Genomic DNA, 206,986 nt, shown 5'->3' with positions numbered 1-206,986 from the left:
TCCTTTCTATGGAGACTCGGTCTTGATAAGACCAGTCAAGTGTGTTTAACACACAAATCGCTTACTCACTCGTGTTCAGTTTTGAAGGATGAATTAACCCTTCAACAATCTTGTTCCTTGAAAACTAGATAACGAAACAAAACGTAAAGTAAGAACTTAGGTTGTGTTGACCTTAATGGTCTCACATAAATCTTTAAAGTTTTTTCTAGGTTAAGCTAGAAAGAGCACACGGAGGATGCCTAGGCACTAGGAGCCGAAGAAGGACGTGGCGAACGACGAAATGCCTCGGGGAGCCGTAAGCAGGCTTTGATCCGGGGATGTCCGAATGGGGGAACCCAGCTGTGGTAATGCGCAGTTACTCTAAAGTGAATACATAGCTTTAGTAGAGGCAGACCCAGGGAACTGAAACATCTAAGTACCTGGAGGAAAAGAAAACAAAAGTGATTCCGTCAGTAGCGGCGAGCGAAAGCGGAATAGCCCAAACCAAGGAGCTTGCTCCTTGGGGTTGTAGGACCTCGATATGGGGTTAGTTTGGTAGGCGAAGTGATCTGGAAAGGTCCGGCATAGAAGGTAAAAGCCCTGTAGCCCAAACCAAACGAAACTCCTAGAGGTATCCTGAGTACGGCGGGTCACGTGAAACCCCGTCGGAATCCGGCAGGACCATCTGCCAAGGCTAAATACTCCCTAGTGACCGATAGTGAAGCAGTACCGTGAGGGAAAGGTGAAAAGCACCGCGGAAGCGGAGTGAAAAAGAACCTGAAACCGTGTGCTTACAAAAAGTCAGAGCCCTCTATATGGGTGATGGCGTGCCTTTTGTAGAATGAACCGGCGAGTTACGTTCCCGTGCGAGGTTAAGTTGAAGAGACGGAGCCGCAGCGAAAGCGAGTCTGAATAGGGCGCTTTAGTACGTGGACGTAGACCCGAAACCGTGTGATCTACCCCTGTCCAGGGTGAAGGTGAGGTAACACTCACTGGAGGCCCGAACCCACGAATGTTGAAAAATTCGGGGATGAGGTGGGGGTAGCGGAGAAATTCCAATCGAACTCGGAGATAGCTGGTTCTCCCCGAAATAGCTTTAGGGCTAGCCTCGGATGTTGAGTTGTGGAGGTAAAGCACTGATTGGGTGCGGGGCCCGCCAAGGGTTACCAAGTCCAGTCAAACTCTGAATGCCACAAACTTAAATCCGGGAGTCAGACAGTGAGTGCTAAGATCCATTGTCAAAAGGGAAACAGCCCAGACCATCAGCTAAGGTCCCCAAGTGTGTGTTAAGTGGGAAAGGATGTGGAGTTGCACAGACAACCAGGATGTTGGCTTAGAAGCAGCCACCATTGAAAGAGTGCGTAATAGCTCACTGGTCGAGTGACTCTGCGCCGAAAATGTAACGGGGCTAAACACGCCACCGAAGCTATGGCTTGCATCACCTTCACTGCGTCTTTGAATTCGTGGTTAGCCACGGGACATTAGTCAGAATCAACCTCTATGGTTGTTCAAGATTCTGACCAAATGCCCCAGCTAAACACGCGACTTCGAAGCTGGAGTGAAGGTGGTGCATGGGTAGGGGAGCGTTGTATGTACGTTGAATTCTGACCGTAAGGACAGGTGGAGCGCATACAAGTGAGAATGCCGGTATAAGTAACGAAAAGATCAGTGAGAATCTGATCCGCCGAAAACCTAAGGGTTCCTGAGGAAGGCTCGTCCGCTCAGGGTAAGTCGGGACCTAAGGCGAGGCCGAAAGGCGTAGTCGATGGACAACAGGTGGAAATTCCTGTACCACCGTAGCCGTTATGAGCAATGGAGTGACGCAGAAGGATAGTGACGCGAGCTGATGGATGCTCGTCCAAGCAGTGAGGCTGATGTGTAGGCAAATCCGCACATCGTAAGGCTGGGCTGTGATGGGGAGGGAAATTTAAGTACCGAAGGTCATGAGTTCACACTGCCAAGAAAAGCTTCTAGCCAGGCGAAGGTGCCCGTACCGCAAACCGACACAGGTGGGTGAGAAGAGAATTCTAAGGCGCGCGGAAGAACTCTCGTTAAGGAACTCGGCAAAATGACCCCGTAACTTCGGGAGAAGGGGTGCCTCGGTAGGGTGAATAGCCCGAGGGGGCCGCAGTGAAAAGGCCCAAGCGACTGTTTAGCAAAAACACAGGTCTGTGCGAAGCCGCAAGGCGAAGTATACGGGCTGACGCCTGCCCGGTGCTGGAAGGTTAAGAGGAGTGGTTAGGGGGCAACCCCGAAGCTATGAATTGAAGCCCCAGTAAACGGCGGCCGTAACTATAACGGTCCTAAGGTAGCGAAATTCCTTGTCAGGTAAATTCTGACCCGCACGAATGGCGTAACGACTTGGGCGCTGTCTCAACGAGAGATCCGGTGAAATTTTAATACCTGTGAAGATGCAGGTTACCCGCGACAAGACGGAAAGACCCCATGGAGCTTTACTGCAGCTTGATATTGGACTTTGGTACGATCTGTACAGGATAGGTGGGAGCCTTTGAAGCCTGAGCGCCAGCTTGGGTGGAGGCATCGTTGGGATACCACCCTGATCGTATCGGAGTTCTAACCTGGTACCGTGATCCGGTATGGGGACAGTGTCAGGTGGGCAGTTTGACTGGGGCGGTCGCCTCCTAAAATGTAACGGAGGCGTTTAAAGGTTCCCTCAGAATGGTTGGAAATCATTCGCAGAGTGCAAAGGCATAAGGGAGCTTGACTGCGAGACCTACAAGTCGAGCAGGGACGAAAGTCGGACTTAGTGATCCGGTGGTACCGAATGGAAGGGCCATCGCTCAACGGATAAAAGCTACCCTGGGGATAACAGGCTTATCTCCCCCAAGAGTCCACATCGACGGGGAGGTTTGGCACCTCGATGTCGGCTCATCGCATCCTGGGGCTGAAGTAGGTCCCAAGGGTTGGGCTGTTCGCCCATTAAAGCGGTACGCGAGCTGGGTTCAGAACGTCGTGAGACAGTTCGGTCCCTATCTGTCGCGGGCGTAGGAAATTTGAGAGGAGCTGTCCTTAGTACGAGAGGACCGGGATGGACGTACCGCTGGTGTACCAGTTGTCTCGCCAGAGGCATCGCTGGGTAGCTATGTACGGAGGGGATAAGCGCTGAAAGCATCTAAGCGCGAAGCCCCCCTCAAGATGAGATTTCCCAGTATGTAAGACCCCTTGTAGACGACGAGGTTGATAGGTTCGAGGTGGAAGTGCGGTAACGTATGCAGCTGACGAATACTAATCGGTCGAGGGCTTAACCTAATCCCAACCAAGTGAAGATAAGCTTTGTAGCGAATTCCGACTACTTGATTGGGGCCCAGAAAATCCTAAGAACATCTAACTTTACGTTGAAGTTTCGTATCTAGTTTTCAAGGCGCAAACAAACGCTTTGACTGTTTGGTGATGATGGCGGAGGGGACCCACGCGTTCCCATCTCGAACACGACCGTTAAGCCCTCCAGCGTCGATGGTACTTGAACCGCAGGGTTCTGGGAGAGTAGAACGTTGCCAAGCAGAATACCCCTAGTGGGTATTTTTTTTGCCGCCTTTCGAGGAGTTAATGCAAATATGGGCCCTTAGCTCAGCTGGTTAGAGCGCACCCCTGATAAGGGTGAGGTCGGTGGTTCGAGTCCACTAGGGCCCACTTATTCCTTAGCAGCACGTTTTTATATATGATGATTGATAGACCATTTGGCGGCGTAGCTCAGCTGGCTAGAGCGTACGGTTCATACCCGTAAGGTCGGGGGTTCGAGCCCCTCTGCCGCTACTTATTATTTTGGAGAGATACCCAAGTGGCTATAAGGGGACCCTCTGCTAAGGGGTTAGACTGCGTAAGTGGTGCGAGGGTTCGAATCCCTCTCTCTCCGCCATCTGTATAAACGTAATAAGCCGTTGTAGCTCAACTGGTAGAGCAACTGACTTGTAATCAGTAGGTTGGGGGTTCAAGTCCTCTCGACGGCACCATATTACCCCAAAAAATGAAGTGAAGCCTTGTAGCAACACCGAATACTTTTTCGGGGCCCGGTAAAGCTTTTTAACGTGGAGGCTTAGTGAAGTGGCTAAACACGGCAGACTGTAAATCTGCTCTCTTCGAGTTCGGTGGTTCGAATCCATCAGCCTCCATCTCCTACAATGGGGATTAGCCAAGCGGTAAGGCAACGGACTTTGACTCCGTCATGCCAAGGTTCAAATCCTTGATCCCCAGTTCTTTTTTTCATAAGTCATTAGCTCAACTTGATAGATCACCCGTTGTACAAGTTGCAAACAATGAAGCCTTGATATAAGGCTTTTTTTTGTTTTTACTAATGGTTTTAAGTAGAAAACTTGAATCAAGCCTATACTTTTCACCTTATGCAAATTAGTTGTTTGGATCCTACTATTAAGGACTTGGACAACACTGTTTCTCTAGACCCACACGTATTATGTCGAGTATGATTGTCTTCGACATGGATAGTGAGGTGGGAACAATAGAAAATTTGTATGATGACATCAAGCAAGGTGAAAAAGGTGCTTGGTTAAGTATTATTACTTATATATGTTTATCAGCTTTAAAATTAACCATAGGGTACATAACCAAGTCCGAAGCGCTTTCCGCGGATGGTTTAAATAACGCTACAGACATTATTGCATCAATTGCTGTTTTAGTCGGGCTGAAAATATCACGAAAACCACCTGATAAAGACCATAGATACGGTCATTATCGAGCTGAGACGGTAGCCGCTTTAATCGCTTCTTTTATTATGTTTGCGGTAGGAATTCAGGTTCTCTATCAAGCATTTATTAAGTTTCGTTCTCCGAGTATCGAATCTCCCGATATGGTTGCCGCATGGACGGCTGTTTTTTGTGCGATTGTCATGTACGTTGTATATGTATACAATGTTCGTCTGGCAAGGAAAATAAATAGTAATGCCATGATGGCAGCAGCACAAGATAATCGATCGGATGCGTTTGTCAGTATTGGTGCCTTTATTGGTATTGTTGGTTCTCAATTTGGTCTACCTTGGCTGGATACATTAACAGCTTTACTTGTCGGAGTTATTATTTGTAAAACAGCGTGGGATATTTTCCGAGATTCTACTCATGCTCTTACGGATGGGTTTGATGATGCTGAGCTTCAAACCATTAAACAAACCATTCGTGACGTCCCCGGGGTGGAGAAGGTCATTGATATCAAAGCCCGTATCCATGGAAACAATAAACTAGTCGATGTGACCATTGGTGTAGACCATGAGCTTAACGTAAGCGAAAGCCATGACATTACCGAAAATATTGAAAATCGAATTCATGAACTTCATAACATATCGTATGTGCATATTCACATAGAACCTATTGAGGTATCAAGTAGTCAAGAAAAATAATCAGAGTGACTTATCTCACATACACGACCATTTCTTCGACCTATAATGAATTCATAAAGGACGAGGAGATGGTTGAAATGATGAAATGGGTAAGGGAAAATAATTACGCTGCAATACTTCTATCATTCGTTTATATGTTGGTTGGGAATGGATGATAGCGGGATGGCACAAAATTACAGGTGACAAAGCTTTCGACGCTGCAGGTTATCTGAAAGGGGCCATTGCCAAACCAGTTCTAGAAAGTGGTACGACGGATCTCGTTTATGCGAATTATGTGGCTTTCTTGAAAAATGTCGCGCTTCCGCATGTAGGATGGTTTAATGTGCTGGTTCCTTGGGGTGAACTCTTAGTTGGTGTGGGGTTACTGCTCGGTGCGTTGACAACGACAGCGATGTTCTTCGGCTTACTGATGAACTTCATGTATATGTTTGCCGGCACGGTTAGCTCGAATCCATGGTTAGTGCTCCTCGGGTTCATTATTTTAGCAGCTGGAGCGAATGCCGGGAAATTTGGTGTGGATCATTTGATTCTTCCGTACCTGCACAGATGGTTTGATAAGCTATTAGAGATATGTCATTTAAAGACGAAACTCAGATGAGCTCTGCTTCTGCTTCCATGTTAAATCGTTGATAAACCTATTCCTTTCTCCAGTTATTGAGAGGGGAATAGGTTTTTTTGTGTTTATTGCAGTGTGATATTTTTCACTTACAGTTGATCTTTTTTGGACTAAAGTGACAGGTACATGATGTAGAAAAAGGAGAAGTGATGGGTATGCTTTCAGGAGTTATTTTGGCTGGTGGAGCAAACCGTCGAATGAACGGAGAGCTGAAGGCATTGCTGCCATTTGGGGGAAAGCCGCTCATTGTCAGGCAGCTAGATTGTATGAGGGAAATATGTGATGAGTTGATTGTTGTAACGAATGATCCTAAACCTTATCTAAACATAGTAGATCGTTCGGTACGGATTATTACGGATTTTTTCAGGGGACATGGGTCGCTTGGAGGCATGCATGCCGCATTATCCCTATCTAAACATACTTCTGTCTGGGTCGTCGGGTGCGATATGCCCTTCATATCCAGCTCAGCTGCTGAATTGTTATTACAAAGAAAACAGGATGGATTTGAAGCCGTTGTCCCCTTGGTGGCAGGTAGGGTGCATCCCTTGCACGGTATTTATGATCGCGCTTGCGCGTCCCACATCGGACATCTCTTACAGCAAGGGCAAACCTCGGTATCCGCACTGCTGAACCATGTTTTTTGGAGTGAGCTAGGGGATCGTTTTTTGATTGAACATGGCATTGACTTGAGGTTTGTTTCTCAGATAAAGACGATGGAGGATTACGAGATCATGAAGCACATGGATATGCAATGAAAGTAACGAATTGTTCATGATTCCGATTGTTGATCGTGATAAAAGTCACTGTAAACGACGTGTTATTTTCTTAAAATAAGTGCAAGTCGTTTACATAGTAGGGGGTGATTGGTATGAATAGTCATCACAAGCATACACACGCATCTGAGCGAACAGAGCATAAGCCAGAGCCTTCCTTGCGGGGTACCTTTGCCTCGGTGTTGGTCGTAGGACTCTTCTTAGTAATCAGTTGGGTCGCGGTATTTCTTCTTTTTATATCTAGACAGTAAAGGGGATTAGAACATGCATATCCATAAACTCGAAAAAGTCTGGTTAACTATTGGGATCGTCATGTTGTTTGTCTTTCTAGGCGTGTTAGGGGTATCTGCATTCGCTATGGGAGCCAAGCCGCCAAGTGCGCACCATCATCAGATTGATCCTTCTAAGGTGTCGGAAACCGCGCCTTTCGATAAGCCAGGACTTCATCCAATCGGCAACAATGCCTATGAGGCGGTCATGACTGCATTTACGTTTGGTTATGCACCGGACAAAATGGAGGTCCCAGTGGGGGCAACAATTAACTTTGTCGTGACAAGTCAAGATGTGGTACATGGCTTTGCTATTCCGGGTACGAACGTAAATATGATGATTGTTCCGGGCGAAGTTAGTCATGTTAGTCACACGTTTACGAAGCCAGGTGAATACCTGATCCTGTGCAATGAATATTGCGGTGGTGCACATGAGTATATGAAAACAACGATTATTGTTAAATAGCCCAGGTGCCAAGAAAGGTGGAAGACAGCATGAGAAGTGAAGCTATCGGGAAATTGACTCCTAAATTTGATCTTAAGGATGGCAAATTGGTTGTAGCCCATGTCCTTGTGGCATTCATTGCGCTGCTCATCGGTGGAATTGCAGGACTTCTGCAGACAATGGTGAAAAGTGGGACGATCAAATTACCCTATAACATCGGCTATTACGAGCTGCTGACAGCTCACGGAGTATTGATGGCCATCGTGTTTACAACGTATTTTATCATCGGCTTTATTTATTCTGGTGTCTCCTATACGCTTGGCGGCAAACTGCTTCCGGTGGTTCATCGCATGGGGTGGGCTGGATTTTCCCTCATGACTGCGGGGACCGCACTTGGCGTTGCGATGGTATTAACGGGGAAGGCAAGCGTTCTATACACGTTCTATGCACCAATGAAGGCATCCCCCTATTTTTATATCGGATTAGCTTTGCTTGTGGTAGGGAGCTGGATAAGTGGTTGGGGGATTTTCTATCAATATAAATATTGGAAAAGGACGCATGAAGGCAAGCTGTCTCCACTATTCGCTTTTATGTCAGTTGTGACTTTTCTGATGTGGCAAATCGCAACCATCGGGGTTGCGGCAGAGGTGTTGATTCAGCTAATTCCTTGGTCTTTCGGTTGGGTGGAAACGATTAATGTGATGCTCAGCCGCACATTGTTCTGGTACTTCGGCCATCCTTTGGTGTATTTCTGGCTAATGCCCGCGTATATGTGTTGGTATGTGATCATTCCCAAGATCATCGGCGGCAAAATTTACAGCGATGCGCTCGCGAGACTTTCCTTTATTCTCTTATTACTATTCTCGATTCCGGTAGGCTTTCACCATCAATTAATGGAGCCAGGCATCAGCTCTTTTTGGAAATACTTGCAGGTTATCCTGACCTTTATGGTGGTTGTTCCATCGCTGATGACGGCATTTTCATTATTTGCAACCTTTGAACTGAACGGTCGTGCGCTTGGGGCAAAAGGGCTATTTGGCTGGGTGAAAAAGCTGCCTTGGAAGGATGTGCGATTCTTCGCACCTTTCATGGGGATGCTCATTTTCATTCCTGCTGGTGCAGGCGGACTGATTAATGCAAGTAATCAAATGAATGCCGTTGTGCATAATACATTATGGGTGACCGGGCATTTTCACCTGACGGTGGCGACGAGTGTGGCACTTACGTTCTTCGGGATTACGTATTGGTTACTTCCAGCTGTTACTGGGCGTGTGTTGACGCCACGCATGCATACATTAGGGATTATTCAAACGATCATCTGGTGTGTGGGCATGTTCCTCATGTCAGGTGCTATGCATATAGTCGGATTGTTCGGCGCACCAAGGCGGACCGCTTTCACAGACTATGAAGGAAGTGCAGCAGCAGCGGGCTGGGTGCCGTATTACGTGTTCATGGCAATTGGTGGAACGGTGTTATTTATTGGTGTTCTGCTTATGATCTATAATGTCATTGCTCTGCTGTGTGCCCCAAAAGGGGAGACGGAGTATCCGATTGCTGAAGCGATGGAATCAGCCGAGGCAACGCCAGCCTATTTGGATCGTTGGCGGATATGGATCACGGTATCGATTCTTTTAATCTTGTTTGCGTACACGATTCCGCTGATGGATATGATTGTGAATCCAGCTCCTGGTTCGAAAGGGTTTATCACTTGGTAGGGAATAGGGGAAGGCCATCACAAGGCAGCAAAGGAGGGGGATTTGTATGGTCATTAATTCCACAATGGCTATACTAGGAATCGCATCTTCAAACCCAGTGGAGCTTGAATATGCGACAGATCGGTTAGTGGCAGAGCATGAAGAATTGAGGAGCCGACTCAAGATGATTGAATCGGGGGCGAAGGAAGTCATTCTTGTGGATGACCCCGTAAGGGGAGTGGAGTTGGTTCAAGATCTCAGGAAGCAGACTTCTTTATTTGTGAAGGTGTTGGAGCGACATTCGGAATGGGAAGAGCATGACTTATTTCCGTTCCTGTCAGGATACTTTCATCGTGAATCCGTACCCTCTATTCTCCCTTCTTTTTGGGTACTTGAAAAAGATCATGAACTGGGTATGTCATTTATCCAATCCTTTGAAGATATGAGTAAGGTAGTAAGACCTACCGCAGGCCAAAAGCAATTAGCCGAAGCAGCAGGCCATCTCGTGCAGGCATGCCTAATATTAAACGACCATTTGACCATGGAGGAACAACTTGTTTTTCCTTTAGCAGAGAAAGTGCTGACAGATTTAGAATCTTTTTTTTCATAAGATAGCATAGAGGTAAGTGACTGAGCTTACATGCGGCATATTTCTACGGGGCAGTTTTCGCAGTGGCAGACTTCACGGAGGTAGGTCACATTCTTAATGACAATTTGCCCATGATTAAATTCAACAGCATCTTCCTTCTTCATATCGCTTAACATGCGATTGACGCTTTCTCGAGTTGCCCCTATCATATCAGCCATTTCCGAATTGTTAATCTTATAGTTAATGTGGATATGGTCACCTTGGGGGACGCCATACGAATTACTTAACCGTATTAATAATGAACAGAGCGCCCCTGGCTTACCGTACATCATTAAATCGCGAAATTTCGTTTCTGTCATACGGTGCATAAGCCCCATCCATTTCATAAATTCAATAGCGAGGTCTCCGTGCTGCCATAGCAGGACCTCGAGATCTTTGCGCTGAATGACACCAAATTCACAATCCTCGGTCACTTCGCTACTAAAGCTCTGCAAAGAGTTCTGAAACGGATCGATCTGACCGAATAAATCACCTGTTTGATGAAGATACAGAATGAAGCTTTTGCCATTTTCAGATAGCTTGGTGATCCGCACGCCGCCATGGATAACGTAATACAAGCGATCTGCGAGATCGCCCTCTCTGAACAAGAAATCTCCCTTTGCTGCGTGTCTCCGATACATGATGCTTTGCAGTCTTTCGAAATTTTCTGCAGAAAAGAAATTCATTATGCCCGTAGCAGGTGCTTTCGTATCCTTCAAGACCATAGGGACCAACTCCTCGACGTTCGTTTGTTATTATCTTTATCATAACGTCTTTGGTTCATGTTGGTTATCGGGGGTTCTACTGATCTTTGACGGAAATAATCCCTATCTTCTGTGAGGAAAATCACAGCATAAATCAGCATTCCCCTAGTGATTTAGTAAGGAAATCCTGATGGGGAAATCAGGGTTTTCCCTGACTTACAAGACGGATATAAACATCTACAATGATAAGTAAGGAAATTCTGTACTGCGGCGTCGAAACGGAGGGGCCCGAATGGTAATAGACGATACAACTTTGTTCATAGAATTAGAACGATTGCGAAGCTTGACGTCATGCGATTTCGTGGCAATTGCGCCTCTTCAAGAGCATGTCGGGCGCGACCGTTGGCAATATGTCATAGGGAACAGTAATGATCGATATCAACAAATGCGAATCAAAAAAGGCCAAGGATTAGCTGGCTCGGCTCTGCGTTTAGGCAGATGGGTGAAGCTCGATGATACCCATCCTAAGCATCAGCAAGAAAGACTCCATTGTCCGCTCATGCTTGCCGAACAATTGCAGGCGGCGGCGGTATTTCCGCTCGTGCCTAACGCTAGCTCACAGATCAAGGGCTTGCTTTTCATCGGTAAACGAGAGCAAACCAGATTTGAACACGGCGAGTTGCTAGCGGTCCAAGATACCCTCGACACATTGGCGTCGTATCTCTCCGCGGTTGAGGCGAATGTCTAAGTCGAAAAAATCGACTTACAGCCGCCCGAAACTGCCCTTACGGGGATTCATTTATTTTGTTATGATGGGACTAAAAGGGGGAGAGTACGCTGAAAATTCTTGTGGTGGATGATCACGCCGTAGTTAGATCCGGCTTAATGATGCTGCTTCATGGCAAGCATAATATGGAAGTCGTCGGGGAAGCTGCTGACGGTGAAGAGGGGATTGGGGCGGCTCAACTGCTGAAGCCGGATGTGGTCTTGATGGACCTGAATATGCCAGCTGGCATGGATGGGCTAACTGCGACAACGGAGCTGCGGCGATTAATGCCTGATTTAGCTATTCTAATATTAACGATGCATGACGATGATGAATACTTATTTAGAGCCATTCACGTGGGCGCTTCCGGATACATTTTGAAAAGTGCACCGCACGAGGAGTTATTGACAGCGATCCGCTCTGTTGCAGAGGGAAATGCCTATCTATATCCAACGGCGACGAAGCGGCTCATGAATGAATATATAGAACGGTTGAAGCAAGGCGAGAATGTCGACACGTTCGGGTCACTTTCGGAACGGGAACGGGAAGTTCTGGCTTTAATCGCCAAAGGATTCTCGAATAAAGAAATCGCGGAACAATTGGTGATCAGCGTCAAAACCGTGGAATCACATAAAAGCAACGTCATGGAGAAGCTAGGCCTGAAGACAAGACCGGAGTTAGTGAAATATGCGGCGAAGAAAGGACTGTTGAACTTTGAGTAAGGATTTGAACCGGGAATACCCGGAAGTCATCGGCGAAAATGTAACGGAATTATTAAGTCGTCTTGATGAGCATATCACGGACTCGTTGTTTCAACAGGATTTGAGACAGTCGCTTAAACAATTATCCGATATTAAATTTGCTCTCGATGAATCCTCAATTGTTGCGGTTACGGACCATAAAGGAAAAATTCAGTATGTGAATGATAAATTTTGCGAAGTTTCCAAGTATGCGCGAGATGAGCTTCTCGGTTTAGACCATCGGATTATTAATTCCGGTCATCATGGGAAAGACTTCATGACCGACTTATGGCGAACGATTTCTTCGGGGCACGTATGGCGTGGCGAGATAAAAAATAAAGCCAAAGACGGCACCTATTATTGGGTAGACACAACTATCGTTCCTTTTGTCGATAATCAGGGCAACATTCATCAATATCTGGCTATTCGAAATGAAGTAACGCAACTTAAACGGGTGGAAGAAGAGCTTCAGTTGATGATGTCTCAGGTGATGCAAATTCAAGAGGAAGAACGAAGAAAGTTTTCCCGCGAGCTGCATGATGGCATTGGACAAAGCTTATTCTCCTTGCTGATCCAGATGGATCGACTTATCGGCGAAGGTGAGACGGATCAGACGGAACTAACGCGGCTTCGGCAACATGTAACTGGAATCATAGAAGAGGTTCGGAGTCTGGCTTGGCAAATCCGTCCTTCCGTTCTGGACGATCTAGGCGTCATACCTGCTATTCGTACGTATATTGAGAATTTCACGGACCACCATGGTATACGGGTAGAGCTGAATAGCCATTTGCGCAGACGGCTTGGAGCCCTTGAAGAAACCACTATCTATCGTGTCATACAAGAAGCGCTTACGAATATTGCTAAATATGCGGGAGTATCAGAGGCAAGTGTTGTCGTTAAAGAGACGGATGGCTTTGTCGTGGTTCGAATAGTAGACAAAGGTCAAGGATTTGCCAGAAACAGCAGTGCCAAAGGTGTAGGCTTGTTTAGTATGGAAGAGCGGGCAAAGAGTATTGGCGGCAAAGTCACAATTGACTCTGTCGTGGGAGAAGGCACTACGGTGACATTGATGGTTCCCATGAAGATATAAAAGGATGTGACTCCTTGTTTCTAAAGGAGGCATGTCCTTTTTTAGTTCTATTATAGCCCTGTGACATATGTCACAGAGAACATGTTGAAATAGGAGTACATTTTAAATATATGATGAGGAGTTGAAGATAAATGATCACTTGCGAACAGTGTGGTAAGACGAATGGGTCAAGAAAGATAGGCAACAGTTGGGTCTGTGGGGATTGCAAAATAGGTGAAGTCAAAACGATACTTCTGAACAAAGCGGGCAAAGTTACGATGGTTAAAGAGAAGATAGTGGGTTATGAATGCGATGAAGAATCATTGTCCAGAGATCATAAAGTTGAATAAAAGATTCATTAGAAATGAGACGCATGCACGGATTACATTTTGTCGAAACGAAGGTGCTCATTCATGAAGTTGAGTTTAGTCAAAAAAATTGTAGTTGGAATTGTTATTGTTTCTATCGTCACCTATGGCTGCAGTGCGCTATTTATTTTCTATTTGAAAGACATTATTGCGCCAAGTATGGCAGATTGGCTATACCTCTCTATTATTATGCTGCTTGGCATTTTTTGGACAGGATTATTGGGATGGTTTGGCGCCACCTGGTTTACCAAACCACTTCTCCGATTGACGGATGCCGCAAACGAAGCTGCTACCGGTAACTTACAAGTGGAAATTCCATTTTACCATTCGAACGACGAAATACGCTTACTTAGTGGATCTTTTGAGAAAATGATCGGGAATTTGCGGCAAATGATTACGGATATATCGGCTAGTGTTTCGTTTACGGACAGTCATGCCGGCGTATTACGGAGTGGCATGGAACAGGCAGCCTTACAGATTGAACTCACAGCCGGCGCTGTAGAAATGATATCGAACGGTGCATCGGAGCAAGCAGCATCTACGCAAGGAACGTTGACTGCGGTCGTGCAGATTAAACAAGCGGCGGATGAAATCGGTGCCAAAGCAGGAGATTCGCAGACCATTTCGCGAGAAACGTTGAAAACCATTAAGGAGAGCGAGGTTATCGTGCGTTCACTCGTACAAGGTCTGCTGAACTTAGCTAATTCCAATCTGGAATCCATTGGCGTCGTCAGGCAGTTACACGATAATGCGAAGGAAATCGGACATATAACCCGAGTCGTTGGAGATATTGCAGAGCAAACGCACTTGCTTGCCTTAAATGCTTCCATTGAAGCAGCAAGAGCAGGGGAGCATGGTGCAGGTTTCATGGTTGTAGCTGGAGAAATTCGAAAACTGGCTGAACAAAGCGCCAGAGCGGTGAAGGATATCGACCAGTTGACCACACGGATTGAATTGGATGTAGCGGGAGTAGTAGAGAAAATAACCGATCAAGAACAGCTCGCAAGTCGTGAAGTTGGCAAGGGAGAGGAGGGAAAGAAGGCACTGAATCAAATCAACAAGGCCGTCTTGGAAACCGCACAAACGGTTGAGAATATTGTAGGTTGTGTGACGGATCAGATTCAGAAGATTGGAAGTGCCTTAATCAAAACGAACGAAGTGGCGGTGATCGCAACGCAGATTTCAGAGGAGACGAAACATGTGTCCATGTCCGTACAAGAACAAATGGCTGTTATGGAAGAACTATCTTCATCTTCGGAAATGTTGCGATGTCAGGCGGATCTGTTGAAATCCAAAATTAATGTTTTTCAAATATAAAAATTGGATTAAAGGAAGTTAAAATAGAAAAGCCATGAAATTCAAATTGAATTTCATGGCTTATTGTGAATTGTTTTATTTTCTAATGTTGAAGCCGATAAAAGCTTTTGTGTTGAAATCAAACACGGCGGTTAACGGTCCAAGCAGCTCATCTTGGTCTGTGTTATATGTAACCGTCACGACATTGCCGTGCGCAGCTTGCACGTCTGCGAGCAATTTCTTCTGCTCGTCGGTGGAAGGCAATACGCCTACTTCGTTAGAGGAAACGATTTGAACAGCTGCTTCGTCTTGCTTCGTTGTAATATGGGAAGCTTGCTCTTTCACTTGCGCCCATGCCAAGTTGCGGTATTCCTGCGCTGCCTCTGGGGACATTTTCGGCGTGCCGATTACAGGTGATTGAGTCTGAACCACGAGAAGGTACACAGGGCTTTGCGGAGGCAGGCTTTTCGTTTCAATTGGACCGTAGTAGGCTTTTACTTTCGTGCCAGCTTTCAGGTCTTCCCATTTCACGGATTCACCTTGCGAAGTCATAACGCGAGTTTCTTTACCGCCATTAAGTACCAAGTTGTCTAATTGAACTTGCCAACCATCATCGGTATGTTTCACTTCTTTGATTGTATCTTCCTTAACCAAGCGGTCTGCGTGAACGTTAATATTTACAGCATGCGCTTGTCCCGGATAGCTCATCGCCATTGCGGGTCCGAATTCCGCGTCGATTTGAGTGCCGGCTTTAAGATCGGCTGCAGCTAGCGTTTTACCGTCTAAGCTCTTGATGGTAGTCGATTTGTCTACGGTCAAAATAACCCAGGTGCTGCCGAGCAGCTCGATGCGTGTATTACCGTCTTCCTTCGTCTGTACGCTTACGATCACACCGGTTGCAGGCATCAGGGCAGCTTCTTCGGCTTCGTCAAGCTCGATCTCTTTGTTCGCTTCGTCGTAATTTACCGTATAGCCAAGCTGAGTTGCAGCGTCACGTACGGGAAGGTACGCTTTGCCATCAATATAGACGGGCGTTAGCTTGCTGTCTTGTCCGTTAACAACTATTTTTACATCCTTCTGCAAGTAACCTGTAACCTTTTCTACGAAATCCTCAGCTCCGACTGCAGCTGTTGTGCCCAGTATCCCAACCAAACTTAATATGACAGTTAATTTTTTCTTCATCTGATAAATCTCCTTCCGATATTTGAAATGTAGCGTCAATCATGTTGACAAACCATCAGACGGAGGTTGGTAGGAATAGGTTGCAGTTGCTTGGGAATTGAATATATATACATTAAAGTGTATTATTATACATAACTTATAGGGCGAGGGGTGTAGAAGTGACATATAAGATATTTGTTGATGGTCAAGAAGGTACAACTGGATTAAAAATACATGATTACTTATCTAAGATTTCTGACATCGAAGTTATCGAGATTGCGTCGAATCAGCGAAAAGATTACGAAACCCGTAAAGCATTAATCAATGAGGCGGACCTCGTATTCTTGTGTCTTCCAGATGACGCTTCAAGGGATTCCGTATCGATGGTAACCAACAATACGACCAAAATAATTGATGCAAGTACGGCGTTCAGGACTAACCATGAGTGGACATACGGATTACCAGAATTACATAAGAATCAAAGAGAAAACATCCGGAATTCGTCTAGGGTATCCGTCCCAGGATGCCACGCGACTGGGTTTATTTTGGCTATACAACCACTGGTGGCTGAAGGCATTATACCGAAAGAGTACCGTACGTCTTGTTATTCGCTCACAGGATATAGTGGCGGAGGTAAGAAGCTTATAACGGAATATAAGAATACCAATAGAGATGAGCTATTCGCACCAAGAGCATATGGACTTAACCAGAACCACAAGCATCTTCCAGAGATGCAAAGATATACGGGGTTAAACTCAGCGCCACTTTTTACACCAATCGTCGGAAATTATTATCAGGGCGATGCGGTTACAATTCCTTTATTCCCTAGCATGTTTACTAAGCGGGCAACAGCAAGAAATATTCAAGAACTGCTCGCCGCGTATTATAAAGATGAGCAGTTTATACGCGTGATGCCATACGAATCAGACGCGTATCTGGAAGATGGCTTCTTTAATCTTACGCAATGCAATCATACAAATTATTTGGATATCTTTGTTTTTGGTCATAACGATGAAGTATTACTTGTTACTAGATTCGATAATCTAGGAAAAGGCGCCTCAGGAGCAGCCATTCAAAATATGAACATTATGCTTGGATTCGATGAAGGTGAAGGACTAGAGTGATTGTATTTCATATCGAGTTTCAAATGGAGCCAGAGGGAGCAGACGTAAGGGCATTCCAAACAATGTATAATATGTGATAAAATCGACTTCATAGAAACATTGTAGGAGGAATGGACATCGTGGGTTATGGAGCCATCGAAGCAGGGGGAACTAAGTTCGTTTGTGGTATCGGAAATGAAGAAGGTATCATTGAGGATCGGATTAGTTTTCCAACGGAACATCCCGAGCAGACATTGCAGAAGGTGATTGACTATTTTGCAGATAAAAATGTGACAGCGATTGGCATCGGATCATTTGGTCCCATAAATGTCGATCCAAGCAGCCCCTTATATGGTTATATCACAACAACGCCTAAGCCAGGATGGGCCAACTATGATGTATTGGGGAAATTGAGAGAATCTTTCAATGTCCCTTTCGGTTGGGACACGGATGTCAACGCCGCTGCTTTCGGAGAAGCCAAATGGGGAGCTGCACAAGGTCTTGATAGTTGTGTCTACTATACGGTCGGTACTGGAATCGGCGTAGGCGTGTATATGGAGGGCCGCTTGGTCCATGGTCTTGTTCATCCTGAAGGTGGTCATGTCATGATCAGACCGCATTCGGATGATAGCTTTCAAGGGACATGCCCCTACCATGGTGATTGCTTAGAGGGAATGGCTGCGGGTCCAGCCATCGAACAGCGCTGGGGAGTGAAAGGCAGTGAGTTGCCAATAGACCATCCAGCATGGGATTTAGAAGCTTACTATCTAGCACAATCCATTAGCTCTACGATATTAATGTTGTCACCGAAGAAGATTATTTTGGGTGGCGGCGTAATGCAGCAAGCCCATTTATTTCCATTGATTCATGCTCACGTTCAGAAAATTTTGAATGGTTACATCCGAACTGAATCCTTATTAGAGAATATACATAGCTACATAGTGCCTCCTGGTTTAGGAACGAACTCAGGCTTAAGAGGATCTCTTGCTCTGGGTGTAGAAGCCAAACGGAATCAGCAGTAATGTTGGTGTGCTCACTAACAATCCCCCAAGATTAAATCTTGGGGGATTTGTGCTGTCTTTCCTATAAAAATGCAAAAGAGCAACCTTTCCGATCGAATGAACCCCTCGAATTAGAAATGCGTGCGAAAGTGCAACTATTTCTGCCGTTACTCCTAGGCCCCCTTTTAGCACCTTATCGGCCCCAAAGGGTGCTCTTTCACAACTTATTTAGCTATGTGCAGCTGTTTTCACCGAAAATAGATGCTCTTTTGCATCTTTGCCCTATGGATTGCACGCTTACTGCTGCTGATTCGATGCAGAAGCCTATTGTTGCGGGGATGACAGCAGGCGCGATCAATGGATAGCGTGCTAGTTATATGAAACGGCCTCATACATTGGACGCTTGTTCAAGTGGCTCCGATATAGTGTAATTCCTTGAGATTTCCACGCTAGGCCTTCATTATGTTGAGAAGAGGGCACAGGAAAATCACGCAACGCATTTCGATCAAAAGGTGCCGTACCCGTATAGTTACGCGCAAGCGTCAAATGTGGGTGAAAGCTCCGCTCTTCAGGGGTAAAGCCAAGTGGTGTAAGTGCGTCAGCTACCCGTTGCTGTAAGTTATGAAGTTCTGTTAAGTCGCCGCCGACACCAGCCCACAGCACAGATGGGTGGGTCGGCCGACCAAATAAGCCCAGGGATTCCACACGCAGCGAAAGAGGAGTAGATCGCGCGGATATCTCTTGCAGCGTATGTGTAAGGAGAGAGACACGGTCTGGTTGTGTATCTCCTAGAAACTGCAGCGTAATATGCAGATCTTCATGATGGACCCATTTGCGAAATGGTAGATATGGTTGGATTTCAGCCATCCAATCATTAATTGCAAGCTTAGTTTCTGATGGGACGGGCACAGCAACAAATAAACGCACATGATGATTTGGATTCATACAAGTTCACCTCCATCATCGTTAGTATGAGGTGGTTCCAGCCATTTCATTCCATTGTCATACTGGAGATACCAATGAACAAAAATTCGGGGAAAAATTTCACAAGAACCGAGGCCATTGGAGGCCCAAGTGCACTCCCTATCTGTACCTGCCGCCTTGTTGTAAAAGGATCCCATTCATAGTTAAAAAAAGAATAAATTATCATAAATTCAGGAAACACACATACCGTTGGAGTAGGAATAGGGAGGTGTGTTTGTTAGGATCCAACAGGCGTTGTTCGAACATCGGTTTTGGCTTCAAATATTGGGAGATCACGCTAGGTTTATTTTTAATGCCTTATCACCGAAAGAGACCAAAGAAATTGAGATGGCCCATCAATTTATCACCCAGTTCGATCAGCTTCTACATCTGGCAAGACGACCTGATGTACCTACAAGAATCAATGATTTGAATAAGCAAGCTTATGAATTAACCATGAACCTACGGGGGTTCAAACTAAGCTTGTTGGATCAGATGTTAGTGGGGAAAATTAAAATGGGGCTTGTACCAACCTTTATTAATCATATGGTCAATGAGCTTGAAGAATATTTGAAAATTCTTGTTTCGCTCTTAGAGGGAAAACCAGTGCCTATTTATGTCCCTCTTCACCATCATTTACTCTGGCTGCCAGATGCTGCAGGACATGCGGCTTCTATTGCTATGGAGTTAGATGCAGTTGAAAAACGATTAATAAAGAGAAGTGAACAGTTCGAGCAACATTTCAATGCGTTTTATTTAAAAGCGATTGAATTATCCGGGTATACACGTACTATGAGAACAACCTTCCCAGCATTGTCCAGATTTCATAGCGATGTGAATTTGGAGATGTCTATATTTATGTCTTTCTTGCTGGAGCTTGAAACTATAGATTTAAGTGCAGAGTTGCTTAGCCGATTAAACCCGCTTGTACCCGATCATATGTATCGAGAAGAATGCTATTATTTATTAAAGCTTTCGCAAAGCGGAGCTTCTGTTACTGTAATGGAATGCGATCCAACCAAACCAAGAGTTGAAGCGAAATAACGAATAAGGTTAGAAAATATCCTTATAATATAGCTGGAGTCGATTTTTGGAAAAAGAGGATAAAAACGATGACATCAAATAGAGGACAGCAAGGAGCTCATGGCACTGGACAAATTGCTGAGCAACTGAACAATCAAGCAGAAGCCGCGGAGCAAATGTAAGGAAGTAATAAGGTTGATCAAGAAATTAATGCAGCAGCCAACGAAGATAGTTCAGAGCTAGATGAAATATTTAATAATGATAATAACTAGCATAAACTTTTCCAAAATTAAAAGGCTTACTCCTGCATAAGTCTTTTATACGAAAGCGAAAGCCCGAAGGAAAGCGTCCCCCGGGCTTTTATGTGATTTCTGGGAATAAACTTTATCATCATTACCCATAATAATGGCACAACTTAGAGGATCTTTGTCTAAAGGAATTGAAGGAAGTAAGGAGCACTGTAAATGAAAAAAATAATGATCCCCAGTTCTATTGTTTGTTTGAGTATAGCAACTGCCATTTCGTTTCCTGTTTACTTCGCGCTTAAAGGGCGATGAAATTCACAGACGAATCGTAACTAGAGTTTAAAACAACACCAAAAGGCTGCCGTAAATGATCGGCAGCCTTTCTCATGCTCACTTCCCAACTACATCGATAACAACCATCCTGTACATAAGGAATCTCAGATCGAAACAAGGCTGGAGGATCCCTCTTTTTTTAAAAAAAATAGTTGCAATAGCATCCTATTCAGCATATGATGAAATTAGTTGCAATAGCATCCTATATAAAGGGGGGAAAGTAATATGAGTCACCAATGGAGTCCTAATAACGATGGTATACCTACTGAATCACATGGCCAATACATCTCAGCCATTTATCGCCATATGCAGATAGCGATCTCAGCCGAGTTGGCACCATATCGCATCGGAAGCGGGCAATATATTTTTCTAATGGCGATCGCGTTTGGGCAGCCCATTACGCAGAAAGCACTGAGCGAGAAGCTGCTCATTGATAAGACAACAACCGCGAAAGCCATTTCCAAGCTAGAAGCAGAAGGTTATGTACGGAGGGAAGTCGATACCTCTGACAACCGCTATCAGTTGTTATATTTGACGGAAGCGGGGGATGAAGTGGTACCCAAGGTACAGGAAGCACTGGCTCGGGTGAAAAACAAAACCAGGAAAGGTATAAACGATGAAGAGTATGACTTGATGGTAAACCTCCTGAAAATCGTGCTTTACAATCTGACTGAGCAGGAGCAGGGTTGATCGGAAACGACTAAATATCTGTGAGGAGGATGTAGATGATGAAAGCTATTCCCTTTATCGTTGTGGAAAACTGTAAGGATGAAATTAAGTACTATCAGAGTATTTTTGGTGGTGAGATCACCATTTTGCGCAAGCAAGGAGAAGAAGTGCTTAACGCGGACCTACATGTCGAGGGGGCAATCCTTAAGTTTGCGGATACACTAGCGGCAAAGCCAATCATGAAAGGCGATTACGTGAGAGTGTTTGTGACGATCGAGAGAGAAGAAGCGTTCCGAACCATCTACGGAGAGCTTGCCACAGGTGGGGCTATTAACGTGGACATGTATGAAGCGCCGTTCAACGGACTGCTGGGCATCGTAACTGATCGAAACGGTGTGTGCTGGGTGTTGTCATTTTATCGATAGTGTACCAAGAAGCACATTCATCTTGCGAATGTGCTTCTTTTTATTGCAACAGCCACTATACCTAATTAGCTACTAGCTGCCACAGCTGATTCGTTCCTCCGTTGTCACTCCACTGCACAATTGTACCGCCGTCATTAAGCGAACCTTGGTAGACGTCCAATAGCTTGCCGCTGTTGCGGTTCACGATTTTATAATAGCTGCCGGATGGAACCAGCGACCATTGGAATTCATTCGTGCCGGTTTCATTCCATTGCAGAACAGCTGCACCATCAGCCGTTGAAGATTGTGATACGGAAAGTGCTTTGCCCGTTTTGACATTAAATATTTTCTTGTATCCGCCGCCGGCATCCACAAGCTGCCACTTCTCAGGATTGGTACCATCGTACGTCCACTGGATGGCATTAGCACCGTTTACGGTGTTGCCTGCGCCTATAGCCAATACCTTGCCGCTTTTCACGTTGACTAGTCGATAGGAACCAGTTGCAGACGGTACGTACATGTCTGCATACGTTATCGCATTCTTATGACTGAAGTCTCCGCCATTGGGAATGAATAAGCGGCCATTACTCAATTGTAGTAATTGGCGATTATACGAGCCGCCGATGGGCGTGCCCATCGCATCCCAGGTACCGGTTCCATCCGCTTTGGAATTGATGTAGATATCTGGGCTCGCATAGGAATTGGCTACAATTCTTCCATCACTTAGTACAGTAACAAATGGACTTCCCGAGTTGCCAAGGAAATAATTCGTGGTGACGCTATTCCAACCCGTTTCGGCATTTGTATTGATCTTGTAAGCACATGGATAAGAACCATTACTTAATCCAACTTCAAATGTCATGATAAAATTGCCATTCGCCATTTTGGCAACAATCGGCATCCCAGGACGTGTAACAGCATCTGGCCACACCACATCATTAACGACAGAACTCCAATTCACGCCGTCTGTCGTTGTTTGATGCACGAGTGTTTGGGCATGCGCGGGATCACGTTCATCGGAGTAGTAGACGATCAGCTTATTATTTTCGACAAGCAACCACGGTTCCCAAACGGGATCGGCCCCAACGGCATTGGCGCCGGCTGTCGTTATGGTGCTGACAAATGTCCATGTCCGTCCAAGATCCGTACTCTTGTACATTTCCAATTTGGTGGCCGACATATCACTCGGCGTGGCATCTCCAACAGCAAGTAAAGTACCTGCAGCTAAGCTGCCTATGGCTTGAGGCAGCTCGAACAGCTGAGGGCAGTTCTGCATGCCCCAACCAGGACCATCTACCGTATTGCTGACATCGCCAACTTTTGCCCAGGACAGTCCGTTATTAGTGCTTTCATAAATGGGGAATGTAGGTATTCCGGTCGTTCTGTTCTCCCAAGTCGTGTACATTTTCCCATTGTTGGTACCACTGTGTGTGAGTTGAACGGTTCGAGGTGATAAAGCGCCATAAGCGGGCGCACTCGCTGGCGATGTGTACATGGTCAAGGGACCATAAGCACTAACAGATGTTGCCATCGTTACGAGCATAACGAGAAAGAGAAGTAATGAAACGACGGTACGTTTTGCATTTTTTTTCATGAATGTGAGTCCTCCCGATTTTAAGTTAAAAGAAGTTTTTCTCAACTTTGCTGCCTAGTCTACAATTTCATTCCTTCCCTTCAAGATTTTTGTTAAGCGCTTACAAACAAATATGATACGCTACGCCCAGTACATGAAACATGTAGTAGCTTTACTGAATCATGGAATATTTTTACTTCTAGCAAAAGATTTACGCGAGGACAGATTTGTGTTTGTATGTAGAACAAGAGTAGTAAAAAGATTCTATCTTTTAGTAAAGCGATTACATTCTTCGACAGCGGCTAAAATCGTATGATATGACATGTAAGCGGTTTATAAATAGCGGGGAGGCAAAAGAAAATGAAGATGTTTAGAAAAATAACGAGCTTGGGTGTAGCTGCCATTTTGACGGTAACGCTTGCTGCGTGCGGAAGTACGAAAAGTGATAGCGGGCAACCAGCAGGTTCCAACTCGCCGAAATCAACTGCGGCTGCCGCGGTTGAGAAAATCAAGATCTCCATGTGGTCGCAGTTCTCCGACCCTAACTCCAAAGACGGTGGCTTTATCGGCTTCTACAAAGCGTTGGATGCGACAAAAGCTAAGTTTCCTAATGTAGAAATTGAACATACGGGGATTGGTGGAGAAGCCTACAAAACCAAGATCAAAACAGCTTCAGCCGCCAATGAATTGCCAGATATTTTCTTCTCATGGGGCGGAGGTTTCGCACAACCGTTTGTCGCAGGCAACCGAATTTTACCCTTACAGGACCTTGCCAAGGATGGAACAATAGACAAGCTCGTCCAGGGAACGACGGACAACTTCACATTCGACAATAAGCTGTACGGACTTCCGACAAACATTGCAACGGCGAACCTTTACATCAACACTGAGCTGTTCCAAGCAGCAGGCGCCAAAGTTCCTGCGACTTGGGAGGATTTACTAGCAGATATTAACCTTTTGAAAGCTAAGAATATTACGCCAATCGCACTAGGGGCAAAAGACAGATGGCCGGCGATGTTCTGGAACTCCATTTTGGACATCCGCATGGGCGGAACCGCTGCCGTTAACGCAGCTTTGAATAAGACAGCATCCTTCGATACACCGGACTTTCAGGCCGCAGGCCGCAAATACAAAGAGCTGATTGATGCCAAGGCATTCGGGGAAAATCCACTAGGGACTTCCTATGATGAGTCGATCAATATGTTCTTAACGGGCAAAGCCGCTATTCTTTATATGGGCGCTTGGGTGAACGGACAGATCAATGCACCGGATTCTGCGGTCAAAGGTAAGGTTGATGTGGTAAAATTCCCGACAATTTCAGGCGGGAAAGGCAATGCCGATGAATGGCATGGCGGCTCTGGCGAAAGCTTTTTCATCAATAAAGATGTGAAAAATAAAGAGCGTGTGTGGGAAGTGTATAAATACTTCATGGAGACGATGGCGAAGGAAGTGTACCTTGCTGGTTCAGGTTCTTCCGCATGGAAAGGCGATCTTGGCGACACCTCGAAAGTAGATCCGCTTGCTGTGAAAATCGGCCAACTTTCTGCGAAAGCAACAGGATTCTCTTACTGGTGGGATCAAATGTTGTCTGGTAATGATACCGAGTCCATGTTCGGTTCACTGATGAAATTCACAGCTGGCAAGGTAACGCCAGAAGAATTCACCAAAGAACTGCAAAGCAAAATCAATCCTGGCAAATAGAGACGAAAGAAGTCTAATCGAAGAAACTGGTGGAAGGCAGCTTCCGCCAGTTTGATTAGGGGGAGGGAGAACCATGCAACAAGTGTTTGGCGATAAGAAAGCCATAGCCGTCTTCGTACTTCCTGCGCTAATCTTGTTCCTACTCGTAGGTTTCGTCCCTATCGTTCAATCCGTGTATTACAGCATGTTGGATTGGAACGGCATCGGGCAAGGGAAGTTTGTGGGATTGGCGTTGTACAAAGATTTGTTCATTACCGATACGTATGATATGCAATTTCTTCATTCTGTTTGGAATACGTTGTATTTGGCCATTTTGTCGGTAGGCTTGCAGATTCCGTTTGCTTTCATTCTTGCCTTAATTCTTGCGAGGGGAATTAAAGGGGAGAAGTTTTACCGGACCCTATTCTTTATCCCTGTCACGATTTCGTCCGCCGTCATCGGACTCATGTTCGTATCGATTTTGAATCCAAACTACGGTGTGTTGAATGCCATATTGGCGCAAATAGGACTAGAAGGATGGAAGAACGATTGGCTAACGAATGAGAAAACAGCCCTATCGAGCATCATGCTGCCGGCTGTGTGGCAGTGGGTTGGTTATTACATGCTTCTGATGTATGCAGCGATAAAAGGTATTTCTGAAGAGATGTTTGACGCAGCCAAAATCGATGGGGCGTCCAAATGGCGCTCGACGATTTCGATCGTAATCCCATTAATAACGCCGATTTTGAAGGTATGTATCGTATTTGCCATTATTGGTTCTCTGAAATTTTTCGATTTGACCTTTATCATGACGAACGGCACCTCGGCACCAGCGACGGATGTACCCAGCACGTTAATGTACACAACAATCTTCAAGCGAAATATGTACGGGTATGGAAGTGCAATGGCGGTGTTTATGGTGGTGGAATGTCTTGTTATTTATATGGGGCTGCAGTGGTTATTTCGAGTACGAGGAGAGGGGACTAACAAGTGATACTGACTCGAAAATGGCATAACACGAACCTTATTCTTCAACTTTTTCTTGTTATTTTTGCCATCATTCAATTTTATCCGCTGCTTTGGCTCGTGTTAACCTCATTCAAAACCAATATTGAAATCACCGGAAGCAATGTCATGGGACTTCCTTCCAAGTGGATATTTGCCAACTATCAATACGTCTTTGTGGGCTCCAAGCTGGGCAGGAATTTCTTGAACAGTTTCTTATACACTGGCATAACGGTAATCGTTTCAGGGTTGTTAGCAGCAATGGTATCGTATGCGGTCACTCGAATGAGATGGAAGTTTAGTAAACTTGTACTGGCCTTATTTATGTCGGGGCTGATGATTCCTGTACATGCTACCTTGCTGCCTATCTTTCTTATTTTAAAACAAACTCATCTGTTAAATACGCCATGGGCGTTGATTATCCCTTATACGGTGAACGCGATACCTCCCGCTATGTTTATCATGGTCGGATTTTTTACGAGTCTCCCTCGGGAGTTGGAAGAAGCTAGCGTCGTTGACGGGTGTAATATTTATCAAGTGTTTTTCAGAATTATGCTGCCTTTGATCAAACCAGCTCTTGTTTCGGTATCCATCTTTACCTTTTTGGCTGCCTGGAACGAATTAATGTTTGCCACTACATTTATCAATAGTAACAAACTCATGACGATTACGGTTGCGATTAATTCCCTTCGGGGGCTGCATACGACAGAGTATGGTCCGATCGCAGCGGGCATGGTTATTGCGACGATTCCTACGATTATTTTGTATGCTTTCTTAAGCGATCAAGTTCAGAAGAGTATTGTCGCGGGCGCAATTAAAGGCTAGTGAACGCTGCACGCATGGTATACTAAGTGGAGGAACGATAGAAAGTGTGGAGATAGGCCTAGAATCAGACAGAAGGTGGTTTATGTGGTGAAATTCGCCAAAATAAGAACACAAATGATAGCCTATTATATCCTGTTACTATCGGTTTCTCTGCTGATCAGCGGCGTCTTGTATCAACGCTTTAATCGAAGTCTAATCGACGGCAAGATTGCGGAAGTGTCCGAACAAAGCTTAAATGCGATTCAATCCAATATGAATTCGTTGTTCGATAACGCTTCGAAATATTCCCAAAGGGTTATCGCTAGCAGCACCGTCCAGGAGCTCCTTAAGACGGACTTCACTTACGATGGATTCGTTGCTTCGAACTCGAGTATCCAGAAGGTGTTAAATGAGATTTTTCTCGCAGAGTCTAATGTAGCCTCTGTTTATTTGTTTCGCAATGATGATTTGTATTATTCACTGGAATTTCAGAAGCTTGGCCTGCATATAGCAAGCATTAAATCAGCGCCTTGGTATCAGGAAGCCATTCACAGGAACGGTGGCTCGATATGGCGAATCAATGCAGGCGGAATCTTAAATACGCAGGTAAAAGGGGAGCAATATCTCTCTTTAATCCGTGTCGTGAATGATCTGAATACGGCCCAACCGATTGGCATGGTGATGATTAACATTCCATTAACCCAGATTAAAAAGCCTTACGAACATACGATTGATGGCAAGAAATACGATCTCATGGTGGATCGGGAAGGCGCGCTTGTGATCGATTTTGAGAATCCTGAGCTGCAGCAGTTCGCAGAATCGGAGGAGTTCCGGTCACATGCTTCAGGAAGCTTCATTAAAACAATAGCCAATCATCGTTACATCTTCGATAAAATGGAGGTTAGCGGCTGGCGTTATGCAACCGCATTCTCGATGAGCGACTGGCCGAATCCGTACAGGGCAGTAAATCGGGTTCTTTTCCCGATTGTCGCTTTTAATGTTGTTTTTATTTTTCTCGGGTTTATTTGGATCACGCGATCTATCATCCACCCGATTTTAAGTTTATTAAAGTCGATGAGAAAAGCGGAGACGGGTGATTATCAGGAAGTTCTGCTTAATCCGAATTCCAATGAAATTCGGCAGCTTCAAGATCGGTATAACCGTCTGCTCATAACGATCCAACAATCCATGGAGCGCGAGAAAGAGGAGCAGTCGCAGCGGCGAAAGCTTGAGCTTCATATTCTTCATCAGCAAATTAAACCGCATTTTCTATACAATGCCTTGGAATCAGCGGGATATTTGTCATTGGCTGGAGAGAGGGAAGAAACCTACCGTCTGATCTCAGCGTTAGCGCAATATTACCGCTTGAGTCTGAGCAAAGGGAATGAAATCATTTCGCTCAAAGAAGAGTTTGATATTGCAAAGAACTACTTAACGATTCAGCATATCCGCTACCCTGATATGTTTACTGCTGTTTATGATTTGAGCGATGAGCTGCACGCTTATCCCGTTCCCAAGCTTACCCTGCAACCGCTTGTGGAAAATGCCCTGTACCATGGCATCCGGCCGATGGGGCAGCAGGGAGTGATTACTGTCTCGGCCGTGATCTCAGGCAGATCAGTCATCTTGTCCATTCAAGATGATGGCATAGGCATCTCGGAGGATAAGCTTGATTCGATGAATGAGGAACAGCTTAGTCATAATGCCGCCAGCTTCGGATTGCGTGGAACGATAACGAGACTTAAGCTTTTTTACGGAGACGGCATGTCCTATACAATTGGCAGTTCACCAGGAAATGGAACGAAAATCGAAATTGAAATACCCTATCTGGAGGACACGCAATGGAACATGGAAGGATAAAGGCTATTGCTGTTGATGACGAAGTCAATCCAAGAAAGATCCTGCAAGTTCTCCTAGACTGGCATTCCCTTGGCATTGAATTTGTAGGGGAGGCGGCCAATGGCAACGAAGCGCTGGATTTGATTGAAGCGGTAAGGCCGAATATCGTCTTTACTGATATTAATATGCCGTACATGGATGGATTGGAGCTTGCGAAGCTGATCAGAGAAAGAGATCCGTTCATTAAGGTTGTGATTCTCACAGCGTATCCGGAATTTGAATATGCGAAGCAAAGTGTGAAGATCGGTGTCCATGATTTCTTGTTAAAGCCTCTACAACCTGATGTATTGAGAAAGCTGGCTATTGATTTAAAAGATGTGATCGAGAAAGAAGCAGCCCATTGGCAGGAATATCGCAAAATACAGTCCGAGCTTCTAGAGAATACCCAAGAGCTTAGAGAAAAATTTCTAATGGATCTACTCGTAGGCACTACCTCAAATGGAGAGCAACTCCATCGGAGGTTTGACTACTTTTTTGGTGAATCGTTTCGAGCTTGCTGCTCCGTTGCTGTACTCGATTTTCAGAGCGAGCCGAACGTTGAAGAAGAGCGAAGACTGAACCTCAGCATAGGCTGCAAAAGGGCTGTCCAATTTCTCGTGCAAGAGCGCGAGGGGATTCATGTTCTGCAAGACAATGGCGGACGCATCGTGATGATTAGCTGGGAGCAAGCAGTTGAGTTGGAGGCCCTCGGCGAACAGTCCATTCGCATCATTAAGGATAAGCTGAATTGCCAAGCAACTGTAGGGGTTGGGGGCGTTTGCGACAACCTGCTTCGTGTGAAACATAGCTACAAGGAGGCTCTTGAAGCGCTGCGCTATGGCAAACTATTTGGCGGAGACCAGGTCATCTCATTTGGAGAAGATATTCGCCTGGTTAATTATTCCACAGATCTGAAGCTATCGGATACGGAAGAAATCATTTTTTTTATTAAAACGGGACTAAAAGAGAAGGCTGTTAAATCCATTGATAAGCTTTTTCGTTCCTTAGCCTCTACGGAGGGAGCGCCGAATGAACACATGTACTCGCTCGGTGTCCATTTTATTTCGATGCTGAATCTGGCCATGTCGGAGTTAGGTTTTACGCAATTGCGGTCAAGCTTGTTGAATGGCGCCGTCTATAATCGCATGTTCGGTTGCCGCACGACGGGTGACTTGAGTCAATTGTTGTCCAAATTGGCAGAAGACGCGGCGGATTATGTGCAGGGTACGCGAATGAAGAAAACAAACCAGATTGTTCACGATGTTTTGTCCTATTTGACTGATGAATTTCGAAACTCCGAAGTTTCGTTGGGCTCTGTATCCCAGAAGTTTCACCTCAATTCCAGTTATTTAAGTCGTATTTTCAAGCAGGAAGTAGGTCAGGGTTTCACGGATTATTTGCTTAAGCTGCGGATTGATGAAGCCGTAAAGCTCATGAACGAAGCGGACTTGAAAGCGTATCAGATCGCGGAAAAGGTGGGGATCAAGGATCCTTATTATTTCAGCCACCGCTTCAAAAAAGTAACGGGCGTTTCGATTCAAGAATATAAACGAACCTCACAGATATAGAAAAGGAACCAGTGCTTAGCGCATCGGTTCCTTTCTCATTATAGTTCCAAAACCTTCACACCATAAGGAGCTATCTCCAGCTCCCCCATACCAACCCGTTCACCTTCCAACAAGTCTTCCAGCTCCTTCAGTAGATTAGCTTTGACTGGTTTGTCGGTGTAGTTCAGGATAAAGGCGAACCGGCGATCCCGTTTCACGCGGATGGCAACCTCCACCTCAGACGGCAGCTCCGCCCAACCTGCGGTAGCAGGCTGCAGCCCCAGGCGGCGGATCAACCCATCCGCTACCTCGCGGCTGAACGCGGCCCCGAAATAATAGGCTTCACCGCTGCCATATGGGTTGCGGGTAAGCGCCGGTTTGCCTGTATAGTAGTCGCCGTCAAACAAGGCTAGTGTCTGTACGTTCTCGTTCTCTGGCAGGAGAATATCGTTGTACAGACGGGCAGGCGTGCTGGTTTCGCCTCCACCATCGATCCAGCGCATGTTAGGTGTCGCTGCTTCGTTCACGATGAGCGTAAAGTCTTCGACCGTGACACCGCACAGTTCCGCGACGAGACCTGGGAATGGCGTCATTCGACAATGTCCGCGTTGATCTTTATAACCGGAGCGGGCTCCAAAAACCAGCTTGCCGCCTGCGGCTACATATTGCTTAAGAAGTTCCGCCGTTTCCTCCGACATAATGGCTGGATGCGGATAGATGAGCACCTTGTAACGAGCTAGGTCATCTAGGTTAGTCTTATTCTGCACATACAAATAGTCGTAAGGGATATGGCTGAACTGCAGGGCTTTCCCCCAACTGTATTCACTCTCTTTTGTTAGCGGACCATGATATTGGTCAAGTTCCCCATCCCACTCATTGTCATAATCGTGCAGAATAGCCACTTCCGCTGTGAAACGAGATCCCGCAATTACCTCTCCGATTTTCCCCAATTCTCGGCTAATTGTTGCTGCTTCAGCGACCCTTCGGTTGGGACGGTTATGGTAATCGTTGATCCCATGCCAATAAATTTCGGTGCCAAATGTTGCCGTTCGCCATCTGAAAAACAGGACCATATCCGCCCCGTGAGCAACTGATTGATAGGTCCATAATCGCATTTGGCCTGGTTTGGGTGCTGATTGTCCCATTGTGTTCACCCAACCGCCAGGGCCTGACTGCTGCTCCATAATGCAGAAAGTGGGTGAGATCGAACGTACCTTGGTGAGTTGGTTGGAATTGCTGCGATCCATGAGCGGATTCTCGCGATCGGCATCGTTCCAAATGGTTGAGAAGTTCGGATACGAGTCGAAAGAAAAGAAGTCCAACAGTTCATCCGTCATGGCATGGCTATCCAAATGGCCAAACATGCCGTTGGTGGTGACCCACTGTGTTGGGGCAACCTGTCGTAAGATGTCTGCCTGTAAACGGGCGAAGGATATGGTGTTATCCGAGATAAATCGCTTTTCATCCAGCGCTTGATGAGGGTTAACGGATTTGGAAGGCGCCGGGCGAGGCAAATGAACTTGCTCCCAGTCCGAGTAGCTCTGATTCCAGAAGACGGTTCCCCAAGCCTCATTTAATACGTCTAAGGTACCATATTTCTCCTGTACCCACTTCCGAAACGCTGCATGATCTGCTTCGGCATAGAAGACGTTGACTTCGCAGTTAAGCTCGTTGTCGATCTGCCAGCCTACTACGCCTGGGTGGTTAGCATAATGAATTGCCATAGCCTCGGTAATCTTCGCACAATAGTCGCGGTAAATTGGGCTGCTGTAATTGTAGTGACGTCTCAGTCCGTGCTGATACTGTACACCCTCAAATGTGGCATTCAGGATTTCCGGGTATTTATAGGTCATCCAAGCAGGCGGTGTGGCTGTGGGAGTGCCAAGAATGACCTTCAGTCCATGCTCGTGAGCAAGATCAATTGCGCGGTCGAACAGATCAAAGGCGAATACCCCTTCCTCTGGTTCGAAGAAATTCCATGCAAACTCACCCATCCGTACGATGGTAAAGCCGATTTCTCGCATTCTCCTATAATCGTCATCCCACATAGCCTCTGGCCACTGCTCAGGGTAATAGCATACGCCTAGATCAAATTTCTCTCCTGGAATGGTCTTTTGCATGAGTAATAACATCCCCATTTCTATGGATATAGTATTTTTTTGTTATTTTAATCTCTTTATGTATTCATTATATTTCTTTATAATATTATGTATATAACATCATTTTGCGACATATATCAGATTTTTGCGTTTTGGAGGGCACATGCGAATTCATTATGTATTACCGGAGCCAATGTATAAACACTACACGGCGTATCCGGATATGATAGGTCAATATGCAGAATTCCCCGAGCATCAGGAGTGGCGGTTTAAGGGTCAGCTGCAACAAGCCAATTTGCATATTGTGTTAGGTGGTAAAGGTTATGTCAAAGCGAATGGGAAGGAATTTGCCCTGGAAGCAGGGCAAGGCTTCTATTACGGGGCGGGCCTTGAGCAGGAGTATCGAACAGATGTGAACGATCCATGGCAAGTATTTTGGGTACACCTTGCAGGTGAGGGGCTCGACAGGTTGTTGAATGATCAAGGAACTTCGGCTGTTTGGCTGTTTACGTATAGGGATGTACCTAAGCTCGAACAATTGACCGGGGACTTATTGGAGCTAGCATCCCCATATGATCGGAACGAGGTACAATTGGCCGTAAAGCTCTATGAACTGCTTGCTGAGCTTGCCTTACGCGCAGAGACGCATGGAACAGTAACCATACTGGATAAGCGTGCACGGATGAGAGAGGTAGCCGAATATATTCGTACGCACTGCACGAAACCGCTAACTCTCCTGCAGATGGCCGAGCAGGCAGGCTTCAGTACCTACTATTTTAGTCGAATGTTTCACGAAGTGATGGGACGCACACCAGTCGTGTGGTTGTTCGAAAGTCGTCTTGTTGTAGCTAAACAACTGCTCATGTCTACCGAATGGACGATTAAGCAAGTGGCAGAGCATGTCGGATTTTCCCAGAGCAGTTACTTTATTGCGCGCTTCAGAGAGCATACCGGAATGACGCCACAGGAGTATCGGCGGCTGTACAGCACGTAAAAAAACCTTCAAGCAATTGAAGGTTTTTTTACATGTTCTTTGCGAGCCATTGCGACTACAGCGTGACTCTTTTGAAATTCGGAAAAGGCAGTCATAGATGCCATATATTGGAGTTAGTATATCAGATTGATTTCATCGTTTCCAATGGATCGAATGAATGTAATCATCTTGGGCAGCCGACGCCACAGAGCTTTATCTCCTAAAGAGCATTAATAAGTAGCAAAGTATGGGATAATCAACGTCACCACTACATGTATGCGCTTTCATCAACTACCAAAGTCAAATAAGCAAAAATTAAAGGCGAATCTACGTTTTACATTCGATAAAGAACGGCGTAAGATTCATTACGACAAGTTGATTTTTTTAAAAAGAAACCACTTAATTCCCAGTAGGGAAACGGGGGAACCAATCGAAGCCGTCCAAGCAATACTTGGCTTCATGGGGTGAATCCTGATGCTCACAAGCATTAGGTAGGACGCTCTCAAGTCCGAATCCGACAGCTAACCTCGTAGGTGTATTGAGAGAGAACCGCACACTCGCCTTCTTATGTGAAGAAGTCCGAGCGTAGAGATTCTCTATGCTTAGGGCTTCTTTTTGCTTGTCTTTCATCTAAAAAATTACATATATGCCATAAGGAGGATGTACGATGCATGCCATTGAAATCAACAATCTGACCAAAACCTATGGGAACGCAAGAGGGATTACCGATGTTAGTTTTACGATCGAAGAAGGGGAAATCTTTGGGTTCATTGGACCCAATGGGGCAGGGAAATCAACGACGATTCGAACGCTGCTGTCTCTGATTTTTCCAACAAGCGGCAGTGCCAAAATTTTCGGGAAAGACTGCATCCAGTTTGCGCCAGAAATTAAGAAAGAGATCGGCTATTTACCGTCCGAAGTTTTTTATTATGACAACATGAAGGTAATCGACCTACTCAAGTATTCGGCCAGCTTTTACAAGAAGGATTGCACCAAGAGAATCAAAGAGCTTGCTGAAATCATGGATCTAGACGTTACGAAGAAAATTGATGATCTATCTCTGGGGAACAAAAAGAAAGTGGGCATCGTTCAAGGGCTGCTGCATGATCCTAAGCTCATTATTCTGGATGAACCGACAAGTGGACTGGACCCGCTCATGCAGCAGAGGTTTTTCGAATTGCTCGAACAACAGAATCAAAGAGGAGCTACGATTCTTTTTTCCTCTCATATATTGAGTGAAGTTCAAAGATTATGTGATCGAGTCGCGATTATTAAGGAAGGCAGGATTGTAACGGTTGAGAAAATCAGCACATTAAAAGAAAACAACTTCAAGCGATTTAAAGTGGATACGGCCCAAGCGCTTGATCCTAACTTTTTCAAAATGACCGGGGTCAATAACATTGATGTCCAAGGCCAGACGACGAGCTTCTTATTTAAAGGCAACATTAATCAAGTCATGAGAAAGATTGCTGAAATTGAAATTGATAATCTGTGGATTGAAGAGCCAGATTTAGAGGAGATCTTTATGCATTACTATGAAAAGGAGGCTTAAAGCGGAATGAATATCTACCTTCATGAATTGAGAGCTTATCGGAAATCCACAATTACGTGGACGTGCTCCTTAATTGCAGTCATCGTCTTATTCCTATCCCTTTTTCCTTCGGTTTCTAAGGATTTTGCTGAGTTTTCTTCCATATTAGAAGGGTATCCAGAAGGGGTCAGGAAAGCGCTTGGTATTCAAATCGAAACGTTTGGTACCCTACTCGGGTTCTATATGTACATCTTTATGTACATTACGCTTTGCGGAGCCATTCAAGCCATGGTTCTGGGAACGTCAATACTCTCGAAAGAAATGCGCGAGAAAACAGCAGACTTTCTACTTACAAAGCCCGTAACACGTACGAAAATAGTAACTTCCAAGCTATTAGCGGCTGTTACTTCCTTAGTTATTACCTGCGTGATCTATATCGCTGCAGCTTATCTAATGGCGCTTCAAGTAAAAACGGTCAACTTTGATGTGAGCACATTTCTATTAATTTCTTTCACTTTGCTGTTTATCCAGCTGATGTTTCTTGCTATAGGATTCATCATTTCGGTCGTGTTTTCTAAAATGAAAGCCGTGTTATCCGTCAGTCTGGGTACGGTGTTTGCCTTTTTCGTTATCGGAATGATCGTTGCCGTAGATGGGGAGGGGGCCAAACGGTATTTCTCGCCATTCAAGTACTTTAATGGGACATACATGCTTGAGCATGCTAGCTATGAAGCCTCTTATGTCATTGCAGCCATCGCGATTATCGTTGTTTCGATTGCAGCCAGCTACTTCATCTACACGAAAAAGGATGTTCATGCCGTATAAATGCGGGTGAGAGGGGGAATAGCCAATGAATATTTTTTGGCGAGAAATGAAGACGTTTCGGAAATCAATGATTTTTTGGAGTCTAGGGCTCATCTTTCTAATCGGAAGCGGCATGAACAAGTATCAAGCAACAGCAGCGAACGGACAGATAAATGATCTTATGGCGGAAATGCCGAAGTCACTCCAAGTGATTATGGGTGGCGGCGCATTAGATTTATCGAAGGCAAGCGGTTATTTTGGCATCTTGGTCCTATATTTCTTGTTAATGGCAACGATCCATGCGGCGATGCTAGGCGCCAATATCATCGCGAAGGAAGAGCGGGATAAGACGGCAGAGTTTTTATTCGTGAAGCCTTTATCCAGAAACCAAATCATCACTTGGAAGCTGCTAAGCGCTTTCGTGAACATTGTTATTTTTAACCTTGTGTCATGGATTTCAAGCATGTTGATTGTTGGAGCATATAGCAAAGGCGAGGCGGTCAACGGTGATATCTCCATCGTCATGCTGGGTATGTTTATATTGCAGCTGCTCTTTCTAGTCATCGGGACATCCATTGCAGCCGTTTATCGAAATTCCAAAAAAGCAGCCTCGCTGTCAACGGGCATCATGCTCATTACGTTTATCTTATCCATTGCCATTGATTTCAACGATAAGCTGACATTCTTGAAATATGTAACCCCGTTTAAATTTTATGAGGCGAAGAATATTATGTATGGCGGTGGATTCGATGCCGTGTTTGTCATCATTTCGGTAGTTGTCATTGCCTTACTGACGGTTGTTACGTATGTTTCCTTTCAAAAACGAGATTTGCACGTCTAGAGACTAGAAAGACCTTCACCCTATCCATAGCTGGATGAGGGCAAAGGTCTTTTCTCATTTAATGGGATTAATAATAAAATAATAGCTTATTTCTTCAAATCCAAACGCACATCGCGACCATCGTCTTGTACAGATAACTCTTTACCAGCAGCCTTCAGGGAATTGACGTGATTTACCCAAGCGTCTAGCATGATGGCGCCATCTTTCCAATCCTTCACTTCACCGAATACCGTAAAGCCATCGCCACTGCCTGTAGCCATGAAATCATTGGTTGTCACTTTGAACGTACGGTCTGTATTAAACTTGCCATCCACATAGATCGGAGTGCCATCTACTAAGGTAATTTTGGAATATTTCTCACCAAGTGGCTTTGTGTTATCCCATTCTACCTTCAAACCTGAGAATTGAATGGCTGGAAGACTTGTATACTTGTCTGTAACTTCGAGCGCTTTTTTAATTTGTGCAGCAGTCATCGTACCCGTTACGTTGTAATTGCCAAAAGGTAGTACTTCAAACATTTCGCTATAGGTTAGCTCACCTTTATCAATATCCGTGCGAATACCGCCAATATTCGTGAAAGCAATATCGGATTTCTCAGAAGCGCGCATCGCATCTGTGATACTGTTGCCTAACTGTGTTGCGCCGTCGCGGTCAGCCCCACCATTAGCAGCAAAACGGAAAGATTTACGATTAAGCTGCTCTGCAACTACGACTTCTACTTCGCCGGATTTGCCTGAGATTTTGGCTTTATAGTCTTCAACCGTTTGGTGAATTTTCGGGTCGGCCGTCGTTAAGTTCGTATAGGTCTCGAGCAAGCTTGCATTGGAGGAAACGACTTGCTTTGTAGTTTTGTCTACGAACAGTTGTATGTGTCCAACCGCATATAGCCAACTTTGAGCTTCAACAACAGGGATGCCATTCACGATACCGGCAACGCGCATGTGGGAGTGACCACCAACAATGGCATCTAGGGTACCATTGCCAGTACCTTTTGCAAGATCAGCAAGCTCACTGATAATTTCAGCAGACTTTTGGTTTTGCTCACCTGGCAGGTGGGAGGTAACCATGATGATATCGACGCCTTTCGCGCGAAGCTCATCTGACAATTCTTTCGCCAAAGGAACTGGATTTACAAAGGAAAGGCCTTCGATGTTCGTTGATTTCGTTGTTGTTTTCGTTTGAGGCGTTGCGAAGCCGATGATGCCGATTTTCAGGCCATCTTTTTCAATAATGACATAAGGCTGTGTCCAGTCGACACGTTTGCCGGTTTGATCATCAATAATATTAGCCCCGAGAATAGGGAATTTAGCCTTCTTAATATTGTCGATCAGAACGTCACGGCCGAAGTCGAACTCATGATTTCCGATAGCCGCAGCATCATATTGCACTTGCGCCATTGTATCCATCACGGATTGACCATTCGTTGTATTGGAAATTAGTGTACCTTGCCAAGCGTCACCGCCGTCAACAACGACCGTTCCTTTGGGATTGACAGCACGGAAATCGGACACGATACCGCCGAATGTTTCGATACCGCCTTGACCTTGATTACGCTTTTTATCGAAGCCGACTTCGATTTTACCGTGAATATCGTTCGTTGTTAAAATATCAACCACTTTAAATAGAATAGGCTTAAGCGCCTTAGCTACTTCATCACGCGTTACTTCAGCAGTAGGGTTGAAATTACCATCGAGAGTAGGAGTGAAAATTCCGCTAATGACGGCATAAGCGACATAAGGGCGGGAATCTTTGGCGATAGAAGTGGAGTCTTTGAAGTAATTCAACACATTCTCGTTTACTTGTGGCAGTTGGCCGCCAGTAACGACTTTCACGATTAACTCGGCAAGCTCTTGACGCGTCACGGCAGCATTCGGATGAAACGTACCATCAGCGAAACCGCTAATTAGTTTAGCTGCAACGGCATTCGCAACCGCTTGTTTTTGCCAAGTCGCAAGGTCCGTGAACGTAACAGTACTAGGATCAGCACTTTGCAGCTTAGCTGCACGGTTAATCATCGTTACCACTTCAGCGCGAGTAGCGGCATTTGCACCACGGTAGTCTGTATCTCCGTAGCCCTCTACAATGCCGTTATCAATGGCAAGACGCATATCTGTTTTCATTGAAACAGGTGAAGTTGGTGTGGTTGTTTCGGCAAATGCTAGGCTGCTAGCGAAAGAACCAGTGAGAACGGTTACAAGCGCAAGCGCAGTAAGGCGAGTAGTGAATGTTTTTTTCATGTGTTAAAAATTCCTCCTATATATTAATAGAACGATGGTTAATAAGTTCGTCTTTTAGTATAAAGGAAATGCTAGATTTTGAGAAGTAAAGAAATTATTAACTATTTAGTCTCTGAATTCCTTCGGTATAAGCGATGCTAAAATCGTGGAATACTGGTTCTTAAAGGGGAGGATTTTATGCATGTGGACTGGATTTGGAAAGCTATCGTTATTATCACTGTTGGTTCATTGCTCCTCCGACTTACCGGTCGTACATCAATTGGCAAATTAGCAATGATTGACGTGCTGCTCATGCTGATTCTGGGTCCGTTATTCATTCTGTTGAGGATGCAAACATGTGGAAGACCTTCGGCACTGCCACCGTTCTTATATTGACCGTATGGTTGATTAGAACTTTGCTGGTACGTTACGCGTCTCTTCGTGTTTTATGGATCGGCAAACCAATACCGATTATTGTGAATGGAAAAGTGGAGCTTAGTGCAATGAAATCGCTGAATCTTACCGATGAAGGGCTTAATGCGCAGCTGCGCACTGCCGGGATCAACGATCGCGATGATGTGGAATGCGCAACGATGGAGTCCAGCGGTCAGCTGAGCATTCGGTTAAAACCACATAAAGTTCCTGCGACGAAGCAGGATATTGAACAGCTGAAACAGCTCATCGAGTCCCGGTTACCCAAATAGATACACACGAACTGCCGCGCAGAATTATCCACCCATACGACCAAAAGCAAAGGAGCTGAGCGCCAATTAAGCCGCTTAGCTCCTCTATTTACTACGAGATTTCTTCCTGCGCCGCTAAGCTCATTTCCACGCACATAAGGATAAATGCGCCAGCGCCATGCAAATCGTTCTCGCTTGTAGGACGCGCGATGTAGTGGGCGTAGTCTCCGATTCCTGTACCGATACAGATCTGGCCAATGATCACATGACCGTTCTCATCAAACTTCAGCGTATCAATAACCCCTTGATAGCCCTTCCACGCATAGGTCAAATATGTAGGATCCAAATAACCGAATCGCACGGCTTTGGCAATAGCATGCACATATAAAGCGGTGCAGGAGTTTTCCAGCCAATTATCCGCCATGTCACCTTTATCCACAACTTGATACCATAAACCTGTGGCAGCATCTTGATAGGGGATCAAAGCGATGAGCAGGTCTTGAAGGATGCCCGTTAACTCAGCTTTATCTTTGTGGTCCGCAGGAAGGTACTCGAACATTTCTAGCAAAGCAACGGGATACCAGCCAATCGCCCGTCCCCAGAATTCCGGAGCCAAGCCTGTTACAGGATCAGCCCAAGCAGCAGCTTTAGTTTCATCCCACCCGTGGTACAGCAGGCCGGTGTTAGGGTCCTTGGTATGCTTTTCCATGAGAAGAGCTTGATAGGTCATCATGTCAAAATACTCGGCCTCATCGAAGGTTTTACCGAACTGCGTAGCAATGGGCCCCGCCATATATAAGCCGTCCAGCCACATTTGATTCGGATAACGCTCCTTATGCCAGAATCCGCCGGATGGATTGGTTTTCCATGCTTTTAATAGGGGAACCAATGTGTGCAAGGCTTTCTTATACCGTTCATCGCCAGTTTTCTCATAAAGATTAAAGAGCAGCACGCCAGGCTGAATGTCATCCAGCTCTTCCGGATTGTACTTCTTGATGCTGCCATCAGGGAGAATCTGGCTGTCCACCCATCGTTTAATATACGTGTAGTATTTATCGTCGTTCGTTTCCCGCCAGCATTTCTCCATACCGGAAAGAAAGACGCCTTGATGATAGTGGAAACGGTCCGGGGGAAGCTGTTCGGGTTCAAATTTGGCCATTAACGCTTCACACGCTTTCTCGGCCCATTGGATGGGAGTCTGTGCTTCTTGTGTGGTGTTATTGATTTGGATGTTGTTTTCGGAAGTCTGCATCTTCGTTTATTCCTCCTTCAATCTACTAAGCTTATCTTAGCAGAGGAAAATGTACATTTTTTGCGGAAATACGTAATTTCTTCTTATATCTTGCAGGATATGAGGAGAGGCGTATAATAAATGGCAAACGGAGTGAAAGGCGAGTAGAACATGGGAGATTTTCAATTCGATAACGGAAAGGGTTCCTTCTCCGTATCTTATCGCAAAGCGTTAAGTCACAATATGCCAGTCAACCATTTTCATAGCACCTATGAAATCTTCTATTTGATGTCCGGCAAACGGACGTTTTTTATAAAGGACAGGACGATGATCATCGAAGAAGGGGATGTCGTCATCATCTCCCCGAATATCCTTCATCGGACCACCAATACGGAAATGCCGAAGCATGAGCGGCTCATTGTGAATATTCATGAGAGCCAGATGGCCTCGGTGAATGATGCCTACCGGGACATCTTCCAACCCTTGTTTGAGCACGCATATATGATTATCAAATGTCCGCTGCACGACAGGCTTGCCATTGAGGTACTTGCTCAAAGCATCATGCAGGAGATGCAGGAAAGGAAGCCTGGCTTCGAGATGTTTGCGCAGACGTTGGTGCTGCAGCTGCTCATTATTTGCTGTCGGCATGTTAAGCAGAACGCGATAGAGCCATTGGATACACCAAGCCCTATGTATGAAAGAATCTTAGAGGTTGTTCGTTATATGAACACCCATTACATGCAGGATCTGCCGCTGCATCTGTTGGCGGAGAAATTTTATGTAAGTCCCTACTATTTAAGCCGATTTTTCAAAGAAGCGACGGGGTTTACATTCGTGGAATATTTGAATAGTGTCAGGATTAAGGAAGCGAAAAAGCTCCTGGAGCAAACTTCGCTGAAAGTAAGTCTGATTGCCAGAAAGGTTGGATTCGGCAGTGTAACGCATTTTGGCAGAGTGTTCAAATTGGTGACAGGACATGCCCCGTTGTATTATAGGAAGGACAAGTAGGAGATGATCTGTGATAAGAGGAGGGGGCTAAGCCTGCCTCTTATTTTCTTGTTTTGTTACTGCCATCGCAGGTTTACCGGCTACTTACTTATGATCTAACTTACTCCTAGCATTAACAGCATCTAGAATAAGTTTGGAGTAAGCTTCAGCTCCTTTAACTGTTAAGTGGACACCATCACTGACAAACCAATCTGGCTTATTTGCACTAAAGGAATACCAGTCGATGAGTTTGACATTCGCATGCCCTCTACTTACACTTGTCAAAGTGCCATTTACCACATACTCCCATTTTTTGGGCACACGTGTATTGATGAGAATAATCTTGCGGTTTTCTCCAATCATCTCGAGCAGAAAATCAAGCTGTTCTGAGGTGAAAGGTCCATTCGTACCGAGGTGAATGACGACAATCCGGCCTAACGAGTTATCGGCTTTGAATTGCTTGATCATGTCAGGAGCTTGCGACAGTTGCCGACTGACTTTCCCGTCTACGGTAATCCCTGGAATTATTTTCTCCAAAACCGGAGCAGCGCCCAGCATGACGGAATCCCCGATAGCTGTAACGCTTTGGGTTAACAGAACTGGGTTATTAGCGCCAGAAGCGTTAACCGGGGCAGGGCTTGTCGATGCAGTTGAATTCTCAGCTTTAGGCGATACCGTTGGGGAAGGGCTGGTGAGTATAGCTGGATTCTCAGCTTTAGGTACCGTCGGGACGGGGCTTGTCCGTGCAGGTGCATTATCAGCTTTAGTTGATGCTGTTGGTGCAGGGCTTGTCGTAGCAAGCGAATTTTCAGCTATAGGTGTAGATGTCGGGACAGGGCTTGTCAAACCTAGCAATTGATTAACATCAGGAGAGGTAGTCAGGACATCGCTCGTTAATTCGGGTGATTGACCCGCAGGCGAGGCAGTCCCAGCTAATCTCGTCAAACTTTGTGAAGAGAATATGCTCAGATTCATGATGTTGGAAACGCAGATCAGCATAAGTATGACAAGCGGTACGGTTCTAACTAAAAACTTAAATGGAGTTTGCGTTGTCATCCCATTCAACCGAAGTTTGACGATTTTGGACCAAATGCTCCAATCACCAGTTCGAAAAGGGGTTTCAATAAAGGAGTAGGACCAAGCAGCTAATCCGATACTGAGCGCGAGCTGAATCATTAGGAGAAAGTAGCTCGTATCCGTAGTAGGACTAGTCGGATTCGTTATGACAATTACAGGATAATGCCAAAGGTAAATGGAGTAAGACCGTTTACCGATCCAACGTAGAGCCTTCCAACCGAGAATTTTGCTAACCAAGCTAGATGGGCTTGCTGCCGCTGCAATAACGAAAGATGATACGAAGGAAAGGATGAGCATTCCACCTGTGTACAGCGATTGATCGTATTCTCCAGTTCGAATAAACATATAGATGACAACCAATAGTCCAATCACACCCGTCATATCTATCCACAAACGATGTTTGCGTAAGTTAGGGTCAACAAGTTTACTACTTGGCCATATAAAAGCAAGGGATGCACCGATCAAGAGCCCGAACGCCCTTGTGTCTGTTCCGTAATATACCCGGCTGGGGTCCGTGCCAGGTTCATATAAAAGCACCATCGCGACGAAAGAAAGGATAGCTCCGGCGAGTGTAAGTAAAACAAACTTACCGCGTGTTGGGCTAAAGAAACGACTCAAGCCAATGACAAGCAGCGGCCATATCAAATAAAATTGCTCTTCAATGGCAAGCGACCAAAGATGCCCTAGAGGCGAAGGAGGTCCGAAGCTCTCGAAGTAAGAGATGTGGTGAAAAATGTTGTACCAGTTGCTTGTATATGTTAAAGCCGACCAAATATCCCCCTGTATGGAAAATAACCTCGGGATATTCGTAACTGCTAGATAGACGGCAACAGCAATTATCATAGCCACCATTGCAGGAAGCAATCTGCGGATGCGACGAATCCAAAACCTTTTTAGATCTATACGTTGTTTATTCTTTCGCTCTTCAATCAGCATATCCGTAATCAGGTAACCGGAGAGTACAAAAAATACACTTACTCCTAAGAATCCCCCTGAGGCCCATCCCCAGTTGAGATGATAGCTAATTACAGCAAGAACCGCGAGCGCTCTGATCCCATCCAATCCAGGCATAAAAAGCCGATGATTTTGTTTAATTTCCTTCATGATGTTAAATCCCCCAATGTGTCAATTCCTGAAAACAATACTTCTTAGACTGTGTTCTACTTCGTACAGTTCAAAAAGAATAAAATTTTTTCTTTTAGTTGGATTTGGACGATCTAGACATGAAATCGAAGATATACGTGATAGATAAAATCAGAGCGAAGATGGACTGGGTTAGTGGAAAATCAAGAAACAAAATTCCATATACAACGATAAACGGCGTTCATGATAATCGGATCGTGGATAATCCAAGAGATGAGATCACCGATGGCATCAATTGGTGGACCAATGGCTTCTGGGCGGCCCATGAAAGTGGAAAAAGTAACCCTATATGTTCAACTTGGCATGTAATATTTGCAGATAAAAAAGAGAAGAGACCAACCTCAAGTAGTGACAAACTACTTAAGGTTGGCCTCTTCTCTTTGAACCAGAAGGAGTGCTGGTAGTTAACGTAATAAACTAACACTCTCACAAACAATTTCTAATAGTAATCTAATAGTCTTCATTTACTATACAGATATAGGCAAAGTAACTCATCCTTATAACTAGAACGGAGATGGATACGATGGAATCCAAACTTCAGCAGAAAATTGACAGCTTGCGATTCGAAATGATCAATCAAGCGGAGATCAATGGTAGCCTAACACATGAGAAAGTCGTATCCGTTAGTCAGTTGTTAGATAGATACATTGTGCTATACCAGAAGCTTATTCTCAAAAAAGCAAAATTAAAATTAATTAGTTAACTATGGCATTCATAACGATTAGCTACTCATTTTGCGGATCTGGAGCGGGTTGTTCTTCGGCTACAGCGACTTCATCATTCGCCTCTTCATTCACTTCATTCGTCTCTTCACTTACTTCTACCTCAGAGCTGCCGCTTTCTGTCTCGCTTGGAGCTACATGCTCACCCGCAAGTTGTTGAAGCGCTTCTAATCTGCTGCTCAAGCTCTTAATTCTTTCATCAGCTTGGTTGCTAGCGCCAGATAGTTGCTGTGCATGGCGGAGCAAGGATTGTACTCTTTTAATTTCGGCTGTATGTGCCATCGTTATGTTGCCTCCCCATAGTCTCGTTTATTTTATCAAACACCAAGGAAAACTATCATCCAAAGAAAAGTGTATACTTTTCTATCTTGTACTACAAGAGAAATTAGCATGGCTACGCATGGTATCAACGAGCGAGGATTGAAGAACACTTTTTCTGTCCAAAATAGGAGTAAAACTCTTTCAGACAGATGAGTGGTGACAATGAAGGATATAACCTTTAAAGCTTTAGCCATAACGAATGAAATCGATTTGAACAAAATTGCCAACTATTGCGGGATTCCCAAAAAATTTACGTGGGAACAGCCTTTAAGTTTAAGAGGTGACATTCTTTCTAAGATTCTCCATAAAGATATAGCGGGCTTACAACAAGTGTTTGTGTTTTCCTTCGGAAGCGTTGTCTTTGTTAATCACCTAGACAAGGGAGAAATAGCTAGCTTCTTGAAGTTTATTCAGACATTTGAACCAGATATCGATCTTCAACATTCAGAGAAATACACGGAAAACTACAGGCTCCACACTGAGCAAATCGCTAACATGGAATTGACTGACAAGTATGTCGTAGTCGCTGAATTTGAGCCCTATTACCCGGAGTTAATCTCGACAGTCCTTGCAAAATCAGTTGCACTTGAAAAGATTGAGGAACAGCTTGGGAAAATTCATGATAGTCTCGAAATAATGATCGATAGACTTGAAAAAGGGAAGCTTCGTGTAGGCAACAAAGAATTGGCAAGAACGACAGCTCAAATTGTTCGTCATGAATATAACACCCTTGCGTATATCATGATATTGGATAAACCTGATTTGACTTGGTCAAACAGCTCTGCGGGCCATTTTTACGATGAGATGATTGAATTTTTTGAGTTGAGTGATCGGTTCAAAATTCTTAAAAGCAAAACGGATATTTTGTATCACATCTTGGAAGGTTTTTCAAACATTAGTCACTCCATCCGAGGCCTGTTCGTTGAATGGATTGTTGTGATTCTCATTGTTATTGAAGTGGTATTAACGATCCTGCAAATCTTAGGTTGGATTCCCTCACATTAACCCAAAGCGGCCCCTTCAATGAAGAGGTCGCTTTTTTGCTTCTTTCCTATTTTTGTAACAATTCAATAGGAGAAAAGCTATGGTTTATATTATAATAAAAAAAGACCGTACGGTTCGGTTTTTTAATTAAAAGCTCCTCCATAGGAAGGATGAAGGTATGTCCACTAGTAAAAAAGCTTACTTATTCATGTTATTAATAACAGTTGTATTTATCGTGTACGTCTTGTACGCCAACTTCGTTCTTGATCCGCAAGCAACCGTATTTCTAGGCCATAAAGATACGCTTAAACGAGTTTTACATACGGAAGTCTGGCTGAAAGTGATGAATGTACATGTCATTTTCGCATGTATGGCTATGCTATCGGGGGCAGCTAATTTCTCTACAGTTATCTTGAAAAAGTATCGTAAATTCCATCGTATGAACGGGTATTTCTACTTGATTTCCGTGGTCATCGTTGACGTCACTTCCGGATATATGGCACCATATGCGACAGGTGGGAAAGCTAGCAGCATGGGGTTTAACTTGATGAATATTGTATGGCTTGTTATGACCATCGTCGCAATCGTAAAGATCAAGAAAATACAGGTCAATCAACATCGCAAGTGGATGACGAGGAGTTATGCTTTCGTGTTTACGAATCTCACGATTCATACCATAACTGCGCTGCTTCACGATGGAGTCGGCCTTGCGTATACAACCAGCTATACCATAGCCGTGTATGGATCGATTATCTGTCTCATGCTGGCTGCTGAGATCGTTATTCGAACTGTGTTTAGAAAACCTAACACGACAATGATCTGAAGGAGGGGCGGTATGCGGTCACGAATCATTTGGGGATGTCTGCCTTAGGAGCCACGGGTGCAATTCCGATTGAAGCCAGAGTCGTTGAGGATGGACATCGGTTGGTAAGCGGGGGAGGTGTGACATCAGGACTTGATGTAGCCCTGTACTTGGTGGAGCGTGAAGTAAGGCCCCAAATCGCATCTGCTGTAGAGAGATTATTTGAGTATGAACGGCGGGGGACGGTGTGGCGTGCACAAGGTATGGTGCCGATTAACTTCGCAGTGAGTTCAGATCCATCTAGCGAAGATCTGCTTATCCCTTTCGTTGCTGAGACTACCGATGGAGATTCGATGATAGAAGGCACGTGGCAAATGATGATCGCAACGCCTATTGGTAAAATGTCCGTCATGCTGCATATTTCCATGAAGGACGGATCCATCCGGGGACAGCAACACAAGGTGACGAGGTTGACGAACTCCTTAATCCTACCTGGGACGGTCGTCAAATGACATGGATGCAGAAGGTGAAGAAGCCGATGAGACTGAATTTGAAGTTCGAGGTAACGGTGCAAGGTGACGTTATGAGTGGAACTGCCAAAGCAGGGATGCTGCCGTCATCGAAGGTTACAGGCAGACGAGTGCACTGAACAAGCGTAGAGAAAAACGGCTGCTAATGAGCCTTGTAGGTCATGAGCAGCCGTTCAATATGTTGCATGGCATAAGCGACATGACGGTTGTCACGCGTTAGCCTGCTGGCCATGATGGCACCTTCAATGGTTGAAAAAATAAAAGAAGCCACAGATTCTAACTCTATTTCCGGTTGAAATTCTCCGGTACTCACCCCTTGAGCCAATAAGGATTGAATGAATCCCAACATTTGCGTGTATGCCAGGGTAGCATGATCTCGAAGAACGGGAAATGAGTGGTCGCTTTCGACCGCTGTATTTAAGAAGGGGCATCCGCCTTGAATCGGAGGGTTATGGACGGTATCCCGGTACACATCGCACATGGCTAAAATTTTACCGATTGCCGTGTCCTGAAGTTCGATGGCCGCGGAGAAATGCTGCCATAAGACTTGTCCAGCGTATTGGAAAGCTTCAATCGCAATGTCGTCTTTGCTGGTGAAAGTGCGATAGATCGCTCCTTTCGTTAAGCCAGTCGCGTCCATAATATCTTGCATCGTCGTGCCTGTGTACCCTTTATCATTAAATAGAACAGCCGATTTCTCAATGATGCGGAGTTTCGTTTGTTCACCTTTGCGCATGGGGATTATTCCTCTCTAACCACTGACCATTTTAGCTCAATTATAACACATCGCAACGCACCTGATTACCCTTTCGCCGTTCCCACAGAGACCCCCCCACATTCTTCCAAAAAAACGGTTGCAAACGATTCAAATCCGATGTAAGATACAAATAAGCAAAAAAGCAAACGCTTACAATCAATTGTATTAAACCGGTTTAACAAAGCGGAATAGGAAAGTTAACATCTTAGGAAGAGCACCCGCATAGCTTGAGTTAAGCGCTTACATTTTATTAAAACGGTTTAACTACATACAGATCAAAAAATTTTATAATCTAATTAAACCGGTTTAAGGATATTCTACCTTGGAGGTGAAAGGTACCGATTTCCAATTTAAGCGATAAGGCATAAGGAAGAACAAGTTTAACATTATGGAGGGGATTGGCTTGAAAAGAAGTGGTTTGTTTATTGGGATGATGTTGGTATTTGCAGTTGTTTTTGCGGCATGTGAGAGTGAGAGTGAACCAAAAGCAAGCTCAGCAGTGAAAGAAACAACAGGTCCAGTTGCACCAGCGGCTACAAAGATAAGCGGATTCAAAGAAGCCCCGATGTTAGCTAAGCTTGTTACTGCAGGATCGCTTAAGCCAGTGACAGATCGGATGCCTGTTAAGGAAGATATTATGGTCGAAAAGGTAACGGATGAGATCGGTAAGTACGGCGGAGACTGGAAAATGCCTTGGGCAGGACCCAATGATCGCTGGACGGTTGGTGCACCGACCGAGGAGTCGCTCTTCCGTTTTAATAAGGATGGAAGTACGGTTGAGCCTAACGTTGCCAAAAGCTTTGAAGTGAATAAAGACTCAACGGAATTCACGATTCATTTGAGAAAAGGAATGAAATGGTCAGATGGTATGCCTTTTACAGCAGATGATGTCCTGTTCTATTGGGAACATATGCTTACGAAAGAAACATTCGGTAAAAAGATTTATGATGCTTACTACTCCATCGATCCTGTATCCGGAGAAAAGGCATTGGCAACAGTGACTAAAGTGGATGATTATACGTTTAAAATTACTCATAAATATCCTAGCGTGCTATTTCTAGAGCGTGTTGCCATTGATAACAAATGGTTCTTTGCACCGGCACATTTCCAAAAAACGATCTTACCTGAGTTTGTAGGTGATGCGAAGGCGCTTGAAATTGCGAAGCAATGGGGCTTTGCCGATGTGAAATCTTTCTTGGTAGCAACAGGCTATTACGATTGGATTAATCCTCAGATCCCAAACTTAAGACCTTGGGTAGCTAAAAACGATCCGAATAGTGATCAATTTATTATGGAGCGTAATCCTTACTATTGGAAAGTGGATAGCGAAGGCAATCAACTGCCTTATATGGACCGTCTCGTAGCAACCAAAGTGCAGGATCCAGCACAAAGAGTTCTTGGCGCATTAGCTGGCGATTATAATCTACTTGACTTTGATTTTAAAGATTTCACGGTATTGAAAGAAAATGAGAAAAAAGCTGGGTTCACTGTCACGCCTTGGACGCAAGCAGCATGGTCGAGTGCGGGTCTTCAATTCAATCAGACTATAGGTGATCCTAATCTGCGTAAGCTTTTCCAAGACATTAAATTTAGAGAAGCTGTTTCTGTTGCGGTCGACCGCAAAGAAATTTCAGAAATTGTAACGAACGGCTTAGGAGCTCCTCAACAAGCTTCCGTTCCGGAAGGCTTGGTTGGCTATCAAAAAGGCTGGGCCGATCAATGGAGTAAATTTGATCCAGCACGAGCGAATCAACTTCTGGATGAAATCGGTTTGACGAAACGTGATAAAAACAATTTCCGTTTGAACGCTGACGGATCTGATCTCACAATTACGGTTATTGAGAACACAACGAATACAGCAACTTTCTTGGAATTAGTCAAAAAATATTATGAAAAAGTGGGTATCAAGGTCGATATCAAAGTTGTAGATGCCGGTACGCATAATGATCTCAAATACGCGAATAAGATCCCAGCAACGACAGAAAATATTTCGCTCGTCAATGTAGCGTTTAGACCAGATACACTTGTACCGCTGCGCGTATTGACACCGTGGCTTGGAAATTATGGCTTGTACACGTCATCCAATGGGAAAGACGGCGTTAAGCCGGAAGGTGATATCGCGTTGATTTTGGATTACTGGAATAAAGTTAAATCCTCGACAACCAAGGAAGATATTACGAAGTGGAGCAATGAAATCATTAAACTCAATCAAAAGAATCAATGGCTGATTGGTTATGCAGGCCCAACACCTAAGCTGATTGTTGCATCTAACAAGATCGGCAATGTGCCTAAGAATTTAATTTATGCGGATGAATTCCGCAGCTTAGGTCATGGACATCCGTCTCAATTCTTTATTAAACAATAGATCATTGGTAACGACATACTGGGGAAAGTTGATTTCCCCAGTATACGTTTCAAGAGAATCATCGAATTAACCGGAGAGGACAGGATCTAGATGCTCCAATATATTTTAAGAAGAATCATTATGGTCATACCCGTCGTTTTTGTTATATCCGTAATCGTCTTCTATATCATTCAATTACCTCCAGGTGACTATGTTTCATCGTATGCGGCGAAGATGTCTGCAGCGGGTGAAGTCATGACACAAGCAGATATTGCTGAAATGAGAGCTGCCTTAAAATTGGATCAACATTGGTTTATTCAATATTTGGATTGGATGAAAAACATATTCACCGATTTCAACTTCGGATACTCGTTTAGCTATAACAAGCCTGTATTGAGCGTGATATCGCAATTTATGGCGTTAACCTTGATCGTTTCTCTGGCGACGATGGTGTTTACGTACGCGGTGGCTATTCCGATCGGGATCTATTGTGCAGTAAAGCAATATTCCATCGGTGATTACATTTTCTCAGCATTCGGTTTCCTTGGTATGGCTACACCTCACTTTTTAATGGCGATCATTCTCATGTATCTGTCCTACGTGTATTTTGGTGATCCATTGTTAGGTTTATTTTCAAGTGAGTATGCAAGTGCGGCATGGTCGATGGGTAAAATTCTTGACTTGCTGAAGCATATGATTATCCCTGTTATTGTCATTGGTTTAGCGAATACAGCCGAACTCATTCGAGTTATGAGAGGGCAAATGCTGGACGAATTGAATAAACCGAATGTGGTGACGGCACGGTCCAAAGGCTTATCGGAAACGAAAATATTACTGAAATACCCGACGCGCGCTGCGCTCAACCCGATCGTAAGTACCCTTGGATGGTCATTAACGTCCATTTTTACAGGTTCAACGATTACAGCGATTGTTCTGAATTTGCCGATTCAAGGTCCAGTCATGTACAACGCATTATTAGCTCAGGATATGTATCTGGCAGGCACGTGGTTATTATTTATGGCCGTGTTAACGGTTGTGGGAACATTAATTTCGGATATCTTGTTGGCATGGCTTGATCCCAAAATTCGCACGGCATTCAGAGGTGTGTGACCTATGAAACCAATAACATCAATAGGAAATCAAATATCGACCAGATTCAAGCGTCCCAAAAACAACGATGTCTACTACAGCTCACAGTGGCGTCTTATCTATCGCAGGTTGAAAAAACATAAATTAGCTCGTGTCAGTTTAATTATTTTAGGCTTATTCTACTTAGCTGCGATCTTTGCTCAGTTCATTGCGCCTTATGGATTACAAAGCTACGACAGTAAATATGTCAATGCGCCTCCTACGAAACTAAGCTTCAAGGACGCGGAAGGCCATTTTCATATGAGACCATTTGTTAATGAGCTCAAATCAGGCAGAGATCCTGTTACACTGCGGAAAATGTTTGTGCAGGACGAGAGTGTTCGTCATCCGCTGCGTTTCTTGGTAAAAGGGGAAAGCTACAAATTTCTCGGCTTGATCCGGGCGGAAACCCACCTATTTGGTGTAGATGAGCCCGGTCGTATCTTTCTTTTCGGTACAGATGGTATGGGCAGAGACTTATTGTCGCGTGTTGTTCTGGGCAGTCAAATTTCATTAAGTATCCCGCTCATTGGCGTGTTTATAAGCTTCGTCTTAGGCTTGTTTATCGGAGGCATATCCGGTTATTTCGGTGGATGGATTGACTCTGTTATTCAGCGGTTCATTGAAATCATTCGTTCCTTTCCAACGCTTCCTTTATGGATGGCCTTATCAGCTGCCATACCAGCCCGCGTTCCCGTCGTGACCATGTATCTGTATATCGTCATCATCTTTGCATTCATCGGTTGGACGGATTTAGCCAGGGTTGCGAGAGGAAAGTTTATATCATTAAAGAATGAAGAATATGTTTTAGCAGCTAAAATAGCAGGTGTTAGCGACGCTAAAATTATCATAAAGCATCTTTTGCCTGGATTTATCTCCTATTTGGTTGTGGCGACGACACTAGCCATCCCAGGTATGATTCTGGGGGAGACAGCGATGAGCTTTCTAGGGCTTGGCATACGATCTCCTGCGACCAGCTGGGGTGTACTCCTTCAGGAAGCACAGCAAATTGAGAACATTGCTTTGTATCCTTGGAAGCTAATTCCACTCGGATTTGTCATTGTTACCGTATTAACGTTTAACTTTCTAGGCGACGGTTTGCGTGATGCAGCCGATCCATACAAGAAATAAACTAAGGTAAGGCGGGGAATGTCATGACATTAAAAGCTGTTATTGATTCACAATCCGAACTACCCTTACTGTCCGTGCAAGACCTCAAGATTCGTATTCAGATGGATAATGGGGAAATGAGGGCCGTAGATGGCGTTGATTTTGATATAAAAAAAGGGAAAACACTTGGACTGGTTGGCGAGTCTGGCTGTGGGAAAAGCTTAACCAGCAGAGCTATTATCAGCATTAATCCTAAAGAGTGCGAAACTTCCGGTAAGATTGTGTATCACTCCACGTCGGAGAAGGAGTTACATGAATTAAATTTGTTATCGCTTGATACAAAGGGTAAACAAATTCGATCCATTCGCGGCCGGAAAATTGCGATGATTTTTCAAGAGCCGATGACGGCATTTTCACCGATGTATACCATTGGCAATCAGATCATGGAATCCATTTTAATCCACCGTACCAAAGATAAAAAAGAAGCGAAAAAAATCGCGCTTGAAATGTTAAGTAAAGTGGGCATTTCGGATGAAGCGAAAAGATTTGACCAGTACCCGCATGAATTCTCTGGTGGTATGCGTCAACGTGCGATGATTTCCATGGCCTTATCCTGTAATCCAGAATTGTTAATTGCCGATGAGCCCACGACTGCACTCGATGTAACGATTCAGGCCCAAGTGATGGAGCTGATGAAGGGACTTCAAAAAGAGTTTGGCATGGCGATTTTGCTTGTCACGCATGATCTAGGCATCATTGCTGAGATGTGCGATGAAGTAGCTGTCATGTATTTAGGGAAGATTGTCGAGCAATCGACCGTAGGCGAAATTTTCAAAAATCCCAAACACCCCTATACCAAAGGCTTGCTCAATTCCATGCCTAAGTTAGCTGGGAATAGAAATAAACGATTAGAATCGATCGAGGGTACCGTTCCAATGCCAATCGATATGCCTCCGATGTGCGGTTTCTATGACCGATGCAAGGATCGCATTGAAGGGGTATGCAACAAACAAGCGGTTCCCAAAACGCGGATATCCGATAACCATATGGTTAGATGTTTCCTTTACACGAAGGAAGGTGAGGAGCGTACCTATGTCTAAACCTATTTTGAAAGTAAACCATCTAATCAAAAACTTTGAAGTAAAAGACAAAAATAAATTGTTTGCTAGGCCTTCATCCGTTCGTGTGTTGAACGATGTTTCTTTCGAACTCATGGAGGGAGAAACGCTAAGTATAGTTGGTGAATCAGGCTGTGGGAAAACAACGCTAGGCCGTTGCATCGTGAGGGGAATGAATGCTTCCTCTGGGGAAGTGATCTACCATACGGAAAGCGATGAGCAAGTTGATTTTCTAGGCCTTCGCGGGAAGGAATTCAAGAAATTCAGGAAAGATATTCAGATGATCTTTCAGGATCCGTATTCCTCGCTAAGTCCGAGAATGAGTGTGTATGACATTATTTCGGAGCCGTTACTCGCTAATTTTAAGCTAACGAAAGCGGAGCTGGATGAGAAAGTGACCTTAATCGCTGAGAAAACGGGATTAAATGTCAGCTACCTCAAGCGTTATCCGCATGCCTTCTCAGGGGGACAGAGACAGCGTATCGCGATTGCCCGTGCGCTTATTTCCAATCCTAGACTCATCGTCTGCGATGAAGCCGTATCGGCCTTGGACGTTTCAATCAAAGCGCAAATTATTAATTTGTTGAAGGATCTGCAGAAGCAGCTTCAGATAACGTATATTTTTATCTCGCATGATTTGTCTATCGTCCAAAACATTTCCGACCGTGTGGCGGTGATGCACTTGGGGCGTATTGTTGAGTTAGCACCTGTGGATTCTCTTTTTCAATCGCCTAAGCATCCTTATTCAGAGGCACTTCTGTCAGCCGTACCGGAGCCAGACCCGGATTATAAGAAGGACCGAATCATTCTCGAAGGTGAAGTACCGAATCCGGCCAATCCTCCTAGCGGGTGTCATTTCCATCCTAGGTGTATGTATAAGACCGACAAATGTGTGAAGGAAGAACCGAAGCTGCAGGATCTAGGCAACAAACATTACGCAGCTTGTCATTATGCAGATCAATTAAACTTAAGAGGTGTCGTACATGAGTAAACCAACAACGAAAGATCATATAGCGATTGATCCCAATGCGAAGAAACTGATTGTTTTCCTGGACTGTGGAGATACCATCATTGATGAAGGAACCGAAATTAGAGATGACCATGATATTGTGATTAAAGCTGATCTGATTCCTGGGGCTGATGTGATGGTGAGGACACTTGCCGAACGTGGCTATATCCTGGCTCTTGTAGCTGACGGGAGAGCGCAATCGTTCAAAAATATGCTAACAGATCATGGCTTGTATGATTATTTTACCACGATGATTTATTCCGAAACGATTAAGGACTCGAAACCAAGTCCTCGTATGTTTAAAGCGGCGATGGGCGCGTTAGAACTCACAGAGCAGGACTGCTCAAGAATCGTCATGGTGGGTAATAACCTAAGCCGAGACGTGAAAGGTGCTAATCAAATGGGGATTACGAGCATCTTCTTGAGCTGGACGTCAAGATACCCGAAGGTGCATGAAGACGAAAGTCAAAGACCTGATTATACCATTAGCAATCCGGTAGATTTAATTGACTTGGTCGAGAAGCTTAATGCACAATTGGAATAAACGGATATTGTAACGAAGGGATGTTTACCCAAACATGGCAAAAATTGATGATGTTGCAAGGCTAGCGAAAGTCTCAAAAGGGACAGTTTCCAATGTCTTTAGCCAAAAAAGACCGACAAGCAACGAAGTCAGAGAGCGTGTGATGAGTGTTTCTAGACAATTAAATTATGTCCCTAATCATACTGCGCGAAGCTTGGTTACCAAGAAAACAATGGCCATTGGCTTAACCATACCGCACGGCAGCTTCTTTTTTAGCGCATTTCATACGCAGTTTATCAACGGGGTCATTCTGGAAGCAGCTTATTATGGGTATAGGGTCCTATTAGATATTATTCCTGTACATGAGGTGAAAACGCCATTTTTGACGAGTTATCCGATAGATGGTGCTGTTGTGATGAGGCCTACGGCCAATGATGAACGGATCAACCTCATGCATATGGGACAGATCCCTTTTGTGACGGTAGGTCATGTGATGAATGAAAACATAGAGCATTCTACAAGCGTAGATAACGATAATGGACAGATGATGTCCAATATTTGCGAGTATTTAGTTGGCAAAGGCCATAAAGATATTATGTTTTTGAATGCGAATGAGCATATGACCGTTTCTATTGACCGAAAAGCTAGCTTCATTCAAGCCATGAAGGATCGTGGACTAGACGTGGAGGAGCACATGATTCATCATAAGCCTGAGCTGAACTCCAGTGAATATATGGATTATGGGTATGAAGAGACGATCGATATTCTCGGTAAGCAAAAGAAAAAAGTGACCGCGATTATTGCGGACGATGATCGTACCGCATTCAGTGTTCTTAATGCGATTAAGGATCTAAATCTTAGTGTACCTGGGGATGTCTCATTATTTGTGATATGCGGTGATAACTCGATGATGGTGCAATCGAACCCATCTTTGACGAGCATGGATTTGCAGCCATCTGAATTAGGTGCCCAATCTGTCCGGTTGTTAATGCATCAATTAGGCGTGCTGCAAGGTGATTATGATGAAAATATCATTGTTGAAGGCAAAATTATAGAGCGAAATTCAGTCTCGACGATTGGTCACGAGGAAGATCGCAAATAAGGGAGCGAACATGATGAGTAATAAACAATGGAACGTAGGCATTATTGGCCTTGGCGGTATCGGCGATTATCATATGAACAATCTTGCGAAAATTAGCAATACAAACGTTGCCGCCATCTGTGATGTGAATGCGAAAGCGGTGGAACAGGTCGGTGAGCGTCTGAATTTGCCAGCTGAGAAGCGATACACGGATTATCGAGCCATCATAGCCGATCCTGACATCGATTTCATCATTTCAGGCGTATCCAATAAGTTCCATTGTGACATCTTGAAAGTGGCGATTGCATGCGGTAAACCGATATTTTCGGAGAAACCTTTTACCCGAACCATGGAGGAGGCGGATGACTTAATACGGTTGTATGAAGCAAATCCGATACCTTGTATGATCGGCTTCTCGTATCGGTATAGACCTTGCTTCCAATACGTGAAGCAGCTCGTTACGGACGGTGCTTTAGGCCGAATCCGGCATATCGCTGCGCACTATTTGCAAGAGGAAAACGCGCCAATGTTTAACAAGGAATACACGTGGCGATTCAATAAAGAGATGGCAGGATCCGGCATATTAGCGGATATTGGCTCACATATGGTGGATGCGGCACGCTTTTTTGTAGGCGAATTTACGCAGGTGTCAGGTATGATGACCACGTTTACGAATCGCCGATTGGATAAGCGAACAGGGGAATACGCTGAAGTTGATGTGGATGATTTTACTGGCTTCCAGTGTGTATTAGAAGGCAACGTGATGGGGTCGTTCTATACCCATAAGAATGCAATTGGCACGGGGAATCAATTCAACGTTACCTTGTTTGGCGACTTGGGCACGGTCCGAATGTCAGTCGAAAAGCCAAATGAGGTTCATCTAACGCTAAGATCGGGCGAAAATCTACAACTGACCGAGTCTGTTATTCACTTGGATGAGAAATCAATGAAGCCGATGCTGCAGGACTTTGTAGATTATTTGGAGCAAAAGAACTCTTCTTCGCTCCCGACCATTATCGATGGATACCGCAACCAACAAGTGCTGCAAGCCATAATAGATTCAGCGCAAGACGGCGTAACGAGAAGCTTATCGCACCATTCGAATGTGAAAAGGGAGGAGCTTGTATGATCCGAGTAACGATATGGAATGAATTCCTTCAGGAGCAAAGAAAAGAAGAGGTAGCTCGGATCTATCCCAAAGGTATGCACGGAGCTATTGCTGACGGAATTCGTCAGGATGGATTTGAAATAAGCTGTGCAACTTTCAATGAGCCTGAACATGGGTTAACCCAAGAAAAGCTTGATCTGACGGATGTCCTTATTTATTGGGGACACGTTGAGCATAAGGGCTTTCAAGATATCGTCGTTGATCGTATATGTAAACGAGTACATGAGGGTATGGGGCTGATCGTACTTCACTCAGGTCATCATTCCAAATTGTTCCGCAAACTGATGGGCACTTCCTGTGATCTTCTATGGAGAGAAGCGGACGAGAAAGAGCGATTGTGGGTCATGGATCCATCGCATCCAATCGTAGAGGGGATTGGACCATATATCGATTTGGAAGAGGAAGAAATGTACGGAGAGCATTTCGATATTCCTACACCAGAGGAATTAATCCTTGTCAGTTGGTTTCAAGGGGGCGAAGTATTCCGCAGCGGATGCACGTATCGTCGCGGCCAAGGGAAAATCTTTTATTTCCGTCCAGGTCACGAGACGTATCCTACCTACCACAACAAAGATGTGCAGCGCGTCATTGCCAATGCTGTGAAATGGACAGCCCCGATTCTAAGGGAAAAGACGTTTTACGGGCATCACATGCCGCTTGAGGAGATCAAGAAGTAGTGAGCTTATTGCAGATAAAGCTTCTTTCATGGTGAAAGAAGCTGTTTGGCTTGCGATTTCAGTCACATTCAAGGCATGGAACTCGCAACTATGATTCTAGGTTGAGGTGAAAGATGATGAAGACCTATCCATTACTAACTGCACATACGGGATGTATGGGCACACCTGATAATAGTTTGCTTTCTATAGAAACAGCTTTTCATAGCGGCGCAGATATTGTGGAAGAAGATATACTAATAACTTCAGACGGAGTTCTTGTGCTTTCTCACGACGACACCGTTTACTCCGTGGACGGGACGGCATATAAGATTTCCCACATGAGCTATGCTGAGTTAAGTAAGCTGGAGATCAAAGCCCATAACGGGTCACCCGGGGAGACCATGCGGATCTTATCGTTGGCGTCGGTTCTACCTATCTTGAAGGCTTCAGGTAAGAAAATGAATCTGGATTTGAAATCAGATGCCTGTATAGAACCTGTTTCCCGATTCGTAGAACAAAACGAGTTAATCGATCAGGTCATTCTTAGCGGGTGTGAGACTTTGCGGGCAAAAGCTGTTGACCGTACGAATCCGCGCTTACGCAAGCTGCTGAACGTGGATACGTCCTTATTTCTAATGCTAAATGAGAGGGAAGCTGTTCGCATTAGCTGCGAGGACGCCTTGAGCGCAAATTGCTTTGGTCTCAACGTGAACTATCGGATTGTTGGGCCGGAGCTCCTTCAAGCAGCAGCCCTAAACGAGCTAGAAGTCTACATCTGGACGGTCAATTCGGAAGATGAGATGAAGCACTTTATGGAGATGGGCGTCGGGTCGATTACGTCTCGCAATATTTCGGCTTTGGTGCAAGTAAGGGAGGGAGCTAAAAGATGAATTCGAAGCGAACAGCTCATATCATTTCCCATACCCATTGGGATCGAGAATGGTATTTACCTTATGAGAAACATCATGTGCGTCTCGTCAAACTCGTGGATGAGCTGCTGAATAAACTGGACCAAGATCCGAATTATCGCAGCTTTTTCTTGGACGGACAAACGATTATTCTTGAAGATTACCTGCAGGTCAGACCCGATCAGAAAGAGCGTTTATCCCGTTTGATTCGGGACGGCCGGATTTTGATTGGTCCTTGGTATATCTTACAGGATGCATTCTTGACAAGTGGCGAGGCCAACGTAAGAAATATGCAGATTGGTCACCAAGATGCGATGAAATATGGACCTGTTTCGAAAATTGGCTACTTTCCCGATACCTTTGGGCTGGTAGGTCAGACGCCGCAACTGATGCGGCAATTCGGAATTACGAATGTGTTTTTCGGGCGAGGTGTTAAGCCAACAGGCTTTAACAACACCGTGTCTGATGGCGATTACGAATCTTCATTTTCGGAATTGACTTGGGAAGGGCCGGATGGATCACAGGTACTCGGCATTTTGTTTGCCAACTGGTATAACAATGGATGGGAAATCCCAGTTGATCGCGAAGAAGCGAGGGTCTATTGGGACCAGAAGCTGGCGGATGCAGAGAAATACGCGTCGATGGGCGAATTACTCTTCATGAATGGGTGTGACCATCAGCCAATTCAACTTGATTTGCCTGAAGCACTTCAAGTGGCGCGCGAGCTTTATCCAGATACAGCCTTTATTCATTCTAATTTTATTGATTATTTGCAAGCTGCCGAGCGTTCCTTGAACCGTGAGCTTTCCATTATAAAAGGCGAGCTTCGCAGCCAACGTACGGACGGTTGGAATACGCTTGTGAACACCGCCTCTGCCCGTGTTTATTTGAAGCAAATGAATCAGGTAGGGCAAGCGATGTTGGAAAAAGTGGCGGAGCCTTTGGCCGCTTTGGCACATGTCCTTGGAACACAGGAGAAATATCCGCATCATTTATTCACCTATGCGTGGAAAACACTGATGCAAAACCATCCGCATGACAGTATATGTGGATGTTCCGTAGACGAAGTGCACCGAGAAATGGTGACGCGTTTTGAGAAAAGTCGACACGTGGCAGAGGCCATCATCGACGAAAGCAAACGAGCCATTGCCGACATGATCGACACATCGGGCTTTGCCAACATGGGAGAAGACACGCTGCCCTTCATTGTGATGAACACATCTGGTTGGGAACGCAGCGGTGTTGTGAGCATCGAGCTTGATGCCTTACGATTGTACTTCCGTGACGGTTACACGCCTGAAGACGCAAGCCGTATCATTCAAGCGATGGATCTTTCTGGCAGGATACTCGTGGATGAACATGGGAATTCCATCCCGTGTACGTTCCAAGATCTCGGACAACAATTTGGTTATGATCTGCCAGAAGACAAGTTCCGTCAACCTTATTTGTGCCGCAAAGTGAAGCTTCACTTTGAAGCGGAGAATGTTCCTGCATTAGGGCTGAAAGCTTATGCCTGGTTGAAACATGCAACGGAAATGCCAACCTCCTCGTTGCTAGTTGGAGACCGCGTGCTGGAAAATGAGATGCTCAAGATCGAAGTCAGCGCGAACGGTTCATTCAATTTAACTGACAAGACAAACGGCCGTATCTATCGGGATTTAGGCATCTATGAGAATTCAGGGGACATCGGCAATGAATATATGTATAAACAGCCGGATGGTGAAACGCCACGAACGACCCATGGGGTGGCTGCGCAAATCCGAGTGTTAGAAGATACGCCATATCAAGCATCCATTGAAATTGTACACGATTGGGAAGTGCCTGCATCAGCAGACGCAATGCTAGAGTCGGAACAGCGCAACTTAAGCTACTTTGGTACGCGAAAAGCACAGCGCTCAACCCACATGGTACCTATGCAGATTCGCACCGTTATCAGCTTGAGCCGTAGGGGGCAGGGGGTAGACATTACAGCTACCTTCAACAACCAAGCGAAGGACCATCGTTTACGGATGCTCTTCCCAACGGATGTGAACACGCAGGTTCACCGCGTTGACACGATGTTTGAAGTCCCGCAGCGGGATAATGAGCCTGCTGCCGAATGGCAGAACCCAAGCAATACGCAGCATCAGCAAGCATTCGTTGATCTCAGTGAGGCCGGGGCAGGCTTGGTTATCGCCAATGTAGGCCTGAACGAATACGAGATTTTGCGTGATGGTCGCAATACAGTTGCAATAACACTGCTTCGAGCAGTTGGCGAGCTTGGTGACTGGGGGGTGTTCCCAACGCCAGAAGCACAATGTTTGGGGGAACACACCATCCGTATGACGGTTATTCCCCATAACGGGGATGGTATTCAGTCGGGCGCTTATGCGGAGGCTTATCAGTTCCAAATTCCATGGACATCCTGCCAGACAGATAACCACCCTGGAAGGATTTCACCTTCATTTGCCCCGTTCCAGTGGGAAGGCCGAGAGCTGGCATTCTCCTCTTTGAAAATGAAGGAAGGATCGGATGAGCTCTTGCTGCGTTGGTACAACATGAGCGCCCAAAAGGCTAGCTTGCAGCTAAGTTCTCAACTTTCGTATAACGAGTTCTACAGGAGTTCCATTAGGGAAGAGCTCGGCCCGCGGATCGAATCTGAATCTAATGATCAAATTCATTGGTCGGTTGGCCCATGTGAAATTGTCACGATCGGGATTCATCGATAAATTATAGATATCGGAGGAGAGAACAGTGAGGCAACTAGAGAAAATATATGTTGTTTTTAAAACTCACGTAGACTTGGGTTTTACGGACTTAGCTAGCAATGTCATCTCCCAATATAGAGAAGAAATGATGAACGACGTTCTAGCTGTTTGTGAAGACACGATGAAGGATGGACCCGACCATCACTATGTGTGGACACTGCCTGCATGGATGCTGAAGGAATGTTTGGATACGCCGGATGTGGGTCGTAAGGAACGAATGGAAGCCTTGATTACGAACGGACAACTGCGTTGGCATGGGCTTCCGTTTACGACACATACGGAGTTTTGTGGCACCGAGGAATATATTAGAGGGCTCTACATCTCAGAAAAGCTTCGGGATCAATATGGACACACGGCTATTTCTGCCAAAATGACGGATGTCCCCGGCCATACTTGGATGCTGCCTACCCTATTGAGAAATGCAGGCATTGAATTTTTGCATTTGGGTGTAAATGCGTGTTCTTCACCGGTTGATTTGCCGCGGTTATTTCATTGGGAAGGTCCGGATGGCAGCAGAGTCTTAACCTATTATTCCAAGGGGGCCTACGGCACAGACCTGACGCCGCCAGAGGACTGGCCATATCCCATATGGATAGCGCTGCTGCAAACGCAAGACAACTATGGTCCACAGGATGGCTCTGTGGTGCAAGACTTGTTGGATGAGATTGCGAGTAAGTATCCGAATACCGAAGTGAAAATCGGGACTATGGACGATTTTGCACGCGATTTTGCGGCCAGAAATTATCAGGATATCCCTGTGATTCGCAAGGATTTAGCCGATACATGGATTCATGGGATTGGCACCTATCCAGAAGAAGTGTCCCGTGTACGGAGGATGCGCTCGGATATTGCAACACGAGAAAGCTTATCAACGCTCGAGCAGCTGTCAGGTATAGGTGATAATGATCACAGGCATGCCATAACGGAGGCTTATGAACACACGCTGTTATTCGGGGAGCATACGTGGGGAATCGATATTAAATCGAATTTGTTGCCTGGCCGTAACAGCCAGCGCGCTTTTGGGAAAGCTGCGATTCAGAAAGACCGCGCGATGTTTCCAGACTCCTATCTTAAGACGGAGGCTTCTTGGGCCGAACAGACAAATTACGTAGATCAAGCTGAGAAAGCGTTAAGTGAAGTTCAACCTTTTACAACGATAGATTCGAATATCATTGGTGTGTATAACCCGCTTGCGTGGGAACGACAGCATGTGAAGATCAAGCTTGAGCATCGGAAGCACGGTACACTGACAGATAGAGAAACGAGGGAATCCTACTTCGTTAATGAAACTGGCGAGGCCGATATTGGTGAATTGCCACCAATGGGGTATCGAACCTTTGAGTACGCGGAAAGCGGAGACGCCGTTCATACGGATGTTATCGCGATTAAAGATGATGAGAACGCCGTTTTGGAAAACGATGCGATACGCATCGTGGTCAGCATGCAGACTGGCTGTATAACCAGCTTTTATGATAAGCGGAATCAGAAGGAATGGGCCATAAACGGAAGGTTCGCGCAATACGAATACGATGTTTACGGAAAAGATGAGATTCTGGATTTCGTCAAAGCATACAGCTATGATCTCATGGATTGGTATGTGAACGATTTTGGTAAGCCAGGCTACCCTAGAATTGATCATAAGCGATATGGGCTTCATCTTGCAGATGTTAAGATCTCGAATGGCGATGGCTGGGGCAACGTTGAAATTAGTTTCACGATGCCGAACGAAAGTTACGAGGAGTTTGGAAATGGTGAAGCAATCTGCGTATCGATCCGTATGGAAGCCAATCAGCCATATGCCGATATGCGAGTGACTGTGCATCGTAAAGCATCTACTGCGTATGCTGAGAGCGGGCATTTCACATTTGCCTTGAACGCGGATCAGCCGAACTATCGGTTTCAGAAATTAGGCAGCGTTGTCAATCCGCTTGAAGATATTGAGAAAGGTGCGAATTCACGGCTTCACTGCGCTAGTAAATGGGTTGATGTGCAGGATGAACAAGTGGGATTAACGATCATACCCTTTGATACACCGCTATTTTCCATTGGTGAAAAGGGGATTTACCAATATGCCAAAGAAGTGTACGTACCCGAACAGCCAATTATACATTTCAACTTATTTAACAATCAATGGGGAACGAACTTTCCGCAATGGATCAGCGGTAGTTTCCAATATGCCTTTCGGATTGTACCTCACGCGGGAGATTGGAAGGCAGGACGCGTTCAGCAGCTAGCCGCCGAAGCATGCATGCCGCCTCAGGTTACAGCAGGTTGGAAGCCAGAAGGACCAGCCGGGTATCGTTTCCTGAAAGAAAGCGTAGAAGGGATCCATGTGTTATCCTTCAAAAAAGCGGAGCAAGGCGACGCATACGTCATACGATTCCAAAATCTGCTCGATATGCACTTGGCAGTGAAGTTTCCATTTACGGAGTCTCTTGCAGATGTGAAGGAATGTGATCTGGTCGAACGTACGAAGGAAACGAACGTAGAATTTGGTAGAGATCATTTTGCTGTGACTATGAATCCTTTTGAAATTAAAACGATGAAGCTTTGGTTTGCTTGAAACGGGTATAAAACAAACAGACAGCTGGCAGTCAGCTGTCTGTTTCTTATTGAACATGAATGCAGCACTCAGGAGAGATTGGATGCTCCAATGAGAGATGTACCCTACCAGTTGCGGCAATTGTACGTGGGATACCGCAATTGTACCTATCCATGTCGGAGAAACATCCCTAAAATGAGCATAAAGAAAGCGTAATCATTATGGGGGAATTACACTTATGAATGACATGAAGCTATGGTTTAATCGTCCAGCCTCGAACTGGACGCAAGGATTGCCTATCGGGAATGGAAGATTGGGGGCGATGATCTACGGCGGTGTGGAACATGAAACCTGGAGCTTAACAGAACTGACCTATTGGTCAGGGAAGTCGGAAGCAATTCCAAGTCAGTCCAACACGAGAGAAGATCTAGATCACATGCGGGAGCATTTTTTTGCCGGGGATTATAAGCGGGGAGATGAGTTGGCGAAGCAGTCCCTACAGCCTAAGAAAGGCAACTTCGGCACGAATATATCGATGTGCGATGTGCAACTAGCGTTTGACGATTATGGCGATGAGTTGCTAAGAGAGCTAGATCTTCAGAGTGCTTGCACGCGAACTGTCTACACTTCCAACGGGCATAAACGTACAAGAGAGGTTTGGGCATCGCATCCAGACGGAATCATCGCCTCACGTATATCTAGCGAACAATCTGGCGGAATCTCATTCACGCTGCGCATTGTCGGAAGAACAGATCGGTTTACTGCAACATTAATCGATAAGGATACGTTAGTCTTTGTGGGGCAAGCAACGGAAAACATGCATAGTGACGGGGACTGCGGTGTATGTTGCCATGGGGTATTGAAAGTCATCGCGGTTGGTGGCAGCGTTTCCGCAGATGCCGGTCAAATCAGGATAGATAACGCAGATGACGTGGTCATCTATTTGGCAGCGAATACGGATTATGGCAGAAGCGATGATGCGTGGATGTTAACGTCGGTGCACCAAGTCGAGAATGCGATAGCCAAAGGCTATGAGCAATTGAAAGAGGACCACGTGGCGGATTATCGTCGTTTGTACGACAGAGTTAACCTAGATTTAGGCGTAACTAGTCAATCTATTTTACCAACGGATGAACGCATCCAGCTGTTCCTCAAGGGGCAGGATGATGATCCGCACTTATTTGCCCTATTTTATCAATATGGTCGCTATCTAACGATTGCTGGGTCGAGGGCGGATTCGCCGCTGCCGCTTAATCTGCAAGGAATATGGAATGACGGCGAAGCCAATCGTATGCAATGGAGCTGCGACTATCATCTGGATATCAACACCCAAATGAATTATTTCCCGACAGAAGTGAGCAATTTGGCGGAATGCCATCTCCCTTTAATGCGATTCATTGAGCAATTAGCTGAGAGTGGAAAAGCGGCAGCGAAGCATTTCTATGGCTGTAAGGGATGGGTTGCCCATGTATTTAGCAATGCCTGGGGATTCGCATCACCTGGCTGGGAAACGTCGTGGGGGCTGAACGTCACGGGAGGCCTGTGGATTGCCACACATCTTCGTGAGCACTATGACTTCGGCCTCGATCCATCGTTTCTGGCCGAGACAGCATATCCTGTGTTGAAAGATGCAACATTATTTTTCCTCGACTATATGACAGTTCACCCGAAGTATGGCTGGCTGGTGACCGGCCCGTCGAACTCGCCTGAGAACAGTTTCTATGTGGATGATCCGCAGAGAAGCGAGTATCAATTGTCCATGGGCTCCACGCTGGATCAGGTGCTGGTTCGCGATTTGTTCGTATTTTGCCTAGAAGCGTCAGAGCATTTGCAGGTGGATGTAGAGCTGCAACAGAAGCTGAAACAAGCCATCGCTTTGTTGCCGCCGTTGATGATTGGACGAAGAGGACAGCTACAGGAGTGGCTGGAGGATTACGAAGAGGCACAGCCTGACCATCGCCACTTTGCTCATCTATTCTGCTTATACCCCGGTAATCAGGTTACGCCTGAAGGTACACCAGAGCTCAGCACGGCAGCAGAGGTGACTTTGGTCAATCGGATGAATCGAGAAATGTTAGAGGACGTTGAGTTTACATTAGCCGCGTTCGCAGCGAATTTCGCCAGATTGCATGATGGCGAGAATGCTTATAAGCATCTCACGCATTTAATAGGTCATTTGTGTTTTGACAATTTATTAACCTACTCCAAGGCAGGGATCGCTGGGGCTGAAACGAATATATTTGTGATAGACGGTAATTTTGGCGGTACAGCGGCTATTGCTGAAATGCTGTTGCAAAGTCATGCAGGGGGCATTCACCTGCTGCCAGCACTTCCAGCCAAGTGGCAGACCGGCAAGGTCACGGGCCTGCGTGCCAAAGGGAATGCGGAGGTAGATGTAACTTGGGCCAATGGTGAATTGGTCGAGGCGACTATACGCTCATTCTCGGCAGTTCGTATGTTTCTGCGTAATCGAGATCGCAAGATCGAGATCTCTCTGGAGCCCAACTGCACGTACCACATCGACGGTAGTTTGAGCATGAAACGAATCTAAATATCAAGTAGACCAGGCAGCTACAGTCCATATAAGCGTAGTTGCCTTTCCTTTGTTTATTTAGAAAACGACATGGTATAATGAAATACACTTTAGATAGCGCTTACAAAATGGGGGGATAGGGTACATGCCGAAGTTCTCACGTTTATTCCGTAAATTTCTGATCTCCTATATCATCATCTTGGTTATTCCGAGCATTGCCGGATATATGTCATATCGTACGGCGATTGCGGTGACGCAATCCGTATCCATTGAGAATAACGTGACACAGCTTCGGAAGAGTCAGGATATCTTGGAGCGGAGGATGGCTGAGGTAGAGGGATTCACGAGGCAATTGGCTCTGAATCAAGAGTTAAGCGTGCTTATGAATGAGAAGGGAATGGATGAGAAGGTTAATCTGTATGGCATTTGGAAAGTCAATAATGATATTAAAGCATTTAGCCAGACGAATGATTTTTTACAGCAATTTTTTATCTATTTAAATAATTACAACGTGCTTCTAACGCCGGCATCTTCCTATTTTCAACCTGAACGTTACTATCAGTCCTTCCACTATAAGGACTTACCCGCAGATGAATGGAAACGAACATTATTAGAGCAAACGCACAATAGGGAAATCATACCGCTGAAACCCTTTATCACGAATGGTGCGCAAACCTCTGTGATTACGTATATACAATCGCTCCCGTTAGACAGCTTTAGTGGAGCTGCACGCGCAACTGTCGTTGTTCTCATTGACGAGAAAGTCATTTCTAGTCTCTTCTCGGACCTTAAGGATCAATATGGCGGTTGGTCTCACATTAGTGATGCCCAAGGACACACGATAAGCTTGCTTGGTATAAATGAAATGGACGCGGCGAAGCTAGCCTCAGATAATAGTTTTGATCAATCGAAAGCGAGTCAATTCTATAACGATGATTTGGTCATTACGATTCGTTCCAAAACCACAGGCTGGGTATATCGAGCGGGGATCCCTAGACATGTATTAATGGAGAATGCGAATAAAATCAAATACATTACGTGGTCTGTGACAAGTGCAGCTCTTGTGATGGGATTGTTGGTGGGACTGTGGCAAGCTTACCGAAATAGTTCCCCGATGCATAGGCTGCTAAATGTGATGAAAGAACAGTTTGGCAAAGATGCTGCTGTGGGACGCAATGAGTATGACTTTCTGCAGGGCAATATCTCGAACATGATTTCTAACAATAAGCGGCTCGAAAATGAATTGAACCGGCAGCTCCCTTTAATCCGGGATGCCTTTTTGAAAAGGCTTATCGCCGGCGAATTTCGCTCGTTGGAGGAGATTGCAGCCGCCGCCGAGCAGGCCAATACAGGGTTACAAGCGGATACGGGTTACACAGGTATTTTGCAAATCAAAGGGTACTCCGGCATGGATAACGTCGACATTCTGAACGAGTTAAGTGCGGCTCGACTGATTATGAAACAGACGCTGCACGATCTTGGGTGGCTTGTCCATATGACGGATATTGGTGCCGATCGGGTTGTGGTCATCTTTGAAGGGATTGCGTCTGGTGAAGACACCGAGACAGCGAATAAAGAGGTTGAGCGAATTCTGAATGAGCTTGCCGAGTTTTTATTTATGGAATATAAAATTACAATCATCGCAGCGATGGGCAATCCATTTGCCACGGTGATGGAGGTCAGCCACACCTACGAGCAGGCTACTCAGGCGTTAGAGTATGCCCTGCACATGAATCGCAAAGGTGTCTTGTGGTTCTCCAATGCCCGGTTGGAAAGTGATACCTATTACTATCCGCTGGACATTGAACTGCGCTTGATTAGCACGATTAGAGCTGGGGATCTTGATGAAGCCAGACGAATACTGGACGCGATCATTGCCCAAAACATTGAAAATCGTGAACTGTCCATCGAAATGAAGCATCAGCTTGTCGGAGAGCTGAAAGGCACTTTCCTGAAATTGCTTTATCAGAAAACCTTCCAGGAGTCTGATATTTTCGAGTTGGTTAAAAATCGTGTTGCAGACATTCAGGCCAATGAAGAAATGGAATCGATACTGCAAGATATCGATGGCATTATGGCATCCTTATGCGGGTTAATTGCCAATAAAAAGAACGATCATCACAATAAAACCGTGGAGCAGGTGATGATGTATATCGCTGAGATGTACAGTGATCCTGATCTTAATTTATACCGCGTGGCAGAAAAGATGGAACGTCCGGAGAAATATATCTCCAACCTGTTCAAAGAGGTAACAGGGAAGAATTTATCGGATCATCTGGAACAGGTGAGAATGGATCAAGCTGCCAATTTGTTAAAAGGGGACACGTATACGGTAGACGAAATTGCTGCGCGTGTCGGATACAACAGCTCGCATTCTTTCCGCAGAGCGTTCAAGCGAGTGCTCGGTGTTTCGCCGAGTTCGTATCGGCAGTCTACAACGGAATGAGGATAGAGAAGCTAAGCGGCTTAATGCGCTTAGCTTTTTTTGCTTTTGGCTTTGGCGGCCTTCTTCGGTAGGCAGACTAGAGGGAGTTAGTCGGAAAAACCGACTAACTCGGCACGTATTACTCCTAGATACCCACGCCCCCCTCTCTCCCAGCTCCCAGTAGTAAGGTTAAAGAGTAGAATATAGGGAAAAGTGGAGTAATGCGCTCAAGTTCAAGTCCTCTACGCCTGTGAGAAAACCTCTATCGAGGCCATTCAAGGATGAACGACCAAAGATCCCTATAAATGGTTTTATCGCCAAATAGAAAGATGTTTTCGGGATCCGAAAACTTATACTTTCTATTGTGGTCAAAAATGCAAAAGAGCACTTTTCGAATGGGTTCCCCACTCCGTTTTTGGAAATTAATGCAAATAGGCATTAATTTGGAGTGATTTCAGGAGATTATCATGAAATATGTTAAAAAGGTTGCCTATTTGCACGTATTTACCAGTCCGAACCCTAAATTAGTAAAAAAGGTTGTATTTTTTCATTTTTGAGTGATGGAGAGGAAGTGGAGAGAGTGCGATCAATCCAACACTCCGCACTGCCTCACCGCCCCCAAAGTACCCCGCTAACAAGCAACCTGCTCGCCCCCACGTCCACAGCATTCTGCCAACGCCAGCAATGGCCCATCCGCCGAAATGCCACTCGATTACTTAACCTGACAATATTGCCCCGCACCCCCGCACAGCTCCTCCACCAAAGCGAAGTTGGATGCTCGCAAGACAAATGTACCCTCCATTTACCGCCAATTGTACGTGGAATAGCGCAATTGTACCTATCTAATAGGGGCATAGATCCCCTAGAATAAGGCTCAAGAAAGCGCAAACATTTACGAGACAGATGATCTTAGGGGGTTTTGTTTTGGACAAAGGACTAGTCACCAGTCAAAGATCGCTGATCAAAAGCAATCGACTTGGCATCATGGAGGCAGCGACTCGAAGCTTCAAGAAACATTGGCAGCTGTATCTGCTCATCATTCCACCCGTGTTGTATTTCCTTATATTCAAGTATTACCCGATATTGAACGCGGTGCTTGCTTTTAAGGACTACAATGTCACGAAAGGCATCTGGGGAAGCCCCTGGGTCGGGTTTAAGAACTTTCAGTTGTTTTTTGAAAATCCGCTGTTTTGGACATTGATGAAGAACACGATTTTTATCAGTGGATACCTGTTAATTGTTGGTTTCCCGATTCCCATACTATTGGCGTTGGCGATCAATGAGGTGCGCAATCAGCGCTTCAAGAAACTCGTCCAACTCGTTTCCTTTGCACCTTATTTCATATCTACCGTTGTCATGGTGTCCATTATTATGCTCTTTCTGGCGCCTCGACTCGGCTTTGTGAATGTGGTGATGAATCATTTTGGGATGGATTCAATTAATTTTCTCGGAGAGCCCGGCATGTTCCGCTCGATCTATGTGTGGTCAGACATTTGGCAGACGGCGGGTTATTATTCGGTCATTTTCTTAGCTGCCTTAGCAGGCGTAGACCCTTCCCTCTATGAAGCGGCCAAAGTAGACGGTGCATCGCGCTTTCAGAAAATTATCCACGTTGATTTGCCGGGTATTTTGCCCACAATTGTTGTCGTCCTCATCTTGAATGTAGGTAATGTGATGGCGATTGGCTTCGAGAAGGTCTATTTATTACAAAATCCACTGAATACGGTGAATTCCGAGATTATCGCGACCTATGTGTACAAAGTGGGACTGCTGAATGCCAATTACAGCTTCGCCACGGCAGTCGGATTATTCAATTCGGTGATCAATTTGATCCTGCTCATTGTTGTAAATAGCATGGCTAAGAGATTCTCGAATCATAGTATTTGGTAAAAAGGAGTGCAGCTATGTCTACGATCAAAGTAAGGGTGAAAGATTCACTAGGAGATAAAATTTTCTTAATTGCCGTCTACGTACTTCTGAGTCTCCTACTCATTGTTGTGTTATATCCGCTTATTTACGTGATCAGCAGTTCGTTCAGCAGTCCTGCGGCTGTCACATCCGGCAAAGTATGGCTGTGGCCCGTTGAGTTATCGCTGAAAGGGTACAATACCTTGATTCATAATCAGAAAGTGGTGATTGGCTATGCGAATTCCCTTTTTTATACGGGCGTTGGAACCATCATTAGTGTGGTACTTACGATTATGATCGCATATCCACTTTCTCGGAAAACGTTCTTCGGCAAAAATGTGCTCATGATGTTAATCACGTTTACGATGCTGTTCAGCGGTGGATTAATTCCAACGTACTTGGTCGTCAAGCAGATGGGACTGATTGACACGAGATGGGCGCTGCTCATTCCGAACGCGATTTGGGTGTGGCAGGTCATCATCACGAGATCGTTCTTCCAATCCGCGATTCCAGATGAACTGTTTGATGCGAGTGAAATCGATGGTTGCAGTGACTTCAGATTTCTAAGAAGCGTTGTCGTGCCGTTATCGAAACCGATCATCGCCGTTCTTATCCTCATTTATGCTGTCGGTCAATGGAACGCGTATTTCGATGCTTTGATTTATCTCAAATCCGCTAGTTTGTTCCCGCTGCAGTTAATTTTACGCAGTATTATCATTCTCAATAACAGCTCAAATGCCACAGATGCCTTGAAGCAAGTGGAACGGCAGCAGCTGGCAGAAGCGTTGAAATATTCCCTCATTGTCGTAACAACACTGCCCGTGTTGATTATTTATCCGTTTGTCCAGCGGTTCTTCGTGCAAGGCATGTTAGTGGGCTCTGTAAAAGGGTAAGACGCGGACCTATCCCGTGGATTCCATGGAAAGGGGTGATTCATTTCAGGTAATACTGGCAGTGGATCTTAGATCGGGGTTATACTAATTGCATGATAAAAGGGAGCGATACATGTGAAAAAGGGTCTTGTAAGCGCACTATTGGTAGTTATGATGGCTAGTTTATTTCTTGCCGCATGCTCGAAGGATGATACAGCAACTGTATCTCCGGCAGCAACGGGAGCAACGACGAATGGTCCTGTCGCAATCAGCATGTTTGCTCAACAAGATACGGCGATCGACTTGAAAACGAACAAATTCACAAAATTCATGGAAGACAAATTCAATGCGAAGTTTAATTTTGAAATTATTCCGTTTGATGGTGCCAAAGAGAAGAGACAGATTTCACTGGCAAGCGGTGATTATCCAGATTCCTATATGTTGACGGCCTGGATCGATCAGTTTTCACAAGCAGATATACTTAAATACGGGAAGCAGGGTATTCTAATTCCCTTAAATGATTTGATCGATCAATATGCACCGAATATTAAAGCGGCTATGGCTAAGGACGCAACACTGAAGAGCTTTAGTACGGCGCCGGATGGCAAAATTTATGGATTAGGATCTTATACGCAATGCTTCCACTGCTCGTATCCGAACAAAATGTGGATCAATACCAAATGGTTATCCAAAATGAATCTGGAGATGCCGAAAACGACCGAAGACTTCAAGAAAGTACTTCAAGCCTTCAAGAAGGGTGATCCCAACGGTAATGGCAAAGCAGACGAAGTTCCGTTAAGTGGATCGACCGAAGATTTTGGCGTGCATATCATTCCTTTCCTGATGAATGGTTTCATTTATGACGATGACCGCAATTACCTGACGATGGCGAATGGCAAAGTCGATACAGCAGCGAATAAGCCCCAATGGAAAGAAGGCCTCGCGTATATTAAATCTTTGTATGACGAAGGGCTCATTGATCCGGGAGCATTTACGCAAAATGCGGAAGCGTTCAAGAAAATTGGCGAGAACGCAGGGACGCAAATTCTTGGTGTAGGCGCAGGCATGCATCCTGCTATTTTCGTAAACATTGATAAAGGCAACAAAAACTCGGCTGATTACAATCCAGTACCTCCACTTACGGGGCCAAACGGTTCCCTAGCTACGCATGATGGTGGCGGATTGACACCAGGCGCGAAATTCGTCATTACGAACAAAGCTACGAAAGAAGAGCAAATCACGTTAATTAAAATGGTTGATTACATGTTTACGTTCGAAGGTCAAACGAATGCAGCATCAGGCATGGAAGGGATCGACTGGAGAAAGCCGAAAGAAGGCGAGGTCGCTCTCGGTAAAGGAGTGAAACCGCTCATGGCGTCTATTCCAGCCGTAGAAGGAGAAGCACCTCATAATGCAGGCTGGAGCGGTATGGGCCACTTCTATCAACCAAGCGGATACAGAGACAGCATTGTTCAAGGAACAGATGTGTATGATTCAGCAAACTACGAGCGCAGATTGTACAATGCAACACTGTTATACCAAGGTCACGAGCCAAAAGAGATTTATCCGGTCTGGGCGGTATGGGTAGATCCTGCACAAACGGACGAAGCAAGCATTCTTCAAACGAACCTCAAAAATTATATCGATCAAAATGCGTTGCAATTCATTACAGGAAATAAAGATTTGACGAAGGATTGGGATGCTTATGTGAAAGGACTGGATAATTTGAAAGTTGGACGTTATCTGGAAATTTTGCAAAAAGCGTATGACACTTCTTCCTATAAAAAATAAGACAGTTAAAAATCGAGTGCTTTATGTTCATACATAGAGCACTTGATTTTTTTATTCGTAAAGGAGACATAGAATATGACGAGTACATGGGCCAACCATTGGCTGAATCATCGTGGAGGACTGCCTCACATGCAGGAGAAATTAAATCGCCATGAGCCGATCACCGTCGCTTTTATAGGCGGTTCAATTACCGAAGGTGCAGGGGCATCGGATTCGACAACGACGAGTTGGCGTGCTTTAACCGAGCGCTACTTGAAGCAACGCTATACCGCAGACAAGGTGATGTGCATCAATGCGGGTGTTGGTGGAACAACTTCTACGTTCGGAGCTCATCGCTTGCAGGCGCACGTTTTGTCTCACGGTGAGATTGATTTGCTATTCGTTGAGTTTAGTGTGAACGATGGTGAGGATCGCGACGAATCCATCAGGGGAATGGAAGGGATCGTACGACAATGCCGACGGCAATCGCCTCGTACGGATATTTGTTTTATCTACACGGCTGCGGATAAAAATTTGACGGACCACATGCCATTCAACATAGCTGTACATGAAGAGGTGGCATCTTATTATGACATTCCTTCTGTTAACTTTGCCGCTAGGGTATACACGCTGATCCAGTCGAAGCAAGTGACCTGGGATGCGCTTGCATCTGATCGGGTACATCCAAATGATGAGGGGCATGCGTTGTATGCTGCGTTTGTGCGGGAGTACCTGGACGAAGCCTTAGATGTGAGGGTGGTTACGGATACAACCACTGAAACGGCAAGTGTTAACCGACAGGATACGTTACCACTACCCCCACCTCTGGAGCCCAACAATTACGAATATGCTGCCATGTTGGAGGTGGATTTCGCTGAAAGTAAGGAAGGTTTTGAATGGAGGGAGTTGTCATCAGAGCCGCTTATGAACTGGCGATATGACACACGACATCTGCACACAGATACTCGTGAGGCATCACTTTCTTTCACTGTGCATGGGCAGGGTTCTGGTGTTTTGCTGCTATGCGGGCCTGATTCGGGGATTTTCGAGTACGCCATAGACGAAGAGCCGTTTCACCCCATGTCTTTGTTTGATGATTGGTGTTTGAAGGCTTATCGACCGATTATGGCGATGTTTCCTATGCATTCGGAGCGGCAGAGCAGGCGAATTACCATTCGTCAGACTGGGAAGAAAGATGAACGCAGCACGGGCACGAGTCTTCGTATTTTGAAATTGTTAAGTAATTAGAGCAGGGCATTGATTCAGGGAACCGCGCTGATTTCTGGACAAATAGATGGATTTTATGCATGAAAAAGAATAGAAACTAAGAATCAACCAGCTGTAAAATAAAATTTGAACTTGGATGCCCTCGCCATGTAAGATAGAGCACATAACAACAACAAGAAAGGTGCATCTATGTGGACGTATACCGTAAATTTAGTTCGAGATTTATCGCCCAACGTGAAGCGGTTCATTGCGACGGAAAGCTTGTTTGGCATCGGAGTCGGGATCTCTAGTCTTATCCTTAACTTGCATTTATTAGACCTCGGTTTCTCCAAAGGGGATATCGGCAAGATAACATCACTCGGGGCACTCACGATTGGATTGGCCAGCTTGCCGGCAGGGTTCATCGTGAAGCTTATCGGGCGCAAAACGATGCTCGTCATCGGTATGCTCTTGGCATTCCTTGCACTCGTGCTCTTTGGTATCGGGACCAGTATTGTCGCGGTAACCGTCGCGCAGCTTGTGTATTCGCTTGGTGTTACAGCCATTGTAAACTCGGAGATTCAACTGATTTTCCAATATTGCCGTACGAAAAAAGAAGAAACAAGTGCCTACTCGCTCTTGTTCGCGATATTTACGTTATTTACCGGGCTCGGCACGTGGCTTGGTGGTTATCTGCCCGAATGGCTGCCCGGACATACAACGATGTACCAATATGCCTTCTTCGTGGCTGGCGGATGCTTAGGCCTCTCGGGCATATTGCGGGGGTTACTGCTACCTTCGAATCATGTCAAGGCACAAGTCAACGGCAGCGTAGCAGAGGAGAAGAATGGCAGCGAAGCAGTAAAGCCCTCGGAGCGGCCGAAGAAAAGGCATGCGATGTATTTCTTGCTGCTGCTTTCCCTGTTGATTTTCAACTCTGGCTTTACGTTCGGGCTGCTGAGTCCGTTCTTGAATGTCATCTTGAAATTCCGATTCCAGATGGAGGATGGGAATATCTCCGGCGTGCTGGCGTTGTCCGGATTTTTCTTCTTTATCGGCTCAATCATCATGCCTTACGTCGTAGAGAGATGGGGTAGCCGCAGGACGTTCGTGTTCCTGTTTCTGTATAACATCGTTGTCGTCGCACTGATGGCGCTCGTCATGCCGACCACGGTATTCGCTATTCTATTGCTTATTCGCGGGACGGGCTTCACGATGCTGAACAACTTAATGGACAGCGAATGCATGTCAGCAGTGGCGGAGGAAGACCGCAACCTTTTCGCAGGTATGCGGACGGTCTCCCGCAGCATCGGAAATACGATCGCCTCATACTGGGCGGGCTACATCTTAGCGGGTAATCATTATTCGATGCCTTTCTTGCTTACCGCGGTAGCTTTGCTAGCCGGGTTTGCCATATACGCTTGGTTCGTCCAAGGGAAGCTGGATCGGAGACTGCAGAGCCAAACTTAATAGAGCTGTGAATGTAAACATAAGGAGCTCAACCATAATTATGGTGAGCTCTTTTGTATGCCGCAAGTGCTTGCTTTGCGGACTTTCTTTTATGAGAGAAACGAACAGGAAAACCTGCTATCATGGAGTTAATATCGATCTTGAATGAGAGAAGTATGAGGGGAAGTAATGCCATGCTGGCAAACAGAATGTTTCAAAAACTAGGCTTACAGATGAGCCCGGCAACTAAGCATAACTTGTATAGTGATTTTGGTGCAGCCTGTTTATTTAGTCTCTTTAATGTGGTCTTTAATCAGTTTTACATCGCACTTGCCATTAGACAAGGGGCTACGAATCTGGAAGTCGGGATTTTGGCAGCTGCTCCGGCGATTGGACTGTTGTTCTCCCCTATTTGGGCAGGGAGAATTGAACAATCGAATCCCAAACCTTTTGTCATCATCCCGAATGTAATTGGCAGAGCGCTATTGTTGCTTCCGGCATTTTTCGGAGCTCCAAGCGTCTATGTTGTGACGGCAATCATTTTTTATTTTTTAATGGGCATACAAGCACCGGCTTATCCTGCGCTAATTACACGTATGTATCAGCCTGAATTACGTGGTCGATTAATGGGCTACGTTCGAGTTGCCATGGGAGCTATTATGATTCCACTTGCTTACTTAGTCGGCTCGTGGACGGATAAGTCAGGACCGAGTGGACCGCTGATTACTGCGGCTATAACAGGTGTTATATCCATTCTTTTTCTATCCCGTGTTAAGGAGATTGCTTTACCAACGAAGGTATCGGCACGCAAATCTTCATTTAAGGAACAGCTTAAGCTTGTGAGAAATCACCGGGAGCTGGTTGTATTTTTTGCAGCAACAACATTGACGGGCTTTGGCAACATATTGGCGAGTCCCCTATATCAGATTATCCAAGTCAGAGAGTTGCAGTTGAACAACATTGAAATTGCGCTTGCGCGGATTTCCTATTATGTGTGTTTATTAGTAGCATATTTCGTTGTTGGTTGGGTAATTGATCGATTTTCTGCGAAGCAAACGTTGGTCTATGGATTGGCGGCGTTCGCGATTGTTCCTTTACTTTATGGGATTTTCGGAAATTATCCGGCTGTGATTATTGGTAGCGGAATCCAGGGAATAGGCGATGCCATCTGGGATATTGGTATTCTTGCCTATATTTTTCGTGTTGTACCTGGAAGAGAGGCCGTCGTTTTCGGCTTGCACTTAATGTTGTTTGGTATTCGCGGCTCTATCGCTCCATTACTAAGCACTGGTTTATCCGATTACATGCCGATTTCAGGGTTGTTAATTGCGGCCGCCATTTGCGGGTGCATAGGAACCGTTATTTTTTTGCTGCAAAAAGATAACAAAGAAATGACGGAATCGGTGCCCGTTACGTATAGGCATTAAAGAGTGAAGGAGGGCTCCTAACCGTGATTCCCTATTTGAAACGGGTATATGAAGCATGGATCGACTATCCGCGAAGAAGAGGCGAGGTCATTCGTGGCCAATATCAGATTGAACGCTTCCTAGGGATGGGTAGCTATGGGCTAACTTATTTGTGTTTGGACAAGAACACGGGTCAGGAAGTCGCCGTGAAACAAGCTAAGCCGAGTAAAGGGCAGCTAGGTCAAGACCTTTTACAACGAGAGATGGCGATCATGCTTCAGTTAGAACATCCTTCCATTCCAAGATGCTACGCGTCTTTCGAAGAGTCGAAACGATTGTATATGGCAACCGAGTATATCAAAGGTCGGACGGTTGAAGATTTAATTTTTGAACGGGGAGCACAATTTGCGGAAAAGGACGCTTTAATTCTCATACGCCGCTTGCTGGATATCGTTCGCTTTATTCATGAGCGGGGCATCGTGCATTTGGATATTCGGATTCCGAATGTCATCTTAGATGGGGACCGTATGAGTTTGATTGATTTTGGTTTAGCTGCTCGTTTAGGAGAGGCGGCACGGTTAACGTTAGATGCCGATGAGGAGCTGATCCGTAGAAGGACCGTAGACGTAACTTCAGATCTGTACGCCATCGGCCACTTCTTATTGTTTATGTTGTATTCGACTTTTGAGTCGAAGGAAGAGCAAGAGGAGGCAGCTAGAGGATGGGAAGAGGAATTGCCAATATCCACGCATACGAAGCTCATGATCAGGAGATTACTGCAAATTGACTCGCCATACGGGAGTGCGCAAGCTTGCATCGATGAATTGGACACGGTATTAGCTTAAAAAGAAAAAGCCACTTTCGCGGCTTGGGGTTAGCTGGAGCTGCCACCTCTATGTTTGTAATAACGCTGTCCTTGATGATGATGTCCATAACCTCCACGATCACTAGAAGAATAGCGTCGCGTAACATGAGCGCTATAATTGGAACTGCTATGTCGATAGTGACGGCTTCGCTTGGAATGGAGAAGAGACCCCAATAATTTACGTAGTAAATATTTGATCACCTTATATTCCTCCTTTCGCGGTTTACTCCTTATTACGGTAAGAGGTAGGGATGGTTTCAGCTAACCATCGACTTGGGCTTGTAAGCGCTCGAGAATACGCCGTTTGCGATACAGCATTTTCGCGGCTTCCCCTACATCTTTCAGCGTCCCACGGTTGATCCAAGCGCCAAAGAGAATACCCGCGATTGGAATGAGCTGGAACAGCTTCTTCCAACCCCAATTATCGCGGTACGTGGCGAATACCTCGCGCCAGCCCTGAAGCTGTGAGATCATCTGCACACTCTCCTTATCAACAGTGGCATAGTTTCCCAGCTCTTCGAGAATCGCTTTTTTGCCCACGATGTCGGAGGATGAGAATTGCAGAACCTTGATCGTGAAGATCCGTTCTTGCTTATCTTTGGGATCATAGCCATAGCAGATGGCAATTTCCTGAATGGTTTTCAAGGACAGTCCCAGGATGGCTGGAATATCGATAGCGAGTGTGAGGATTCCTCCGATACCCGTCGTTGCGCCTTGCAAGGTAGCAATTTTGGACCGATTTAGCACAATTTCGTCGGCGGTTTGATCCAGCACTTTCAGCGGCAATGTGCCCACGGATGCAATCGTAAGCCCCTCAGTAAGCTCATCTCGCTTACCTCTCACCCGCTCATGTACTTCCTCAACATGCCGCAAAGTCCCCTTCTCAGAAATTAGATACCGTCCGCCTGCTTGCAGATAATTGCCGAGCTCGTCCAAAGCTTCACCTATTTTTTTATTCAAGAACTTCGGCGTTAATCGGTCCAGCACTTGGAAGGGCAACCGTCCAAGCTTTTCCCAAAACCAAAGGTCTTTCTGATCAGCTTCCCAAGCTTCAATCTCACGAAGGGCTTGCCGCAGCTCATTCGTTGTTTCCGGATGGTGATTGCGTTCAAAATCATTCATGCTGTGCACAACTCCTTTCTACATCGTATACGTATATAATTGCATTTGGATGCAGGCAAAACGTAATAAGTACCCACTGACTGGACACTTGGAGAAAGTGTGCAATCAATGGGTACTTATAGGGTTACTCTTTTACAGCTCCAATAACCATGCCTTTGACAAAAAAGCGCTGAAGGAATGGGTAGACGACCAGAATCGGAATCATCGCGATGAAGATTTGCGCTGCTTTTACACTCCGATTGGACAGTAGTTCTAAATCTTCAAAATCAATACCGGTTTTACTGAGGTCGCGTGCGACGACGATGGTTTGCAGCAGCGTGGCCAGCGGCCACTGTTCGGGAGATCTCATATATAACATGCCATCAAACCAGTTGTTCCAGTGGCCTACCAGTGTGAATAAGGAAAGGGTGGCAAGGGCAGGCATGGATATCGGTAAGTAAACGGAGAAGAAAATTCGGAAGGATGTTGCTCCGTCCATCGTAGCTGCCTCATCCAGTTCTTTCGGTATCGCACGGAAAAAATTCATCATTAGAATGATATTCCAGACATTGAGCAGATGCGGCAGAATGTAAACCCAGAACGAACCAACCAATCCGATCTTTTGTATCAGTAGGTAATGGGGGATAAGTCCGGCATCGAAAATCATAATGATCAGGAAGAACCATACGTAAAAGTTGCGTGGCTTGAACTCGATGTTGCTTCTGGACAAAGGAAAAGCAGCGAGAACGGTTACCATCATGGCCATTACCGTACCGATGAGGCTGCGCCATACCGAGATTTGGATGGCATGTAGGAAGTTATCATTTTGAAAGGTTTTCACATAGCTGTCTATATTGAAATCGATCGGGAACAGCGTGACCAGATTGGATTCGGCGGCTGTTTTTCCACTGAGAGAGACGGCAAAGATATGCAACATGGGTAAAATACAAAGAATGGAGACAAGGATTAGAAGCGTCACATTCAAATAGTAAAACACTTTATAGGATGGATTTTTATAATACATAGCCTGTTCCTCCACTATTAATCATTTTAAAATACACGGTAATTCGTCCATTTGTGTGAAATGTAGTATCCGGCGCTGATCAGGATGAACCCGACAGCCGATTTGAATAAGCCCACTGTGGCAGCTAAACTGTATTGCCCGCCCTGGAAGTTACGGAATACAAAGGTATCGATAATATCTCCCTTTTGAAGGACGAGTGGATTAATGAGGTTATAGATTTGATCGAAGTTGGCATTCAGCATGTTCCCTAGGGACAATGTGAACACGACAACCATGATGGGAAGCAGGGAAGGAAGCGTAATATGGATGGTTTGCTGCCATCTGCCGGCGCCATCGATTTCGGCTGCTTCATACAGATCCGGATTGATACCGGACAATGCGGCAAGGAAAACGATCGCGGAGAAGCCGAATTCCTTCCATAAATCACTAACAATGACGGTAAAGCGGAACCAATTCGCTTCGCCCAGAAACATGATCGGCTGTAAATGAAAAGCTGTAACTAATCGGTTTAAAACACCGTCTAGTGAAAGCACGTCCAACAATATACCGCCTAATATAACCCATGACATGAAATGGGGAAGGTACACCATGGTTTGAATGGAGCGTTTCAACTTCATGTTTCGGAGTTCATTGATTAGTAAGGCAAAGGTGACGGGGACAGCCAATCCAAATATGATTTTCAAAACAGAGATAATTAACGTGTTCCAAATGACTTGAACGGAGCCTTTCATCGTAAAAATAAGTTGGAAATTATCCAAACCGACCCATCTAGATCCAGAAATGCCAAGCCATGGCTTGAAGTCCTGGAACGCCATGATGATCCCCGGCATAGGGGCATATTTAAAGATGAGCGCAACTAATACTGCGGGCAGCAGCATGAGATGAAGCCTCCATGTTTTGCGAAGCGGGTAATTTCGTTTCTCTCTTACTCTTGCCGTTACGGGTGACGATGATGTTATAATGACGGTATCTTTCATACATTATTTTCCTCCTCGACTTGCGTCTTCTGTATATTCATCTTAGGATGGAAGCGTTTTTTTGTATAGAATACATATTAAAGGTGACTGTCAATATCTTAAGGAGGTTGTGCAATGAAGCGGCACTGGCCTATATTCCTGAAAATCAACGGTGTCATCCTCATTCTATTAATTCCCATTGTCATTCTATTTGCGTATTTCAGCAGAACCAGCTTTCAGGTCATTGATTCACAGATTACGGCGTACAACGAAAGCCAACTGCAGTTTCTGAAAAACCAGATTGAAGTGGGTGCTGAACGTTTGTCCCTTTCCTCCAGCGTTTTAGCGCGTGACTCCTCCATTTTGAAGCTTCAGACGAGTATTCTGACGAAAGACTACTATGGGATGATTGATTTTCAAACACAAGTAAAAGAAAAACTCTTTCTTCAGAGCTTTTCCAGCAATTGGTCCAATGACTTATCCATCTATTTACCCGATACCCAAAGAAGAATATCGACAAATCCGAATGATCGCTACGATGAGAGTGTTCTTGAAACGGCTGATAGCGGGAAGTGGCACTTCCACCCAGGAGGTTCTAATGAAACGCCGTACTATCAACTGTTTATCTGGGATCCGTACTTTTCCAAAAGTAGTCCACAGACGGTAAGTGCGATTTATGAAGTGCGTTTTGGACTAGATAATATTAGGAAAATGCTGCGCTCATACAAACGAGATAGTCCGGGGTACTCCTTTTTATTGACAAGCACGGGCAAGGTGTTCTCGGTTTCTGATGAAAGTGACGCCGACTTAGCAAATTTGGGAGATAGACTACTTAGTGAAGGATTAAACGAAGGCGGGCATCGCAGCATACAACTAGAGGAACAGAAGGCCTATTTGAGTTATACCCATCTGCCAAGTATCGATGCTTATTTGATTGATTATGTCCCTTTAAACACGTTTCACGCTCCGATTATTAAGAGTAGAAATTTGTTTTATATCAGCATGTTCGTGCTGGTTCTTCTTGGATTTGCCACTTCTTATCTCTTGTATCTTCATGTACAGAAGCCGATTTCTTTTATCATGAAAGGACTCAAGCATATGGAGATGGGCGACTATTCGTTCCGAATCAATAAGCGGTTTCATAATGAATTTGATTACATGATGCTGCGATTTAATGATATGGGGGATGAAATCCAACATTTGATCACCAACGTATACGAGGAACAAAATCGTTCCCGCCTGGCAACGTTAAAACAGCTGCAATCGCAGATCAATCCACATTTCTTGTACAACTGTCTGTCTTTCATTGCGGGTTGTGCAAAAGCTGGCTATACCGACACCATTAAACAGATGACGTATCATTTAGGGGATTATTATCGCTATACCACAAGGGTTGAGAATCAGATGCCTTTGTTAAAAGAGGAAGTTGATTTGGTCAATCACTACTTGAACATATATTCGTTAAGGCTTGAACGTCTTGAATATCAGATTGATATTCCTGCGGATATGCTGAATGAACCTGTGATGAGACTTATTCTTCAACCCGTTGTAGAAAATGCGATTGTACATGGCATAGAACCCAAACCGGGACGAGGGACCATCATGGTCTCGGGTCGTCGTGAGTCCGACTGGAATGTTCTTGTTGTCGAAGATAGCGGTGTGGGGATGACGGATCAGGAGATAGATGACTATGTGCAGAGTCTGGAGCGTCCTATGGATGAACATACAGGCTGCGGACTGTGGAACGTCAATCAACGATTAGTACAACGATTTGGTCCTGATGCAGGTGTTATGATTACAGCTTCGAATCGGTTGTCAGGTCTTAGCGTAGCACTTCGTTGGAAATGAGAATAAGGTAGGGAGGCTTGGTACCCATGATTCAACTTCTGCTGGTTGATGATGAACCCATGCTATTAAAGAGTATGGTAGAAAATGATTGGAGAAGTATCGGTGTAGAATACGTCTTTCAGGCGGCCTCGGGGCTGGAAGCTGTAGAGGTTCTAAAGAAAACACCGATCGATATCGTCGTAACGGATATCCGGATGCCGGGCATGAATGGGCTGCAACTATGCAAACATATACAGGATCACTTTCCCCGTACCAAATGCATTTTACTTTCGGGTTATGGTGAATTCGAGTACGCGCGTCAGGCGATTATGTACGGCACGGTGAATTATTTGTTGAAGCCGATTAAGGACGAAGAGCTGATGGGTGAGGTGTCTCGTGTGAAGACGCTCTTCGAGCAGGAATGGGAGCATGTAGGCTCCTTGGAACGGGCTCGTAAGACACTTCATGTTCACCTGCCATTATTGAAATCCAATTTATTAAACAACTTATTGACGGGGAGTTCTCTGTCATCCTCCGCATTAGCTGAACGATTGAAAGAGTACCAGCTTCCATTTGAACCCGGAGTGAACTGTTCGTTCATCCTAGTAAGAATGGATGGTGGGTTTGGAGATGCGGTGGAGCATGACGATTTGTTATTCGAATACGCCATCCATAATATCGCTTGCGAAATTTTAGAGCCGGATTATAACGTCTGGTACTGTAAAGATACATACGGGTATTTATGCTTTTTGCTGCAGGACAAAGGTAAGGGTGAATCTTTCGTTACAAGAGGCGATAACGTGCTAGAGAAATCGGCCTATGAGCTGCAATTAAAAGTCTCGGCCTTTTTGAAGGGGCAAGTATCCGTCTTGATATGCGATGAGGGGATATTTCCAGATGAACTCGCGCTGCATTATCGCAAATCGTTGAATGAATTTCGCAAGGTTCCCCGAAGCGATAAGGGAATTATGATCATGTCCGGGATGCCTCGCGTCCAATCCAGGTCGCTGCAATCCTTATACAGTCCGCCAAGTATCCAGCAGCTATTAGAAGCTGGGCGGTGGGGGGATGTCCGCAAGAAATTGAGTGATGTTTTTGAAGAAATGAGCTCCAAAAAAATGGATACGGAAGAAAACATGATGGAAGTTACGTATACCTTGATGAATGCTTTTCTGTATATTGCACACCTCCAAGGCAAAACCTTGATGGAAGTATCCGGGTTGGAGACGGATGTGTCGTCAGATCCACGAGCGTTATCCAGAGCGGACCAGGTCATGGAGTGGGCTATAGGGGTACTGGAAAGTATGGAATCTGGCAGCATCCGTGAATTCAAGGACGGCAAAAACCAGCTTATTTCGAAAATTCATCGTTTTATTGAGACGCATATCGCACAAGATGTTTCGCTGCAAACGATCGCAGATCATGTGACCCTGCACCCGGTATATTTGTCATCCATGTATAAACAGGAAATGAAAGAAAATATCAGTGATTTCATTATGCGGTACAGGATGGAAAAGGCAGCCGTTATGCTGGGTTCAACAGATATCAAAATCTATGAGCTAGCTAGCCAAATGGGCTTCCAAAACCCGCCTTATTTTAGCAAATTGTTTAAAAATTATTACGGGGTTACACCACAAGAATACAGGGATCGGCATATCACCCAATCTTAACAATTTCATACACCATCTTAAAACTTTATCACTTACCCCGCTGAAAGCGCTGTATTAATATAAAGGTGCAACGCAATACAGCGTAAAGGGAGGATCTTGATAGAAAATGGGTAAAAAACGATATCTACTTGCTCTTGCAGTGATTATGGTGTTCTCTCTCGTAACCGCTTGTTCTCAAAGCACAAGTTCCGGCGAAAAGGGAGCAGAGAATTCGCCGACATCCGCCGCACAGAAGGGTGCTTCTGCCGATGCCATCCAAAAGGGAACATACAAATTTGAAACACCAGTGACCATCACGACAGTCAAAGCCACGGATGCCACCATGAAATTCAAGAACGGTGAGACCATGGAAAACAATGTGCACACGAAATGGGCACACGATCAATTAGGTGTCGATCTGAAAGTTTTGTGGCAAGTACCCGGCGAACAATTCAATACGAAACTGAGATTGATGCTAACAGCAAACGAATCGTTGCCTGATGTGCTCACCACACAGGATATGACGTTATTGGACGAATTGATTCAATCCGGCAAGTATAGAGATATCACAGCAGATTTCGAGAAATATGCATCTCCCAAAATGAAACAAATCTACAACGCGAACCCATTGAATTGGAGCCAAGTCACCTACGGTGGTAAGAAAATGGCCCTTCCGAACTTTGCTACGGCTGGGAATGACAATCCCGTGATGTGGATCAGGCAGGATTGGTTGGATAAACTCGGGATCAAGGCTCCCAAGACATTTGAAGAGCTAGAAGCTGTCATGCAAGCTTTCTTGGACAAAAAGCCTGGCGGATCTGACAATGTTATCCCGCTTGGAGCAAGTTTAGGCTCTGGTGGATCTTCCCCTAATCCGTTCACGAGCTGGCTTGGAGAGACTTCGTGGGTGTTCGGGGCTTTGGGCACGGTACCTTATCAGTGGTTGGAGAAGGATGGGAAATTGGTTCATGGATCGACGCTTCCGGCGATGAAAGACGGCTTGGCGAAGCTTAGGGATTGGTATAATAAAGGCTATCTTTCGAAAGAAGCTGGCCTTCATGACGAGAATAAATTGGCTGAGTTGATCGCCCAAGGTCGCGTGGGTATTGTAGTGGCTCCTTCGTGGATGTCCGGTTGGCCGAATACGGATATGCAGAAGAATGTGGCGGGGTCTATCATGAAGCCGTATCCGCTGCCAACGCTGAATGGCAAAATACAAGCGCGTGACACGACCTATTTAAGGGGCGGCTTATTGGTTAAAAAAGATTTCCAACATGTTGATGCGCTATTCCTATACTTGAATCGGATATTTGGTGCTGTAAACCCTGAAGAGGGCAGCGAGTTTGTGAATGGGTGGGCGAAGGATTACGATTATACAATCAAAGCGGATGGGACCTACTCCGTGACCGAAGGGGATATTCCGGGGGGCAAGGTTAGTCCGGCTAAATATTTGCTAATCGAACCGAAAGATCCATTTATCGGAATGAAGCTGCGCGCAGACGTCAGCAGAGGGAAAACTCCTGTAACGCCGAGTGAGAAGAAAATTGCCGTTAGCGGCCAGGATGGTCTCAAGGCAGCAGAGATTGTCGATGATGGCTGGAAAGCCGGTATCTATATTCCTCAAGCGTACACGGGTGCGAATACGCCAGCGATGCAATCCAAAGGTGGTATTCTCGTCAAATTAGAGGGGGATACATTTATCAATATTATTTATGGTAAAAAGCCTGTTACGGAATTCGATAACTTCGTAAAAGAGTGGAAGAGCCTAGGCGGCGATGATATGACCAAAGAAGTAAATGATTGGTACTCGAAAATGAAGAAATAGGATGAAGGGGCCCGCTGGAAATCAGCGGGCTTCTTGACGCCAGAATGGATATGTTTTGGGTTTTGGCCAAGCAAATAACTGGATTTTCTGCAGCTAATTCAAGCGAAATCACGTCATTTCGCAAACTAACTGGATTTCCTCCCGTTATTTCAGGCCATTTTCGCCAAACGGGACATTTCGAGCAAAATTAGATGTAGAAACTCCAGTTAAACTCCCCAAAGGCTAGTTTTGCTCGGAAATAGATGTAGGAAATCCAGTTAATCTCCAAAAGCTCCCCAATAGCTACCTAGCGTGGGAACGTACGAGCAGAATTAGAAAGAAGGACGGCGGCGACGTTCATTTTGTGAAAATCTTAACAAATTCCTAGGTCATCTTAAAACTTTATCTCTACCTCGAATGTAAGCGCTGTAATAAGATGAAGTAGGGGTGATCATAGTGAAGTTTACGAAGAGGATAGTCGTAGCAATGACGATTCTCCCGATTGTCGGAGCCATCGTCTTGTATGCTTCAGTTGGGGCTGATTCGGGCCAGACTTCTATTGCGATGGTGAATGGCAGCGTGATCACAACGCAAGAATTCAAGAGCGAGTTGGAGAAGCAACGCACTTCAGTCATCGACTATTTCTATCGGTCCAAAGGTGTAGCATATGGAAAAAACTTTTGGGAGACGGACTATAATGGCGAGAATCCGGAAGAGACAGCAAAAAAGAGAGCCTTAGATGAAATTATCAAACTTAAGATTGAACTGGAACTTGCCGAACAGCATGGTCTGATACAAGGGACCTCCTATGATGATTTGCTCCATGAAATGGATAAAGAGAATAAGCGAAGGCTGGCCGCCATTAAAGCTCGCGAACCCATTTACGGCCCTGCCCAATTGGATGAAAGCACATTTATGAACGATTACATAAGTAAACTGCGGATGCAATTGAAGGAAAAGCTGTCTGAGGATGAACTGAACGTGACTGAAGAGGATCTAAAGCGGCATTATGAGCTTATCAAGGAAACATTGTTTACCCTAGAGAACAGGACTAGATTTCAAAAAATCTCCGTTTCTTATAAGGAAGATGCTCAGAGCAAGACGACTAATCCAAAGAAGCAATTGATTAAGAAACGGATGGACGCCATAAAACGTCTCTTGGATCAAGGAGAAGAGATGGATCAAGCGATAAATGAACTGCAAGGCGAGAATGATGCTTTTGTGGTCCGATTTACCGAGGAGAACTTGAATAAGGATACCGCCAGCACCTACTTCAAGTCTCAGGCAGTTCTCTATTCCGTACTTGCAGATAACTTGGGAGTTAATCAGGTCAGCTCTGTATTTGATGAAACGATGCAAGGGGAGTATGTTGTTGTAAAGGTAGTAAGTCGAGAAAAAAGTGGCTATAAAAGCTATGACGAGAGTAAACGTAATGTGTGGAAAAATTATGTGGACACCGCATATGGTGACTATTTGGATAAGCTCATTCGAGAATCTAAAGTTGAGATAGATGAAAGTACTTATAAAAAGGTTCACCTCCATTGAACGTATTACAACATTCTTGGAAGCGGTTTCTCGACCTCGAGGGGAGTCACCGTTTTTTAAGATAAACATTAACCGTACTATTCTCATGTGATTAGTGTGGTTAAACATGACTATAAGGAGGATAAGTGATGAAGAAAACGAAAGGGTCCAGGTTGTTAAGTTTGCTTCTGGGAATCGTTGTCTTGGTAGCAGGCTTCCTACCAATGGCCGCACCATCAACGGTTTATGCAACAGGCTCCGTTTATTATGTGGATTCGATAGGCGGCGATGATGCGAACGCTGGAACAGCTTCCGGATCAGCTTGGCAATCGCTTAGTAAAGTCAACGGTACCGTCTTTGAGCCTGGCGACGCCATTATGTTCAAGGCAGACGGTGTATGGACGGGGACGCTTTCCCCCCAAGGCTCGGGCACGGAGGGAAATCCCATTACCATTGACATGTATGGTACCGGCCGTAAGCCATTGATCGCTGGGGCTGGCGCTGCAGCAGCTGTCTATTTTAACAATCAGGAGCAATGGGAAGTCCGAAATCTGGAAATCACCAATGATGCGGCAACGAAGGCAGTACGCAGAGGCATACATGTGGATGGCACCAGTGGTGGCTACAGTAATCCTAGAGTGTTTAAGCATTTTCTTTTTGAAAATTTAGAGATCCATCATGTAAAGGGTGATACCGCAACTGATTATGCTCATAACGGCGGTATTATCGTCTGGGGAACGAACTGGGATTATCACGTTTCCGATGTTGTGGTGAATAACAGCAAGATTTATTCTGTAGATAGCGTGGGCATTTACATTTATGGCGCACAAAAGAGATATTCCGCTGACTCGAAAGTAACCAACAACGTCATTTACGATGTGGGTGCAGATGGAGCGTTCATCTTGGATACGACGAATGCGCTGATCGAAAATAACCTCGTGCATGACACGCATGTAAGAGCCAGCGGATATCATGTTCCGCTTTGGGTCTTTTCAGCGAAGGACGCGTTGATTCAGAACAATGAAGTTTACAACACAGCGCCGGGCGGAGACGCTATGGCGTATGATGCGGATTACAAGAGCGACGGAACCATTATTCAATATAACTACAGTCATAACAATGCAGGCGGCGCCTTCTTGGTTGTCAATGATGGTACGGTTGCGAGCAACGCCAATACCAATACGACAATCCGCTACAATATTAGCCAGAATGACAGCGGTGCCGTGTTCAATTTTAGCGGAACTCCGGATACTACTCATATCTATAACAACACGGTATATCTGCCTAGATATTCTAACGCGAAAGTGGTGGATTATTTAAACTGGGGCGGTTATGCCAAAAATACGTACTTCACGAACAATATCATTACGAATCTCGGAACCGGCGGCTATAATTTTGCCGGCAGTACGAATAATGTGTTTGATCACAATCTGTTTTATGGCAACCATCCGGTCAACGAACCGACGGATGCGAATAAGCTTACGGTGGATCCGATGCTTGCCTCTCCCGGTTCGGGCGGTATAGGTAAAGATACGGTTGTCGGATACCAGCTTCTTTCTACATCTCCAGCTATTGGAGCGGGTAAATTGATGACGAACAACGGAGGCAAGGACTACTTCGGCAATCCGGTGTCGGCCGTGCAAGCGCCGAATATGGGTGCTTACCAAGGTCCAGGACTGGATCCTAACAATCTTCCTCCACTTCCACCTCCGCCTGTGGAGGAAAATCTATTGAAGAATCCTGGATTTGAAACAGGTGATTTCACCAACTGGCCTACCCATTACAATGGGGCCACCATTGAGAGCAACAATGCCCTTACCGGCACTTATGCAGCCAAGCTTACAGGGAATACGGCTGGCGTTGAGCAGACGATCAGTGGATTGTATCCGAATACGATCTACAAACTGTATGGAAATGGAAAGAGCGTAGGCGGGGGCGATGCCGTATTTGGCGTCAAAAATTATGGCGGCAGCTCCAAAGATGTGCATATGAGCACTACCAGTTATGCGAGGAAAGAGCTCACGTTTACGACGGGCAGTACCAACACCAGCGCTACGATATATTTATATAAAAGCGGCGGCAGCGGAGACGTTTACTTCGACGACTTGGAATTAATCCAGTACAGCGCATCGCCGGGCGGACCTGTTGAACCTGATCCTGTCTATACGGAAGGTTCTGATGATGAGTTCAATGAGGCCGTGCTGAATTCACAATGGCACTGGACACGAGAGAACCCGGCGAAATGGTCGCTGAGCACGAACCCGGGATATATGAGAATTGTCAGTGAAAACGGAGATATCGCGGGCGGAAGTGCCGATGCCAAGAACATCCTTCTCACGGGTGCGCCGGAAGGAAACTGGGCCATTGATACGAAGCTCGAAGGCAAGCCGAATTCGCAGTGGTCGCAGGGCGGATTGGTCGTCTATGTCAATGACGATACCTATATCCGGATGACCCGATTGTATGGTAGCGGCAATCAATTACAATTTGACGTTAAGGTTGGTGGTGTACGTACCCATATGGAGGTACCCGATACGATTGGGTCGACGGTATCTTATCTTCGAATTGTTAAGTATGGAGATAAGTTTGCCGGCTATTATTCGGTAGACGGTAACGCTTATACCCAGATAGGTAACACAGTAATTGCTAACCTTGATGATCCCAAAATCGGTCTTATTGTGTGTGGGGGAACGGGACTTACCGCGGATTTTGACTATTTCCATATACAAACTAGTGGTATTACGGAACCGCCACCACCACCGCCGCCTGTACCTGTCGCAGTGTCTGGTATTACGCTGAATAAATCCGCATTGAGTCTGAAAGTCGGTGGGACAGCAACATTATCAGCAGTTGTATCTCCTTCTAATGCTGCAAACAAAGCGGTGACATGGAGTTCGAACAATTCCGCCGTAGTACAGGTGGATGCGGGTGGAATCATCACTGCTGTTAGTGAGGGGACAGCTGCGGTTACGGTGACGACAGTAGACGGCTCCAAAACGGCCGTTTGTTTCGTAGAGGTTGTTTCTGCGAGCAATTTGCTGAACAACCCGGGATTTGAGACAGGAGATTTTACCAACTGGCCATCGAATTTTAATCAGGCAGCCATTGTGAATACGAACACCCATACCGGAACGTACGCAGCCAAGTTGGCAACCGCATATGGGGGGATCGAACAAATCGTAACTGGACTTACACCCAATACAACGTACACACTTTCTGCTTGGGCCATGGGTATCAATGGTGAATTCGGCGTAAGAGATTTCGGAAGTTACAAACGTCAGGTCTATATCAACTCAACGGCATATACGAGAAATGAGATTACGTTTACCACAGGCAGTACAAACACAAGCGCGACCATCCTTATGTACAAACGTGCTGCGGCAGGCGAAGCGTACTTTGACGACTTTCAACTTGTTCAGCAAAGCGCGCCAACTACGCCGCCACCTGTCTCGGTAACCGGGGTCTCGCTAGACCATACCGGTTTGAGTCTGAAAATCGGCGCGATGGCTACCTTGTTAGCCACGGTCGCACCATCCAATGCCGCTAATAAAGCGGTAACCTGGAGCTCGAACAATCCCTCCGTGGCAACTGTGGATGCGAATGGCATCGTAACCGCCATTGGTGAGGGAACCACTTCGATTACCGTGACGACAGTTGACGGAACCAAAACGGCCGTTTGCTTCGTGGAGGTTGTGCCCACAATTAATTTGCTGAACAACCCAGGATTTGAGACAGGAGATTTCACGAGCTGGCCATCGCATTTTAACCAATCAGCCATCGTGAATACGAACACCCGTACAGGGACGTACGCAGCCAAATTGGCAACTGCCTACGGGGGGATCGAGCAAATTGTAACTGGACTGACGCCAAACACAACCTATACGATCTCCGCTTGGGCTAAGGCAGTGGGGGGAGGCGCTGCACAGTTCGGAGTAAGGAATTTTGGTAGTTACCAACGTCAGGTGTATGTGAATTCTGCGGATTATACAAGGAAAGAATACACATTCACTACAGGAAGTACGAATACAAGTGCGACGATATTTATGTACAAACATGTCGTGGATGGCGAAGTTTACTTCGATGACTTGGAGCTTGTTCAGGTCAGTCCTTGAGACTTTTGGATCGTAGTTGGCAACTATGAATGAGTAAGCCAAAGAGGTTGGTTTCTTGTACATTATCGTGTACGAGTAACCAGCCTTTTTGTCCAGTTGTGGTTCAGGGTTTATGTGTTAAACAATTTCTCAATCGCCTCACGCTGCGCGGGTTTAATATTGACTCTGGCGCGAATGCTTTTGGCTAGTGCTTCAGCTTCTTCAATGGTCTGACTTTTGCCTAATGTAATCAAAGTACCCACCGCGACAGCACCCGTTCTGCCGCCGCCACCAGCACAGTGAAATCCAACTTTTTTACCGTTGTGATAAGCTTCAACCACGTGATCAATCGCTTGTTGAAACAATTGGTCTTGGGGGCCAGTCGCATTGTCTCCCAGCGGGACTTGAATCCATTGGACATCGTCATCGGGATAAGCGCATTGTGCAGCTTCGCCTCGCAAATCCACAATGACTTCAATGCCTTCATTTTTAATCATATCCTCAACGTCTGAAGCTCCTCCAAAATAAATCCGATCCTCGACTAGAGCTTGATAATTTTTATGTCTATTGACCTCATTCATGTTGAACATCTCCTTAAGCGTAATTAATGTGGCTTCTGTGGGAAGCTAAGTGATGAAATAGATCTTGTCATTATATACGCATTCACATAGATGTTGAAAGTTTAGGAATTGAAAACGCTAAAGCCGAGTGAAGAAGCTGCATAACCCTTCAACTATTTACAAATAATACCTATGTTTACCTAATGAGGAGGGTATGGATGCAATGAATGAAGGCTTTAGAAGTAAACGAGGAATTGTCCTCTCGATCACCCTATTAATCGCCCTGATCGCTTCAGGATGTACGCAGAATAAAACGGTCAAAGTCGGTATCGAGGAGAATTTCCGCCCCTATACGTATATAGATGGAGGCGAGAAGAAGGGCTTTGAGGTGGATTTATGGCAAGCAATCGCTAAAAAGTCGAAGTTAGAATATGAGTTAATTCCAATGGAAATGGGCGAATTGAATAAAGGATTGAAGTCTGGTGCTATTGATTTAGCCATCGCGGGGAAGACAATTACGGATGCACGCAGTAATGATCTTGAGTATTCTGATCCTTATTTTCAAACAAACTTAGTGATTCTGATTGCTTCCGAGAACTCAGCTATCAAAGGGAAAGATGACTTAGTCGACAAAGCGATAGCAACCGAAAATGGATCACCGGGGTTTTATTATGCGAGTGAAATTCAAGGGTCGAAAATCCACGGCTTTTCAAAAATCTCCGATGCCTATGCGGAGTTGAAAAGTCATACAGCAGACGCCGTTATCGTGGAGGAACGCAATGCCCAGGATTATATTAAAAACACAGCGCAAGGGTCCGTGAAAATAGTAGGAGAGCCGTTCAATAAAGATAGCCTTGCTATTCTTGCCAAAAAGAAAAACAAGTACATCGGTAAGATCAACGAAGCGCTCCAATCGGTATCCAAGGATGGCACTTACGAAGACCTGTATACGAAATGGTTCACAAGCAAACCGAAAATGATGCCGAATAAAATCAAAAAAGAAGTAGAACACGACTTACAACATGAAGCATGATAAATGATTCAATAGGAGCTGTCCGATAAGTAGATTTTTCTACTTCAGGATAGCTTTTTTCATTGTCAGCATTGTTGCTTAGCAGGCGTTGACTTTGCTGAGGGGGATAAATGCATGTAAAATATAATTGTCCCACCTTAGAAGAGTGAAGGGAGTACTTATACATGAATAATCGCAACTGGGCTGGCAATTATACGTACAGCGCCGCCAATTATTATGTTCCTGCAAATGTAGAAGAAATACAAGAGTTGGTGGCTCGCAGTCAACAAATCAAGGTGCTTGGCACCCGCCATTCGTTCAATGGTATCGCCGACTGTACGGAAAGCTTGATCTCGCTTCAGAACCTGAATCGCGTGATCTCACTTGATCGAACGAACCATCGGGTAACGGTTGAAGCAGGCATTCGCTATGGTGAGTTAGGCGAGTATCTCCACGCGAATGGGTATGCGCTGCACAATCTCGCTTCTTTACCTCATATTACAGTTGCAGGCGCATGCGCCACCGCAACACATGGTTCTGGTGATCGCCATGGCAATTTGGCGACAGCTGTTCATGCCATGGAAGTGGTCATAGCGGACGGGAGTATCGTGCTGTTCTCCCGTGAGCATGAGAATGGTTATCTTGCCGGTGCAGCTGTTGGACTAGGTGGATTAGGTGTCGTCACGAAAATCACCTTGGATGTAGTCCCATCCTTTCAGATGCATCAACATGTGTATGACAACTTGCCTTTGGCGCAGCTTGAAGCACATTTCGACGACATATTCTCCAGTGGTTATAGTGTCAGCCTTTTCACAAATTGGCAGGAATCTTCGTTTAATCAACTGTGGAAGAAGCAGGTAACGATGGATCAATCCTCCGCTCCAAAGCAGGTGGAAGCTGAGTTTTACGGGGCCAAGCTCGCTGACGAACATCGTCATCCCGTGCCAGGACACACTTCCGAGAATTGCAGTGAACAAATGGGAATACCAGGACCTTGGCATGAACGGATGCCGCACTTTCGGATGGATTTCACGCCTAGTGCAGGGGAAGAATTGCAGAGCGAATACTATGTGCCCCGTCAGCATGCGTATGCGGCGCTATGTGCTCTCGATGGTATGAAAGAACTCATCTCGCCACTTCTTTATGTTTCTGAGGTACGTACAATTGCGGCAGATGATCTGTGGATGAGTCCCTGCTATAAGCAGGAGATGGTGGCTTTTCATTTTACATGGAAACCGAATTGGGAAGCTGTTAAGCAAGTACTGCCTATCATTGAACAGCATCTCGAGCCCTTCCAAGTTCGACCGCATTGGGGCAAGCTGTTTACGATGTCACCGGACCGCGTGCAGTCGATGTATGAGAAGCTGCCTGAGTTTCAGCAACTGCTTCGCCAATGTGATCCGCAGGGGAAATTCCGCAATGATTTCTTAAAAACGTACATCTTGGGAGACTAATGATGCAAAGAATCGGATGCTTCCATGCCCATTATTCGAATATTGAACATATTGAAAATGCCCTGCGCAGTTTGAATGTGGAACTCATTCATTATGTAGATCCTGGTTTGGATCGGATCAAGCATGATGCGGATTTCACGACCGAAATGGCTCAAAAGAAAGTGCTCGACACACTGAATTGGATAGCCAAAAGTCACGTAGACGCAATTTTAATAACCTGCACTTTTTTTACAGCCATATACGATGGAAATGTTCATCCTTTTCCAATTCCGATCATCAAAATTGATGATCCATTGTTCGAAGAGATCTGTCAGCTGGATCAGCCTGCGATCATTGCATTCACGAATCCAAGCACCGTACAAGGAACGATGAATCAGTTATTCCTTTATGCCGTTAAGAAAGGAATAGCACTAGAAGCAGCGCCTGTCCTTCTGGCGAATACTTTTGATCTGATTATGCAAGGTAAGAAGAGTGACTACATCGAAGCTGTCACACAAGGATTGATCGATGTGATCGAGGAAAACCCAACGAAGCGTGTGGTAGCGGCCCAGCTTTCGATGGTTCCAGCTGCACAGGCTGCTGAGAAGCAAACGAAGCACGTTGTTGGCAATCAACTCGTTTCATTGGCCACTTATCTCAAAGAGGTTTTAGCCATATAGAAGACCCGAGTCAAACAAAAAGCCCCGATCCTAATTAGGATTCGAGGCTTTTTTGGCTTATTTACGGGATAACTACCGTATTCTTTTCTTTCAGCGTGCTAAGGTCGTTCGCTTTAATGAATCCGTTCGAAACGGTATACAGGGTGTCACCGATATAGAGAACGCGCTGGACCTGTTTGTCACCGGCATAGAAATGCTGCCCCGCCTTACTCAGATCTTCCTGCGAGAGATGGGTGATGCCGCCGCGGAACTGGAACCCTTTTTCCAGATCAAGATTGTAAACGTACGCCCCTTGGAAAGCAAAGCTTCCGTATGCGCTAGCCGAATTCTTCGAATTGTTTGCCACCGGGTCGAGTTTCATCACCGTAACAGGGAAGGAAAGGAGATTTTTCTCCTTGGAAAAGAGCAAAGCACGATGATTGTACAGCAATTCCGAATCCGTTCCTCGATCCCCAATCAGCTGAGTAAATTTCTCCTTCGGATTATTCACATCGGATACATCGAACAGGGCTACTTTCATGCCTTGATAATAGGCGATGGACTGTGAGCCTGCCGCGTTTTTGTTCTCGACTTCAACGGTATCCTTACCGAAGCCAATAATATGGTTTTCATCATAAGGATGCAGATAATTGCTGTAGCCTGGGATCTTTAATGCCCCTAACAATTTCGGCTGATCAGCTTGCTTTAAGTCTAAGACGTATAGCGGGTCCGTGTTTTTAAAAGTAACCATATAAGCGCGGTCGCCCATGAAACGGGTAGAATAAATGCGCTCGCCTGGCGCGATGTTTAAGATCTTGCCTTCCTCTTTCAGGTTCGCGTCAAGGATGTAGACGTGGTTTTTCGATGTGCCCTCATCTGTCCGCCAGACTTCACCTGTTGTCGTAGCAAGACGGAGGTGACCGTTATGCTCATCCATCGAGAATTGATTGAGCAGATGACCAGGCACTTTGCCGGTGTTTTTATATACAGCTTTTCCTGTATTCAGCCCGAATTGATAGAGAATTGTGTCTTGCTGTTGATCTTCATAGGTCGCGGCCGCGACGTATAAGTTCTCTTCAGAGGCGTAGACATTCTGACCCGAGCCGAGGTACGAGGTTACATTCATCGTCTGTGTCAGATCGGCCAGGTTAAGACCTCCGACGAGGACATAATTGGGCTCAAGAGCTTTGGGCAAATAGTAGATGTGATCCAACGGAATCGAGGTGAAAGAATCACCTGCCGAGGAATCTCGGTAAGCTGGAGCTAGTTCTTTTTTGGCGTCATCCGTATTCTCCATTTCCCGGTAGTAATAGTAATTGACATATTTATTGGCGATAAAATAAAGTGATGTCCCGATTTTACGGGAAGAAATATAGTTGCCTTCAAGTTCAACTTCTTTAACTAACTTCAGGTTACTCCGATCCGCGAGATCGTAAACCATGACCTTCGTCGTAGCCTGTGATCGGATAGGTGAAATCATTCTTTTGTCTAAAATGCCGATGCTGCTGCTGCTCCTGCTTGCGACCTCATTATATGGCACAGGTTTGAGGTTTTGATAGGATTGCCCCAACACGATCAGATGCTTATCGTCCACATAGATTTCACTCGGTTGGAACTGCGTGTTTGCGGTGTTTGCCGCTTTGGGGAAATCAAGAATACTCAGCACTTTCATCTGATCTGCGGGATACGCTTGGGTGACGACGATCCGCTGCTTATTCACAGTGTAGATGTACGTTCCATCTGACTTGACGACATCCGATTCATCCACACCTTGCACTTGCACATTCGTTCCAGAGTACTCAGGTGACACGGATTTGGCCGAATCTTGGACCGCGACACCAGCACTGCCGGCGGCCATTGGCACTGAGGATGTAGTGAGAGATTCAGAGTTGGCTGTTTTAGCTATGGCAGCATATGCACGTATCCCATTGCTTTCATTCTGCGTTAACAGGGTAACTAAGTGGTCATAGGTACCCACAACCGGCAAGCTGTCCGTTTGCTTGGTGATGTTAACGGAATTAGTTGCTGAATCCCAGCGAACGACATGATTGACGCTCTCCATAAAGAAACGCAGTGGGACGTAGAGGGAGTCACTTACGATTTGAGTACTACCGTTCATGGTGGTTGCTTTCCCGTTAACGTTGGCATAGTCCGCATTTAGGGGCAGCTTCATCTCGTACCCATTGCGTGTAACGACAGCCGCTCGTTCAGCTTCAAGCCAGGTTACGTCCATGTCCAACGATTTCGCAAGATCGCGAACTGGCGCCATCAAAATCCCTTTCATCATACGTGGATGCTGCGAAAAAGCGATCGGTTGGCCCTCAAGCTTGACGATCGTTTCCTGACCAGCATTCGTAGTGACAGGTGTAAAAGCAGATGTTAAGAGGATTGCGGTCGTTAGGAGGCCTGCGGCCAAAACCTTTTTCTTCATCTAGCTCATCCTTTGCTCCGTTATTGTAGGTTTCCATTATTTTTATCTGTATCCACTAAACGGATGGCATTAAAGATTTGTTGCATGCTATTGGAAATATTTCTCTGGAAACTGGCTAGGGTAGTTAGCGATGAAATAGCAAGATAGCCCTCATTTGTTATATGATTGGTATATGGAAAATAAAGAGAAAATGAGTCGTCGTTCCTTTTTGAAAAATGGTTTGCTACTGGGTGGAAGTTTATTATCAGTCCCACCGTTAAGTTATGGGTATGCCACGTGGGTTGAGCCCCGTTGGTTGCAAGTGGAGCGCATTTCATTGGCTTTTCCTACACTGCCGGAGGCCTTCAAGGGATTGCGGGTTGTGCAATTCAGTGATCTACACTTTGGATTTCATTTGGATATCCAGCAATTAACCAAGGTCGTCGAGGTCATTCAAGCTGAGAAACCAGACATCGTGTGCTTCACCGGTGATCTCGTCGATTATGAGATTGGTGGGCAAGGTCAAGAAATACGGGATGTTTTGAAGACGATTGCTGCTACATACGGCTGCTATGCCGTGCTCGGCAATCACGATTATTATGGCGATGTTGAAGAAGTGGCAGATGTGCTAGAGGGTGGTGGGTTTCGCTGCCTGCGTAATCGGGGACTACGGATTCAGAAAGGAAGCCAGTCTATCTGGATCGCCGGCGTAGAGGACATGTGGGAGGGTGTTCCTAATCTTAAAGCAGCGATGCAGTCAGCGAAAAAAGAAGAATGGGTACTCCTATTATCCCATGCACCTGATTATGCGGATGTTGTTGCGGCCGCTGGAGGCGTCCATTTGCAGCTATCGGGGCATTCCCACGGTGGTCAAGTAAGACTCCCGATCATAGGGGCATTGGCTTCTGTTCCATATGGCGTCAAATATCCTTCAGGACTCTATCATGTAGGGAACAATCAATCCCTTACCCTTTACACGAATCGAGGGATCGGTGTGTCGGTTCGTCCCATTCGGTTCATGTGTCGTCCTGAGATTACGGTGTTGACGTTGGTTTAGAGAAAAATGAGGCCTAATGCGCAAAGCTGCATCAGGCCTCATTTTGTTTCTTACTATATAGAGGAGTCGCTCAAACACGAGGAAACCAGATATCCCAATACGGCGTATATTCTGGCCATAAATGGGTAGTTTCTTTTGCAAATCCACGATAATGACGCATATATCCTGCTAAGTAAGCAAAAGATGTGGCATGAGGTCCAGCGAAAGATGGGGCACCTACGCATACCAACCAATCAACCAACGCTTGTTCTTCTAAACATAATGCATCTAACTCTTTCTTAATTTCAGGATCATTCTTTAAGATGTCGTGTTTATTTTTTATTATTAAATTTGGGAATTTATGATTGATACTTTGTGCTACAGCATTATATTTCTCTTCTCTTATCCCTGAAGCTAAATAAACAGCAGACAAATTTGGAGTATTTGAAATCATATTGATCGTTTCTTGAAGCTGATTACTCGTACTTTTTTCGTATCCTGGAAAGAAGTTCATCAACTCCTCTTCAATTCGCAGCTGAATAACTTTCCAACTTGGATACAAGGACATTAAACTAATGATACAATTAGCTATCTTAAGTATGTTCTTTGCAAATGGGAAGGATTTAGCAATAAATATTCCCGTTTCTCTGCATTCATCAGGTAAGAGCTGTCGGTGAGAATATCGTCTACAAGAAATGATATTATTCTGAATATGATTATTAACTTCTTGTGGTCGTCTAACTAGGATGTTTTTATTCGAGAGTAAATGGGTAAGTTCATCGACATCAACAAAGGAATCATATGCTATTTTAGAAAAATTCACATCAAAATCAATAGTGTCACTCGAGGTTCTGGTTTGAAGATCATTAATAATAATACCTATTGAATCATGTTGAGTTGAATAATAAAGTGCTTCTCCTATCGTTCTGAATATTCCCATAAGTTGATTACAAAGGCCTTCATTCGGCTCAACCTCATATTGAATATATAAAATAATAATCACACCCTATTCTAAAAAGTTCATAGTTAATTTTAGAGAATAAGACCATGTAACTAAAATATGTGTGATCTATAGATAGCGTAACGGCAAACAGACAATGATTTAACTCGTGAACATGTAGCTCTTTTTCAGTGAAGATGGCATAAATAACACTTTTCTTCAGGCTAGAAAGGAGAACCAAATGCGTTCTTTTAGTATACTCGCACATCTCTTATTCCCACCGACGAAGTTAAACAGACAGAAGCTAGAGCGCCAGCTAGCAGGCAAAACGGTCCTAATCACCGGTGCCAGTTCCGGAATCGGAGAACAACTGGCTTATCTGCTTTCCGATATGCGGGTTCATATGATCTTGGTAGCTAGACGAGAGGCGAAGCTCCAGGCAATGAAGAGTGAAATCGAAGTGAAAGCAGCAGCCCGCGTAAGTGTGTTCCCTGCGGATCTTCGAGATCCGAAAGAGATGGAGGGATTGCTAACCTTTCTCCATCAACTGCCAGATGGGCTCGATATCGTTATCAGCAATGCTGGCCATTCGATCAAGCGTTCTATTCGGGAGTCGTTGGACCGTTATCACGACTTCACGCGTACGATGGCGATTAATTATTTCGCACCGGTTCAACTATTGCTCTCTATCATACCGCTGCTTGAACAAAAACAAGGACATATCATGAACATTTCGACGGTCAATGTAATGCTTATTCCCTTGCCTCATTGGGCGGCGTATCAGGCATCGAAGTCAGCTTTTGACACGTGGTTTCGGTCTGCTGCACCTGAACTGAACATGATGGGGATCGCCACGACCTCGATCTATCTCCCGCTTGTAAGAACACCAATGATTCTGCCAACCGCAGCGTATCGCAAATTACCGGCTATGTCCCCAACTCATGTCGCCAAGATGATCGGTAAGGCCATCTATACCAGAAGGCAAACGTTCAAACCGTGGTGGTTGATTTTCGGAGGGCTAGCTTCCCTATTTTTTAGAACAATGCCTAGATTATCAAGGAAAAAGGGTAATGGCCATGAGGATGTTTAAACTAATCTATGTGTTATATCAAATTAGGCTGCTCTCGCTGGTTGCTTTGTTCCGGTTGGCCTCCGCCATTTACACATCGGGCACCAATCTGATGGCTCTGTTGCAATTTGCAGCAAGAACCTATGGTGACAAAATCGCGTTAGCGGATGAGCAGGAAACCTTGACGTATAGTCAATTGTTTACACAATCCAAACAACTTTCGGCCCATTTAGTGAAGGAATACCAACTTACTGGCGGTAAGAGAGTGGGTTTCTTGTGCAAAAACCACGCATCTCTGGTGAAAGCCATCTATGCGGTTTCTTTTACAGGGGCGGACATCTATCTAATGAATGCGGAAATGAGTAAGGATCAATTGCAGGGGATTCTGGCGAGGAAAGATTTTCACCTTGTGGTCTATGACGACGAACTAAGTGCTTTACTTGAGCAAACAACGTACAAAAACGCTAAATTGCCCAGCTATCATCCTACCTCATCTGTGATCAATAACTTACCTGTTACATCGGATTCTGAAAAGCCAAAGCAACGCCGAACGTCCTCCGGGAAATTAGTGCTGCTGACAGGCGGAACAACAGGCAAAGCCAAAGAAGCGGCGCATCAACCATCGCTATTCAATTATTTGAATCCTTTCTCTGCATTCCTGACCCGATTGCAAATCCTGAACAAGCATACAGCCTATATTGCGACGCCTATTTATCATGGTTATGGTGTAGCCGTGTTGCTACTTTTCTGCGCTTTGGGCAAAAAAGTTGTGATCCATCGAGGATTCGATGCAGTGAGAGCCTGTCGATGGATTCGGGAGCATCAGGTTGATATCGTAACGGTAGTTCCTTTAATGGTTCATAAAATGTTGAAAACGAACGCAGACGATCTGAAATCCCTGTCTTGTATAGCTTCAGGCGGAGCTGAGCTCAATCCGAAACTGGTCCAAGAGACGCTAAGTCAATTGGGAGAAGTTCTGTACAATCTGTACGGCACGTCGGAAGCGGGTTTGAATATCATTGCAGTTCCGCAGGATTTGACCTACTCCGCACACACGATTGGCAGAAAGATTAACGGTGTTCATTTAAAAGTCATGGATGATCAGAAAGTAGAAGCTCCCATTGGCAGCGTAGGTCAAATTTGTATTCGAAACAATTGGTCGATGCGAAACAAAGCAAGTGCATGGATCGAGACCGGCGATTTGGGCTATCGGGATGAGAAGGGGTATTACTTTTTGCGTGGGAGAGTAGACAGTATGATTGTTTCTGCGGGGGAGAATGTGTTTCCGTTCGAAGTGGAACAAATCTTGCTCACTCACCCCTTCATCGAGGATGCAGCCGTCATGGGGATAGCGGATGAGCTTTTTGGACAGCGATTGAAAGCGTGGATCCAGTTAGTATCTGGTACGGAAATGACGAAAGATGAACTCCTAGATTGGTTGCGCGTTAGATTGGCACGATTTCAGTTGCCCAAAGAGATCATCTTCGTCGAGCATTTGCCCTATACACCTTTAGGTAAGTTGGATAAAAAGGCGTTGAAATAAGAAATGACCACCACAGGATATCATTGTGATGGTCATTTTTTTTATAGGAATGGTCTGAACGGAGAACATGGTCTAGATTCCACAAGGAAAATGGCTAAGAGATCAAACAGAACTAATGGGAGGAGAAATGGCAGAAACGAGATGTGCGCTTTCTTTCCATTTCGTGTTTGTTTCAAATAAACCTTGTGGCCGTCGACTTTCACAATCGTGCCACGGTAAGTGCCGTGTGTTGTTTTTATCGTAACTTCTCGGTTAAGGTACTTTTTACAAATTACATAAGAATCTGATCGCGTCAAGGGAATACCCCCTTTCTAGCTTTATTAATCTAGTATATGCCCGTCCCATAGAACAAGTGTGTGTGTTTAGAAATTCAGCATACTTTAATAAGGTTCATTATCAATATGTGGTATTATTTGTTATACAAATACTCCGAAGGGAGAGATGAAGGTGGATACCAGTCTTTATGTAAGTATCGGTGTCAAGCTTACAGTCGCTTTAATAGGTCTTTTGATCATGACTAGGCTGCTGGGGAAAAAAGAGATCTCCCAATTGACCGCCTTTGATTTCGTTTCTTCTTTAATGCTCAGCGAACTGGTCGGCAATACGATTTATGATGATGATATTCATCTTAGCCATTTACTATTTGCTCTGATTATATGGACGCTTCTAGCGCTAGGTTTGGAAAAGTTTATCGCACGGTTCCCCAGACTTTCCCGCTATGCCGCTGGAACGCCAGATCTGATTATCCGGGCAGGTGTGATTGATTTCAAGGCAATGAAGCGCAACAATCTCGATTTCGCCCAATTGGGCATGCTGCTTAGGGAAAATAATATTTTCTCGCTGCGCGAAGTGGCCTATGCCTTGTTCGAGACGAACGGCAGCATCAGCGTGCTGCTCCAGAAGGACCCGGAAAAGATCAGCGGCAATGCAGAAGACCATCAAGGCACCGTCAGCCTTCCCGCTTACATTATTGAAAACGGCAGCATCAATGAAGATACATTGAAGCGCCTCGGGCGAGACAGGAGTTGGGTGGAGCAGCTTTTGCAGCTTAGCGGAATTACGCATCATGAGTGTGTGCTTTTCGCGGAATGGTCGGATTCGAACGGTCTGTATTATCAGCTAAAGGAAACCAATAAAGCTTAGTCCGATACCTTCAGCGTACTGAAACGAAAGGAGGAGTAGCAATTGCGTCTGATTTTAGAAAATATCGTTAAGCGATATGAGGATAAACAGGTACTTCAGGGAGCCGGATTCACCTTTGAGAAAGGGAAGATATATGGGCTGCTAGGGCGCAACGGAGCAGGCAAAACGACGTTGTTCGACTGCCTGAGCGGAGAGAAGGACATGAATAGCGGACAGGTAATGTTGGAGGAGAATGGCCACACGCGGAAGCTAAGCGAGCAGGATGTTGGGTATGTGTATTCGTTGCCGATTCTGCCCGAGTTTCTGACGGGCTATGAGTTTGTGAAGTTTTTTATGGATATTAATCGGGGCAAGCTGCTGATGGAGCAGACGATTGATGATTATTTTGACATGATGAGCATGACAACGGAGGATCGCCATCGGCTGATTAAAGGCTACTCGCACGGAATGAAGAATAAGCTGCAGATGTTGCTATTTCTCATAACGAAGCCGCCGATTATTCTACTCGATGAGCCGCTCACCTCCTTCGATGTCATTGTTGCACTGGAGATGAAGAATATGTTAAGGGAAATGAAGAGTGATCATATTCTAATTTTCTCCACGCATATTTTGCAATTGGCTTCTGATTTGTGTGATGAGCTGATTGTGTTGAACAAAGGGAAATTGTCTGCCGTGCCGTCCGAGCTGCTGCACAGCGCAGAATTCGAGCAAGCGGTCATTAATTTGCTGAAGGATGAATCCCATGCTGAGAACGCTTAATACGCTGCTGGCTATTCGTACATCCATTAGGGTAAACCTACTCATGTATTACATTCAGAAGCTGCCGTTAATCGGCAAGCTAGTAAAGAACAGCTTCTACGCTAATTTGGATTTCAAAAAAGCTATTTCTGTTATTGTGCTGCTGTTCAACCAGTTATGGGGAGTCATGCTTCGATTTGTGTATCTGGGGGTTCTGATATATATTCCTGTGATCGGAATAGGAAAGGGATTGTCAGAAGCAGATCAGCTTCAGCAATTTATACATATTTTTACCATCATCAGCTTTGTGGCGGCAGCCGTCAGCAGCGCGACTTTACTTGAACCAAAACGGGAGAAATACGTAGCTGTTAAGCTGATGAGATTGTCTCCAACGAGATATATGTTGGCTTCGCTAGGATATCGCTACGTGACTTTTTTGGTGTATCTACTACCTGCGATGATGCTGTTCGGCACACGCTTGGGAGCAACCGTCTTAGAAGCAGTTCTGTTATCTATATTGATCACATTATGGCGCATTCTAGCGGAGTATGTGCATCTTAAGATTTTTGAGAAAACCAGCATTGTATTGATTAAACAAACCGCCCTCGTCTGGAGCGTCCTTATTGTTGGATATGCCGCTGCCTATTTGCCGCTTCTGCTGGGCAAGGTTCTGTCTACAGAATCGTTTCTTATGAGTTTGCCTGTCTGTATCGTTATTACAGCTGGAGGGCTGTTCGCAGCCATTAAGCTGGCTCGTTATTCCGGTTACCGAGGAGTTGTTGATTCCGCAAGCAAAAGGGATGATCCTCTGCTGGATATAGGTCGTATGATGACGGATGCACAGATGAAGAGCGTGAAGTCAAAGGATAGCGACTATACCTTGAAGCTGAACCAGCAGGATAAGCTTGAGACAAAGGAAGGCTATGCTTATCTAAACACAATTTTCTTTCTCAGACATCGCAGCCTGATTAGCAGCCCTGTTAATAAACGATTAGCTATCATCGGCGCTTTCGGAGTGGCGGGGGTGATCCTCATGGTCCTATTCGGTGGTCAGTTGAAGGACCAGCAATGGAGTTTGGAAATGATCTTCCCCTTCTTGCTTCTGATCATGTATTTCATGTCCGTTGGAGAGAAAATTTGCAAAGCAATGTTTTACAACTGTGATCTAAGTTTGATGCGGTACGGCTTCTATCGCAGCGCAGCCTATAGCCATTTCCTGATTCGCCTTGGAAGAGTGATGAGCTTAAACATGGTGATTGCTGCCTCTCTTGGGGTGTCACTAACAGCTATTAACGTAGCAATAGGAGGGGAGTGGCTGAGCAGAGAGCTGCTTTTGCTTTGGGTCTGCGTTATCTCACTGTCTGCTTTTTTTACTGTGCATCATTTGTTTATGTATTATATTTTCCAACCGTATTCTACAGAGCTAAATATGAAAAACCCACTGCATCTTATCGTGAACATGGTTGTGTCATCCTCGTGCGGAATTAGTATTATTTTGAGAATACCGGTAGTACCATTCACTGTTACTATATTGGCTATGACGCTAATTTACTTGGCTGTTGCCCTTGTTCTTGTGCAGAAGTACGGGGAGAGAACGTTTCGGGTGAAGTAATATGGCTGCGGTAGTTCGTCAGCAAGTAAAGGCACCCCAATGGGGTGCCATTTCTTTTTATTCGTTATCAGCCCACGGTTGTCGAGTCGACACGACTGTCTCCCCGGTTCTAATTGCCTGCTCAATCAGCATGCCGATATAATGGTCCTGAGAAGCTTCCGGAAGACCATAAAATCCGGGTCCTCCCTCAGCATAAATCGCCATCTTTTTCAAACAGACAGCAATAGCAATTTCATCGTCATATAGCCTAGCAGGCATGAAGGGGTTTTCATATACCCATTGTTCTCCCGCCATAATTCCTTTAAGGAAATAGCCTTCCGCGTTCTCATACTCACCTTTATTGATGCGCTTTAATTCCATTTGAATCTGTGTACAGGAAGGATCTTGAATGCTTATTCGATTATCGAATATTTCCCCTCGTTCTCCCCTAATACATAAATGGTTTGAGCGGGTCCATGAACGATGTTGATCCTTGGTGAAATCGTAAATTCCCAGCTTTCCACCAAAGTCCAACCAAGCTAAATCTCTTTCTGACTTGATTAATTTATCTTCAGTAGGCGGACCACTTCGGTTCGGACCAGCGACCCAATCGGATTCAAATTTCATTCCCTTAATACTGACTTCTTCAAAGCGCACGCCTAACATTTTCCGTATTAAGCTTACTGCATGATAGAACTGAGATATGGATACAGTCACTTGATTAACATTGCCTAACTGTCCTGACATAATAATCTTATGTCGAGCTTCTTGGATAGGATGAAATTGGTATTGTTCAGCGATTTGAATTCGCGCGCCTTGACGGGTAAGCTTGTTGTGCAGCTGCAGCAAACCGTCCAGATCAGGTGCAGGAGGTGTTTCTGTAAGTACAGGAATTCCTCGTTCCGCCAGCTGCAGCATATAATCGATAGCGGCCGCTGCGTTGATAGATAGGACAACAAAGTCCGGTTGTTCATTCTCCAAGAGCTGATCCAGTGACCGATAAGTAGTCACTTTCCATAAGTCTTCCATCGACCTTCCCTTGGATTCGTCACGAATAACCATTCCGCTAATACAAAATTGTTCTGGAAGAGCCTGTGCAATTCTTAAAAAATACTGTGCGCGAAAGCCTCCACCGCCTACAATGCTGAATGTTATTGGTTTCCCCATCGACTACACCACCTTCTTCAGTCGTAGCTTCGTTGTATCAAATATAAATTTCATAGTCAAGCTTTATACTCTATTAATCATGTTACTTGCCTTCCTTCACAAATTGTTCGATCCTGTTTTTAATGGAATCACGAACTTCATGGAATTTAGCAGTAATTTCATCTTCCGTCCCAGTTGCTTTTGCAGGATCGTCAAATCCCCAATGCCATCTTACTGCTTTATCATTTCGAACAACGGGGCAGTTGTCGTTAGCATGACCGCACAAAGTAATGATGTAATCCGCTTGAGCCAAAATTACTGGATCAATCACATCAGAGGTATGGTTCGAAATGTCGATACCAGCTTCTTTCATCGTTGCTACTGCACGTGGGTTTAATCCGTGAGCTTCTAAACCGGCACTTTTCACTTCGTATTTGTCCCCGCCTAAAGCTTTTAAATAGCCATCAGCGATTTGGCTGCGGCATGAGTTTCCTGTGCAAAGAAAATAAACGAAAGGTTTTTTGTTATCCATGGTTTTAGTTCTCCTTTTTTTGTATGGGATTATGCAATAATGTGAAGCCATAAATAAAGTCCTGTAAGTGTAATCAAGAGTGTAGGGACAGTAAGGATGACACCTGTTTTAAAATAATTGCCCCACGTGATTTTTACACCTTTGGTAGACAAAACATGTAACCATAAAAGTGTTGCAAGTGACCCGATCGGTGTAATCTTAGGTCCAAGATCACTTCCTACAACGTTGGCGTAAACCAATGCTTCTCGAATAATCCCATCTGTGTTCGTACCTTTGATGGCTAGAGCATCAATCATAACGGTCGGCATGTTATTCATGATGGAGGATAGTATAGCAGATAAGAAGCCCATTCCCACTGTCGCAACAAACAATCCTTGTCCTGCTATGTTCTCAACCAACTTTCCTAGGGCATCGGTGAGACCGACGTTTTTAAGGCCATACACAACTACATACATCCCGATTGAGAATATAACGACAGCCCAAGGAGCATCTTTGATCACTCGTGTAGTTTCGATTACCTTACTAGATCTAGCCATCCAAATGAAAATCAGTGCCACGAAGCCTGCGATGATGGAAACAGGGATTTTAATAAATCCACTAATCACATAAGCGACGAGAAGGATGCCAAGAATAACCCACGACATTCGGAATAGCCGATGATCTTTGATGGCATCTGAAGGCTGCTTTAATTCCTTCATATCGTAATTCGTTGGTATGTCCTTTCTGAAGAAAACGAACAAGACACCCAAACTTGCCGCCAATGAAAATAGGCTTGGTACAATCATCCGGCTTGCATAGGTGACAAAATCGATACCGAAGAAGTCCGCCGATACGATGTTGACTAAGTTACTGACGACAAAAGGCAATGAAGTGGTATCCGCAATAAAACCACTTGCCATGATGAACGGTAAAATCATATTATCTGGAAGTTTTAACGCTCGAACCATTGCTAATACAATCGGAGTTAGAATCAATGCGGCACCGTCATTGGCGAAAAATGCGGCAACTGCCGCACCTAACAAAATGACATACACGAACATGAGTCTTCCATTGCCTTTCGCAATTCGCGCCATATGCAAGGCTGCCCATTCAAAGAATCCGATTTTGTCTAAAATTAAGGAAATGAGAATTATGGCGACAAAGGCGAGTGTGGCATTCCAAACAATAGAGGTAACCGTCATTACGTCGTTAAAAGACACAACTTGGAAGAGAAGAGCAAGGATAGCGCCACCAGAGGATGACCATCCAATGTTGAGGCCCTTAGGCTGCCAAATTACAAAAGCTAATGTAAGCAGAAAAATAATTACCGCTACGTAAGTCATGGTTTCCTCCTAATCACAACAGTTTAGATCTTTACATGATATTGCGTTTACTTTTTCTTTTTGCGAAGGCAGGTACTGAAAAAACTCGTGCAGAAAGGGTTTATCCTCAATATTTAACGAATAAAAAACCCATTGGCCCTTTTTCGCTTCCTTTACTAAACCACCGGCTTTGAGCTTTCGCATATGCTGGCTCACATTGGGCTGACTAGTTTGTATGAGTTCAACAATCTCGTATACGCATAGCTCACGTTCTTTGAGCAGGGAGAGAATAGTGAGTCTCATTTTATCCCCAAGAAGCTTACATACATCAGATAACATTTCAATTTCAGGCAAAATAACTCACTCCTTTACTATACGTAATCATTTTCTCGACTCAGATTTCACTCGTAAATCATTATATAATTATTCAGTTATATAATAAAAGTTAAGGTTTTGTAAATTATTAACTGGAATAGATTTAAATATATCAAAATAAATTGATTTATATCTTGAATCTTATAATTTTGATGTGTTAAGATATATTCATCAAATAAATTTGATTTAAGGAGGTGCTAAAGGTGATTAAAGAACTTCCTATTTTTTCGAAGGTTGGGAATCAAGTTGATTTTTCGAAATACGAGCTCCAGTTTAAAGCGTTAGCAGATCAGAAACGGTTGCAAATTATGTATGAGCTTACTCAAAAGGGAAGTGTCTGCGTTTGTGATTTAGTTGATATTGTAAACATGCCACAGTCAAAGTTATCGTATCATCTGAAGATATTGCTTGATGCTAATCTGATCACGAAAGAGACCAAGGGTACTTGGAGTTATTATGAATTAAACCACGTAGAGGTTAACCGGTTACTCTCACCCGAATTATGCTGTATCTTCCGAAAAAGCGAAAATCAATCAAGCGAATGTTGCTCGTAACCCACACAGGTGGGTTTTTAAATGATCTATTAATCAAAATTTCTTGATATAACAAAGGAGAGATGATCCATGAGTCAGGTTCAAAATGATGAGGTACGTCAACATGTTCGCAATCGCTATAAACAGATTGCAATCGAGAGCATTCCTAGTTCAGCTTGTTGCTCATCCACTGCACCAGCAACAAGCTGCTGTAGCACACCCGATGAGGTTTCCTCAAAATTAGGCTACTCAAATGAAGAGCTTAATGTTGTTCCAAGTGGTGCGAATCTTGGGTTAGGCTGCGGAAATCCTCAAGCAATTGCCTCACTAAAATTGGGAGAAGTCGTTCTTGATTTAGGTAGCGGTGCCGGTTTCGATGTGTTTTTGGCATCTAAACAAGTTGGAGAACAGGGTAAAGTTTATGGAGTTGATATGACGCCAGAGATGATTAGTCGTGCACGTCAAAATGCACAGAAGCATGGATATGAAAACGTAGAGTTTCGTCTCGGTGAAATTGAGCATTTGCCGATACTGAATGATTCGATTGACGCTATTATTTCAAATTGTGTTATTAATTTGTCACCGGATAAGCAGCAAGTTTTTAAAGAAGCTTATCGTGTATTAAAGCAAGGCGGTCGTTTGGCGATTTCGGATGTAGTAATGACTTCTGAACTTCCGGCAGAGTTAAAAAGTGATCTGAATTCACTAGCTGGCTGCGTTTCAGGTGCATCTACCATTGATGAAGTTATGGTATTCCTGCAAAGAAGCGGATTTCAAAACATTGTTGTTGAACCAAAAGATGATTCTCGAGAATTTATTAAGGATTGGGTGCCAGGCGCAAACGTAGAAAACTATATTCAATCGGCAATAATCAAAGCCATTAAATAACGCAGAATTATAGTTGGGGCTTGCTTCGCGGCAGCTCCTTTTTTGTGTATTAAAGTGACGGAAGTTTAATGTAACTTTATCAAGTGGTAGAATAAACTTAAAAACATTGCAATTCCTTGCAATGTAACTGCTTAATCGGAGGATTCGGATGTTATCTCATTTCAATGACCATAGTCTTTTTTTTCGTGCATTTGAGAAATCTTCAATTGGAATGGCTTTGATATCTTATGACGGACGTTTTTTACAGATGAATCCATCTTTATGCAAAATGCTAGGGTATAGCGAAGGTGAATTACTAAATCTCGGTTTGACATCTGTCAGCCATCCTGAAGATGTAGAAGCGGATCTAGAAATATGCCGTAAATTGGTGCAGGGCGAAATAGATGGTTATCACATAGAAAAAAGATATATTCATAAGTCTGGTAGCCTATTGTGGGGGCTTCTAAATGTTACTGCAGAAAGGAACGAACAGGTTAAGGGTAATGACCTATTCATTTGCACAATTGTAAATATAACAGAACAAAAAGTGAAGGAAGAAGAGTTCAAGAAGATTGAGGAACTGCACAACCTTATTTCTGAACATTCACAAGACGTTATTTTGCGTTTAACGCCAGACGGAATGATTACATATGCCTCGCCAGCTATCCGCAACCAACTCGGATATGCGCCAGATGAGCTTGTCGGAAAATATGCCTATGACTATTGGCATCCAGATGATAGGAACGGTGGCTGGTTACGGCGAGGTAATTCCGATCATTCAGATAGCAGAATATTTATATATCGTCTTCGGCATAAAAACGGTCATTATATTTGGCAAGAATCACACTCTAAAAAAATAAGGAATGCTGCAGGAGATGTTCAACATGTTATCAGTATGGGTCGTGATATAACAGAACGGGTACAGTCCGAAGAATTAATCCGCAGATCAGAGAAACTTTCCTTAGTTGGCGAACTTGCAGCTGGGATCGCCCATGAAATTAGGAATCCCTTGACCAGTTTACGAGGATTTATGCAAATGTATGTGAAAGAAGATATGGATGGTACAAAGAAATTACGCAATGAAGTCATGTTATCAGAAATTGATCGCATTAATGAAATTGTAAGTGAGCTTTTAGTGTTAGCTAAACCTTCAAATGAGGCATTTGAGTTAAGGGACGTGGTACATATATTAAATCACGTTACAAGATTATTGGAAGGACAAGCCAACCTGCATAACGTTCAAATAAAGCTAGAGTTAGATGACAATTTATCATCTATTCAGTGTCAACGCAGTATCAATCAAGTATTTATCAATGTTTTAAAGAATGCGATTGAATCCATGCCTAAAGGTGGAGAAGTGACAATACAAGCCAAGCAAAAGAACGATAACATATACATTCGAATTCAAGATGAGGGTTATGGAATCCCGCAAGAGGAAATAACCAAGATTGGAAATCCTTTTTTTACTACAAAAGAAACAGGAACAGGGTTAGGATTAATGGTTTCAATGAGAATCATCCAAAATCATAATGGGACTATGCGAATCGAAAGTGAAGTTGGGAAAGGGACGATGGTAGAAGTTGTTTTGCCAGTCGTTACATAGCGATATGCTATTCCATGATGCGGTCATTCCAGCGAATGATAGCCAAAACGGTTAAAGGTTATATCCTTTTTTCACCGAAATGGCTTGCGTCATTTTACTCTTCTGGAAGGAGACAATCGCTGCAAGGAAAGCTATAAGTAATGCAACACTTGCGACCCACGGATTATACAAGACCGTTGAATTCAATGTCGCAGCCATGCCTCCCACGCTCGCACCGCTCGCAAGACCTATCTGCGTCACAGAAATGTTCAGGCTTATGATGAGATTAGACGATTGCGGAGCTTTCGCGATAAAGTAGCTTTGCGTAGCCGGTCCCATAATGAACATCGATATGATCCACAATGATAAAAGGGCAATAGCAAGCGGGAACAAGTGGATAGCGAGAGGCAGCAGTAAAAGCGTAACAACATGAAAGATCATGCTAATGACCATTACCGGCACGCTTCCCCATTTGTCAACAGCGGAGCCGCCAATGCGGGAGCCGATTGCGCCGGCAATTCCGAATGAAAGCATGATGATCCCGATATCGGAAGCGCTCCTATGGAGAATTGTATCTAAAAATGAAGATAAATACGTGAACAGGATGGAGTTACCAGCTTCTCTGAACAGGACGAGAAGCAAAGCAGTCAGAATAATCGGATTCCCAAGTATGGTGAATTGCCTGCTGAACGAAACAGGAGCGTCTCCTTGGATTTCCGGTAGCATGAGCATCATGCAGATCATAATGATGAAGCTGCCGGCGGCTAAGAAGAGGAATATCATCTGCCAACTGAATATATGGGTCAGTGCAATTCCAAGGGGTACCCCAAGAATCATAGCGCTGCTGAAACCGAGAATGATCGTGCCCATTGTGCTGCCGATTTTTTCAGGCGGGACCATTTTGGCTGCGGCGCTGAATGCGGCTACAAGCAAGACACCGGAGCTCACTCCCAGTATCATTCTGGATACGATCAACAGTGTGAAACTGGAGCTGACGTATGAGACGAGATTGCCTACTATAAAAACAAGCATGGCGAGGAGAAGTAGCTTCTTTCTTCCCATTCGTGCCGTCAGTGACACGATGACTGGCGTTCCAATAGCGAACGCGAGCGAATAGACAGTAATGAGCTGTCCGGCAAGAGCGACGGAGACATGTAATTGATCAGCTAATACATTCAGAATGCCAGCAATGACCAATTCAGAAGTAGCGGTGAAGAAAACAGCTAGGGTTAGCATGTAAATGACTTTTCGATTCATAGAAATCATTCCCTTTCTCTCGTGTATTCCAGCCTTAGGGTAGGTAGCCCAAGAAGCTGTAGTGATTGTCTAAACACTTGGCCGCGTCCGGTGGAGTGAGTAATTCGATTATATTCGAGTTACTTTATTAAAGTAAGAACGCAAAGTATTTGGACGTAATCCAACCATTTGGATTCGCTTACTTAAAGTAAGTTGATGTTTGTTTATCCACGACAAAAAACCGCTAAGTAGTTATCCACTAAGCGGTTGATTTTATGCTGTTCTATTCAGATCTTCAGTCAGTAGGTTCCTGTTCTTGCATCGTACTACCCCACTTCTGGACCCATTTGTCCATTTCCTTCAAAGCCAATTGAAAATCGGTGCCCTTCTCCGTCAGCGAATACTCAACGTTTACCGGGACAGTAGGATAGACCTTGCGGTGCACGAGACCGTTTTTTTCCAAGTGTCTGAGAGTATCGGTGAGGGATTGGGTCTTGACGATGGATAGGTTCCGCTGAAGCTGATTAAACCTCTGTGGTCCGTTAAGCAGTTCTTCAAGAACAAGGAAGGCCCATTTGGCGCCAAGAATCTGCAGTACCTCACAGATACTGGAACCGGCTTTCTCCTTGGAGTTGTTGTTATGACTGCTGGCTTGTTCGTCCATCGGAATACTCCTCCTATAACAAAATCCAATTATTATTTTGTATTATCTCTTTTCAACAAATCTCAATAGCGTATCCACTTGGGGAGTCACATATCCTTTGCCTAAAACCATCACACCGGAAAGAATTGTAAGGTAGCTTGCGATCAATTCCTCCAGATCCCCATCCGCGACTTCCCCTCTTTGTTGTCCTTCCTCAAATAAAGGCAGTAAACGTTTGACGTAGACATCTACCGGGTACTTTTGAATCAGTTGGCTGACTTCTTCAGGAACCTCTTCAAAATTCCGTGCCCGATGGAGCAGCATAAAATACGGAGCTCCGCTCTCATCGAGCATGCCTTGTGTTAGGATTTTAATTTTTTCGATCGGAGATCCCGTCAAATGGCTCAAATTGTCCATTTCTTGCATCGATGCTTCAATTGCTTCGCGGACCAGGGAGGAGAACAGTTCTTCCTTCGTTTTAAAATAATGGTAGAATAGCCCATGGCTCACACCTGCTTCTGCGGTTATCAGGCTAATTTTCGTGCCTGGAAGGCCGCGCTGGGCAAAAATTTTGACTGCAGCCGACGTAATCTGCTGTTTGCGTTCTTCGTAAATTTTTTGAAGTTGGTCTTCCTTTAAACGCGGCATATATTCAATCTCCTTCGGAAATAAGAAAAAAGTTGGTAAGCAGGTTCACTATCTGGTCAGGCCCGCCGTCATTCTCTGGACCAAAATGGTCCAGTTTGTTCACGGTTTCCAATGTCGACAGTGCAATCGTTCGGTTTAATTCCTTCATCATTTCTTTTGTAGAGTCTGAGCTCTTGCCCCCTTGAATCAACAACATATCAGCATGGATACTGTTGTAATTCAGATAAGAAGAAGAGAGCCGCTGCACCTCACGGTGCTCATGTAAATTTTGCGGAAGTAATTGGGCGGTTTTACTCCAATGGTTTCCGCGTACCATGAGCTTCAAGATGAGTTTTGCATACCAATAGGGGAGCCGCGTTAAAGGGGTATGGCCCATCCCTCTTACGAAATGTGCAAATGCCCCATGTCGATCATTCTTGAGCATCGCTTGCTCGTAACGCAGCATCCAAGCGTCGTCCATCGGATTAATCAGCACGCCAGGTTCATACAAAGCTACTTTGGTGATTGAAGCGTCCATTCTAGCCAGCTCTAGAGAGACAAGCCCACCATAACTATGTCCAATCAAATAATCGGCGCCTGTCGCTTCCCGAATCGCTTGAACATCTTCACATTCTTTATTCATAGCATACTCTAGACCCTGAGGACCACTCAAGCCCCGGCCTCTTCGATCCATGAGGTGAACGGTAAAAGAGTGAGAGAGAGCAATGGCTAAACGAGTATAATCATTCGAATCCCTTAATGCAGCATGAACAAGTATGATTCCAGGACCTTTGCCGATCGATTTGTATCCAATCCGTGTTCGGTCACTCGACAGGATCTCGCACTGCTGAAACAAGCTTCTTTTATTTGGAAAATCCTTTGAGGTTGGCATATTTGATGACCTCCTTTTGATTGACTGTGTCAGTCAATTAAAATATATTGCATGAAGCCATTGTCTGTCAATGGTTTTTTAGAGGAGGAGGATGCGCCAAGTTGTCTTTATCGCGATTGTGTAACTGGCGGCATGTTTATTCGCTCTGCTCCTGCTGCATGGCGCTCCATACTTCCCGATAATGCGGGCTGTGAATCAAGCCGATAATGTTACCGAAAGGATCTACCACCGAAGCCGTGAACCAATTCACGCCACGCTCCGTCAGCGGTTCGTACTCCGTGGCGCCGAGCTCTTTCAACTTCCCCAGCATGCAGGCAACGTCATCCACGTGCCAGTACAGTGTCGCGCCACCCGCACCTGCCATATTAGCCGCCGGAGGTGAGTACTTCTTATCGATGATGCCGAGCTCGTTCTGATAATCGCCGATCCGGTACTCGATATACGCGGGAGTTTCCGGATTCGGAGCTTGAAAATAGGGCTCCGCTCCGAGAAGTTTCGTATACCAAACTCTCGCTTCATTCACATCCTCGGCCCAGAAGCTAACATTGGCCATTCCTCGTAAAGTCGTTGCATTCGTCATTGTTCATATCTCCCTTATTATGGTAAATTGGATGGTATATACTGATTGTAGGTGATGTCATGGGTACTGTATTACAAAAATCCGCATCCGGCTATAAGTCTCTCGGGCAAATGGATCCCGCTGGTTTCGAGTATCACATCGCGTTCGATACGTATCAGCCGCCAGCTGGCTTAACGGCGTTCGTCCTTCATTTCTGGACGATTCGTTGGCACAACACGACCGGCCAACCCTATATTTCCGAACAGGTCATGCACCGCCCCTACGTTGACGTATTCGTCTCCCTGCCGGAATCGGGCATCCAGTGCTCGTTCCGGAATCGGAGGGACTACGAAGCGTCTGGCAGCGGTCGCATTATTGGCGCGAGGCTTCATCCCGGCGCGTTCCACGCGTTCCGGAACGGATCGCTAGCGGGACTGCACAATGGGACGATCGCTTTGCAGGATATTTTCGCAGATGCAGATCAAGCTTTCGTTGAACACACGCTTTCCTTGGACGATGCTGCCGCCGTTGGCGCGCTGGCCGATCTCTTGCAAGCCCGAAACCCGCAAAACGACCCTCAAATCGCGATCGTGAGCCGCATTATTGAAGCAATCGAAAAGGATGGTATGCAGACCGTGAAGGAAGTGGCGCAATGGTCCGGGATGAGCGAGAGGTGGCTCCAGCAGTTATTCCAGGAATACGTCGGCATCGGGATCAAGTGGCAGCTCCAAAGGAATAAGTTGCTGCAAGCGGCTTCGTCCATTCGCGTATACGATGTTCCTGATTGGGCGGATATCGCTTACGAACTTGGTTACAGCAGTCAGCAACACTTCATCTCGGACTTCAAGCGCGTTTTGGGTAAGACGCCGGCGCAATACAAAAGAGAACTCCGCGCTCCTGCATCGTCCACACGCGATCAAGTTTAACGAGTCTCTTCCAGACTAGCGATCGCATTCCGCAACCGAGACGATCGGACTTCGGCAGTTGCTGCTTTCAGGATAGGCAGGAACAAGGTGTATTGGGTGGTCTTGTCAAGCTGGTGGAATGCCTGCTTCGCTTGCGCGTGATCCTCTAGCGCGGCCGCGAGATCCGGCGGAATAGCCGCGGTCTTCTGGGATTCGTATGCGGCATCCCATCGCCCGTCAGCCTGCGCGAGGTGAATCTCCGCGTAACCGCGCTCCTTCATTTGTCCGGTCTCGATCAACTGCTGCGCTTTCTTCAAGTTGACCAAGGACCAAGGGCTCTTTGAGCGCCGAGGAGAATACCTTTGCAGATAATATCGTTCGTCGAATGACCGCCGGTGACTATCGATCCATCCGTAACACAGTGCGCTATCGAGCGCTTCCTGAATGGTGATCGACGGGATTCCCGATCCTTTTTTGGCAATCCGAAGCCATGCCTCGCCTTGTTGGTCACTATGCACCATCAGCCATGTCTCCCACTCCCTGGAGCTGGTAAAATCGATAAAATCTACTGCATCTGATGCAGCCATTTGCCTCGTGCCCCTTTCAAATTCGTTTCGTTATTTCTTCTTTCTACTCTCAAGATACCAATATTCAAACGCGGCGTATTACAAAAAACCGCAGAGGACGGCGCAACATCAACAGAGGTGTTACAGAGGATTGACTTAAGCCATGCTTTGTTATAAGATTAGAACGATCATTCGATCTAATGTGAACGGAAGGAGGCAGAACATGTTCGAACGATACAACAAAGTTCAGAAGGCGGTCTTGGAGACAACGTTGCATCTGATCATCGACCGGGAGTTGCAGGCTACATCGATGTCATTGATTGCCAAGGATTCTGGTGTCTCAACAGGAAACATCTATCATTACTTCAGCAGCAAGGAAGACATCATTAATGAGCTTTACAAGGCTATCGTCCTGTTCAACGGTGAGTTCGTAACGAAAGACCTGAACCAGGCAGATTCCGTAAAGGAACGGTTCCATCTGGCTTGGAGAAATGTATTCGACCTAGGTAGGAAGTATCCGAAGGGTTTTCGGTTCATTGAGCAGTACTCGTTCTCACCGTATATTTATGAGCAGACCAAGGAGGAAGCCATCAATGGTGGCTGGTGCGGGCCGCTTGAGAAGCTATATCAGCAGGCAGTCAATGAAGGTATGTTCGTCGCGCTAGAGCCGCGCATGATGGTTCAGATGCATTACGGTTCCATCGTTTATCTTCTGAAGTTATATCAGCGAGATTCTCAGGACCTTACAGAAGAAGTCGTCAATCAAGCAATTCTCGCCTGTTGGAACTCGGTGAGCAAAGAAAAAGGTTCGAACAGTTAAGTTCAGCCTACTTCTTTTATCACTTATAGATCGAACGTTCGATATAATTATTGTTGTGAATCGCCTCTTTTAATAATGGATAACACCCTTTATAGAATGAACGTTCATTCTTAAAGATCTAAATGAGAATTGGAGGAATTATTATGCCAACAAAAACAATTTTTATTACGGGAACTAGCACGGGGCTAGGCAAGCTGACGGCAATTCATTTTGCGAACCTCGGCTGGAATGTCGCCGCGACGATGCGCACCCCGGAAAATGAAACGGAGCTGATTGCATACGAGAATGTGAAGCTTTTCAAACTGGACGTTACGAACTTGGCGGAAGTCCATTCTGCCGTCGATGATGCGATTGCGGCCTTTGGGAAAATCGACGTCGTCGTCAACAACGCAGGAATGGGTGTCTATGGGGCACTGGAATTGGCTTTGGAAGAGACGATCGATTGGCAATATGACGTGAACGTTCGTGGACCGATCAATGTCATTCGAAAATTTGTACCGCATTTCCGAGCCGTAGGTGGAGGCATGTTTATCAATATTAGTTCTTTCATGGGTTTCACAACGGCGGTTCCACTTGGCTCCTTGTATAACATGTCTAAATTTGCACTGGAAGGCTTGACGGAAGGGCTGTATTACGAGCTCAAACCGTTGAATATCGAGCTTCGTCTCATCGAACAAGGCGGCTCTACTGGCAACAATTTTAAGAATAACATCCGATGGAACAAAGACGAGAGCATCACGGCTTATGACGACCTAATGAATAAAATTACCACGTTGATGGATAGTAGTGATAGCAGTAATTTGGATGATCCGCAAATCATCGTCGATGCCATCACGGCTCAAGCCATCGGAGAAAGCAAACAATTCCGGACGGTCATTGGTGAGGCAGGTAATAACTTGTTGGCGCTACGGAAGTCGCTTCCTATCGAGGAATACTTGGAAACGATGTTGCAAAGCTATAAATAACGTATTATAAGTAGCGGCCGATCCTAGTGGATCGGTCGCTTTTTTAAGATTAAGCCGCAGCTTTTGGTTTTCTCCAATACCAAAGGGTGCTAACGATGAGATAGAGCGCCATGACTGCCGCAAGCAGTACAAGAGTGAATTCCGACATGTTCTCCATAGAATCAAGCCAACCGATTTTTTTTATGACGAACAGACTGAGGTTAAAAACGATCCCAATCAGCAGAATGGACCATATAGATGAAAGGCGTACATAGATGGATCCATAAATGAATCCTAACGCTACACCCAGAAGCTGCATCGCGATTCCTCCCGGCTGTAATGCCGCAATAATCAAAGCGATGACTAGAATTGACCAGAATACGGGAACGTGTTTCCGGGCTTCGTTAAACATAATACCGATGAACAGGATCAGCTCAAGTGCAGTGGTGAGCACGGAGGAAAGTATAATGTAAACGAAAGGAACAGAGGCGAAATATTCTTCTGTAAAATCATTGAACGTTGATAAATTGTAGTACAGAAGTAGTTTCATGGAGGCAGCATTCAATAAAGTGAACGCCAGCCCGATTGTTACCATGTGAACCGAAAAACTCAGTCTAATCGGCGAAAAGTTGCTAAGACTCCAAAAGCTTACCGGTGTCTGTTTCAAAAGCCGATATTTAATGGCGTAAACAATTGCGGATAGAGCGATAGTAACTACAAGTACCATGAATACCTGGATGGGGATATTCTTTCCTTTTCCGAACTGCCCCCATCCTAATACAGGATCAATGACGATATTATAGAGGCAGATCACTAAGATGATGACCATCAAATAGAGTAAGTAATTTCCCAACATCGATACATATCTCTTCATGAGAATCACCGTCCTTTCAAATATGGTAAATAACGCTATCCCATAACGCTAATCGAATATATTCCGAATTTTTCCAAGGTATAGGATGATTGCATAACGTTATTTATAATTCGAGCAAATAAAATTAGGGAATTTAGAAATATTCAGGAAGTATTCATCAACGATAAATATTCTCGCTGTATGTGTCATTACTCTATTTGTATTTACGACCCTTATTTTAATGAGAGTAATTCAAAAAAAATCAAGAAAACTAATAAGAGCTTTTGACGCTCCGGGAATGAATTTATTTCTTTGAGTTAATGGAAAACGATAGTTCAACCACTACAAGACGGCAGCTGGTATACAATCGGTTACCGTTTTTTATGTAAGAACTGGGCAATACATTGTGGTAAAATAAGGGAATTAACAAAGTGCTTTGTGAGGAGTGTGAGAGCCATATATATCCTGATAACCATAGAATTTCACGGATGGATTGATATTAAGCTATGGGGGTACCAGTTTCCAAGTAAAGCCTACCAAAGATTAAAAAAAGCTGTTGTAACAACCAAAATGATCAACAATCAATTTAAATGAGGCTATTGACTATAGCTCAATAACAACAGGATAGTCTAAACACTAGTAGATATATTGTCCTGATATTTCTGAACTTACCAAAGAAGTAGGTGCTCATTATTCTTGAGAAGATGTATACAAAAAACTTGATGGAGTCATTATTTTATCTCTTTGTTTTTATTAGGTCTGATCCAATGAATCCTGTTCTTTATCATTTACTACATAAGTATCAACTTTGGTTACATAAAGACTTGAAAATAAATTACCATTCAGTAAAAAGCTTAATAAATGAATTGAATTTAGTTAAAGACGACCCATACAAAAGAGCTATTATCTCAAAACTTAGGAAAATAAGGTTACTTAATGGTACTAAGAATATTGAAAGGATCTATAAGAGCATATGTCCGATCAAGTACATATTAGAAAGTTTAATAAATGAAATCGATCAGAAAGAGATAGAAAAAATAAGAATAATGGCAAGTTCAGTACACAACTATCCATCTTTCATTTTAGGTAAGTATTATTGTAATTCGATTGACTTCTGGAATGAGCACATTAACTACTACAATAAAACTTTTCAGACCGATTTCATGTTTGACTGGAAATATTTATTTATAGACTATTATCCGCAGCACGAGAAATGATTGTTCTATTGGAAGTTTTGGATATAACCAATTTCCAGATATCACACTTCTCAAGAGGTGATCACATGAAGGTCAATCTTTATTTAGATGATTTACGAGACTGCCCAGAGGGCTTTATTTTAGCAAGAACTTTTGAAGAAGCAATACAATGTTTTCAAATGTATACAATAGAACTTTTATCACTAGATCATGATTTAGGCGAAGATGAGAATGGAAAAGAATTGCGTAATGGTTACGATTTCGTTAAATATTTTTGTGAAAATGGTTTAAGGGCAAGCAAAATTTACTTACATACAGATAATCCAGTAGGTCGAAAGAATATGTATGAAACATTGTTAGCGGCACAACGTAGAGAGTTCATTGATGATGATATTGAGATATACCATTATGGAATTACTGTAAACAAGTACTCTGGAGAATGATCTAAAGAAGAATATATAGCCGTTGCAGTGTTTATAGGATTTTTTACAGCAATTTTGTTTAATAAGGATCGTAAAAAGAGAAAAAAATCGGAATTAAAGGACCTAATTAAAACGCCTTCGTTGGAATCATTCCAACGAAGGCGTTTTTTCTATCCATCCCTGCAGAAAATGACAACGAAATAACAGTTGATGATTACTTTATGCTTGTTTGGTCAGTCTCTTCGGCTCTGAAACTAAGAACCAACACAATGAATATCGACGGAAACGGCGTACGCTCTTTAAGATGAGGATGTCGATGCACGACGGACTGCACATGGAAAAGGATAGGTGAAACTATGAATTATCATTTGAATGACTTTGCATTTGATTTGCGAGCTAGTGTGGCTCCAGCTAATCACTTATGGGTATGTAGCGGATATAGTACTGTTGCTCCAATAGCAGGTACGGTGACTGGTGTCAGCGGTTTATTCTCTCCGCCGTTTGGCGCACAAGATATGGAAGTACTGCTTGATTTAATGGCAGACGGACATCGTATTAGCGATACAGGTAACAAGGGGAAAGGGGATTGCGGTCTATTGTATTCAGGTGCCGAATGGCGGCCGGACCGAATCGAACGGACAGGAACGTACCACTACTTCGTGGAAGAACGCCTGATTTCACTCTCCGTGCGAAGCTCACTTGTTCCGCTTGCGAATCGTGCTGGATTTGTCCTAACCGTAAGAGTTATTAACCGGACAGACCGCAGTATCCAGCTGGACATCCTTCCGAGAGTTACGCCAGGCCGTCCCGGCATCCAATCCCTGAACGATTGGGATTTCGGCCATCCTTCTATGGGCGCGGAGGTGGACGAAGTTGAAGCTGGCATATGGGAGAACGATGATGTAAGGGTTACATTTTTACAAGAGGCAAGGGAACCTGCGCTTATTGTACCTGGGCAAGAGGCGGTGTATCGTTTGGCTATCCTGCTGACGAAGGCTCAAGAATCCGTATGCTTGGATGAAAATTTAGCGGCATGTGAACGGCATGCATATGAGGTCTGGGAGGACCGGATTCAGCGTTACTGCGGGTCTATCCCCAAGTTGACCAGCGACATTCCCGGTCTTGAAGATTACTACAGACGTTCGCTTGTCAGCGGTCTGATCTGTCTATGGGAGCATCCTGAATTTGCAATGCAGCCTTTCCCAGTTGTAGCAGGGATGGAAGGCGCCGGAATTTGCTGCTATCCGTGGGATACCGGAGGTTATGCAGCTCGGATGCTAGGACTGATGCTGGGCAGTGATAAAGTGATCGAGCTGGCTCACATGATGGCGCGAAGCGGTATTGAGCGGCATTCGAGATTCGCTCCTAGCGGTCTAGGGAAGGATGTTCCGTATTCGTACAGCCTATGGTCCTTCTTCAATTTGGTCTGGTGCAATGTAACACAGTATGGTGAAGGTTTGGAACTCTATGATTTGATGAAAAATTTGCTGCTTCACGATGAAGAAAGGCTGCCGGCCTGGGGCGAATTGCTGGATTACGGCAAGCAGCATAATCTGCTCGAAATGAGGAGCGCCGCTCATGAGCATGTCGTATCCAGCCCCAACGCCGAAAGAGCATGGTGTTATGATCGTTTGGCCGACATGGCAGAACGTTTTGGACATGTCGAATCCGAAACATGGCGAGATAAAGCCAACCGTATCCGTGCGGCGATTCGGGATCACTTATGGGATCCAGAAAACGGATGGTTTCTTTGCAGGTACCCTAACGGACATGTAGAGCGGGTGTACACGATTCAAGCATTCGATACATTAAGAATGGGTGTTTGCAATGCGGATATGACCAAGGCTTTACTGACGCATTTGAATGACGGAGCTTTTCTTGGGCCTTACGGTGTAAGCAGTATATCTGCCGAAGATACGCTGCATTATGAATTGAATGACCCCGACTGGTCTGGCGGAGGCAGCTATACCGGTGAGAGCCCGACACTCGCGCTTACGTTGTGGGAACAGGGTCAGCCCGCGTTAGCTTGGGATGTCCTGAAGCGATTGTTCTGGATGGGCAAGCATTTGCCGTATTTCCCACAGGAGCACTATAGCGACCGACCAGCCGTTCCGAGCCATAAGCGGGGTAACATCATAGCTGGCCTTACTGGCACGGAAGCACTGGTGTTTGGCATGGCGGGCATCAAACCGAAGTTGGATGGAACGCTAGAAATATTTCCGCAGCCACCGCATGAAGGAAGTGTCTCGATTTCTGGATATCGTTATCGCGACCAACAGATTGACGTCCACATGAAGCCGAACCATTGCACAATTGTAAGTAATGGGGAGCCCGTATATAGTGGAACTCCTTGCGCCTATATCCTATTCAGCTAACCAACCAAAGGATAGCAGATGACAATGGCACGGAAGAAAATGATTATTTGTTGGAACAAGCAACGAAATGAATATCGACGGAAACAACATGTGGCAATTAACATGAAGGCAGTGAACGATTGTTGGAGGATGTGACTGACCTATGAATAGAACAACAGTCCAGAGAAAGCGTGTGCTGACGCAGGCGACTTCAGTGGGTACATCGCACAAACCTGGATATCTGAAGCAGTTATGGCTAGATATCAATAAAGAAAAACTGCTGTACGGCATGCTGATTCCAGGCCTTTTATTTTTCGTCTTCTTTAAGTATTTGCCGATGCTGGGTGTGGTCATTGCCTTTCAGGATTATCAACCTTTTGCGGGGATCTTAAAAAGCCATTGGGTCGGCCTGCAGCACTTTCAGCGTTTTTTCACGAATCCGGATTTTTGGAAGCTGTTCAGAAATACGCTCGTGCTGGCAGTTTACAATCTGCTCTTTTTCTTTCCGCTGCCTATTATTTTAGCTTTGATGCTGAATGAGGTTCGGAAGGAGTTTTTCAAAAGATTCGTGCAAACCATTATTTATATCCCGCACTTTATATCGTGGGTCGTTGTTGCAGGGTTGACATACACCTTGTTTACAACGGAGGGCGGTATTGTGAATGAAGCTCTCGCTTACATGGGCGGAGACAAGATTAATTTCTTGTTAAGTAAAGATTGGTTCCGTTCGATGATTACATCGCAAGTTATCTGGAAGGAAACCGGCTGGGGAACGATTATTTTCTTAGCGGCACTCTCAGGAGTCGATCAGCAACTTTATGAAGCTGCACGAATGGATGGAGCTAATCGGTGGCACCAACTTTGGCATATTACGTTACCCGCCATCCAAACGACGATTGTCTTGTTGCTTATTTTAAGACTAGGTAGCTTCTTGGACACTGGCTTTGAGCAAATTTTCCTCATGTTGAATTCCGGAAACCGGGAAGTAGCTGAAGTATTCGATACGTACGTGTATACGTCCGGTCTAGTGAATGCGCAATTCAGTTACAGTACGGCGGTGGGGTTGTTTAAATCTCTCGTAAGCCTGATTCTGGTCGTTTCTGCAAATGCCATGGCAAAGAAATACGGCGAGGAAGGGGTTTATTAGCATGAGAGATCGTACCATAAGCAGCAAAGTCTTCGATGCAGTCAATTATTTGATGCTTTTTATCGTTGCGGTAATTACGGTGTTGCCGTTCATTTATGTTATATCCGGTTCACTCGTAGCGTCGGAAGAGCTGCTTATCAAGAAAGTTGTACTATTTCCTACGAAGTTTTCGTTGGATGCTTACAGATTCATTTTTTCCACGAAAATTATTTACACAAGCCTATTCATCACCATATTCATTACCGTTGTCGGAACGCTGATCAATTTGCTGCTTACTACGCTAATGGCCTATCCGTTAGCACGCAAGACATTGCGCGGCCGGGGTAAATTCATGCTGCTAATCGTCATTACGATGCTCTTCAGCGGAGGTATGATCCCCACGTTCCTCGTTGTCAAAAGCTTTGGATTACTGGATACGTATTGGTCCCTATGGATCCCTTCAGCGATCAGCGCGTTCAATCTGATTTTGTTGAAAAACTTTTTCCAGCAACTTCCTGAGGGTTTGGAAGAATCGGCGAAAATGGACGGCTGCAATGATTTGCAGATTTTGTACAAAATCGTTATTCCCTTATCCTTACCGGCTATGGCCACGTTCGCGTTATTTTATGCGGTGGGGCACTGGAATTCCTACTTTACTGCCATTATGTACATCAATGATGCGAAAATGTGGCCCATACAAGTATGGCTGCGCCAAATCGTTCTTCTATCGGCGGGCGGTTTTACCGATGCCAGTGCAGCTTCGGAAATAGCAGCTCCGCCTCAAAGCATCAAATACGCGGTTATCGTCGTTGCGGCTGTTCCGATATTGCTCTTGTACCCATTCTTGCAGAAACATTTCGCCAAGGGAGTTTTGCTAGGTTCGGTTAAAGGATAGACGGTCAAGACTAGTAAGATCGTCTTTCTTTCTATACAATAAAATGAAATAACGGAGGGTTTGTATGCGAAAAACAAAGGGTCAATTGAAAACAGGTTTAGCTGTTACTTGCACGACAGTCATGATGGCGTCCGTATTAGCGGCTTGTGGAGGTGGGGGTCCCGTAAGTGACACTACAAAGAATACCCCTGGTAGTACTAGTACCGCTCAAAAGCAAATCAAATTCAGCATGATGTCTCCTTTCTATGGACAACAGCCGCCGGCAACAGATGATACGAACGCTGCTTTCAAGGCCATTCAGGAGCAGACCAATAGCAAGATGGATATCACGTTCGTTCCTGGTGCGTCCTATAATGATAAGCTGAATGTGACGATCGCCTCAGGCAATCTCCCACAAGCGATGGTCGTCTTAGACACCAAGAATTCGGCGATTATCAATGCTGTTCGTTCCGGCGCTTTCTGGGAAATCGGCCCGTATCTCAAAGATTTTCCGAAAATCAGTAAGTATTGGAATGAGAAGATCGCTAACAATATCTCCGTAGATGGTAAAATATATGGGCTCTACCGTGACCGTCCTTTTGCAAGAAAAGGTATCATCTTCCGCCAGGACTGGCTCGATAACCTCGGTCTGCAGCAGCCGAAAACCGTAGATGACCTCTATAACGTTGCGAAAGCATTCACATTGAATGACCCGGATAAGAACGGTAAGAATGATACCTACGGTCTGACATTGACCGATGATAATTTGATCACCGATGCGAGTCTTGTCCTTGTTACTGCGTTAGGCGGCTTTAATCAGTGGGGCGTGCAGGACGGCAAGGTGATACCTGACTTTATGACCAAAGAATACATGGATTCACTCAAGCTGCTCAAAAAAATGTATGATGAGAAGCTGATTAATCAGGACTTCGGCGCCATCAAAGGAACTAAGTTGCATGAAAACATCAATTCAGGCAAGGCCGGTATCTATCTTGCAAGCATTGATGACGCACCTAATAAACATGCTGATTTGTACAAATTGAATCCGAAGGCCAAAATGGATTTCGTTATTGGGCTGCAAGGACCGAAGGGAGTTAAACTGCCTGCGAATTCAGGCTATTCGGGCGTGTTCATGTTTCCTAAATCCAGTGTGAAGACAGAAGCGGAACTGAAGGATATCTTAACTTACTTCGAGAAAAATCTGCAGGACGATGTATTGAAAACGTTTGCGTGGGGTGTGGAAGGCGTTCATTATAAAACAGAGAACGGTAATCCTGTGTTCACCAATGAGCAGTTGTACAAAGACCAAGTTGGTGACTTAGGGCAGCTTCGCATCGCGCCTTCAACCTTAGCATGGCCGACAGAACCCGATATGGGGAAAAAAGTGAAGAAGCTGTATGAAGAAGGAATGCCGAATGCTGTGCCAAGTGTCATCGAGCCGTTTCTTTCCCCGACGAAAACTCAGCTGGGCTCGGAGCTTGATAAGCTGATCAACGATGCTCGTGTTCGTTTCATCATGGGTGAGGTTGATGAGGCCGGCTTTAACAAGGTCAAGGAAGAATGGAGCAAAAAAGGCGGCGATAAAATCATCGAGGAATTTACAGCCGAGTATAAAAAAGCTCAACAAAAATAATTGTTAGGCGAAGCGGCGCTTCTTCCCTGTCTATCGGGAAGAAGCGCCGCAATTATTGACTTTTCCGTGTAATTGCTGATAAAAGTAAAGAACCAATGAAGTTATGGTTAGTACAAGAACAGCGGGGGCTTGTTTATGAAATTACGTGCGTCTACCTTTTTATCCAAGCTCATATGGTTTACACTGCTGCTCGCGACGATTCCTGTCATGGTATTGGGGGCTTTTTCCTATTATCAAGCTTCGGATGCGGTGCAAACCAAGGTCAATGAGAGCAATCAGCAGATGCTGAAACAGACCGAATCACAAATTGAACAGTTGCTGAGGCTGATTGATTACTCGGCTATTCAATATATGAATCAACCGGTAGTTATCGACGCTCTTAAGGGTGAATTGGCTGGTACGGACGGATACGTTCAGAAAGTGAAGAGTCTGCTCGAATCGATGAGTAAGCTGCAAAGCAATGAGCTCGGGACGATGGGCATGGAACTCATAAGCATAGCGGGCAAATGGTCCATAAACGATAAGGGTTTGTCCATGCTGGAAACGAAGGCTATGGAAAGTTATGCGGGATGGGTGAATGATCCAAGAACTTCATTTTGGTCCACAAGTTCTACCGGTATGAAACTCATTAAGAAAATCCCAGCGTATTCCCCTAACCCATCGGGGCTGCTAATCATGTCAATTCCGATTTATGATGTCAATAGTTTAATAAACAAGGATACAGCCATGGGCAATGTTCTGCTGTTGGATGATCAGCAGGTCGTATTCGCCGGCAATGCCGCTAATCTGATTGGCAAACCGCTTCAAGAACTAGCGATCGGGAATGAACCCATACCTGCTGCGGAGCAAGGCTTCTACACAACCCGTTCGGAACGGGAGCGTGTCGGGATCAGTTACCGGAAGTCCGATTATAACGGTTGGATGTATGTATCAGTGGTGTCCATTGATGAACTGAACAAGGAGTCGCAGGGCATAGGGTGGTTCACCCTGTATATTTGTCTTGGTATCTTATTGTTAGCTTTACTGATTTCTTATCTAGGTTCAAGGAAGATGTATAAACCGATTCGGAAGTTGTATGAAGTCGTGCGCAATTCTCCTGAAACCGTCGGCACCGAAGGGGCCATCGATGAATTCGAATTTATCAATGAGCGTTTTCGAGGGTTGATGCAAAGGGAGTCAAGTCTATTACAAGAGGTTATGGGACAGTCCCATCAAATGAGGGAATACTTTGTTTTCAAGCTTTTTCAGAGCGACATGGCGAGAACCGAGGCTCAGGATAAGCTGGAAGCCTTCGGTCATCCGACGGAATGGAATAGCATGTGTGTGATGACAATCCAGATTGATACGTTATCCAATACGCGTTTTGAAGAGCAGGATCAGGATTTACTGCTTTTTGCTATTAACAATATCGTTTCCGAACTCATTACACCTGAGCAGAGGCTGCCACCCGTCGTTATGGGAGACTCCCAGGTTACTTTGCTTGGAGGCGCGGAAACAGATCCCAAGCTGTTCAAGAATCTTCTCGACATAGCGGCACATCAAATCATGCAGATGATCAAACTTTATCTGGAGTTGAAAGTCAGCATTGGCTTTAGTCATACGTTTAACGACATTAAGCAAATTCGTCATGCCTATGGAGAATCGTTGCAAGCTTTAAAGTACCGCATGAACCTTGGGGAAGAATCGATCCTGTTCATTGAGGATGTACAGCCAGAGAAGAGCATGCAGTTGAGTTATCCAGATACCGCAGAACGGCAGCTGTTGGACGCTTTAAAACTCGCGGATCGAGAGCAGGCTACGGACTGTCTTCACCAATTCATAACGACGCTTGCTGTCGATGAGCGAACACATGAAGAATATTTCATGTCCTTCGTCCGTCTTCTGGTGCAAATGCTACAAGCAGTTAAGGATGCAGGCGTGTTGCCTAAACATTTATACCCCGATGAGCAAACCTTGTTTATACAACTGTTTCAATTGAAAACAGTGAGTGAGGTGGAACGGTGGTTTCTGGATGTGGTCATGCTTCCGTTCCTAATTCACTTGGAACATAAGCTAGATGCGCAGTATCAGAGCATTTCCAGTCAAATTATTCATATGATAGAAACTGGCTTCGATACCGATCTTTCCCTAGAGGTGTGCGCACGTCGTATGAATTACAGCCCGAATTATTTGACCAAAGTATTCCGCAAGGAAACAGGTGTTAATTTCAGCGATTACTTATCGGAGTATCGGATGAAGATGGCCAAACAATGGCTGTTAGAAACGGATATGAAAATTTCCGAGATCGCGGAGAAGTTGAAGTATAATACGCCTGCCAATTTTATTCGATATTTCCGCAAGTTGGAGGGAACGACGCCAGGTCAGTATCGTGATAGCTTTTTAAAGAAGTAGAGGGAAAGAGAAGGGCTTCGAAGGACGGGTAGAGTTTTATGCGCCTGATTACACCTTGCTAGTTACAAGGCTTTTGTCTTCTAATGCCGTCGAGAGCACAATTAAAGTCGTTGAAAATCCATAAGGGCTGCAACTGTCAAGGAATTATAATAGACGATCCCTAGTTTGCTGAAGTAACAGGTAGTTTACAGCATTGACGGGAATATTCTAGCAACAGTATACTTTAAAGTGAGTAAAATATTACCAATTGGAGGGATTTAAAGAATGAATCAGGAAGTTACGACCTACATAGAAAATCTACCGAAGTGGCAAGCCGATATCAGTTCAACCCTGCGGAACATGGTTCATGAGACGATTTCGGAAGCCGAAGAACGCATTCAGTACAAGAAACCACACTTTCTGAAAAATGGACATTACGCAGCAGTAATTTCACCTTCCAAAGACGCGATTGCATTTATGATCATGAATGCAAACGGAATTGACTTTCCGAAAGAATTCGATGGGCCTGCTGAACGAAAGTGGATTAAATTAAAGGAAGGAAGCACTCCGGATCTCTTAACTTTGTCCGGGCTTCTGAAGCAAGCCTCTGTCACGCTATAAATTCAACCGTAGAAACGATGGTTAGATGAAGAGAGCAAGCATATCACGGGGTATTCTCGTCCTTTCAAGGATGGAGAATACCCCTTTTTTGTCTAAATTGAGAGACAATTGAAAAAGCATGGCCTACTAAGTGGAGTGTCACGATGGGGCAGGTAAGATATTTGGGAGAATTATAACATAAGTCCAAGCGAATATATTAACCAATTCATACACTGTTACTATCTTGTGATTAAGAGGGTGATAGGGATGGGATTTATATTTAACCGGAATGTTAGAGTTACTTTTTTCTCGGGTTTTAACTTTACTGGAAGAAATTTAACATTTAGAAGAGGCGTGGCAGTTTCGAATCTGGGATTATTCGGTTTTAACAATATCATCTCCAGTTTCCGGCTAAGAAATGTTGTATTTCCTAATCAAGTTACGTTAATACTGTTTTCAGGGCGTAATTTTACAGGGAATTTTCGAATTTTCCGTGGTAGCCAGAACATTGCAGACTTACGAGCGTTCAACTTTAACAATGTAACCTCGTCGTTTATTCTGGTTGGATTCCGGATAAGTACTACTCAGATACGTACCATTCAACGCACAGGCACAATGCCAAGCGACATTTCTGTATTATAGACTAAAAGGACGCTGAAAACGGATAGAGACTCCTATCAATGTTTGTATCAAATGGCAGATACAATGATATTTTTTGACCAAAGGAATATGAGTAGAAGAATGAATAAAGTGCACCCCCTCAACTCAGGGGTGCACTTTCATTTCTCTTTGTTCAGAAGAGTTGCGCTGCGAGCGATAATGAACTGGGCGCTGTAATAGGTTGTCATGATCAAGAGATCCGCATAGGAAATTGGGGAGACGAACAGGTTCCAGGACAGGATAGAATCCGAAATCAAGAACAGAAAACTGCCCACAATCGCTCCTCGATTACCGGTCATAATCGCAGACCAGCCCATTAGCGAGATAACGATAATGTAAAATAGCACAGGTACCACAAGACCAGCGTTATTTTGCTCTATGAGCGAGATTACTAGCTCTCTGCCCATTATGAAGGAATAAATGGCGATAGGTACGATCAAAGAGAAGCGCAACCAAGAGAAACGCCATTGGACGAGAAAACCTGCGGTGTAAAACAAATGACCGATTAGGAAAGCAGCAAGCCCAAGAACGAACCAATACATAATTAGTCCATCGCCAAACATACCGAAGAATAAACCGCTTAACATCAACCTATGTACGCTTTTTTTGGCTGAAGGCATATGCGAGTATGCATAATACAAAATCAGCCACATCGGAATTAATTTGAAAAAGAATTTGAATGCTTGAGGTTCCGGTCGAATTTCAAAAATATAAAGCGCGCTCGTAAGCAGTATAGCAATCGGTAACCACCGTTTCATCGTAAAGATCTCTCTTTCATGTAGAAATAACCATTCAAATAGAAATAGTATATGGGTATTTTTTATGTTTGTAAACGCTTTATTTTCATATATGTATTGGGATTTATTCCAATGGGCACAACACTTGCGGGTAGAGTAGGAACTCCCTTATAATTTAAGTCTATAAGGGAGGCGGTAAATATGGCAAATCATTTTGCCGGAATAAGAAGCGACTCATGCAGAGCCTTTCATTAGGGCGATCTTTGCATGGGGTGATTCGTTTATGGTGATCGCCCGAGAAAAATCGTTTCTAATTATGGGGCTTTGCAGCTTATTTTATTTTCAATAAAAATAAGGGGCTGAAAGCTATGAGTCAACCATTCATTAGAAACCATCAATACAATGAGATTAAGAAGCTGATCGGGCAGTTACAAAGTGCCTGTAACTCCGTTTCCAATTTGAAAGTGGTCGAAGCGGTTCGCAATGATACAGAAGTCAAGATAAGCGGATTGTTTTCGGATGTAACTGATCTGCAAAAACAATGGATTGTGAACCTGAAACAGCTACAAACAACTGCGGACTTTCAGCGATATCTGCATGCCTTGGAGCCTTATTTAGCAGAGGAATATGCGCATGTGACGGACAATCAAATTAAGAAACTTTTCCCTAAGCACAAGAAACTGAAAATACCCGATCTTAACGGTATCACTTATAGATTCGCGACATACCTGGGCTGGACGGATATTGCAACGAATAAATTATTCATTGTTTATGATTTGAACGGAAAGCTAATCGGCATTGAAGGGAAGTATACGCCGACTAATAAGAATGGCGTTTGCTTTGTGTGCAATCGGCATACTGAGGTCGCGCTATTCACTGCTGTGACCAAGTGGAAACCGGAAGGTGCATCGCCCGATTATTACAGGGCCATAGGTAATTATTTGTGCGTGAATAGCGAGGTTTGCAACAAGAACATAACGGATGTCGCAGTATTGGAGAAATTCATTCATGGTGTGTTTGTCGGTCCGTAACGGCCGCGAAGCATGGTTACAAATAAAGACAAAACCACTCCTGCCAAGGGAGTGGTTTCTTTGGATAGAAATTCTCTTTTATTTAGGAGAGATATTCAACCGTTATGTCGGCAAACAGCTAATGAGGCAAACCGCCTGTGCACTCAAACATATCGGTGTGCATAAGACAGCGAAGATGCCGCATGCAGCCTTGCAAGAATTTGCAATACGATAACATCTTGCATTGCATTCGGGATCAGCGGTCGCACCTTTGCCTCTCCGCGGAGCTAGTTTTTTTAATACTCGTTCAAGTTTAGTAAATAGTCGTTTAAGGTTAAGTTGGAGCGATTTATCGATACTGATTTTTAATGTTGTGCCGTCTTTGAATCTTATTTTTTGGGTACGCGTGCAAGAGCAACCACCACATTGGCAACCGCTTTCAAGTCTAACGGGAACGATTGCTTTCTTATTAATGAATCCTCTAGCAGTGATATAGTTGTTCTTATCTTGGAGAATAATGTTGGCACTGGAGACACCGTTCACTTGTTTACCAAAGGAAGCAGTGAGTCTGCTGCTTGTACGATTCAGAGATTGTATTTTGAATGTTACTAAGTTACATGCATTCTGCGTGATATTTAGGAAGATGTCGGAGACACCTCGACTGGCGTTTAAAACCAATTCGATGTTCGCACTTAAGATGCCGTCTTGCTTGGATTTTATGCTAGCTGTTGCAAAAAGGGTGGTTGTTCCGTTGACTGTCCGTAGCAGTCCGGGCATAGCTATCACTCCCTCAATTCGATTGATCTGTTCTCTCACAATATATGTGGAACCAAAAGACTCGGTGTGGGTGATTGCTAGAAAGCCTAGCCACGAATAGCATTAAGGATCAGACTTCCCAATGAAAGCAAGAACCTCCAGTACGCTAACATACATACACTGTAATAAGTTGGAATACATTACATTAATCAGCGGTGTTGAGGAGGGGTAGCGTTGAGATATACAGTGCAATATATACCTCTAAGTAAAATTAAGCAGGAAAGTATCAATACGAAGATCTCGCCACGTAAGAAGGAGTTAAAAAAAGTGGCACAGGACCTTATGCAATTACTAATTGTGCAAAAAAGTAAGAAAGATGGTGGCTATATTATCCAAGATGGACACCATCATTTCGCATTCCTCAAAAAGCACACAAATAAAAATCAGGCTGTGTGTCTCGTAGATGAAAGCAAAATTTCAGCTAACTTTGGAAATCTTGTTAATCGGTTTCGAAAACGACAACTGCCTTATGAAGTCCCTTACCTAAAACCAAACCGGTTTGAAATCAACAGTTGGACGATTATTCGTAAATTTTTAAAGCAAGAACCACGTTTCCGAACGCTATCCCGAAGACAGCAATTGAAGGTCATTCGGCTTGGTATTCAATATAGGAAAACAACGGTGCAATCTATGCAAGCTAAAGTAGAAGACATTTTAAAAAGACGCTAGTTGATTCAAACCCGCATAAAAGAGTAAATATTTGTTACAAGATTGAAATCTTATTTTCATCTGGTATTAATCATGTAGGATTATAATAATAGACGACCCCCTTTTAAAATATAAACCTTTAGACCCGCGGCCCGTTGCTGTGGGTCTCTTTTTGTTTTTAAACAAAAGGGCAGCTTCATTCATCCTCGAGACTTTAAAGTTATTCCCTTTCCTTGCGCTTATTGATCTACGACTTCACCACACCAACGCTAATACCGACGCCGAAACTGATATTGCTCATGAAGGAATTTCACGCTTCATGGAGAAATTAGGTTAACGACAATATAGAAGAAGGGGTTGTTGATATGCTCTTGCAAAAAAGCGAAAAACTCATCATGATTGGAGACTCAATCACAGATTGCGAACGAAAGCGTCCATATGGGGAAGGACTATTCGGAGGGATTGGCAAAGGTTATGTTTCGCTGGTGGATGCGTTAATTCAAAGTACTTATCCCGAGAGGGGAATCCGGATAGTAAATATGGGGACTAGTGGGAACACCGTCCGAGATTTGAAAGAGCGCTGGGCTGCCGATGTGGAGAATCTAAAGCCTGACTGGCTCTCAATAATGATCGGGATCAACGACGTTTGGCGTCAGTATGATCAACCTACCATTTGTGAGTCTCATGTTTACACGGAGGAGTATGAGGCTACGCTGCGGGAGCTAGTGTTACGAACCAAGTCGCAAGTAAAAGGCATCGTCTTGATGACTCCATTCTACATTGAACCCAACAGGGAAGATGCGATGCGGGTGACGATGGATGAATATGGGGCAATCGTGAAGCGTGTCGCGGAAGAGACTGACTGCTTGTACGTGGATACGCAAGCTGCGTTCGAACCGGTGTTGCGAGAGATTTACCCGGCTACTCTAGCCTGGGATCGCGTCCATCCTTCCGCTGTCGGGCATATGGTACTCGCTAAGGCATTTCTGGCAGCGATTGGGTACTCATACCATATGTAAAGTAAGTTAGGATATGACTTAATAAACCATGCGTTTAAAGCCCCTTGGAAAAGCATCCCTTGGAGGCTTTTTTGTTGCTTAACTTATGGCTCCCGTTGCAAATTATTGTCAGGTGTCCAGCTAGGGGATTCATTTGTGGATATTGAATGAAGTGGTGTAGCCAGAATAACTTGGTTAAAGGCGGTGTTTTTTTGTTTTCAAAATACTGCGTACAGTGTAAAAATCATGACACATTACTCATTTAAAACCCGTATTGATTACAAGGACACTTTTGGCGAATTAAAAAAAAAGAAGGATAGGTATAATGGAGATTGAAGCAGGTTTTCCTTCAATTCACTGGAACTGAAGATGCAAAATCATTCTTACGTTCAGAACTTAGTGATAAGATTACTTTGATTACGACAATGAATGATACTAGACGTTCAGATGATTTACGAAAGTCTTATGAGATCTATAAATTTTGACTATATAATTATCGTCAGAGTTCCTCCTGCTGCACCAGCGATCACAATAACCCATGGAGGCAATTTCCAAAATACGAGCAAAATAAATAATATAGCAGCCAAAGCAAAGTCTGCAGGCTTTAAGATTGCCGATGTCCAGATCGGGTTATAGAAAGAAGCGAGTAAAATTCCGACGACAGCCGCGTTAATACCTGTTAAAGCACCTTGAATTTTAGGATTGCTTCTGAGAGCATTCCAAAAGGGCAGTGTACCGATAACCAATAAATATGCGGGAAGAAAAATAGCGAAAGTTGCAATCACAGCACCAAAAACTCCCCCATTAATAGCTCCCAAATAAGAAGCAAATGTGAACAGAGGCCCTGGTACCGCTTGAGTGATCCCATATCCAGATAAGAAGTTTTCTTTACTTACCCAACCTGTTGGTACCATCTCTCGCTCTAATAAAGGTAAAACCACGTGACCTCCGCCAAAGACTAGGGATCCAGATCTATAGAAACTATCAAATAACGCCAGCCAGTGTTGAGTAGAAATTCCCCTCAGAATAGGTAGTCCAACTAGGAAAGCAAAGAACAAAACTAAACAGATCAGACCTATGGTGCGGCTAACTGGAATTTGAAGTTCCGTGCGTTCCACATCAGTCTTTCCCCGGTATAGGAGTACTCCAATAATTGCCGCTAGAGCAATAAGTACGATTTGAGCCATTGTAGTTTGCCAAATCAGTGTGATGGTTGCACTGACTATGGCTATTGTCACTCGTTTCCGATCTGGGGTAAGTTTTTGGCCCATCCCTAAAACTGCTTGTGCTACGATAGCTACTGCAACTATCTTTAAACCGTGAATCCACCCAACATTTCCAATATCGAATCCTTTCAACACTAAAGCAAAAAGAACTAATGCAATCACTGATGGCAGCGTGAACCCTAGCCAGGCAATAAATCCGCCTAGAAGACCTGCGCGAATGGTACCAATCCCTATACCGACTTGACTGCTAGCTGGGCCTGGTAAGAACTGACAGAGTGCAACTAAGTCTGCGAAGCTACGCTCATCCAACCACTTTTTTCTGCGAACATATTCGTCATGAAAGTAACCTAAGTGCGCCACAGGGCCACCAAAAGATGTTAAACCCAACTTCAGAGATACCCATAATACTTCGAGAGTAGATTTTAATCTATTAGGTTTTATTGAATGCTCCATTACTTTGATACCTCTCTTGTCCTACATATTTTACATGAAAAATTATTATATCATTCTTTCAATTTTTAAATATCAAGAGAGTATAATTTATTTGTAAAGTCCCCCTAAACGTGAAGTTAGCAATGCATGTACAAGTTTGTTGGTCTCGCTACCCATGGGACAATAACAATAAATTACAATGAAATTAAACTTACAATTGTGATTCGATTAGCATTTAGTTTTTACGCAGAATAGGCATAAAACTCAATTTCTTAAAAATTGTTTCATTATTTATTGTACGAACTTGCCGTTGTTACGTACATTCATAAGGAGTATATCGGTTTTGTGCTTTTCATTTCATTTTCAGAAAGATAGGGTATATTACAACTATTCATTCTGAAGGTGGAGGAAATAAGATGGGTGCTCAGCAAAATCAAGAAGTAAAACAGTCATGGATTCCTAAGAAAGAGCGATTGTGGGTATTTTGTGCGATGGCAGTGTCTACAATTTATGTGATATGGCAGATTTGGAGTCTGTTTCATTTACCATCAACAGCGTTGCACAATCGTAGTTTTGAGCACACTTTCAAGAATTATGGTTCTAATGCCCGAATAGCCTTATTCGTAGTGTTAGCGAATTACGTTTTAGCATTAATAATAAAACAGCGGATTTGGACGAAATTGGCTACTCTGAAAAAAGGTTTGGTTATGCTACTTCGTATTGCCAAAAAATTTCATGCTGCAATAGCCATTCTTGCTATTGCGCTTATTACACTCCATGCGGTTGCCGTTTTTATGTATGGTTTTAAATGGGATTTTAACAACATTAGCGGACTTCTTGCATTAATCGTCCTGTTACCAGTACCGATTTCCGGTTTATTCCGTTACAAGAGGCTCGATAAGAAGTGGCATTTAAGATGTGGACTTGCATTTGCTGTATTGTTTTTAATTCACGCATTTCTATAATAGTAAATCCGAGGAAGGGGTGATGGAGTTATGCATATCTTACTGGTTGAGGATGATGTGAAGCTGGGCGAGCTGATTCAATATAAGCTTAGAAAGCAACTATACCATGTGGAATGGGCATTACATGCGGAAAGTGCACTGGAATTCATTGAAAGAGCAACTTTTGATATTTATATATTAGACTAGATGATTCCTCATAAAAGCGGGATTGAGTTATGCAAAGAAATCCGAATGAAGAAGAATCGGACACCGATCCTAATGCTAACAGCACGAGATTCTATTACTGATCGTGTTCAAGGCTTAAATGCAGGAGCAGATGATTATTTGGTGAAGCCATTTGCTTTTGAGGAATTGATCGCACGACTTCATGCCTTATATCGTAGAAAAGAAACGAATTGGGAAGCGGATACCAAAAAATTTGGAGATACGCTTGTCATTGACCATAGTACCTATGAAGTGAGCCGAAACGGAGTGTCGATTCCTTTATCACGCCGTGAATTTCAATTGTTATCGTTTATGTGCTCAAGTAGCGCTGTTCCTTGCTTCTGACGAGTCGAGCTTTGTGAACCTTCTCCATTTCTAGTGAGCTCTAGACGCAGTTCTGCTGTTTGTCTGCGATCTTGGCCACCACCTTATTCCATCACTGGAGCGGCTATATAGTCAAGAAAAGTCCTTGATAATCAAGGGCTTTTTCTTGAATTAAGAATCTGTGAATTAAGTATATATTTATTTCATTAACCTACAAACTTCTCCCTAACAAGGTACCAACTTGTTTAGCCATTACTTGAGGCGAATAGGGCATTCCGTTTTTAATCCACCATTCAATAACACCTACATAAGCGGTACCGGCATATTGCAGCATTACATCTTCCTTTAAATCCGTATTTCTTCCGCTTTCTCTGTCAATCTCACCTTTAAATCCGTCAATAAAAGAAGTCAGTAGTCGAGTTCTAAAAGCTGACGGAACACCTGTACTTGCTAACATAGTAGAAAAAAATAAATAATTTTTTTCGAAATATTCAAAATAAGGTACGAGAGCCTCGTTCCAATCCATCTTACATGCCCATTCATCCATCTCTCCTAATTCATTAAGGTGTGTTTCTATAAGTTTATCCAATAAATCAAATTTATCCTGATAATGAAGATAAATGGTTCCTCGATTTAGGTTAGCCCGGTCTGAAATATCCTGAATGGTTATATCATCGAAACTTTTTTCAGTCATCAGTTCAATAACAGCTTTTTTCAAAGATTCCTGTGTTTTAAGAATTCTCCGATCCGTTTTAGCCATCGTATATTCACCAAACTTTCTAAGATAATTAACAATTTCCGCTGTTCTGTTGATATATCAACAGATTACGTTTCTTTAATCATTGAATTACATCCTTGATTATATAATAATAGACACAAGTTGGTTAATCAAATCTATTTGGTTAGTCATCACAATTTGGTTTATGGAAAAGGAGACAACGCCCATGTGCAAAACTCACGTATTGAGTGTTCCAACGGCCAAAGCGCCATTTGAAAAGACTACAATTGAAAGACGACAATTACGACCGGATGACGTGTCGATCGATATAAAGTTTAGCGGCATTTGTCATTCAGATATTCATAGTGCACACGGGGACTGGACAGGCGGAATTTTCCCAATGGTGCCTGGTCATGAAATTACCGGGGTTGTAACCGCAGTAGGGGAGAAGGTAACGAAATTTGCAGTAGGTGACCGAGTCGGTGTAGGCTGCTATGTAGATTCTTGCGGAGAGTGCGAATACTGCCTCCGTGGAGAAGAACAACATTGTTCAAAAGGCTTTGTAGCCACCTACAACTCCTTGGACTACGAGGGTAATCCAACTTATGGCGGTTATAGCCAAAACATCGTTGTCACTGAAAAATTCGTTGTGTATATCCCGGATGATATGGAGTTAGATGTAGCCAGTCCGCTTTTGTGCGCTGGTATTACCACTTACTCCCCTTTGAAACGTTGGAATGCCAGTCCAGGAAAAAAAGTAGCTATTCTGGGGATGGGTGGTTTGGGCCACGTTGCGATACAATTCGCGCATGCGATGGGTGCAGAAGTTACAGTGTTAAGCCGTGCGAAAGATAAGGAAAACGAAGCGTTAAGTTTTGGTGCGGATTATTATTTTTCAACGCTTGATCCTGAAACTTTCAACATGCTTGCCGGCCGATTCGACCTGATTCTCAACACCGTATCCGCCAATATTGACGTCGATTCGTACTTATCGCTACTTCGTGTAGACGGAACGCTTGTTAATGTCGGAGCGCCCGCGGAACCGAGTCAATACAACGTGTTCTCCCTAATCATGAGTCGCCGCAGTATTGCGGGGTCTTTGGTTGGCGGACTTGCGGAAACACAAGAGATGCTTAATTTTGCTGCCGCGCATGGTATTCTGCCTCAAATTGAGATTATCCGTGCCGAGCAAGTAGACGAAGCGTATGAGCGGATTCTGCGTAGTGACGTGCGATACCGATTCGTTATCGACATATCGACTTTATAGATCGCATGAACGATAAACTTAAAAACCATTCCCTCCGATTGGCTTTAATACTGGCCGCATTTTCCGCATTGGGACCATTTACAGTCGATATGTATCTCGCGTCGCTTCCGCAGATCATGGATTTTTTCGGAAGTAACGCATCCATGATTCAAGCGAGTTTAACAGCCAGCCTGCTAGGTTTAGGCTTAGGCCAGATGGTCATGGGACCTTTAAGTGATAGGTATGGAAGACGTACCCCATTGCTGATAGCCATGATTCTTTATATTGTTTCATCTTTTGGTTGTGCTTTAGTACCTAATATTGAATCTTTCATCGTTTTACGCTTCGTCCAAGGGGGGGCAGCATCTGCCGGACTCGTGATTTCTCGTGCGATTGCTCGGGACAGATATAATGGGGTCGAATTGACGAAATTTATCTCTCTGCTTACGATGATCAGCAATGTCGCTCCATTAATATCCCCGAATGCCGGAAGTGTTGTCACATCTTTCGGTTCATGGGTTGGTGTGTTTGTTTTTTTGGGGCTTCTAGGAATACTATTAACAGGGATCACAACATGGGGTTTAGAGGAAAGCTTACCTGTACAGCATCGTGTACAGGGAAACTTCAAGGAATTAATGAGGAACTACAGTCTTCTGTTTCACGACCGAACATTTATGGGATATGCGCTTGTTAATGGTATTTTGTTCGCTGGTGTATTTGCCTTTGTTGCTGGCACTCCGTTTATTTATCAGAACATTTTCGGTGTGTCACCAGGAATATTTTCGATCCTGTTTGCTATGAATGGTCTGGCTATTATGATTGGAGCGCAAATAGTCAAACGTGTGGCTGGCCAGCTAACGGAGCGCAGTATATTTCGTTTCGGTTTAACGCTGTCCTTTATTTCTACTTTCGCAATCCTGATTACGGTTCTCTCTCAGGGATCTTTACTGGCAGTATTTGTTTCAACCTTCTTATTTGCAGTATCCATTGGAATCATTGGACCGGTTTCTATTACCTTAGCGATGGAATCGCATGGACAAATGGCGGGGAGTGCGTCTGCCGTCATAGGCACTTTTCAATTCGCACTAGGAGCAGTTACTTCCCCACTTGTGGGAATCGCAGGAGAGTATTCAGCCATCCCTTTTGGAATCGTTATATTTACAACCAGTTTACTGGCCATTGTTTCTTATATCGTCCTCATTAGGAAGGCGGAGACTGTAGGTGCTGTAAACAGCACGAAAAAAAATACGTAACTCTATACGTAACTCTAATGGAGGAATAGAGAAAATGGAAATCAGGAGAGTCGGGTCCCAACCTTCGGGCAAAGGACCGTCTGAATATTTCACTGACACCTGCTCGTGTAGCAGGAGCAAGCGTTACGTTCGAGCCAGGTGCGCGGACAGCATGACATACGCATCCACTGGGTCAGACGATCAAAACCTGAATTAGGGGGATGCCAAGAGGATGAATAAATCTATACTTATCGCTTTGGTAACGGCCTTCTCCCTTGCTGCTTGTGGCGGTAAAGAAGAGTCCAAATTCTTAAGAGATGATAATGCGAAAAATAACAGTGCCACTAGTCTAGCGGATACGACTAAGTCTACGAACAACCAGGCTGCCCAACCTTTCACGTCATCGACCACAGGTAAGCCTAGTTCGAAAGATGTGAGGGTCAAATTGACGTTTGACAATGAGGAATTCATTGTAAAGATGTATGATAATCCAACTAGCCGGGATTTTTTGACAAGGCTCCCGTTGACACTCACACTTAAGGAATTTGGTGGCTTCGAAAAATTGAGTATTTTGAATAAAGAATTATCTACGGAAAATGCATCGTCAGGAAGCGATCCGGAAGTTGGGGATTTCGGTTATTACGCTCCGTGGAAAGATGTGAACATGTATTATAAAGACTGGAGCTATTCGAGCGGACTTGTCAAATTGGTCAAGATTTTAGATTCGTTTATTAATTCATTAAAGTAACTCAATTGAGCTAACGAGGAACGTTTATTCAATAAGCAACATTAGCAAAGGCTGCCGGCATAATCGGCAGCCTTTGCTCACCTAACGGGCAGATTAGTGCAATAAACATTGTTCATTTCGTATATCATAGTTTGTACATTGCGTCTTATGAGTTAAGAATTTTTTGATAGGAGTTGAACATTCTAAATTAAGTTCATGATAGATTTTATAGAACTACCCAACATCTACTTAAGCAATGTAAGTATAATCTCTACAGAATTATTAATAAATGATCGTTCTGGACGAGATTTCATCATTACGGTAAGTCCGATTAACGATACAACAAGTGTCTGTGCTAATGCTTTTGGGTTCATGTCGGTTTCAAGCTCACCTGATCGTAAACCTCGTTCAATCGCTTCTTGAAATATGGCAGAAAGATACATCTGATGTTCCCTTGTAAGAATTTCAAATTTCTCATCATGAGGAGCAAGTTCCACCATCGTATTAATGCAAAAGCAGCCCCGATTGCAACTTTCAGAGTATCCTTCTTCTACAATACCCTCAAATAAAGTGCGAAATCCTTCTTTTACAGATGAACGATTCTGAAGTTTAGCTCGGACATTGGAAGAGTGATAGGTTGTATATTTCCGTAGCGCGGCTTCGAATAATTCTTTCTTGTCACCAAAGGCGGAGTATATGCTTGGCCTCTGAATTCCCATTCTGGATGTTAAATCACTTAAAGAGGTAGCTTCGAATCCCTTCTCCCAATATATTTGCATAGCTGCGTCTAATGCAATGTCCACATCAAATTCCCGTTGCCGAACCATGACAGCACCTCTTTCCATATCGTTCAGTATGTTATGATTTTAAGCTTTGATGGATTTGCTGTCAAATCAAGCCCCTTCAAACAATAATTTATAACAACCATCTCTTGACAGTATGAATGTGTGGCGAGTAATATTTACACAGCATCATAACATACTTATCGGTATATTATACTGATTGGTATATAATTAATTTAAAGAAGATTGGATGTGTGAACAATGGAGATGCTATCAGAAAAGGCGGCAGTTATTGCCGGGAATGATTGCGAGATAGTTGAGGCTACAGCACAAGGAGCATACACCGTATTCGATTCCGTTCCTGTTACTAAGATGTCTCGTTATGTGGCACTGTTATTTGCAACCGCCTGCGGGTTGGCTGTCGCAAATATCTACTACGCACAACCGCTGCTGGACGCCCTGGCGAGCGAGTTCAGTATTGCGCATTCATCCGTGGGCATTGTCATTACCATTACACAGATTTGTTATGCACTGGGACTGCTGCTGTTGGTACCGCTCGGCGATCTGCTGAATCGACGTCGGCTGATCCCCGGTCTATTGCTATTATCCGTATTGGCTCTTATTGCGGTTGGCATCGCCCCAACCAGCACGGTGCTGCTCACAGGCTTGGCTGCGGTTGGACTGCTCGCTGTAGTAACGCAGGTGCTCGTGGCGTTTGCGGCGACTTTGGCTGCTCCTGTCGAGCGCGGACGAATAGTCGGCTTAGTGATAAGCGGAGTAGTGATCGGCATTCTGCTTGCGCGAACCTTCGCTGGCGTATTGACCGATCTCGCCGGTTGGCGTTCGGTTTATCTCGTCTCAGCGGCGTTGATGCTCGTCATGGCTGGCGTGTTGTTCCGTGTGCTGCCGCATGATGAACGCAAAAGAGAGTCACTAACTTACCCACAGTTGCTTCGTTCGGTAGTCGCTTTGTTCTTGCAAGAACGAATCTTACGCGTCCGCGCCGTATTGGCTTTGCTGATTTTTACCGCGTTCAGCACATTGTGGACTTCGTTGGTGTTACCTCTAAGCAGCCCGTCGCTGTCGCTTTCGCATACGGCTATTGGAGCGTTTGGTCTCGCTGGAGTTGCCGGTGCATTAGCGGCATCTCGGGCAGGGCGGCTCGCCGATCGAGGTTTAGGACAGAGGACCACCGGAGTCGCGCTGAGCTTGTTGCTGGTATCATGGTTGCCAATCAGCTATACCGAACACTCGCTGTTTGCATTGATCGTTGGAATACTCCTCCTTGATTTGGCGGTGCAAGCCGTACACGTCACGAACCAGAGTTTAATCTATAACGTGCGCCCAGAGGCACGCAGTCGACTCACTGCCGGCTACATGATTTTCTATTCCATAGGAAGCGCCACCGGTTCAATTGCTTCGACCAGTATCTACGCTTACGCTGGCTGGAACGGAGTATGTTCATTAGGTGCCGCTGTCAGTGCTTTGGCCCTCTTATTCTGGGCATTGACCTGCCGTCCGCGGTCTGTCATATCGAAATAATAATCGTGCCTCGCTTAGCCCATCTTTTATTTCACACAATGACGACGAAGTCTATGCATTAAGCTTTTGCCAGTATAGACTCCTATTCTGTGCTATTAGCACGACCAATAAACGAAAAACATCCAACAAATGGAGGGTGAATCCAAAGGCATAATATAGGAATTTACATATTATGCATAACTAATATGTAGATCCTTTTGTTTTACGGTGAGGAAAGAGCATTAATCGAGGAGCATTATCAGACAAGTCACTCGTTGTATGGGTTGCTGATGACAATGGATTAGTTGTATCGACGGTATGTTTTTGCAAATGTCGATTTTTACCACGATTTGAAAACCCTTCTGGATTGGTTGCATACATGGCTAATGTTTTCACAATCCCAAATTATCGTCGTCAAGGTATAGTATCCAAACTTATTAGTGAAGCAATAGAGGATTTGAATACACAAGGAATTAGAAAAGTTCTGCTACATTCGTCTGATATGGCTAAACCTGTGTATGAAAGTCTTGGTTTTATAGAAGGAAAGAACTATATGTCAATAAATATTTAGTGCTAGAACTACTTCACAGAGAGTGGAAATAGGATGACATAACAAAGCTTATCTCCTGCCATGAATGAAAAAGCTTATTTGAGGAAGGCTGCCGCGTGCAGCCTATTGTGCTAACGGACAGATATGTTTGAATATTGAATAGTAGTTGCTTCAAAGGGGGATGTTGTTATTGTATAACACACCCATTTATGGCTGGAGGAGCAATATGAGGAAAACTGGATTATGTCTTACGGTGTTGGTTTGTCTAACATTGTTAAATCCATTTCCACCACAGTTAAGAGCGAAAATGTCTGTATTCTCTCCACAAGATATGATTGGTATTTCGGATTATATTGTAGTTGGAGAAATTAAAAAAGATATTCCTACAAAAAAATTAAATGCTGAGTATACAAACATACGCAAGGAAGTAAGGATTTCAGTGGAGTCCGTTCTAAAAGGCAGTATGGCACAAAAGGAAATTGTATTAAAGCGAGATTTTCGAACAGATATCATGCGTACAGATGGTGTTGACTTTAATTTTCCTAAAAAAGGCACAAAAGTTATGCTGTTGTTAAGGGATTATGAAAGAAGTGGAATATCACTTACGTATGCTAATAGTATTTGTGTAATTAATAAAGGCAAGGTTCAACTATATGATGGTATGGGATTTGGTAGCAAAGATGTAACCTTTGAACCAAATGATTATGAGAAAGCTTGCCAAACCTTTTATGACAAACGGAAATGAGAGATTAGCGGCTGAGCTAACGGGAAACGTTTGTTCAATGATAGCAGTGTAAGACTTGCCAGTTTGAACGAAAGGTGATCGTAGTCATTTTTACTAGGTTTACATTATAGATTGATAGAGCCTGAATCCCTTTTCTCAATGTGATTTATTTTGTGGAGATTAAGGGAGGATTATGCAAGAATAATCTCATTTGAAAAGCTTTAGTTCCCAGTAAGAAATTATTGTTTAATTTCGCAGACCAACTAAGTGATTGGCACAATGTGTCTGCTTATATTACTTCTTAAGTGAGTACAATATATATGTTTCAAATAACTCAAAAGAAAAGCGTGAAATCAGAAACTTATTATTTCATCAAGATAGAAAGGAGGTAATTTCAATGTCCGATAAAACTAAAACTAAGATAACCAAATCTCAGCGGACCGTAGATAAGGAACTGCAATCTCGAACTCGAAAATCGCCTGACCAGTCTGCACAAAATAATACACACGATCAACCAGGCGATGCTTAAAAACATTTAAGCGAACCATTAAAGAATCTGTTGGTGTTGATTACACAAATGCATGAGGCGAAAACGAACCAATGAGGCTTTATGTTTAATAAGGGTGGAAAATAGCATCATAATTTAGTAGGGAGATCAACTTTCCAATTGGGAGGATAAATACAATGACATCCAGTAGAGGACATCAAGGAGCTCATGGCACAGGACAAATTGTTAAGCAACTGAACAATCAAGCCCAAGCCGCGGAGCAAATTCAAGGAAGTAATAAGGTCGATCAAGAAATTATTGCAGCCGCAAACGAACATAGTTCAGAACTGGATGAAATCATTAATACGGATGTCAGTTCCTAAGTTGAGCTTCGGCATAGAACGATCTAAAGTAATACGAGTTAGAGACCTGCGGCATGCTTCATGCTGCGGGTTTTTTCTTGTTCGACGGACATTGTAGTACGCACAGCTGGTAATAAAATAATCGAATTAAGGGTAGAGTCTCGCCTAGAGGTTTAGAGGTTACATATAAGAATGCTAGGTACATTGTTGTAACAAGAAAAACCGTCAGTTTCTCACTGACGGTTTTTACATGGTATTAATCTTGTTTGCTACCTTTACTTTTCTCGTTCTTGTTTCCGTAGTCGTTGTCGTGTCCGTTGCCGTTCCTTTTTTCGCCGCCGTTGTGTTGGCTATGGTTCTTTTTCTCTTTTGCTATACCAGATTTATCAATATCCTGTTTGTCATCGCGCTTCTTCGTTTGATCTTCTTTTTCCGTTAGGAAGTGCTCCTGTTTCTTTTGGTCTGAGACAGGCTCGTTTGTAACTGGCGTTGGAACTGGTGTTGAGGTTGGTGATGGAACCAGCGGAGCAATGGACTGCTCTTCCTTAGCCGTAACGTTCTCATTCTCCTGCCCCAGTTTCTCTTTACGTTCGATTTTGGCCAGTTTTTTATCTAGATGAGTAAACGACTTCTCTATATTTTTCATTAAAGCTAGCTGGGCTTTCGGATTCCCCGCCTTTTCCAATGCCGAGGCCAAGGCTAGAATGTTATGCTGCAAATCGGTCTTTACCTTCAGGACCTGCTCCGGATTTTTCACTTCCTTTACAGGAGTGGTCACGTCTTCGGTTTCGGTTTGCTCAGGATCTGCTGTCTGCTCACTGCTCGATATAGCTGTGATTGTTGTTGCAATTTCTTTTTGTGTTGAAGCCTCTGCTTCAGTAGCCACCGCTTGGGTCGTATTTTCTGCTAGTGTAGTCTTAACGGTTATCGAAATACCAGTAGCCTGGTCTGTTTTTTGAACAGCACTTTGCTGAGTTTCCAGCGACTTCTGAAGAGATAGACTCGCCTCATTCGATTTTCCTTGAGCCAATAAGGCGTTCGCTTCTTTTAGTCGCTCTTGGGCAAATGCGGTAAGCAGTCGTGCCTCCTTTACGTCATTGACAGTTAGGGCCATTCGAATATTTTCGTACATTGTTTTTACAAAATAGAAGAAGTCTCCGGGCAAAAGATCTGGAGATTCCGTTTCGGATTCGTTCAAAGTCGTGCCTGCTTGCGAGGAGACAGACGTATTCTGGGTAATGCTCACGGATGTGGGATTAGACGACGGTGCTGTTGTTGTTGTAATCTCCGAAGCCAATACGTTACCGGTACCCACGCTAAAAACGAGTATGCTGAGCATGACGCTCTTAGCGAGAAGGTTGTTTCTTTTGGACTCTTTTGTTAACTTCAATATCATGAGTATTACCGCCTTATTAAGGTATTTTAGCTGCAGCTGATACTAAGGTATACGAGATCTAAAAGTATTTTTAGGGGGCAGGTAGGATTAGGTACGCAACGGTAACAATAGCTAAACAAACAAATAGGCTGCCACAAGGCAGCTTAGGGAGTACTGTGAAATAATATTTGTAGAGTAAGTATACCCTCACAAAAATAGAAGAAGTATCCGAATATATAAGAGTAGACAACTTAGGAGGCGTAAAAAGATGAAAAAAAGATGGATGGTTATCGCGTCATGTGTACTGGCAACGAGCCTTATGGCAGGATCGGCATTTGCAAAATCCGAAACAAGCAATGCTAATGAAGGCAAGTCGGATAATGTGAAAGTTAACGTTGATCTCAAGGTGAATGCTAAATTGGATGTGACTGTTACATCCGATACTTATGGCAATCAAGGTCATAATGGATACAAGGGGCTGCTCAACGCGATCAACAATGTGAAGGACAAGCCTGCAGGGGCTGTTATTGCCGAGCTTCTTTTGACAAAATACGAGACTCAGCTTACTGCTGAAATGAAAGCTGAGCTTGAGGCCATCAAAGAGAAGGACGCAGCCTTATCGGCGTTTGCTGATCTGTTAGATAGAACCGGGAGCGTAACCGACGCGGTTTACGTTCAAAAGGAAGCTATTATTGCAAACGTTACAAATCTTGATTCTTACAAAAAGCTTGGTAAATTGTACGATAAACTAGGAAAAAAAGGTGTGAAATTATACGTAAACGGTGAAGAGCCAACTTTCGAGGTAGCTCCATTTATCCGCGAAGGCAACACTCTAGTTCCATTCCGCGCTATCTCTGAGGCGTTGAAAGCAACGGTTACCTGGAATGAAGAAGAGCGTTCAGTTACTGTTACACGCGATGGTATCACAGTGAAACTCTTTATTGATAGTAAGACAGCAACTGTCAATGGGAATGAAGTTACTCTCGAAGTTCCAGCAGCGATTGAAAACGGCAGCACGGTTGTGCCGGTTCGTTTTGTAAGCGAAGCCTTAAAAGCAGCAGTTAAATGGGAGTCAGAGACCCAGTCTGTCGTTATTTACGAAGATTAATCCAGTTCAAATTCTAGGAGCCATCCAGTCACGGATGGTTCTTTTCTCATTTACAATAGTTGAGGAACTATAGTTCAGCAAACAGATGGATCTTACTATAAGCTATAGTCTAGATTATTGTTTGTGCGGGTTTTTGAAGGTTATAAACAAACAAAATGCCGCAAAAACCATGCGGCATTCTTCTTCAAGTCGAGCGGTTACTCTTCTCTAGCTTCAACCTCGCCATTCATTTGTTCGGCATAGGCACGTATCAGATCGTAATCGTGATTAAACTCAGGTTCTGCTATGCGTGAAGTTTCTTGCTCTTGAGGGATTGTTGTCTCTTCCTTCAAATTGCCCACTCCTTCCTTTATTAGGGATTAGGATTACCTATATCCGATTTGTTATCCATGCCCTGTCATGGAGCGGTCTTGTCTCTTTTTCTTTATTCCTCTATGTACATCATTTTAACGGTCATACCGCCGTCTATCGTCAGGTTCTGACCCGTAATGAATCCTGCCTTCTCGCTAGCTAAATAAAGACAAGCCTCTGCAACATCTTCTGGCCTGCCTACTCTGCCTACGGGATGCTGGCTTTTATCCACTTCCGTGTGGGAAAAGCTGCCCTCGTCCCTTACTTCAATCCACCCTGGAGAGATCGCGTTGACGCGAATGCCGTAGCCGCCTAAACTGATGGCCATCGCATGGGTCAGTGCAGAGATGCCTCCCTTGGAGGCTGAATATGCCTCGGTATTAGGCTCCGACATAATAGCCCTGGTTGACGAGAGATTAATGATGGCGCCGCCCCTTTCTTGTGCTTTCATGATGCGGGCTGCAGCCTGCGAGCAGTGAAAAGTACCTCCCAAATTTACGGAAATGACCCGCTGAAATTGCTCAGCGCTAAGCTCCAATACATCGGAATTGTGCGTAATCCCTGCATTATTCACCAACACATCGATGCTGCCCAACAAGGAAGATGTACGTTCCATCCATTGCTCAACCTCCTCATTCTTGGAGATGTCGACCTTCATGAAGAGTGCATCATCTGTAAAGGGGCGTAGAAGTTCAATTGTCTCTAATCCTTTGTCTTGATCAATATCCGCAATGGAAATACCATACCCTTCTTGTGCAAAAGAAAGCGCAATGGCTCGTCCTATGCCCTGTCCTCCGCCAGTAATGACTGCGATTTTCCGCATACAATCACCTCTATCTCTATTTTCCAACAGTGTAACACAACTCCTGCTTTAACATACGCGTCTACGCTTGACTCTAACACTAATGTCAATGTTTATACTGAGATTATCTCGAGCAGAAATCTGCCAGAAAGGAAGTATGATACGTTATGACGATCACGCCACAAGAAGAAAACATGATTAAAGCTCTTCGTGAAGCGGCATTGCCTCCATTATATGTGCTCATACGAATTAGAAATGAGATTTCAAATGACACTATAAATGTCGAAGAGAGCCGTAGGGATGACGTGGTGAAAACATTAGAACAATACATCGCCCCACTCTGGGAAGATTATCATAAGGGGAAGAATTCACAAACCCAAGAAGGGCTTTAACGAATTATTTTAAACGATACTGTTGGTCCTGGTGAGCTAGTACAGTCACTAGGGCTTTTTTTTGTCAGCAATCATTCATAAAGGACCAGTCGAACAAATGATCAAAATGGGTTAGTTACACCCTGTACTACGGATGATTACCCTTCCTGAACAAATGAATATAGACGGATATTTCCTCTGCTTACTAGTATTAAAGTGTAAACGTCGCTCCGGAAGGATGCGGCGGGCATGATTCATTAGACAGAAGGAGTGAACGACATAATGGCTGCAATCGATTATTCAGCACATAAACAAGCTGAAACATGGGCTAAAAAGAGAAGATTGAATCGCCTGACTGGAAAGCTGCTCAAGGACCGGTGGCTATATCTGATGCTGTTGCCGGGCATTGTCTACTTCTTACTATTCAAATACGGTCCCATGTGGGGAATTGCGATTGGGTTTCAGGATTACTCTCCGTTCCAGGGGATGTCCGGTAGTAAGTGGGTAGGCTTAAAACATTTTATTCGTTTGTTCAGCGAACCTACTTTTTTCAAACTATTGAAGAACACGCTGATCTTATCTCTCGTTAATCTAATTATTGTTTTTCCGATGCCAATTATTGTAGCGCTTATGCTCAATGAACTGAGGAAAGAACGCTTCAAGAAAGCCATACAAACGCTGATCTACATCCCTCACTTCATGTCCTGGGTGATCATTATCGGTATGTTCTATGTTCTGTTTGAGTCACATGACGGCCTATTTCAGAAGTGGATTGTGTCGCTCGGGTTTGAACCTTTCACGTTTATGATGGATCCCGATAAATTTATTCCGATGTATATCCTGCAAAATATATGGCGCGATACAGGCTGGGGAACAATCATCTTTCTGGCTGCTCTGGCAGGCGTGGATACGCATCTTTACGAAGCGGCACGTATGGATGGAGCAGGTCGGTTGCGTCAAATGTGGCATATCACGCTGCCGTCGATCCGGAGCACTATATTAATCATGTTTATTTTGCAGCTTGGTAATATTCTTGAGCTCGGATTCGAGCATGTCTATTTGCTCCTTAACTCGCTCAATCGGGAAGTAGCTGAAATATTTGATACGTATGTCTACACAGCCGGTATCTTGAACGGGATGTACAGTTATTCGACGGCCATAGGTGTGTTCAAATCAGCGGTTGGTCTAATTCTAGTCGTACTCGCCAATCGGTTATCCAAAAAATTCGGTGAAGAAGGTATATTCTAAGGAAGGGTGAGACACATGATTCACGATCGAAGTTGGGGTTCCCGATTATTTGACATTATTAATTATACAATTCTGATCCTGTTTGCACTCAGTACGCTTCTACCCTTCGTGCATATTGTAAGTTCATCTTTCGCTAGTCCGACGGAGAAGCTTACGAAAGATTTCGTATTGTTTCCAACACATTTCACGCTGGATGCGTACCGTTTTATATTCTCAACGGACCGTATTCTGAATAGCCTTCTGGTCACCGTTCTAATAACAGTGGGCGGAACCATCGTTAATCTGATTATGACGTGCTTGATGGCTTATCCGCTTTCCAGAAGAGATTTGATCGGACGTAGACCGATTATGATGATGGTGATTTTCACACTTCTATTTAGTGGAGGCATGATCCCCACGTTTCTGATCGTGAAAGCTTTGGGACTACTGGATTCCATGTGGGCACTCATTATTCCGAGTGCAATTAGTACCTTCAACCTCATTATTCTCAAAAACTTCTTCCAGCAGATGCCGGATGGTATTGAAGAATCAGCCAAAATCGACGGTGCCAACGATCTCAGTATCCTTGTGCGCATTATACTTCCGCTCTCACTGCCAGCGCTTGCGACATTCGGTCTGTTCTACGCAGTTGGCCATTGGAATACGTTCATGTCGGCCATTCTGTATATTCGAGATACCGACAAGTGGCCGATTCAAGTGCTGCTTCGCTCCTTTGTTCTGTTATCTGAAGGCCGGTTAGACGATTCTGCAAACCTAGATGGGGATATCCAATTGCCGCCAGAAACGGTGAAAATGGCTGTCATTACAGTGGCTACGCTTCCGATCCTCTGCGTTTATCCTTTTTTGCAAAAGCATTTCGCGAAAGGTGTTATGATGGGTTCTATCAAAGGATAAATACTAGAACCCATTTAACCATAGCATTCTCAACTATTATAAAATGGAGGTCTTGATTACATGGATATGCGTAAAAACATGGGAGTAAAAGCAGTGGTGGCGGTTAGCGTGGTTAGTTTGCTGATGACGGCTTGTTCCGCGGAGAAGCAAACATCCGAGCAGCCAACATCTGCACAGCAAACGGGAACACCGAAGGATGCTCAGCCTACGACAATTGAAATTATGAGCACCTTGACTGGCGTAGCACCGAAAGAAACAAGTGACGTACAAAAAGAACTTGAGAAACTTACGAATACGAAGTTGAATATTACTTGGGTACCGGAAACGGCCTATAAAGAGAAGTTGAACGCAACATTAGCTTCTGGAACGCTGCCACAAGTCATGTTCACGAATGAAACGAAATCCGCTAATATCATTAATGCAGCAAGGTCGGGAGCATTCTGGGAAGTCGGCCCTTATCTGAAAGACTATCCGAATTTAAGCAAACAAATGGACCCAGAGGTGTTGAAAGGCATTGCGATTGATGGCAAATTCTATATGCTTCCTCGTCACAGGGATGCTGCTCGCCACGTCATCACAATTCGTAAGGATTGGTTGGATAAATTGGGGTTAGCAATGCCGAAGACGTTGGATGATTTGTATAAAGTATCAAAAGCATTTACAGAAAATGACCCCGATGGGAACGGCAAAAAAGATACGGTTGGCTTAGTGGAAGATGGACTCAATGCCATGGTGCGCAGCATCGCCGTTTATCATGGCGCCCCGATGAATTATGGTGTGCAGAACGGGCAAGTAGTTCCCAACTTCTTGACGCCAGAGTATTTGGATGGTCTCAAATTTTACAAGAAGCTGTTTGCCGAGAAGTTGATGAATTCCGACTTTCCTATCATTAATACGCAGCAGCGCCGGGATATGATGGCACAAGGTAAAGCGGGGATCATGATCGCCGTCGAATCCGACGCTCCGGTTATTCAGAAAGAAGCGGTAAAGGTGAATCCGAAAGCGGAATTCGATTTAATTCAAGGTGTGACGGGACCAAAAGGGCTGATCGTATCAGCTACTTCAGGGTACAATGGCGCCATTGTATTTTCTAAGAGCAGCATTAAAACGGAAGCGGATTTCAAAAAAATTCTAACTTTCTACGATAAAATGTCGACGCCCGAAATGCTAACCTTGTTGGGGAAAGGTATTAAAGATATCGATTACAAGATCGTAGACGGATTCGTTGAACCTGTGAATCCCCGCGCTGAAGATCGAAAAGCCGACACCAACTATCTTTCTTTTGGCGTCGCAAATCCGAGTAATGAGTTACCCATTAAATCAACTGACCCGCTAGTCATAAAAGGGAAAAAGCTAGTGGCTGACAATGCGAAGATTGCCATATACGATGTAACGACACCACTTGATTCTCAAACCAAAGTCGAGAAAGGTCCAGAATTAGATAAGATTAGCCGTGACGCGCAGATTAAATTCATCATGGGTGAAATCGACGAGGAAGGGTACAAAAAATCACTCGAACAATGGCGCAAAGCCGGTGGTGATCAAATCATCAAGGAATTTACAGAGGATTATAAGAAACAAGTCGGGAAATAAGTATGTAGAGATGGAAGTGTATCTTCCATCTTTTTTCACTTGCAAACTAGGAGTGAATCGGCTAATTACATTCGGTTGTATGCTAAAATAAGAACTAGTAGATAAGGAAATCCACCAGCGGAGGTAAATTCATGAAAACGCGTGGTCTTACATATTTAAACAAATTAGTGCTGTATGGGTTTGTACTGGGTATTGTACCTCTGCTGGCATTGGGTTTTTTTTCTTATATTCGCACATCCGGTACGATTCAAGACTACGTGGTGGAAGGTAATCTACAAATATTAAAGCTGAGCCAGTCGCGAATCGAGCAGAACTTGAAGACGGTGGAAGCTTCCGCTACAACTATGCTTCATTCCCCCTTTGTGGAGAGTGTACTTTCCCTGCCGCTAGAGGGGAAATATTATAACGAATTTGAGCAACTGACAGGCAGTATTCGTCAATTGCAGGTGTTTGAGCTAGGTGTTAGCGATATCGAATTCTATAACATGCACGGTAAATGGAAGATCGGAAATAAGGGGATTTACCCTTTTAACCAAGAGGGGACCCGCCCCACGTTGGACATTCCGCAGAAGACATTGTGGGAATCGAATGAGAATGGGATTCGCATGATCAGCAAAAAGCCAGCTTATGATCCAGACCCGGATGTGATCATCACGGCAGATATCCCTTTTTCACATTTGCGTAAACTGCTGCTTGACACAAGCCCGCTTGGAAGCGTTTTTATGCTGGATGGTGGGATGAAACTGCTTGGTTATCAAGACGAAAGCTTCGCTCGTGACTTTCTCGGAGGAACGGAGATCGTCAATCAATTGAACGCGTCGGATGGCAATATGGGTAAACTCAATGTCCACTATGGCAAGCAAGAGTATGCCGTTACCTTTGTTCGTTCTAGCTTCACAGGTTGGCTGTATGTATCGGCGGTTTCGATTAATGTCATTACGCAGGAATCGAAAGCGATCGGGGAGTTTACCATCTGGATCTGCGTAATCATCATTCTCCTTGTTCTTATTTTCTCTGTCATGGGCTCTAACCGATTTTACAGTCCAATACGCAAGCTTTATGCCACAGTCATCGGTCAGGACATGCTTCAAACCTCCCATAATCTCAAACGTGAGGATGAGCTGCAGCAGATTGGTACGAGGTTTCTCTCCTTGTTGAACCGACAACAGGAAATGTCTGGCCAAATCCAGGGGCAGGTTGTACAGTTAAACCAATTTTTTGTGCAAAAGCTCTTCTTTGGCGAAGTGGGACCGAGAGAAATTAAGGAGAAACTGTCCATTCTTCAATTCCCTCAGAATTGGCGAAGCATGTATGTCATGGCTATTGAAATTGATACATTGGAAGGTAGCCGATATCAGGATCAGGATCTGGACCTGCTGTTGTTCGCCGTGAACAATATTGCGGGGGAGCTCGCTCCACAACATACCCTACTCAACCCAATCGTTCTGAACGAATCGCAGTTGACAATTCTGGGTACGGACCGTGATGATCCAGCTTGGGAAGAGGACGTATATAAACTGGCAGAGGAGATTCAACGAGCGGTTCGCACGTATTTAAACATTTCGGTTAGCGTCGGACTTAGTTATGCATTTGAGGAATGGACGAAAGTACCTAAAGCGTATAAAGAAGCCATAGATGCGCTCAGATACCGCGTTAAGCTCGGTCACGAGACGATTATTTCCATACGTGATATTTTTGCGGATTCCCCTGCGGAGACTTCTTATCCCGTCAAAATTTCGGATGAACTTCGGCAGGCTGTTAATGCCTCGGACTTGGAACAAGCGACCCTTCTTCTGCATCAATTGGTCCGGGAACTGGTCGTGCAGCCGTTTCACTTCCATGACTACCAGTTTTCCCTTATTCGGTTTTTATCTGAACTGGGCAGTCTGCTTCAGGATCAAGGCATTTCGATTCGCACACTAATGAAAGACGATGAATCGATCGTGGAAAGCCTGTTTAAGTTGAGAACGACGGAAGAGGTCGAGGCTTGGTTTAAGGAAGTCGTTGTAGGTCCGGTATTGCTACTGCTGGAGGAAAGACGCAGCCATCAATTCCGCAAAATTTCGGAAGCTGTCATCCAGATCATTCACGAAGAATATGATACAGACTTAACGTTAGAACTATGTGCTGACCGTATCGAGTACCATCCCCATTATGTCAGCAAAGTTTTTCGCCAGGAAGCCGGCGTTAATTTCGGTGATTATTTGTTACAATATCGGCTGACGGTCGCCAAGAAGATGCTTCTAGAAACGAATATGAAAATATCGGACATTTCCGAAAAGTTGAAATATACGAATTCAACGAATTTTATCCGTTCTTTCCGTAAGGTTGAGGGGGAGACCCCCGGTCAGTACCGTGAACGGATGCAAGAGATCCCTGCTTCAGGAAGCGGGGCGAAATAAGTGAGTAAATTAAGCGCCCTTCGAACCGGGGAAACAACCGGAAGAAGGGCGTTTTATGCAATCTGAACAAATGAATATAGACTGCAATCCAGCATGGAACCTATATTTAAAGGCGAAAGGAGGAGAAAGAATGAAACGGTATTTCGAAGTAGAAGCCGGCATGGCCTATAAGCTGGCAGATCAGGACACGGACACGATCCTTGAGACAATTGCAGGTGCCTATATAGCGAACAATCCCCCGCATCCGTTTGTATTTCGGTGCATCAGCAGGCTTTCGATCCCTCAGCTGCAGGATGGCAGATTCGATTTTAATATGCAGGATAAGCATCCGAATGCTTCCTCTGGTCAATATGCTTTCGCCCTTGGCATGCTGTGGAGTGACAATGTCAGGTCTGTCGAAACAGCCCTCAATTGTTATGGTCCGACCAAGCTGCTGCTGAATGGCAAGCTACTGTATAAATCAAGTGTAGCCGAAGAGGTAAACGTAGAGACACGCAAGATTGTTGAAGTGCCGTTGCAAAAAGGCTGGAATGCTTTCCTACTCGTCTTCCGCAAGGTAGCTTCTGGCTTTGGCTGTGTATTTGGCTCAAACCGCAGCCATTCGAATCCTCTGGATTTCATGAACCCGTTCCATGAAAGATATGACTGTGGTGGCTGGGTATATTCGGAGCCGCAAGACGAGGAAGCGTTCGGTGAAACTAATTTTCCCGATGTGAAAGGCTTGGAATCAGACTCTCAAGTGAGGTGGCTTCCATCTCGGGCATGGACGGTGGATCAAGCGTCGCTGATGAATTGTGCTCGCATATTCGGGATTCAGCCGGGGAAAGTGGCCTATGCATGGTCGAAAGGGGAATCTGTTCTCCCCGGTCGACACCCTTTCGTTTTGAAGGGATGGTCAACCGGCCAGCTGTGTATCTGGGTTAATGGCGAACAAGTGGCTATATCCGAGACGGAAGGGGTTTTTGAGGTTGAAGTCCAACTTGCTTACGGAGCACACAACTGGTTAGTTGAGTCGGTTTGCGGGGAGACAGACTGGGGTTTCTCACTGGAAGTGTACGCTTACGACGAGGCGTATTCGTTCAGTCAGCCGCATCCAGTGAAAGGTACGGATGAAAGCTGGCTGTATGTAGGGCCGCTTGAGCGCGCTGAAGGTATCCTCCCAGAGCAGCTGCAAACGATGTCTCGTTTGTTCGAAATGGAAGATGGCAACCACACCTATTGGCGGGTAGACAGGCCGGGCATGTGGGTCAGACCCTACTTGCACAATGCCCGTTATGCAAGATGGAATTATCCGATCGGCGTAACCTTGTATGGTCTCCTCCAGACGGGCAGAAAGCTCGCGAGATATGATATGGTCCGATACGTCCTTCAACATCTGAAAGCGTGTACGACCATGTACAGCTACGCGCTGTGGGATCGTGAGCAGTATGGGTATCCAGCGATGAACACGAAGCTGGTTGATATGAAGATGCTAGACGATTGCGGTTCCATCGGCAGTGCGATGCTGGAGGCAAATAAAGAAGCGCAAGAGGACGGTTTTGTCAGGTTGGCACATATCATTGCCGATTATATGGCCAACACGCAAGAGCGGCAGGACGACGGTGCGTTCTATCGGGAATCCAAAGGCTACTACATGGAAAATACGTTATGGGCGGACGACTTATACATGAGTACCCCTTTCCTGTGTCGTTACTACAAGCTGACAGGAGAACGCAAATGGCTTGATGATGCGGTCAGACAATTCCTTCTTTATAAGAAATACCTATATCTTACTGAGGAAAAACTGATGTCTCATGTCTATGATTTCAAATTTCCTATGGCTAATGGGATACCTTGGGGTCGCGGCAATGGCTGGGTTATCTTTTCGTTGTCTGAGCTGCTGGAGGTGATGCCAGAGGATCATCAAGACAGGGAGGCATTGCTTTCCTTCTTCCGAGACTTCTCCGAGGGGTTACTTACCCGCCAAGGGAAGAATGGCTTATGGCATCAAGTATTAACAGATGAAGGTTCGTTCGAGGAAACGTCCTGCACAGCGATGTTTATATATGCCTATGCGAGAGGTGTACGCTTTGGCTGGCTGGATAAGCCCCGATTATATGCAAATGCCGTACGTAAAGCGTGGAGCGGGTTGATCAGCCATGCTTTTGAAGGGAATGGATCCGTCCATGGTGTGTGCTGTGGATCCAAATATTCCTTTTCCCCTGATTATTACAAATTTGAGCTTAAGGTGGTTACGAACGATCCTCACGGCATTGGCATCGTGCTGCTTGCTGGAATTGAAGCCGATGCGATGAATCGGATGTTAGCAACTTTATAACAGCAGAATAATTGACGAGGAGTGGATGGATATGAAAGGCGATGTATATTACTCAACGATCGGCAGAAAGCAAGACGAGTTGACGGGTGTCGAGGTGATACAGCTCACGGACAATTCCGGCGATACGTATCATCCCTATTTCACCAAAACATTGATTGACTGTGAAAATAATTACATCCTGCTGGCTTCTAACCGTACGGGTTCGATGCAATTGTACACCTTACGGTTCAAGGACGGACAAATGGTGCAAGTTACCGACCAAGACGGGGTCAGTCCTTTCTGTTCCGTACTCGATGCTTGGCATCATATTGTTTATTATTTTGCCGACCGTACACTGATGCGGGTTCGCCTTGATAATCTGGAAGTCGAAGAGCTTATGCAAATTCCGCTAGGTTTTAAACCCAGCGATCTATCCATAGATAATTCTGGGAAATTCCTATCTTTTTCGTATGTGGAGCATATGGAACTCTGTACGGAAACAGGGGGTACCTATTCAACGCACAGGGAAAAGCACTTCCGCAGACCAACGAGCGTGGTCATCCGTTATGACATCGAAAAAAGATCTCCATATGTGGTATGGGGTGAAGGGCAATATATTTCCCATGTGAATATAAGCCCAGTAGACCCGAACATCATTTTGTTTTGTCATGAAGGTCCATGGCTACAAGTTCAGAGAATGTGGACGGCGCGGATCGACCATGACAAAGTGTACCCGCTCGTGGATCAGAAGGTCAATTTGGAACGGATCGGACATGAATTCTTTACCGCCAGCGGCAGGATTGGTGCCCAATATTCATCAAGGGAGCAGATTGGGGATGAGTTTTTGCGGCATGGCGATATTTATATCAACGTGGATGGCTCGAACGAGAGAAGATATTATTACCCATACACTCGGCCTTCCCATGTTCAGATGAACTACCAGGAAACCATGGGTGTTGGTGATCGTGCGCCGATTCGCGAAGTGATGGAGGATAAAGGAAACTATATGTCCTTGTTGAGATACGAAGGGGATTCCATTGAAGTCGGTCTTCTTTGTGCTCATGGTACGTCTTGGCGCAGCCAGATGTCGCATCCGCATCCTCTTTTTACGCGAGATGACCAGCATATTGTGTTCTCCTCCGACAGGGGCGGCAAATCCAATGTCTACATGGCTAGGGTAGATTGGGAGAAAACGATAAAGAGTGACAGGCGGATAGACAGATAGGGAGGAGAAGATCTCATGCTTCATATCAAAAATGAGCAAGTGAAAGCAGAACGGCTAACACAGGAGGATGCGCACTATTTTTTTGGTTATTATGATACACCTGCGTGGAGTTTAAGCGATCGGTATCATCTATGTCATAAAGTTGATTTCATGGATCGACTTCCGCATGCGGCAGACAGCGCCACTGTGGGATACATCGATATGCTGGATCATTCTTTTCATCCCGTGGCGGAAACGACTGCGTGGAATTTCCAGCAGGGGAGCATGCTGCAGTGGCACCCTGCCTTTCCAGAAGAGGAGATCATCTACAACACGAGGGATGGCGAAACCTACAGAGGCACGGTGCAAAACATTCATACAGGATCCTCCAGGCAACTGGAGCTTCCGGTGGCTAATGTCGATCCCACAGGTACGTACGCGGTAAGCATTAATTTTGACCGTATGTTCGATTTTCGGCCTGGTTACGGGTATGCAGGTAGAGAGGATCTGTATAAAGAAGTTCGTCATTCTACGAATGACGGGATTTTTCTAATCGACTTGGCAACAGGCGAATCCCGACTCGTATTGTCCCTTCAACACATATGGGACTTCACGAAATCACGTTTTCCTAGCCAAGATAAGAAGTTGCTCATTAACCATATCACGTTCAATACGGACGGTTCCCGTCTTGTTTTCCTTGTTCGTTATTTTCCTGAGCCTGGAGAAGTCTGGGAAACGGCTATCCTTACCGTCAACCGTGATGGTTCTGACCTATTTCTCTTGTCCGATTATTCGTATGCGTCTCATTATCATTGGCGTGACCGGGAGAGCATTGTTTTCCATTCACGCGGAGCAGAAAGCGGCGACGCAGGTGATCAATTATATGTGCTTAGGGATCTGACTCATGAGGCTGAGATAATCGATACCACATTCTTCTTGAGGGACGGTCACTGCAGCTATTCACCAGATCGTCAGTACATGCTCTATGACAGTTATCCTGATGCGGATGGCTATCGGCACTTGTATGTCTATTCTTTGAAAAATAAACGCGGTGTGACACTCGGTTCCTATTACTCTTTGCCGGATATCGATGGTGACATACGCTGCGACCTGCATCCGCGCTGGAATCGGGCAGGGACGCATATTTCGTTCGACTCAACCCACGAAGGAAGACGGCATGTGTATGTGATGGACCTGCGAAACGTAATGGAAAGCTGCTGCTGAACAAATGAATGTTGACTGTTATTTGCTTGCGAACACATACTGAGCACGTGGAATAGTCCCTTAGTGAGGATGTTGCTAGGTGGATCACCCGTGAGAGGGAAGGAGGGGATGAGTAGGAAGGTAAAAGGATGACAAGGTTTGATGGATCGTTTTCAGCTATTTGAAAGCGATTGCAATGACTGGTTGCATCTAGAATCCACTGACTGAGTTGCGAAAAAGAGCTTGTAATGAAGCGAATCAAAGGAGGAAAGTGTTGATGTGTTATTCGTTCAAAAATCATTTGTGTAGGTTATTAGTGTTTTGCTTGATGCTGGCTTTTATCCCGCTAGGTATGGCTGCTCCGGCTGCAGCATATGGGAACGGAACGCTGCTGAACGGTGGATTTGAGAGCGCTACAGGTTCAGGTGTAACAATTTTCGATGGGTGGAAGATCGACTCTACTGGGGCTAAAGCTACGAATGGCAGTCCAGCAGGATCTACCTATGCTCGCACGGGGAATAATGCTTTGAAGGTTTCTGCGGGCTCAGGCACACAGAAAACACCTGCACAGCAATATGTTTCGGTTATTCCCGGACAGACCTACGATGCATCTTATTATATTAACGTACCTACTTGTACCGCTGCATGCGCAAGTGGTGGATCCGCTACTGGAATGACGATCCGGTTTTACGATAGCAAAGTAAACCCGGATAACTTTAGCAACACAGGTGCAACACAAGTCGGTAACGATGTGAGTGTTGGTGGTATAACGGGCGTGGCGACATCGGGATACACTCAAATTCAGAAAAGCTTTACGGTTCCTGCTAATGCTAAGTATATGCGCGTATATGTCTACTCAATAAGCTCAACTAGCGCCAGCATGATTGCTTATGTCGATGATATTAGCATCGTTCAAACTGCAGGTTCGACACCTGTTGCTGTTACCGGCGTAAGTATGAACAAGACATCTACAGCGATAGAGATGGCAGGAACAGAAACACTGCTAGCAACGGTGAGTCCTGCTGGAGCTCCACAGGCAGTGAAGTGGGCTAGCAGCAATACGAACGTAGCAACCGTGGATATCAACACAGGCTTGGTAACGGCTGTGAATACAGGTACGGCCACGATCACAGCGACTTCGACGACGATGACCCCGCCTAGTGTAACCAATGCGGTTTATACGGCCTCAACTCAGGTTAATGTTGTGGCTGGGATGCCTAATCCCGTGTATGGTTTAACGTTGACTCCTTCGTTCAATTCGATCAGTGTTTATATCGCCGGAGGACGGGATGATTTAATTTGCCATCTGTACTACAAGAAGACGACGGATACGGTATGGAAGGAAGCATTGGAGCCTATTATGATTCCGGATAAAGGGATTTTCTCTGGCAGCATTGTAAGGCTTGAAGAAGATACCTCCTATGATGTGAAATCGGACATCTACTATGGAAGTACGCTGCTCAAATCCGAGACTGGTACGGTTCGCACTTGGACGTCTACTCCGAACATTGCACAGACCATTTCCTTATCCAGTTTATATACCAGTGGTGGTTTAACCATCGATGGGATAACCGGTACGAATAACGGCTGGGTTAAGATTGTTAATGACACTGGGCTGACGATTGATGCAGGGTTTGCAACGGATCATGCCGTAACCGTGACGAATTCAGTTTATACGATATTAGAAGGCTTTATTGTCAAAGGCGGCAAGAAAAACGGCTTCTATTTGAACAGCACCGACCATGATGTCAGAATCACCAATGCAGACATCTCCGACTGGGGACGGGTAGCGGTTGATACCGTGCATACGCCGCAGCAGCTCGCTTTTATTAACAAAAGTGATGTGGGCTATGGAACGCCTATCGACGATCAAGGGAATATGCTGGAAGGAGATGCCGGCTTCCGAATTGAAGATGCCAAGAACATTGTCGTGGAAAGAAGTTACGTCCACGAGCCGAGAGGCTACGCGAATCCTTGGACGGGGATCACCTCGGATGGTCAAGCATTCAGCAATTCTCACCCGCAGGGTCCTGAGGCCATGTATCTTCGAAGTGCAGGCGGTATCGTAGTTCGGTATAACGACTTTAGTGGTACGGATGAATACCACCGTTTTAATGATGTCATCAGCGGCTATTATAATAGCCAGGAAAGCGGCGGCTTCTATAAAGATGCAGATATATACGGTAACTTCTTTGGTTACGCCAATGATGATAGTGTTGAGTTAGACGGTGGACAGTCGAATATCAGGGTGTTCGATAACCGTGTTGAGATGAGCTATGCCGGGCTGAGTTTTGCACCGAACATGGTGGGTCCGAGCTATGCTTTTAATAATGTCCTATACAATATGAATGATTTCAGACGTGTGGGAACAGGATCAGTTATCAAATTAGGCGGGAATAGCAGCACTGTGTATGATGGCGAAACGTGGTTTTTCAATAATACGATTTATGCCGTTCCAAAAGCGATTGTAGGCAGTAGTACGCCAAAGAATTGGCACGGGGGAACTAGAAATAACCTCATTGTTGTCATGAGAAATCTCACCAGCGGATCATCTAATTTCTATAATATCGAAGACAATAGTCCATCTATTAATCCGGGTACGAATTTCGATTACGATGCGCTGGGGCGCACTACAGCTGCAGATGGAGCAGGTCAAATTGTAGCAAACCCTGGTGCGGAAGCACATGGGCTGTTCAAGATTGGTAAGATGACCAACCCTAGCGCTGGTGTGTTCACACCGACCGCTTCTGGTATCGATGCGGCAAGAGAAGTAAATGTTATCGATCAAGGAACTGTTGTGAAAAACTTCGTAGAGTCTTATTCTGGCAGTGCGCCAGATATCGGTGCGTTTGAGTTGGGAGGAAGCAGTCTGTTCCCTAAACGGCCTATCCCGTTCCAATCGGACAAATATTTGGTTGCTATCCCTGCTACGGATAACTCGGCTAGCTTTACGATCTCTACAGGTGCTTTGACCGGATCAGGCAATTATACGATTCGTCGCAACGCGGAAGAGGACTGGTACACGGTTACACCTGTTTCGGGAACTTTTGCAAGCAATAGCCAGGTAACCTTCACCATTCAGGTCGACAGAACGAAAGCGTCATTTAATAGAGCTGCAGAATATTCCACCTTGTTTATAAGACTAGCGAATGGATTTTCAGTGCCGATTACGATTAAAGCAGATAATTCGGTTACTGAGATTCCCGTAGGGCAGACTGTGCAGATCAATTCAACTAAAGCTTTTCCGAACACAGCCAATTTGAGTGCTGACTGGAAATCAAGCAGTGCGGCTGCGCCTATAACTTCTACAAGTTTTACGGATGTAACTTCTGTAGCCATTGCCGGAACTTATGCTGGCAGTGCAACGATTACGGCAAACAGCTCGGTGAATGGGGTGAACCAAGCGGAGTATAAAGTGCGTGTGCCTGCGATGGTTGGCAGTCTACAGGTGAATGGGCAGTCCGTTGCAGGGTTCGATCCGCATACGTATAGCTACGTTGTCGCCGTGCCGGCCGGCTCACCCGTACCGTCGGTGACGGCGACATCGCTAGATGCCGGATCGGCCGTGCCTTCTACAGTGGCATATACGTTGCCGACGAGTATACCGGGCACGGCTGTAGTGACTGTGACATCTTCCGATGGAACGACGAGCAATACGTACACGATTCAGTTTACAGTATCGTTTGCAACATCCGTTGTGGGGCACTGGAACCTTGATGAGACATCGGGAACCGTTGCATCGGATTCCTCGGGCAATCATTTGAACGGAACCCTGATCAACGGCCCCGTATGGACAGCGGGCAAGATTGGAAACAGTCTGGATTTCGATGGTACGAACGATGAAGTCGATCTGGGAACTCCCGCTGCGCTGCAATTCACAGGTGCCATGTCTGCTGCCGCCTGGATCTATGTCGATAGCTTCGCGGGCGATGGCAGAATCATCTCCAAGGAGTACGGATCCAATTCCAGGTCATGGAGCCTCTATGTGAAATCCGGAGGTAAAGGCGTCTTCCAGATCGCAACAGGTGGAAGTTCTTCCATAACCGTGGAGACAGCAGGTACGCTGCCGGTTGGTCAATGGGTCCATCTGGCGGGCGTTTTCGAGCCGGGTGTCGCGTTAAGACTCTACGTCAACGGCACATTAAGCAACTCTAACCTCAGCTCAATTCCGTCGACGCAATACAACAACAGCAGCCACGTGTTTATAGGAAGACGGCCGGATTTTTCGAACGCCTTTAACGGCAAGATCGACGAAGTATATGCTTTTAGCAACGCATTGACGGGTACGGATATCGCAGCGCTTGCGGGTAATTAAGAGACATCGCCGCAAAACATGTGGGTTCCCGGTTTCGAATCCGTCAGTGTCTATTTGATCTCTTGGATCTTATTGCTAATGCGCAGTTGGTGCAAAATGGATGACTAAAACGAAGACCCTCAGCCTGTTGCTGGGGGTCTCTTTGTAATTAATGAAAATAGGGTGTGTATTGTAAAAAATTGGAATACTGTATTGACCAGTAGGAGTTATCGACTTCAAGCGATGAAATTTAGACATCGTGGTGGGCTTATTTTTCAATACTGCCAAGCAATTTGTGGTTTTAGACAACTGTGAGTTCTTATTATTCCGTAAAGGGGGAATTTTCCTCAAAGTTTTGGGAAATAGGATATTACGGGATGCTTATAGTTGACTGTGCAGTTTCAGTTGGATGAATAAGCACTTTTCGTGGTCTAATCCCTAATCTCGTCTCAGAAACCGAATTTCTTTTATTGATGGATCCCAGTATTTTGAAGATTTGTCGGGAGTATCATATTTCTCTCCGATAATCATTAACTCAGAAAAATGGAAAATATGAGCAAATGATTGTTTCGGAACCTCTTTCCAAACTGATAAGCTGAGTCTGAGCTTGGATGAGGCGAGGGGGGATGCGCAAACTTGTAAGCGGTTTCTGATGCGTTACAACAATTATACGTGGGAGGAATTACATTGAAAAAAAGTGTTTCAAAAGTAACGAGTTACGTTTTATTGTTTGCTTTAGCGCTATCTATTATCGCAAGCGGAGTGGCCAGTAAGGCTGTACATGCGATCGGAGTTTCGATCACGGGCAGTGGAGGCTGGAATGAGACAGCCTATGTAGAATGGACACCTGTAAGCAATGCTCAAGGGTATAATGTCTATGTTAAACCTTCAAGTGCAGCCGATTCACAATATAAACAAATTGATACGGAATTAATCCGACAATACCCTTCCAATTGGAGAGCTGATGCTGTAGGGCTTGCAGCTGGAAGTTATGTAATGAAAGTTGAAGCAGTACTATCAGATGGTTCAAAAGAAAGTACGGTTACAAATACGCTATCCGTAACGGCACATGACAGATCTGGATTTGCTTTTTCAAATCAATCAACATTCGGCACAGGTTCAGGTGCTTATAATGAAGATGGTACACTTCCGAGTGGTGCGCAAGTTATTTATATAACATCTGCGACTGCACAAACCGTATCTCTTGATGTGAAAATTAATAGCGCAGGTGATAAACAAACGGCTGTTGGTTTAGGTGCAATTCTGGCACTAAGACAAAAAGGCTACGATCAAACACCACTTGCAATCAGATTCATTGGAAAAGTGACAGATGCTAACATGGGTTCATCCATTAACAGCGGTGGATTTCTTCAAGTAAAAGGTGCTTCAGCTTATACGCGAATGAATACGACAATTGAAGGTATCGGAAACGATGCAACTATCTATGGATGGGGACTTCTACTTAGAAATGTCGGTAATGTAGAAGTAAGAAATCTAGGTATTTTGTTATTCCAAGATGATGCCGTTTCAATGGATACAGCAAATGTTAATATTTGGGTGCATAATAATGATATTACATATGGAAAAGCAGGCGGGGATGCTGACCAAGCCAAAGGTGATGGTTCAACTGACCTTAAAGGCGCATCGACGTATACGACAATATCGTACAATCACTACTGGGATTCCGGAAAAGCTGCTCTAATCGGTTTGAGTGAATCATCTGAATTCTTTGTAACCTTTCACCATAACTGGTTTGACCATTCAGACTCACGTCATCCACGTATAAGAAAAGGAACTATTCATGTTTATAATAACTTCTTTGATGGTGTCTCCAAATATGGAACTGGTATTACAACAGCAGGTTCGGCATTTGTAGAGTCAAATTATTACAGACATTCTAAAAATCCAATGTTAATTTCCTTACAAGGTACGGATATTGCAGGTGGGTCCGTAGGTACATTCTCCGGTGAGAATGGTGGTATGATTAAAGCATACAATAATAGTATCGTAGATCTTGTTGGAGGTCTTATTTATGCAAATTCCAATGCAGGATCAGCTCCAGCTAATGCAACATCATTTGATGCGTATTTAGCTTCGACAAGAAATGAGACAGTTCCAAGTTCATACAAAGCATTAGTAGGTGGAACAACGTATAATAACTTTGATACGACAATCGATACGGGAGTAAATGCAGCTGACATTGATAGCGTAAGCACGGTAGAACAAGTTGTTACGGCAGAAGCTGGACGCCTTGGTAATGGAGACTTTACATGGACATTTAATGATGCAGTTGATGACACATCTTCTGACCTTAATTCAGCACTTATGTCAAAAATACTAAGTTACACATCTCAACTTGTATCTGTAGGTGGTAACTCAACACCACCAACAGGCACACCGGCACCAACGACGACGCCAGCACCAACAGCTACACCAACGGCGACACCAGCCCCTACAACTACACCAGGTACTTCCATTGTTCATAACTTTACCACAGATGGCAAAACAAGCAGCTTCTTCACGATTGTCGGGAACCTTTCAACAAGCAAGGGAACAGTGGTATATAATGGGTTAACCCTAACGCAATGTTTAAAAATGGAGAGTTCAACCAATATTGGTTTTACCACAACAACAGCTAAAACATTAACCTTAGTGTTTAATCCAGCAAACGGACTCAAGGTTAAAATAGACGGAACAAGTTATGCAATGACGAATGGCATTGTCAGTGTTTCACTTGCGCCAGGCGCACATACCATTATCAAAGAGGATGTTACAAATCTTTATTACATGAAACTAGAATAATTAGCTAATAAAGACTGCCAACAGTATTGCGATTATCGCATATTGTTGGTAGTTCTTTTTTGCCTAACCAAATGGTGGATCGAAAAATGGGATAACTTTACAATAAGTACATTGTCTTCTATAATATAGGAATATACGTTCTTATTGAGGGGGCTTTTTAAATTGGTGAAAAGTAAAGAGGATATTATTGCTCTTATTCGTGCGGATGAATGGATGATGGATATCCTCAGGGCTGCTCGGTCCTTACAGCTCCCTGATTGGTGGGTATGTGCGGGTTTTGTTCGTTCAAAAATCTGGGATACCCTTCATGAATATGAAGAACGAACACCACTCTCCGATATAGATGTCATCTATTTTGATGCTTCAAATGTAAATGAGGATATTGAAAAACGATTGGAAGAACAGTTACTACAAATCATGCCCAACCTACCTTGGTCCGTAAAAAATCAGGCAAGAATGCATGTGCTCAATGACAATCCTCCCTATTCGTCTTCTACAGATGCCATGTCCAAGTTCCCTGAGACAGCAACTGCTTTGGGGGTGAGGCTAGACGATCAGGATCATGTACAGTTAGCTGCCCCATGTGGAATTGATGATGTACTTCAAATTTTTATTCGGCCGACCCCCTATTTCTTAGAGAATAAGCACCTTGCGGCTATATATGATAAACGAATCGTACAAAAGAATTTTAAAGGCAAGTGGAATAAGGTGACTGTGATTCGCGATTAGGAGTGTGATTGATACTGAGGAAAGTAATTAAAACACCTCGTACTTGATAAAAGATGATATGAGAGGATTGCTTTTTCTAGGATTTGGCGTTTTAACTTTATGTTTTGTGATAATGACATTTGCTTTTTAAAAAAGGTGCAGATTTGTGCCTTGAAGGAGGCGATTTTTTATGCTCTATATCTTTAGCGGGTTGCCAGGCACCGGGAAGTCCACGTTATCAGCAGCTTTGGCAGGCAAGATACGGGCCACATATCTCCGGGTAGACGTTGTGGAGCAGGCCATGCGGGATACCGGGACCTGGATTAACGGACCTGCAGGTTACATCGTGTGTTACGAGACTGCTTCGCATAATCTCCGGTTAGGCCTTGACGTGGTAGCGGACACAGTCAATCCCATTCATGAAACTCGCCAGTCCTGGCGCGACGTTGCGCAGTCTCTAGGAATTCCGTTTGTGGAAATCGAAGTGGTCTGCTCGGATGAACGTGAACATAGGCGTCGAATCACTACGCGTTTAACCGATATTCCGGGTTTTGCTTTACCTACGTGGGATGAGGTCAAGACCCGACAGTATGATGTTTGGGACCGAGATCACATTATTATCGACACTGCTCATCAAACTGTGGCCGAAAGCCTTATGACGTTATATGAAAAGTTGGATTACGAAATTAAATAGGAAAAAGTGGTGCGTAATATGAATCTGGGTGTAGGATTTGACTATGGAATGGGCAATTCGTATGCTCCAAATAAGATTGTAAAAATGAAAAAAGGGGTCGAATGGGATGGCGACAGCTGGCTGGGCGAACAAAATTACTGAGATTACATTGTTTGTAGAAGATTTGCATCGGTCGAAGGCATTTTACCAAGAGACGTTCAAACTTGCGATCATATATGAAGATGAAAACTGCACGGTGTTCGATTATGGCAATACAAGCATCAATCTGTTAAATAAATCGAATGCCCGCGAGTTGATTGAGCCGGCACAGGTTGGTGGCAACGGAGATGGCGCACGGTTTCAGTTTACGATCCAAGTGCCAGACGTTGACCAGGTATGTGATGAGCTGAAAGTCTGTGGCGTTAAGTTATTGAATGGACCGATAACGCGCCCTTGGGGGCGGCGGACGGCTTGTTTGCCGATCCGGATGGGCATGTGTGGGAGATAGCGCAAGTGCTGTAATGAATTCTTACAGGTAATTATGAATTAAAAGAATATCTCATGTAAGGATGCAACAGGCTGCCGGAGTTAGGAGTGTGGCCCAACCCCAACAAAAGATTCAACCATTAATGTATTTACAGTCGAACTATTATTTTTGTAATTTAATGAAATGTCTAGGGAAGATAGTAATGAGGTAAAATAGTATAATAATGTAATTTTTATGTGGAGGGTTCATGAAACTACGTTTTCCGTTATATTTCATTTCCATCTGTTTGCTGTCCATTTTTTCAGATGAATTTTTGATTAGATGGGTTCCCAATCTCTATATGAAATCAATAATTTTTGCTTTGAGTGTCGCTATTGCTTTCTACATGATTGGAAAGAGTGGACTTTCAGCTAAGCGTATAGGCACTCCACTAGGTATATTGATTTTCATATTGGGTCTCACGAGTGTGATTTTCGCCAATCATATTTAAGTGAAATTGTGCTTTTCTTACGATATCAGATAGGCTGAAAAGTGGAGGTAGCGATGAAGATCCATTTATATCGAGCTCTCGGTGTAGGAGTAATATTTGTACTTGCTTTCTATGCCTTTCAGATCCTTCAAGGGATGTTTCTTACAATGAATTACGTTCCGAAAGTAGTGGACTAACCCTCTCGAATCTGTTTCGGCTGATTTAAGACTCACATCAAATAAAGCTGTCCTAAAGTAGAAGAATCTACCTTATTGGACAGCCGTTTTTAATATCTATTGCTCAACTAATTCCCGTAAATATCTACCTCTGTGATACTATTCCATCCATTTCCGGATGAATTTCCATGCCCAACGATTCTTACATAACGGCCAACCGTGTCAGTGAAATCGTATTGCACTTGTGAGAGCGTCTGCGTACTCACTTTATTGCTTACGACTGTTGACCACGCGGACCCATCAGTGGAGACTTGGATATCGAACGTTGTGGTACGTACATCTCCTTGATGAAAAGCAATCGACAAGTATCCAACCGTTTTACTGGAGCCCAAGTCGAACCTGATCCATTGTCCATCACCTTGTGAGGACCAACGTGTGCTCAAGCTATTGTCGATTGTATTTTGCGCGACATTCCCGTCATTTCCACTATCCGTTACGGCGGATACGTTAAGTAGGACAGGACTTGTGCCTCCGCCACCCGAACAGCTTGTGTAGGTAGTAACGCTGCCCACATACATATTGCCAGAAGGGCTGCGTGTATTCCCACATGCTTTTGCAGAACCTCCATCTACATTAACAACGTAAGGTGTGCTATTATCCATATTCGCTATATTGTTGTAGAAGTCATTGTTAAAGCCCCAGCCTGTCGAACGTTCATGAACCTGAAAAGCATCGATAATGACTGAATTCCCGTTTCGATTCACGGTGTTATTCCGTATGATCGAATTATTCCCTTTGACATCCATAAAGCTGTCGGAGTAATTCGCTCCACTGATCCCCGTACCGTTAAATGTACTATTTTCCACAATGGTCCCCGTCGTACCTTCCTTAATGTCGACAGATTCAGCCCTAACGTTCGGGCCGATGGTTACATTGCTGATTTTGTTATTGTCCGTAGCCGCATTATAAGTTCCCCATTTACCTACATCAGATCCGACATAAACGCCCTCACCGTAATCAGGGGTAAGCGTGCCCGTATCATGAACATAGGAATTTTGAATGGTATTATTAGAGCTCCCATCGCGGTAATGGACGCCTTCTTCTCCGATATTGTATACTTCAACGCCATCAATTAAACCATTGTTCGCGTTATCTTGCATAATCCCTTTCTTCGCATTTGTAATGTTCAAGTCCTTGATTTGAACATAATCTCCAGTAATGTACAACGCATAACCACTTGAGGTGCCACCGCCATTCAGAATAGCTTTGGAAGAAGCACTTGCACTCTTAATGACAATCGGGTTAGATGAGGTTCCATTGGCAGCAGCAACGAAATTCCCAGTGTAGGTACCAGATGCGAGAATAATGGTATCACCAGCTGCAGCGCTCGCAAGCGCTGTCGTAAGGCAGGAAGCCGTACTGCAATTGGTAGTAGCCGCATAGCTGCGCCCTGGAACGATTAGTGCAAGAACGAACATCATAATGAGTACTGCGACTTGTAACTGTGCAAATCTAGTTGGGAGCTTCATGGACTTAGACATAAATTACCTCCTCATTTTGATAACGCTTACATGTTACATTTCTTATCGTAGAACGTGCTGGGCATAAAAGGTAGTGGCTATCTTTATATCGGATTGTGTAATTTTTGGAAACCGAATAAAATGGTCTTATTGTGAAAGCCTCTCATCCAAAGGAGCATTCCTATGAACGTATCAGATCTTCAGAAGCACTTACCATTCCTGCAAAATGTGACGGAAATGACACGAATTACCAAAGGCTTCTCCTTTGATAGTAAGTACTTTGTATATGAAAATAGCGAAACGCCTCAATATGTACTACGCACGGCCCCTCTGAAGCAAATGCAAAAAAAACGATCAGAATTCGAAGTTGTTACGAACGTATTTGATCGTGGGGTAAAAACTTCGAAACCCATTCAGTTCGGTGCCATCGAATCGCTATATGCTGCTGAGTTATGTGGAAGGCGAGGATGCCTTTGATATTTTACCTTCCTTATCGGATGACGAACAATACCAAATTGGCCTACAAGCTGGACGAGAGCTGCGTATCATGCATGACATACCTGCTCCCCACTCCGAGGACTGGTATGAGAACAGATTCTCCAAACATATTCGTCAATATGAGAGCTATCGCAAATGCGGCGTTAAGCTTGCCGAAGAGGATGCAATCCTTTCTTTTATTAATCAAAATGCGAATTACATGCGCAATCGCCCTAATCGCTTCCAGCATGATGATTTTCATACGAACAATCTACTCATTCATAATCGTAGCTACGCGGGGGTCATTGATTTTAACCGATTCGACTGGGGAGACCCTTACCATGATTTTTTGAAAATCGCCTATTTTAGCCGCGAGGTTAGTATCCCGTTCTGCAGGGGGCAAGTACTAGGTTACTTCGATGGCACGATTCCGGAGGAGTTCTGGCGATTGTATGCACTGTACACCGCTATGATTATTTTTGGGACAGTTACTTGGACGCTGCAGGTGATTCCAGAGCAGCTTGAATCCATGTTGGATAGAATTCGGGTTGTGTTGGAGGATCATCAAAACTTTGAGAAGTGTATGCCCAATTGGTTTAGTTCGTAAGTCAGTAACTAGCAACACATAGCTCCTGTCAACTGGCATATACAAGCTTATCTTACATACAATGGAGATGTACAAGATATTGCTTGACTATGGGGGAGCTATGAAGTCAAAATCGCTCGTGATTTTACAAATTGCCGCAACGTATATGGGGACTGTGGTGGGGGCGGGATTTGCCTCGGGGCAGTCCATTATGCATTTCTTCACAATCTACGGAGCCTATGGCGGAGTTGGCATATTGATTGCAACGGCTTTTTTTATATGGATTGGGACGAAAATGATGGTCCTCTCGCATCGACTTAAGGCGTCTTCCTATCAGGAGTTGAACGCTTATTTATTTGGGGATATTTTTGGGAAAGTCGCGAATTCGTTGACGTTTATTATCCTGTTCGGCGTGACCGCTGTGATGATGTCGGGGACTGGCTCTATTTTCGAAGAGCAGCTGAGACTGCCCTATCAATTTGGGGTCATCATTAGTATGTTGCTATGCTACTTGGTTATGAGCAAAGAAATGCATGGGATTCTAGCAATTAATTCTCTTGTGATGCCGTTGATGCTTTTTTTCATGGTGCTTGTAATTATCCGAGTTGTTGGGATAGATGGGATTGGGGAAGCGACGAATTGGCAAGAACTACAAATAAGCACCCATTTGAAATGGATCCTGAGTCCACTTACATATGTCGCCTTAAATTTTGCCTTTGCTCAAGCGGTCTTGGTGCCGTTAGGTAGTGAGGTGCAGGATGAGAGCATACTGAAGTGGGGGGGCCTGTGGGGTGGCATTGGGCTTGGTGTCATGCTATTGATCAGTCATTTTGCGATACATTCGCGGATGCCGGAGATTTTGAATTTTGAAATTCCGATGGCTGAAATTATACGAGGTTTTGGACGGTTATTCCATGTGCTATTCATCCTGGTTATTTACGGGGAAATTGTAACAACGTTAATTGGGAATGTGTTCGGAATTACCCGGCATATTAGACGCATATATCCGCTGCCACGAAATTGGGTAGTTCTGGCTATTTTGCTGACCTGTTTATTGATCAGTCAGGTTGGTTTTACTTCACTTCTTACATATCTTTACCCTCTCTTCGGGTATATGGGGATGATCCTTCTTATTTTTCTAATAGTAAGACCTATGCCTAGTAAATAATTAACATCATAGATGAAGGAGCTTACCTAATGTTGGTTCAAAACATAGCTAATTTGGAGATCCGCCGTTTAGGGCATACGGATGTTCCAGCAATTCGAGAGCTTATGGTAGATGTTGTGTCTCGTCTGGCTTCACAAGAACTTTTTGCCATGGACGATGAACAGTACTTGAACGCTCATATAGAAGAAAAAGGTGAAATCTACGGCGCTTTTCAAAATGGGAAGCTAGTTGCTTACTCCGCTCTGGCGTTTCCTGGTTGGAGTGAAAGCAATCTAGGCAGGGAGTTTGGGGTGCCTGAGTCAGATCTAACATACGTAGCGATTCTCGATGCAACGATCGTTCATGAAACCGTTCGTGGCTTGGGGTTGCAACGCTACTTCCATGAATTACGTGAAAGGCGAGCACGGGACAACGGCTACCGATACTTATATTCAACAGTTCATCCGGACAATCTGGTGAGCAAACATAATTTAGAAGCTGCAGGGTTCGTACTTCAATTCACCCGGCCCTTGTACAATGGTAAGCCAAGGCACTGTTATGCCAAGTGGTTGCTGTAAAGAAATAATTATTTCCTCTTTTAATGTATATATGACATTCATTTGGGCAATACTAGCTTTTATTGCGTTACAAATGAAATTAGAAGTAAACCTGTTTACCGGATAATGTTCGAATTATAAATGTATCCATATTGGAATGAAAATTGTTGAAGTATTGCCTGCAATATGTTTAATTTCTCGTTTCGGATAAACGCAAGAATGAAGAAGCTGTGATCATAGATCCAGCTTTTTTTGTGTTTTTCAAGGATGGAATGGGAAGAATCAGACAGAACCTTTTGATATATGTTAAAATAAGGAAAAAGTTGGAGTGGAACAAGGTCAATCGGAGGTGTACAATGATTTACTTGGAAACAGCGAGATTACGATTACGTGACTGGGTAGAAACCGATCTCGAACCATTTCGTCAGCTGAATGCGGATGAAGAAGTGATGACGTATTTTCCTAAAACCTTATCGAATGACGAAACAGATATGTTCTATAAATCCATTTTATCAGAATTCCAAGAATGCGGATTTGGGTTATATGCCGTGGAAGTAAAAGAAAACCAAGAGTTTATAGGGTTTATTGGATTTCACAGGGCCAACTTTGAGTCTGATTTTACCCCATGTATCGAGATTGGTTGGCGGTTAAAAAAAGAAGCATGGGGAAAAGGCTATGCGACTGAAGGGGCGGAGGCCTGTTTACACTATGGTTTTAAGGAATTGGGCTTTCGTGACGTGTACAGTTGGACAGCCGAGATCAATAAGCCTTCGAGCCATGTGATGAACAAGATCGGCATGCAGTTTATTACAATGTTCAATCATCCGAAGGTGGAGTTGGATAGTCCTTTGTGTAGACATGTTTTGTTTCATATAAGTCAAAAGTGAAGGAGTTGACCTTCGTATGACTGCCCAATTACCGCGAAAGATCACAAGAAGAGCCTTTTTGAGCACCTCAAGCAAAGTTGTACTAGGTGTGTCTGGCGTGTTACTTGGGGATACAGCTTTGTTTTATTACGGAGCGGTTCATGGGAAAAAGCTGGATGATCCAGCCGCACGGGAGATTCCGTCTAGTTTCGTAAAGGTTGGCGCAGTAGAGCAGCTGCACGCCATGACTGGCTACGAGAAGGTTTTTTATACCGCTACGATCGAAGATGCCTGGGTAAAGACGCCTAAGCAGGGTTTCGTCTATGTGACCAAAGATGAGCGCGGCTCACTTGTCATCCTTTCACCGGCATGTACACACCTAGGGTGTTCGGTGGTGCCAGCGACAGAAGCGCAACGTAGTCGGAAAAAGGAGCTTTTCTTCTGGTGCCCCTGTCACGGCGCCGAATTCGATATCGTGGGGGCGTCAGTCGGTATGGCGCTGCCTGGATTAGAAAGGTATAAACCACTTCTAATTGAAGGTGATGTGTATGTGGATATTTCGACCCTTGAGAAGCAAACTTGATTGCAGAAGTGCAGGAAACGAGGGCGTCCGTCGTGTCTCAGATCTGAAAAATGCAAAAGAGCATCCTTTTTTATCGAATTGAACCACTCGATCAGAAATGCGTGCAGTGCATATGTGCAACTATTTCTGTCAGCACTTATCCTTTTAGCCTATATTCAGTTCAAAAGGTTGCTCTTTTGCACGCATTCATCTAAGTTAGGTTGGTTTCCCCGAAAATAAGTGTACTTTAGCATCTATGACCATGTAGCGCGGAGGGGCATGCGATTCTGGTCCATTTCGCCCCTGTATAGGTTTAAAAAAAGGAGCTAAGCGCAAACGCACCAGCTCCTTTTCCACTTCCGGAACAGCCTCTTTCAGTATGACCGCTTATGCATCTTTTCTCGCCCAATACTGTTTCCATTGAAAATAGATGAAGCACCCGAAGCAAAACCCACTTAACGCCAGCACGACAGCAATAGTTAACATACTTAGTGTGATGTACGCGAGCGTCGTCATATTTAAAAGCAAAGCCGTAATGGTAACGATGAGAAATAGGATAGCCAACAAGTTGTTGAAACGCAGTAATTCACGGCTTTCCGTTCGTGTGCTAACCGGAAAAAGTGGAGAGAACAGGCGGACAAATATATTGTATTTTACACCATAAGTACGACTAATCAGCTGAACAATTAACGGAAGGACGAGAATCCATAGCTGCTGACTGAGAACGCTGGCCAAGATACTTAACAGAATTCCTAGTTGATTACCCCGCACGCGATGCAAGGGAACCTCATCTACACAATCGTAATCGCCACGCCAAAATTGAGTTCTCATCGTCATCCTCCTCCATTCACAATGAATAGTTATTATCATCATTATACATTAATTCATAGTATTCTGATAGGAATAAAAGACAATTATTTTTAACGTGGACGTTTCATAAACATACTCGGGGTCATGCCTTGCCATTTACGAAATTGATTCGTGAAGTGATTATAATTTTGAAAACCAACATCGTAACAAACGTCCGAAGCAGTGCGTCCCGTATGGGCTAGCATCAGAACGGCTTGTTGGATCCGCATGCGATTCAATGTATCGATAATGGAGTAGCCAGTGCTCTCTTTGAAAAGGTGAGATAATCTCGACGGGGAGAGACCGACGGTCTGGGCAAGATCCTCAAGCCGAATCTGTTCGCGCATCTGCCTAGAAAGTAGGTGGAGAACCTCTTCAATGCGGGGATCCATTTTGCGTATGTTTTTCTGCGCCATGATTAGCAGAATTTCTCGTAAAGAGCTGCAACAGAGCTCGAACCAATACTCGCCGCGTTCCCGCGAATCCGCTAATATACGGGCAAATGCTGAGTATATCCGTTCCTGTAAGGACTCATTTTCTATGGTAAGGAATATTTGATCTTCCTGAGGAAGCAAGTTGGTTTCAGAAAGTGTGTGGGGGAAATGTGCCCATACGAATTGCCAGGTATGGTTTGTCAATGTGCCATAGTGTTGGGGAGTTCCAGGTGCTAATAAAAGGAGGGCACCCTTCTTACAGACATGTTCTGCACCATGGTAGTTAACAAAGCCTGCTCCTTCCAATGTGAAAATTAATAACCAATCATCCCGACCTTGAGGACGCTTAGTAACATACGAATCTGATTCTATGTAATGGCCGGCGAACAATCCATTTGCATCCAATATCATGTTGGATAATCCCTTCTCTACCTAATTAAGATAGATTAATTATAGCATGAAATAGCAGGATTATAGGAATCATTAGCATGATTATTACTTCTATGTAACCGGTTATTTCGATATGCTAAAGACATAGAAATAAAGGTTCAATTGGAGGGAATAACGATGACACAATCACTAATTAAATTAACGAAGGAACAAAAACAGCATTTTGAGACTGAGGGTTATGTAATCGTGAAGGGGCTATTTTCAGAAGATGATTTGGCTAAAATTGATGAAACCTTCGAAGCGATTAGCGAACAGACGGTTCCAGGATACTTTGAACCTGATCTATCGACGGAGGTCGTCGACCCATTGAAACGCTACCCGCGTGTCATGCACCCGCATCGGTTTAATGAGACTGCGAAAACCTACATGCTTCATCAGCCCGTGTTAGAGGTTCTAGCAGATTTGTATGAGGAAGAAGCACTCGCTGCGCAAAGTATGTTTTATTACAAACCGCCGGGCTCCCGAGGACAGGCGCTTCATCAGGATAACTTTTATTTGCAGGTGGAGCCAGGCAATTGTATTGCAGCATGGACAGCTATTGACGCGGCTGATGAGGAAAATGGAGGATTACTCGTTGTACCGAAAACGAATGCCCTCGAAATCTCATGTCCCGATATCGCAGATTCGAAGGAATCTTTTACGACCCACTACGTGAAACCGCCGAAGGACGAGAAGGCAATGCCAGTCATCATGGACCGAGGGGATGTTCTCTTTTTCAATGGCAATCTGATTCATGGTTCCTATCGAAATAAGACTAAGGATCGCTTCCGCCGCGCGTTCATCTGCCATTATGCTAATGCTTCTGCGACGCATATTAGTAATCATTACCGACCTTTGTATCGAGCAAATGGGGAAACAGTTTCGTTGGAGATTAACCTCAGTGGCGGGCCTTGCGGCGATGAATTTGAGACGGTCTACCCACATTAATTAGGTTTAACGGATGACAGGAATCGTTTCTAGGGCATAGTTCATGTCCTGGGAACGATTTTTTTGCAAAAGTGCCGGGATTCCATTGGATTCGCTTGACAGGCTTATTAGATCAATTTAATCTAAAGGAGAAAGTTAAACGTTTAACCGATGGAGCTGAAACACATATGAGCAGACCCAAACAAGTCACAATTGTAGAAGTGGCAGCAGCAGCTGGTGTATCGATTGCCACGGTCTCCAATGTGCTGAATAGAGGTGGAATCCGTTCGTCGAAGGAGACCATTCGCAAGGTCGAATTAGCGGCAGAACAATTGGGATATCGACGCAATACCATGGCAGCAGGTTTAAGTCGTAACAAAACCTTTGAAATTGGCCTCATCGTTCCTGGGTTGACGAGTTATTATGGACGGTTAGCGGAAGTTTTACAGATGGAAGCCCATCATGCGGGCTACCATTTATCCGTTTTTTCCTCAGGAGGATTCGATCCGACGATTGAACGAAGAAACTTAGAAGTGTTACTGCAGCGAAGAGTGGATGGACTTATCTGTCATGGCTTAGCAATGGGGAAGGAATCCACACGTGCTATCGTAAATAGTGGAACACCTCTAGTGCTCATTAATGGTTGGGGCTGGCCCGAGGATATATCCGTTGGTGCTGTAAATTTAGGCTTTGCCGAGGCTTGCAGACAATCAACGAAATTACTTGTGGAGCGTGGCTGCGATGAACTCATCTACGTGGGCAGCAAACACTCGAATGTGATTGATGAACAGCGGCGGCTTGGATTTCATCTGGGTCTACAACAACTGAGCGTTGAGATTTCCCATCGTATCGTCGAAATGAAGGAACTGGACGTGGACGCATTTCTCCAAGAGGTGATGACGGGGCCAGCGAATCGCACGGGGATCGTCGCTTTTGATGATCACGTTGCATTAAAATTGCTTTCGGCAGCCAATAAGCAGAAGATCGACTTCCCGAACCGCCTACAAATGATCGGTATTAATAACGACTATATGGCTAAGTATAGTTACCCTGGTATTTCCAGCTGGGACATTCCTTATGGGCTTCAGGCGCAAATGGCCATCCATAAATTGCTTCATAAGTTTGGACATACCGTAGAGGCCAGCGAGGAGCGAGAATTTGAAGTCCCGCTTATTTTTATAGAACGAGAAACAACTCGCATCCAAGCATAAGGAATAGCCTTCAGCAACGGTCTGATTACGGGAACCCGCTAGTCATTTTCCAAATATAACATGAACCTCAAACACCCTTACGCCCAGTGATGCTAGCGTAAGGGTGTTTCTTATTGTGTAGCAGAAGGTTAAAATTGTAGTATAAATTCTCCAATAAAGATCTGCATTTTAACCACTATTTCTTGAATGCGTCTGCTAGTTTCACTAATGGGTTGGTTCTATACTAAGAACAAGTAAACGCTATCATGAAAATAAAGTGAGATAAGAGTTTACGGAACGTATAAATAGGAGGGGTAATGAAATGAAGAAATTAGTAGTTATTGGTCTCGCTGCTACAATCGTTACGCTTACAGGTTGTTCGGATAGCAAATCGACAACATCGACAAGCACGCCGACAGGATCGACCAATGCGTCTGCTACGGCTAAACCTGAGAAGCTGACGTTGAACTGGTCCGTCACTAGCGGAAATCTTGCGAATGTGAATTTGCCTGCCGCAGACAAAGATTTTGTTAAGAAGGCCATTGAAGAAAAGTTTAATGTTGATCTCAAGATAGATTATATGATGAACGGTAAAGAATACTATGACAAGTTGAATGCAACGATGGCGGGCGGCAATGTGCCAGATATGTTCATTTCTGGTGGTGCAGAGTCCCAAAAGTATATTTCGGATGGAATCACTGGTAACCTTGCCCCATTCTTAACGAAAGCAGCTGTACCGAACTATTTCAAATGGGTATCTGAGGATGAAGTCAATGCCTACCAGATTAAACAAGGTGAATTCTTCCGTGGCATGAATATATTCCCACGTAATACGTATGCAGCTTGGCATATTCGGCAGGATTGGTTAGATAAGCTTGGATTGAAAGCGCCAAAGACATACGACGAATTAACGAAAGTCATGGTAGCCTTCACGAAGAATGATCCAGACGGTAATGGTAAGAATGATACGTTTGGTTTCTCAGCAGCAGGAAATGGTGCTAACTTGCCGTTTGATTTCCCGCAATGGTTGAATAACGGTCTTGTAGCAGACTTCATGATTACGAACAATACGTATATTGATAACCGGACAGATCTTAAAGTAGAGAAAGTCATTGATCAAGTCGTGGATTGGATTAATCAAGGCGTTGTAGATCCGGACTGGTTCTTGAATAAACCGGGTGCACAATTGGATAAAGCGTCACAAGGTAAAGTAGGTATGTTCTTCTCTGGAGATAAGACTACCATCCTAGATAGTAATCCGACAAGCGTGGCGAATCGTTCTAAAGCATTAGATCCTAAAGCGAATTGGGTACCGATCTTCCCGCTAAATCAGCCGATTATTTGGAAAAATAACGTTGCAGTTGACACGATTTTGATCAGTAAAACAACAGCTGAGAAAACACCAGATAAAATTAAACGCTCCATGGAAATTCTGAACTGGTTGACAGGCGATGAGGGCTTCTTATTGACACATTATGGCCAAGAAGGCAAACATTACACGAAAGATGGCAAGAAAATTACGTTGAATGTTGCTAATTTCGAAGCTGATATTGCGAAAGCCGGCAACTGGTTAAATGTGTACAATGCTTTCGTACCTGATGAGCCGAAGGTGCTAGGATACGAGCTAGTAGATCCACGTATTAATGATCACGACCGTGCTATTCTGAAGACAGTTGAGTCTTACCCTAAGCATGATGCATTGCCTCCGGTTAGCTTGGTTCCGCCAGCTGGCATTAACATTGGTGATTTCCGTAAAGAGATGAGTAAATACCATATCAAAGGTGTTCTTGAAGATAAGAGTGGCAAGAACTGGCCGCAGTACCGTGAAGAGCTCATGACCAAATTCAAAGGTAGAGATATATTCACAGAGTACACGAAAATTTTGAATACAGCATTGAAGAATAAGCTTAACGATTTTAAATAAGAGAGTGAAGGCATCGAAGGGAACCCGGCGTTGTTCGTGGGTTTCCTTCTGTCTTCGGTCTGATAGAGACAGCTAGGAGGAGATGGCGATGGCGGAAACCATAGCTGCTAAGAACGATATAACGATAGCTCCACGCACGAGAGAAAGTAAATGGAAAAGTGTGTATCGCAGTAGATGGTTCTATCTCATGATGATACCAGGCCTTCTCTATTATGTCATATTTCATTATGCCCCAATGGCAGGCACGCTAATTGCTTTCCAGAACTACAACATTATGAAGGGCATTTGGGGAAGCCCTTGGGTTGGTTTCGATAATTTTCGAGTGATCTTTGATAGTCCTGATTTCATGAGAATCCTCAGAAATACATTGGAAATTAGTATTCTCAAAATTATTGGCAGCATGATACCCGACGTGATCTTGGCAATTATGTTAAATGAAGTTAGAGTTCGCTGGTTCAAGAAATGGGTACAAACGATTACATATGGTCCTTACTTCTTGTCATGGGTCATCATTTACGGCTTAGTGTTTTCTTTCCTTGCACCGAGCTCAGGGTTAATCAGTACGTTTGTGCGTGATATGGGTTGGGGACAAATTGATTTATTAACGAATAAAGACTTCTTCAGGCCACTACTAATTATCACCGAAATATGGAAAAATACGGGATTCGGAGCCATTATTTACATGGCTGCGCTGGCTACTATTAATCAAGAACTTTATGAGGCTGCCGTGGTCGATGGTGCCGGACGCGGACGACAGCTGTGGCATATTACATTGCCGGGTATCCGAGATGTATTTGTACTCTTGCTAATCATTCGAATTGGTGGGATCTTGGATGCAGGCTTTGATCAGATTTTCATATTCTTGAACGCGCGTGTCTATGACACAGGAGACATCATCGATACGTGGGTTTATCGCTACGGTTTCGAACGGTTGGAGTTCGGTGTAGCGGCGGCGATGGGTGTTTTCAAATCCTTGGTCGGATTGATATTGGTACTCAGTGCGAATAAGGTAGCTAAGAAAATGGGAGGATCAGGTATATGGTAATGTCTTGCGTGATCCTTGAAGGGGAGTGGAGCTCTGATGTCATTCATCATTCATAAAACGAAAAAAGATAAAGTTATTGACGCGTGCATCTATACGGTACTTACCGTAGCCGCTTTGGTTACGTTATTCCCCTTGTACTATGTCATCATTGTATCCTTAACTCCTTATATTGAGGTTTTGAAAAACGGGGGCTTCGTCATATGGCCAGAGCATTGGACCTTGCAAGCCTATAAGGAAGTGTTCCAGTCGGCTCGTATCCCGCAAGCCTTGAAAATCACAGTTTTCATTACGATTGTGGGGACTACACTGAACCTCGTTGTGACTACGCTGCTTGCGTATCCACTAGCCAAGAAATCAGTTCCAGGACGCAATTTTATTCTCATGGCGATTTTCTTCACGATGATCTTTAGCGGTGGTATTATTCCGCTTTACATGGTGGTGCGCAGTATAGGGTTATATGATTCCGTCTGGGCACTCATCGTGCCAGGCATGGTATCAACCTTCAATCTACTGATTGTGAAGACGTACTTCGAGAATCTTCCCGTTGAAGTAGAAGAAGCTGCTAGAGTAGACGGTTGTGGCGAATTAGCAACGTTATGGCGAATCGTTCTCCCCTTATCCGCCCCGATTATGGCGACCATTGGACTCTTCTATGGGGTTACGCATTGGAACGAGTATTTCAAAGGGATTTTTTATATCTCAGACAAAACGTTAATGCCGATGCAGGTTGTGCTTCGCAGTATGATTCAAACGCCGAATATTAGTACCGAGCTATCGCTGAATTCCTTAGTCTTGGATGCTTTGCCGCCAGAAACGATTAAGATGGCGGTTGTCGTTGTTGCTACATTACCAATGCTAGTTATTTATCCATTCCTGCAAAAATACTTTGTAAAAGGTACGATGTTGGGCTCCATTAAGGGATAGAAGAAGAGGGAATATCCAATGAGAGTTGTTTATACAGTGAAGGGCCATATCGAACTTCTAGATCAGGAGGCTCCAACCATAGAGGACAATTATGTTATAGTGGAAACCATTTGCTCAGCGATTAGTCCTGGCACGGAAATCATGCTGAAAGACACGACGACCGTACCCAGTACACTTGGCTATAGTGCAATGGGCAAGGTGGTTGAAGTCGGAGAAGGTGTGACACATGTACAAGTGGGGGATCGCGTTGCTTGTTATGGTTCCCCTTTTGTCCGTCACGCCGAGCTCCTGAAAGTACCTAAGAACCTTGTCATTCTTTTGCAGGATCAGGTTAGTGATCAAGAAGCCGCTTATGTTGGCCCTGGGGCGATTGCGATACATGCGCTGCGCCAAGCGGATTTGCGCTTCGGTGAATCTGTTCTCGTCGTAGGATTAGGCATCCTGGGGCAGATCATCTGCCAAGTTGCTGAATCGTCTGCTTATCAAGTGTTCGGATTAGATCTAATAAGGGAACGTGCAGAGAAATTGATCGAATTCGGTTCTCCCCATATGTATGACAACGAAGATGAGTTGACTCGTCACATGAAGGAACTGACAGGTGGCATTGGTGTGGATGCTGTCATTCTCTGTGCCGGTGGTGGACTCAGTGGAATGATTGACAAAGCGCTGAGTTGGATTCGTGACAGAGGCAAAATCATTATAGTTGGGGATGTAGCGATGTCGTTTAATCGGGAACAGATGTTTCAGAAGGAAGCTCAAGTGCTCATTTCTCGTGCAGGCGGGCCAGGTCGATATATGGCTGATTATGAGCAGAGAGGGATTGATTATCCCATTGGTTATGTACGTTGGACAGAAGGTCGCAATATGGCCGAATATATACGATTGTTGACACAAGGGAAGATTGATATTGCTCCACTTATCACGCATCGTCTGCCAATGGCGCGAATAGCAGAAGCCTATGAACTGTACAGTCATTCACCGCGCGAAGTGCTTGGCGTCGTTGTTACTTATACAGGGGAAATGGCATAGTTTTTTGAAGCCCTCGTTGATCGAGGGTTTTAAGCATCTCCATATGCGCTAATTCGTTCGCTGCTACTAGTTAATTAGCTGGGAATTTTTTATACTTAAAGAGTGGTAAGAGAATGAGGACTATGCGGAGGAGAAGACTAGCATGATTCGTCGCTTAAAAGGGAGAAACTTGATTTCCAGCGTCAGTACGAAGCTCTTCATTCTTACCTTTATGTCCGTTATTGTTCTATTCCTGATTATTGGAATTTTCGGTTACCAACGATTGTTTGAGCCCATAAAGCAGAATAATGAGAAAGCACTTCAAAGTTCTGTTGTCCAAGTGGAGAACTATATTAAGACGTTGATGAATAACATCCAGAGTCAGTTGATTTTCTTATCCACTCCTGCTTTGTATGAAGTAGGTGAGCCGGATTTCACGAACCTTATTGAAACCATTTTATCGTACCAAATGGATCTGGTTCATAGTATTTATGTGATTGAAGAGAATAAGGTACGAGTTAGCGCTCCTTTTGGCTATCAATTTTATATCGATGCGCCAAGTATTGCCGAAATCAAATATCAGACGAATACGACGGGTTTCTGGTGGAGTGCACCGCATTTAATTAATGATCATTATGTCATTACCGTGTCTAAGCGCATTGATAGCGGTCGTTTCGTTGCGATGGATATTAACCTAGGTGCGTTGATCGGACCCAAAATGCTACAAGCCGAGCAAGGTACGGAACGACGCATTTATATATTTACTAGTGATGGGGAATTTCTCTCTACGAATACGAATCTGGTCTATCCCAAAGTGTATGTGAATCATTTGGAAATGAAGGATGCGCTGCAGAAGATTACGCAATCCGCTAGGAATTCATTCGACACAGTGAAGACTTCCACTGGGAACTATATGGTGCTAAGCTCGAATCAGAATCAATGGGATTGGTACGTATTCTCGGTTATCGAGGAGTCTCAAGCCTATCCTTTAATTAATTCGTTGAAGCAGCAGTTTGTATTCGTGGTATTCATCGCGATTATCCTTGCGTTTATTCTATCTGTATGGATTACGAGCTATATCCGGAAACCAGTGACGGCGATTACACGGCAATTAAAAGCTGCTGCGCGTGGTGAGCTGGAAGCTCGGATTACACTGAATCGTAACGATGAGTTTATGCATATTGGTAATAGCTTTAATGGCATGATGGACAATATTCAAACGTTATTCAATGAATTACGCGTCTCTGAGGAGAAGAAACGACATCATGAACTCAAGGTGCTGCAGTCGCAAATTCATCCTCATTTCCTGAATAATACGCTCAATGCAATCTATTGCTTAGGTGAGATGGGACAAACACAGGAAATGTGCGAGATGATCCGCTCATTGATGGGCTTGCTGCAATATTCTACAGATAAAGTAGGAGATGTTGTAACGGTCGAGGATGAATTACAACAATTGGACAATTATGTGCAAATCATGAACCTCAGGTATGGGGAAGTTTTTGAGGTGGATATTGCCGTCCCTGAGATTTACAACATGACACCGATCCCGAAGCTAACGCTAATTACGTTGGTGGAGAACAGTATTTTCTACGGACTCAGTAAAGAAGGGGTCAATCATATTATTGTTTGTGGCAAAGAGCATGAGGGAGCTGGTGTAGTACTGGAGGTCTCCGATACAGGTCCGGGGATTGCGCCGGATAAGCTTAAGCTGCTGTTAGAGGATACAGGTGCTGCCAATGCAAATAAAGGGTTAAACAATTTGGGCATGCGGAATGTCCAAGAGCGATTGCGGATGACATTCGGATATCCGTATGGGCTGCATTTTCATAACGAGCCGGATGAGGGATTAACGGTGACGATACAGCTACCGGCTGGAGAGTCGAAGGAGCACGGATAACTTCAGAGGGAGAGTGGACGATCATGCTGAAGATACTGATGGTGGATGATGAGAAATGGGTGAGGGAGCGATTTGCGCAGCGCATTCCTTGGTCTGACGCAGGCTTTACGTTCATGGGAGCAGCTTCAGGTGCCAAGGAAGCTATCAGCATGATTGAGCAGGAAGTTCCTCATCTACTGCTTACGGATATTACAATGCCCAATATGAACGGGTTGGAACTAGCAGCTTATGTGCGTAAGAGATGGCCACGCATCCGAATCGTCATTTTGACCGCTTATGGTGAATTTGAATATGCGAGGCAAGCTATTGAGTTAGGCGTGGATAATTACTTGATCAAGCTAGCACAAACGCCAGAGCAAATTCTGGATGCTTGCCGTAAGGTAGCTGAAGACCTGGAGCAAGAGATCGATATTAATTTAAAGTTGGAGATGAGGCTTAAGCTCGAGCGGGAGAAAGAGTGGGCGAAGAAGCGCCAATGGACTGAGATGCTGCTGGAGGGGGATGGAAGTATGCATCCCATATCTAGGGAGTGGCTTGCAGGTGTAGAATCAGCGAGTTACTTGGCGGGAATAACGATGGGATGGCGTGTGACAGCAAGTTCGGGGGCAAATAAGACGACTAGTGCGGAGGGAGCTTCCTCCTCGGTGGAAGAACTCGTTCAGCTTCAATGCCAACTAGGTGAACTACTTGAGGCGAAACTGGATGCACATATGATAGGTGATGGTTGTGGATTAGCTATCTTACCTATTCAACATAGCCAATTACTTCTATTAATTGGGTCTAAGCGTGATATGCCTGTCTTTCAAATAAACCAATTTGCAAGGATGGCTCAGGAGGTTGTCAGTGCTGCAGCTCCCATGCACAGCGTTGTTCATATCGGATCAGTTGAAGAGTCTGGGAAGCAATCGTGGACAGGTAAACAGCTTGCCGACCTTATACGAAAAGGAAGGGACGGGCTTGCTGCTTATTTCTATCAAAGTTCAAGTAAAGCCCCTATTTTCTTACGGCGTCTTGATTCGGAGCAGACGAGGGAGTGGACGGCCGCTGTCGTCAAAGCTTTGCAACGCGAGAATGAGGAGGCTTTTCGGGAAGCTGTAAGCGTGATGATCACACTTGGCGTGCCACCGATTCATCCGGGGGATCTGCTCCGTCTGACGAGACAAATGCTGCAACCTGAACTTGTGCGGTTGCCAGAGTCAGTTGTCACTAGATTAAGTAGCATTGATCAGCTTACGTCGTGGAACATTTACTCTGATTGGTGGTTGGCAACCATTGACGCCATCTGTGAGTGGTGGAATCAGCAAGCGCGTCCACAGGTAACCGCACGCAAGGAGATCCAATGGATGTGCCGTTACATCCGCGAGCATTTCCAAGAAGATTTGCAAGTGGCCGAGCTTGCGAAGCTCGTGCACATGCATCCTTCATATGCGGGGCAAGTGTTCAAACAGGAAATCGGTGAGAACTTTTTGGAATACGTGAACAGGGTACGTATGGAAAAAGCGAGCGAGATGCTCGAACGGACAACGATGAAAATATACGAAGTATCCGGCGCAGTCGGCATTTCGGACTATCGCTATTTCTGCAAATTGTTCAAGAGTCACACGGGGATTACGCCGACGCAGTACAAGAGTAAGATGGGGTGAGTGGGGAACCCACTCACCCCCATTCACACATTCCACCCAGTAATAAATGTATTTTATGTAGCTAAATTCGCCATTTTAGTGGAAATATGAGGAATAAATGGATTTTATGTAGTTAATTTTCGTCAATAGAGTCAGATTGGTCGAATTGATAGAAATTAGCTGTATGGTTTCCAGTTAATCTGAATTTGGAGCGAATTAGTTGAAATTTAGATGTAGTTTTTCCAGTTATTTCAACTTTCGTTGAGCACAATGGGGGAGTATTTTTGGAGCACGATGAGAGCCAACTATACTGGGAGTGTTAATGCCCAGCAGTGATATATTCGTGTTACAGTGCACGGAAAGTTGCAGATGGCAGTGTTTAAGCTAGGTGAGTGGGTGGAGTATGTGTAGTTGGTGAAAGTGTTTAAATAGGTAGGATGAGTTAGGCATATAAAATGAGACAGTCCCTATGATGCAAATCATTAGGGACTGTTCTTGTTGAAAGCGTTATAATAAGGTAGATTTATTCGTACAGAGATAGATATAGATACGGGGGAACGGGCATGAAACTTTGGCGAATCGTTCAGGAGAAGAAGTATTTGCTGCGCATTTTTCTATGGATCAACTGCATGATCCTGCTCATCTTACTTTCATTTTCCAGTCTTATCTACGTGAATGTTGAGAAAAATGTGTTTCAAAGCGAATACGAAGGAAGCCAGAAGCTATTGTCCCAAATGAAGTACAATATCGATTATTTGGATACGATGATCAGCAAGCTGACCTTTTCTACCTACGGTAATAATGACGTCAAAGCGCTCATGTATTTGAATGACGAAGAGACATATGATCATATGAATACGATTAATAAACTGAATGCGACCGTCGTTGCCAATTATCCATTCGTTCAATCGGTCTATGTCTATAACAACCATAAGAAGCTGTATTACTCCACATTTGGTGAATTGTACCATAAGGATGCTGAATTAGATAAGGTTCTCGCGGAGAATCCTCATATTACGCCTTTGAAAGCGATTGTGCGGAAAATGCAAACCGGAGGCAGCAGCGCCAAGCCTACCTATGATACTGTGCTGAGTTATGTCATGTTTGAAAATGTGGATGAAAAAGGTGTGATGGACGGTGCCATCATTCTCAATGTGAAGTTGGACTGGCTCATCGATAATATTCGAACGATTAATCAATTTGATTCGCGGACGCCAAGCGATTTATACATTTTAGACAACAAGAATCAATTTATTGAAACCGATACCACCCATTTGATCGCTGACAATGCCTCGGCCGTTACGATTAAGCAAGCCTTTGAAACATCGGTTTCCCAAGATCGGATGCATGCGGGAGAGCCGGCTGGATTTTACGAATCTAAAGTCGATGGCGAGAAATTCATTGTCTCTTATATCTATTTGGAGAATACGGGATGGACGCTGTTGGAAGCGAAGCCGTATAAAGAAGTGTACGCGAATCTGAAGCAGCTGATGGATACGATTCTGTTCATTACGGGAGCTGTTTTTGTCGGGGCGCTGCTCTTAACGCTATCGGTTTCTCGAGGCATTTACAGGCCGGTGAGGCGGCTCATGGAACAGACATCGCTCAGTGGAGCGGGAAGAGAGGGCTTCCTGAAGCCTGGCGTGAAAGACGAGTTTTCCTATTTGACTGAGGTGTATCGAAAGTCGAGAGAACAGCTCTATGAATACAACCTCGAGAAGAACAATAATACGAGTATTATGAAGATTTACTTTTTGAAAAAGCTGATATCAGATAGCTACAGTATGAATGCAGCTGAATTTGAGGATATATTGAGGCAGTTGAATGATGCCCTGACAAAAGATAAACCGTTCTTAATCTGTGTTTTGCGCATCGATGAGTATAAAAAAATCCTAAGTCATAAAAGCTTGGCTGAAAGAGAGTTGCTGCGCTTTGCGATTGCGAATGTTACTGCGGATGCTCTATCTCAAATAGGTGTCGCCCAAATTGTAGATATGAAAGATGACTCGTTTACGATTTTATTGAACACGGCTGATGGTCAACACGAATCTGTGGAACAGGTGGAACAATCACTGCAGGAAGCGCAAAACTACATTCAAAAGCACTACCATATCACTTTTTCGGCAACGGTCAGCAATATCATTACGGAATATACAGCGATTGCTGCCGCCTATAATGAAACCTTAGCTAACAGCTCTTATCGGTATGTGTTCGGAACGAAGTCTGTGATTACGCAAGCACGTATTGCTTCCAACATGGGAAGTGTGGATGTAGAGCAAGTGTTGGAGTTAGTGAGCAAATTTACCGATGCCGTTCCCAAAGGTAACGCGATCAAAACAGAAGAAAGACTCCGTGACGTATTCAGTCACATTCGCAAGCTAGACTATGGCAGCATCATGCTGGTCAGTATGCAGGTGGTGCACCATTTGAAGAAGACGATTTTTGAGATGAACCGTACGAGTAAGGAGCCAATTGCTGTTCCCGCTAGGCTGATGAGTCGCGAGCTGTATGAGGAGGAAACAATTGAGCAATTCGAGGGACTTCTGTTGGAAGCGGTACGCGCCATTCATAGTGAAGGTGAGGAAAAAGGGATTCAAGGCAACCAAGTTGTCGCCGATACGATTAAAGAGATTATCGATTCCAACTATTTCGATTCCTCTCTCTCCGCTGCAAGTATTTCTGAAATGATGAGATTGCCTGCTTACAAGTTGAGCAAAATATCCAAGATTCACCTCGGGATGTCGATTCCCGAATATATTAATCAGGTGAAGCTGCATAAAGCGGTGGAATGGATGGAGAACTCCAAGCTAAGCATTCAGGAGATCATGCAGCGCGTAGGCGTAGAGAACGAGAGTTATTTCTATAAGCTATTCAAGGCTAAATTTGGGATGACGCCCAGGGAGTATATGGCAAAGCGCATGCGGTAATTAAATGGTGGGAAAAACGTAAAACGACCCGGTTGTCCATCATTGGACTTCCGGGTCGTTTGGTTGTGGGTATCTATTTAATTGTGTATGGCAGTTTAAATGTCCATAGAAGTGTTCCATTTTCAGGTGTTGTGCTGTCAATGCCGAAATCGTTATCGTTCGTGATAGCAAGTGTATCACCATTGATGAGCGAAACACCTTCAATTTTCTCATAAGGGAACTTGAATGCAACTGCATCCAGTACGGTTCGCTTCGTCGTTGGCAGAATTCCATTGGCTTTCAGATCTGCAATCGTCATTTGTTCAAGTGTTTTACCTGCCGCTGTCGCACTGTCGTATTTGCCACTAACATTGGTAGCTGTTGAAAGGTCAATGGCATAAATGCGCTTTAACTGTGCTTTATCGCCAGAGAATTTATCTCGCTCATCGATTAACAGCGTGTTCTCGTTTACGACAACCATATCGGAAATGACGATATCGCCTTGAGTAAGATCCTTAAATTGCTTCGCATCCTCTAGGACGTATACAAACTCAGCAACGGGGTTAAGCGTCGCTAGGTCAAACTTAATAATTCGAACCTGACGTGAATTGTCCATGGCTTTATCTGGATTACGAAGTGCATTCTGCATGGCCATGAACATATATTTGCCATCAGGTGTTATGCCAACAGCTTCAGCTCCACGGTTCTGGCGAAGTTTGTTGTACACTTCTGGCAGCGTCTCGCGGGATGGCACAAGCGGGGCGGACGCCTGACTTGCCCAACCTTTAGGCACAATACGCTCAATGATCGTACCATCACGCTTCACATGGACAATGGATGGACCATATTCATCGGAAATCCAGAAAGAATCATCCTTTGGATTGTAAGCTAAACCTTCGATATCAAGACCGTACGGGTCGTAAGCGAGTACTTTCTCGCCTTTGGCATCGTAAGGCTCTTCATCGCGCCCTTTAATATTTGGCAGCCCAGTAATCGTGACTTTGCCTGACACAGGGTTAGTACCTGAGAGCTTCAAAGGGAACTTGTCTAAGATATTGATTTCGCCTTTACTGACTTCGATTTTATAAATTGTTGGTACATAGTCTGGAAGTGGGAACGTACGCACTGTTTTACCGTTAATTGTAGGTTGTCCATTTGGCCCGCGATCAGCTGTTGTATAGAATACATTATCAGGGTCTCCTGGAAGGTGCGTTAAGGATGAGCCCACACCCATTTTAATACCTTCTGCAAGATTGGCTGCCTTCAGCTCGTATTTACCAGTCAAAACAGGCTTGTCCGTCAAAGATACGCTGTTGCGAAACTCATCCCAATCCACATATTTACCCATGGCTTCTGATAGTGCGCGAACGGGCATGTACAAACTGCCGTCCAAATTTACAGCTGGTGCTGAAGGTTTAATCACTTGTCCATTGCTCGAATAGGTTACATTTTCGGAGGTTACTCCGTTCACTTGCTGAGCAGTTACTGTTCCCGAAACAGCCACAGGAAGAGCAAGCAGTAAAGATGTTAATACGATCCAATTACGTTTCATTTGTAGTAATTCTCCCCTCGTAGTTACCCACATTTCTCTTAACTTCTTACTTATACCAAAACTATGTAAGGGACGTGTAAATTGTATATTACGAAATTGTAAATTTTCAGATCGTCCTCTTAGGTTACCTCCACTAATCAATCTAGATGCGATTGTGATATACTGTATATGATGTATACATTTTCGGATTGCAAGGATAATGGAGGATGGAACAACATGGAGATCGGCGACGAGATCGATGATGAAATCATACAGAGCTTACCATCAGGTGTAGCTCTTAGCTGGGGAATTATTAAACCGTCCCGCAGAGGGCCTAAAGGTGAGCTCAGCATCAAAAAAATCGTTGACGCGGCGATTGCCATTGCTGACAGCGATGGACTTGCGGCTGTGTCGATGAGCAGGGTAGCCCAATCGTTGGGGTACACGACGATGTCTTTGTATCGCTATATCACAAGTAAGGAAGATTTGCTCGTGCTGATGCAGGATGCGGTGTGTGACATTCCGATTCCATCAGAGGTGCCAGGTAAGCCGTGGCGCGAGGAAATGGGGGAATACGTCTGGGCTTGCGTAGATGTGTTCCGTAAACATGCGTGGTATGGCGATATGCATATTACGAGCGTTCCCCTCGGGCCAAACAATCTTCAGGTGATCGACTGGATGTTGAGAATTATGCGGGATTTTCCGCTGAACGATTTTGAGAAGATGTCATTTCTACTTCTCGTCAGCAGCTATTCTAGAGCATGCGGTCTGATTGCGCGGGATATGGATAAGGCTATCCGCGATGGTGCGAGTCCGGAAGCATTTAGTGGGGTCAATTATGGCGCAGCACTAAAGCAATTGGTCAAGCCGGATCGTTTCCCCCATCTGCATCCCATCTTGATGGCAGGTGCTTACACGGATGAGGTGGAGAATCCGATCGGCAATGATCTGGATTTCGGACTTGAGCGGATCTTGGATGGGATTGAGCATTATTTGAGGATGAAAAGAGTGGGGCAGGAGTAACGAGCATAAAAAGGCTGCGCGCAAGTAGAGGGATCTACTTGCGCGCAGCCTTTTTACTATATGCCATTAATGTGGCTATGAAAAGTGCAATAGTGCAACCTTTTTTCTCGAGACATTCCCTCTATCTGAAATGCGTGCAAAAGGGCAACTATTTCTGCCCCGACTCCACTTTGGGCACCTTTTCGGTGTAAAAGGGTGCCCATTTGCACTTATTTATCTAATTTGAGGTGTTGTCCCCGACAATAAGTGCCTTTTAGCATTTTTGGCTATGGCCGATTGTTCCAGGGAATGAATAGCGTTATGCCATAAGGTTAAACGGGTACAGTCCGAATTTTCTGCGATATAAGATGATGGCATAACGTTATCTACCTCAACATGCTGTATGTTGGTTCCACCAATCGAAGGCTCCCGCTCAGTTCCCGCTTTTCCGACGGAACGCAAGGAGACACCAACCAATGGACATAACCAGCAGGACTGAACACCAGCCGATAGCCCACCAACCGTTATGCAGCACCGGCGTACCCATTAGCAGACCGCGAATCGTCTCAATGACCGGTGTGATTGGCTGATGGTTAGCAAAGCCTTGCATCCAAGATGGCATGGTATTCGTTGGAACGAATGCGCTGGACAGATATGGGAGGAACAGCAGGGCAAAGCCGTAGCCGCTGGCGGCAGAAGGGCTGCCCGTGACGAGGCCGATCGCAGCGAACAGCCAGGTAAACGTCAGAATGAATAAAATGATGACACCAATGGCTCCAAGCCATTCGATGAATGTCGCGTTGGGACGAAAACCAACAAGCAGGGCAACCCCGATAACCATACATGTCGCCAGCAAGTTACGAGCAAGGCTTGCGGCGACATGACCCGTAATGACGCTGATGCTGCTGATCGGCATGGTCCGGAAACGGTTGATAATGCCATTGGTCATGTCGCTTGCTACATCAACAGCCGTGCTGGATGAGCCGAAGCCTGCGCACAATAGGATGATGCCTGGCACGACATAGTTCACATAATTGCCGCTCGGATCAAGGGCGCCGCCAAATATATAGGTAAACAGCAGCATGAGCATAACGGGTAGCATGATAGCCATCATGAGCGACTCGATGTTGCGCAAGCTGTGACGGATGCTGCGTCCGATGAAGACAGCGTTGGTAGCTGCGAAAGAAGCTGGCTTTGGCATAGCTAGATTATTCATGTTTAGGGGTCGAGTGTTATTCGAGTTCATCGGCTGTACGTTCTTCAGCGCTTGGAAATCGCTCATACGAGGGAAGCCTCCTTGTTATTAGTTGTCGTCAGCGCAAGAAAGACGTCGTCCATGCTTGGCTTGCGAATGAAGATGCGTGTACCTGGCGGGCACGAGCCAGCGATCTCGTTCAACGTTCGGCTAACATCCTGAACAGTGCCGCTCGTTGGAATGGATAAAATGACTTCGTCCAACGTATTCCGGAGCTCAATAACTTCGCCGCCAACACGAGCTTTCAAGGACTCCGCGGACCCGGATGCGACGATGCGTCCATGATTCAGCACAGCGATTTCGTCTGCAAGCTGATCCGCTTCTTCTAGATATTGCGTCGTCAACAGTATCGTCATGCCTTGCTGCTTCAGCCGCAGAATCGTCTCCCATAGGGAGCGGCGGCTGACCGTATCTAAGCCCGTCGTCGGCTCGTCAAGGAAGAGCACAGGACGATTAACAACAAGGCTGACGGCCAGATCCAATCTGCGGCGCATGCCGCCGGAGTAGGATTTCACGCGCTTGCCAGCCGCGGCTTCCAGCTCGAACTGCTTCAGCAGCTCATCTGCTCGTAAGCGGGACTCGCCAGCAGATAAGCCAGCTAACTGGCACATCATGATGATATTCTCGTGTCCCGTCAGTACTTCATCCACCGCTGCGAATTGCCCCGTGAGCGAGATCGATCCCCGCACGATCTTGCGGTCAGCGATGACATCATACCCTTCGATTCGCGCATAGCCCGCATCCGGTTCAGATAACGTTGATAGAATGTTTATCAGCGTCGTTTTTCCTGCTCCATTTGGCCCGAGCAACGCAAATATGGACCCCTTCGCTACCTGTAAATCGATGCCATCCAATACGGTTTGTTTGCCATAGCTTTTGCGTAAGCCGCTTACTTCAATGGAATTCGTTGTCATTCGTTATCTCCCCGTTCTTTGAATTGTGGATCATGTAAACAGTATATTGCATACTCAGTTATTTATGATCGTTCTCAAGACCGATATTGCACTCGGTCGTCCGCATCATTTCATCTACCTCACATAAGCACTCATCTCCACCAAATCCCCGATCTATCAGGGTTTTATCCACTCTCATCACATAAATAGTACAGTGAAAATCCCTCCGATTTTCAAATCTTACAGTCTATTTTATCCCGAGCAAAAATGAGTAGTATCCAATTCTCTACCTGATTTCGTATGATGAAATCGCAAAGAGGACGCATGGTAACCCAGACAGAAGGAGGCAGCATACTTGGGAATCTTCTCAGCTATACGCAAAGAATCGAAGCATTTCTGGAAGGCAAGAAGTTTGTTTTTAATCGGATTGCCGGCCATCATTGTGGTGTTTATCTTTTACTACTTACCTATGTACGGTATCGTGATCGCATTCAAAGATATCAACTACGCCAAAGGCATTTGGGGAAGCGATTGGGTTGGGTTGCATAACTTCAAGTTTTTCTTCAACTCACAAGATGCACTAAGGATTACACGAAACACACTGCTATTAAATGGATTGTTTATCGTGGTGGGCATGTCCTGCGCATTAGTCATTGGATTATTGCTAGCAGAGTTGGGTCGGAGATGGGTGAAGCTGTTCCAGACGATCTTGTTTTTTCCTTATTTTCTTTCGTGGGTCGTTGTCGGTTTCGTCAGCTACATTTTGATGAATCCATCCTTTGGCGTGATCAATAAGGCATTGGAGCAGCTCCATATTGCCCCGATCGACTGGTACAGTAAGCCAGGCTATTGGCCCCTCATTTTAACACTCACCTATTTATGGAAAAATGTCGGTTACACCGCCATCATCTTCTTTACTGGCCTGCTGTCCATCGACAACAGTTATTATGAGGCAGCTTCCATAGACGGAGCTTCGCGTTTACAGCAAATTCGGAAGATTTCGATCCCGCTCATTTTGCCGCTGATTACGATGCTATTCATGCTCAATGTGGGCCGCATATTTTACTCGGATTTCGGATTATTCTACTTCGTGCCCCGAGATGCAGGGATGTTATACCCGACGACAGATGTCGTAGATACGTATGTGTTTCGCTCGTTGCGAGTCGTTGGTGACCTAGGCATGGCATCCGCCGCTAGCTTGTACCAAGCAGTGGTTGGCTTAATTCTAGTCGTATCGACGAACTTACTCGTCAGGAAATTTAGTAAAGATCATGCGTTGTTCTAAGGAGGAGGGTGGCGGTGCGTTCATCTATCAAGCAAAAGTCAGAAAATAACTGGCTGATCATTCTATTCTTTATGGTTTTATCCATCCTGTTCATCTATCCGATGCTGTACGTTATTTCGGTCTCACTCTCCTTCGATGGGGACATCGCCAAATTTGGCTACCAGCTGATCCCAGAGCGAGTTACGTTTGTCGCGTACTCGTATATTTTCCAAACGCCGAAGGCACTGCTTCAATCCTATATGGTGACGATTTTTGTGACAGTCGTAGGAACCGTGTTAAGTTTGATACTCACTTCTTCTCTGGCCTATATCATGACTCGGAAGGATTATCGGTATAGCCGAATCACAGGCTACTTCGTCTTCTTCACGTTGCTCTTCAATGCAGGATTAGTTCCTTCGTACATCGTTATGACCAGCGTGTTGCACCTGCAAGATACGATCTGGGCCTTAATTCTTCCGTATGGGGTCAGCGCTTGGTTTACGATGCTCATGAAGGGCTTTATGGATGGGTTGCCTTTTGAAATTATTGAGTCTGCCAAAATCGATGGATCTTCCGAACTGAGCACCTTCGTACGAATTGTTCTTCCACTTTCGAAGCCGGCACTAGCGACCGTAGGCTTGTTCTATGCCCTGGCTTACTGGAATGATTGGTGGCTCGCCATGCTGTACATTCAAAATGAGAATCTGATTCCGCTTCAATACTACTTGCAGCGAATCATGTCTAATATCGAGTTTTTGACGAAAAATATGCAAGCAGGCATCAGCATTGATATGAGTGCGATTCCAGCTGAATCTTCCCGTATGGGGATTGCCATTCTGGCAGCAGGCCCAATGTTGTTCGCTTTCCCATTCTTCCAGAAATACTTGATCAAAGGATTGACAGTTGGTGCCGTTAAAGGCTAACTGAATGTAAGGCTCAAGAACGTTTGTCAATCCGAATCCGGATCGGATGATAATACATGACTTCATTTGTACCATGTTGACCATGAAATCAGGAGGGTTCGATCATATGAAAAATAGAACAATTAAAGCGTTATCTCCCGTTTTTGTAAGTTGCGTGTCCCTTTCTATGCTGCTCAGCGCTTGCGGTTCCAGCACGAATAGCTCTTCACCATCCCCGGCAGCCAGCGCAGCACCTGCATCTCCAGCGGCAACAGCGTCATCAGTACCAGCCGCAACGGAGCTTAAGCCATATGAAATCACTTGGTATTTGCCGCAAAGCGTATTCCCTGATGCGAAGTTGGTTCAAGATGCGATGAGCAAAATTACCAAAGAGAAAATCAACGCAACATTGAACATTCAATTGGTCGATTGGGGTACGTACGATCAGAAAATGCAAGCGATTGCAGCTTCTGGCGAGAAAGCGGATCTTATTTTCACATCCAACTGGACGAATGACTATTTGCAAAACGTAAATAAAGGAGCATTCCTCGACATCACCGACTTGTTGCCGAAATACGGGCAAGATATTTTGAAACAGGTTCCTCCTGCTGCTTGGGATGCGGCGAAAGTGAAGGGCAAGCTGTACGGGATTATTAATACGCAAGTTCTGGCTCGTACGCCAGGCTTACTTATGAACAAAACGACCTTAGACAAATATGGCTATAAAGCCGATCAGTTCAAAACATTAGCCGATTTGACGCCATTTTTCGAAAAAGTGAAAGCGTCTGAGCCAGACAAATATCCATTCAGCCTGAAGGGTGATACGGATGTTATGGGGAACTACGGCAGTGCCATCGGTCTTGAGTATTTCTCACAAAAGAACCCGGGTGTAGTTCGCATCGACGATGCTTCCTCTAAAGTTGTGAATTTGTATGAGACGAAGGAATTCACGGCCTTTTTGAAACAAATGCGCGAATGGTACTCCAAAGGCATTATTCGTAAAGATGCAGCAACGATTAAAGATACGAACTCGGATGAACTGGCAGGCAAATATGTATCCTCCACTTTCACGGTCATTAATCCGGACTCGGCAGCCAACCAAGCACAACGCTTTGGTGGTGGGGATGCAGCGAATGTAGCAGCCATCGAATTCTCTAAACCTTATATGAGCACAGGCTCCATTATTGCGACTATGACGGCGATTTCCCGTACATCCAAAGATCCAGCAAGAGCGATGATGTTCTACAACTTGATGTACTCGGATGCGGAGCTATTCAATTTGATGAGCTATGGGATTGAAGGTAAGCACTATACGAAGGTTTCGGATGGTTTGATCAAAAAGATGGACAATGCCAGCTATTGGGTGGATTCCGGTTGGGAGTACGGAAACATGTTTAATTCGTATCGTACAAGTGCTACGCAGCCGAAATGGTTCCCAGCAGGTCCGGATAAGAATGCCGCAGCGATTCCTTCCAAAATTCTTGGCTTCTCCTTTGACCCAAGTAACGTGAAGAGTGAATTGGCACAAACCGCATCCGTTGTAGATGAATTCTATGCGGGATTGATCACGGGGATTGCTGATCCAGACACCACACTGCCAGCCATGAATGCGAAGCTGAAAAAAGCAGGCTTGGACAACATTTTGGCGGACATGCAGAAACAAATCGATGCTTGGAAAGCTTCGAAATAAGAAAGTGTTACCTCTGTGAACTAGTTCGAATAGTCAGCAGTCTCTCCATTCTGGGGAGGCTGCTATTTGTATATCAAGTGAGAACCCGCATAGAAACAGGGAATGTCTATTGTCACCTTAACAAAATGAACTATGTGTAAGAAAGGTGACAGGTTGATTTGTAAGAAAGGTCAACTGGGCAAAACATGTCTATTTCCAATCTCTTCACCGCAGGATACGATCGAATTGCCAGCACAACAGCAGGCTCAATTTCGAAAGGGTGAACACAACATGGAGGAAAGAGCGACCGGTTTCCATACAGGTAGAAACCAACGGAAGCCAATATGGATCAAACCAAAGCAATCCACATTCAGAAACCGAATGATACGGGATCGACATCTGTATCTGATGCTACTGCCTGTGATCGGATTTTATCTGTTATTTAAATACGCTCCGATGGTTGGTGAAATTATTGCCTTTAAGGATTATCGATTTGCAGATGGTATTTTTGGGAGTAACTGGGTGGGATTTAAACACTTCACTAGCTTATTCCAAAGTATTGATTTTTGGAGAGTTCTCAGGAATACCTTACTGCTCAATGTCTACAGTCTTGTTTTAGGATTCCCAGTACCTATTCTTCTTGCGCTTCTCCTCAATGAAGTGCGCAAAGAGTGGTATAAAAGGACTGTTCAGAATCTGCTCTACCTACCTCACTTTATCTCATGGGTTGTTCTAGGGGGTATCTTTATAGCTATGCTTTCCCCGAGCACAGGGGTTGTGAATTTGGTGCTGACGAAAATGTTTGGCATCGAGCCCATCTACTTCATGGCTAGTTCCGGCTGGTGGCCAATCGCATATACATTATCCGGTATTTGGCGCGAAGCGGGTTGGGGCACTATTTTATACCTAGCAGCTATGGCATCCATTGATCCTCAGCAGTATGAAGCAGCGAAAATGGATGGAGCATCGAAACTGCGCCAGATATGGCACATTACGTTACCAGGAATTCGCAGCACAATTGCTATTTTGCTCGTTCTCCGAATGGGGCACATGATGGATGTGGGTCTCGAGCAGACGCTGGTTCTCCAGAATATGTCTGTACTGGATGTAGCGGATGTCATCAGCACCTACGTGTATCGTGTGGGCTTACAAAATATGAACTATAGCTATACGACAGCATTAGGCTTGTTCCAATCCGCGGTTGGTTTGATTCTAGTCGTGGGCGTGAATCGATTAACCCGAGTTTTCGGAGAACGGGGGCTTTGGTAATCGATGAAAACCTACAATAGAAATCAACCATTATTTACTCGTTTGGGCACAGCATCGAATTACACGGTGCTCGCTATTTGTTCACTAATTGCTTTATACCCTTTTTGGTATGAGATCGCAGCTTCTTTCAGCAGCAGTAGAGCCATTACAGCGGGGGAGGTGTCCTTATGGCCCATTGAATTCAATACGGAAGCCTACCAGCGGCTTTTCCAGGATGGGCAGCTCTTCGTAGCCATGCGCAACACAGTACTGGTAACCATTGTGGGAACAGTGCTCAATATGGCACTTACTTTATTGGCCGCGTATCCGCTTTCTAGACGAAGACTGATGGGACGCACGTCCATCCTCATGTTCATCACATTTACGATGTTGTTCGTTTCGGGTGTAATTCCAAATTTTATACTCGTAAAATCCTTAGGTCTTATGGATACGTACTGGGCATTATGGCTGCCTTCTTTGATAAGTACGTATAACATGTTCGTGATGAAAACGTTCATGGAGGGCTTACCAGAGGAACTTGAGGAGTCTGCGGCTATCGACGGCGCAGGTGATTGGCGAATTTTGGCTCAGATCATCGTACCTTTATGCAAGCCGATTTTAGCTGCGCTTTCCCTGTTTTATGCGGTGGGCTGGTGGAACTCGTATTTCAACGTATTGCTTTATGTGACCAAAACGACCATGCAGACGCTGACGCTGAAGCTCTACCAATTGATTCTGCAGGTGGATCAGAGTTTGCTCGACAATACTTCTGGAAGTGAGGGCGTGTCTCATGTAGTCCTGACGCCAGAAGGCATCAAAGCGGCTGCCATCGTCATTGCAGTTACGCCAATTCTAATTGTCTATCCGTTCCTTCAGAAGCATTTTGTTAAAGGAGTCTTGATTGGTTCAGTTAAAGGCTGATATCATGGGGCAAATAGCCCTTGGTATAGATACCAAACTATAAGGGGATGAATGCATTGAACAAGTCTAATCGCGTTTGGAAACCAGTTCTTGCTGCAAGCTTGTCTTTGGCGGTACTGGCTGCCTGTAGTTCGAATACGGGAACGACCGAAAGCAGCTCGACTGCGCCACAAGGCAGTGCACCAGCTGCGGCAACACCGGCAGGACCGAAGAAAGAAATCAGCATCTCCACGTTTGATAGAGGTACAGTAGCCGCAGAAGAAGGCAGCTATGAGGATAACCGCTGGACGAAATGGATCAATGAAAATTCACCTGCGAAAGTGAAGTGGGTGCCAGTTCCCCGAGCGCAGGCTCAACAGAAGTTAAGCACCCTGGTTGCTTCTGGCAGTGCGCCAGATCTCATCTGGGAGTATGATCGCAACTATATTGCTCAATTAGCCAACCAAGGTGCCATTCAGCCCATTGACAGCTATATTGAGAAGTACAGTACGACATTGAAAAAGTATCTGAAAGAACATCCTGAGCTGAAGTCTGCCATGACCATTAATGGTAAAATGTATGCAATTACCAGCAGTCGAAGTATTGATGGCATTGCCAACCATGCTATGTGGATCCGTCAGGATTGGTTAGATAAACTGGGATTAAAGGCACCAACGACAACGGAAGAATTGATTGAAGTGGCTAAAAAATTCAAAGATGAGGACCCTGACGGCAATGGTAAAGCAGATACCGTACCGATTGCGTTCAATGGTAATGCTGTACAAATTATCAGAGCGTTCTTTTCGGTGAATGAGAATCAATGGTATTTGGAAGACGGCAAAATGAAATTTGGAAGAACGTTGGATCGATACAAGGATTCCATTGCTTATCAGAAATCGTTATTCGACCAAGGTTTGTTGGATAAAGAATATATCACGGATAGCAACTTCCAGCGAGCGCGTCAATTGTGGACGACGGGCAAATCAGGCATTTATATGAGTTCTTGGAATATGCAAAATGAATTTATAGATCTAAAGAAAAATGTGCCGGATGCGAAGATGGTTCCGTTAGAGCCGGTAACTAGTAAATACGGAAAAAACGGCTTGTATCAAGAGCTGCCAGCGAATATTCTTGTCGCCTTTAACAGCAAGATGAAGGAAGATAAAATTGAAACAGCTGTTAAATTCCTAGATTGGATGATGGAAAAAGGGGATATGTCCCTGAAGTACGGTGAGGAAAACGTTCATTACAAACTGTTGGATGGGAAGATTCCTCAAGTTCTTAATGCTGATAAATCACGTAAGGAAGTATCTTACGCGTATGAATACGCAATCGTATCTGATTTTAGCTTAGTACCGGAGTGGTTCCCGGTCATGGCTGCGCAAGATGCTGTATCCCAAGAATACGCCAAAATAAAGACGCAATCATTGAATGTGGCCCTCAAAAATAAATATCGCAGAGACATTGCCTTTAATCCGGATCTTCCAGAAGTCAGTCAATTAATCGCAACCTTCCATCCGATTGCAACACAAATTGAGGTAAAAGCCGTAACAGGCGGCAATGCTTCAACCCCAGAAACTGCGATGGAAGAAGTTCGCAAAGAATGGAAGCGACTTGGCGGGGAAAATGTGGAGAAGCTGGCCCAAGAATGGTATGAGAAGAACAAAGAGTTTTTGAAATAATACACGTGTAAAAATGAATCTTTGGGAAGGCTGCTTGCTTATGCAGGCTGACCTTCCCATTGTTATTCTATTAAAGGAGGGACTTCCCAACATGAACGTACATGTGCAGAATTCTGATTATAAAGCGTTATTAATAAAAGCCATTAGAGCAAAAGAAAGTGATTATGATCCCCAGATCTGTATGCTTCGCCGCCCCTTTCATAGTCCAGGGTATCATACCTCATTAACAGCTCAGGATCACCCGACGATTCATCCGACTTATCCTTCATTGCTCTATGCGGTTGGCTTGTTAAATACGGAAATCGCGGAATATGAGGAGAGGGCCTGCGATATTATAGGTCGCGTGTTAACCTTACAGGATCGGGAGAAGAGTCATGATACCTACGGAATCTGGCCTTGGTTTTACGAAGAACCACTGGCACAGATGGCTCCGCCTGATTGGAATTGGGCTGACTTTTGCGGAAAAGAACTGCTGTTAGCGATGCTGCGCCATGGTCATAAGCTGCCTGAATCGTTGAAGAGACAAATCCAAGAAGCGGTCTGTTGTGCCTGTGACGCCATTATCAAACGGGACGTGGGTCCTCATTATACGAATATTGCGATCATGGGAGCATTTGTGACTTTAATCGCGGGTGAGTTGTATGAACGGAAGGATTTTGCGGATTATGGGCTGGATCGATTGGAAAAGCTTCAACGCTATACAACAAAGTTAGGGACATTTCAAGAATTCAACAGTCCAGCGTACTCCATTATTGCCATTGTAGAGCTGTCAAAAATTCATACATATGCAACCCATTCTCGCGCAAAGTCCATCGCTACTGAATTATTGGATTTGGTATGGCGAATGGTTGCGGAGCACTATCATCCGAGCTCTAGGCAATGGGCAGGTCCACACAGCCGCAGCTATAGCACATTGCTGAATGATAGAGCGCTTTCATTCTTGCAGATAGCTACAAGCAACCAAATTGTATTCTTAAACCAATGGGATTTAGAATATGATTCAGAATGGTTTGGCAGCGGAATTCAATGCCCGGAAGCTTATGTGCAGCTATTTACTTCGAATAAGAAAAGTGATCTCAGTCAGATGTATTATCGAAATGAGGAGACTGGCTTCGTGAAGTGGGCAGACACTTTTCTTACTCCAACGTATACAATCGGCGTGTTTCGTCATGAAATCATGTGGAATCAAACAAGAGGGATGGTGGCGTATTTCGATAATGGCGAACATAGCACCTATCTGCAAATGCGTTGTTTGCATGACGGATATGATTATTGCTCAGCAGTACTCCACACGGCAGCAAGCAGC

The 206,986-nt window shown here is 44.6% G+C and carries 173 protein-coding genes, 6 tRNA genes, 3 rRNA genes, 1 pseudogene and 1 riboswitch (2 of these 184 only partly in view); of the genes and pseudogenes, 143 read left to right on the top strand and 40 right to left on the bottom strand.

The window, feature by feature from the left end; translation table 11 throughout:
- From ACSQ8O_RS24415 to ACSQ8O_RS24340, 16 genes and pseudogenes are all read left to right on the top strand, one after another.
- A 16S ribosomal RNA gene (locus ACSQ8O_RS24415) occupies positions 1-6 on the top strand; it begins 1,536 nt to the left of the window's first position.
- Positions 7-208: 202 nt separating this feature from the next.
- A 23S ribosomal RNA gene (locus tag ACSQ8O_RS24410) occupies positions 209-3,249 on the top strand.
- Between the two features lie 134 nt (positions 3,250-3,383).
- Positions 3,384-3,500: ribosomal RNA gene (rrf, locus tag ACSQ8O_RS24405) — 5S ribosomal RNA — on the top strand.
- The 16S, 23S and 5S rRNA genes sit together here with 6 tRNA genes alongside, the layout of an rRNA operon.
- 56 nt (positions 3,501-3,556) lie before the next feature.
- Positions 3,557-3,630: transfer RNA gene (locus ACSQ8O_RS24400), tRNA-Ile, on the top strand.
- 49 nt (positions 3,631-3,679) lie between these two features.
- Positions 3,680-3,753 (top strand) — tRNA-Met (locus ACSQ8O_RS24395).
- Between the two features lie 11 nt (positions 3,754-3,764).
- A tRNA-Ser gene (locus ACSQ8O_RS24390) sits at positions 3,765-3,856 on the top strand.
- An 18-nt stretch (positions 3,857-3,874) separates the two neighbouring features.
- Positions 3,875-3,950: transfer RNA gene (locus ACSQ8O_RS24385), tRNA-Thr, on the top strand.
- A gap of 77 nt (positions 3,951-4,027) precedes the next feature.
- A tRNA-Tyr gene (locus tag ACSQ8O_RS24380) sits at positions 4,028-4,109 on the top strand.
- A 10-nt stretch (positions 4,110-4,119) separates the two neighbouring features.
- A tRNA-Gln gene (locus ACSQ8O_RS24375) sits at positions 4,120-4,191 on the top strand.
- A 241-nt stretch (positions 4,192-4,432) separates the two neighbouring features.
- Positions 4,433-5,344, top strand: coding sequence for a cation diffusion facilitator family transporter (locus ACSQ8O_RS24370; protein ID WP_436243734.1), 912 nt, complete (start codon positions 4,433-4,435; stop codon positions 5,342-5,344).
- Between the two features lie 77 nt (positions 5,345-5,421).
- Positions 5,422-5,942: pseudogene (locus ACSQ8O_RS24365) on the top strand (DoxX family membrane protein).
- Positions 5,943-6,115: 173 nt separating this feature from the next.
- On the top strand, positions 6,116-6,715 hold the full coding sequence (mobA, locus tag ACSQ8O_RS24360) for a molybdenum cofactor guanylyltransferase (protein ID WP_436243733.1): 600 nt from the start codon (positions 6,116-6,118) through the stop codon (positions 6,713-6,715).
- A gap of 113 nt (positions 6,716-6,828) precedes the next feature.
- Complete coding sequence (locus ACSQ8O_RS24355; protein ID WP_236291495.1) at positions 6,829-6,984, top strand: cytochrome c oxidase subunit 2A; 156 nt, start codon at positions 6,829-6,831, stop codon at positions 6,982-6,984.
- Positions 6,985-6,997: 13 nt separating this feature from the next.
- Positions 6,998-7,468, top strand: coding sequence for a cytochrome c oxidase subunit II (locus ACSQ8O_RS24350; RefSeq protein ID WP_436243732.1), 471 nt, complete (start codon positions 6,998-7,000; stop codon positions 7,466-7,468).
- A 29-nt stretch (positions 7,469-7,497) separates the two neighbouring features.
- A complete protein-coding gene (locus ACSQ8O_RS24345) occupies positions 7,498-9,162 on the top strand; it encodes a cbb3-type cytochrome c oxidase subunit I (RefSeq protein WP_436243731.1) in 1,665 nt (554 codons plus the stop codon).
- Positions 9,163-9,208: 46 nt separating this feature from the next.
- Positions 9,209-9,751 carry a hemerythrin domain-containing protein gene (locus tag ACSQ8O_RS24340; RefSeq protein WP_436243730.1) on the top strand — a complete coding sequence of 181 codons (543 nt, stop codon included), beginning with the start codon at positions 9,209-9,211 and terminating at the stop codon, positions 9,749-9,751.
- Positions 9,752-9,777: 26 nt separating this feature from the next.
- Here ACSQ8O_RS24340 and ACSQ8O_RS24335 read toward each other — a convergent pair whose 3' ends face one another.
- Positions 9,778-10,494, bottom strand: a complete 717-nt coding sequence (locus tag ACSQ8O_RS24335; RefSeq protein ID WP_436243729.1) for a Crp/Fnr family transcriptional regulator — start codon at positions 10,492-10,494, stop codon at positions 9,778-9,780.
- Between the two features lie 271 nt (positions 10,495-10,765).
- Here ACSQ8O_RS24335 and ACSQ8O_RS24330 point away from each other — a divergent pair, with 271 nt between their 5' ends.
- The 5 genes from ACSQ8O_RS24330 (at position 10,766) to ACSQ8O_RS24310 (ending at position 14,733) form a co-directional block, all read left to right on the top strand.
- Positions 10,766-11,221, top strand: coding sequence for a GAF domain-containing protein (locus tag ACSQ8O_RS24330; protein ID WP_056622861.1), 456 nt, complete (start codon positions 10,766-10,768; stop codon positions 11,219-11,221).
- Positions 11,222-11,322: 101 nt separating this feature from the next.
- Positions 11,323-11,961, top strand: coding sequence for a response regulator (locus ACSQ8O_RS24325; protein ID WP_436243728.1), 639 nt, complete (start codon positions 11,323-11,325; stop codon positions 11,959-11,961).
- Complete coding sequence (locus ACSQ8O_RS24320) at positions 11,954-13,069, top strand: PAS domain-containing sensor histidine kinase (RefSeq protein WP_436243727.1); 1,116 nt, start codon at positions 11,954-11,956, stop codon at positions 13,067-13,069. The genes ACSQ8O_RS24325 and ACSQ8O_RS24320 overlap by 8 nt, the downstream gene beginning before the upstream one ends.
- Positions 13,070-13,200: 131 nt before the next feature.
- Positions 13,201-13,398 carry a hypothetical protein gene (locus tag ACSQ8O_RS24315; RefSeq protein WP_056622867.1) on the top strand — a complete coding sequence of 66 codons (198 nt, stop codon included), beginning with the start codon at positions 13,201-13,203 and terminating at the stop codon, positions 13,396-13,398.
- Positions 13,399-13,461: 63 nt separating this feature from the next.
- A complete protein-coding gene (locus ACSQ8O_RS24310; RefSeq protein ID WP_436243726.1) occupies positions 13,462-14,733 on the top strand; it encodes a methyl-accepting chemotaxis protein in 1,272 nt (423 codons plus the stop codon).
- Between the two features lie 75 nt (positions 14,734-14,808).
- Here the strand turns inward: ACSQ8O_RS24310 and ACSQ8O_RS24305 are convergent, their stop codons facing one another.
- Positions 14,809-15,894, bottom strand: a complete 1,086-nt coding sequence (locus tag ACSQ8O_RS24305; RefSeq protein WP_436243725.1) for a stalk domain-containing protein — start codon at positions 15,892-15,894, stop codon at positions 14,809-14,811.
- A 158-nt stretch (positions 15,895-16,052) separates the two neighbouring features.
- On the opposite strand from ACSQ8O_RS24305, the gene argC reads away from it, so the two are divergent.
- From argC to ACSQ8O_RS24290, 3 genes are all read left to right on the top strand, one after another.
- Positions 16,053-16,997, top strand: coding sequence for an N-acetyl-gamma-glutamyl-phosphate reductase (gene argC / locus ACSQ8O_RS24300; RefSeq protein ID WP_436243724.1), 945 nt, complete (start codon positions 16,053-16,055; stop codon positions 16,995-16,997).
- Positions 16,998-17,116: 119 nt separating this feature from the next.
- Entirely contained in the window at positions 17,117-17,998 is an 882-nt protein-coding gene (locus tag ACSQ8O_RS24295) for an ROK family protein (RefSeq protein ID WP_436243723.1), read from the top strand.
- A gap of 116 nt (positions 17,999-18,114) precedes the next feature.
- Complete coding sequence (locus tag ACSQ8O_RS24290) at positions 18,115-18,342, top strand: hypothetical protein (protein WP_436243722.1); 228 nt, start codon at positions 18,115-18,117, stop codon at positions 18,340-18,342.
- A 4-nt stretch (positions 18,343-18,346) separates the two neighbouring features.
- Here the strand turns inward: ACSQ8O_RS24290 and thpR are convergent, their stop codons facing one another.
- A complete protein-coding gene (thpR, locus tag ACSQ8O_RS24285; protein WP_436243721.1) occupies positions 18,347-18,922 on the bottom strand; it encodes an RNA 2',3'-cyclic phosphodiesterase in 576 nt (191 codons plus the stop codon).
- A 249-nt stretch (positions 18,923-19,171) separates the two neighbouring features.
- Here thpR and ACSQ8O_RS24280 point away from each other — a divergent pair, with 249 nt between their 5' ends.
- The 3 genes from ACSQ8O_RS24280 (at position 19,172) to ACSQ8O_RS24270 (ending at position 21,635) form a co-directional block, all read left to right on the top strand.
- Positions 19,172-19,984 (top strand): DUF2935 domain-containing protein, encoded by an 813-nt coding sequence (locus ACSQ8O_RS24280; protein ID WP_436243720.1) that lies wholly within the window; start codon positions 19,172-19,174, stop codon positions 19,982-19,984.
- 782 nt (positions 19,985-20,766) lie between these two features.
- On the top strand, positions 20,767-21,231 hold the full coding sequence (locus tag ACSQ8O_RS24275) for a MarR family winged helix-turn-helix transcriptional regulator (RefSeq protein WP_436243719.1): 465 nt from the start codon (positions 20,767-20,769) through the stop codon (positions 21,229-21,231).
- A gap of 35 nt (positions 21,232-21,266) precedes the next feature.
- Entirely contained in the window at positions 21,267-21,635 is a 369-nt protein-coding gene (locus ACSQ8O_RS24270; RefSeq protein ID WP_436243718.1) for a VOC family protein, read from the top strand.
- Positions 21,636-21,696: 61 nt separating this feature from the next.
- Here the strand turns inward: ACSQ8O_RS24270 and ACSQ8O_RS24265 are convergent, their stop codons facing one another.
- The gene (locus tag ACSQ8O_RS24265) at positions 21,697-23,208 is read right to left on the bottom strand and encodes an RICIN domain-containing protein (RefSeq protein WP_436243717.1); all 1,512 of its coding nucleotides are present in this window, start codon (positions 23,206-23,208) and stop codon (positions 21,697-21,699) included.
- Between the two features lie 339 nt (positions 23,209-23,547).
- Between ACSQ8O_RS24265 and ACSQ8O_RS24260 the strand changes: the two genes are divergently transcribed.
- The 5 genes from ACSQ8O_RS24260 to ACSQ8O_RS24240 all read left to right on the top strand — a co-directional run bounded on the left by ACSQ8O_RS24260 (position 23,548) and on the right by ACSQ8O_RS24240 (position 30,122).
- Positions 23,548-24,888: an extracellular solute-binding protein gene (locus tag ACSQ8O_RS24260; RefSeq protein ID WP_436243716.1), complete on the top strand. Its 1,341-nt coding sequence runs from the start codon at positions 23,548-23,550 to the stop codon at positions 24,886-24,888.
- Positions 24,889-24,961: 73 nt separating this feature from the next.
- Entirely contained in the window at positions 24,962-25,861 is a 900-nt protein-coding gene (locus ACSQ8O_RS24255; RefSeq protein ID WP_436243715.1) for a carbohydrate ABC transporter permease, read from the top strand.
- Positions 25,858-26,697: a carbohydrate ABC transporter permease gene (locus ACSQ8O_RS24250; RefSeq protein WP_436234385.1), complete on the top strand. Its 840-nt coding sequence runs from the start codon at positions 25,858-25,860 to the stop codon at positions 26,695-26,697. Before ACSQ8O_RS24255 ends, ACSQ8O_RS24250 begins: the two co-directional genes overlap by 4 nt.
- 87 nt (positions 26,698-26,784) lie before the next feature.
- Entirely contained in the window at positions 26,785-28,536 is a 1,752-nt protein-coding gene (locus ACSQ8O_RS24245; RefSeq protein WP_436243714.1) for a sensor histidine kinase, read from the top strand.
- Positions 28,518-30,122, top strand: coding sequence for a response regulator (locus ACSQ8O_RS24240; RefSeq protein ID WP_436243713.1), 1,605 nt, complete (start codon positions 28,518-28,520; stop codon positions 30,120-30,122). Before ACSQ8O_RS24245 ends, ACSQ8O_RS24240 begins: the two co-directional genes overlap by 19 nt.
- 38 nt (positions 30,123-30,160) lie before the next feature.
- Here ACSQ8O_RS24240 and ACSQ8O_RS24235 read toward each other — a convergent pair whose 3' ends face one another.
- Positions 30,161-32,221, bottom strand: coding sequence for a beta-galactosidase (locus ACSQ8O_RS24235; RefSeq protein ID WP_436243712.1), 2,061 nt, complete (start codon positions 32,219-32,221; stop codon positions 30,161-30,163).
- Between the two features lie 142 nt (positions 32,222-32,363).
- Between ACSQ8O_RS24235 and ACSQ8O_RS24230 the strand changes: the two genes are divergently transcribed.
- From ACSQ8O_RS24230 to ACSQ8O_RS24215, 4 genes are all read left to right on the top strand, one after another.
- Positions 32,364-33,194 (top strand): AraC family transcriptional regulator, encoded by an 831-nt coding sequence (locus tag ACSQ8O_RS24230; RefSeq protein WP_436243711.1) that lies wholly within the window; start codon positions 32,364-32,366, stop codon positions 33,192-33,194.
- 365 nt (positions 33,195-33,559) lie between these two features.
- A riboswitch (cyclic di-AMP (ydaO/yuaA leader) is annotated at positions 33,560-33,725 on the top strand.
- 115 nt (positions 33,726-33,840) lie between these two features.
- On the top strand, positions 33,841-34,725 hold the full coding sequence (locus ACSQ8O_RS24225; RefSeq protein WP_436243710.1) for an ABC transporter ATP-binding protein: 885 nt from the start codon (positions 33,841-33,843) through the stop codon (positions 34,723-34,725).
- Positions 34,726-34,731: 6 nt separating this feature from the next.
- On the top strand, positions 34,732-35,529 hold the full coding sequence (locus ACSQ8O_RS24220; RefSeq protein WP_436243709.1) for an ABC transporter permease subunit: 798 nt from the start codon (positions 34,732-34,734) through the stop codon (positions 35,527-35,529).
- A gap of 25 nt (positions 35,530-35,554) precedes the next feature.
- Entirely contained in the window at positions 35,555-36,349 is a 795-nt protein-coding gene (locus ACSQ8O_RS24215) for an ABC transporter permease subunit (RefSeq protein ID WP_436243708.1), read from the top strand.
- A gap of 86 nt (positions 36,350-36,435) precedes the next feature.
- On the opposite strand, the gene ACSQ8O_RS24210 is transcribed toward ACSQ8O_RS24215, so the two are convergent.
- Complete coding sequence (locus tag ACSQ8O_RS24210; RefSeq protein ID WP_436243707.1) at positions 36,436-38,586, bottom strand: 5'-nucleotidase C-terminal domain-containing protein; 2,151 nt, start codon at positions 38,584-38,586, stop codon at positions 36,436-36,438.
- A 183-nt stretch (positions 38,587-38,769) separates the two neighbouring features.
- Here ACSQ8O_RS24210 and ACSQ8O_RS24205 point away from each other — a divergent pair, with 183 nt between their 5' ends.
- The gene (locus tag ACSQ8O_RS24205) at positions 38,770-38,961 is read left to right on the top strand and encodes a hypothetical protein (protein WP_436243706.1); all 192 of its coding nucleotides are present in this window, start codon (positions 38,770-38,772) and stop codon (positions 38,959-38,961) included.
- Positions 38,922-39,269 carry a YetF domain-containing protein gene (locus ACSQ8O_RS24200; RefSeq protein ID WP_436243705.1) on the top strand — a complete coding sequence of 116 codons (348 nt, stop codon included), beginning with the start codon at positions 38,922-38,924 and terminating at the stop codon, positions 39,267-39,269. Before ACSQ8O_RS24205 ends, ACSQ8O_RS24200 begins: the two co-directional genes overlap by 40 nt.
- Positions 39,270-39,360: 91 nt before the next feature.
- Here ACSQ8O_RS24200 and ACSQ8O_RS24195 read toward each other — a convergent pair whose 3' ends face one another.
- The gene (locus tag ACSQ8O_RS24195) at positions 39,361-40,500 is read right to left on the bottom strand and encodes a glycoside hydrolase family 88/105 protein (protein ID WP_436243704.1); all 1,140 of its coding nucleotides are present in this window, start codon (positions 40,498-40,500) and stop codon (positions 39,361-39,363) included.
- A 150-nt stretch (positions 40,501-40,650) separates the two neighbouring features.
- Between ACSQ8O_RS24195 and ACSQ8O_RS24190 the strand changes: the two genes are divergently transcribed.
- Positions 40,651-41,487 carry a helix-turn-helix domain-containing protein gene (locus tag ACSQ8O_RS24190; protein ID WP_436243703.1) on the top strand — a complete coding sequence of 279 codons (837 nt, stop codon included), beginning with the start codon at positions 40,651-40,653 and terminating at the stop codon, positions 41,485-41,487.
- A gap of 84 nt (positions 41,488-41,571) precedes the next feature.
- Here the strand turns inward: ACSQ8O_RS24190 and ACSQ8O_RS24185 are convergent, their stop codons facing one another.
- Entirely contained in the window at positions 41,572-43,647 is a 2,076-nt protein-coding gene (locus ACSQ8O_RS24185) for an acyltransferase family protein (protein WP_436243702.1), read from the bottom strand.
- Positions 43,648-43,766: 119 nt separating this feature from the next.
- Here ACSQ8O_RS24185 and ACSQ8O_RS24180 point away from each other — a divergent pair, with 119 nt between their 5' ends.
- Positions 43,767-44,090: a hypothetical protein gene (locus ACSQ8O_RS24180; RefSeq protein WP_436243701.1), complete on the top strand. Its 324-nt coding sequence runs from the start codon at positions 43,767-43,769 to the stop codon at positions 44,088-44,090.
- 119 nt (positions 44,091-44,209) lie between these two features.
- A complete protein-coding gene (locus tag ACSQ8O_RS24175) occupies positions 44,210-44,389 on the top strand; it encodes a Spo0E family sporulation regulatory protein-aspartic acid phosphatase (protein WP_436243700.1) in 180 nt (59 codons plus the stop codon).
- A gap of 22 nt (positions 44,390-44,411) precedes the next feature.
- Here the strand turns inward: ACSQ8O_RS24175 and ACSQ8O_RS24170 are convergent, their stop codons facing one another.
- Positions 44,412-44,690 carry a hypothetical protein gene (locus ACSQ8O_RS24170; RefSeq protein ID WP_056622932.1) on the bottom strand — a complete coding sequence of 93 codons (279 nt, stop codon included), beginning with the start codon at positions 44,688-44,690 and terminating at the stop codon, positions 44,412-44,414.
- Positions 44,691-44,891: 201 nt separating this feature from the next.
- Between ACSQ8O_RS24170 and ACSQ8O_RS24165 the strand changes: the two genes are divergently transcribed.
- The 4 genes from ACSQ8O_RS24165 (at position 44,892) to ACSQ8O_RS24150 (ending at position 47,164) form a co-directional block, all read left to right on the top strand.
- A complete protein-coding gene (locus tag ACSQ8O_RS24165; RefSeq protein ID WP_436243699.1) occupies positions 44,892-45,734 on the top strand; it encodes an RMD1 family protein in 843 nt (280 codons plus the stop codon).
- Between the two features lie 187 nt (positions 45,735-45,921).
- Positions 45,922-46,536 carry a DUF2306 domain-containing protein gene (locus tag ACSQ8O_RS24160; protein ID WP_436243698.1) on the top strand — a complete coding sequence of 205 codons (615 nt, stop codon included), beginning with the start codon at positions 45,922-45,924 and terminating at the stop codon, positions 46,534-46,536.
- 35 nt (positions 46,537-46,571) lie between these two features.
- Complete coding sequence (locus ACSQ8O_RS24155; RefSeq protein ID WP_436243697.1) at positions 46,572-47,027, top strand: hypothetical protein; 456 nt, start codon at positions 46,572-46,574, stop codon at positions 47,025-47,027.
- Complete coding sequence (locus tag ACSQ8O_RS24150; protein ID WP_436243696.1) at positions 47,024-47,164, top strand: hypothetical protein; 141 nt, start codon at positions 47,024-47,026, stop codon at positions 47,162-47,164. The genes ACSQ8O_RS24155 and ACSQ8O_RS24150 overlap by 4 nt, the downstream gene beginning before the upstream one ends.
- Positions 47,165-47,187: 23 nt before the next feature.
- Here ACSQ8O_RS24150 and ACSQ8O_RS24145 read toward each other — a convergent pair whose 3' ends face one another.
- Entirely contained in the window at positions 47,188-47,781 is a 594-nt protein-coding gene (locus ACSQ8O_RS24145; protein ID WP_436243695.1) for a TetR/AcrR family transcriptional regulator, read from the bottom strand.
- 424 nt (positions 47,782-48,205) lie between these two features.
- Between ACSQ8O_RS24145 and ACSQ8O_RS24140 the strand changes: the two genes are divergently transcribed.
- The 21 genes from ACSQ8O_RS24140 (at position 48,206) to ACSQ8O_RS24040 (ending at position 78,550) form a co-directional block, all read left to right on the top strand.
- Positions 48,206-50,167, top strand: a complete 1,962-nt coding sequence (locus tag ACSQ8O_RS24140; RefSeq protein ID WP_436243694.1) for an ABC transporter substrate-binding protein — start codon at positions 48,206-48,208, stop codon at positions 50,165-50,167.
- Positions 50,168-50,257: 90 nt separating this feature from the next.
- Positions 50,258-51,256, top strand: a complete 999-nt coding sequence (locus tag ACSQ8O_RS24135) for an ABC transporter permease (protein WP_056622946.1) — start codon at positions 50,258-50,260, stop codon at positions 51,254-51,256.
- A gap of 3 nt (positions 51,257-51,259) precedes the next feature.
- The gene (locus tag ACSQ8O_RS24130) at positions 51,260-52,405 is read left to right on the top strand and encodes an ABC transporter permease (protein WP_436243693.1); all 1,146 of its coding nucleotides are present in this window, start codon (positions 51,260-51,262) and stop codon (positions 52,403-52,405) included.
- A 23-nt stretch (positions 52,406-52,428) separates the two neighbouring features.
- Complete coding sequence (locus ACSQ8O_RS24125; protein ID WP_436243692.1) at positions 52,429-53,484, top strand: ABC transporter ATP-binding protein; 1,056 nt, start codon at positions 52,429-52,431, stop codon at positions 53,482-53,484.
- Entirely contained in the window at positions 53,477-54,493 is a 1,017-nt protein-coding gene (locus ACSQ8O_RS24120; RefSeq protein WP_436243691.1) for an ABC transporter ATP-binding protein, read from the top strand. The genes ACSQ8O_RS24125 and ACSQ8O_RS24120 overlap by 8 nt, the downstream gene beginning before the upstream one ends.
- Complete coding sequence (locus ACSQ8O_RS24115; RefSeq protein WP_056622955.1) at positions 54,486-55,055, top strand: HAD family hydrolase; 570 nt, start codon at positions 54,486-54,488, stop codon at positions 55,053-55,055. Before ACSQ8O_RS24120 ends, ACSQ8O_RS24115 begins: the two co-directional genes overlap by 8 nt.
- A gap of 34 nt (positions 55,056-55,089) precedes the next feature.
- On the top strand, positions 55,090-56,136 hold the full coding sequence (locus ACSQ8O_RS24110; RefSeq protein WP_436243690.1) for a LacI family DNA-binding transcriptional regulator: 1,047 nt from the start codon (positions 55,090-55,092) through the stop codon (positions 56,134-56,136).
- A gap of 10 nt (positions 56,137-56,146) precedes the next feature.
- Positions 56,147-57,244: a Gfo/Idh/MocA family protein gene (locus ACSQ8O_RS24105; protein WP_436243689.1), complete on the top strand. Its 1,098-nt coding sequence runs from the start codon at positions 56,147-56,149 to the stop codon at positions 57,242-57,244.
- Positions 57,241-57,960, top strand: coding sequence for a ThuA domain-containing protein (locus tag ACSQ8O_RS24100; protein WP_436243688.1), 720 nt, complete (start codon positions 57,241-57,243; stop codon positions 57,958-57,960). The genes ACSQ8O_RS24105 and ACSQ8O_RS24100 overlap by 4 nt, the downstream gene beginning before the upstream one ends.
- Before the next feature lie 113 nt (positions 57,961-58,073).
- The gene (locus ACSQ8O_RS24095; RefSeq protein WP_436243687.1) at positions 58,074-58,829 is read left to right on the top strand and encodes a glycerophosphodiester phosphodiesterase; all 756 of its coding nucleotides are present in this window, start codon (positions 58,074-58,076) and stop codon (positions 58,827-58,829) included.
- Positions 58,826-61,555 carry an alpha-mannosidase gene (locus ACSQ8O_RS24090; protein WP_436243686.1) on the top strand — a complete coding sequence of 910 codons (2,730 nt, stop codon included), beginning with the start codon at positions 58,826-58,828 and terminating at the stop codon, positions 61,553-61,555. The genes ACSQ8O_RS24095 and ACSQ8O_RS24090 overlap by 4 nt, the downstream gene beginning before the upstream one ends.
- 25 nt (positions 61,556-61,580) lie before the next feature.
- Positions 61,581-64,157, top strand: a complete 2,577-nt coding sequence (locus ACSQ8O_RS24085; RefSeq protein ID WP_436243685.1) for a glycosyl hydrolase-related protein — start codon at positions 61,581-61,583, stop codon at positions 64,155-64,157.
- A gap of 217 nt (positions 64,158-64,374) precedes the next feature.
- Positions 64,375-66,687 carry a glycoside hydrolase family 95 protein gene (locus ACSQ8O_RS24080; protein WP_436243684.1) on the top strand — a complete coding sequence of 771 codons (2,313 nt, stop codon included), beginning with the start codon at positions 64,375-64,377 and terminating at the stop codon, positions 66,685-66,687.
- Positions 66,688-66,814: 127 nt separating this feature from the next.
- On the top strand, positions 66,815-69,115 hold the full coding sequence (locus ACSQ8O_RS24075) for a helix-turn-helix domain-containing protein (protein ID WP_436243683.1): 2,301 nt from the start codon (positions 66,815-66,817) through the stop codon (positions 69,113-69,115).
- A 963-nt stretch (positions 69,116-70,078) separates the two neighbouring features.
- The gene (locus tag ACSQ8O_RS24070; protein WP_436243948.1) at positions 70,079-70,984 is read left to right on the top strand and encodes an ABC transporter permease; all 906 of its coding nucleotides are present in this window, start codon (positions 70,079-70,081) and stop codon (positions 70,982-70,984) included.
- A 14-nt stretch (positions 70,985-70,998) separates the two neighbouring features.
- Positions 70,999-71,895, top strand: coding sequence for a carbohydrate ABC transporter permease (locus tag ACSQ8O_RS24065; protein ID WP_056622975.1), 897 nt, complete (start codon positions 70,999-71,001; stop codon positions 71,893-71,895).
- A gap of 114 nt (positions 71,896-72,009) precedes the next feature.
- The gene (locus tag ACSQ8O_RS24060; protein WP_436243682.1) at positions 72,010-73,665 is read left to right on the top strand and encodes an ABC transporter substrate-binding protein; all 1,656 of its coding nucleotides are present in this window, start codon (positions 72,010-72,012) and stop codon (positions 73,663-73,665) included.
- Between the two features lie 75 nt (positions 73,666-73,740).
- Positions 73,741-74,892, top strand: coding sequence for an SGNH/GDSL hydrolase family protein (locus ACSQ8O_RS24055; RefSeq protein WP_436243681.1), 1,152 nt, complete (start codon positions 73,741-73,743; stop codon positions 74,890-74,892).
- Positions 74,893-75,060: 168 nt separating this feature from the next.
- Positions 75,061-76,320 carry an MFS transporter gene (locus ACSQ8O_RS24050; RefSeq protein ID WP_436243680.1) on the top strand — a complete coding sequence of 420 codons (1,260 nt, stop codon included), beginning with the start codon at positions 75,061-75,063 and terminating at the stop codon, positions 76,318-76,320.
- A 173-nt stretch (positions 76,321-76,493) separates the two neighbouring features.
- Complete coding sequence (locus ACSQ8O_RS24045) at positions 76,494-77,726, top strand: MFS transporter (RefSeq protein ID WP_436243679.1); 1,233 nt, start codon at positions 76,494-76,496, stop codon at positions 77,724-77,726.
- Positions 77,727-77,749: 23 nt separating this feature from the next.
- Positions 77,750-78,550 carry a serine/threonine protein kinase gene (locus tag ACSQ8O_RS24040; RefSeq protein ID WP_436243678.1) on the top strand — a complete coding sequence of 267 codons (801 nt, stop codon included), beginning with the start codon at positions 77,750-77,752 and terminating at the stop codon, positions 78,548-78,550.
- Between the two features lie 281 nt (positions 78,551-78,831).
- Here ACSQ8O_RS24040 and ACSQ8O_RS24035 read toward each other — a convergent pair whose 3' ends face one another.
- The 3 genes from ACSQ8O_RS24035 to ACSQ8O_RS24025 form a co-directional block, all read right to left on the bottom strand.
- A complete protein-coding gene (locus ACSQ8O_RS24035) occupies positions 78,832-79,692 on the bottom strand; it encodes an EcsC family protein (protein WP_436243677.1) in 861 nt (286 codons plus the stop codon).
- Between the two features lie 124 nt (positions 79,693-79,816).
- Entirely contained in the window at positions 79,817-80,695 is an 879-nt protein-coding gene (locus ACSQ8O_RS24030; protein WP_436243676.1) for a carbohydrate ABC transporter permease, read from the bottom strand.
- A gap of 26 nt (positions 80,696-80,721) precedes the next feature.
- Positions 80,722-81,672 carry an ABC transporter permease gene (locus ACSQ8O_RS24025; protein ID WP_436243675.1) on the bottom strand — a complete coding sequence of 317 codons (951 nt, stop codon included), beginning with the start codon at positions 81,670-81,672 and terminating at the stop codon, positions 80,722-80,724.
- 114 nt (positions 81,673-81,786) lie between these two features.
- On the opposite strand from ACSQ8O_RS24025, the gene ACSQ8O_RS24020 reads away from it, so the two are divergent.
- The 5 genes from ACSQ8O_RS24020 to ACSQ8O_RS24000 all read left to right on the top strand — a co-directional run bounded on the left by ACSQ8O_RS24020 (position 81,787) and on the right by ACSQ8O_RS24000 (position 92,567).
- Positions 81,787-83,499, top strand: a complete 1,713-nt coding sequence (locus ACSQ8O_RS24020) for a histidine kinase (RefSeq protein ID WP_436243674.1) — start codon at positions 81,787-81,789, stop codon at positions 83,497-83,499.
- 26 nt (positions 83,500-83,525) lie between these two features.
- Entirely contained in the window at positions 83,526-85,148 is a 1,623-nt protein-coding gene (locus tag ACSQ8O_RS24015) for a response regulator transcription factor (RefSeq protein ID WP_436243673.1), read from the top strand.
- Between the two features lie 106 nt (positions 85,149-85,254).
- Complete coding sequence (locus tag ACSQ8O_RS24010) at positions 85,255-86,952, top strand: hypothetical protein (RefSeq protein ID WP_436243672.1); 1,698 nt, start codon at positions 85,255-85,257, stop codon at positions 86,950-86,952.
- Between the two features lie 435 nt (positions 86,953-87,387).
- Positions 87,388-88,476: a hypothetical protein gene (locus tag ACSQ8O_RS24005; RefSeq protein WP_436243671.1), complete on the top strand. Its 1,089-nt coding sequence runs from the start codon at positions 87,388-87,390 to the stop codon at positions 88,474-88,476.
- 128 nt (positions 88,477-88,604) lie between these two features.
- Positions 88,605-92,567 (top strand): Ig-like domain-containing protein, encoded by a 3,963-nt coding sequence (locus ACSQ8O_RS24000; protein WP_436243670.1) that lies wholly within the window; start codon positions 88,605-88,607, stop codon positions 92,565-92,567.
- A gap of 110 nt (positions 92,568-92,677) precedes the next feature.
- Here ACSQ8O_RS24000 and ACSQ8O_RS23995 read toward each other — a convergent pair whose 3' ends face one another.
- Entirely contained in the window at positions 92,678-93,127 is a 450-nt protein-coding gene (locus ACSQ8O_RS23995; RefSeq protein ID WP_436243669.1) for a protein-tyrosine phosphatase family protein, read from the bottom strand.
- A gap of 202 nt (positions 93,128-93,329) precedes the next feature.
- On the opposite strand from ACSQ8O_RS23995, the gene ACSQ8O_RS23990 reads away from it, so the two are divergent.
- The 3 genes from ACSQ8O_RS23990 to ACSQ8O_RS23980 all read left to right on the top strand — a co-directional run bounded on the left by ACSQ8O_RS23990 (position 93,330) and on the right by ACSQ8O_RS23980 (position 96,231).
- Positions 93,330-94,139 (top strand): transporter substrate-binding domain-containing protein, encoded by an 810-nt coding sequence (locus ACSQ8O_RS23990; protein WP_436243668.1) that lies wholly within the window; start codon positions 93,330-93,332, stop codon positions 94,137-94,139.
- 164 nt (positions 94,140-94,303) lie between these two features.
- A complete protein-coding gene (locus ACSQ8O_RS23985) occupies positions 94,304-95,572 on the top strand; it encodes an FAD-binding protein (protein ID WP_436243667.1) in 1,269 nt (422 codons plus the stop codon).
- Positions 95,572-96,231 (top strand): hypothetical protein, encoded by a 660-nt coding sequence (locus ACSQ8O_RS23980; protein WP_436243666.1) that lies wholly within the window; start codon positions 95,572-95,574, stop codon positions 96,229-96,231. The genes ACSQ8O_RS23985 and ACSQ8O_RS23980 overlap by 1 nt, the downstream gene beginning before the upstream one ends.
- A gap of 61 nt (positions 96,232-96,292) precedes the next feature.
- Here ACSQ8O_RS23980 and ACSQ8O_RS23975 read toward each other — a convergent pair whose 3' ends face one another.
- Complete coding sequence (locus ACSQ8O_RS23975; protein WP_436243665.1) at positions 96,293-98,641, bottom strand: beta-propeller domain-containing protein; 2,349 nt, start codon at positions 98,639-98,641, stop codon at positions 96,293-96,295.
- A gap of 172 nt (positions 98,642-98,813) precedes the next feature.
- Between ACSQ8O_RS23975 and ACSQ8O_RS23970 the strand changes: the two genes are divergently transcribed.
- Complete coding sequence (locus ACSQ8O_RS23970; protein WP_436243664.1) at positions 98,814-99,677, top strand: metallophosphoesterase; 864 nt, start codon at positions 98,814-98,816, stop codon at positions 99,675-99,677.
- A gap of 70 nt (positions 99,678-99,747) precedes the next feature.
- Here ACSQ8O_RS23970 and ACSQ8O_RS23965 read toward each other — a convergent pair whose 3' ends face one another.
- On the bottom strand, positions 99,748-100,659 hold the full coding sequence (locus ACSQ8O_RS23965) for a hypothetical protein (RefSeq protein WP_436243663.1): 912 nt from the start codon (positions 100,657-100,659) through the stop codon (positions 99,748-99,750).
- Positions 100,660-100,837: 178 nt separating this feature from the next.
- Between ACSQ8O_RS23965 and ACSQ8O_RS23960 the strand changes: the two genes are divergently transcribed.
- The 5 genes from ACSQ8O_RS23960 to ACSQ8O_RS23940 all read left to right on the top strand — a co-directional run bounded on the left by ACSQ8O_RS23960 (position 100,838) and on the right by ACSQ8O_RS23940 (position 106,701).
- Complete coding sequence (locus ACSQ8O_RS23960) at positions 100,838-101,686, top strand: SDR family NAD(P)-dependent oxidoreductase (protein WP_436243662.1); 849 nt, start codon at positions 100,838-100,840, stop codon at positions 101,684-101,686.
- Complete coding sequence (locus tag ACSQ8O_RS23955; protein WP_436243661.1) at positions 101,679-103,208, top strand: AMP-binding protein; 1,530 nt, start codon at positions 101,679-101,681, stop codon at positions 103,206-103,208. Before ACSQ8O_RS23960 ends, ACSQ8O_RS23955 begins: the two co-directional genes overlap by 8 nt.
- A gap of 447 nt (positions 103,209-103,655) precedes the next feature.
- Entirely contained in the window at positions 103,656-104,351 is a 696-nt protein-coding gene (locus ACSQ8O_RS23950; RefSeq protein WP_436243660.1) for a DUF421 domain-containing protein, read from the top strand.
- Between the two features lie 42 nt (positions 104,352-104,393).
- Positions 104,394-105,110 carry an ABC transporter ATP-binding protein gene (locus ACSQ8O_RS23945; protein WP_436243659.1) on the top strand — a complete coding sequence of 239 codons (717 nt, stop codon included), beginning with the start codon at positions 104,394-104,396 and terminating at the stop codon, positions 105,108-105,110.
- A complete protein-coding gene (locus ACSQ8O_RS23940; protein WP_436243658.1) occupies positions 105,094-106,701 on the top strand; it encodes a hypothetical protein in 1,608 nt (535 codons plus the stop codon). The genes ACSQ8O_RS23945 and ACSQ8O_RS23940 overlap by 17 nt, the downstream gene beginning before the upstream one ends.
- 57 nt (positions 106,702-106,758) lie before the next feature.
- On the opposite strand, the gene ACSQ8O_RS23935 is transcribed toward ACSQ8O_RS23940, so the two are convergent.
- The 4 genes from ACSQ8O_RS23935 to ACSQ8O_RS23920 form a co-directional block, all read right to left on the bottom strand.
- Positions 106,759-107,847, bottom strand: a complete 1,089-nt coding sequence (locus ACSQ8O_RS23935; RefSeq protein ID WP_436243657.1) for a Gfo/Idh/MocA family protein — start codon at positions 107,845-107,847, stop codon at positions 106,759-106,761.
- A gap of 82 nt (positions 107,848-107,929) precedes the next feature.
- Positions 107,930-108,358 carry an arsenate reductase (thioredoxin) gene (arsC, locus tag ACSQ8O_RS23930; protein WP_056623067.1) on the bottom strand — a complete coding sequence of 143 codons (429 nt, stop codon included), beginning with the start codon at positions 108,356-108,358 and terminating at the stop codon, positions 107,930-107,932.
- Between the two features lie 29 nt (positions 108,359-108,387).
- The gene (locus ACSQ8O_RS23925; RefSeq protein ID WP_436243656.1) at positions 108,388-109,680 is read right to left on the bottom strand and encodes an arsenic transporter; all 1,293 of its coding nucleotides are present in this window, start codon (positions 109,678-109,680) and stop codon (positions 108,388-108,390) included.
- A 9-nt stretch (positions 109,681-109,689) separates the two neighbouring features.
- The gene (locus ACSQ8O_RS23920; RefSeq protein WP_436243655.1) at positions 109,690-110,013 is read right to left on the bottom strand and encodes an ArsR/SmtB family transcription factor; all 324 of its coding nucleotides are present in this window, start codon (positions 110,011-110,013) and stop codon (positions 109,690-109,692) included.
- A gap of 227 nt (positions 110,014-110,240) precedes the next feature.
- On the opposite strand from ACSQ8O_RS23920, the gene ACSQ8O_RS23915 reads away from it, so the two are divergent.
- The 3 genes from ACSQ8O_RS23915 (at position 110,241) to ACSQ8O_RS23905 (ending at position 113,037) form a co-directional block, all read left to right on the top strand.
- Positions 110,241-110,588 (top strand): ArsR/SmtB family transcription factor, encoded by a 348-nt coding sequence (locus tag ACSQ8O_RS23915; RefSeq protein ID WP_436243947.1) that lies wholly within the window; start codon positions 110,241-110,243, stop codon positions 110,586-110,588.
- Positions 110,589-110,657: 69 nt separating this feature from the next.
- Positions 110,658-111,455, top strand: a complete 798-nt coding sequence (locus tag ACSQ8O_RS23910) for an arsenite methyltransferase (RefSeq protein ID WP_436243654.1) — start codon at positions 110,658-110,660, stop codon at positions 111,453-111,455.
- A gap of 148 nt (positions 111,456-111,603) precedes the next feature.
- Positions 111,604-113,037 carry a PAS domain S-box protein gene (locus ACSQ8O_RS23905; protein ID WP_436243653.1) on the top strand — a complete coding sequence of 478 codons (1,434 nt, stop codon included), beginning with the start codon at positions 111,604-111,606 and terminating at the stop codon, positions 113,035-113,037.
- Positions 113,038-113,088: 51 nt separating this feature from the next.
- Here ACSQ8O_RS23905 and ACSQ8O_RS23900 read toward each other — a convergent pair whose 3' ends face one another.
- From ACSQ8O_RS23900 to ACSQ8O_RS23880, 5 genes are all read right to left on the bottom strand, one after another.
- Entirely contained in the window at positions 113,089-114,273 is a 1,185-nt protein-coding gene (locus ACSQ8O_RS23900) for an MFS transporter (RefSeq protein ID WP_436243652.1), read from the bottom strand.
- 274 nt (positions 114,274-114,547) lie between these two features.
- Positions 114,548-114,916 (bottom strand): winged helix-turn-helix transcriptional regulator, encoded by a 369-nt coding sequence (locus tag ACSQ8O_RS23895; protein WP_436243651.1) that lies wholly within the window; start codon positions 114,914-114,916, stop codon positions 114,548-114,550.
- Positions 114,917-114,958: 42 nt separating this feature from the next.
- Complete coding sequence (locus tag ACSQ8O_RS23890) at positions 114,959-115,543, bottom strand: TetR/AcrR family transcriptional regulator (RefSeq protein WP_436243650.1); 585 nt, start codon at positions 115,541-115,543, stop codon at positions 114,959-114,961.
- A 4-nt stretch (positions 115,544-115,547) separates the two neighbouring features.
- On the bottom strand, positions 115,548-116,414 hold the full coding sequence (locus ACSQ8O_RS23885) for an alpha/beta fold hydrolase (RefSeq protein WP_436243649.1): 867 nt from the start codon (positions 116,412-116,414) through the stop codon (positions 115,548-115,550).
- A gap of 136 nt (positions 116,415-116,550) precedes the next feature.
- Positions 116,551-116,994, bottom strand: a complete 444-nt coding sequence (locus ACSQ8O_RS23880; protein ID WP_436243648.1) for a VOC family protein — start codon at positions 116,992-116,994, stop codon at positions 116,551-116,553.
- A gap of 59 nt (positions 116,995-117,053) precedes the next feature.
- Here ACSQ8O_RS23880 and ACSQ8O_RS23875 point away from each other — a divergent pair, with 59 nt between their 5' ends.
- Entirely contained in the window at positions 117,054-117,899 is an 846-nt protein-coding gene (locus tag ACSQ8O_RS23875) for a helix-turn-helix domain-containing protein (RefSeq protein WP_436243647.1), read from the top strand.
- Here ACSQ8O_RS23875 and ACSQ8O_RS23870 read toward each other — a convergent pair.
- Positions 117,896-118,465: a YdeI/OmpD-associated family protein gene (locus tag ACSQ8O_RS23870; RefSeq protein ID WP_436243646.1), complete on the bottom strand. Its 570-nt coding sequence runs from the start codon at positions 118,463-118,465 to the stop codon at positions 117,896-117,898. The genes ACSQ8O_RS23875 and ACSQ8O_RS23870 overlap by 4 nt on opposite strands.
- A 202-nt stretch (positions 118,466-118,667) precedes the next feature.
- Between ACSQ8O_RS23870 and ACSQ8O_RS23865 the strand changes: the two genes are divergently transcribed.
- Both ACSQ8O_RS23865 and ACSQ8O_RS23860 read left to right on the top strand, forming a co-directional pair.
- Positions 118,668-119,264: a TetR/AcrR family transcriptional regulator gene (locus ACSQ8O_RS23865; RefSeq protein ID WP_436243645.1), complete on the top strand. Its 597-nt coding sequence runs from the start codon at positions 118,668-118,670 to the stop codon at positions 119,262-119,264.
- A 143-nt stretch (positions 119,265-119,407) separates the two neighbouring features.
- Positions 119,408-120,229, top strand: coding sequence for an SDR family oxidoreductase (locus ACSQ8O_RS23860; RefSeq protein ID WP_436243644.1), 822 nt, complete (start codon positions 119,408-119,410; stop codon positions 120,227-120,229).
- Positions 120,230-120,278: 49 nt separating this feature from the next.
- On the opposite strand, the gene ACSQ8O_RS23855 is transcribed toward ACSQ8O_RS23860, so the two are convergent.
- The gene (locus ACSQ8O_RS23855) at positions 120,279-121,082 is read right to left on the bottom strand and encodes a hypothetical protein (RefSeq protein WP_436243643.1); all 804 of its coding nucleotides are present in this window, start codon (positions 121,080-121,082) and stop codon (positions 120,279-120,281) included.
- Positions 121,083-122,343: 1,261 nt separating this feature from the next.
- Here ACSQ8O_RS23855 and ACSQ8O_RS23850 point away from each other — a divergent pair.
- The 7 genes from ACSQ8O_RS23850 to ACSQ8O_RS23820 all read left to right on the top strand — a co-directional run bounded on the left by ACSQ8O_RS23850 (position 122,344) and on the right by ACSQ8O_RS23820 (position 131,657).
- The gene (locus ACSQ8O_RS23850; protein ID WP_436243642.1) at positions 122,344-122,700 is read left to right on the top strand and encodes a cyclic-phosphate processing receiver domain-containing protein; all 357 of its coding nucleotides are present in this window, start codon (positions 122,344-122,346) and stop codon (positions 122,698-122,700) included.
- A 335-nt stretch (positions 122,701-123,035) separates the two neighbouring features.
- Positions 123,036-125,054, top strand: coding sequence for an MGH1-like glycoside hydrolase domain-containing protein (locus ACSQ8O_RS23845; RefSeq protein ID WP_436243641.1), 2,019 nt, complete (start codon positions 123,036-123,038; stop codon positions 125,052-125,054).
- Positions 125,055-125,322: 268 nt separating this feature from the next.
- Complete coding sequence (locus ACSQ8O_RS23840; RefSeq protein ID WP_420851938.1) at positions 125,323-126,180, top strand: ABC transporter permease; 858 nt, start codon at positions 125,323-125,325, stop codon at positions 126,178-126,180.
- 1 nt (position 126,181) lies between these two features.
- Positions 126,182-127,054 carry a carbohydrate ABC transporter permease gene (locus ACSQ8O_RS23835; RefSeq protein ID WP_056623095.1) on the top strand — a complete coding sequence of 291 codons (873 nt, stop codon included), beginning with the start codon at positions 126,182-126,184 and terminating at the stop codon, positions 127,052-127,054.
- Positions 127,055-127,118: 64 nt separating this feature from the next.
- Positions 127,119-128,666 (top strand): extracellular solute-binding protein, encoded by a 1,548-nt coding sequence (locus ACSQ8O_RS23830; protein WP_436243640.1) that lies wholly within the window; start codon positions 127,119-127,121, stop codon positions 128,664-128,666.
- A gap of 135 nt (positions 128,667-128,801) precedes the next feature.
- A complete protein-coding gene (locus ACSQ8O_RS23825; protein WP_436243639.1) occupies positions 128,802-131,057 on the top strand; it encodes a helix-turn-helix domain-containing protein in 2,256 nt (751 codons plus the stop codon).
- Positions 131,058-131,321: 264 nt separating this feature from the next.
- The gene (locus tag ACSQ8O_RS23820) at positions 131,322-131,657 is read left to right on the top strand and encodes a DUF1801 domain-containing protein (protein ID WP_436243638.1); all 336 of its coding nucleotides are present in this window, start codon (positions 131,322-131,324) and stop codon (positions 131,655-131,657) included.
- A gap of 758 nt (positions 131,658-132,415) precedes the next feature.
- Here ACSQ8O_RS23820 and ACSQ8O_RS23815 read toward each other — a convergent pair.
- Positions 132,416-133,054: a lysoplasmalogenase gene (locus tag ACSQ8O_RS23815; protein WP_436243637.1), complete on the bottom strand. Its 639-nt coding sequence runs from the start codon at positions 133,052-133,054 to the stop codon at positions 132,416-132,418.
- Between the two features lie 347 nt (positions 133,055-133,401).
- Between ACSQ8O_RS23815 and ACSQ8O_RS23810 the strand changes: the two genes are divergently transcribed.
- The 3 genes from ACSQ8O_RS23810 to ACSQ8O_RS23800 all read left to right on the top strand — a co-directional run bounded on the left by ACSQ8O_RS23810 (position 133,402) and on the right by ACSQ8O_RS23800 (position 136,526).
- Positions 133,402-134,064, top strand: coding sequence for a FusB/FusC family EF-G-binding protein (locus ACSQ8O_RS23810; protein ID WP_436243636.1), 663 nt, complete (start codon positions 133,402-133,404; stop codon positions 134,062-134,064).
- Positions 134,065-135,033: 969 nt separating this feature from the next.
- Positions 135,034-135,528 (top strand): hypothetical protein, encoded by a 495-nt coding sequence (locus ACSQ8O_RS23805; RefSeq protein WP_436243635.1) that lies wholly within the window; start codon positions 135,034-135,036, stop codon positions 135,526-135,528.
- A 344-nt stretch (positions 135,529-135,872) separates the two neighbouring features.
- Complete coding sequence (locus tag ACSQ8O_RS23800; protein ID WP_436243634.1) at positions 135,873-136,526, top strand: SGNH/GDSL hydrolase family protein; 654 nt, start codon at positions 135,873-135,875, stop codon at positions 136,524-136,526.
- A 464-nt stretch (positions 136,527-136,990) separates the two neighbouring features.
- Here ACSQ8O_RS23800 and ACSQ8O_RS23795 read toward each other — a convergent pair whose 3' ends face one another.
- The gene (locus tag ACSQ8O_RS23795) at positions 136,991-138,184 is read right to left on the bottom strand and encodes a chromate transporter (RefSeq protein WP_436243633.1); all 1,194 of its coding nucleotides are present in this window, start codon (positions 138,182-138,184) and stop codon (positions 136,991-136,993) included.
- 395 nt (positions 138,185-138,579) lie between these two features.
- Between ACSQ8O_RS23795 and ACSQ8O_RS23790 the strand changes: the two genes are divergently transcribed.
- From ACSQ8O_RS23790 to ACSQ8O_RS23780, 3 genes are read left to right on the top strand one after another with little or no spacing between them, the layout of a single operon-like run.
- Complete coding sequence (locus ACSQ8O_RS23790) at positions 138,580-139,128, top strand: hypothetical protein (protein ID WP_436243632.1); 549 nt, start codon at positions 138,580-138,582, stop codon at positions 139,126-139,128.
- 30 nt (positions 139,129-139,158) lie between these two features.
- Complete coding sequence (locus ACSQ8O_RS23785) at positions 139,159-139,314, top strand: hypothetical protein (RefSeq protein WP_436243631.1); 156 nt, start codon at positions 139,159-139,161, stop codon at positions 139,312-139,314.
- Positions 139,315-139,677, top strand: a complete 363-nt coding sequence (locus ACSQ8O_RS23780; RefSeq protein WP_436243630.1) for a response regulator transcription factor — start codon at positions 139,315-139,317, stop codon at positions 139,675-139,677.
- 190 nt (positions 139,678-139,867) lie between these two features.
- On the opposite strand, the gene ACSQ8O_RS23775 is transcribed toward ACSQ8O_RS23780, so the two are convergent.
- Positions 139,868-140,416 (bottom strand): TetR/AcrR family transcriptional regulator, encoded by a 549-nt coding sequence (locus ACSQ8O_RS23775; RefSeq protein ID WP_173190724.1) that lies wholly within the window; start codon positions 140,414-140,416, stop codon positions 139,868-139,870.
- Between the two features lie 184 nt (positions 140,417-140,600).
- Here ACSQ8O_RS23775 and ACSQ8O_RS23770 point away from each other — a divergent pair, with 184 nt between their 5' ends.
- The 3 genes from ACSQ8O_RS23770 to ACSQ8O_RS23760 all read left to right on the top strand — a co-directional run bounded on the left by ACSQ8O_RS23770 (position 140,601) and on the right by ACSQ8O_RS23760 (position 143,600).
- On the top strand, positions 140,601-141,641 hold the full coding sequence (locus ACSQ8O_RS23770) for an NAD(P)-dependent alcohol dehydrogenase (protein ID WP_436243629.1): 1,041 nt from the start codon (positions 140,601-140,603) through the stop codon (positions 141,639-141,641).
- Between the two features lie 5 nt (positions 141,642-141,646).
- Entirely contained in the window at positions 141,647-142,873 is a 1,227-nt protein-coding gene (locus ACSQ8O_RS23765) for a multidrug effflux MFS transporter (RefSeq protein WP_436243628.1), read from the top strand.
- A 211-nt stretch (positions 142,874-143,084) separates the two neighbouring features.
- On the top strand, positions 143,085-143,600 hold the full coding sequence (locus ACSQ8O_RS23760) for a cyclophilin-like fold protein (protein WP_436243627.1): 516 nt from the start codon (positions 143,085-143,087) through the stop codon (positions 143,598-143,600).
- Positions 143,601-143,824: 224 nt separating this feature from the next.
- On the opposite strand, the gene ACSQ8O_RS23755 is transcribed toward ACSQ8O_RS23760, so the two are convergent.
- Positions 143,825-144,406: a TetR/AcrR family transcriptional regulator gene (locus ACSQ8O_RS23755; protein WP_436243946.1), complete on the bottom strand. Its 582-nt coding sequence runs from the start codon at positions 144,404-144,406 to the stop codon at positions 143,825-143,827.
- 327 nt (positions 144,407-144,733) lie between these two features.
- On the opposite strand from ACSQ8O_RS23755, the gene ACSQ8O_RS23750 reads away from it, so the two are divergent.
- From ACSQ8O_RS23750 to ACSQ8O_RS23735, 4 genes are all read left to right on the top strand, one after another.
- On the top strand, positions 144,734-145,903 hold the full coding sequence (locus tag ACSQ8O_RS23750) for an MFS transporter (protein WP_436243945.1): 1,170 nt from the start codon (positions 144,734-144,736) through the stop codon (positions 145,901-145,903).
- A 220-nt stretch (positions 145,904-146,123) separates the two neighbouring features.
- Positions 146,124-146,453: a GNAT family N-acetyltransferase gene (locus ACSQ8O_RS23745; RefSeq protein ID WP_436243944.1), complete on the top strand. Its 330-nt coding sequence runs from the start codon at positions 146,124-146,126 to the stop codon at positions 146,451-146,453.
- A gap of 205 nt (positions 146,454-146,658) precedes the next feature.
- Complete coding sequence (locus tag ACSQ8O_RS23740; protein WP_436243626.1) at positions 146,659-147,177, top strand: hypothetical protein; 519 nt, start codon at positions 146,659-146,661, stop codon at positions 147,175-147,177.
- A gap of 663 nt (positions 147,178-147,840) precedes the next feature.
- Positions 147,841-148,026 carry a hypothetical protein gene (locus ACSQ8O_RS23735; protein WP_436243625.1) on the top strand — a complete coding sequence of 62 codons (186 nt, stop codon included), beginning with the start codon at positions 147,841-147,843 and terminating at the stop codon, positions 148,024-148,026.
- 235 nt (positions 148,027-148,261) lie between these two features.
- On the opposite strand, the gene ACSQ8O_RS23730 is transcribed toward ACSQ8O_RS23735, so the two are convergent.
- On the bottom strand, positions 148,262-149,401 hold the full coding sequence (locus tag ACSQ8O_RS23730) for a DUF5667 domain-containing protein (protein ID WP_436243624.1): 1,140 nt from the start codon (positions 149,399-149,401) through the stop codon (positions 148,262-148,264).
- A gap of 247 nt (positions 149,402-149,648) precedes the next feature.
- Here ACSQ8O_RS23730 and ACSQ8O_RS23725 point away from each other — a divergent pair, with 247 nt between their 5' ends.
- A complete protein-coding gene (locus ACSQ8O_RS23725; protein WP_436243623.1) occupies positions 149,649-150,488 on the top strand; it encodes a copper amine oxidase N-terminal domain-containing protein in 840 nt (279 codons plus the stop codon).
- A 197-nt stretch (positions 150,489-150,685) separates the two neighbouring features.
- Here the strand turns inward: ACSQ8O_RS23725 and ACSQ8O_RS23720 are convergent, their stop codons facing one another.
- On the bottom strand, positions 150,686-150,820 hold the full coding sequence (locus tag ACSQ8O_RS23720; RefSeq protein WP_436243622.1) for a hypothetical protein: 135 nt from the start codon (positions 150,818-150,820) through the stop codon (positions 150,686-150,688).
- A 92-nt stretch (positions 150,821-150,912) separates the two neighbouring features.
- Entirely contained in the window at positions 150,913-151,662 is a 750-nt protein-coding gene (locus ACSQ8O_RS23715) for an SDR family NAD(P)-dependent oxidoreductase (RefSeq protein WP_436243621.1), read from the bottom strand.
- A 146-nt stretch (positions 151,663-151,808) separates the two neighbouring features.
- Here ACSQ8O_RS23715 and ACSQ8O_RS23710 point away from each other — a divergent pair, with 146 nt between their 5' ends.
- The 13 genes from ACSQ8O_RS23710 to ACSQ8O_RS23650 all read left to right on the top strand — a co-directional run bounded on the left by ACSQ8O_RS23710 (position 151,809) and on the right by ACSQ8O_RS23650 (position 171,837).
- A complete protein-coding gene (locus ACSQ8O_RS23710) occupies positions 151,809-152,033 on the top strand; it encodes a hypothetical protein (protein ID WP_436243620.1) in 225 nt (74 codons plus the stop codon).
- Between the two features lie 261 nt (positions 152,034-152,294).
- The gene (locus ACSQ8O_RS23705) at positions 152,295-153,260 is read left to right on the top strand and encodes an ABC transporter permease (protein ID WP_436243619.1); all 966 of its coding nucleotides are present in this window, start codon (positions 152,295-152,297) and stop codon (positions 153,258-153,260) included.
- Positions 153,261-153,275: 15 nt separating this feature from the next.
- Positions 153,276-154,154: a carbohydrate ABC transporter permease gene (locus ACSQ8O_RS23700; protein WP_436243618.1), complete on the top strand. Its 879-nt coding sequence runs from the start codon at positions 153,276-153,278 to the stop codon at positions 154,152-154,154.
- A 60-nt stretch (positions 154,155-154,214) separates the two neighbouring features.
- Positions 154,215-155,747, top strand: a complete 1,533-nt coding sequence (locus tag ACSQ8O_RS23695; RefSeq protein WP_436243617.1) for an extracellular solute-binding protein — start codon at positions 154,215-154,217, stop codon at positions 155,745-155,747.
- Between the two features lie 131 nt (positions 155,748-155,878).
- Entirely contained in the window at positions 155,879-158,149 is a 2,271-nt protein-coding gene (locus ACSQ8O_RS23690) for a helix-turn-helix domain-containing protein (protein WP_436243616.1), read from the top strand.
- 130 nt (positions 158,150-158,279) lie between these two features.
- Positions 158,280-160,466 (top strand): glycoside hydrolase family 88/105 protein, encoded by a 2,187-nt coding sequence (locus ACSQ8O_RS23685; protein ID WP_436243615.1) that lies wholly within the window; start codon positions 158,280-158,282, stop codon positions 160,464-160,466.
- Positions 160,467-160,497: 31 nt separating this feature from the next.
- On the top strand, positions 160,498-161,670 hold the full coding sequence (locus tag ACSQ8O_RS23680) for an oligogalacturonate lyase family protein (RefSeq protein WP_436243614.1): 1,173 nt from the start codon (positions 160,498-160,500) through the stop codon (positions 161,668-161,670).
- A 15-nt stretch (positions 161,671-161,685) separates the two neighbouring features.
- On the top strand, positions 161,686-162,873 hold the full coding sequence (locus ACSQ8O_RS23675) for a TolB family protein (RefSeq protein ID WP_436243613.1): 1,188 nt from the start codon (positions 161,686-161,688) through the stop codon (positions 162,871-162,873).
- 256 nt (positions 162,874-163,129) lie between these two features.
- Entirely contained in the window at positions 163,130-167,167 is a 4,038-nt protein-coding gene (locus ACSQ8O_RS23670; protein ID WP_436243612.1) for a LamG-like jellyroll fold domain-containing protein, read from the top strand.
- Positions 167,168-167,833: 666 nt separating this feature from the next.
- The gene (locus tag ACSQ8O_RS23665) at positions 167,834-169,948 is read left to right on the top strand and encodes a pectate lyase (protein ID WP_436243611.1); all 2,115 of its coding nucleotides are present in this window, start codon (positions 167,834-167,836) and stop codon (positions 169,946-169,948) included.
- 213 nt (positions 169,949-170,161) lie between these two features.
- A complete protein-coding gene (locus ACSQ8O_RS23660) occupies positions 170,162-170,677 on the top strand; it encodes a nucleotidyltransferase family protein (protein WP_436243943.1) in 516 nt (171 codons plus the stop codon).
- A 169-nt stretch (positions 170,678-170,846) separates the two neighbouring features.
- Positions 170,847-171,350, top strand: a complete 504-nt coding sequence (locus ACSQ8O_RS23655; protein ID WP_436243610.1) for an AAA family ATPase — start codon at positions 170,847-170,849, stop codon at positions 171,348-171,350.
- Positions 171,351-171,456: 106 nt separating this feature from the next.
- On the top strand, positions 171,457-171,837 hold the full coding sequence (locus ACSQ8O_RS23650) for a VOC family protein (RefSeq protein ID WP_436243609.1): 381 nt from the start codon (positions 171,457-171,459) through the stop codon (positions 171,835-171,837).
- Between the two features lie 752 nt (positions 171,838-172,589).
- On the opposite strand, the gene ACSQ8O_RS23645 is transcribed toward ACSQ8O_RS23650, so the two are convergent.
- Positions 172,590-174,002, bottom strand: a complete 1,413-nt coding sequence (locus ACSQ8O_RS23645) for a discoidin domain-containing protein (RefSeq protein ID WP_436243608.1) — start codon at positions 174,000-174,002, stop codon at positions 172,590-172,592.
- Positions 174,003-174,164: 162 nt separating this feature from the next.
- On the opposite strand from ACSQ8O_RS23645, the gene ACSQ8O_RS23640 reads away from it, so the two are divergent.
- From ACSQ8O_RS23640 to ACSQ8O_RS23615, 6 genes are all read left to right on the top strand, one after another.
- Positions 174,165-174,458, top strand: a complete 294-nt coding sequence (locus ACSQ8O_RS23640; RefSeq protein ID WP_436243607.1) for a hypothetical protein — start codon at positions 174,165-174,167, stop codon at positions 174,456-174,458.
- Entirely contained in the window at positions 174,403-175,065 is a 663-nt protein-coding gene (locus tag ACSQ8O_RS23635) for an aminoglycoside phosphotransferase family protein (protein WP_436243606.1), read from the top strand. Before ACSQ8O_RS23640 ends, ACSQ8O_RS23635 begins: the two co-directional genes overlap by 56 nt.
- Before the next feature lie 100 nt (positions 175,066-175,165).
- Positions 175,166-176,212 carry a YkvI family membrane protein gene (locus ACSQ8O_RS23630; protein ID WP_436243605.1) on the top strand — a complete coding sequence of 349 codons (1,047 nt, stop codon included), beginning with the start codon at positions 175,166-175,168 and terminating at the stop codon, positions 176,210-176,212.
- A 29-nt stretch (positions 176,213-176,241) separates the two neighbouring features.
- Entirely contained in the window at positions 176,242-176,769 is a 528-nt protein-coding gene (locus ACSQ8O_RS23625) for an N-acetyltransferase family protein (protein WP_436243604.1), read from the top strand.
- A gap of 335 nt (positions 176,770-177,104) precedes the next feature.
- On the top strand, positions 177,105-177,635 hold the full coding sequence (locus ACSQ8O_RS23620) for a GNAT family N-acetyltransferase (protein ID WP_436243603.1): 531 nt from the start codon (positions 177,105-177,107) through the stop codon (positions 177,633-177,635).
- A 16-nt stretch (positions 177,636-177,651) separates the two neighbouring features.
- Positions 177,652-178,197: a Rieske 2Fe-2S domain-containing protein gene (locus ACSQ8O_RS23615; protein WP_436243602.1), complete on the top strand. Its 546-nt coding sequence runs from the start codon at positions 177,652-177,654 to the stop codon at positions 178,195-178,197.
- Between the two features lie 366 nt (positions 178,198-178,563).
- Here ACSQ8O_RS23615 and ACSQ8O_RS23610 read toward each other — a convergent pair whose 3' ends face one another.
- On the bottom strand, positions 178,564-179,007 hold the full coding sequence (locus tag ACSQ8O_RS23610; protein WP_436243601.1) for a DUF4395 domain-containing protein: 444 nt from the start codon (positions 179,005-179,007) through the stop codon (positions 178,564-178,566).
- 89 nt (positions 179,008-179,096) lie between these two features.
- Positions 179,097-179,870: a helix-turn-helix domain-containing protein gene (locus ACSQ8O_RS23605; protein WP_436243600.1), complete on the bottom strand. Its 774-nt coding sequence runs from the start codon at positions 179,868-179,870 to the stop codon at positions 179,097-179,099.
- Positions 179,871-180,026: 156 nt separating this feature from the next.
- Here ACSQ8O_RS23605 and ACSQ8O_RS23600 point away from each other — a divergent pair, with 156 nt between their 5' ends.
- The 9 genes from ACSQ8O_RS23600 to ACSQ8O_RS23560 all read left to right on the top strand — a co-directional run bounded on the left by ACSQ8O_RS23600 (position 180,027) and on the right by ACSQ8O_RS23560 (position 193,355).
- A complete protein-coding gene (locus ACSQ8O_RS23600; protein WP_436243599.1) occupies positions 180,027-180,836 on the top strand; it encodes a phytanoyl-CoA dioxygenase family protein in 810 nt (269 codons plus the stop codon).
- A gap of 167 nt (positions 180,837-181,003) precedes the next feature.
- Positions 181,004-182,026: a LacI family DNA-binding transcriptional regulator gene (locus ACSQ8O_RS23595; RefSeq protein ID WP_436243598.1), complete on the top strand. Its 1,023-nt coding sequence runs from the start codon at positions 181,004-181,006 to the stop codon at positions 182,024-182,026.
- 301 nt (positions 182,027-182,327) lie between these two features.
- Positions 182,328-183,929 carry a hypothetical protein gene (locus ACSQ8O_RS23590; RefSeq protein WP_436243597.1) on the top strand — a complete coding sequence of 534 codons (1,602 nt, stop codon included), beginning with the start codon at positions 182,328-182,330 and terminating at the stop codon, positions 183,927-183,929.
- Between the two features lie 88 nt (positions 183,930-184,017).
- Positions 184,018-184,974, top strand: coding sequence for an ABC transporter permease (locus tag ACSQ8O_RS23585; RefSeq protein WP_056623199.1), 957 nt, complete (start codon positions 184,018-184,020; stop codon positions 184,972-184,974).
- 36 nt (positions 184,975-185,010) lie between these two features.
- On the top strand, positions 185,011-185,898 hold the full coding sequence (locus tag ACSQ8O_RS23580) for a carbohydrate ABC transporter permease (RefSeq protein WP_056623202.1): 888 nt from the start codon (positions 185,011-185,013) through the stop codon (positions 185,896-185,898).
- 18 nt (positions 185,899-185,916) lie between these two features.
- Positions 185,917-186,927, top strand: a complete 1,011-nt coding sequence (locus ACSQ8O_RS23575; protein ID WP_436243596.1) for a zinc-dependent alcohol dehydrogenase — start codon at positions 185,917-185,919, stop codon at positions 186,925-186,927.
- A gap of 142 nt (positions 186,928-187,069) precedes the next feature.
- On the top strand, positions 187,070-188,806 hold the full coding sequence (locus tag ACSQ8O_RS23570; protein ID WP_436243595.1) for a sensor histidine kinase: 1,737 nt from the start codon (positions 187,070-187,072) through the stop codon (positions 188,804-188,806).
- Positions 188,807-188,829: 23 nt separating this feature from the next.
- Entirely contained in the window at positions 188,830-190,449 is a 1,620-nt protein-coding gene (locus tag ACSQ8O_RS23565) for a response regulator transcription factor (RefSeq protein WP_436243594.1), read from the top strand.
- A 542-nt stretch (positions 190,450-190,991) separates the two neighbouring features.
- The gene (locus ACSQ8O_RS23560) at positions 190,992-193,355 is read left to right on the top strand and encodes a helix-turn-helix domain-containing protein (protein WP_436243593.1); all 2,364 of its coding nucleotides are present in this window, start codon (positions 190,992-190,994) and stop codon (positions 193,353-193,355) included.
- 73 nt (positions 193,356-193,428) lie between these two features.
- On the opposite strand, the gene ACSQ8O_RS23555 is transcribed toward ACSQ8O_RS23560, so the two are convergent.
- Complete coding sequence (locus tag ACSQ8O_RS23555) at positions 193,429-194,886, bottom strand: esterase-like activity of phytase family protein (RefSeq protein ID WP_436243592.1); 1,458 nt, start codon at positions 194,884-194,886, stop codon at positions 193,429-193,431.
- Between the two features lie 216 nt (positions 194,887-195,102).
- On the opposite strand from ACSQ8O_RS23555, the gene ACSQ8O_RS23550 reads away from it, so the two are divergent.
- Positions 195,103-195,888 (top strand): TetR/AcrR family transcriptional regulator, encoded by a 786-nt coding sequence (locus ACSQ8O_RS23550; protein ID WP_436243591.1) that lies wholly within the window; start codon positions 195,103-195,105, stop codon positions 195,886-195,888.
- Positions 195,889-196,300: 412 nt separating this feature from the next.
- On the opposite strand, the gene ACSQ8O_RS23545 is transcribed toward ACSQ8O_RS23550, so the two are convergent.
- The gene (locus ACSQ8O_RS23545) at positions 196,301-197,068 is read right to left on the bottom strand and encodes an ABC transporter permease (RefSeq protein ID WP_436243942.1); all 768 of its coding nucleotides are present in this window, start codon (positions 197,066-197,068) and stop codon (positions 196,301-196,303) included.
- Positions 197,069-197,145: 77 nt separating this feature from the next.
- Complete coding sequence (locus ACSQ8O_RS23540; RefSeq protein WP_436243590.1) at positions 197,146-198,036, bottom strand: ATP-binding cassette domain-containing protein; 891 nt, start codon at positions 198,034-198,036, stop codon at positions 197,146-197,148.
- A gap of 334 nt (positions 198,037-198,370) precedes the next feature.
- On the opposite strand from ACSQ8O_RS23540, the gene ACSQ8O_RS23535 reads away from it, so the two are divergent.
- The 7 genes from ACSQ8O_RS23535 to ACSQ8O_RS23505 form a co-directional block, all read left to right on the top strand.
- Entirely contained in the window at positions 198,371-199,300 is a 930-nt protein-coding gene (locus ACSQ8O_RS23535) for an ABC transporter permease (protein WP_436243589.1), read from the top strand.
- A gap of 14 nt (positions 199,301-199,314) precedes the next feature.
- Complete coding sequence (locus tag ACSQ8O_RS23530) at positions 199,315-200,202, top strand: carbohydrate ABC transporter permease (RefSeq protein ID WP_436243588.1); 888 nt, start codon at positions 199,315-199,317, stop codon at positions 200,200-200,202.
- Between the two features lie 106 nt (positions 200,203-200,308).
- Positions 200,309-201,871, top strand: a complete 1,563-nt coding sequence (locus ACSQ8O_RS23525; RefSeq protein ID WP_436243587.1) for a DUF3502 domain-containing protein — start codon at positions 200,309-200,311, stop codon at positions 201,869-201,871.
- A 360-nt stretch (positions 201,872-202,231) separates the two neighbouring features.
- Positions 202,232-203,119 carry an ABC transporter permease gene (locus ACSQ8O_RS23520; protein WP_436243941.1) on the top strand — a complete coding sequence of 296 codons (888 nt, stop codon included), beginning with the start codon at positions 202,232-202,234 and terminating at the stop codon, positions 203,117-203,119.
- A 3-nt stretch (positions 203,120-203,122) separates the two neighbouring features.
- Positions 203,123-204,019 carry a carbohydrate ABC transporter permease gene (locus tag ACSQ8O_RS23515; protein ID WP_436243586.1) on the top strand — a complete coding sequence of 299 codons (897 nt, stop codon included), beginning with the start codon at positions 203,123-203,125 and terminating at the stop codon, positions 204,017-204,019.
- Between the two features lie 56 nt (positions 204,020-204,075).
- Positions 204,076-205,680, top strand: a complete 1,605-nt coding sequence (locus ACSQ8O_RS23510) for an extracellular solute-binding protein (RefSeq protein ID WP_436243585.1) — start codon at positions 204,076-204,078, stop codon at positions 205,678-205,680.
- 91 nt (positions 205,681-205,771) lie between these two features.
- Positions 205,772-206,986: the 5' portion of a hypothetical protein gene (locus tag ACSQ8O_RS23505; protein ID WP_436243584.1), read on the top strand. The gene runs 546 nt beyond the window's last position; only the first 1,215 of its 1,761 coding nucleotides appear in the window; the start codon lies at positions 205,772-205,774; the stop codon falls past the right edge of the window.

It is taken from the genome of Paenibacillus sp. LjRoot56 (assembly GCF_964253335.1).
GTDB lineage: Bacteria > Bacillota > Bacilli > Paenibacillales > NBRC-103111 > Paenibacillus_E > Paenibacillus_E allorhizoplanae.
This window is presented reverse-complemented; position numbering and strand designations above follow the sequence as displayed.

Excerpts from the sequence above, each read along its gene's own strand:
- ACSQ8O_RS24370 (WP_436243734.1), top strand. The coding sequence starts at position 4,433 with ATGGATAGTGAGGTGGGAACAATAGAAAATTTGTATGATGACATCAAG.
- mobA (WP_436243733.1), top strand. The coding sequence starts at position 6,116 with ATGCTTTCAGGAGTTATTTTGGCTGGTGGAGCAAACCGTCGAATGAAC.
- ACSQ8O_RS24355 (WP_236291495.1), top strand. The coding sequence starts at position 6,829 with ATGAATAGTCATCACAAGCATACACACGCATCTGAGCGAACAGAGCAT.
- ACSQ8O_RS24350 (WP_436243732.1), top strand. The coding sequence starts at position 6,998 with ATGCATATCCATAAACTCGAAAAAGTCTGGTTAACTATTGGGATCGTC.
- ACSQ8O_RS24345 (WP_436243731.1), top strand. The coding sequence starts at position 7,498 with ATGAGAAGTGAAGCTATCGGGAAATTGACTCCTAAATTTGATCTTAAG.
- ACSQ8O_RS24340 (WP_436243730.1), top strand. The coding sequence starts at position 9,209 with ATGGTCATTAATTCCACAATGGCTATACTAGGAATCGCATCTTCAAAC.
- ACSQ8O_RS24335 (WP_436243729.1), bottom strand. The coding sequence starts at position 10,494 with ATGGTCTTGAAGGATACGAAAGCACCTGCTACGGGCATAATGAATTTC.
- ACSQ8O_RS24330 (WP_056622861.1), top strand. The coding sequence starts at position 10,766 with ATGGTAATAGACGATACAACTTTGTTCATAGAATTAGAACGATTGCGA.
- ACSQ8O_RS24315 (WP_056622867.1), top strand. The coding sequence starts at position 13,201 with ATGATCACTTGCGAACAGTGTGGTAAGACGAATGGGTCAAGAAAGATA.
- ACSQ8O_RS24310 (WP_436243726.1), top strand. The coding sequence starts at position 13,462 with ATGAAGTTGAGTTTAGTCAAAAAAATTGTAGTTGGAATTGTTATTGTT.
- ACSQ8O_RS24305 (WP_436243725.1), bottom strand. The coding sequence starts at position 15,894 with ATGAAGAAAAAATTAACTGTCATATTAAGTTTGGTTGGGATACTGGGC.
- ACSQ8O_RS24290 (WP_436243722.1), top strand. The coding sequence starts at position 18,115 with ATGCGTGCGAAAGTGCAACTATTTCTGCCGTTACTCCTAGGCCCCCTT.
- thpR (WP_436243721.1), bottom strand. The coding sequence starts at position 18,922 with ATGAATCCAAATCATCATGTGCGTTTATTTGTTGCTGTGCCCGTCCCA.
- ACSQ8O_RS24275 (WP_436243719.1), top strand. The coding sequence starts at position 20,767 with ATGAGTCACCAATGGAGTCCTAATAACGATGGTATACCTACTGAATCA.
- ACSQ8O_RS24270 (WP_436243718.1), top strand. The coding sequence starts at position 21,267 with ATGATGAAAGCTATTCCCTTTATCGTTGTGGAAAACTGTAAGGATGAA.
- ACSQ8O_RS24265 (WP_436243717.1), bottom strand. The coding sequence starts at position 23,208 with ATGAAAAAAAATGCAAAACGTACCGTCGTTTCATTACTTCTCTTTCTC.
- ACSQ8O_RS24260 (WP_436243716.1), top strand. The coding sequence starts at position 23,548 with ATGAAGATGTTTAGAAAAATAACGAGCTTGGGTGTAGCTGCCATTTTG.
- ACSQ8O_RS24255 (WP_436243715.1), top strand. The coding sequence starts at position 24,962 with ATGCAACAAGTGTTTGGCGATAAGAAAGCCATAGCCGTCTTCGTACTT.
- ACSQ8O_RS24240 (WP_436243713.1), top strand. The coding sequence starts at position 28,518 with ATGGAACATGGAAGGATAAAGGCTATTGCTGTTGATGACGAAGTCAAT.
- ACSQ8O_RS24235 (WP_436243712.1), bottom strand. The coding sequence starts at position 32,221 with ATGCAAAAGACCATTCCAGGAGAGAAATTTGATCTAGGCGTATGCTAT.
- ACSQ8O_RS24230 (WP_436243711.1), top strand. The coding sequence starts at position 32,364 with ATGCGAATTCATTATGTATTACCGGAGCCAATGTATAAACACTACACG.
- ACSQ8O_RS24225 (WP_436243710.1), top strand. The coding sequence starts at position 33,841 with ATGCATGCCATTGAAATCAACAATCTGACCAAAACCTATGGGAACGCA.
- ACSQ8O_RS24220 (WP_436243709.1), top strand. The coding sequence starts at position 34,732 with ATGAATATCTACCTTCATGAATTGAGAGCTTATCGGAAATCCACAATT.
- ACSQ8O_RS24215 (WP_436243708.1), top strand. The coding sequence starts at position 35,555 with ATGAATATTTTTTGGCGAGAAATGAAGACGTTTCGGAAATCAATGATT.
- ACSQ8O_RS24210 (WP_436243707.1), bottom strand. The coding sequence starts at position 38,586 with ATGAAAAAAACATTCACTACTCGCCTTACTGCGCTTGCGCTTGTAACC.
- ACSQ8O_RS24200 (WP_436243705.1), top strand. The coding sequence starts at position 38,922 with ATGTGGAAGACCTTCGGCACTGCCACCGTTCTTATATTGACCGTATGG.
- ACSQ8O_RS24195 (WP_436243704.1), bottom strand. The coding sequence starts at position 40,500 with ATGCAGACTTCCGAAAACAACATCCAAATCAATAACACCACACAAGAA.
- ACSQ8O_RS24190 (WP_436243703.1), top strand. The coding sequence starts at position 40,651 with ATGGGAGATTTTCAATTCGATAACGGAAAGGGTTCCTTCTCCGTATCT.
- ACSQ8O_RS24185 (WP_436243702.1), bottom strand. The coding sequence starts at position 43,647 with ATGAAGGAAATTAAACAAAATCATCGGCTTTTTATGCCTGGATTGGAT.
- ACSQ8O_RS24180 (WP_436243701.1), top strand. The coding sequence starts at position 43,767 with ATGAAATCGAAGATATACGTGATAGATAAAATCAGAGCGAAGATGGAC.
- ACSQ8O_RS24175 (WP_436243700.1), top strand. The coding sequence starts at position 44,210 with ATGGAATCCAAACTTCAGCAGAAAATTGACAGCTTGCGATTCGAAATG.
- ACSQ8O_RS24170 (WP_056622932.1), bottom strand. The coding sequence starts at position 44,690 with ATGGCACATACAGCCGAAATTAAAAGAGTACAATCCTTGCTCCGCCAT.
- ACSQ8O_RS24165 (WP_436243699.1), top strand. The coding sequence starts at position 44,892 with ATGAAGGATATAACCTTTAAAGCTTTAGCCATAACGAATGAAATCGAT.
- ACSQ8O_RS24160 (WP_436243698.1), top strand. The coding sequence starts at position 45,922 with ATGTTATTAATAACAGTTGTATTTATCGTGTACGTCTTGTACGCCAAC.
- ACSQ8O_RS24155 (WP_436243697.1), top strand. The coding sequence starts at position 46,572 with ATGTCTGCCTTAGGAGCCACGGGTGCAATTCCGATTGAAGCCAGAGTC.
- ACSQ8O_RS24150 (WP_436243696.1), top strand. The coding sequence starts at position 47,024 with ATGACATGGATGCAGAAGGTGAAGAAGCCGATGAGACTGAATTTGAAG.
- ACSQ8O_RS24145 (WP_436243695.1), bottom strand. The coding sequence starts at position 47,781 with ATGCGCAAAGGTGAACAAACGAAACTCCGCATCATTGAGAAATCGGCT.
- ACSQ8O_RS24135 (WP_056622946.1), top strand. The coding sequence starts at position 50,258 with ATGCTCCAATATATTTTAAGAAGAATCATTATGGTCATACCCGTCGTT.
- ACSQ8O_RS24130 (WP_436243693.1), top strand. The coding sequence starts at position 51,260 with ATGAAACCAATAACATCAATAGGAAATCAAATATCGACCAGATTCAAG.
- ACSQ8O_RS24125 (WP_436243692.1), top strand. The coding sequence starts at position 52,429 with ATGACATTAAAAGCTGTTATTGATTCACAATCCGAACTACCCTTACTG.
- ACSQ8O_RS24120 (WP_436243691.1), top strand. The coding sequence starts at position 53,477 with ATGTCTAAACCTATTTTGAAAGTAAACCATCTAATCAAAAACTTTGAA.
- ACSQ8O_RS24115 (WP_056622955.1), top strand. The coding sequence starts at position 54,486 with ATGAGTAAACCAACAACGAAAGATCATATAGCGATTGATCCCAATGCG.
- ACSQ8O_RS24110 (WP_436243690.1), top strand. The coding sequence starts at position 55,090 with ATGGCAAAAATTGATGATGTTGCAAGGCTAGCGAAAGTCTCAAAAGGG.
- ACSQ8O_RS24105 (WP_436243689.1), top strand. The coding sequence starts at position 56,147 with ATGATGAGTAATAAACAATGGAACGTAGGCATTATTGGCCTTGGCGGT.
- ACSQ8O_RS24100 (WP_436243688.1), top strand. The coding sequence starts at position 57,241 with ATGATCCGAGTAACGATATGGAATGAATTCCTTCAGGAGCAAAGAAAA.
- ACSQ8O_RS24095 (WP_436243687.1), top strand. The coding sequence starts at position 58,074 with ATGATGAAGACCTATCCATTACTAACTGCACATACGGGATGTATGGGC.
- ACSQ8O_RS24090 (WP_436243686.1), top strand. The coding sequence starts at position 58,826 with ATGAATTCGAAGCGAACAGCTCATATCATTTCCCATACCCATTGGGAT.
- ACSQ8O_RS24080 (WP_436243684.1), top strand. The coding sequence starts at position 64,375 with ATGAATGACATGAAGCTATGGTTTAATCGTCCAGCCTCGAACTGGACG.
- ACSQ8O_RS24075 (WP_436243683.1), top strand. The coding sequence starts at position 66,815 with ATGCCGAAGTTCTCACGTTTATTCCGTAAATTTCTGATCTCCTATATC.
- ACSQ8O_RS24070 (WP_436243948.1), top strand. The coding sequence starts at position 70,079 with ATGGAGGCAGCGACTCGAAGCTTCAAGAAACATTGGCAGCTGTATCTG.
- ACSQ8O_RS24065 (WP_056622975.1), top strand. The coding sequence starts at position 70,999 with ATGTCTACGATCAAAGTAAGGGTGAAAGATTCACTAGGAGATAAAATT.
- ACSQ8O_RS24055 (WP_436243681.1), top strand. The coding sequence starts at position 73,741 with ATGACGAGTACATGGGCCAACCATTGGCTGAATCATCGTGGAGGACTG.
- ACSQ8O_RS24050 (WP_436243680.1), top strand. The coding sequence starts at position 75,061 with ATGTGGACGTATACCGTAAATTTAGTTCGAGATTTATCGCCCAACGTG.
- ACSQ8O_RS24045 (WP_436243679.1), top strand. The coding sequence starts at position 76,494 with ATGCTGGCAAACAGAATGTTTCAAAAACTAGGCTTACAGATGAGCCCG.
- ACSQ8O_RS24035 (WP_436243677.1), bottom strand. The coding sequence starts at position 79,692 with ATGAATGATTTTGAACGCAATCACCATCCGGAAACAACGAATGAGCTG.
- ACSQ8O_RS24030 (WP_436243676.1), bottom strand. The coding sequence starts at position 80,695 with ATGTATTATAAAAATCCATCCTATAAAGTGTTTTACTATTTGAATGTG.
- ACSQ8O_RS24025 (WP_436243675.1), bottom strand. The coding sequence starts at position 81,672 with ATGAAAGATACCGTCATTATAACATCATCGTCACCCGTAACGGCAAGA.
- ACSQ8O_RS24020 (WP_436243674.1), top strand. The coding sequence starts at position 81,787 with ATGAAGCGGCACTGGCCTATATTCCTGAAAATCAACGGTGTCATCCTC.
- ACSQ8O_RS24015 (WP_436243673.1), top strand. The coding sequence starts at position 83,526 with ATGATTCAACTTCTGCTGGTTGATGATGAACCCATGCTATTAAAGAGT.
- ACSQ8O_RS24010 (WP_436243672.1), top strand. The coding sequence starts at position 85,255 with ATGGGTAAAAAACGATATCTACTTGCTCTTGCAGTGATTATGGTGTTC.
- ACSQ8O_RS24000 (WP_436243670.1), top strand. The coding sequence starts at position 88,605 with ATGAAGAAAACGAAAGGGTCCAGGTTGTTAAGTTTGCTTCTGGGAATC.
- ACSQ8O_RS23995 (WP_436243669.1), bottom strand. The coding sequence starts at position 93,127 with ATGAATGAGGTCAATAGACATAAAAATTATCAAGCTCTAGTCGAGGAT.
- ACSQ8O_RS23990 (WP_436243668.1), top strand. The coding sequence starts at position 93,330 with ATGAATGAAGGCTTTAGAAGTAAACGAGGAATTGTCCTCTCGATCACC.
- ACSQ8O_RS23985 (WP_436243667.1), top strand. The coding sequence starts at position 94,304 with ATGAATAATCGCAACTGGGCTGGCAATTATACGTACAGCGCCGCCAAT.
- ACSQ8O_RS23980 (WP_436243666.1), top strand. The coding sequence starts at position 95,572 with ATGATGCAAAGAATCGGATGCTTCCATGCCCATTATTCGAATATTGAA.
- ACSQ8O_RS23975 (WP_436243665.1), bottom strand. The coding sequence starts at position 98,641 with ATGAAGAAAAAGGTTTTGGCCGCAGGCCTCCTAACGACCGCAATCCTC.
- ACSQ8O_RS23970 (WP_436243664.1), top strand. The coding sequence starts at position 98,814 with ATGGAAAATAAAGAGAAAATGAGTCGTCGTTCCTTTTTGAAAAATGGT.
- ACSQ8O_RS23960 (WP_436243662.1), top strand. The coding sequence starts at position 100,838 with ATGCGTTCTTTTAGTATACTCGCACATCTCTTATTCCCACCGACGAAG.
- ACSQ8O_RS23955 (WP_436243661.1), top strand. The coding sequence starts at position 101,679 with ATGTTTAAACTAATCTATGTGTTATATCAAATTAGGCTGCTCTCGCTG.
- ACSQ8O_RS23940 (WP_436243658.1), top strand. The coding sequence starts at position 105,094 with ATGCTGAGAACGCTTAATACGCTGCTGGCTATTCGTACATCCATTAGG.
- ACSQ8O_RS23935 (WP_436243657.1), bottom strand. The coding sequence starts at position 107,847 with ATGGGGAAACCAATAACATTCAGCATTGTAGGCGGTGGAGGCTTTCGC.
- arsC (WP_056623067.1), bottom strand. The coding sequence starts at position 108,358 with ATGGATAACAAAAAACCTTTCGTTTATTTTCTTTGCACAGGAAACTCA.
- ACSQ8O_RS23925 (WP_436243656.1), bottom strand. The coding sequence starts at position 109,680 with ATGACTTACGTAGCGGTAATTATTTTTCTGCTTACATTAGCTTTTGTA.
- ACSQ8O_RS23910 (WP_436243654.1), top strand. The coding sequence starts at position 110,658 with ATGAGTCAGGTTCAAAATGATGAGGTACGTCAACATGTTCGCAATCGC.
- ACSQ8O_RS23905 (WP_436243653.1), top strand. The coding sequence starts at position 111,604 with ATGTTATCTCATTTCAATGACCATAGTCTTTTTTTTCGTGCATTTGAG.
- ACSQ8O_RS23900 (WP_436243652.1), bottom strand. The coding sequence starts at position 114,273 with ATGAATCGAAAAGTCATTTACATGCTAACCCTAGCTGTTTTCTTCACC.
- ACSQ8O_RS23895 (WP_436243651.1), bottom strand. The coding sequence starts at position 114,916 with ATGGACGAACAAGCCAGCAGTCATAACAACAACTCCAAGGAGAAAGCC.
- ACSQ8O_RS23890 (WP_436243650.1), bottom strand. The coding sequence starts at position 115,543 with ATGCCGCGTTTAAAGGAAGACCAACTTCAAAAAATTTACGAAGAACGC.
- ACSQ8O_RS23885 (WP_436243649.1), bottom strand. The coding sequence starts at position 116,414 with ATGCCAACCTCAAAGGATTTTCCAAATAAAAGAAGCTTGTTTCAGCAG.
- ACSQ8O_RS23880 (WP_436243648.1), bottom strand. The coding sequence starts at position 116,994 with ATGACGAATGCAACGACTTTACGAGGAATGGCCAATGTTAGCTTCTGG.
- ACSQ8O_RS23875 (WP_436243647.1), top strand. The coding sequence starts at position 117,054 with ATGGGTACTGTATTACAAAAATCCGCATCCGGCTATAAGTCTCTCGGG.
- ACSQ8O_RS23870 (WP_436243646.1), bottom strand. The coding sequence starts at position 118,465 with ATGGCTGCATCAGATGCAGTAGATTTTATCGATTTTACCAGCTCCAGG.
- ACSQ8O_RS23865 (WP_436243645.1), top strand. The coding sequence starts at position 118,668 with ATGTTCGAACGATACAACAAAGTTCAGAAGGCGGTCTTGGAGACAACG.
- ACSQ8O_RS23860 (WP_436243644.1), top strand. The coding sequence starts at position 119,408 with ATGCCAACAAAAACAATTTTTATTACGGGAACTAGCACGGGGCTAGGC.
- ACSQ8O_RS23855 (WP_436243643.1), bottom strand. The coding sequence starts at position 121,082 with ATGAAGAGATATGTATCGATGTTGGGAAATTACTTACTCTATTTGATG.
- ACSQ8O_RS23850 (WP_436243642.1), top strand. The coding sequence starts at position 122,344 with ATGAAGGTCAATCTTTATTTAGATGATTTACGAGACTGCCCAGAGGGC.
- ACSQ8O_RS23845 (WP_436243641.1), top strand. The coding sequence starts at position 123,036 with ATGAATTATCATTTGAATGACTTTGCATTTGATTTGCGAGCTAGTGTG.
- ACSQ8O_RS23840 (WP_420851938.1), top strand. The coding sequence starts at position 125,323 with ATGCTGATTCCAGGCCTTTTATTTTTCGTCTTCTTTAAGTATTTGCCG.
- ACSQ8O_RS23835 (WP_056623095.1), top strand. The coding sequence starts at position 126,182 with ATGAGAGATCGTACCATAAGCAGCAAAGTCTTCGATGCAGTCAATTAT.
- ACSQ8O_RS23830 (WP_436243640.1), top strand. The coding sequence starts at position 127,119 with ATGCGAAAAACAAAGGGTCAATTGAAAACAGGTTTAGCTGTTACTTGC.
- ACSQ8O_RS23825 (WP_436243639.1), top strand. The coding sequence starts at position 128,802 with ATGAAATTACGTGCGTCTACCTTTTTATCCAAGCTCATATGGTTTACA.
- ACSQ8O_RS23820 (WP_436243638.1), top strand. The coding sequence starts at position 131,322 with ATGAATCAGGAAGTTACGACCTACATAGAAAATCTACCGAAGTGGCAA.
- ACSQ8O_RS23815 (WP_436243637.1), bottom strand. The coding sequence starts at position 133,054 with ATGAAACGGTGGTTACCGATTGCTATACTGCTTACGAGCGCGCTTTAT.
- ACSQ8O_RS23810 (WP_436243636.1), top strand. The coding sequence starts at position 133,402 with ATGAGTCAACCATTCATTAGAAACCATCAATACAATGAGATTAAGAAG.
- ACSQ8O_RS23800 (WP_436243634.1), top strand. The coding sequence starts at position 135,873 with ATGCTCTTGCAAAAAAGCGAAAAACTCATCATGATTGGAGACTCAATC.
- ACSQ8O_RS23795 (WP_436243633.1), bottom strand. The coding sequence starts at position 138,184 with ATGGAGCATTCAATAAAACCTAATAGATTAAAATCTACTCTCGAAGTA.
- ACSQ8O_RS23790 (WP_436243632.1), top strand. The coding sequence starts at position 138,580 with ATGGGTGCTCAGCAAAATCAAGAAGTAAAACAGTCATGGATTCCTAAG.
- ACSQ8O_RS23785 (WP_436243631.1), top strand. The coding sequence starts at position 139,159 with ATGCATATCTTACTGGTTGAGGATGATGTGAAGCTGGGCGAGCTGATT.
- ACSQ8O_RS23780 (WP_436243630.1), top strand. The coding sequence starts at position 139,315 with ATGATTCCTCATAAAAGCGGGATTGAGTTATGCAAAGAAATCCGAATG.
- ACSQ8O_RS23775 (WP_173190724.1), bottom strand. The coding sequence starts at position 140,416 with ATGGCTAAAACGGATCGGAGAATTCTTAAAACACAGGAATCTTTGAAA.
- ACSQ8O_RS23770 (WP_436243629.1), top strand. The coding sequence starts at position 140,601 with ATGTGCAAAACTCACGTATTGAGTGTTCCAACGGCCAAAGCGCCATTT.
- ACSQ8O_RS23765 (WP_436243628.1), top strand. The coding sequence starts at position 141,647 with ATGAACGATAAACTTAAAAACCATTCCCTCCGATTGGCTTTAATACTG.
- ACSQ8O_RS23760 (WP_436243627.1), top strand. The coding sequence starts at position 143,085 with ATGAATAAATCTATACTTATCGCTTTGGTAACGGCCTTCTCCCTTGCT.
- ACSQ8O_RS23755 (WP_436243946.1), bottom strand. The coding sequence starts at position 144,406 with ATGGTTCGGCAACGGGAATTTGATGTGGACATTGCATTAGACGCAGCT.
- ACSQ8O_RS23750 (WP_436243945.1), top strand. The coding sequence starts at position 144,734 with ATGTCTCGTTATGTGGCACTGTTATTTGCAACCGCCTGCGGGTTGGCT.
- ACSQ8O_RS23740 (WP_436243626.1), top strand. The coding sequence starts at position 146,659 with ATGAGGAAAACTGGATTATGTCTTACGGTGTTGGTTTGTCTAACATTG.
- ACSQ8O_RS23735 (WP_436243625.1), top strand. The coding sequence starts at position 147,841 with ATGACATCCAGTAGAGGACATCAAGGAGCTCATGGCACAGGACAAATT.
- ACSQ8O_RS23730 (WP_436243624.1), bottom strand. The coding sequence starts at position 149,401 with ATGATATTGAAGTTAACAAAAGAGTCCAAAAGAAACAACCTTCTCGCT.
- ACSQ8O_RS23725 (WP_436243623.1), top strand. The coding sequence starts at position 149,649 with ATGAAAAAAAGATGGATGGTTATCGCGTCATGTGTACTGGCAACGAGC.
- ACSQ8O_RS23715 (WP_436243621.1), bottom strand. The coding sequence starts at position 151,662 with ATGCGGAAAATCGCAGTCATTACTGGCGGAGGACAGGGCATAGGACGA.
- ACSQ8O_RS23710 (WP_436243620.1), top strand. The coding sequence starts at position 151,809 with ATGACGATCACGCCACAAGAAGAAAACATGATTAAAGCTCTTCGTGAA.
- ACSQ8O_RS23705 (WP_436243619.1), top strand. The coding sequence starts at position 152,295 with ATGGCTGCAATCGATTATTCAGCACATAAACAAGCTGAAACATGGGCT.
- ACSQ8O_RS23700 (WP_436243618.1), top strand. The coding sequence starts at position 153,276 with ATGATTCACGATCGAAGTTGGGGTTCCCGATTATTTGACATTATTAAT.
- ACSQ8O_RS23695 (WP_436243617.1), top strand. The coding sequence starts at position 154,215 with ATGGATATGCGTAAAAACATGGGAGTAAAAGCAGTGGTGGCGGTTAGC.
- ACSQ8O_RS23690 (WP_436243616.1), top strand. The coding sequence starts at position 155,879 with ATGAAAACGCGTGGTCTTACATATTTAAACAAATTAGTGCTGTATGGG.
- ACSQ8O_RS23685 (WP_436243615.1), top strand. The coding sequence starts at position 158,280 with ATGAAACGGTATTTCGAAGTAGAAGCCGGCATGGCCTATAAGCTGGCA.
- ACSQ8O_RS23680 (WP_436243614.1), top strand. The coding sequence starts at position 160,498 with ATGAAAGGCGATGTATATTACTCAACGATCGGCAGAAAGCAAGACGAG.
- ACSQ8O_RS23675 (WP_436243613.1), top strand. The coding sequence starts at position 161,686 with ATGCTTCATATCAAAAATGAGCAAGTGAAAGCAGAACGGCTAACACAG.
- ACSQ8O_RS23670 (WP_436243612.1), top strand. The coding sequence starts at position 163,130 with ATGTGTTATTCGTTCAAAAATCATTTGTGTAGGTTATTAGTGTTTTGC.
- ACSQ8O_RS23660 (WP_436243943.1), top strand. The coding sequence starts at position 170,162 with ATGATGGATATCCTCAGGGCTGCTCGGTCCTTACAGCTCCCTGATTGG.
- ACSQ8O_RS23655 (WP_436243610.1), top strand. The coding sequence starts at position 170,847 with ATGCTCTATATCTTTAGCGGGTTGCCAGGCACCGGGAAGTCCACGTTA.
- ACSQ8O_RS23650 (WP_436243609.1), top strand. The coding sequence starts at position 171,457 with ATGGCGACAGCTGGCTGGGCGAACAAAATTACTGAGATTACATTGTTT.
- ACSQ8O_RS23645 (WP_436243608.1), bottom strand. The coding sequence starts at position 174,002 with ATGTCTAAGTCCATGAAGCTCCCAACTAGATTTGCACAGTTACAAGTC.
- ACSQ8O_RS23640 (WP_436243607.1), top strand. The coding sequence starts at position 174,165 with ATGAACGTATCAGATCTTCAGAAGCACTTACCATTCCTGCAAAATGTG.
- ACSQ8O_RS23630 (WP_436243605.1), top strand. The coding sequence starts at position 175,166 with ATGAAGTCAAAATCGCTCGTGATTTTACAAATTGCCGCAACGTATATG.
- ACSQ8O_RS23625 (WP_436243604.1), top strand. The coding sequence starts at position 176,242 with ATGTTGGTTCAAAACATAGCTAATTTGGAGATCCGCCGTTTAGGGCAT.
- ACSQ8O_RS23620 (WP_436243603.1), top strand. The coding sequence starts at position 177,105 with ATGATTTACTTGGAAACAGCGAGATTACGATTACGTGACTGGGTAGAA.
- ACSQ8O_RS23615 (WP_436243602.1), top strand. The coding sequence starts at position 177,652 with ATGACTGCCCAATTACCGCGAAAGATCACAAGAAGAGCCTTTTTGAGC.
- ACSQ8O_RS23610 (WP_436243601.1), bottom strand. The coding sequence starts at position 179,007 with ATGAGAACTCAATTTTGGCGTGGCGATTACGATTGTGTAGATGAGGTT.
- ACSQ8O_RS23605 (WP_436243600.1), bottom strand. The coding sequence starts at position 179,870 with ATGATATTGGATGCAAATGGATTGTTCGCCGGCCATTACATAGAATCA.
- ACSQ8O_RS23600 (WP_436243599.1), top strand. The coding sequence starts at position 180,027 with ATGACACAATCACTAATTAAATTAACGAAGGAACAAAAACAGCATTTT.
- ACSQ8O_RS23595 (WP_436243598.1), top strand. The coding sequence starts at position 181,004 with ATGAGCAGACCCAAACAAGTCACAATTGTAGAAGTGGCAGCAGCAGCT.
- ACSQ8O_RS23590 (WP_436243597.1), top strand. The coding sequence starts at position 182,328 with ATGAAGAAATTAGTAGTTATTGGTCTCGCTGCTACAATCGTTACGCTT.
- ACSQ8O_RS23585 (WP_056623199.1), top strand. The coding sequence starts at position 184,018 with ATGGCGGAAACCATAGCTGCTAAGAACGATATAACGATAGCTCCACGC.
- ACSQ8O_RS23580 (WP_056623202.1), top strand. The coding sequence starts at position 185,011 with ATGTCATTCATCATTCATAAAACGAAAAAAGATAAAGTTATTGACGCG.
- ACSQ8O_RS23575 (WP_436243596.1), top strand. The coding sequence starts at position 185,917 with ATGAGAGTTGTTTATACAGTGAAGGGCCATATCGAACTTCTAGATCAG.
- ACSQ8O_RS23570 (WP_436243595.1), top strand. The coding sequence starts at position 187,070 with ATGATTCGTCGCTTAAAAGGGAGAAACTTGATTTCCAGCGTCAGTACG.
- ACSQ8O_RS23565 (WP_436243594.1), top strand. The coding sequence starts at position 188,830 with ATGCTGAAGATACTGATGGTGGATGATGAGAAATGGGTGAGGGAGCGA.
- ACSQ8O_RS23560 (WP_436243593.1), top strand. The coding sequence starts at position 190,992 with ATGAAACTTTGGCGAATCGTTCAGGAGAAGAAGTATTTGCTGCGCATT.
- ACSQ8O_RS23555 (WP_436243592.1), bottom strand. The coding sequence starts at position 194,886 with ATGAAACGTAATTGGATCGTATTAACATCTTTACTGCTTGCTCTTCCT.
- ACSQ8O_RS23550 (WP_436243591.1), top strand. The coding sequence starts at position 195,103 with ATGGAGATCGGCGACGAGATCGATGATGAAATCATACAGAGCTTACCA.
- ACSQ8O_RS23545 (WP_436243942.1), bottom strand. The coding sequence starts at position 197,068 with ATGCCAAAGCCAGCTTCTTTCGCAGCTACCAACGCTGTCTTCATCGGA.
- ACSQ8O_RS23540 (WP_436243590.1), bottom strand. The coding sequence starts at position 198,036 with ATGACAACGAATTCCATTGAAGTAAGCGGCTTACGCAAAAGCTATGGC.
- ACSQ8O_RS23525 (WP_436243587.1), top strand. The coding sequence starts at position 200,309 with ATGAAAAATAGAACAATTAAAGCGTTATCTCCCGTTTTTGTAAGTTGC.
- ACSQ8O_RS23520 (WP_436243941.1), top strand. The coding sequence starts at position 202,232 with ATGATACGGGATCGACATCTGTATCTGATGCTACTGCCTGTGATCGGA.
- ACSQ8O_RS23515 (WP_436243586.1), top strand. The coding sequence starts at position 203,123 with ATGAAAACCTACAATAGAAATCAACCATTATTTACTCGTTTGGGCACA.